General features: G+C 72.2%; 210 protein-coding genes, 1 tRNA gene, 1 pseudogene and 1 riboswitch (1 of these 213 cut by a window edge). Of the genes and pseudogenes, 84 read left to right on the plus strand and 128 right to left on the minus strand.

The window, feature by feature from the left end; genetic code table 11:
- Window positions 1-23: 23 nt before the first annotated feature.
- From KBX00_RS07835 to KBX00_RS07850, 4 genes are all read right to left on the minus strand, one after another.
- On the minus strand, window positions 24-983 hold the full coding sequence (locus tag KBX00_RS07835) for an asparaginase (RefSeq protein ID WP_210824801.1): 960 nt from the start codon (window positions 981-983) through the stop codon (window positions 24-26).
- 93 nt (window positions 984-1,076) lie between these two features.
- A complete protein-coding gene (locus tag KBX00_RS07840; RefSeq protein ID WP_210824803.1) occupies window positions 1,077-1,904 on the minus strand; it encodes a 3-keto-5-aminohexanoate cleavage protein in 828 nt (275 codons plus the stop codon).
- 44 nt (window positions 1,905-1,948) lie between these two features.
- Complete coding sequence (locus KBX00_RS07845) at window positions 1,949-3,061, minus strand: folate-binding protein YgfZ (RefSeq protein ID WP_210824805.1); 1,113 nt, start codon at window positions 3,059-3,061, stop codon at window positions 1,949-1,951.
- Entirely contained in the window at window positions 3,058-3,486 is a 429-nt protein-coding gene (locus tag KBX00_RS07850; RefSeq protein ID WP_164448517.1) for a Fur family transcriptional regulator, read from the minus strand. Before KBX00_RS07850 ends, KBX00_RS07845 begins: the two co-directional genes overlap by 4 nt.
- Before the next feature lie 68 nt (window positions 3,487-3,554).
- Between KBX00_RS07850 and KBX00_RS07855 the strand changes: the two genes are divergently transcribed.
- Window positions 3,555-4,403 (plus strand): aminotransferase class IV, encoded by an 849-nt coding sequence (locus KBX00_RS07855; RefSeq protein ID WP_210824807.1) that lies wholly within the window; start codon window positions 3,555-3,557, stop codon window positions 4,401-4,403.
- Between the two features lie 62 nt (window positions 4,404-4,465).
- On the opposite strand, the gene KBX00_RS07860 is transcribed toward KBX00_RS07855, so the two are convergent.
- Both KBX00_RS07860 and mtfM read right to left on the minus strand, forming a co-directional pair.
- Window positions 4,466-5,059 carry an FABP family protein gene (locus tag KBX00_RS07860; RefSeq protein WP_210824809.1) on the minus strand — a complete coding sequence of 198 codons (594 nt, stop codon included), beginning with the start codon at window positions 5,057-5,059 and terminating at the stop codon, window positions 4,466-4,468.
- A 122-nt stretch (window positions 5,060-5,181) separates the two neighbouring features.
- Window positions 5,182-5,286: a small membrane protein MtfM gene (gene mtfM, locus KBX00_RS29160; protein ID WP_046570768.1), complete on the minus strand. Its 105-nt coding sequence runs from the start codon at window positions 5,284-5,286 to the stop codon at window positions 5,182-5,184.
- Window positions 5,287-5,298: 12 nt separating this feature from the next.
- Here mtfM and KBX00_RS07865 point away from each other — a divergent pair, with 12 nt between their 5' ends.
- The 3 genes from KBX00_RS07865 to KBX00_RS07875 all read left to right on the plus strand — a co-directional run bounded on the left by KBX00_RS07865 (window position 5,299) and on the right by KBX00_RS07875 (window position 8,196).
- Entirely contained in the window at window positions 5,299-5,673 is a 375-nt protein-coding gene (locus KBX00_RS07865; RefSeq protein WP_210824810.1) for a DsrE family protein, read from the plus strand.
- 94 nt (window positions 5,674-5,767) lie between these two features.
- On the plus strand, window positions 5,768-6,148 hold the full coding sequence (locus KBX00_RS07870) for an SCP2 sterol-binding domain-containing protein (RefSeq protein WP_210824812.1): 381 nt from the start codon (window positions 5,768-5,770) through the stop codon (window positions 6,146-6,148).
- Entirely contained in the window at window positions 6,145-8,196 is a 2,052-nt protein-coding gene (locus KBX00_RS07875) for an amylo-alpha-1,6-glucosidase (RefSeq protein ID WP_210824814.1), read from the plus strand. Before KBX00_RS07870 ends, KBX00_RS07875 begins: the two co-directional genes overlap by 4 nt.
- 21 nt (window positions 8,197-8,217) lie before the next feature.
- Here KBX00_RS07875 and KBX00_RS07880 read toward each other — a convergent pair whose 3' ends face one another.
- Both KBX00_RS07880 and KBX00_RS07885 read right to left on the minus strand, forming a co-directional pair.
- A complete protein-coding gene (locus KBX00_RS07880) occupies window positions 8,218-9,078 on the minus strand; it encodes a hypothetical protein (protein ID WP_307868255.1) in 861 nt (286 codons plus the stop codon).
- 12 nt (window positions 9,079-9,090) lie between these two features.
- Window positions 9,091-9,630 (minus strand): winged helix-turn-helix domain-containing protein, encoded by a 540-nt coding sequence (locus KBX00_RS07885; RefSeq protein WP_210824816.1) that lies wholly within the window; start codon window positions 9,628-9,630, stop codon window positions 9,091-9,093.
- A 288-nt stretch (window positions 9,631-9,918) separates the two neighbouring features.
- On the opposite strand from KBX00_RS07885, the gene KBX00_RS07890 reads away from it, so the two are divergent.
- Window positions 9,919-14,295, plus strand: a complete 4,377-nt coding sequence (locus KBX00_RS07890) for a S8 family serine peptidase (RefSeq protein ID WP_210824818.1) — start codon at window positions 9,919-9,921, stop codon at window positions 14,293-14,295.
- Window positions 14,296-14,550: 255 nt separating this feature from the next.
- Here KBX00_RS07890 and KBX00_RS07895 read toward each other — a convergent pair whose 3' ends face one another.
- From KBX00_RS07895 to KBX00_RS07910, 5 genes are all read right to left on the minus strand, one after another.
- The gene (locus KBX00_RS07895) at window positions 14,551-14,886 is read right to left on the minus strand and encodes a DUF1416 domain-containing protein (RefSeq protein WP_210824820.1); all 336 of its coding nucleotides are present in this window, start codon (window positions 14,884-14,886) and stop codon (window positions 14,551-14,553) included.
- A 1-nt stretch (window position 14,887) separates the two neighbouring features.
- A complete protein-coding gene (locus tag KBX00_RS07900; protein WP_210824822.1) occupies window positions 14,888-15,736 on the minus strand; it encodes a sulfurtransferase in 849 nt (282 codons plus the stop codon).
- A 210-nt stretch (window positions 15,737-15,946) separates the two neighbouring features.
- On the minus strand, window positions 15,947-16,024 hold the full coding sequence (locus KBX00_RS29800; protein WP_311202345.1) for an Ms5788A family Cys-rich leader peptide: 78 nt from the start codon (window positions 16,022-16,024) through the stop codon (window positions 15,947-15,949).
- 72 nt (window positions 16,025-16,096) lie between these two features.
- On the minus strand, window positions 16,097-16,831 hold the full coding sequence (locus tag KBX00_RS07905) for a DUF2993 domain-containing protein (protein ID WP_210825251.1): 735 nt from the start codon (window positions 16,829-16,831) through the stop codon (window positions 16,097-16,099).
- A 162-nt stretch (window positions 16,832-16,993) separates the two neighbouring features.
- A complete protein-coding gene (locus tag KBX00_RS07910; protein WP_210824824.1) occupies window positions 16,994-18,022 on the minus strand; it encodes a hypothetical protein in 1,029 nt (342 codons plus the stop codon).
- A 247-nt stretch (window positions 18,023-18,269) separates the two neighbouring features.
- Between KBX00_RS07910 and KBX00_RS07915 the strand changes: the two genes are divergently transcribed.
- The 3 genes from KBX00_RS07915 (at window position 18,270) to mshD (ending at window position 20,939) form a co-directional block, all read left to right on the plus strand.
- Window positions 18,270-19,013, plus strand: coding sequence for a response regulator transcription factor (locus tag KBX00_RS07915; protein WP_210824827.1), 744 nt, complete (start codon window positions 18,270-18,272; stop codon window positions 19,011-19,013).
- 72 nt (window positions 19,014-19,085) lie between these two features.
- Complete coding sequence (locus tag KBX00_RS07920) at window positions 19,086-19,955, plus strand: polysaccharide deacetylase family protein (RefSeq protein ID WP_210824829.1); 870 nt, start codon at window positions 19,086-19,088, stop codon at window positions 19,953-19,955.
- A 57-nt stretch (window positions 19,956-20,012) separates the two neighbouring features.
- Window positions 20,013-20,939: a mycothiol synthase gene (gene mshD / locus KBX00_RS07925; protein ID WP_210824831.1), complete on the plus strand. Its 927-nt coding sequence runs from the start codon at window positions 20,013-20,015 to the stop codon at window positions 20,937-20,939.
- A 10-nt stretch (window positions 20,940-20,949) separates the two neighbouring features.
- Here mshD and KBX00_RS07930 read toward each other — a convergent pair whose 3' ends face one another.
- A complete protein-coding gene (locus tag KBX00_RS07930) occupies window positions 20,950-21,780 on the minus strand; it encodes an NUDIX domain-containing protein (protein ID WP_210824833.1) in 831 nt (276 codons plus the stop codon).
- A 69-nt stretch (window positions 21,781-21,849) separates the two neighbouring features.
- Between KBX00_RS07930 and KBX00_RS07935 the strand changes: the two genes are divergently transcribed.
- Window positions 21,850-22,818 carry a Gfo/Idh/MocA family protein gene (locus KBX00_RS07935; protein ID WP_210824835.1) on the plus strand — a complete coding sequence of 323 codons (969 nt, stop codon included), beginning with the start codon at window positions 21,850-21,852 and terminating at the stop codon, window positions 22,816-22,818.
- 49 nt (window positions 22,819-22,867) lie between these two features.
- Here KBX00_RS07935 and KBX00_RS07940 read toward each other — a convergent pair whose 3' ends face one another.
- The 4 genes from KBX00_RS07940 to KBX00_RS07955 all read right to left on the minus strand — a co-directional run bounded on the left by KBX00_RS07940 (window position 22,868) and on the right by KBX00_RS07955 (window position 26,130).
- Window positions 22,868-23,872: an inorganic phosphate transporter gene (locus tag KBX00_RS07940; protein ID WP_210824837.1), complete on the minus strand. Its 1,005-nt coding sequence runs from the start codon at window positions 23,870-23,872 to the stop codon at window positions 22,868-22,870.
- A 4-nt stretch (window positions 23,873-23,876) separates the two neighbouring features.
- On the minus strand, window positions 23,877-24,503 hold the full coding sequence (locus KBX00_RS07945; RefSeq protein ID WP_099849257.1) for a DUF47 domain-containing protein: 627 nt from the start codon (window positions 24,501-24,503) through the stop codon (window positions 23,877-23,879).
- A 132-nt stretch (window positions 24,504-24,635) separates the two neighbouring features.
- Window positions 24,636-25,568: a PPK2 family polyphosphate kinase gene (locus KBX00_RS07950; protein ID WP_210824839.1), complete on the minus strand. Its 933-nt coding sequence runs from the start codon at window positions 25,566-25,568 to the stop codon at window positions 24,636-24,638.
- A 55-nt stretch (window positions 25,569-25,623) separates the two neighbouring features.
- On the minus strand, window positions 25,624-26,130 hold the full coding sequence (locus tag KBX00_RS07955) for a DUF402 domain-containing protein (protein ID WP_210824841.1): 507 nt from the start codon (window positions 26,128-26,130) through the stop codon (window positions 25,624-25,626).
- Between the two features lie 140 nt (window positions 26,131-26,270).
- Here KBX00_RS07955 and KBX00_RS07960 point away from each other — a divergent pair, with 140 nt between their 5' ends.
- Complete coding sequence (locus KBX00_RS07960; RefSeq protein ID WP_210824843.1) at window positions 26,271-28,415, plus strand: ATP-dependent DNA helicase; 2,145 nt, start codon at window positions 26,271-26,273, stop codon at window positions 28,413-28,415.
- A 55-nt stretch (window positions 28,416-28,470) separates the two neighbouring features.
- Here the strand turns inward: KBX00_RS07960 and KBX00_RS07965 are convergent, their stop codons facing one another.
- Window positions 28,471-29,769 (minus strand): AI-2E family transporter, encoded by a 1,299-nt coding sequence (locus KBX00_RS07965; protein WP_301547556.1) that lies wholly within the window; start codon window positions 29,767-29,769, stop codon window positions 28,471-28,473.
- Window positions 29,770-29,938: 169 nt separating this feature from the next.
- On the opposite strand from KBX00_RS07965, the gene KBX00_RS07970 reads away from it, so the two are divergent.
- On the plus strand, window positions 29,939-30,274 hold the full coding sequence (locus KBX00_RS07970; protein ID WP_210824845.1) for a co-chaperone GroES: 336 nt from the start codon (window positions 29,939-29,941) through the stop codon (window positions 30,272-30,274).
- Window positions 30,275-30,361: 87 nt separating this feature from the next.
- On the plus strand, window positions 30,362-30,529 hold the full coding sequence (locus KBX00_RS07975) for a hypothetical protein (protein WP_166458800.1): 168 nt from the start codon (window positions 30,362-30,364) through the stop codon (window positions 30,527-30,529).
- 42 nt (window positions 30,530-30,571) lie between these two features.
- On the opposite strand, the gene KBX00_RS07980 is transcribed toward KBX00_RS07975, so the two are convergent.
- Both KBX00_RS07980 and KBX00_RS07985 read right to left on the minus strand, forming a co-directional pair.
- Window positions 30,572-32,068 (minus strand): PrsW family intramembrane metalloprotease, encoded by a 1,497-nt coding sequence (locus KBX00_RS07980; RefSeq protein ID WP_210825253.1) that lies wholly within the window; start codon window positions 32,066-32,068, stop codon window positions 30,572-30,574.
- Window positions 32,069-32,084: 16 nt separating this feature from the next.
- Window positions 32,085-33,341 carry an FUSC family protein gene (locus tag KBX00_RS07985; RefSeq protein ID WP_307868326.1) on the minus strand — a complete coding sequence of 419 codons (1,257 nt, stop codon included), beginning with the start codon at window positions 33,339-33,341 and terminating at the stop codon, window positions 32,085-32,087.
- Window positions 33,342-33,443: 102 nt separating this feature from the next.
- Between KBX00_RS07985 and KBX00_RS07990 the strand changes: the two genes are divergently transcribed.
- Window positions 33,444-34,082, plus strand: a complete 639-nt coding sequence (locus KBX00_RS07990; protein ID WP_210824847.1) for a metal-dependent phosphohydrolase — start codon at window positions 33,444-33,446, stop codon at window positions 34,080-34,082.
- 41 nt (window positions 34,083-34,123) lie between these two features.
- On the opposite strand, the gene KBX00_RS07995 is transcribed toward KBX00_RS07990, so the two are convergent.
- Complete coding sequence (locus tag KBX00_RS07995; protein WP_210824848.1) at window positions 34,124-34,438, minus strand: DUF4031 domain-containing protein; 315 nt, start codon at window positions 34,436-34,438, stop codon at window positions 34,124-34,126.
- 66 nt (window positions 34,439-34,504) lie between these two features.
- Here KBX00_RS07995 and KBX00_RS08000 point away from each other — a divergent pair, with 66 nt between their 5' ends.
- Window positions 34,505-35,905, plus strand: coding sequence for an FAD-binding oxidoreductase (locus KBX00_RS08000; RefSeq protein WP_210824850.1), 1,401 nt, complete (start codon window positions 34,505-34,507; stop codon window positions 35,903-35,905).
- 19 nt (window positions 35,906-35,924) lie between these two features.
- Here the strand turns inward: KBX00_RS08000 and KBX00_RS08005 are convergent, their stop codons facing one another.
- Both KBX00_RS08005 and KBX00_RS08010 read right to left on the minus strand, forming a co-directional pair.
- Window positions 35,925-36,449, minus strand: coding sequence for a hypothetical protein (locus KBX00_RS08005; protein WP_210824851.1), 525 nt, complete (start codon window positions 36,447-36,449; stop codon window positions 35,925-35,927).
- Window positions 36,450-36,534: 85 nt separating this feature from the next.
- Window positions 36,535-38,358, minus strand: a complete 1,824-nt coding sequence (locus KBX00_RS08010) for a glycerol-3-phosphate dehydrogenase/oxidase (protein WP_210824853.1) — start codon at window positions 38,356-38,358, stop codon at window positions 36,535-36,537.
- A 114-nt stretch (window positions 38,359-38,472) separates the two neighbouring features.
- Between KBX00_RS08010 and KBX00_RS08015 the strand changes: the two genes are divergently transcribed.
- The 3 genes from KBX00_RS08015 (at window position 38,473) to KBX00_RS08020 (ending at window position 41,656) form a co-directional block, all read left to right on the plus strand.
- Window positions 38,473-40,983, plus strand: a complete 2,511-nt coding sequence (locus KBX00_RS08015) for a S8 family serine peptidase (RefSeq protein ID WP_210824855.1) — start codon at window positions 38,473-38,475, stop codon at window positions 40,981-40,983.
- A gap of 151 nt (window positions 40,984-41,134) precedes the next feature.
- Entirely contained in the window at window positions 41,135-41,266 is a 132-nt protein-coding gene (locus tag KBX00_RS29165) for a hypothetical protein (RefSeq protein ID WP_268968058.1), read from the plus strand.
- A gap of 153 nt (window positions 41,267-41,419) precedes the next feature.
- Entirely contained in the window at window positions 41,420-41,656 is a 237-nt protein-coding gene (locus KBX00_RS08020) for a hypothetical protein (RefSeq protein WP_210825255.1), read from the plus strand.
- Window positions 41,657-41,754: 98 nt separating this feature from the next.
- Here KBX00_RS08020 and groL read toward each other — a convergent pair whose 3' ends face one another.
- From groL to KBX00_RS08035, 3 genes are all read right to left on the minus strand, one after another.
- Window positions 41,755-43,377, minus strand: a complete 1,623-nt coding sequence (gene groL, locus KBX00_RS08025) for a chaperonin GroEL (RefSeq protein WP_164448544.1) — start codon at window positions 43,375-43,377, stop codon at window positions 41,755-41,757.
- Between the two features lie 275 nt (window positions 43,378-43,652).
- Complete coding sequence (locus tag KBX00_RS08030) at window positions 43,653-44,573, minus strand: hypothetical protein (RefSeq protein ID WP_210824857.1); 921 nt, start codon at window positions 44,571-44,573, stop codon at window positions 43,653-43,655.
- Window positions 44,574-44,866: 293 nt separating this feature from the next.
- Entirely contained in the window at window positions 44,867-45,070 is a 204-nt protein-coding gene (locus KBX00_RS08035) for a cold-shock protein (protein WP_013288855.1), read from the minus strand.
- Between the two features lie 211 nt (window positions 45,071-45,281).
- Between KBX00_RS08035 and KBX00_RS08040 the strand changes: the two genes are divergently transcribed.
- Entirely contained in the window at window positions 45,282-45,812 is a 531-nt protein-coding gene (locus KBX00_RS08040) for a GNAT family N-acetyltransferase (protein WP_210824859.1), read from the plus strand.
- 62 nt (window positions 45,813-45,874) lie between these two features.
- Here KBX00_RS08040 and paaN read toward each other — a convergent pair whose 3' ends face one another.
- The 5 genes from paaN to KBX00_RS08065 all read right to left on the minus strand — a co-directional run bounded on the left by paaN (window position 45,875) and on the right by KBX00_RS08065 (window position 51,931).
- Window positions 45,875-47,548, minus strand: coding sequence for a phenylacetic acid degradation protein PaaN (paaN, locus tag KBX00_RS08045; protein ID WP_210824860.1), 1,674 nt, complete (start codon window positions 47,546-47,548; stop codon window positions 45,875-45,877).
- A 53-nt stretch (window positions 47,549-47,601) separates the two neighbouring features.
- Window positions 47,602-48,621: a GNAT family N-acetyltransferase gene (locus KBX00_RS08050; RefSeq protein ID WP_210824862.1), complete on the minus strand. Its 1,020-nt coding sequence runs from the start codon at window positions 48,619-48,621 to the stop codon at window positions 47,602-47,604.
- A gap of 50 nt (window positions 48,622-48,671) precedes the next feature.
- The gene (locus KBX00_RS08055) at window positions 48,672-49,691 is read right to left on the minus strand and encodes a GNAT family N-acetyltransferase (protein ID WP_210824864.1); all 1,020 of its coding nucleotides are present in this window, start codon (window positions 49,689-49,691) and stop codon (window positions 48,672-48,674) included.
- A 241-nt stretch (window positions 49,692-49,932) separates the two neighbouring features.
- Window positions 49,933-51,219, minus strand: a complete 1,287-nt coding sequence (gene thrC / locus KBX00_RS08060) for a threonine synthase (protein ID WP_210824866.1) — start codon at window positions 51,217-51,219, stop codon at window positions 49,933-49,935.
- Between the two features lie 9 nt (window positions 51,220-51,228).
- Window positions 51,229-51,364: riboswitch (SAM riboswitch) on the minus strand.
- Window positions 51,365-51,484: 120 nt separating this feature from the next.
- Window positions 51,485-51,931, minus strand: a complete 447-nt coding sequence (locus tag KBX00_RS08065) for a DoxX family protein (protein ID WP_210824868.1) — start codon at window positions 51,929-51,931, stop codon at window positions 51,485-51,487.
- 204 nt (window positions 51,932-52,135) lie between these two features.
- On the opposite strand from KBX00_RS08065, the gene KBX00_RS08070 reads away from it, so the two are divergent.
- Window positions 52,136-52,888 carry a DUF4232 domain-containing protein gene (locus KBX00_RS08070; RefSeq protein WP_210824870.1) on the plus strand — a complete coding sequence of 251 codons (753 nt, stop codon included), beginning with the start codon at window positions 52,136-52,138 and terminating at the stop codon, window positions 52,886-52,888.
- Window positions 52,889-52,903: 15 nt separating this feature from the next.
- Here KBX00_RS08070 and KBX00_RS08075 read toward each other — a convergent pair whose 3' ends face one another.
- Both KBX00_RS08075 and KBX00_RS08080 read right to left on the minus strand, forming a co-directional pair.
- On the minus strand, window positions 52,904-53,803 hold the full coding sequence (locus KBX00_RS08075) for an ABC transporter permease (RefSeq protein ID WP_210824872.1): 900 nt from the start codon (window positions 53,801-53,803) through the stop codon (window positions 52,904-52,906).
- Window positions 53,803-56,670, minus strand: a complete 2,868-nt coding sequence (locus KBX00_RS08080; RefSeq protein ID WP_210824874.1) for an alpha/beta fold hydrolase — start codon at window positions 56,668-56,670, stop codon at window positions 53,803-53,805. The genes KBX00_RS08075 and KBX00_RS08080 overlap by 1 nt, the downstream gene beginning before the upstream one ends.
- A gap of 369 nt (window positions 56,671-57,039) precedes the next feature.
- On the opposite strand from KBX00_RS08080, the gene KBX00_RS08085 reads away from it, so the two are divergent.
- From KBX00_RS08085 to KBX00_RS08115, 7 genes are read left to right on the plus strand one after another with little or no spacing between them, the layout of a single operon-like run.
- Window positions 57,040-58,212 carry a hypothetical protein gene (locus KBX00_RS08085; RefSeq protein WP_210824876.1) on the plus strand — a complete coding sequence of 391 codons (1,173 nt, stop codon included), beginning with the start codon at window positions 57,040-57,042 and terminating at the stop codon, window positions 58,210-58,212.
- Window positions 58,199-60,757 carry a nitrate- and nitrite sensing domain-containing protein gene (locus KBX00_RS08090; protein WP_210824878.1) on the plus strand — a complete coding sequence of 853 codons (2,559 nt, stop codon included), beginning with the start codon at window positions 58,199-58,201 and terminating at the stop codon, window positions 60,755-60,757. Before KBX00_RS08085 ends, KBX00_RS08090 begins: the two co-directional genes overlap by 14 nt.
- Window positions 60,754-61,218, plus strand: a complete 465-nt coding sequence (locus KBX00_RS08095) for a roadblock/LC7 domain-containing protein (protein WP_164448556.1) — start codon at window positions 60,754-60,756, stop codon at window positions 61,216-61,218. Before KBX00_RS08090 ends, KBX00_RS08095 begins: the two co-directional genes overlap by 4 nt.
- Window positions 61,215-61,697, plus strand: coding sequence for a DUF742 domain-containing protein (locus tag KBX00_RS08100; RefSeq protein WP_210824880.1), 483 nt, complete (start codon window positions 61,215-61,217; stop codon window positions 61,695-61,697). Before KBX00_RS08095 ends, KBX00_RS08100 begins: the two co-directional genes overlap by 4 nt.
- Window positions 61,675-62,445: an ATP/GTP-binding protein gene (locus KBX00_RS08105; RefSeq protein WP_210824883.1), complete on the plus strand. Its 771-nt coding sequence runs from the start codon at window positions 61,675-61,677 to the stop codon at window positions 62,443-62,445. The genes KBX00_RS08100 and KBX00_RS08105 overlap by 23 nt, the downstream gene beginning before the upstream one ends.
- Window positions 62,446-62,487: 42 nt before the next feature.
- Complete coding sequence (locus KBX00_RS08110) at window positions 62,488-63,003, plus strand: hypothetical protein (RefSeq protein ID WP_210824885.1); 516 nt, start codon at window positions 62,488-62,490, stop codon at window positions 63,001-63,003.
- 35 nt (window positions 63,004-63,038) lie between these two features.
- Window positions 63,039-65,333 (plus strand): AAA family ATPase, encoded by a 2,295-nt coding sequence (locus KBX00_RS08115; RefSeq protein ID WP_210824887.1) that lies wholly within the window; start codon window positions 63,039-63,041, stop codon window positions 65,331-65,333.
- A gap of 10 nt (window positions 65,334-65,343) precedes the next feature.
- Here KBX00_RS08115 and KBX00_RS08120 read toward each other — a convergent pair whose 3' ends face one another.
- The 6 genes from KBX00_RS08120 to KBX00_RS08145 form a co-directional block, all read right to left on the minus strand.
- The gene (locus KBX00_RS08120) at window positions 65,344-65,850 is read right to left on the minus strand and encodes a GNAT family N-acetyltransferase (protein ID WP_210824889.1); all 507 of its coding nucleotides are present in this window, start codon (window positions 65,848-65,850) and stop codon (window positions 65,344-65,346) included.
- A 103-nt stretch (window positions 65,851-65,953) separates the two neighbouring features.
- Window positions 65,954-66,856: a hypothetical protein gene (locus tag KBX00_RS08125; RefSeq protein WP_210824891.1), complete on the minus strand. Its 903-nt coding sequence runs from the start codon at window positions 66,854-66,856 to the stop codon at window positions 65,954-65,956.
- A gap of 171 nt (window positions 66,857-67,027) precedes the next feature.
- Complete coding sequence (locus KBX00_RS08130) at window positions 67,028-67,411, minus strand: DUF3263 domain-containing protein (protein WP_210824893.1); 384 nt, start codon at window positions 67,409-67,411, stop codon at window positions 67,028-67,030.
- Between the two features lie 134 nt (window positions 67,412-67,545).
- Window positions 67,546-68,553: an ABC transporter permease subunit gene (locus KBX00_RS08135; protein ID WP_210824895.1), complete on the minus strand. Its 1,008-nt coding sequence runs from the start codon at window positions 68,551-68,553 to the stop codon at window positions 67,546-67,548.
- Window positions 68,550-69,560 (minus strand): ATP-binding cassette domain-containing protein, encoded by a 1,011-nt coding sequence (locus KBX00_RS08140; protein WP_301547559.1) that lies wholly within the window; start codon window positions 69,558-69,560, stop codon window positions 68,550-68,552. The genes KBX00_RS08135 and KBX00_RS08140 overlap by 4 nt, the downstream gene beginning before the upstream one ends.
- 98 nt (window positions 69,561-69,658) lie before the next feature.
- On the minus strand, window positions 69,659-70,444 hold the full coding sequence (locus tag KBX00_RS08145) for a DeoR/GlpR family DNA-binding transcription regulator (protein WP_210824897.1): 786 nt from the start codon (window positions 70,442-70,444) through the stop codon (window positions 69,659-69,661).
- Between the two features lie 195 nt (window positions 70,445-70,639).
- Here KBX00_RS08145 and KBX00_RS08150 point away from each other — a divergent pair, with 195 nt between their 5' ends.
- Genes KBX00_RS08150 through nagA form a run of 3 tightly spaced genes read left to right on the plus strand, consistent with a single transcriptional unit; the run spans window position 70,640 to window position 73,691 of the window.
- A complete protein-coding gene (locus KBX00_RS08150) occupies window positions 70,640-71,569 on the plus strand; it encodes an SIS domain-containing protein (protein ID WP_210824899.1) in 930 nt (309 codons plus the stop codon).
- The gene (locus KBX00_RS08155; protein ID WP_210824901.1) at window positions 71,566-72,585 is read left to right on the plus strand and encodes an ROK family protein; all 1,020 of its coding nucleotides are present in this window, start codon (window positions 71,566-71,568) and stop codon (window positions 72,583-72,585) included. Before KBX00_RS08150 ends, KBX00_RS08155 begins: the two co-directional genes overlap by 4 nt.
- A complete protein-coding gene (gene nagA / locus KBX00_RS08160; RefSeq protein WP_210824903.1) occupies window positions 72,582-73,691 on the plus strand; it encodes an N-acetylglucosamine-6-phosphate deacetylase in 1,110 nt (369 codons plus the stop codon). The genes KBX00_RS08155 and nagA overlap by 4 nt, the downstream gene beginning before the upstream one ends.
- Window positions 73,692-73,707: 16 nt before the next feature.
- Here nagA and KBX00_RS08165 read toward each other — a convergent pair whose 3' ends face one another.
- Window positions 73,708-74,916: a DUF4032 domain-containing protein gene (locus KBX00_RS08165; protein WP_210824905.1), complete on the minus strand. Its 1,209-nt coding sequence runs from the start codon at window positions 74,914-74,916 to the stop codon at window positions 73,708-73,710.
- A gap of 103 nt (window positions 74,917-75,019) precedes the next feature.
- On the opposite strand from KBX00_RS08165, the gene KBX00_RS08170 reads away from it, so the two are divergent.
- Window positions 75,020-75,781 (plus strand): phosphatase PAP2 family protein, encoded by a 762-nt coding sequence (locus KBX00_RS08170; RefSeq protein WP_307868264.1) that lies wholly within the window; start codon window positions 75,020-75,022, stop codon window positions 75,779-75,781.
- A gap of 9 nt (window positions 75,782-75,790) precedes the next feature.
- Window positions 75,791-77,023: an APC family permease gene (locus KBX00_RS08175; protein WP_210824909.1), complete on the plus strand. Its 1,233-nt coding sequence runs from the start codon at window positions 75,791-75,793 to the stop codon at window positions 77,021-77,023.
- Window positions 77,024-77,028: 5 nt separating this feature from the next.
- On the opposite strand, the gene KBX00_RS08180 is transcribed toward KBX00_RS08175, so the two are convergent.
- A complete protein-coding gene (locus KBX00_RS08180) occupies window positions 77,029-78,819 on the minus strand; it encodes an NAD-binding protein (RefSeq protein ID WP_210824911.1) in 1,791 nt (596 codons plus the stop codon).
- A gap of 91 nt (window positions 78,820-78,910) precedes the next feature.
- Between KBX00_RS08180 and KBX00_RS08185 the strand changes: the two genes are divergently transcribed.
- Window positions 78,911-79,393, plus strand: a complete 483-nt coding sequence (locus KBX00_RS08185; RefSeq protein WP_210824913.1) for an MSMEG_6728 family protein — start codon at window positions 78,911-78,913, stop codon at window positions 79,391-79,393.
- Window positions 79,394-79,423: 30 nt separating this feature from the next.
- Complete coding sequence (locus KBX00_RS08190; protein ID WP_210824915.1) at window positions 79,424-80,950, plus strand: FAD-dependent oxidoreductase; 1,527 nt, start codon at window positions 79,424-79,426, stop codon at window positions 80,948-80,950.
- A gap of 233 nt (window positions 80,951-81,183) precedes the next feature.
- On the opposite strand, the gene KBX00_RS08195 is transcribed toward KBX00_RS08190, so the two are convergent.
- Complete coding sequence (locus KBX00_RS08195; protein WP_210824917.1) at window positions 81,184-81,951, minus strand: enoyl-CoA hydratase/isomerase family protein; 768 nt, start codon at window positions 81,949-81,951, stop codon at window positions 81,184-81,186.
- A 206-nt stretch (window positions 81,952-82,157) separates the two neighbouring features.
- Here KBX00_RS08195 and KBX00_RS08200 point away from each other — a divergent pair, with 206 nt between their 5' ends.
- Both KBX00_RS08200 and KBX00_RS08205 read left to right on the plus strand, forming a co-directional pair.
- Entirely contained in the window at window positions 82,158-83,261 is a 1,104-nt protein-coding gene (locus KBX00_RS08200; RefSeq protein WP_210824919.1) for a glycosyltransferase family 2 protein, read from the plus strand.
- Complete coding sequence (locus KBX00_RS08205; RefSeq protein WP_210824921.1) at window positions 83,248-84,363, plus strand: glycosyltransferase; 1,116 nt, start codon at window positions 83,248-83,250, stop codon at window positions 84,361-84,363. Before KBX00_RS08200 ends, KBX00_RS08205 begins: the two co-directional genes overlap by 14 nt.
- A 24-nt stretch (window positions 84,364-84,387) precedes the next feature.
- On the opposite strand, the gene KBX00_RS08210 is transcribed toward KBX00_RS08205, so the two are convergent.
- From KBX00_RS08210 to KBX00_RS08220, 3 genes are all read right to left on the minus strand, one after another.
- Entirely contained in the window at window positions 84,388-86,040 is a 1,653-nt protein-coding gene (locus tag KBX00_RS08210; protein WP_210824923.1) for a hypothetical protein, read from the minus strand.
- A complete protein-coding gene (locus KBX00_RS08215; RefSeq protein ID WP_210825258.1) occupies window positions 86,037-86,909 on the minus strand; it encodes a hypothetical protein in 873 nt (290 codons plus the stop codon). The genes KBX00_RS08210 and KBX00_RS08215 overlap by 4 nt, the downstream gene beginning before the upstream one ends.
- A 118-nt stretch (window positions 86,910-87,027) precedes the next feature.
- A tRNA-Thr gene (locus tag KBX00_RS08220) sits at window positions 87,028-87,104 on the minus strand.
- 319 nt (window positions 87,105-87,423) lie between these two features.
- Between KBX00_RS08220 and KBX00_RS08225 the strand changes: the two genes are divergently transcribed.
- Window positions 87,424-88,515: an ABC transporter ATP-binding protein gene (locus KBX00_RS08225; RefSeq protein WP_210824924.1), complete on the plus strand. Its 1,092-nt coding sequence runs from the start codon at window positions 87,424-87,426 to the stop codon at window positions 88,513-88,515.
- Window positions 88,516-88,581: 66 nt separating this feature from the next.
- Here the strand turns inward: KBX00_RS08225 and rlmB are convergent, their stop codons facing one another.
- Both rlmB and cysS read right to left on the minus strand, forming a co-directional pair.
- Complete coding sequence (gene rlmB / locus KBX00_RS08230; RefSeq protein WP_210824926.1) at window positions 88,582-89,703, minus strand: 23S rRNA (guanosine(2251)-2'-O)-methyltransferase RlmB; 1,122 nt, start codon at window positions 89,701-89,703, stop codon at window positions 88,582-88,584.
- Window positions 89,703-91,118: a cysteine--tRNA ligase gene (gene cysS / locus KBX00_RS08235; protein WP_210824928.1), complete on the minus strand. Its 1,416-nt coding sequence runs from the start codon at window positions 91,116-91,118 to the stop codon at window positions 89,703-89,705. Before cysS ends, rlmB begins: the two co-directional genes overlap by 1 nt.
- A gap of 192 nt (window positions 91,119-91,310) precedes the next feature.
- Between cysS and KBX00_RS08240 the strand changes: the two genes are divergently transcribed.
- Window positions 91,311-91,961, plus strand: coding sequence for an IclR family transcriptional regulator (locus KBX00_RS08240; protein WP_210824930.1), 651 nt, complete (start codon window positions 91,311-91,313; stop codon window positions 91,959-91,961).
- Window positions 91,962-92,286: 325 nt separating this feature from the next.
- A complete protein-coding gene (locus KBX00_RS08245) occupies window positions 92,287-93,189 on the plus strand; it encodes a hypothetical protein (protein WP_210824932.1) in 903 nt (300 codons plus the stop codon).
- 59 nt (window positions 93,190-93,248) lie between these two features.
- Here KBX00_RS08245 and KBX00_RS08250 read toward each other — a convergent pair whose 3' ends face one another.
- From KBX00_RS08250 to KBX00_RS08260, 3 genes are read right to left on the minus strand one after another with little or no spacing between them, the layout of a single operon-like run.
- The gene (locus KBX00_RS08250; protein ID WP_210824934.1) at window positions 93,249-94,928 is read right to left on the minus strand and encodes a S8 family serine peptidase; all 1,680 of its coding nucleotides are present in this window, start codon (window positions 94,926-94,928) and stop codon (window positions 93,249-93,251) included.
- Window positions 94,929-94,963: 35 nt separating this feature from the next.
- Window positions 94,964-95,704 carry an HAD family hydrolase gene (locus tag KBX00_RS08255; RefSeq protein ID WP_210824936.1) on the minus strand — a complete coding sequence of 247 codons (741 nt, stop codon included), beginning with the start codon at window positions 95,702-95,704 and terminating at the stop codon, window positions 94,964-94,966.
- 13 nt (window positions 95,705-95,717) lie between these two features.
- Entirely contained in the window at window positions 95,718-96,677 is a 960-nt protein-coding gene (locus KBX00_RS08260) for a DMT family transporter (RefSeq protein WP_210824938.1), read from the minus strand.
- A gap of 82 nt (window positions 96,678-96,759) precedes the next feature.
- Here KBX00_RS08260 and KBX00_RS08265 point away from each other — a divergent pair, with 82 nt between their 5' ends.
- Window positions 96,760-97,305 carry a CGNR zinc finger domain-containing protein gene (locus tag KBX00_RS08265; RefSeq protein ID WP_210824940.1) on the plus strand — a complete coding sequence of 182 codons (546 nt, stop codon included), beginning with the start codon at window positions 96,760-96,762 and terminating at the stop codon, window positions 97,303-97,305.
- Window positions 97,306-97,333: 28 nt separating this feature from the next.
- On the opposite strand, the gene KBX00_RS08270 is transcribed toward KBX00_RS08265, so the two are convergent.
- From KBX00_RS08270 to KBX00_RS08280, 3 genes are read right to left on the minus strand one after another with little or no spacing between them, the layout of a single operon-like run.
- Window positions 97,334-97,729 (minus strand): pyridoxamine 5'-phosphate oxidase family protein, encoded by a 396-nt coding sequence (locus tag KBX00_RS08270; protein WP_210824942.1) that lies wholly within the window; start codon window positions 97,727-97,729, stop codon window positions 97,334-97,336.
- Window positions 97,726-97,911 (minus strand): DUF397 domain-containing protein, encoded by a 186-nt coding sequence (locus KBX00_RS08275; protein WP_210824944.1) that lies wholly within the window; start codon window positions 97,909-97,911, stop codon window positions 97,726-97,728. Before KBX00_RS08275 ends, KBX00_RS08270 begins: the two co-directional genes overlap by 4 nt.
- Window positions 97,902-98,714, minus strand: coding sequence for a helix-turn-helix transcriptional regulator (locus KBX00_RS08280; protein ID WP_210824946.1), 813 nt, complete (start codon window positions 98,712-98,714; stop codon window positions 97,902-97,904). The genes KBX00_RS08275 and KBX00_RS08280 overlap by 10 nt, the downstream gene beginning before the upstream one ends.
- A gap of 388 nt (window positions 98,715-99,102) precedes the next feature.
- Between KBX00_RS08280 and KBX00_RS08285 the strand changes: the two genes are divergently transcribed.
- Window positions 99,103-99,381, plus strand: coding sequence for a hypothetical protein (locus KBX00_RS08285; RefSeq protein WP_210824948.1), 279 nt, complete (start codon window positions 99,103-99,105; stop codon window positions 99,379-99,381).
- A 190-nt stretch (window positions 99,382-99,571) separates the two neighbouring features.
- On the opposite strand, the gene KBX00_RS08290 is transcribed toward KBX00_RS08285, so the two are convergent.
- From KBX00_RS08290 to KBX00_RS08310, 5 genes are all read right to left on the minus strand, one after another.
- Window positions 99,572-100,981: a class II fumarate hydratase gene (locus KBX00_RS08290; RefSeq protein ID WP_210824949.1), complete on the minus strand. Its 1,410-nt coding sequence runs from the start codon at window positions 100,979-100,981 to the stop codon at window positions 99,572-99,574.
- Window positions 100,982-101,026: 45 nt separating this feature from the next.
- Window positions 101,027-104,005, minus strand: a complete 2,979-nt coding sequence (locus KBX00_RS08295) for a BTAD domain-containing putative transcriptional regulator (protein ID WP_210824951.1) — start codon at window positions 104,003-104,005, stop codon at window positions 101,027-101,029.
- A 203-nt stretch (window positions 104,006-104,208) separates the two neighbouring features.
- Complete coding sequence (locus KBX00_RS08300) at window positions 104,209-105,873, minus strand: fumarate hydratase (RefSeq protein ID WP_210824953.1); 1,665 nt, start codon at window positions 105,871-105,873, stop codon at window positions 104,209-104,211.
- Window positions 105,874-106,008: 135 nt separating this feature from the next.
- Window positions 106,009-107,445, minus strand: a complete 1,437-nt coding sequence (locus KBX00_RS08305) for a PQQ-binding-like beta-propeller repeat protein (protein WP_210824956.1) — start codon at window positions 107,443-107,445, stop codon at window positions 106,009-106,011.
- 110 nt (window positions 107,446-107,555) lie between these two features.
- A complete protein-coding gene (locus KBX00_RS08310; RefSeq protein ID WP_210825259.1) occupies window positions 107,556-108,845 on the minus strand; it encodes an MFS transporter in 1,290 nt (429 codons plus the stop codon).
- 82 nt (window positions 108,846-108,927) lie between these two features.
- Between KBX00_RS08310 and KBX00_RS08315 the strand changes: the two genes are divergently transcribed.
- Window positions 108,928-109,914 carry a helix-turn-helix domain-containing protein gene (locus KBX00_RS08315; RefSeq protein ID WP_210824958.1) on the plus strand — a complete coding sequence of 329 codons (987 nt, stop codon included), beginning with the start codon at window positions 108,928-108,930 and terminating at the stop codon, window positions 109,912-109,914.
- Between the two features lie 6 nt (window positions 109,915-109,920).
- Here KBX00_RS08315 and KBX00_RS08320 read toward each other — a convergent pair whose 3' ends face one another.
- A complete protein-coding gene (locus KBX00_RS08320) occupies window positions 109,921-110,406 on the minus strand; it encodes an Lrp/AsnC family transcriptional regulator (RefSeq protein WP_210824960.1) in 486 nt (161 codons plus the stop codon).
- A 141-nt stretch (window positions 110,407-110,547) separates the two neighbouring features.
- On the opposite strand from KBX00_RS08320, the gene hppD reads away from it, so the two are divergent.
- From hppD to hisC, 4 genes are read left to right on the plus strand one after another with little or no spacing between them, the layout of a single operon-like run.
- The gene (gene hppD, locus KBX00_RS08325; RefSeq protein ID WP_210824962.1) at window positions 110,548-111,753 is read left to right on the plus strand and encodes a 4-hydroxyphenylpyruvate dioxygenase; all 1,206 of its coding nucleotides are present in this window, start codon (window positions 110,548-110,550) and stop codon (window positions 111,751-111,753) included.
- Window positions 111,754-111,764: 11 nt separating this feature from the next.
- Window positions 111,765-112,523, plus strand: coding sequence for an RDD family protein (locus tag KBX00_RS08330; RefSeq protein ID WP_210824964.1), 759 nt, complete (start codon window positions 111,765-111,767; stop codon window positions 112,521-112,523).
- Window positions 112,524-112,545: 22 nt separating this feature from the next.
- On the plus strand, window positions 112,546-113,514 hold the full coding sequence (locus KBX00_RS08335; protein ID WP_210824966.1) for an RDD family protein: 969 nt from the start codon (window positions 112,546-112,548) through the stop codon (window positions 113,512-113,514).
- A complete protein-coding gene (gene hisC, locus KBX00_RS08340; RefSeq protein ID WP_210824968.1) occupies window positions 113,511-114,611 on the plus strand; it encodes a histidinol-phosphate transaminase in 1,101 nt (366 codons plus the stop codon). The genes KBX00_RS08335 and hisC overlap by 4 nt, the downstream gene beginning before the upstream one ends.
- Window positions 114,612-114,677: 66 nt before the next feature.
- Here the strand turns inward: hisC and KBX00_RS08345 are convergent, their stop codons facing one another.
- The 8 genes from KBX00_RS08345 to KBX00_RS08380 all read right to left on the minus strand — a co-directional run bounded on the left by KBX00_RS08345 (window position 114,678) and on the right by KBX00_RS08380 (window position 121,562).
- Complete coding sequence (locus tag KBX00_RS08345; protein ID WP_210824970.1) at window positions 114,678-115,769, minus strand: hypothetical protein; 1,092 nt, start codon at window positions 115,767-115,769, stop codon at window positions 114,678-114,680.
- 25 nt (window positions 115,770-115,794) lie between these two features.
- On the minus strand, window positions 115,795-116,337 hold the full coding sequence (locus KBX00_RS08350) for a hypothetical protein (RefSeq protein ID WP_210824972.1): 543 nt from the start codon (window positions 116,335-116,337) through the stop codon (window positions 115,795-115,797).
- Between the two features lie 59 nt (window positions 116,338-116,396).
- Window positions 116,397-116,933 (minus strand): hypothetical protein, encoded by a 537-nt coding sequence (locus tag KBX00_RS08355; protein ID WP_210824974.1) that lies wholly within the window; start codon window positions 116,931-116,933, stop codon window positions 116,397-116,399.
- Window positions 116,934-116,989: 56 nt separating this feature from the next.
- Window positions 116,990-118,240, minus strand: coding sequence for a PQQ-binding-like beta-propeller repeat protein (locus KBX00_RS08360; RefSeq protein ID WP_210824976.1), 1,251 nt, complete (start codon window positions 118,238-118,240; stop codon window positions 116,990-116,992).
- A 296-nt stretch (window positions 118,241-118,536) separates the two neighbouring features.
- Window positions 118,537-119,007 (minus strand): SRPBCC family protein, encoded by a 471-nt coding sequence (locus KBX00_RS08365; RefSeq protein WP_210824978.1) that lies wholly within the window; start codon window positions 119,005-119,007, stop codon window positions 118,537-118,539.
- A 92-nt stretch (window positions 119,008-119,099) separates the two neighbouring features.
- Window positions 119,100-119,309, minus strand: coding sequence for a DUF397 domain-containing protein (locus KBX00_RS08370; protein WP_210824980.1), 210 nt, complete (start codon window positions 119,307-119,309; stop codon window positions 119,100-119,102).
- A gap of 175 nt (window positions 119,310-119,484) precedes the next feature.
- On the minus strand, window positions 119,485-120,699 hold the full coding sequence (fahA, locus tag KBX00_RS08375; protein WP_210824982.1) for a fumarylacetoacetase: 1,215 nt from the start codon (window positions 120,697-120,699) through the stop codon (window positions 119,485-119,487).
- The gene (locus KBX00_RS08380) at window positions 120,696-121,562 is read right to left on the minus strand and encodes a hypothetical protein (protein ID WP_210824984.1); all 867 of its coding nucleotides are present in this window, start codon (window positions 121,560-121,562) and stop codon (window positions 120,696-120,698) included. The genes fahA and KBX00_RS08380 overlap by 4 nt, the downstream gene beginning before the upstream one ends.
- Before the next feature lie 80 nt (window positions 121,563-121,642).
- On the opposite strand from KBX00_RS08380, the gene KBX00_RS08385 reads away from it, so the two are divergent.
- Window positions 121,643-122,809 (plus strand): homogentisate 1,2-dioxygenase, encoded by a 1,167-nt coding sequence (locus KBX00_RS08385; protein ID WP_210824986.1) that lies wholly within the window; start codon window positions 121,643-121,645, stop codon window positions 122,807-122,809.
- A gap of 5 nt (window positions 122,810-122,814) precedes the next feature.
- Here KBX00_RS08385 and KBX00_RS29805 read toward each other — a convergent pair whose 3' ends face one another.
- Genes KBX00_RS29805 through KBX00_RS08405 form a run of 4 tightly spaced genes read right to left on the minus strand, consistent with a single transcriptional unit; the run spans window position 122,815 to window position 125,869 of the window.
- Complete coding sequence (locus tag KBX00_RS29805; protein ID WP_210824988.1) at window positions 122,815-124,122, minus strand: tetratricopeptide repeat protein; 1,308 nt, start codon at window positions 124,120-124,122, stop codon at window positions 122,815-122,817.
- A 10-nt stretch (window positions 124,123-124,132) separates the two neighbouring features.
- Window positions 124,133-124,615: a 2-C-methyl-D-erythritol 2,4-cyclodiphosphate synthase gene (ispF, locus tag KBX00_RS08395; RefSeq protein ID WP_210824990.1), complete on the minus strand. Its 483-nt coding sequence runs from the start codon at window positions 124,613-124,615 to the stop codon at window positions 124,133-124,135.
- A 16-nt stretch (window positions 124,616-124,631) separates the two neighbouring features.
- Window positions 124,632-125,327 (minus strand): 2-C-methyl-D-erythritol 4-phosphate cytidylyltransferase, encoded by a 696-nt coding sequence (gene ispD, locus KBX00_RS08400; protein WP_210824992.1) that lies wholly within the window; start codon window positions 125,325-125,327, stop codon window positions 124,632-124,634.
- 56 nt (window positions 125,328-125,383) lie between these two features.
- Window positions 125,384-125,869, minus strand: a complete 486-nt coding sequence (locus KBX00_RS08405; protein WP_007073334.1) for a CarD family transcriptional regulator — start codon at window positions 125,867-125,869, stop codon at window positions 125,384-125,386.
- A gap of 363 nt (window positions 125,870-126,232) precedes the next feature.
- On the opposite strand from KBX00_RS08405, the gene KBX00_RS08410 reads away from it, so the two are divergent.
- A complete protein-coding gene (locus tag KBX00_RS08410; protein WP_210824994.1) occupies window positions 126,233-126,904 on the plus strand; it encodes a hypothetical protein in 672 nt (223 codons plus the stop codon).
- Window positions 126,905-126,939: 35 nt separating this feature from the next.
- On the opposite strand, the gene KBX00_RS08415 is transcribed toward KBX00_RS08410, so the two are convergent.
- The 4 genes from KBX00_RS08415 to KBX00_RS08430 form a co-directional block, all read right to left on the minus strand.
- Entirely contained in the window at window positions 126,940-127,539 is a 600-nt protein-coding gene (locus KBX00_RS08415) for a hypothetical protein (protein ID WP_210824996.1), read from the minus strand.
- 27 nt (window positions 127,540-127,566) lie between these two features.
- Entirely contained in the window at window positions 127,567-128,616 is a 1,050-nt protein-coding gene (locus tag KBX00_RS08420; RefSeq protein ID WP_210824998.1) for a type III polyketide synthase, read from the minus strand.
- Between the two features lie 91 nt (window positions 128,617-128,707).
- Entirely contained in the window at window positions 128,708-129,880 is a 1,173-nt protein-coding gene (locus KBX00_RS08425; protein ID WP_210824999.1) for an acyl-CoA dehydrogenase family protein, read from the minus strand.
- A gap of 47 nt (window positions 129,881-129,927) precedes the next feature.
- The gene (locus tag KBX00_RS08430; RefSeq protein WP_210825001.1) at window positions 129,928-130,665 is read right to left on the minus strand and encodes a methyltransferase domain-containing protein; all 738 of its coding nucleotides are present in this window, start codon (window positions 130,663-130,665) and stop codon (window positions 129,928-129,930) included.
- Window positions 130,666-130,711: 46 nt separating this feature from the next.
- On the opposite strand from KBX00_RS08430, the gene KBX00_RS08435 reads away from it, so the two are divergent.
- The 4 genes from KBX00_RS08435 to disA all read left to right on the plus strand — a co-directional run bounded on the left by KBX00_RS08435 (window position 130,712) and on the right by disA (window position 135,245).
- The gene (locus KBX00_RS08435) at window positions 130,712-131,551 is read left to right on the plus strand and encodes a UbiA family prenyltransferase (RefSeq protein WP_210825003.1); all 840 of its coding nucleotides are present in this window, start codon (window positions 130,712-130,714) and stop codon (window positions 131,549-131,551) included.
- A gap of 138 nt (window positions 131,552-131,689) precedes the next feature.
- Window positions 131,690-132,409, plus strand: a complete 720-nt coding sequence (locus KBX00_RS08440; RefSeq protein WP_210825006.1) for a hypothetical protein — start codon at window positions 131,690-131,692, stop codon at window positions 132,407-132,409.
- Window positions 132,410-132,472: 63 nt separating this feature from the next.
- Window positions 132,473-133,969, plus strand: a complete 1,497-nt coding sequence (radA, locus tag KBX00_RS08445; RefSeq protein WP_301547565.1) for a DNA repair protein RadA — start codon at window positions 132,473-132,475, stop codon at window positions 133,967-133,969.
- 97 nt (window positions 133,970-134,066) lie between these two features.
- Window positions 134,067-135,245, plus strand: a complete 1,179-nt coding sequence (gene disA / locus KBX00_RS08450) for a DNA integrity scanning diadenylate cyclase DisA (RefSeq protein WP_210825008.1) — start codon at window positions 134,067-134,069, stop codon at window positions 135,243-135,245.
- Window positions 135,246-135,309: 64 nt separating this feature from the next.
- Here the strand turns inward: disA and KBX00_RS08455 are convergent, their stop codons facing one another.
- The 3 genes from KBX00_RS08455 to KBX00_RS08465 form a co-directional block, all read right to left on the minus strand.
- Window positions 135,310-136,053, minus strand: coding sequence for a hypothetical protein (locus tag KBX00_RS08455; protein ID WP_210825010.1), 744 nt, complete (start codon window positions 136,051-136,053; stop codon window positions 135,310-135,312).
- 136 nt (window positions 136,054-136,189) lie between these two features.
- Window positions 136,190-136,756 (minus strand): peptide deformylase, encoded by a 567-nt coding sequence (locus KBX00_RS08460; protein WP_210825261.1) that lies wholly within the window; start codon window positions 136,754-136,756, stop codon window positions 136,190-136,192.
- A gap of 23 nt (window positions 136,757-136,779) precedes the next feature.
- The gene (locus tag KBX00_RS08465; RefSeq protein WP_210825012.1) at window positions 136,780-137,292 is read right to left on the minus strand and encodes a glycine cleavage system protein R; all 513 of its coding nucleotides are present in this window, start codon (window positions 137,290-137,292) and stop codon (window positions 136,780-136,782) included.
- A 95-nt stretch (window positions 137,293-137,387) separates the two neighbouring features.
- Here KBX00_RS08465 and KBX00_RS08470 point away from each other — a divergent pair, with 95 nt between their 5' ends.
- Window positions 137,388-138,290 (plus strand): A/G-specific adenine glycosylase, encoded by a 903-nt coding sequence (locus KBX00_RS08470; protein ID WP_210825014.1) that lies wholly within the window; start codon window positions 137,388-137,390, stop codon window positions 138,288-138,290.
- Between the two features lie 57 nt (window positions 138,291-138,347).
- Here the strand turns inward: KBX00_RS08470 and KBX00_RS08475 are convergent, their stop codons facing one another.
- The 4 genes from KBX00_RS08475 to lysS form a co-directional block, all read right to left on the minus strand.
- Window positions 138,348-139,001: a C39 family peptidase gene (locus KBX00_RS08475; protein ID WP_210825262.1), complete on the minus strand. Its 654-nt coding sequence runs from the start codon at window positions 138,999-139,001 to the stop codon at window positions 138,348-138,350.
- Between the two features lie 340 nt (window positions 139,002-139,341).
- Window positions 139,342-141,876, minus strand: coding sequence for an ATP-dependent Clp protease ATP-binding subunit (locus KBX00_RS08480; RefSeq protein WP_210825264.1), 2,535 nt, complete (start codon window positions 141,874-141,876; stop codon window positions 139,342-139,344).
- 426 nt (window positions 141,877-142,302) lie between these two features.
- Entirely contained in the window at window positions 142,303-142,653 is a 351-nt protein-coding gene (locus KBX00_RS08485; protein WP_093409819.1) for an Lsr2 family protein, read from the minus strand.
- 112 nt (window positions 142,654-142,765) lie between these two features.
- A complete protein-coding gene (gene lysS / locus KBX00_RS08490; RefSeq protein ID WP_210825016.1) occupies window positions 142,766-144,274 on the minus strand; it encodes a lysine--tRNA ligase in 1,509 nt (502 codons plus the stop codon).
- A gap of 91 nt (window positions 144,275-144,365) precedes the next feature.
- Between lysS and KBX00_RS08495 the strand changes: the two genes are divergently transcribed.
- Complete coding sequence (locus KBX00_RS08495; RefSeq protein WP_210825018.1) at window positions 144,366-145,106, plus strand: class I SAM-dependent methyltransferase; 741 nt, start codon at window positions 144,366-144,368, stop codon at window positions 145,104-145,106.
- A 147-nt stretch (window positions 145,107-145,253) separates the two neighbouring features.
- On the opposite strand, the gene KBX00_RS08500 is transcribed toward KBX00_RS08495, so the two are convergent.
- From KBX00_RS08500 to KBX00_RS08530, 7 genes are all read right to left on the minus strand, one after another.
- Window positions 145,254-146,012, minus strand: a complete 759-nt coding sequence (locus KBX00_RS08500; protein WP_210825020.1) for a type III pantothenate kinase — start codon at window positions 146,010-146,012, stop codon at window positions 145,254-145,256.
- 19 nt (window positions 146,013-146,031) lie between these two features.
- Window positions 146,032-146,928: a carboxylating nicotinate-nucleotide diphosphorylase gene (nadC, locus tag KBX00_RS08505; protein WP_210825022.1), complete on the minus strand. Its 897-nt coding sequence runs from the start codon at window positions 146,926-146,928 to the stop codon at window positions 146,032-146,034.
- Window positions 146,925-148,619, minus strand: a complete 1,695-nt coding sequence (locus tag KBX00_RS08510; RefSeq protein WP_210825024.1) for an L-aspartate oxidase — start codon at window positions 148,617-148,619, stop codon at window positions 146,925-146,927. The genes nadC and KBX00_RS08510 overlap by 4 nt, the downstream gene beginning before the upstream one ends.
- A gap of 61 nt (window positions 148,620-148,680) precedes the next feature.
- On the minus strand, window positions 148,681-149,577 hold the full coding sequence (locus KBX00_RS08515) for a septum formation family protein (RefSeq protein ID WP_210825026.1): 897 nt from the start codon (window positions 149,575-149,577) through the stop codon (window positions 148,681-148,683).
- Between the two features lie 152 nt (window positions 149,578-149,729).
- Window positions 149,730-150,149 (minus strand): aspartate 1-decarboxylase, encoded by a 420-nt coding sequence (gene panD / locus KBX00_RS08520; protein WP_210825028.1) that lies wholly within the window; start codon window positions 150,147-150,149, stop codon window positions 149,730-149,732.
- Between the two features lie 27 nt (window positions 150,150-150,176).
- The gene (panC, locus tag KBX00_RS08525) at window positions 150,177-151,025 is read right to left on the minus strand and encodes a pantoate--beta-alanine ligase (protein ID WP_210825267.1); all 849 of its coding nucleotides are present in this window, start codon (window positions 151,023-151,025) and stop codon (window positions 150,177-150,179) included.
- Between the two features lie 38 nt (window positions 151,026-151,063).
- Window positions 151,064-152,026, minus strand: a complete 963-nt coding sequence (locus KBX00_RS08530) for a Rossmann-like and DUF2520 domain-containing protein (protein WP_210825030.1) — start codon at window positions 152,024-152,026, stop codon at window positions 151,064-151,066.
- Between the two features lie 115 nt (window positions 152,027-152,141).
- Here KBX00_RS08530 and KBX00_RS08540 point away from each other — a divergent pair, with 115 nt between their 5' ends.
- Entirely contained in the window at window positions 152,142-153,554 is a 1,413-nt protein-coding gene (locus KBX00_RS08540; RefSeq protein WP_374225270.1) for an SAM-dependent methyltransferase, read from the plus strand.
- Window positions 153,555-153,591: 37 nt separating this feature from the next.
- Window positions 153,592-154,773, plus strand: coding sequence for an NADH-quinone oxidoreductase subunit D (locus KBX00_RS08545; RefSeq protein ID WP_210825032.1), 1,182 nt, complete (start codon window positions 153,592-153,594; stop codon window positions 154,771-154,773).
- 43 nt (window positions 154,774-154,816) lie between these two features.
- On the opposite strand, the gene KBX00_RS08550 is transcribed toward KBX00_RS08545, so the two are convergent.
- The 4 genes from KBX00_RS08550 to KBX00_RS08565 form a co-directional block, all read right to left on the minus strand.
- The gene (locus KBX00_RS08550; RefSeq protein WP_210825034.1) at window positions 154,817-156,514 is read right to left on the minus strand and encodes a hypothetical protein; all 1,698 of its coding nucleotides are present in this window, start codon (window positions 156,512-156,514) and stop codon (window positions 154,817-154,819) included.
- 160 nt (window positions 156,515-156,674) lie between these two features.
- A complete protein-coding gene (locus KBX00_RS08555; protein ID WP_301547568.1) occupies window positions 156,675-157,676 on the minus strand; it encodes a glycine betaine ABC transporter substrate-binding protein in 1,002 nt (333 codons plus the stop codon).
- A gap of 258 nt (window positions 157,677-157,934) precedes the next feature.
- Window positions 157,935-158,669, minus strand: coding sequence for an ABC transporter permease (locus tag KBX00_RS08560; protein WP_374225266.1), 735 nt, complete (start codon window positions 158,667-158,669; stop codon window positions 157,935-157,937).
- Complete coding sequence (locus KBX00_RS08565; RefSeq protein ID WP_210825040.1) at window positions 158,666-159,352, minus strand: ABC transporter permease; 687 nt, start codon at window positions 159,350-159,352, stop codon at window positions 158,666-158,668. Before KBX00_RS08565 ends, KBX00_RS08560 begins: the two co-directional genes overlap by 4 nt.
- A 2-nt stretch (window positions 159,353-159,354) precedes the next feature.
- On the opposite strand from KBX00_RS08565, the gene KBX00_RS08570 reads away from it, so the two are divergent.
- A complete protein-coding gene (locus KBX00_RS08570; protein ID WP_210825042.1) occupies window positions 159,355-160,350 on the plus strand; it encodes an ABC transporter ATP-binding protein in 996 nt (331 codons plus the stop codon).
- 75 nt (window positions 160,351-160,425) lie between these two features.
- On the opposite strand, the gene KBX00_RS08575 is transcribed toward KBX00_RS08570, so the two are convergent.
- The 7 genes from KBX00_RS08575 to folP form a co-directional block, all read right to left on the minus strand.
- The gene (locus KBX00_RS08575) at window positions 160,426-160,917 is read right to left on the minus strand and encodes a hypothetical protein (protein ID WP_210825044.1); all 492 of its coding nucleotides are present in this window, start codon (window positions 160,915-160,917) and stop codon (window positions 160,426-160,428) included.
- Window positions 160,918-160,992: 75 nt separating this feature from the next.
- Window positions 160,993-161,298: a hypothetical protein gene (locus KBX00_RS08580; protein WP_210825046.1), complete on the minus strand. Its 306-nt coding sequence runs from the start codon at window positions 161,296-161,298 to the stop codon at window positions 160,993-160,995.
- 55 nt (window positions 161,299-161,353) lie between these two features.
- On the minus strand, window positions 161,354-162,559 hold the full coding sequence (locus tag KBX00_RS08585; RefSeq protein WP_210825048.1) for an ABC transporter permease: 1,206 nt from the start codon (window positions 162,557-162,559) through the stop codon (window positions 161,354-161,356).
- 256 nt (window positions 162,560-162,815) lie between these two features.
- Window positions 162,816-163,301 (minus strand): DUF3180 domain-containing protein, encoded by a 486-nt coding sequence (locus tag KBX00_RS08590; RefSeq protein WP_301547609.1) that lies wholly within the window; start codon window positions 163,299-163,301, stop codon window positions 162,816-162,818.
- Between the two features lie 109 nt (window positions 163,302-163,410).
- Window positions 163,411-163,938: a 2-amino-4-hydroxy-6-hydroxymethyldihydropteridine diphosphokinase gene (folK, locus tag KBX00_RS08595; protein ID WP_210825052.1), complete on the minus strand. Its 528-nt coding sequence runs from the start codon at window positions 163,936-163,938 to the stop codon at window positions 163,411-163,413.
- The gene (folB, locus tag KBX00_RS08600) at window positions 163,935-164,300 is read right to left on the minus strand and encodes a dihydroneopterin aldolase (RefSeq protein WP_210825053.1); all 366 of its coding nucleotides are present in this window, start codon (window positions 164,298-164,300) and stop codon (window positions 163,935-163,937) included. The genes folK and folB overlap by 4 nt, the downstream gene beginning before the upstream one ends.
- 2 nt (window positions 164,301-164,302) lie before the next feature.
- The gene (gene folP / locus KBX00_RS08605) at window positions 164,303-165,247 is read right to left on the minus strand and encodes a dihydropteroate synthase (RefSeq protein ID WP_210825055.1); all 945 of its coding nucleotides are present in this window, start codon (window positions 165,245-165,247) and stop codon (window positions 164,303-164,305) included.
- Between the two features lie 344 nt (window positions 165,248-165,591).
- Between folP and KBX00_RS08610 the strand changes: the two genes are divergently transcribed.
- The 7 genes from KBX00_RS08610 to KBX00_RS08640 are packed head-to-tail and all read left to right on the plus strand — an operon-like array spanning window position 165,592 to window position 173,896.
- Complete coding sequence (locus KBX00_RS08610; protein WP_210825057.1) at window positions 165,592-165,909, plus strand: hypothetical protein; 318 nt, start codon at window positions 165,592-165,594, stop codon at window positions 165,907-165,909.
- Between the two features lie 13 nt (window positions 165,910-165,922).
- On the plus strand, window positions 165,923-166,285 hold the full coding sequence (locus tag KBX00_RS08615) for a hypothetical protein (protein WP_164448629.1): 363 nt from the start codon (window positions 165,923-165,925) through the stop codon (window positions 166,283-166,285).
- A 49-nt stretch (window positions 166,286-166,334) separates the two neighbouring features.
- Window positions 166,335-169,634, plus strand: coding sequence for an ATP-binding protein (locus KBX00_RS08620; RefSeq protein WP_210825059.1), 3,300 nt, complete (start codon window positions 166,335-166,337; stop codon window positions 169,632-169,634).
- Window position 169,635: 1 nt separating this feature from the next.
- Window positions 169,636-171,576, plus strand: a complete 1,941-nt coding sequence (locus KBX00_RS08625; protein WP_210825061.1) for an MFS transporter — start codon at window positions 169,636-169,638, stop codon at window positions 171,574-171,576.
- Entirely contained in the window at window positions 171,573-172,133 is a 561-nt protein-coding gene (locus KBX00_RS08630; RefSeq protein WP_210825063.1) for a hypothetical protein, read from the plus strand. The genes KBX00_RS08625 and KBX00_RS08630 overlap by 4 nt, the downstream gene beginning before the upstream one ends.
- Window positions 172,126-173,289, plus strand: coding sequence for a M23 family metallopeptidase (locus tag KBX00_RS08635; protein ID WP_210825065.1), 1,164 nt, complete (start codon window positions 172,126-172,128; stop codon window positions 173,287-173,289). The genes KBX00_RS08630 and KBX00_RS08635 overlap by 8 nt, the downstream gene beginning before the upstream one ends.
- Before the next feature lie 13 nt (window positions 173,290-173,302).
- The gene (locus KBX00_RS08640; RefSeq protein ID WP_210825067.1) at window positions 173,303-173,896 is read left to right on the plus strand and encodes a hypothetical protein; all 594 of its coding nucleotides are present in this window, start codon (window positions 173,303-173,305) and stop codon (window positions 173,894-173,896) included.
- A 3-nt stretch (window positions 173,897-173,899) separates the two neighbouring features.
- Here the strand turns inward: KBX00_RS08640 and KBX00_RS08645 are convergent, their stop codons facing one another.
- A complete protein-coding gene (locus KBX00_RS08645; protein ID WP_374225267.1) occupies window positions 173,900-174,463 on the minus strand; it encodes a hypothetical protein in 564 nt (187 codons plus the stop codon).
- Window positions 174,464-174,652: 189 nt separating this feature from the next.
- On the opposite strand from KBX00_RS08645, the gene KBX00_RS08650 reads away from it, so the two are divergent.
- A complete protein-coding gene (locus KBX00_RS08650; RefSeq protein WP_210825273.1) occupies window positions 174,653-177,205 on the plus strand; it encodes an FtsK/SpoIIIE domain-containing protein in 2,553 nt (850 codons plus the stop codon).
- On the plus strand, window positions 177,202-177,912 hold the full coding sequence (locus tag KBX00_RS08655) for a hypothetical protein (protein WP_210825068.1): 711 nt from the start codon (window positions 177,202-177,204) through the stop codon (window positions 177,910-177,912). Before KBX00_RS08650 ends, KBX00_RS08655 begins: the two co-directional genes overlap by 4 nt.
- 11 nt (window positions 177,913-177,923) lie before the next feature.
- Here the strand turns inward: KBX00_RS08655 and folE are convergent, their stop codons facing one another.
- From folE to KBX00_RS08675, 4 genes are all read right to left on the minus strand, one after another.
- Window positions 177,924-178,586 carry a GTP cyclohydrolase I FolE gene (gene folE, locus KBX00_RS08660; RefSeq protein ID WP_210825275.1) on the minus strand — a complete coding sequence of 221 codons (663 nt, stop codon included), beginning with the start codon at window positions 178,584-178,586 and terminating at the stop codon, window positions 177,924-177,926.
- 38 nt (window positions 178,587-178,624) lie between these two features.
- On the minus strand, window positions 178,625-180,643 hold the full coding sequence (ftsH, locus tag KBX00_RS08665) for an ATP-dependent zinc metalloprotease FtsH (RefSeq protein WP_210825070.1): 2,019 nt from the start codon (window positions 180,641-180,643) through the stop codon (window positions 178,625-178,627).
- 325 nt (window positions 180,644-180,968) lie between these two features.
- Window positions 180,969-181,544 (minus strand): hypoxanthine phosphoribosyltransferase, encoded by a 576-nt coding sequence (gene hpt, locus KBX00_RS08670; RefSeq protein WP_099849003.1) that lies wholly within the window; start codon window positions 181,542-181,544, stop codon window positions 180,969-180,971.
- Window positions 181,545-181,643: 99 nt separating this feature from the next.
- Entirely contained in the window at window positions 181,644-181,781 is a 138-nt protein-coding gene (locus KBX00_RS08675; RefSeq protein WP_210825072.1) for a hypothetical protein, read from the minus strand.
- Between the two features lie 152 nt (window positions 181,782-181,933).
- Between KBX00_RS08675 and KBX00_RS08680 the strand changes: the two genes are divergently transcribed.
- Window positions 181,934-182,896 (plus strand): GlxA family transcriptional regulator, encoded by a 963-nt coding sequence (locus KBX00_RS08680; RefSeq protein ID WP_210825074.1) that lies wholly within the window; start codon window positions 181,934-181,936, stop codon window positions 182,894-182,896.
- 24 nt (window positions 182,897-182,920) lie between these two features.
- Here the strand turns inward: KBX00_RS08680 and KBX00_RS08685 are convergent, their stop codons facing one another.
- The 4 genes and pseudogenes from KBX00_RS08685 to dacB all read right to left on the minus strand — a co-directional run bounded on the left by KBX00_RS08685 (window position 182,921) and on the right by dacB (window position 188,335).
- Window positions 182,921-184,555 carry a gamma-glutamyltransferase family protein gene (locus KBX00_RS08685; RefSeq protein WP_210825076.1) on the minus strand — a complete coding sequence of 545 codons (1,635 nt, stop codon included), beginning with the start codon at window positions 184,553-184,555 and terminating at the stop codon, window positions 182,921-182,923.
- Between the two features lie 68 nt (window positions 184,556-184,623).
- Window positions 184,624-185,616, minus strand: a pseudogene (gene tilS, locus KBX00_RS08690) (tRNA lysidine(34) synthetase TilS); the annotation flags it as partial.
- Window positions 185,617-185,630: 14 nt separating this feature from the next.
- Window positions 185,631-186,698, minus strand: a complete 1,068-nt coding sequence (locus KBX00_RS08695; protein ID WP_210825080.1) for a zinc-dependent metalloprotease — start codon at window positions 186,696-186,698, stop codon at window positions 185,631-185,633.
- Window positions 186,699-186,838: 140 nt separating this feature from the next.
- Window positions 186,839-188,335, minus strand: coding sequence for a D-alanyl-D-alanine carboxypeptidase/D-alanyl-D-alanine-endopeptidase (gene dacB / locus KBX00_RS08700; protein WP_374225271.1), 1,497 nt, complete (start codon window positions 188,333-188,335; stop codon window positions 186,839-186,841).
- A 570-nt stretch (window positions 188,336-188,905) separates the two neighbouring features.
- On the opposite strand from dacB, the gene KBX00_RS08705 reads away from it, so the two are divergent.
- Window positions 188,906-189,412, plus strand: a complete 507-nt coding sequence (locus tag KBX00_RS08705) for an inorganic diphosphatase (protein WP_093409905.1) — start codon at window positions 188,906-188,908, stop codon at window positions 189,410-189,412.
- Window positions 189,413-189,438: 26 nt separating this feature from the next.
- Here the strand turns inward: KBX00_RS08705 and eccD are convergent, their stop codons facing one another.
- Window positions 189,439-190,839 carry a type VII secretion integral membrane protein EccD gene (gene eccD, locus KBX00_RS08710; protein ID WP_210825084.1) on the minus strand — a complete coding sequence of 467 codons (1,401 nt, stop codon included), beginning with the start codon at window positions 190,837-190,839 and terminating at the stop codon, window positions 189,439-189,441.
- Window positions 190,840-190,939: 100 nt separating this feature from the next.
- On the opposite strand from eccD, the gene eccCa reads away from it, so the two are divergent.
- The 3 genes from eccCa (at window position 190,940) to KBX00_RS08725 (ending at window position 197,086) form a co-directional block, all read left to right on the plus strand.
- A complete protein-coding gene (gene eccCa, locus KBX00_RS08715; protein WP_210825087.1) occupies window positions 190,940-194,890 on the plus strand; it encodes a type VII secretion protein EccCa in 3,951 nt (1,316 codons plus the stop codon).
- A gap of 73 nt (window positions 194,891-194,963) precedes the next feature.
- On the plus strand, window positions 194,964-196,286 hold the full coding sequence (mycP, locus tag KBX00_RS08720) for a type VII secretion-associated serine protease mycosin (protein WP_210825089.1): 1,323 nt from the start codon (window positions 194,964-194,966) through the stop codon (window positions 196,284-196,286).
- Between the two features lie 80 nt (window positions 196,287-196,366).
- Complete coding sequence (locus KBX00_RS08725; protein WP_210825091.1) at window positions 196,367-197,086, plus strand: phosphatase PAP2 family protein; 720 nt, start codon at window positions 196,367-196,369, stop codon at window positions 197,084-197,086.
- Window positions 197,087-197,093: 7 nt separating this feature from the next.
- Here KBX00_RS08725 and KBX00_RS08730 read toward each other — a convergent pair whose 3' ends face one another.
- The 6 genes from KBX00_RS08730 to KBX00_RS08755 all read right to left on the minus strand — a co-directional run bounded on the left by KBX00_RS08730 (window position 197,094) and on the right by KBX00_RS08755 (window position 202,352).
- Entirely contained in the window at window positions 197,094-198,272 is a 1,179-nt protein-coding gene (locus tag KBX00_RS08730) for a MarP family serine protease (RefSeq protein WP_210825093.1), read from the minus strand.
- Window positions 198,273-198,335: 63 nt separating this feature from the next.
- Window positions 198,336-199,040, minus strand: coding sequence for a CoA pyrophosphatase (locus KBX00_RS08735; protein ID WP_210825277.1), 705 nt, complete (start codon window positions 199,038-199,040; stop codon window positions 198,336-198,338).
- Window positions 199,041-199,042: 2 nt separating this feature from the next.
- Entirely contained in the window at window positions 199,043-199,651 is a 609-nt protein-coding gene (locus tag KBX00_RS08740) for a TlpA disulfide reductase family protein (RefSeq protein WP_210825095.1), read from the minus strand.
- A complete protein-coding gene (nth, locus tag KBX00_RS08745; RefSeq protein WP_210825098.1) occupies window positions 199,648-200,427 on the minus strand; it encodes an endonuclease III in 780 nt (259 codons plus the stop codon). Before nth ends, KBX00_RS08740 begins: the two co-directional genes overlap by 4 nt.
- 55 nt (window positions 200,428-200,482) lie before the next feature.
- Window positions 200,483-201,631: a CapA family protein gene (locus KBX00_RS08750; RefSeq protein ID WP_210825100.1), complete on the minus strand. Its 1,149-nt coding sequence runs from the start codon at window positions 201,629-201,631 to the stop codon at window positions 200,483-200,485.
- Between the two features lie 58 nt (window positions 201,632-201,689).
- Window positions 201,690-202,352: an adenosylcobinamide amidohydrolase gene (locus KBX00_RS08755; RefSeq protein WP_210825101.1), complete on the minus strand. Its 663-nt coding sequence runs from the start codon at window positions 202,350-202,352 to the stop codon at window positions 201,690-201,692.
- A 220-nt stretch (window positions 202,353-202,572) separates the two neighbouring features.
- Between KBX00_RS08755 and KBX00_RS08760 the strand changes: the two genes are divergently transcribed.
- The 8 genes from KBX00_RS08760 to KBX00_RS08795 all read left to right on the plus strand — a co-directional run bounded on the left by KBX00_RS08760 (window position 202,573) and on the right by KBX00_RS08795 (window position 212,652).
- On the plus strand, window positions 202,573-203,250 hold the full coding sequence (locus KBX00_RS08760; protein ID WP_013736306.1) for a Crp/Fnr family transcriptional regulator: 678 nt from the start codon (window positions 202,573-202,575) through the stop codon (window positions 203,248-203,250).
- Between the two features lie 160 nt (window positions 203,251-203,410).
- On the plus strand, window positions 203,411-204,031 hold the full coding sequence (locus KBX00_RS08765) for a TetR/AcrR family transcriptional regulator (protein ID WP_210825104.1): 621 nt from the start codon (window positions 203,411-203,413) through the stop codon (window positions 204,029-204,031).
- An 11-nt stretch (window positions 204,032-204,042) separates the two neighbouring features.
- Complete coding sequence (locus KBX00_RS08770; RefSeq protein ID WP_210825106.1) at window positions 204,043-204,843, plus strand: TIGR03084 family metal-binding protein; 801 nt, start codon at window positions 204,043-204,045, stop codon at window positions 204,841-204,843.
- Window positions 204,844-204,875: 32 nt separating this feature from the next.
- Window positions 204,876-206,588, plus strand: a complete 1,713-nt coding sequence (locus tag KBX00_RS08775; protein ID WP_210825279.1) for an acyclic terpene utilization AtuA family protein — start codon at window positions 204,876-204,878, stop codon at window positions 206,586-206,588.
- Window positions 206,585-207,793 (plus strand): acyl-CoA dehydrogenase family protein, encoded by a 1,209-nt coding sequence (locus KBX00_RS08780; protein ID WP_210825108.1) that lies wholly within the window; start codon window positions 206,585-206,587, stop codon window positions 207,791-207,793. The genes KBX00_RS08775 and KBX00_RS08780 overlap by 4 nt, the downstream gene beginning before the upstream one ends.
- Window positions 207,790-209,391: an acyl-CoA carboxylase subunit beta gene (locus tag KBX00_RS08785; RefSeq protein ID WP_210825110.1), complete on the plus strand. Its 1,602-nt coding sequence runs from the start codon at window positions 207,790-207,792 to the stop codon at window positions 209,389-209,391. Before KBX00_RS08780 ends, KBX00_RS08785 begins: the two co-directional genes overlap by 4 nt.
- 58 nt (window positions 209,392-209,449) lie before the next feature.
- On the plus strand, window positions 209,450-211,465 hold the full coding sequence (locus KBX00_RS08790) for a biotin carboxylase N-terminal domain-containing protein (protein WP_210825112.1): 2,016 nt from the start codon (window positions 209,450-209,452) through the stop codon (window positions 211,463-211,465).
- On the plus strand, window positions 211,462-212,652 hold the full coding sequence (locus tag KBX00_RS08795; protein ID WP_210825114.1) for an acyl-CoA dehydrogenase family protein: 1,191 nt from the start codon (window positions 211,462-211,464) through the stop codon (window positions 212,650-212,652). Before KBX00_RS08790 ends, KBX00_RS08795 begins: the two co-directional genes overlap by 4 nt.
- Window positions 212,653-212,749: 97 nt before the next feature.
- On the opposite strand, the gene KBX00_RS08800 is transcribed toward KBX00_RS08795, so the two are convergent.
- The 3 genes from KBX00_RS08800 to KBX00_RS08810 all read right to left on the minus strand — a co-directional run bounded on the left by KBX00_RS08800 (window position 212,750) and on the right by KBX00_RS08810 (window position 215,524).
- A complete protein-coding gene (locus KBX00_RS08800) occupies window positions 212,750-213,877 on the minus strand; it encodes a hypothetical protein (RefSeq protein ID WP_210825116.1) in 1,128 nt (375 codons plus the stop codon).
- Window positions 213,874-214,815, minus strand: coding sequence for a transporter substrate-binding domain-containing protein (locus KBX00_RS08805; protein ID WP_210825118.1), 942 nt, complete (start codon window positions 214,813-214,815; stop codon window positions 213,874-213,876). Before KBX00_RS08805 ends, KBX00_RS08800 begins: the two co-directional genes overlap by 4 nt.
- A gap of 94 nt (window positions 214,816-214,909) precedes the next feature.
- Complete coding sequence (locus tag KBX00_RS08810) at window positions 214,910-215,524, minus strand: hypothetical protein (protein WP_210825121.1); 615 nt, start codon at window positions 215,522-215,524, stop codon at window positions 214,910-214,912.
- A gap of 79 nt (window positions 215,525-215,603) precedes the next feature.
- Here KBX00_RS08810 and KBX00_RS08815 point away from each other — a divergent pair, with 79 nt between their 5' ends.
- Complete coding sequence (locus KBX00_RS08815; protein ID WP_210825123.1) at window positions 215,604-215,957, plus strand: helix-turn-helix domain-containing protein; 354 nt, start codon at window positions 215,604-215,606, stop codon at window positions 215,955-215,957.
- Window positions 215,958-216,120: 163 nt separating this feature from the next.
- A complete protein-coding gene (locus KBX00_RS08820; protein WP_210825125.1) occupies window positions 216,121-216,456 on the plus strand; it encodes a hypothetical protein in 336 nt (111 codons plus the stop codon).
- Between the two features lie 24 nt (window positions 216,457-216,480).
- Here KBX00_RS08820 and KBX00_RS08825 read toward each other — a convergent pair whose 3' ends face one another.
- The 7 genes from KBX00_RS08825 to KBX00_RS08855 all read right to left on the minus strand — a co-directional run bounded on the left by KBX00_RS08825 (window position 216,481) and on the right by KBX00_RS08855 (window position 224,437).
- Complete coding sequence (locus tag KBX00_RS08825; protein ID WP_210825127.1) at window positions 216,481-217,956, minus strand: serine/threonine-protein kinase; 1,476 nt, start codon at window positions 217,954-217,956, stop codon at window positions 216,481-216,483.
- 31 nt (window positions 217,957-217,987) lie between these two features.
- Complete coding sequence (locus KBX00_RS08830) at window positions 217,988-218,530, minus strand: hypothetical protein (RefSeq protein ID WP_374225268.1); 543 nt, start codon at window positions 218,528-218,530, stop codon at window positions 217,988-217,990.
- A 227-nt stretch (window positions 218,531-218,757) separates the two neighbouring features.
- The gene (locus KBX00_RS08835) at window positions 218,758-222,339 is read right to left on the minus strand and encodes an adenylate/guanylate cyclase domain-containing protein (protein WP_210825129.1); all 3,582 of its coding nucleotides are present in this window, start codon (window positions 222,337-222,339) and stop codon (window positions 218,758-218,760) included.
- The gene (locus tag KBX00_RS08840; protein ID WP_210825131.1) at window positions 222,336-223,163 is read right to left on the minus strand and encodes an MBL fold metallo-hydrolase; all 828 of its coding nucleotides are present in this window, start codon (window positions 223,161-223,163) and stop codon (window positions 222,336-222,338) included. Before KBX00_RS08840 ends, KBX00_RS08835 begins: the two co-directional genes overlap by 4 nt.
- A gap of 112 nt (window positions 223,164-223,275) precedes the next feature.
- Window positions 223,276-223,746, minus strand: a complete 471-nt coding sequence (locus tag KBX00_RS08845; RefSeq protein WP_210825133.1) for a RidA family protein — start codon at window positions 223,744-223,746, stop codon at window positions 223,276-223,278.
- Window positions 223,743-223,898 (minus strand): DUF4177 domain-containing protein, encoded by a 156-nt coding sequence (locus KBX00_RS08850; protein WP_013736319.1) that lies wholly within the window; start codon window positions 223,896-223,898, stop codon window positions 223,743-223,745. Before KBX00_RS08850 ends, KBX00_RS08845 begins: the two co-directional genes overlap by 4 nt.
- A 44-nt stretch (window positions 223,899-223,942) precedes the next feature.
- Window positions 223,943-224,437, minus strand: a complete 495-nt coding sequence (locus tag KBX00_RS08855) for a hypothetical protein (protein ID WP_210825135.1) — start codon at window positions 224,435-224,437, stop codon at window positions 223,943-223,945.
- A gap of 327 nt (window positions 224,438-224,764) precedes the next feature.
- Here KBX00_RS08855 and KBX00_RS08860 point away from each other — a divergent pair, with 327 nt between their 5' ends.
- The 3 genes from KBX00_RS08860 to KBX00_RS08870 are packed head-to-tail and all read left to right on the plus strand — an operon-like array spanning window position 224,765 to window position 227,570.
- Complete coding sequence (locus KBX00_RS08860) at window positions 224,765-225,361, plus strand: hypothetical protein (RefSeq protein ID WP_210825137.1); 597 nt, start codon at window positions 224,765-224,767, stop codon at window positions 225,359-225,361.
- Window positions 225,362-225,387: 26 nt separating this feature from the next.
- A complete protein-coding gene (locus tag KBX00_RS08865) occupies window positions 225,388-226,365 on the plus strand; it encodes an ArsA family ATPase (RefSeq protein WP_210825139.1) in 978 nt (325 codons plus the stop codon).
- A gap of 53 nt (window positions 226,366-226,418) precedes the next feature.
- Entirely contained in the window at window positions 226,419-227,570 is a 1,152-nt protein-coding gene (locus KBX00_RS08870; RefSeq protein WP_210825141.1) for an ArsA-related P-loop ATPase, read from the plus strand.
- 47 nt (window positions 227,571-227,617) lie between these two features.
- Here KBX00_RS08870 and KBX00_RS08875 read toward each other — a convergent pair whose 3' ends face one another.
- A complete protein-coding gene (locus KBX00_RS08875) occupies window positions 227,618-227,938 on the minus strand; it encodes a WhiB family transcriptional regulator (RefSeq protein WP_210825143.1) in 321 nt (106 codons plus the stop codon).
- Window positions 227,939-228,340: 402 nt separating this feature from the next.
- Between KBX00_RS08875 and KBX00_RS08880 the strand changes: the two genes are divergently transcribed.
- A protein-coding gene (locus KBX00_RS08880; protein ID WP_210825145.1) for a transglycosylase domain-containing protein crosses the window boundary here: on the plus strand, window positions 228,341-230,686 show its 5' portion. 114 nt of this gene lie beyond the right edge of the window; the window shows 2,346 of its 2,460 coding nt (coding positions 1-2,346); the start codon lies at window positions 228,341-228,343; the stop codon falls past the right edge of the window.

Raw genomic sequence — 230,686 nt, forward strand, 5'->3', positions numbered from 1 at the left:
GGGGTGGGGTGGGGTGGGGTGGGTTACCAGAGGGGGCGGGTGGCGCCTACGGGGAGGGTGGCGCCGAAGATCGGGAGCTCGGCGTACTCGGTCAGCACCGGCGCGTCGACGGCGAGTCGGCGCAGGGCCGAGACCAGGACCGGCATCCGGGCCCGGCCGGCGCCGTCGTCGATCTTCAGCGCCACGGCGCCGACGCCGGGCAGCGCCGTGGCGATGACACCCTCCGCGCCGATCTTCGCCAGCAGCCCGGGTACGCCGCGCATCAGTCGGGTGTCGTCCGCCTGGGTACCGCCCACCACCTCGGGGTGGGCCCGCATCGCGCCGGCCACCTGCCCCGCTCCGCTGTCGCCGTCGGCGGCGACCATCCGCAGGTACGCCGTGGCCAGTCCGGTCAGCGACGCGGACAGCACCGGGGCACCGCAGCCGTCCACCCCGACGGCCACCGCCTCCTCGCCGGTGAACTCCTCCACCGTGTCGCGCAGCGACCGCTGGAGCGGGTGCTCGGGACGCCAGTAGCCCTCCATCGGCCACCCGGCGGCCCGGCAGGTCAACAGCATCCCGGCGTGCTTGCCGGAGCAGTTCATCTGGAGCCGGGTCGGACCGCCGCCGGCCCGCAGCACGGTCGTTCGCGCGAGATCACCCACCGGCAACTCCGGCGGGCAGTGCAGGGCTTCCTCGTCGAGCCGGGCACCGGCGAGCAGCCCGGCGACCCGGGCCAGGTGGAACTCCTCCCCCGCGTGGCTGGCCGCGACGATGGCCAGGTCGGCCGGTTCGGCAAGCGACAGCCCGGCGCGGAGCATCCCGACCGCCTGCATCGGCTTGTTCGACGAGCGCGGAAAGATCGGCGAGGTGACGTCACCCGCGGCGGCCAGCGGCGCGCCGGTGCTGTCGAGCACCACCACCGAGCCACGGTGCACGCCCTCCACGAAACCGGACCGGACCACCTCGGCGAGCGGCACACCGCCCTCGTACGTCTTTCCCACGACGTGGACGGTACCGAGGTGTCCGGCCGCGTTCACCCCGGGGTGAGCTGGTACTCCACCTCCGGGGGTAAAGAACGCCGGGCGACCCGTGCCTTACAAACCGAGCAGCTCCCGAGCCTCGGCGGTGTTCAGCGGTGGGCGCTGCGCGAGCTGGGCGAAGCCGACCGCCCGCGCGACCAGCTGCATGTTCGACTCCACCGGACGGCCCTTCGCGTACGTGACCGTGTCCTCCATCCCGACCCGTAGGTGACCACCGGTCGAGAGCGCAGCGAGCAACACCGGAAGGCTGGTCCGGCCGATGCCGGTCGCCGAGAAGGTGGTGCCCTCCGGCAGGTCCCGGAGCATCTGCTGAGCCGCGACGAGCGTCGCGGTGGTGCCCGGCATGCCGCCCGGCACTCCCATCACGAAGTCGACGTGGACGTGACCGCCATGCGGCAGGCCGTACTTGCCCAACAGGCGTTGCAGGGCGCTGAGGTGACCGAGATCGAAGATCTCGTACTCCGGCACGATGCCCCGCTCCTGCATCCGGGTGTGCAGCTCGACGACGAACTCCCACCGGTTGAGGAAGACGTCGTCGCCGAAGTTGACCGTACCCATGGTGCAGGAGGCCATGTCCGGTGCGGCGTCCAACACCGCGAGCCGGTCGGCCTCGGGGTCGGTGACCGCGCCTCCGGTGGACAGCTGCACGATGAGATCCGTGCTCTCCCGCAGCGCCGCCACGGTCGCGCGGAGCCGGCCCGCATCCAGGGTCGGTCGTGCCTCGTCGTCGCGGATGTGCACGTGGATCACGGAGGCACCGAGCGCCGCACACTCCTTGGCGGTGAGCAGCAGCTCGTCGAGGGTCACCGGCAGCGCCGGCACCTCGGTCTTCGCCGACTCCGCGCCGGTGGGGGCAACCGTGATCAACGTCCCTGTCGTCATGCCGGCGATCCTAGAGCGCCCCCGACCACCAGTGGCGTCGGCGTCTACGAGGCGTCGATGGCGGCGGCGCTGTCGCCGACCCGGAGCGCGGCGTCGTCGGGCACCGAGCGTTTGACCACCGCGAGCGCCACCTGGCCCAGCTCGTGATGAAGCACCGCGGTGCCGACGAAGCCGACCGTACGGCCGTCCATGGTCACCGGGCTGCCGGCGACCGGCAGCTGGTCGGAGGCCACCCCGTCGAGGTGCAGCAGCACCAGTCGGCGCGGCGGTCGGCCCATGTTGTGCACCCGGGCGACCGTCTCCTGTCCCCGGTAGCAGCCCTTGTCCAGGTGCACGGCCGGGGCGATCAGGTTCACCTCGGCGGGGATCGTCCGGTGGTCGGTGTCGACGCCGACCCGGGCCCGCCGGGCAGCCACCCGCACCGCCTCGTACGCCCACAGCCCGGCCGGGGGCACCCCATTGTCCCGCAGCCGCTCGACCACCAGGTCCATCGCGGGCCGGGGCACCAGCAGGTCCACGCCGAGCGGACCGCGCCGGGCCCAGCCGCCCTGCGGCAGCGGCTGCACGTGGTAGCGGGCGGTCGGGCGGAGCGGCAGCTCACCCGACCGGAACTTCGGGCCGGGCAGCCCGACCACGTCCGGCTCGGCGAGCGGCGGCACGTCGAGCAGGGCCACCGCCTCGGCGGCCTTCGGCCCGACCAGCGACAGCAGTGCGTGCTCGGGAGTGCTGTCCCGGGGATCGACCTGGCTGAAGAACCGCATCTTCTCCAGGTACGTCAGCAGCCCCGTGGTCGCCCCCGGCTCGGTGTCGAGCCAGGTGGTGTCGCCGTCCTCGGCCACCATGGCGTGCTGCTCGACATGGCCGTGCGGCGAGAGTACGAGAAGTTCGGTGCCCTGCCCCGGGCCCAACTCGGCGAGGTGCTGGGTGGTGAGGGTGTGCAGCCAGGAGATGCGCTCCGCGCCCGGCACCGCGACGACTCCCCGGTGCGATCGGTCCACCAGACCGACCTCGGTGTCCAGTTGGCGCTGCTCGCGCATCGGGTCGCCGTAGTGCGCCGCCACGCCCCGCACCCCGGCGGCGGCGTGCGCCGGCTCCGGCTGGTCGCGGCTGGCCTCGTCGATGCTCTCCACCGCCACCGCGCCCGCGATGTCGATCATGTCTGCTCCCCGTTTCCGCACCGCGCGCAGAGGCCGAAGAAGGAGACGTGCCCGATGTCCACCCGGAAACCCCGCTCCCCGGCCAGTTGGTCGGAGAGCGGGCGCATCAGTTCCGGATCCATCTCGTCGATCGCGCCGCACTCGCGGCAGACCAGGTGCACGTGCTGGTCCTCACCGGCGGCGTGGTAGGTCGGCGAACCGTGCGAGAGGTGGGTGTGGGTGACCAGGCCGAGCCGCTCCAGCAGCTCCAGCGTGCGGTAGATAGTGGTGATGTTGACCCCGGCGGCGACCTCGCGTACGGCGGTGTGCACCTGCTCGGGGGTGGCGTGCCCCAGGTCCAGCACCGCCTGGAGGATCAGCTGTCGCTGCGCCGTCAGCCGCAGCCCACGGGCGCGGAGCAGTTCCGCGAGGGAGGATTCGGACACCCCCCGATCATAGTTCGGGCCGGCGCGTACCTCCCGGCGCGATCGGCACCGCATTATGCTCGGCCTCCGTGGTGACCTCGCGGATCGGCGTGCTGGGTCGCGGGCGGCTGCCGACAGGTGAGCCGGTGCTGCGCGGCGACGATCTCGGCGTGCTGCGCGGCGACGGACTCTTCGAGACCATGCACCTACGCGACGGGCGGCCCTGGCTGCGCCAGGAGCACCTGACCCGGCTGCGGGCCGGCGCGGCGGCCGTGGAGCTGACCCTGCCGGCGGATGACGCCCTGGTCGAGCTGCTGGACGAGGTGGCCGCCGGTTGGCCCGCAGAGGTGGAGGGCGCGCTGCGGCTGATCTGCACCCGGGGGCCGGAGAGCGGCGGCCCACCCACCGTGTACGCCACCCTCTCGGAGGTGCCCGCCACGGCCCGGCAGGCCCGGCGCGACGGCGTGCGGGTGGCCACCCTTTCCCTGGGGGTGCCCGCCGAGGCCCGTCCGGACCTGGACTGGCTGCCGGCGGGCATCAAGTCCACGTCGTACGGGGCGAGCAGCGCCGCCCGGCGCTGGGCCGCCCGGGCCGGCGTGGACGACGTGCTCTGGATCTCCTCCGACGGGTACGCCCTGGAAGGCCCGACCGCCAACCTCGTCTGGCTGGCCGGGGAGACGCTGTGCACGGTCCCCGCCCGACGCACCGGCATCCTGCCCGGCACCACCGTCGCCTGGCTGCTCGCCCACAGCGCCGACGTCGGCTGCGGGGCCGCCGAACGCATGGTCACCCCCACCGACCTCCGCGAGGCCGACGGGGTCTGGCTCACCTCGTCGGTACGCGGTCTGGTCGCGGTGCACACCCTCGACGCCGAGCCGCTGCCGCCCAGCCCGCTGACCCGCCCGTTGCAGGAACTGCTCGGCTTTCCGCTGCCCTGAGGCCGCGTTCTCGCCGCGCGCCCGAGCCGAGGCCCCGGCAGACCCGTTTCGGAGCGGGCGGCTCAGCCGGCGACCCGGACGAGGCGGGCGGACAGATGCGGGGACAGCGGGTGGCCGACGGCGGCCATGTCCTGCGCGTAGAGCAGGGCACCCTCGACAATGCCGAAGAGACGGTGCCCGGCGGTGACCTCCTTGGCCGTGGAGGTACGCACCACCGCGTCGGTGACGAACTCCACCTGGGTGCCCTTGCGCCGGCCGACGTGCAGTTCCATCACGCCGGTCGGGGTGGTCAACAGGGCCTCCAACTCGTCGGTCGCCCGGTCACCGTCCAGCACCGGACGCCACCAGCCGACCTCCCGGCCGGCCGGCCGCACCGGCCGGCTCTGCTCGTCGAGGATCCACGCCCGAGACTCGTAGTGCAGGAACGGCCGCCCGTCGTGGCTGATCCGGATCTCCTGGGCGAAGTCGAAGTCCTCGATGGTGGGGAAGCCGCCCCGTCCCCGGCCCCGCCACACCCCGACGTACGGCAGCAGGCCGTCGAGCGTGGGGTGCAGTTTCGGGCCGACCCGCAGGTCGTGACTCTCCTCGAACGGGTACGCCTCCACCGGCGGTGCGTTCAGCCAGGGCGGCGGCGCCAACGGATTGTCGTCACTCACCGGACCACCTTCGTTCGCGACTGCGGGGCTCGCAAAACCGGCTCACTCCTCGCACTCACCGGACCACCTTCGTTCGCGACTGCGGGGCTCGCAAAACCGGCTCACTCCTCGCACTCACCGGATCACCACTTGCCTCTCGATATCCGTACCGCCAGGTAGACCAGGCCACCGGCGAGCGCGCCCAGGCCGGCGACCAGCAGGCTGACGAACCCGATCTCGGTGACCATCCGGGTCATCCTATGCTGGCGGGCATGGCCCGCACTCTCGTCGTCAAGGCCACCGCCGGTGCCGACGCACCGGAACGGTGCGCCCAGGCGTTCACCGTGGCGGCCACCGCGGCTGCCGCCGGGGTGCCCGTCTCACTCTGGTTGACCGGGGAGTCGACCTGGTTCGCGCTGCCCGGCCGGGCGCAGAACTTCGAACTACCGCACTCGGCTCCGCTGGCCGAACTGCTGCACGTGATCCTCGCCACCGGCACGGTGACGGCCTGTACCCAGTGCGCCGCTCGCCGGGACATCGACTCCGGCGACGTCATCCCCGGCGTACGGATCGCCGGGGCGGCGGTCTTCGTCGAGGAGACGATGGCCGAGGGCGCGCAGGCGCTCGTTTACTGACTCGCCGAACAGTGTCGGGGAGGGCCCCCCGCGTCCTGGCTGGGAAGGCGTCGGAACCCGCCCGACAAGTCGGGTGAATGCCTACGATTCGGGTGTGACCGAGGCGACCCAGCAGTTCTTCGCGACCCTGCCGGCCCGTGCCCCGGAAGTCCTCCGCGCTCCGGTCGCGGGCACCCTGCGGATCGACCTGTCCGAGGGGCACCGCACCGAGCACTGGCTGGTCCGGATGCGGCCGGGTGCCGCCGAGGTCGATCAGGGCGCGGACCCGGGCGACGCGACCTGGTACTGCGGCGTGGGTCTGTTCGACCAGCTGGTCACCGGCCGTGCACAGGCCATCTCCGCGGTGTTCCGCAACGAGAGCACCTTCCGCGGCGACGTGGTGCTTTTCCTCGCCTTCCGCCTGTTCTTCCCGTCCCCGCCCGGCACCCGGGATCCGCGCGAGGTCGCCCGCGAGCACGCCAGGTGGACTCGGTGAAGGAACTGGTCAGCATCCTTGACGGCAACACCTTCCTGGTCAGCGACCGTCGTGGCGATGTCGAGCCGTCGCTGGACTTTCCCACCGGGCTGTTCGCCTTCGACACCCGGTTCCTGTCCACCTGGCTGCTGTTGATCAATGGAGAGCGGCTGCACGCCCTCTCCATCGACGACGCCGAGTCCCACCGGACCCGCTACTTCCTGGTACCCGGCGAACCGACCCACTTCCTGGACGCGAAGGTCTCGGTGATCAGGAGTCGGGCGATCAGCGGCGACCTGTCCGAGGAACTTACCGTGCTCAACCACTCCGGGCAGGAGATGAGCTTCACCGTCCGGATGGAGATGGCCTCCGACTTCGCGGACATCTTCGAGATCAAGGACACCAAGAGCAAGAAGGGGCACAACACCGCCGCGCCCGGCGAGAACTCGCTCCGGCTGACCTACCGGCGGGACGCGTTCCACCGCGAGACGACGATTCGGAGCAGTGCCGCCGCCCAGGTCGACCGCCGCGGGATGACCTTTCCGATCCGGATCGGGCCGCACGGCGAGTGGACCACCCGGTTGACGGTCACCAGCGTCATCTACGGCGCCCGCGGTCAGGACGTCCGCGCGCTGCTGCCCTTCGCGGGCAGCCGCACGACGCCGGCGATCGAGGCGGAACACGCCGAGTTCGTCGCCCAGGCACCCAAGCTGGGTTGCGACCGCGAACCGATGGCCAGTGCGTACCGGCGCAGCCTGAACGACCTGGCCGCGCTGCGGTACGAGTCGATCGCGCTCGGCGTCCGGCTGATGGCCGCCGGCCTGCCGTGGTTCATGACACTGTTCGGCCGGGACAGCATCTTCACCTCGCTTCAGGTGCTGCCGTTCGTGCCGGATCTGATCCCGCCGACGTTGACCATGCTGGCCGGGCTGCAGGGCCACCGGGTGGACGACTTCCGCGACGAGGAGCCGGGCAAGATCCTGCACGAGTTGCGCTACGGCGAGTCCGCCGGTTTCGAGGAACAACCCCACTCGCCCTACTACGGCTCGGCCGACTCGACCGCCCTGTTCGTGATCCTGCTCGACGAGTACGAGCGGTGGACCGGTGACGTCGAGTTGGTCAAACGGTTGGAGTCTTCGGTACGGGCCGCCCTGACCTGGATCGACACGTACGGCGACCTGCTCGGCACGGGGTACGTCTGGTACCAGACCCGCAGCCCCCAGGTCGGCCTGGAGAATCAGTGCTGGAAGGACTCCTGGGACGCGATCTGCTACTCCGACGGTCGGCTGCCGAGCTTCCCCCGGGCGACCTGCGAGTTGCAGGGCTACGCCTACGACGCCAAGCTGCGTGGCGCCCGACTGGCCCGACTGTGCTGGAACGACCCGGTGTACGCCGACCGGCTGGAACGGGAGGCCGCCGAGTTGAAGGAACGCTTCAACCGGGACTTCTGGCTGCCGGACAAGGAGTACTACGCGCTGGCCCTGGACTCCGACGGCAGCCCGGTAGACGCGCTCAGTTCCAACATCGGGCACCTGCTCTGGAGCGGCATCGTCGACGAGTCCCGGGCCCGACGGGTCGCCGAACACCTGCTCGGTCCCCGACTCTTCTCCGGCTGGGGCGTCCGCACCCTCGCCGACGACCAGGGGCGATACAACCCGATCGGCTACCACGTCGGCACCGTCTGGCCGTTCGACAACTCGATCATCGCGTGGGGACTGTGGAAGTACGGTCTCCGGGAGGAGGCGGGACGGATCTGCGAGTCGATGTTCGCGGCGTCCCGCTACTTCTTCGGCCGGCTGCCGGAGGCCTTCGCCGGCTACGAACGTGACCTGACCGACTACCCGGTGGAGTACCCGACCGCGTGCAGCCCGCAGGCGTGGTCGGCGGGCACCCCGCTGCTGCTGCTGCGGGTGATGCTCGGACTCGAACCGCAGGGCGAACACCTGATCATCGACCCGTACGTGCCGGCCGGGATGGGCCGGGTGGAACTGCTGGACATCCCCGGCCGGTGGGGCCGGGTCGACGCGCTGGGTCGCAGTCGCGACCAGGGGCCGGCCCGACCTGACTGAGCGGCCGCGACGGGGTGCGGCTCAGCCGGCACAACCCGTCGTCGCGGAGACCACGACCCGGTCCGGCTGGAAATCGGCAAGCACCGCGACGCCGTCGCGCCGGTAGGCGTACACCTCGGGGGTTTCCACCACCGGTGTGCCGCTGGCCAGCGGCGCGAGCGTGGCCTGCGGCGCCGTGGCCACCGGCTCGACGACGGACCGGACGGTACGGGCCGTCGCACCACCGGGACAGGGGGCGCTGGTCACCGACTCGGGAGCGCCGTCGCGGCCGTTCAGCACCCGCACCGCCTCGGCCAGCACGTCGACCTCCGGGCCGGCCGGGGCGGACCCGGCGCCGTCGTAGCCGTCACCCACCGGCCGGCACCCGGTGTCGACAGTGAACCGGATCCGGCCGTCGGTCGCCGGCCGCCCGGTCACGGTGACGAACTCGCCCGCGTCGCCGCGCAGACGGGGGCCGTCCGGGGTGAGCCGGACACCGGCCCGCCACCGCGCGGGCAGCCGCTCGGCGATCTGCTCCAGCAGGGCCCGCTCCTCACCCACCGGCGCGGCCAGATCGACCGCGCGGGTAAGCGTCGCGCCGTCCGCGAACGGGCTGATCCGGCAGCCCCGGTCGACCTCGGGTGGGCTCAGTGCCGGCACACCGCCGCCGGCCGCCGCGACGAGTTCACCGATCGCGCCGTCGACCACCGGCCCGGCCTGCGTGAGGGTGCGCTGCTCACGGACGGTCGGCGGATCCTCGGCCGAGGAGATCCAGGTGAGACCGGCCAGCAGCACCGCCCAGGCCGCCGTCGCCGCGATCAACCAACGCGGCAGCCGGGAGCCGGTGGTCGGTGGTCGGGGACCGGTCGACGGAGGGTGCTCGGTGTGGACGGCATTGCTCACCCGGCCATCGTGTCACGCCTGGTGCGACCGTCCGTCGAGACGCCCGTCTCCGGCCTCCGGCGGCCCGCTCAACCGGTAGCCGACACCGCGTACGGTCTGCACCTGCGGCCCGTTGGACAGCGTCCGCAGCTTGCGGCGCAGCCGCTTCACCGCTGAGTGCAGGATCGCGGTGTCACCGAGGTAGGCACCGCCCCAGACGGAGGCGAACAGCCGTTCGTAGCTCCACAACGTGAGCGGCGGGCTCACCAGCCGGGCCAACAGTTCCCGCTCGGTGCGGGTCAGCCCCAGCGGCGCGCCGCGCCAGGTGACCAGGTGCCCGGCCCGGTCGACCACCAGGTCCCCCCAGGTCGCCGACCGTTCCGGGGGACGCTCGGCCGGCTCGTCGCCGGACCCGCCCGACTCCGTCGGTGGGGTGGGAAACACCGCCCGCAGTTGGGCCAGGTCTGCGCAGATCACCACCGGCCCGACCCCCTCCAGCCGTTGCACCACCCGCTGCCGGACGGTGGCGTCGGAGCTGACGCAGACCAGGATCGGAAACTCTGTACCGGACACGACGCCTCCCCCAGGGCACCCCGGACCTGCGACTCCCACCGATCGCCAGTGACGGTCACCGATGGCACCCGGTTTCAGCCTAACGGTCAGGATCGCGCCTCGTCACTGACCGAGTACTGACCGACGGCTTCCATTGATCACCGACGGTCGGGGCAAGAGCATGACTTTCAGCGGGCGGAGGCACCACCACCGGCCACCCACATCGCCCCGGCCGCTGCGCGCCGCCGCGTCGCGGCGCGCGGGTGTGCGGGCCCGAACGGATCGGGACCGACGACGTGGGGAGGAACATTGTTCACACGACCATCCACCCGGTCGCCACGATGGCGGGCGGTGGCGGTGCTGACCACCGCCGTGCTGGCCGTCACCGGCCAGCCCGCGCTCGCCGCGCCGGCCCAACCGACGGCACCGCACCGGGCCGCCGTCGACCCGGCGCTGCTCGACCAGCTCGGCACCACGTCGACCGCACCGTTCCTGGTCTATCTGGCCGACACCGCGCCGTTGGCGCAGGCCGCCCGGTTGCCCGACCCCGACGCCCGGGCGGGCGAGGTGCACCGGTTGCTCACCACCACGGCCAGCCGTACCCAACGCGACCTGCGGACGCTGCTCGACGAGCGCAAGGTGCCGCACACCGCGTACTGGATCGCCAACGCGGTGCGGGTCGAGGGCGACAAGGCGCTGCTCGACGAGATCGCCCGCCGACCCGAGGTGGCCCGGATCGAGCCGAGCCGCAGCTACCCCCTGATCCGGCCGACCGAAACCGAAACCGCCCGGGCGCGCACCGCCGCGGTCGAGTGGGGCCTGACCAACATCGGCGCGCCTCGGGTGTGGGACGAGTTCGGTACCCGTGGCGAGGGCGTCGTGGTGGCGAACATCGACAGTGGCGTGCGCTACGACCACGCCGCCCTCGTCGCCTCCTACCGGGGCAACCTCGGCGGCGGCAGCTTCGAGCACGCGTACAACTGGTTCGACCCGGCCGGCGTGTGCACCGGCACCGCGCCCTGCGACAACAACGACCACGGCACGCACACCATGGGCACCATGGTCGGTGACGACGGTGCGGGCAACCAGATCGGCGTCGCCCCCGGTGCGAAGTGGATCGCCGCCAAGGGCTGCGAGTCGAACAACTGCTCCGACGCCTCGCTGCTGGCCGCCGGTCAGTGGGTGCTCGCCCCCACCGACGCCAACGGCCAGAACCCCCGGCCGGACCTGCGGCCCGACATCGTCAACAACTCCTGGGGCGGCGACGGTGGTGACCCCTGGTACCAGCAGACCGTGGCCGCCTGGCGGGCCGCCGGCATGTTCCCCGTCTTCTCCTCCGGCAACGACGGACCGGCCTGTGGCAGCGCCGGCTCACCGGGCGACTACACCAACGCGTACGCCGTCGGCGCGTACGACGTGAACAACGTGATCGCCGGGTTCTCCGGACGCGGCTCCGGCACCGACCCGCTGAAGCCGAACATCGCCGCGCCCGGCAGCAACGTCCGGTCCAGCGTCCGCAACGGCGGATACGCCTCCTTCAACGGCACGTCGATGGCCGCGCCACACGTCTCCGGCACGGTGGCACTGCTCTGGGCGGCGGCACCGGGCCTGCGCGGGGACCTCGCCGCGACCGAGGAGTTGCTCGACCGTACGGCCCGCGACGTCGATGCCACCACCTGCGGCGGCACCCCGGCGGACAACAACGTCTTCGGTGAGGGGCGGCTCGACGCGTACGCGGCGGTGCGGGACGCACCCCGGGGAGCGGTCGGCCGGGTCACCGGGGTGGTCACCGACTCCGGCGACGACGACCCGCTCTCCGGCGCGACGGTGACCGACGGCACCCGCAGCACCACCACCGACGCCGACGGGCGCTACACGCTCACCCTGCCGGCCGGCGAGACCACGCTCACGGCCAGCGCCTACGGCTACGCCGACGAGTCGGCGACCGTGACGGTGCCCGACGGCGGCACCGTCGACCAGGACTTCGCCCTGCTGGCCACCCCGGCGGTCACGGTGAGCGGAAAGGTCACCGACGGTTCCGGGCACGGCTGGCCGCTGTACGCCAAGATCGAGGTGGCGGGACGGCCCGGCGATCCGATCTTCACCGACCCGGTCACCGGCCGCTACTCCGTCACCCTGCCCGGCAACACCGGGTACCGGCTGACCGTGACCGCCCAGTACCCGGGCTACCGCGTCGTCACCCGCGAGGTGGCCGTGGGCGGCGACGCCACCAAGGTCAACGTGGCGGTACCCGTGGACGCCGCCTGCACCGCCGCCGGCTACACGGCACAGTTCGGCACGCCGCTGCTCACCGAGAGCTTCGACACGACGAGCGCACCACCCGGCTGGCGGGTGGAGAACCGCACCGCCTCCGGCGGCTGGGTCTTCGACGATCCCCGCTCCCGGGGCAACCTCACCGGCGGAACCGGCGGCTTCGCGATCATCGACAGCGACGCCCTCGGCTCCGGCAACACGCAGGACACCGACCTGATCGCCCCGCCGATCGACCTGTCCACGACCGCCGCACCGGTACTGCGGTTCCGCAGCGACTGGCGCGCCGTCGGCATCAGTGACACCGCCGACATCGACGTCTCCACCGACGGCGGGGCGACCTGGACAAACGTCTGGCACCAGACCGCCAGCCGCCGTGGTCCCCGGGTCGAGGAGGTACCGCTCGACCCGGCCGCGAACGCCGCGTCCGCACTTGTCCGCTTCCGCTTCAAGGGCACCTTCGCCTGGTGGTGGCAGGTGGACGACGTGGCGGTGGTCAACCGCGAGTGCTCGCCCGTGCCCGGTGGGCTGGTGGTCGGCACCACCACCGACCGCAACACCGGCGACCCGCTCAACGGCGTGACGGTGGCCAGTGACCACCGTCCCGAGGACCGGGCGGTCTCGGCGGCCACGCCCCAGGATCCGGCCGAGCCGGACGGCTTCTACTGGCTCTTCTCCGGGCTCACCGGCACCCATCCGTTCACCGCCGAGCGCACCCCGTACGCGCCGCTCACCAAGGAGGTGACGGTCACCGCCGACCGGGTCAAGCGGGCCAACTTCGCCCTCGCCGCCGGTCGGCTGACGGTCAGCCCGACGTCGATCGAGTCACATCAGCCGTACGGCAGCACCCGCACCACCCGGGTGACGGTCAGCAACACCGGTACCGCGCCGGCCAGCGTTGACCTGCTGGAACGCGCCGGCCAGTTCGACCTGCTCAGGCGCGCCGGCGCGCCGCTGCGGGAGCAGAAGGTGAAGGGGATCAGCAAGGCCCGCACCGGCACCGCGTACGGCGGGGTGACACCGCAGGCGATCGTCGCCGAGGACGAGGCGTGGAGCGAGATCGCCAAGCTGCCGGCGGCGATCTTCGACAACGCCGCTGCCTGGCTGGACGGGAAGATCTACTCGGTCGGTGGTGGCGGTGGCACCGGCACCGAGCGCAAGGCCTGGGTGTACGACCCGGGGCCCGGCGCCTGGACCGCCCTGCCCGACCTGCCGACGGTGCGTTCCAAGCCCGCCGCGGCGGCGGTCGGCGGCAAGCTCTATGTGATCGGCGGTTGGGGCGCGGACGACGCCACCGTGGCCACGGTCGACGTCTTCGACCCGGCCGCCGGAACGTGGAGCACCCTGCCGGGAGCGACCAACCCGGCTCCGGTCGCGGCGGCCGGTTCGGCCGTGGTCGGCGGAAAGGTGTACCTGGTGGGTGGCTGCGCCGACGCCACCTGTACCGACAGCGACGGACTCGTGGTGTTCGACCCGGCGGCTGGCTCGTTCAGCACCGGTGCCGCCTACCCGCACCCGGTGTCGTGGCTGGCCTGCGGCGGCATCGGTGCCTCGGTCTACTGCGCCGGTGGCACGGGCAGCACCGAGTACACCGACGCCTACCGGTACGACCCCGCTGCCGACAGTTGGAGCCCGCTGCCGGAACTCCCGCTGGAGCTGTGGGGTTCGCAGTACGCGGCCGCCGGCGGGCTGCTGGTGCTGGCCGGCGGGGTGACCGACGGCTCGACGGCGGTCACCAACCGTACCGTCGGCTTCGACCCGGTCACCGGTGCCTGGCGGGACCTGCCCAACGTCCGGTTCAGCCGGTACCGAGGGGCCGCAACCTGCGGCGCTTACAAGATCGGCGGTTCGCCCACCTCCTTCGTGGGCAGCGCGGACAGTGAGCGGCTCGGTGGTCTGGAACTCTGCGCAGCCGAGGCGGACCTGCCCTGGTTGGACACGTCCCCGGCCACGTTCACCCTCGCGCCGGGCGAGTCGAGGACGGTGACGGTCACCCTGACCGCGACCGAGGCGGCGGGCGTCGCCCAACCCGGCCGGTACGCGGGCGAACTCGCCATCGCCTCGGACAGCCCCTACCCGGTGACCCCGGTCGCGGTGGAGATGAACGTGTCGCCGCCGGCCAGTTGGGGCAAGATCCGGGGCACCGTCACCGGCACCACCTGCGGCGGGGTCACGGTCGGCATCCCGGCGACGGTACGGGTGAACCTGATCTCGGCCGGTACCGGAACGACCCTCACGGCCGACGCCAGCGGCCGCTACGCCTGGTGGCTGCCGAAGGGCCGCTACGAGGTGATCGTGGCCAAGGACGGCTGGGTGCCGCAGGTGCAGCGCCACCGCATCGAGGCGGGCATCGTCGGCACGCTCGACTTCGCCCTGGAACCCGCCTCCACCTGCACCAGAGCCACCGGCATCTGACCCGACCCGACCCACACGGCGGGGCGCCGGTCCTCACGGGCCAGCGCCCCGCCCACAACTCCCGCCAACACCGCCCCTCGCCCGGTACTCGCCGCAGTTTCGGGGATAGTGCCGCATCCGGCGGCGCCGAGGCAGCAACATCAGCGAAGTTGCTCGTCGGGGCAGCACGGCGCGGTGCGCGGGGCGGGGTGCAGACGGCGGGTGGCCCGCATTCCTCCTGGGAGGGATGCGGGCCACCCGCCGTTCGACGTGGGGTCAGTCGGTGACGGTTACCGTCACCTCGTTGATGCCGCGGCCGGCGGTCACGGTGGTGTCTCCGTTGCCCTGGCGGGACAGCGCGCGCAACGTCCAGGCACCCGGCGCGGCGAAGAACCGGAACTGGCCGGCCGGTGAGGTCACCACCTCGGCGGTGAACTCACCGGTCGAGTCGAGCAGCCGGACGTACGCGCCGGCCACCGCCTCGCCCTGCACCGAGCGGACGACACCGGTGATGACGGTCTCCCGCTCCAGGTCGAGGCCGGCGGGCAGCGGGGCCGCCTGGTCGGGGGCCGCGCAACCGGCGGCGGTGCTTGCTGCGGTGGGTGCGGTCATCTCAGGCCTCCCCCGGCTCGTCGCCGAGCGCCACCGGCACCCCGACCAGCGAGCCGTACTCGGTCCACGATCCGTCGTAGTTCTTCACGTTGTCGTGGCCGAGCAGCTCCTGGAGCACGAACCAGGTGTGCGAGGAGCGCTCGCCGATACGGCAGTAGGCGATGGTCTCCCTGCTGTCGTCCAGCCCGGCCTCACCGTAGATCTTGCGCAGCTCGTCGTCGGACTTGAAGGTGCCGTCCTCGTTGGCTGCCTTCGACCACGGCACGCTGATCGCAGTCGGAATGTGGCCGCCCCGCTGCGCCTGCTCCTGCGGCAGGTGGGCGGGGGCGAGCAGGCGACCGGCGTACTCGTCGGGGCTGCGTACGTCGACCAGGTTCTTGGTGCCGATCGCGGCGACGACCTCGTCCCGGAAAGCCCGGATGCTGGTGTCCGGCTCGCCCGCGACGTACTGCGTCGCCGGGCGGGTCACGGTGTCGGTGACCAGCGGACGGGCGTCCAGCTCCCACTTCTTGCGACCACCGTCGAGCAGCTTGACGTCGCGGTGGCCGTAGAGCTTGAAGTACCAGTACGCGTACGCGGCGAACCAGTTGTTGTTACCGCCGTAGAGGATGACGGTGTCGTCGTTGCTGATGCCCCGCTCGGACAGCAGCGCCTCGAACTGGGTCTTGTTGACGAAGTCCCGGCGGACCGGGTCCTGGAGGTCGGTCTTCCAGTCCAGCTTGATGGCACCGGCGATGTGGCCGGAGTCGTAGGCCGAGGTGTCCTCGTCGACCTCGACGAAGACGACGCCCGGGGCGTCGAGGTTCTTCTCGGCCCACTCGGCCGAGACGAGTGCGGTGTCGCGACTCATCAGATCACTCCCTGTTGAGGATGGATGGTGAGCCAGCGCGCGGAGGTCGTGAAATGTGAAGGTGTCGCACCACGCGCGGGACCCATAGCTCGGAACGGATCACGGGTTCGTGCGACGGCGCCGCTGCCGGGCGTCCGGTGGGGTGCACCGGGAACAGGTACGCGTGCCCCGAGTGCCTTGGCCGCTAGGCGGCCCGAGACAGCCCCGCCGTCAGATGACGGGGCGACACAGGCAGGTGGCCACGCGGCACAGGTCGACCGCGCGCCGTTTGGTGAGGAGCGTCCCCATGAGCAGGGAGCCTACCAGCGATCCCAGAACTCTCTATCGGACCGACCAGCATCCGGGACGCCGGGCCGCTGGTCAGCCGGCCGAGTTGATCGGCACGTCCCGTGCGTCGGCGGTCACCGTCAGCCCCTGCGGCTGCGGTCGGACCTCGCGAACGGTGAGCTGGAACGGCAACTCCGGCAGGGGTACGTCGACCGAGATGCTGCGGGCGAAGTTGCTCACCAGGGCGCGGGCCAACGGCACGTCCGGCAACCCTTCGGCGTCCAGGTCGTCGAACTTCAGCGCCACCTGCCCCTGCTCACCGACGACGATGTCGGCGGTGCCGGTGACGGTCAGCCGCTGGCCGAGGATGTCCACCGGGGCGGTGACGGCGAGCTGCCCGTCCCGCTCGCCGAGGGTCAGCCCCTCCCGGTCGAGCAGGGCCGACAGGCTCTGGTAGCTGACGGTGCCGGTGCCGTTGACCGTCTCGGCCACCACCTCACCCTGGCCGGTGCGCAGGGTGTCCAGCGAGGCACGCACGTTCCGGGCGTCGACATCCAGGCTGGGCAGCGCGACCGCGTCGCCCTGTACCGAGGCCTGCACGTCCCGCAGCTTGATCGAGATGCGTTCGTACCGGCCGTCGAGCACCTGGGTGAGGAACGGGAAACCACCCACCTCGACCTCGGGTGGCGAGGACTGGGCGTTCTGTTGGGCGACTTGCTGGCGCACCTCGTCGGCGATGGTGCGCTCGGCCACGGACGCCGCCACCCGGTCGGCGATGGCGATGAGTCCGGCGAGCACGAGCAGCAGGACGACGAACCCGATCAACATCTTGCGCCCGCGTCGCCGCGGTCGCCGTTCGTACACCTGCGTCTGCTCCACGCCGCCTCCTGTCTCGTCGTACCTCGATGCCGCCAGCGGTGGACCGGTGGTACCCGTGGTCCGGATTTCTCAATCGCGCACGACCGGATCGCGCCGCCGCGCACCGGGCTGTCAGAGCAGCAACCGGCACATCAGGTACGCGGCGGGTGCCGCCATCGCGAAGCCGCCCAGCGGGCCCTGCACGTGCCGTGCGGCCCAGGCCGACGGCACCTCGCCGGCCATCAGCCGGCCCGCCTCCGCGTAGCTGACGGCGAGATCGGCCAGCACGGCGACAACGGCCGCCGCCAGGCCGATGATCGCGGCCCGGGTAGGCGTGAACGGGGTGACCAGGTAGCCACCGAGCAGCGCGCTGATCAGCGTGCCGACCATCGCGCCGCCGACCACTCCCGCCGCGCCCCTGGGCACCTGGGGCGCCAGTCGCGGCCAGGCCGCGACCGCGTCGGTCACCCGGGCGACGACGAGCGCCACCCCGGCCGCGGTCAGACAGACGGCGATCGCCTGGGTGCCGGCGGGGATCCGGGTGAGCACGATGAGCGTGGCGAAGGCGACGACTCCGAACACGGTGGTGGCGGTGGTCCGCAGCGAGTCGGTCACCCGGACCCGGTCCACCCGTCGGACCAGTTGCCCGAGCACTGCCGCGAGCACCCCGCCGACCGCTATGTAGAGCAGCGGCGCCAACCGGGCCTCGGCCGTCCGTACGGCCACCACGTCGGCCGCCAACGCGGTGACCGTGCCCACCCCGAGGACGACCGCCAGCGCCGGTGGCCGAGTGACCATGGTCCAGGCGAGCAGGAAGAACACCTGCACGGCGAACACCACGAGGGCGAACGGCAGGCGGTGCCCGGGGCTGGAGGTCTGCGCCGCGACCACCAGGCCGAGGCCGAGCAGCGCGGCGAAACCGCCGATGGCGAGCGAGATCTGCCGGCGTACCTCGACCGGCGGTTCCGCCTCCTCGTCGTCGGCGTCCGTCTCGTCGTCAGGGCGGCGAGCCGAACCGCCGCGGCGCAGCCGGCGCGGGCCGCGCGAGCGCCGCTCGTCGACCTCCACCGCCGGACCGGTACGCGGCGCCGGGCCGCCCGGGGCGGACGGGTCCTCGGTCCACGGGTCACGGCCGGGCTCGGGCGAGTTGGCGGGAAACACCCACCGATCGTGCCAGACCAACCTCACATCGCGGGTGCCAGCGTTTCCACGACGTTAAAACCTGAGCCGCGATCAGGGGCAGATGGGGCAAAAGAGGAAACCGCGCCAAGGTCGTAGGCGAGGAATCGGTTACGCTCAACGGCGAAACCCGCCCGTCAGCGACGCCGGGACCCACGGAAGTTCCCAGCGCCACACCCCGCAGGAGTGCCGCTGGTCGCGCGCGGCCGCAACGGCCGCCGGGACGGAGGTGATCGTGGAGATCCTGCTGTTGGTGACCGCACGGGCAGGCGAACCATCCGCAGTGCTACCAGCACTGGACCTGCTGCCGCACTCGGTGCGCACCGCACCCCGCGATGTCCGCACCCTGGTCGCCGGCCCGAGCCCGGACGCCGTGCTTGTCGATGCCCGCTCCGAGCTGAGCGAGGCCCGGGCCACCTGCCGGATGCTGCACGCCACCGGGCTCGGCGTACCGCTGGTCGCGGTGGTCACCGAAGCCGGCCTGATCGCGCTGAACGCCGACTGGGGTGTCGACGACGTGATCCTCGCCTCGGCCGGCCCCGCCGAGGTGGAGGCCCGGCTGCGGTTGGCGGTCGGCAGGCTGAGCAACGCGACCGCCGGTGCGGGTGGCTCCATCCGGGCCGGCGAGCTGATGATCGATCCGGACACCTACGCGGCGAAGCTCAAGGGCCGCCCGCTCGACCTCACCTACAAGGAGTTCGAGCTGCTGAAGTTCCTCGCCCAGCACCCGGGTCGGGTGTTCACCCGCGACCAACTGCTGCGCGAGGTGTGGGGTTACGACTACTTCGGTGGCACCCGGACGGTCGACGTGCACGTGCGTCGCCTGCGCGCCAAGCTCGGCTCCGAGTACGAGTCGATGATCGGCACCGTTCGGCAGGTGGGGTACAAGTTCGTGGTGCCGTCCTCGCGCACCCTACCGGAGACCACCGAGCACACGCCGCTGCCGATGCGAGCCCTCACCGTCGAAGGCTGAAATTCCTATATGCCCCTTTTGGTCGACTCGCGAGTCTTATGGTGACTGCCAGTTGACCAGCGGGGGGCATTGGTGGGCGGTAACCAGGTGGGGACGGCACGGGCCGTCGGCATCATCACGCTCGTGGTGACAGCGGTGCTCGGCTCGGCGTACCTGCTCGGACGGGGCCTGGTGCCCGACGCGTCGCGGACCGACACCGCCGTCACCGCGACCGGCGCCGACCACCCCGAGTACGCGGACCAGTCCGCCATCGAGGCCGAACCCGAGAGCACCCCTGCGCCGGACGCCGAGCCGGACGGGTCGCAGCGCGCCGACCCGCAGGAGCAGGACCCGAACATCGGCCCGATGGGTACCCGGGTGAGCACCGGCACCGCCGGTGTCGCGCTCACCTTCGACGACGGGCCGCATCCCGACTACACCCCTCAGGTTCTCGCGATCCTGCGGGACTACCACGTCACGGCCACCTTCTGCGTGGTCGGCAAGAACGCCCAGGCGTACCCGTGGCTCGTCGAGCAGATCGTCGCCGAGGGGCACACGCTCTGCAACCACAGCTGGGACCACGACGTCGCCCTGGGCGCCCGGTCCGCCGACTGGATCCGTGCCGACCTGATGCGGACCAGCCAGGCGATCCGCGCCGCGGTGCCTGACGCGCCGATCGCCTGGTACCGACAGCCCGGCGGGGCCTGGACCTACTCGGTCATCTCCGTCTCCCGGGACCTCGGGATGGCGCCACTGCACTGGACGCTGGACCCGTCCGACTGGCGGGCGCCGGGCGCGAGCCGGATCGCCACCTCCGTGATCAACGAGGCACGACCCGGCTCGATCGTCCTGCTGCACGACGCGGGTGGCGACCGTCAGGGCACCGTGAACGCGTTGTACCGGATCCTGCCCGAACTGGCCGGCAGGTTCGAGGTTCAGGCGTTGCCACCGCGCGGACTGTGACGCAGGCACCCACCGTCCCTCCGGGCGACCTGTCCACCATGCGGCTACGGTGATGCGATGAGCAGCACCCAGTCGGACGTCGACCAGGTCAGCCGACTCGACCGGCTCGGCCCGGCGGAGGTCACCGACGTGCTGGCGCTGGCCGGTGCGGCCAGCGCCGCCGACGGCGCGGACCCGATGGACGAACACGTGCTGCTCCGCCTGCGCGACGAGCACGCTGCGGCCACCCACCTGGTTGCCCGCTCCACCGACGGCACGCTGACCGGGTACGCACACCTCGACACGACCGACCCGGACCACGGCGTCGGCGTGGAGCTGGTGGTGCACCCGGCGTACCGACGGCGGGGCACCGGACGGGCGCTGGCCCGGGGGGTCTTGGCCGCCGCCACCGGGCCACTACGGGCGTGGTCGCACGGCGACCACCCCTCGGCCGCCGCCCTCGCGGTCGACCTCGGCTTCCACCGCGCCCGGATCCTCTGGCAGCTGCGCCGACCGCTCGCCGCCCCGCTGTCCGAACCACACCTGCCCGACGGGGTGACGCTGCGCGCGTTCCGCCCCGGCAGCGACGACGAGGCCTGGCTGACGCTCAACGCGCGAGCCTTCGCCGACCATCCGGAGCAGGGTCGCTGGACCGCGCAGGATCTACGGGTACGCCTCGCCGAGCCGTGGTTCGACCCGGCCGGCTTCCTGCTCGCCGTCGATGCGGCGACCGGCCGGCTGCTCGGCTTCCACTGGACCAAGGTGCACGAGCGAACCGGCTCAGCCCGCATCGGTGAGGTGTACGTGCTCGGGGTGGAGCCCTCCGCGCACGGTGGCGGGCTGGGCCGGGCCCTGACCACGGCCGGGCTGGCGTACCTGCGCGACCGACGCGGGCTGGACCGGGTGATGCTCTACGTCGACGAGTCGAACACCGGCGCGGTGGCGCTCTACGAGCGGCTCGGCTTCGCCCGCTGGTCGGCCCACGTCAACTACCAGCTCGGCTGACCCGTCCGGGTCACGGCAGGTAGAACCGGGGCCGCTCGGGGTCGGACAGGTCCAGCCGGGGCGTGATCGGGGTGACCGCGTCGCGGCCCGCCGCCGCCGCTGCCACCGCCGCAAGGTCCGTGCAGGCGGCCATCTCGCGGAGGGTGACCAGGGTCGGCGGGAGCATGGTCAGCTCACCGGCGGCGACCTGCCGCCCCGCTTCCTCAGGCCCGATCCACAGCGTGTGGTCGGCCTCACCGGAGACGTCGCGGGTGCGCTGCCCCTCGGGCAGCAGCGCCACGAAGAAGTACGTGTCGAAGCGACGCGGCTCGAATTCCGGGGTCACCCACCGGCTCCACGGCAGCAGCAGGTCCGACCGGAGGGTGAGCCCGCGCCCGGCGAGCAGGTCGGCGAAGCCGGTCCGCCGCTGCTCCAGGTCGGCCCGGACGGCCTCCCAGCCATCGTCGCTGACATCGCCGACGACCCGCGTCGCGTCCGGCCCGGCGAGCAGCACCCCCGCCTCCTCGAAGACCTCACGGGCCGCCGCGCAGACCACCGCCTGGGCCGCGGTCGGGGTCAGCCCGAGGCAGCTGCCCCAGTCCGTCGGGGTCGGGCCGGCCCAGTCCAGGTGGGTCGTGGAGTCCGAGGGGTCCACCCCACCGCCCGGGAAGGCGTACATGCCACCGAACGCCATCGCCGCGACCCGACGGATCAGGTAGACCTCGAAGCCGGCGTCGGCCGGACGGAGCAACAGCACGGTGGCGGCCACCCTGGGCACCGCCGGCACCGCGCCGGAGGCCCGGAACCGGCGGGCGTGCTCCACGAGCGCGGGCGGCGCCGGGAAGCCACGGTCCATCGTCATGCGCCGAGACTAGTCCCGACCCGTGGATGCCCAGTACAGCGCTCTGCTGATCTTCGGTAGCGTCGCGCCATGACTCGTTGGGGCATCCTGGCCACCGGCCACATCGCCGCCCGCTTCGCCGAGGATCTCCGGCTGGTGCCGGGGGCCGAACTCGTCGCGGTCGGCTCACGCACCGCCGAGACCGCGGAACGCTTCGCGGAACGGCACGGCGCACCACGGGCGTACGCCTCCTGGGCGGAACTGGCCGCGGACGCCGACGTCGAGGTGATCTACGTTGCCACCCCGCACGCCGCGCATCACGAGGCGGCCCTGACCTGCCTCAGCGCCGGCAAGCCGGTGCTTGTGGAGAAGCCGTTCACGCTCGACCTGGCCACCAGCACCGAACTCGTCGACACCGCCCGCGCCGCCGGGGTCTTCCTCATGGAGGCGATGTGGATGCGGTGCAACCCGCTGATCCGGCGGGTCTGCCAGCTGATCGCCGACGGCGCGATCGGCACTTTGACCGGGCTCCGGGCCGACTTCGGCATCGCCGGCCCGTTCCCGCCCGAGCACCGGATGCGCGCCCGGGCACTGGGCGGCGGCGCGCTGCTGGATCTCGGCGTCTACCCGATCAGCCTGGCCCACCTGCTGCTGGGCACGCCGCAGCACGTACGGTCCTGGGCGAAGCTGGGTCCGGAGGGCACGGACGAGAACACCGGCCTGGTCTTCGGGTACGACTCCGGTGCCGTGGCCACGTTGAGCTGCGGCATGGTGGGCGCCACCGGGCTCACCGCCTCGATCACCGGCAGCGCCGGGCGGATCGACCTTCCCGAGCCGTTCTTCCGGCCCGGCGGGTTCACGCTGCACCGCGCCGACGCGGCACCGGAGACGATCACCGATGAGCTGGTCGGCTCGGGCTATCAGCACGAGGCCATCGAGGTGCAGCGGTGCCTGGCCGAAGGACTGATCGAGAGCCCGTTGGTACCGCACTCGGCCACCCTGGAGATCATGGGCCTGCTGGACGACATCCGCGCCCAGATCGGCGTCTCCTACATCTGACGGCCGGTCGAAGGGCCCCTGGGCCGTCCCAGGGGCCCTTCGACACAGCTCAGCTGAAGATGGGACGGACCAGGAAGTACATCAGGGCACCGATCGAGCCGGCCGCCGGGAAGGTGAGGATCCAGGCGCCGATGATGTTGCCGGCCACGCCCCAGCGCACCGCGGAGAGCCGCTTGGTGGCGCCGACACCCATGATCGCCGAGGTGATCGTGTGCGTGGTCGAGATCGGGGCACCGAGCACCAGGGCGTTGAAGTAGAGCACGCCGCTGGCCACCGTCTCGGCCGCGAAACCCTCCGGCGGGCGCAGGTCGATGATCTTCCGCCCCAGGGTCCGGATGATCCGCCAGCCACCGGCGTAGGTACCTGCCGCCAGCACGGCCGCCGAGGTCCAGAACGCCCACTCCGGAATGTAGGTGGCGTCCTCCTGGTAGCCGCCGACGAAGAGGGCGAGCACCACGATGCCGATGGTCTTGGCGGCGTCCTGCATGCCGTGACCGACCGACATGGCTGCCGCCGAGGCGGTCTGGGCCCAGCGGAAGCCCCGGTTGAGCTTGCCCGGATGTCCGTTCCGGAAGATCCACTGCACCGCGATCATCACGATGTAGCCGAGGATGAAGCCGACCATCGGCGACAGGATCATCGGAATGATCACGCTTTCGCCGATACCGGTCCAGAGCACGGTGCCGGAGGCGGCGACGGTCGAGCCGACCAGCCCACCGATCAGGGCGTGCGAGGACGACGAGGGCAGGCCGAAGTACCAGGTGATGAGGTTCCAGGTGATCGCGCCGATCACCCCGGCGAAGACGATGCCGAGGCTGGAGACACCGGTGGGCAGCTCGACCAGGCCGCTGCCGACGGTCTTGGCGACCTCGGCGCCGAAGTGGGCACCGATGAAGTTGCCGACCGCGGCCATGGCCAGGGCGACCCGGGGTGTCAGCGCCCGGGTGGAGATGCTTGTCGCGATCGCGTTGGCGGCATCGTGGAAGCCGTTGGTGTAGTCGAACACCAGGGCCACCCCGATCACCGCCAGTACGGCGATGAGCTCGGGACTCACAGGATCAGGACTCCTTGACCGCGATGGTCTCGACCGTGTTGGCGACGTGCTCGAAGGCGTCGCAGGCGGCCTCCAGCTCGTCGGCGACCTCCTTCATCTTCAGCACGGTCAACGCGTCGTACTCACCGGAGAACAGACGCACCAGGAGCATCCGGTAGGCCTGGTCACCGTCGTTCTCCAGCCGGTTGATCTCGATCCAGTAGTCCTCGAGATCCTTCATCGACTTCAGTCGGGGCATCGCGTCGGCGGTCAGCTTGGCCTGCTGGTCGAGCACGTGCACCAGCTCGTGCATCTCCCGCGGCAACGACGGCAGCTTGGTCAGCCCGTAGAGGTAGAGCAGGTTGCCCACCGCCTCCAGGTGGTCCATCACGTCGTCCAGCAGCGAGCCGAGCCGGTAGATGTCCTCCCGGTCGAAGGGGGTGACGAAGGTGGAGTTGATCTTCTTGTACAGCTCGTGCGTGATCTGGTCGCTGTCGTGCTCCACCTCGGTGAGCCGCTCGCTCACCGACTGCACCTCGACATCGGGCAAGGCCAGCTCGTTGAGCAGCTCGGTACCCCGGACCAGATTCTGCGCGGCCCTGGTGAAGAGCTCGTAGAAAGCGCCCTCGTTGGGGCGGAAGGAAAACCTCACAGCACGGACCTCGTCGTGTCGGGTGGAAGGGGTGGCGGCCGTCGCTCCGGCGCCCTGCTGAGGGAATGCTAGGGAACCGTCAGACCGGCGATTTTTCGGCCCACCCCTGGCCAGATCGCATTCACCGCTCGTTCAACTTCCGTTCACCTTCACCGGCCCCGTGGTTCCCAGCAGCCGCTCCCGTTCCCGCACGATGTCGAAGTCGGCTGGCGGATACCCCAGATCAAGAGTGTCGAACGTCTCACGCAGCAGGTGCGCCACCGCCCAGTCCCGGTACCACTTGCGGTCCGCCGGCACCACGTGCCACGGCGCCAGGTCCGTGCTGCACCGGGCGAGCACCTCGGCGTACGCGGCCTGGTAGTCGTCCCACCGGGCCCGGGCGTCGACGTCGGACGGATGGTACTTCCAGTGCTTCGTCGGATCGTCGAGCCGGGCCAGCAGCCGCTTAGCCTGTTCGGCGTTGGAGATGTGCAGGAAGACCTTGACCACCGCCACCCCGGCGTCGGTCAGCTCCCGCTCGAACTCGTCGATCTCCGCGTACCGGGGCCGCCAGACGTCTTCGGGAGCCCGCTGCTGGACCCGGGGCACCAGCACGTCCTCGTAGTGCGACCGGTTGAAGACCCCCAGGCTCCCCGGTGGCGGCAGCGCCCGACGGATCCGCCACAGGAAGTGGTGCCGCAGCTCCTCGGCCGTCGGCGGGCCGAACGCCCGGATGTGCACGCCGAGCGGGTTCATCGCCCCGACCACCCGCTTGACCGTGCCGTCCTTGCCACCGCAGTCCATCGCCTGGAGCACCAGCAGCACCCGCCGTCCGGCGCCCGGGTCGGCCTTCGCACCGGCGAACAGCATCTCCTGTTGCCCGGCCAGCCCGGCACCCAACCGCCCGAGCTGCCGGCGGGCCCAGCCCTTGCGGTCCGGCCCGGTCACCTCGGGGCCGGGCAGCCCCGGGGTCGAGCGGGGATCGATCTCCGCGAGGTCCACCGGGCCACCGGGCCGCACCCGGAGCCGGTCGCGTACCGCGCCGCCGGTCGGCGCCACCACATCAAAGTCACCGTCGTCCACCATCGGAGCATCATCACCCGCCCGCCGTCGGTCCGCGCGACGGAGGTGGCCGCGGCGGTCAGACCACCAGGGCCAGCCACTTGCGGTACGAGGTGGCGAAGGGCTCAGTGCCGTCGCCGAGCGCGCCGAACAGCCAGCGCGCCGCCGCCTCGGCCGCCACCACCAGGTCGTCGGGGTACCCGAAGCGGACCCGGTGCTCGGCGAACTCGTCCTCGTCGCGCAACTCGACCAGACCGGTCTCCCGGCGCCGGACCACGTCCAGGTCGAGGTCGATCAGATGGACGGTGTCCTCGCCCTCCCAGCGGGCCGGACTGGCGATGTCGCAGTAGACCTCGCTGGTCCGGGGCGGCGGGTTGAACATGCCGGTCCACCAGGCGTGGTGGGGCACCAGCAGCACGAAGGGAATCTGCTCGACCGACGGCCGGCCGTGGTAGACCGAGCTGGTGCCGGCCGACACGCCGAGCCAGATGCCGAGGTCGTCCTCGGCCAATCGACGGGCCGGGTAGTCGCGGTGGGCGCTGCCGTCGAACTTGCGGTAGATCACCCGGATCACGTCGCTCGGCATGAGTCGCACCCTAGCCGATTCCGCCCACGCCTCGCCGTCGGGAAGTTACCGGACGACACGGCGACATTTCGTGCTCCCGACGACCGCGACACGGCCCGCTCGGTACCGACCGCGTCCGCCCCGGCGGGTACCGTGCCACGGTGACTCCGCCCCGCACCGCCACCGGCCCCACCCGCGACAAGGCCCGCCGCCGGGGCGACCGGCCGGGCGGGGCCGAGCTGTTGTCCGCCGCGGTCGGGGCGGTGCCCGGCGGTACGGCCCGTCCGGGGCAGCAGCGGATGGCCGCGGAGATCGAGGAGTGCGTCGCCAGCGGTGACCACCTGCTGGTGCAGGCCGGCACGGGCACCGGCAAGTCCCTGGCGTACCTCGCTCCGGCCTTGACGGTGGACGGACCCGTGGTGGTCTCCACCGCCACCCTGGCGTTGCAGTCCCAGCTGGTGGAGCACGACCTGCCCCGGTTGGCCGACGCCGTCGAGCCGTTGCTCCGGCGCCGCCCCACGTTCGCCGTGCTGAAGGGCCGCCACCACTACCTCTGCCTGGCCCGGCTGGAGAACTCCACGGCGGACGAACCGGAGGACACCCTCTTCGACGCCCCGGCCGAGCGTCCCGGCGGCACGCGCTGGCTCGGTGAGGCAGGCCGGCTGGGCAAGCAGATCCAGCGCCTGCGGGACTGGGCCCTGGAGACCGACACCGGTGACCGCGACGAGTTGGATCCGGGCGTCGACGACCAGACGTGGCGGCTGGTCTCGATGCCCGCCCGCGAGTGCGTGGGCGCCTCCCGCTGCCCGTACGGTGCGGAGTGCTTCGCCGAGGCCTCCCGGGCCCGGGCCCGGGAGGCGGACATCGTGGTGACCAACCACAGCCTGCTGGCGGTCGACATGCTCGCCGGTCGGCACATCGTCCCGCCGCACCGGCTGTTGGTCGTCGACGAGGCCCACGAGCTGGCCGACCGGGTCTCCTCGGCGGCCCAGGCGGAGCTGACCCCGGAGCTGATCGACCGGTCCGCCCGGCGGGCCCGTCCGCTGCTGCGCCCGGAGACGGCCGAGGCGTTGACCGCGGCGGGTGACGCCCTCGCGGTCGGGCTGGCCGAGGCACCGGTCGGACGCATCACCAGCGGGCTGCCCGGCCCGCTGCGGGAGGCCTGCACGCTGCTGGACGCCGCCACCCGGACCGCACTGGACAGCATCGGCGACGTCAAGGCCGACGACCCCGACCCGGTACGCAAGCAACAGGTCAAGGCCGTCCTCGACGAGTTGTCCACCACGGCCCAGCGGTTGCTGGAGGAGGCCGAGCACGACGTGGCCTGGGTGGAGCGCAACGACGTGACCGGACGCCGGGCACTCGTGGTGGCGCCGCTCTCGGTCGCCGGCACCCTGGCCACCCACCTCTACGACGAGCGGACCGTGGTGGCCACCTCGGCCACGCTCGCGCTGGGCGGCCGGTTCGACACGGTCGCCCGGGCCCTGGGCCTCGACTCGCCCCCGCCCGGCCCACCGTCACCGGCCGCCGCCGCCCTGGCCGGGGCCGTCCGGCCGCCGGCCGGGCCGGGCGACGCGGCGGGCGGTACCGCACCGACCGGGGCTCAGGACGCGGGCGCGGCGACCGACTCCGGGCTCGGGTGGCGTTCGCTGGACGTCGGCTCGCCGTTCGACTATCCCCGGCAGGGCATCCTCTACGTGGCCGCCCACCTGCCCCGCCCGGGGGCGTCCGGGCTGCCCGAGGCCGCCGGGGAGGAACTGCTCGCGCTGGTCACCGCGCTCGGCGGGCGTACGCTCGGGCTCTTCTCCTCGCGGCGGGCCGCGCAGCAGGCGGCGGAGCTGCTGCGCGACCGGACCGACCTGCCGGTGCTGCTCCAGGGCGAGGAGGCGTTGCCGCTGCTGGTCCGGCGCTTCCGCGAGGAGCGGGCGAGCTGCCTGTTCGGGGTGATGTCGCTGTGGCAGGGCGTCGACGTTCCGGGCGATTCTTGCCAACTTGTAGTGATCGACCGGCTTCCCTTCCCGCGCCCCGACGAACCGCTCGCCGCGGCCCGGGCGGCAGCGGTCGACGCCCAGGGCGGCTCCGGTTTCGCCGCGGTCAGCGTCCCGATCGCGGCGGTTCGGCTCGCTCAGGGCGTGGGCCGGCTGATCCGGGCCAACGGTGACCGGGGCGTGGTGGCGGTACTGGACTCCCGACTGGAGACAGCCCGCAGCTACGGCTCGTTCCTGCGCCGCTCGCTGCCCCCGTTCTGGTACACGACCCGCCCGGAGGTGGCCCGGGGCGCCCTGGCCCGCCTCGCCGCGAGCTGAGCCGGGCGGCGAGGGCACACCGGCGTCACGGACCGCGCCTGGCGCGCGGCTGGAGTCAGGGTGCCCGGGAGGCGACGACGACCGCGTCGGGTGGGGTGTCGGGGACGCGCCGGGCGGCGAGGCGGCGGACCGCCGTGTTGAGCACGGCGATGATGGGCACCGCGACCAGCGCGCCGGTGATCCCGGCGAGCACCACGCCGGCCGCCAGACCGATGATCACTGCGAGCGGATGGATGGCGACCGCCCTCCCCATGATCAACGGCTGGAGGACGTGCCCTTCCATCTGCTGCACACCGATCACCACGCTCAGGATGATCAACGCGGTCACCGGGCCGCTGTCCACCAGCGCCACGAGCACCGCGACACCTCCGGAGAGCGTCGCACCGACGATCGGGATGAACGCGCCGAGGAAGACCAGGGCGGCCAGCGGAAAGGCGAACGGGATGTCGAAGATGACCAGGAAGACGCCGATGCCGACGGCGTCGATGAAGGCGACAAGCACCGTCGCCCGCACGTAGGCGACGAGCGTCGCCCAGGCGGCCCGACCGGCGTCGTCGACCTTCCAGCGCGCGGCGACGGGCAGCAGCCGGACCAGGAACCGCCAGATGATGTTGCCGTCGCGCAGGAAGAAGAAGGTGGCGAAGAGGACAAGCACCGTGCCGGTCAACACCTCGGCCAGGGTGGCCGCGGTGGAGAGGGCACCGCTGGTGAACCGCTCGGTGTTGTTGTCGACCCACCGCTGGGTCTCCTCGAGGTACCGGTCGAGGTCGTTGTCCGACAGGTGCAGGGGCCCGGTCTTGAGCCAGTCCTGGATCTGTTGCAGACCCTGGGTCGACTTCGCGGTCAGTTCCGGAACGCCCTTGATGAACTCGTTGACCACCAGGGTGAGCGTGCCGATCACCGCGGCCAGCCCGGTGACGAGGACCACCGCCGTCGCCAGTGATCGTGGCAGGCGGGCCCGCAGCAGCCAGCCGACCGCGGGTGCCAGCAGCGCCGACAGCAACAGCGCCACCGCCAGGGGAATGATCACGATGCTGATCGTGCCGACGAGCTTCAGCAGCGCCCAGAAGACGATGCCGATGACGATCAGCCGCCAGCACCAGGCGGCGGCGATCCGCAGCGCGTGCGGCACGTCGGCGTCGTCGCGGCTGGAGGTGGAGTTGTGCACCGGCGCGGTCGGTTCGGCACCGACCACGGTCGCCCCGGCCGGTGCCGCCGGCCCGGGACTCGACGGCGAGGCCACGGCGGCCGGCTCCGGGACGTCCGACGGCGCCTGGCGACCCGCGCGAACCGATTCCCGGCCCGACTCGTACGCGCGACGCAGCCGTCCGCGTATCCGCTCGAAGCGGCTCAAGCACACCTCCTGGCAGATCTTCGCCTGCGCACTGCGTCAGGTCGGACAGGATACGCCCGACCAGGCAACGGTAGGACGAATTCGCCACCCACAGTGCCCCGCCCGTCCGGTCCGCTAACCCGGTGACCACCGGCCGGCCGGCGCGGGACGACACGGTAGCGTCTGCGGCGTGACCGCCGACAACCTCGACTCCGGCCTGCCCATCCGGCTGCTGCACGACCGCGTGCTGGTGCGGATGGAGGGCAGCGAAGGTGAGCGGCGTTCCAGCGCCGGCATCGTGATCCCCGCCACCGCTGCGGTCGGCAAACGCCTGGCGTGGGCGACCGCGGTCGGGGTCGGCCCCAACGTGCGCTCGATCGTCTCCGGCGACCGGGTGCTCTTCGACCCCGACGACCGCTCCGAGGTCGAGTTGCACGGCCGCGGCTACGTGCTGCTGCGGGAACGCGACGTGCACGCGGTGGCCGCCGAACGGGTCGAGGAGAACGCGACCGGCCTGTATCTCTGACCGGCCTCGAGTCCCTCGACCGGCCTCGCGTCGTTTGCCGCGCTCCCCGGCGGGAAGCCAGCCGCACCACCGGCCTGGGGAGGGACGATGCCGGTATTCGTGAAGAAGGTGCTGGCCTGGGGAAGCCTCGCGTTTCTGATCTACTTCATGGCGTTCCGGCCGGAGGGCGCCGCACAGATGTTCAAGGCCATCGGTGCGGCCCTGATGATGATGGCCCAGGGGCTCGGGGACTTCCTCACCAGCCTGATGACCTGAGCACCGCCGGCCGGGCGGCCCGCCGCCGGCCGGCATCGACGGTCAGCGGTGACCCGGTGGCCAGGGGGCGGCCGGACGTGGGCCGTACCAGCCGGGCCCGCCGTAGCCGGCGGGGAACGGCGGTGGCGGGGGCGGTGGGGTGAGCACCACCGGGATCGGCACCACCGGCTCCTCGGGGGCCTCCACCGCCCGCTGCGACCCGTCCGGGAAACGCAGGTGGTAGCGGTGTCCGTCCCAGACACCGACCGGCGACTGCGGATCCCGGCCGACGAAGTACGACCGGTACGCGGCGATGGAGTGCAACAGCTCCTGTTCCTCCCGGGCCGTCCGGTCCCGGTCGACGGGCCGGCGGTCCAGCCCTCGGGTGGCACCGTCCCGCAGCAGCGCCAGCCGGGTCGCCGCGAACTGGTAGCCGCGCATCGCCCGTAGGCCGGCGTCACCGGCCACCCGCCGGGCCCACACCCGGGCCGCGTGTCGTCGGCCGAGGCTGCTCAACGCGGCCACCTCCGGTGGCGTGAGCCAACCGGCCCGGACATAGTCCGGCAGCACCCGCTCGGTCAGCCGCCCCTCCCAGGCCCGCAGCCACACGGCCAGGCCGACCATGCCGAAGAAGATCGGCACCATCACGCCGACGAAACCGAAGAGCGAGATCAGCACCTGCCCGGTGGCCTGGGTCAGCGTGGGCAGCAGGTTCCACGTCCCGTGCAGCATCATCGCCAGCAGCAGCCCGGCGACCGGGGCGAAGAACCGCACCCGACGGTCCGCCGACCGCGCGGCGATACCGAGCCCGATACCGGCCATCGAGGTGAACAACGGATGGGCGAACCCGAAAAGCAGGATCCGCACGATGAAGATGGCGATGACCTGCTGCGCCCCGGTCGCCGGCCCGTACTGCTCGACCCCCGAGGCGTACCCGTACCCACCCAGGTAGAGGATGTTCTCCACCATGGCGAAGCCGATCGCGGACAGCCCGCAGTAGACGAGGCCGTCGGTGATGCCCGACCACTCGCGCCGACGGAAGATCAGCAGCAGGATCGGCCCGAGAGTCTTGGTCAGTTCCTCGATGAAGGGCGCGACCAGGACGGCGGTCAGGGCGACGGGCAGGTTCTGGTCCTCGAACCAGCCGGCCGCCGTTTCGTTCACCGTCAGTGACGCCGCGGTGGCGACGAACGCACCCCAGGCGAAGCAGAAGATCAGATACTTCAGCGGCTCGGGTTCGTAGCGGTCGAGCCAGAGGAAGCAGGCCACCAGTACCGGAACCGGCAGTACCGCCGCGGCGGTACCGACCAGCAGCGCCTCCGGGCCGAGGCTGGTGCCGAGCGTGAAGAGCATGAAGATCGCGCAGGCCGCGATCAGGATGATCACCCCGATCAGTACCAGCGCCCGCCGCCAGTTGAGGCGACGGCGTGGCATTCCGGGTGCGCCATCACCCGCGCCTGGCGCGACGGGCACGGACGGCGACGGCGGCAGCGATCCGCCGGACGGGGTGACGGCCATGCGGTCAGCGTAGTCATGCACGACCCGTCCGGCCGGGCGCATGGCCACCCCGGCGGACTCAGCCGACCGGGGGCGCGGCGGGCCGCCGCACAGTCGGCTCCGGCCCGGCCGGTGCCGCCGGTCGGTCCAGCTCACCGAAGGAGCGGCGCACCAGCCGGTTCGCCTCCTCCTGGCTGATCCCGGAGGCCACCAGCAGGTCACTAGCGGTGGTACGCACCTGCGCCACCACCACGCTGCCGGAGAACCCGACCCCCTCGCCGTACGCCCGACCGGCCTCGCTCACGGCGCGCAGCGCCCGCTCCCGGGCCTGTTCGGGCTCCTCGCCCTGAGCGAACTCCTTCTGCAGCACGCGCACCGCCTCGGCCAGGTGACCTACCGCGTCCGGCATCGGCTCCGGGACCGGCTCCTCGTCCTCCACCAGGGTCACCGCGCGTCGGATCAGGGTGCCGCTGTTGCGCATCGCCCGGTCGATCGGGTCGGCGGCCTCCGCGTAGTGGGTGAGTTCACTGCGCCGGTGCCACCGCGCCGGGGAGAGCAGCGCCGTCTCCTTGGCACCCTCGATCGCCTCGGAGAAGGTGGCCAGTTCCTCCTTGTTGTTGCGCAGCCGGTCCAGGGCGCTCTGGATCTTGCTCTGATCGCGCTCCCGCAACCCGTCGGCGGCGGTGTCGAGCTGGGCGGCGAGCAGATCCAGCGCCGGCCGGGCCGCCCGGTTGAGCACCCGCAGCGGGTTGAGCGGCAGCAGGATCGCGGTGACCAGCAGCGCGATGCTGCCACCGACGATCGCGTCGATGAACCGGGGTATCTCCAGGTCCTCCACCGACGGGCTGAGCGTCACGATCAGCACCGCGGTCGCCGCGGCCTGGATGACGATGGCGACGCTCCCCCCGGCGAAGACGGTGAGCACGATGGCGGAGGTCACCACCAGCCCGAGTTGCCACGGCCCGGTGCCGAGGAAGTAGACCAGCAGGTCGCCGACGAACACCCCGACGCCCACCCCGAGAATCAGCTCGATGGTCCGGCGGAACCGCTGACCCACCGAGACGGCCAGGGTGCCGACGGCGGAGATCGGGGCGAAGACCGGTTGCGGGTTGCCCAGCAGCTCGTGCGCGGCCACCCAGGACAGCCCGGCCGCCAGACCGGCCTGGGCGGCCAGGCCGAGCGACAGACGCACCCGGTGCAGCCGGTCCCGCAGGGTCGCCTTGCTCCGCTGGTGCAGCTGCGCCATGGTCCCGGCGATCCGGGCCGTGTCCACGTCGGACCGGCCGTCGCGCGCGCCGTTACGGCGCAGCAGCCGGGAAAGTCCGCGCCGGGCCACCGCCATGGCCGGGACTACCCGTCTGACGCCCGGACATTCCCGCCGAAGCGGCAGATGGTCGCGGACCGGCGCCACGTCGCCGAATCGGGCAGACTCGGGCCGGTGACGGGATTGATCGCACGATGGCGGACCGCCGCCCGGGCGGCCGGGGCCGGTGACCCGGCGTCGGTCGACGCGGCCGGGGCGGAACTGCTCGAACGGTGGCAGGAGCCGCACCGGCGCTACCACACGGTCGCGCACCTGACCGCCGTGCTCGACGTGATCGACCGGTACGCCTCGACCGCACCGCGACCCGAGTTGGTGCGACTCGCCGCGTGGTGCCACGACGCGGTGTACGACCCCCGCGCGTTGGGCGACCGCAACGAGCGTGACAGCGCGGCGCTCGCCGACGCCCTGCTCACCCGGTTGGGGCTGCCCGCCGACGAGGTGGCCGAGGTGAACCGGCTGGTCCTGCTCACCGCCGGTCATGTGGTGGCACCGACAGACGCCGACGGCGCGCTGCTCTGCGACGCCGACCTGGCCGTGCTGGCCGCCCCTGCACCGGAGTACGACCGCTACGCCACCGCGATCCGCCAGGAGTACGCCCACGTTCCCGAGCCGGACTACCGCACCGCCCGCACCCGCGTGCTCTCCGGCCTATTAGCCCTGCCCACCCTCTACCGCATCCCCGAGCTGGCCGCCCACTGGACCCGCCCCGCCCACACCAACCTCACCCGCGAACTGACCCGACTGTCCCCATAACTCCACGTCGATCTTGCACTTTTCGTCGGGACATAACGGTGTCAAAGCCGCGTATGAGGGACCGAAAGTGCAAGATCGCGGAAGTCTGGGCGAGGGTGGGAGAGGTGTTTGGGGCGGCGGAGGTTGGCGGCGCGCAGGAGGCGGACGATGTCGCGGCTGGGCACGATCTGGGCGCCGAGCCAAACGGCCATCGGGAAGCGCTCGGCGGGAATGTCGTAGTGGTCCCGGTCGAAGCCCCGGCGGGGGGCACCCAGCATCTCGGCGAAGGCGTGCAGTTCGGCGAGGGCGACGTCGCTGATCAGGTGCGACCAGAGCCGGCCGCGCCCCGGCCAGGACGGCCGGTCCACGTAGATCACGCAAGCCACCGTACCGGGCGTCGACCCAGGTTGATGATCACCAGTCGCGGTCGTAGCCTCGGCCGCATGGCCACCTCCCCACTCCTCGACGACCTGCGTGCCGCGCTCGGGCCGGACGCGGTGCTCACCGATCCTGACCTGCTGCGTGGGCACGAGCGGGACGAGGCCGACCTGTGTGCGTCGGCGACACCGCTGGTGGTGACCCGGCCGCGCGGCACCGAGGAGGTCGTCGCGGTGGTCCGGGCGGCCGGGCGGCACGGCGTACCGGTGGTGCCGCAGGGTGCGCGTACCGGGTTGGCGGGCGGGGCGAACGCGGTCGACGGCGCGGTGGTGATCAGCACCACCGCGATGACCGCGATCCTGGAGATCGACCCGGTGAGCCGGATCGCGGTCGTCCAGCCGGGAGTGGTGAACGCCGCGCTCACCGCGGCGGTGGGTGAGCACGGCCTGTGGTACCCGCCCGACCCGGGCTCCTGGGAGTCGTCCACCATCGGCGGCAACGTCGCCACCAACGCGGGCGGGATGTGCTGCGTCAAGTACGGCGTGACCACCGAGTACGTGCTCGGCCTGGAGGTGGTGCTCGCCTCCGGCGAGGTGCTGCGCACCGGACGGCGGACCGCCAAGGGGGTGGCCGGTTACGACCTGACCCGGCTCTTCGTCGGCTCGGAGGGCACCCTCGGAGTGATCACCGAGGTGACCGTGGCGCTGCGGCCCGCGCCCGCGGAGTCACTGACCCTGGTGGCCGTGTTCGGCTCGACCGCGAACGCCGGCGAGGCGGTGGCCCGGATCGCCGCCCAGGGTCTCTCCCCCAGCCTGCTGGAACTGCTCGACCGCACGCACCTGGCGGCGATCGAGGCGTACCGGCCGATGGGGTTGCGCACCGACGCCGAGGCGCTGCTGCTGGCCTCGGCCGACACCGGCTCCCGGGCGGCGGCGGACCTGGCCGAGTTGGCTGCGGTCTGCGAGGCGGCCGGTGCCGAGGAGGTGTACGCGGCAAGCGACGCGGTGGAGGCCGCCGCGCTGTTGCAGGCCCGCCGGTCGGCGCACCCGGCGATGGAGAAGTACGCCGCGGACGTGTACCCCGGCGGCAGGGGTGGTCTGATCATCGACGACCTGGCGGTGCCCCGGGGAGCCCTCGCCGCGCTGCTCGACGGGGTGGCCCGGATCGCGGCGGAGTGTCGGGTGCCGATCGGCGTGGTCGGTCATGCCGGCGACGGCAACATGCACCCGAACATCGTGGTCGACCGGGCCGATCCGGCGAGCCTGGAGCGCGGCCGGCGGGCCTTCGACGAGATCATGCGGTTGGGGCTGGACCTGGGTGGCACGTGCACCGGTGAGCACGGCGTCGGCCTGCTCAAGCGGGACTGGCTGGCCCGGGAGATCGGTCCGGTGGGCGTACGGGTGCACCAGGCGATCAAGGCGGCGCTCGACCCGACCGGCCTGCTCAACCCCGGAAAGGTGCTCTGACCACGCCGCACCGGCGCCGCTAGCTGACCATCTCGGCCGGCGTGTTCTGGGTGAGCAGCAGCAGGATCTCCTCGGCCACCGGCGGCCGTTCCTCCCCCGGGCAGTCCTGCGAGGTGATCAGACCGGCCGCGGTCAGCAGGGTGGAGGTGAGAGCGCCGACGCAGCTGACTCGATAGCCCCGCGCCTCGTCGGTCTCCCGGGCCAGGTCCGGCTCGGCCAGCAGTTGCTGGAGACGCTCCCGATGCTCCGCAGTCAGCTCGCCGGTCGAGGTGACCCCGTCGCCGGCACAGTCGATGCACTCCCAGCGCCCGTCCGGCTCCACATTGAGGGTACGCAGCGGACCGTCGGGCCCGTCGTTCTGCAGCAGGCTGACCCGTCCCTTGCCGGTGGTGGCGGCCCCCGCGCCACCGGGTTGCTCGGCGGCCGGCGCACTCGCCTCCGCGGACGGTTCGGAGTTGTCGCCGAAGGGTGCACAGCCACTCGCAACGATCGCCAGCAGAGCGATGCCGGGCAGGAAGGCCAGTCGTGATCGGGAAAGCGCCATCACTCGCGGAACTTACCCCACCGTAGGTAGGCAGCGTAACCCGTTGGATGGACATCCATGCCCGACGATCTCCAGAGTGGAGCGGTCAGCGGGTCAGATCCGCCGCGCCGTCGTCGGCCCCCCGATCCGCAGGGTAACCGCGCACGTCCGGAGCGCCGAGCCGGGCGGCATCCGCGGTGGCGTCGTCCGGCATCAGCTGGGACTGTCGCTCGGCCTCCACCCGGGCCCGGTAGTGGGTCACCTCCCGCGCCCGGCGGGCCGCGTCCCAGCCCAGCACCGCACCCATCAGCTCGGCCGCGTGCTCGGCCGACTCCAGGCCCCGGTGTGCGGTCTCGATCGAGATCCGGGTACGCCTGGTCAGCACGTCCTCCAGGTGCAACGCCCCCTCGGCGCGCGCCGCGTACGTCACCTCGGCGGCGAGGTACTCCGGCGCACCGGCCAGCGGGGAGGCCAGCAACGGATCGGCGTCGACCAGGGCGAGCAGGTCGAGGGTGAGGCTGCCGTAGCGTTCCAGCAGGTGCTCCACCACACCCACCGGCAACCCGTGGCGGCGGGCCAGATCCGCCCGGTCCCGCCACATGGCCGCATACCCGTCCGCGCCGAGCAGCGGCAGGTCGGCGGTACGCGAGACCCGGGTACCGCCGAGTCGACGCACCGCCCGGTCGACCACGTCGGCGGCCATCACCCGGTACGTCGTGTACTTGCCGCCGGCCACCAGCAGCAGCCCGAGCATCGGCTCGATGACGGCGTGCTCGCGGGAGAGCTTCGAGGTGGAGTCCGCCTCGCCGGCCAGCAGCGGACGCAGCCCGGCGTAGACACCTTCGATGTCGGCGGTGGTCAACGGGCGGTCCAGCACCGTGTTGACCTGCCGGAGCAGGTAGTCGATGTCGCTGGCTGAGGCCGCCGGGTGAGAGCGGTCCAGCCGCCAGTCGGTGTCCGTGGTGCCGATGATCCAGTGCCCACCCCACGGGATGACGAACAGGACACTTGTGGCCGTACGCAGGATCAGCCCGGTCTCGCCGGTGATCGCCGAGCGGGGCACCACCAGGTGTACGCCCTTGGACGCCCGTACCCGGACACCCGGCCGTAGCCCGACGTCGTTGAGCATCCGGGACATGTCGTCGGTCCAGACACCGGTGGCGGCGATGACCGTGCGGGCGCGTACCTCGAACTCGGCCTCGGGTGCGCCCGGGGGTGCCTCCAGGTCGCGAACCCGGACCCCGGTGACCTCCCGGGCCTGTCGGATCAGGCCGACCGCCCGGGCGCTGCTGACCACGGTCACGCCCAGGCTGGCGGCGGTGCGGGCCAGGGTGATCACCAGGCGGGCGTCGTCGACCTGCCCGTCGTGGTAGCGGATCGCGCCGGCCAGTCCGTCGGAGCGCAGGCTCGGGAAGACGCGGCGGGCACCCTCCCGGCTCAGGTGCCGGTGCAGCGGCATGCCCCGGCCGCCGCCGAAAAGGCCGGCGAAGGCGTCGTACGCGGCCACCCCGGCACCGTAGTAGGCCCGCCGCAGCAGTCGGGCGGGCAGGTCGCGGGCGCCCTGACCGGCGGGCAGCGGAACCAGGAACGGCACCGGCCGCACCAGGTGCGGTGCCAGCCGGGTGGCGAGCAACCCGCGCTCGGTCAGCGCCTCGTGCACCAGGCCGAACTCCAACTGCTCCAGGTAGCGCAGGCCGCCGTGGATCAGTTTGCTGGACCGACTGGAGGTGCCGGCGGCGAAGTCGCGGGCCTCGATCAGGGCCACCTTGAGGCCCCGGGAAGCGGCGTCGACAGCCGCGCCGGCACCGGTCACCCCGCCCCCGATCACCAGCACGTCGAACCGCTCGGCGCGCAACCGACGCAGGTCGGCGGCGCGGCGAGCGGGCGAGAGCTGCCCGGCAACGGACCGCTGAACGTTCGGATCACGCACCCGTCCACGTTAACCGTCCCGGTCCGCCACCGACACGTGCCGGCCCGGGCACCCCGATCAGTCGCCCGACAGATCCGTCCCGACGGCTGGCTGGCTGCGTCGTACTGTGTGCGGATGCGGGCGGAACCCACCACACCCGGCTCGACCGGTAGCCCCTGGGCGATCGTCGCGGCGGTCTTCGCCGGCTGCTGGACGGTCATGGTCACGGTCCTGGCGCAGACCGGCGGCTGGACCGTCGACCAGGTGGTGCTGATCGGCGGCCTGGACCGGCTGGTGCCGCTCTGGCCGGTGGTCTGCCTGCTCACCGTGCTGCTGATCGCCACTGCGACGCTGCCGTTGGCCCTCGTTCCCCGCTCGGCGGTGGTCCGCGTCACCGGCCGGGTCTGGGTTGCCGGCGCGCTCGTGCTCGGCCTGCTCGGGCTGCTGCGGACGATCCCCCCGGTGCACCACGAGGCGTACCTCGCCGCGCTGGCTCTCGTGGCCATGCTGCTGGCGGTGGTGACGACCCGGCTGCCGTTCGGCGGTCCGGGGAACGGGACCGGGCCGGACCCGACGGCGGTCGGACGACCGGCCCGACTCGCCGCGCGCCCGTCGGTGGCGGCCCTGCTCGCGGTGACCGCCGGGCTCGCCCTGCTGCTGCCCTGGGTCTGGTGGGGCGCGCTCGGCGGGCTGTTGGAGACCATCCTCGCCGGGCTGGCCGCAGCGGCCGTCGGCGTGCTGGCCGCGACGCTGCTCGACGCTCGGTTCTGGGGCCGTTTCGAGGCCGGCGAAACACCTCGGCCGGCCCGGCTGGTGCTGCTGGGTGGGCTCGTGGCCGGGGTGGTGCTGCTGCTGGTGGGTGCCGGCACCGGCCACTCCGGCGCGCAGCTGCCGCTGCTGGTGACGCTGCCGCCGGCCGGCTTCGCGCTGGCCGCGCTGCGGGCCATGAGCTGCCGGCCGGTCGCCGGACGCGGCGTCGCCCACCCCGGTACCGGGCACGACGTGCCGGATCAGCTGGCAACCGCCGTCGTGGCCCGCCGTCCGGCCGGGGTGACCGGCCGGGCACCGGCTGCCTGGCTGGTCGGGCTCGGCGTGTTCGGCCCGCTGGCGTTCACCGATCCGGAGGAGGTCAGCCTGCTGCTGGTCGGCACCCGCGACGTACCCTTCTGGGTCGCCGTCGCGGCCGGGGCCGGACTCGCCGTCGCACTGGTGCTGGCGGCGGGATACGGCCTGCTGCTGGCGCGATGCGCGGCCAAACCGCCGAGCCGGGCGCTGGCCGGGGCCAGCGTGCTCACGCTGCTGGTCACGGTCGGTTTGGTCGGCGCGACCGCTGGCCAGCCGGGACTGCACGGGGAGCGGCTGTTCGTACTGCTGCGGGAACAGGCGGACCTGAGCGGTGTGAGCGGCGGGCCAGGTCGGGCCGGCCGGGACGCGCGCGCCGGGGAGGTCTACCGGCGGCTTGTCGACACCGCCGACCGAACCCAGGCCGACCTGCGCCGGGACCTGCGCCGGGCCCACTTGCCGCACACCCCCTACTACCTGGTCAACGCGATCGAGGTAGCTGGCGGCCCAGCGGTACGGGCCTGGCTGTCCCGCCGGCCCGAGGTGGCCCGGGTACTGGTCAGCCAACGCCTTCGTCCGTTGCCGGCGCCCGCCGACACCGCCACCGGCAGCGCCCCGGCCCCGTCCGGCCCGCCGTGGCACATCACCATGATCGGCGCGGATCGGGTCTGGTCCGAACTCGGCGTCACCGGCGCGGGGGTGACCGTGGGCAGCTCCGACTCGGGGGTGGACGGACGGCACCCGGCCCTGGCCCCGGGCTTCCGAGGCGGCGACGACTCGTGGTTCGACCCGTGGAACGACACCGGGCCACCGACCGACCGCAACGGACACGGCACCCACACGATGGGCAGCGCCGTCGGGCGGGACGGCATCGGCGTGGCCCCCGGCGCCCAGTGGGTCGGCTGCGTCAACCTCGACCGCAATCTGGGGAATCCCGCCGGCTACCTCGACTGCCTCCAGTTCATGTTGGCGCCGTTCCCGCCGGGCGGTGACCCGTTCCGGCAGGGGCGGCCCGCCCGGGCACCGGAGATCCTGACCAACTCGTGGGGCTGCCCACCGATCGAGGGCTGCGATCCTCGGGCGCTACAGCCGGCCACAGCAGCGCTGGAGGCGGCCGGGATTCTCGTCGTCGCGGCGGCCGGCAACACCGGCCCGTTCTGCCGCTCGGTGCAGGATCCTCCCGCACCGTACGCGGACGTGCTCACCGTCGGCGCGGTGGACGACCGGCGGCGGGTCACCGCCTTCTCCTCCCGTGGCCCGACGGTCACCGGGACGACGAAACCGGATCTGATGGCGCCAGGGGCGGAGGTCATCTCCGCGATGCCCGGCGGCGGGTACGCCGTGCTCGACGGCACCTCGATGGCCACCCCGCAGGTGGCGGGGGTGGTCGCGTTGATGTGGTCGGTCAACCCGGAACTCGTCGGCGATCTGGATCGGACGCGGCGGATCCTGCGCGAGACGGCCGAACCGATCGGGACCAGCGACTCGGCCGGGGGCCAGACCGACGAGTGCGGCGGTCCGGCGAATCTCGTCGGCGCCGGCCTGGTCGATGCGTACGCGGCCGTCTCGGCGGCTCGTGGTTGATCGGCCACGACCGATCGCACCCAACGCGAGCAGTACTCGCCCAAGGGTTATCCGACCCGCTCCGGACCTGCTATCTTGCGGCTTCATGCACGGTCATTCGTCCGGGTCGGCGGCTCCCCTCCCGCCGTCGTCGGCAGCCCGCTGGCGGGGCATGGCCCTGCTGATCCTGCTGGGGGTACCGGCTCTCGTCGTGGCGCTGTGCTGCGGGGTGGTCCACGTGGTGACCAGGTCCGCCACCGACGACCCGTTCGGCCAGCGCGGTGGCGTCACCGGCCCACCCTGACCCGGGGTCGCCTGCGCGGCGCGACGGCCATTCATGTTTGATGGGCCGAACCGGCCAAAAAGGGCAGAAGGTAAGATAGATCCCGATAACGCCATTCGCCCGTCGCGGCGCCCGACGCGCCCTACCGTTTCGGTAGAGGAGGCAGCGATGAGCATGGACGACGACGAGGCCCGGGAAGCCCCACCGGCCACCTGGGCCACGGTCCACGGACTCCCCGGCCAACTGCCGATCGACCGGCTCGACTACGGCGACGCCGAGCAACTGGCCGAGATGACCGGGGTGGACGAGCCACCCGAGGAGCCCCTCATCCTGGTGGACGAGCCGGTTCAGCACCGCCCGCCGTACGACCGGGCGCGGAAGCGACGAAACCAGCGGCCGCTGCCGACGTAGCGCCCGGGCGACCGCGCCGACCAGGGCCAGTGGCCATCGACACAGCGGAAGGGGCGGACCGCTGACGCGGCCCGCCCCTTCCGGCGTTGGAGCTGGACTCAGAAGTCCATGTCCCCGCCGCCCGGGCCAGCCGGGGCGGCCGGGGTCTTCTCCGGCTTGTCCGCCACGACGGCCTCGGTGGTGAGGAACAGCGCGGCGATCGACGAGGCGTTCTGCAGTGCGGAACGGGTCACCTTGGCCGGGTCGATGATGCCCGCGGCCAGCAGGTCGACGTACTCGCCGGTCGCGGCGTTGAGACCGTGACCCGAGTCGAGGTTGCGGACCCGCTCCACCACGACGCCGCCCTCAAGGCCGGCGTTCACGGCGATCTGCCGCAGCGGGGCGTCCAGCGCGATCTTGACGATCTGCGCGCCGGTCGCCTCGTCGCCGGCCAGGTCGAGCTTGTCGAAGGCGGTCTTGCCGGCCTGCACCAGCGCGACACCACCACCCGGGACGATGCCCTCCTCGACGGCGGCCTTGGCGTTGCGGACCGCGTCCTCGATGCGGTGCTTGCGCTCCTTGAGCTCGACCTCGGTGGCCGCGCCGACCTTGATCACCGCAACGCCACCGGCCAGCTTGGCCAGCCGCTCCTGCAGCTTCTCCCGGTCGTAGTCGGAGTCGCTCTTGTCGATCTCGGCCCGGATCTGGTTGACCCGGCCCTGGATCTGCTCGGCGTCGCCGGCACCGTCGACGATCGTGGTCTCGTCCTTGGTCACCACGACCTTGCGGGCCCGGCCCAGCATGTCGAGGCTGACGGCGTCCAGCTTGAGGCCGACCTCCTCGCTGATGACCTGGCCACCGGTGAGGATGGCGATGTCGGTGAGCATGGCCTTGCGGCGGTCACCGAAGCCCGGCGCCTTGACGGCGACCGACTTGAAGGTGCCCCGGACCTTGTTGACCACCAGCGTGGCCAGGGCCTCGCCCTCCAGGTCCTCGGCGATGATCAGCAGCGGCTTGCCGCCCTGCATGACCTTCTCCAGGATCGGGAGCAGATCCTTGACCGACGAGATCTTGCTGTTCGCGATCAGGATGTACGGGTCGTCGAAGACGGCCTCCATACGCTCCGGGTCGGTCATGAAGTAGGCCGAGATGTAGCCCTTGTCGAAGCGCATGCCCTCGGTGAGCTCAAGCTCCAGCCCGAAGGTGTTGCTCTCCTCGACGGTGATGACGCCTTCCTTGCCGACCTTGTCCATCGCCTCGGCGATGATCTCGCCGACGCTGGTGTCACCGGCGGAGATGGAGGCGGTGGAGGCGATCTGCTCCTTGGTCTCGACGTCCTTGGCGAGCTTCAGCAGCTCCTCCGAGACGTTTGCGACCGCAGCCTCGATGCCCCGCTTCAGGGCCATCGGGTTGGCACCGGCGGCCACGTTGCGCAGGCCCTCGCGAACGAGTGCCTGAGCCAGGACGGTCGCCGTCGTCGTGCCGTCACCGGCGACGTCGTCGGTCTTCTTGGCGACCTCCTTGACCAGCTCGGCGCCGATCTTCTCGTACGGGTCCTCGAGCTCGATCTCCTTGGCGATGCTCACACCATCGTTGGTGATGGTGGGGGCACCCCACTTCTTCTCGAGCACGACGTTGCGGCCCTTGGGGCCGAGGGTCACCTTCACGGCGTCGGCGAGCTGGTTCATGCCCCGCTCGAGGCCGCGGCGCGCCTCTTCGTCGAACGCGATCATCTTGGCCATACGGCGTTGTCCTCCTGGACACTCACGGGCCACCCGAGTGTGTGCCCCGGATGGGCCGTCTGGTGTACGCACCTTGGGACGTCGCCACCTGGCGACGGCGACGTCTCCTCGGCCGGGCCGGATAGCCCGCGACGACCGGCCACGTGCCTCACCCGCGGTTATGTCACGGGTGCGACCGCAGCCCCACCGTCCCGACCAGCTGGCACTCACGCCATGCGAGTGCCAATGACTTGTTTAGCACTCTGCCCTGCCGAGTGCAAGCACGACGGCCCGGGTCAGCCGAGTTCGGCCGCCAGTTGGCTGGCGTTCACCGGGCCCTCGTGCGCCCGCTGCTCGGCGTAGGTGACCACGAGCCCGACCAGCTGCGCGAGGTACGCCGGCAGCGCCACCACCGCGACCACCGCGATGGTCAGCACCACACCCACCGTCGTACCCGGCGAGTCCAGCGGAGTGGCACCGAACGGCAGGATCGCCAGCGACTCGATCAGGCTGGCGATCACCGAGACACCGATCACGGCGGCGCCAACCAGTGCCACCCGACCGAGCAGCAGCCCCAGCCGGTCACGCAGCATCCGATGCGACCGGCTGAGCGGATCGTGCCGCTCGAACAGGTAGACCGGGCCGGCCATGGCCAGCGCGAACGCCGCGTACACGCCGGGCAGGAAGCACAGGCAGAACCCGAAGGTGACGATCAGGGTGATGAGCAGTGTCCAGCCCCACAGGCCGAGCGCCCGACGCATCCCGTAACGCAGGGCGGCGCCGACGCCGACCGGCTCGCCGGCCGCCTGTCGGGCGATCACCCAGGTGCCGGCGGCCCAGCCGACCGACTGCACCAGGCCGAGCAGCAGGCTGCCGCCGACCAGCACGAACAGGAGTGTCGCGAGATCCGTCCAGAAGTTGGCCGGCAGCGCGGTGGAGTCGCCGGCGAGTTGGGCGTCCCAGCGGGCCGAGGGGTCCACGGCCAGCGCGAGCACCGACAGCACCGTGGCCGGCAGCACCTGGGTGAGCACGAGAATCGGCAGCAGTGGTCGCCAGCCCCGACGGGCGGCGCCCACACAGCGCGCGAACCAGCCACCCAGCCCGACCCCGGGCGGGGTGACCAGGGCGTCAGCGGGGTCGAGACCGTAGCCTGCGGGGTGGTACCAGCCGTAGTTCGGCTGCCCTGGATATGGCGGCTGGCCGGGATACGGCGTCATGCCGACGTGAGGCGGCGGCGCGGGATGGCCCGGCTGCCCGCCGTACGGCGGCGGACCGTAACCGGGCGGCGGACCGTAACCGGGCGGCGGACCGGGCGGCCCGGGCGGTTGCGGTTGGTCCCCAGGCGAGGAGGACGGACCGGTCGGGGGCGGCTGGTCGGACATGGGATCTCCTCAGCAACGGCTGGTTCGGCCCATGATCTTCCCTTGTGGGGCACCGGCACCGCAGCCCCCTCCGGCGATGGTCACGCCACCCCGACGACGATCGGTCGCCTGGGGTGGGTCGTCCGCGCTCAGGCGATGACGCGTACCCGCTCGGCCTGCGGGCCCTTCTGGCCCTGGGCGATCTCGAACTCCACTCGCTGACCGTCGTCCAGCGCCTTGTAGCCGTCCATCTCGATCGCGGAGAAGTGGACGAAGACGTCCTGCCCGCCGTCGACGGCGATGAAGCCGTAGCCCTTTTCGGCGTTGAACCACTTCACGGTGCCTTGTGCCACGGTGTTTTCCTCACTCTGCACGGCGTTCCACTACCTCGGGCGCCGGCGCACCGGCACCCGGAAACCACCGGTTTCGGCAAATCCGCGACGACCGCTGAAACGGGTGACCGAAATCGCACGCTACACGAAGAGTGACGACGGCGCACGACCACAAATCGGGCGTATTGCGATCACCCGTATCGTCGTACGTCATTGTGATAAGCATGCCGGCATGACGAACCTCGCCGACGGAACCGGGCTGCGCCGGGCCGTCATCCGCCGGGTCGAGCCAGCCGACGCAGCTCGGATGCGCGCGCTGCGCCTGGAGATGCTCGCGGACGCGCCGCTGGCGTTCCTGGAGACGATCGCCGAGGCCGCGGCCCGACCCCACGCCGAGTACGCCGCCCGGGTCGCCCGGGTCTCCGCCGGCCCGGACACGGCGCAGTTCGTGGCGGATCCGGGCGGCCGGCTGGTCGGGCACGCCGGTGGGATGGCGCACCCGACCGAGCCGGGGGTGACCGTGCTCTACGCCGTCTACATCACCCCGGAGTGGCGGCGCACCGGCCTGCTCGCGGACCTGGTGAGCGGGGTGGCGGGCTGGTCCCGGGCCTGCGGACGCCCCGAGCTGATGCTTGAGGTGGTGGTCGGCAACGACCGCGCCTGTCGGGCCTACCAGCGGCTGGGATTCGTCGACACCGGCGTCCGCGTACCGCACCCGAACATCCCCGCCCTGCGCGAACTCCAGATGCGCCGGGCGGCGTAGGTCCGACGGCCGATCCCGGCCTGGTGGTTCCGAGGCGGGCCCGGAGCCACCACCGCAACCCCTCAGACGTGCCGGCGGCTCTGCACGATCCGGAACCGGTTCGCCACGTACGCCCCGTCGGTCAACGCCGAGTTCGCCGCCGCGTTCGCGCCGCTGCCGTGGAAATCGGAGAACGCCGCCGACTGGTTCACGAAGACGCCGCCGGTGAGGTTGGCCGACAGGTGCACCCCGACCTCGATCGCCGCCGCCTCGGTGGCGTCCAGCACCGCGTCGTCGGTGGCGTAGACCGCCGCGGTGAGCGCACCCTGCTCACCCACGGTCGAGCGGAGGATCTCCAGGCTGTGCGCGGTGGAGTCGGTGGCGATGGCGAAGGAGATCGGCCCGAACCACTCCCGGGAGTAGGTCGCGGTGTCGCCGGCGTCCAGCTTGACGATCGTCGGCGTACGCACCACGGCGTCCGGGAACGACGGGTGCTCGACGGTACGCGACTCCAGCACCGGCGAACCGACCTTGGCGACCTCGTCCAGCCGCTCCAGCACCCCGTCGTTGACGATCGCCCCGGTCAACTCCACTCCCCGGGCCGGATCGCCGGTGAGCTTGCCGACCGCCGCGGCGATGCCCCCGGCCACCTCGTCGAAGCTCTTGTGTCCCTGGTCGGTGTCGATGCCGTCCCGGGGGATGAGGATGTTCTGCGAGGTGGTGCACATCTGCCCGCTGTAGAGCGTCAGCGTGAAGCCAAGGTTGCGACACATCCCGGCGAAGTCGTCGGTGGAGTCGATCACCACCGTGTTGAGCCCCGCCTTCTCGGTGTACACCGCCGCCTGGCGGGCGTTGGCCTCCAGCCAGTCGCCGTACTCGGTGGAGCCCGTGAAGTCGACGATCCGGACCGCCGGGTGCAGGGCGAGGGTCGACGCGAGCTGCTCGCCCGGCGCCTCGGGCGCCAGCAGCACCAGGTTCGGGTCGAAGCCGGCCTCGGCGAGCACCTCGCGGGCGTACCGCACGGTGACCGCCAGCGGCAGCACGGCGCGCGGGTGCGGCTTGACCACGACGGGGTTGCCGGTGACAAGCGAGGCGAACAGGCCCGGGTACGAGTTCCAGGTGGGGAAGGTGTTGCAGCCGATGACCAGGGCCACACCCCGGGGCACCACGTGGAAGGTCTTGGACATCCGCAGCGGGTCGCCCTTGCCGGCGGCCTTCTCCCAGCCGGCGGTGCCCGGGTGCCGGGTCATCTCCGCGTACGCATAGGCGAGCGCCTCCAGCGCCCGGTCCAGCGCGTGCGCGCCGCCGGCCTGGAAGGCCATCACGAACGCCTGGCCGCTGGTGAACTGGACCGCGTTGGCCAGCTCGAAGATGTTCTTGTGCAGCCGATCGAGGATCTCCAGGCAGACACCCACCCGGGCCTGCGGGCCGGCGTCCCGCCAGGCCGGCAGCGCGGCGGACGCGGCGGCGACCAGCTGGTCGGCCCCGGCGTGTGGGTACCGCACGTTCAGCGCGACGCCGAACGGGCTGTGCTCGGTGGCGACCCGGTCGGCACCGCCCGGCTGGTCGAGCGGAAAGTCGGCGCCGAGGTACGCCTCGAAGGCGGCCTTGCCGTCGGCGGCGGCGGTCTCGCCGTACACCCGTGGGCTCGGTGATTCCGGGTAGGCGGACCAGTATCCCCGCTCCGTGATCGCGGTCAGCGCGCGGTTGAGGGTCTCGGCGTGCCTGGCGTAGCAGGGGTGCGGGGTCTCCGTCATGCCCGCCATCATGCAACACGAAGCCCTCAGATCAGTAGGGGCGTGTCACAACTTCAGATGGTCAGCTGCCAATCGGTCCAGGCGTCGACCGGACGGAACCCGAGCTGCTCGTTGATGCTGATCATGTGATCGTTGACCGCCGCGTTCCAGGTGTCGATCGCGGCCAGGGCCGGCTCGTGGGCAAGTGCGTGCCGAAGGTTCTCGACCTTGACGAGCAGGCCGAGGCGGTGCCCCCGGTGTGCGGGGTCGACGATGGTGATCTCCTGCCAGGCGTGCCACGGCGTCGAGGGGCCCCTGTCGATCATCGTCCAGGCGACCATCCGGCCGGTCGCCTGGTGCACCGCGCCGACGTGGTAACGCCGTCGGCCCCGCAATCGCTGGATCCGCTCGATCTCCCGCAGCCGCGCGGCATCCACCTGCTCCGCCTCGATCGCGAGATCTCCCATCGGCGCGTCTACGAGCAGCCGGCTCTCCAGCCGGGCGATGTCGACCACGTATTCCTCGGCCACCGGCCCCCGCCAGGCCACCGTCCGGTAGCCGGCGGCCCGGGCGCGGGCGGCGTCGTGCAGGGCGGTCAGGGCCGCCGGGTCGAGTCGCGTGGTGTCCAGTCGACGCCGCACCTCGGCCAGCGCGGCCTGCGCTCCGGCCGCCGCCGCGAAGGCCGCCCCGGGCGCCTCGCGCGCCGGTCCGCCGGGTAGCGACCCGGAGGTCTCACCGATCAACCGCTCCCGGCCGTGCTCGGCGGCCACCTTCCGGGCGTACGCCAGCAGTGCTCGGCCCACTCCCCGCCGCCGCTGCGCCGGATCGACGGTCAGCTCGACGGTGGCGATGCCGGTGTTCTCCAGTTGCGGCAGCCGCATCCGCAGGTGGCCGGCCACCTCGCCGGCCCGCCGGGCCAACGCCTGATGGATCACGTTGCCGTGCGGCGGATGGGCGACCAGGAGCCCGAACTCGGTCCGGTCTCCCACCGGCAGATCGGGCAGGTCGACCGCCTGCGCCGCCGCGACAACGCGGTACGCCTCGTCGAGCGCCGCCTCGTCGGTGGACTCGTACGGCATGACGGCGATGTCCATGGCCGTGAGCGTGCCGGCACCGCCCCGGCGCCGCCACCAAATTTCGCCGGTCAGAGGTTGAGCTGCCAGTTGCTCCACCGGTCCCGCACCCGGAACCCGAGCTGCTCGTTGATGGCGATCATGTGGTCGTTGCTGGCCGCGTTGAAGGTGTCGATCACCCGGACGCCCGGCTCGTGGGCGAGCAGGTGTCGCAGGTTTTCGATCTTGGAAAGCAGGCCCAGACGGTGACCCCGGTGCTCCGGGTCGACGATGGTGATCTGCTGGAACGAGTGCCAGTCCGCGGCGGCACCGACGTCCAGCAGCGTCCACGCGACCAGCCGACCGGACGCCGCGTGACGGACTCCCACGTGGTAGCGCCGCCGCCCGCGCGCTTCCAGCGCCAGCTCGGTGCCGCGTAGCCGTTCGGCGTCGACCCGCTCCGGCTCCCACGCCAGGTCGCCCATTGGCGCGTCGGCCAGCAGCCGCCCGTCGAGGTACGCCACGTCGGCCGCCAGGTCGTCGGGAGTACGCCCGCGCCAGCGCAGCACCTCGTAGCCGACCGCCCGGCCCCGGGCCTCGGCCAGCAGCGCGTCCAGCGCCACCTGGTCAAGATCAGCGATGTCGAGACGCCGCCGCACGTCGGAGAGGGCATCGACCGCGCCGATGGCTGCAGCGAACGCGTTACCCGGCGATCGACGGCCGGGCTCGTCGGCAAGCTCCGCCCGGCTCATCGCGCTCACCCGTTTGCGCCCACGCTCGCGCAGCAGGCCGAGCCCGTGTTCGGCCAACGCTCGACCCACGCCTCGGCGGCGTTGCGCCGGATCCACGATCAGCTCAGCGGAGGCGTTCTCGGTGTTGTCCAGCTGCGGCAGGTCCAGCCGGAGGAAACCGGCCGGCTCACCATCGATCCGCGCCAGCAGCATGATGGTTTCGTAGCCCGGCATCGGATGGCGCAGCAGGGCGGTGAATCGTTGCCGGCAGAGGGGTGGAAAGTCCGGCTCATCGGCGGCCACCTGCGCGGCACCGACCTGATACGCCTGCTCGATGGCCGCCTCGTCGGCGGCCCCGACCAGGGTGATGGTGATGGTCATGCCGGCAGCCTGCGCCAGTGACAGACGAACGGGCCAGCGAATTTCGCTGGCCCGTTCGGAACGTTGGTCGGGAGGGACGATCGCACAACGCCTCCGGCGCTGGGTCGTAAAGACTGAAAGTCTACGGCGAAGCGCCCTCCCGCACGGAGCATTTTGCGCCGTCCGTTTGCGGCCGTCAAGTCCCTGGCGGCGTGTTTCGCTCACTCCCTGCGAATTCCCGCTTACTCAGCCGCCATCACGGTCAGCTCAGCAGGCCCGCATCCCGAGCTGCCCGCAACGACGGCTTGATCCGGTGGGTGGGGCCCACCTCACCGGCGACCGCGTCGAGCGTCTTCAGCCCTTCGCCGGTGTTGAACACCACTGTTTCGGCGGTCGGGTCGAGCCGCCCCGACTCGACCAGCTTGCGCAGCACCGCCACGGTCACCCCGCCGGCCGTCTCCGCGAAGACCCCGGTGGTACGCGCCAACAGGCGCACACCTGCGCGAATCTCGTCGTCGTCGGCGTAGTCCATCCAGCCGCCGGTGCGACGCACCGCCTCCAGGGCGTACAGCCCAGCCGCCGGATCGCCGATGTTCAGCGACTTGGCGATGCCGGTGGGCTTGACCGGGGTGATGGTGTCGGTCTCGGCGTGCAGCGCGGTGGCGATCGGGTTGCAACCGGCCGACTGCGCGCCGAACACCTTCCAGCCGCCGGCCGGGGCCTCGACCAGGCCGATCTCGACCAGCTCACTGAACGCCTTGTCGATCTTCGTGAGCAGTTCGCCCGAGGCCATCGGGATGACCACCTGGGCGGGGATCCGCCAACCGAGTTGCTCGGCCACCTCGTAGCCGAGCGTCTTGGATCCTTCCGCGTAGTACGGCCGCACGTTGACGTTGACGAACGCGGTGTCCTCGAACTCGTCGGTCTCGACCAGCTCGCCGCAGAGCCGGTTCACGTCGTCGTACGAGCCGTCGATGGCGACCAGGTCGCCGCCGTAGACGGCGGTGGTGACCACCTTGCCCTGCTCCAGGTCACCGGGAATGAAGACCACGGACGGCGTACCCACCCGGGCGGCGTGCGCGGCGACGGAGTTGGCCAGGTTGCCGGTGGAGGCGCAGGCGAACCGGGAGAAGCCGAGCGCGCGGGCGGCGGTGAGCGCCACCGACACGACCCGGTCCTTGAACGAGTGGGTGGGATTGGCGCTGTCGTCCTTGACCCACAACGGGGCGGTGATGCCCAACTCGGCGGCGAGCCGGTCGGCGGCCACCAGCGGGGTGAACCCGGGATCCAGGGTGACCCTGGTGGCCGGATCCTGGCCGACGGGCAGCAGGGCGGCGTACCGCCAGAGGTTGCGCGGGCCAGCCTCGATCTGCTCGCGGGTGACGGTGGCGAGCGCGGCCGGATCGTAGTCGACCTCCAGCGGGCCGAAACACTCGTAACACGCGTGCTGGGCGGCGAGCGGGTAGCGGGCCGAACAGGCCCGACAGACCAGGGCGCGAGCGGGGCTGGCGGCGGTGTCGATGCCGGACGGGGCGAGCGTCGACGTCATGTCGAAGTCCTCTCATCTTTCCCCGCATCGCACCCTGCGGCGGGGACGGAATTGGCACCTGCCCCGCCGGACGCTCATCGATGAGCGCGCGGGGTGGTTGCCGGGGCGTCGTCGGGCCGTATCCCTCAGCCCCTCTGGATGAGGTATGCAGTTGTGTCGCCGAGTCTAGGCAATCCGGACGCGGCCGTCGCCTGACAATCCCAGCCTGTGAGCGAAACCTCAGCGGCGCCGTTGCCGTACCCCCCGGCGCCGCTGAGCATCGCCGTCAGGCCGGCACGGACCGCGGTTCAGCCTGATCCAGGGTGACCGTCGCCGCCCCTCGGCGCCACAGGTTGTCCACCGCCCAGGTGCCCGGACCGAGCACCGCCACCAGGAAGAACGCCCAGCAGAAGAGGACGGACAGTTCGCCGTTGTTCCGCAGCGGCAGCAACGCCTCGGGCTGATGGACCACGAAGTACGCGTAGGCCATCGAGCCCGATGCCAGCAGGGCCGCCGGCCGGGTGAACAGCCCCAGGAGCACGAGGACGCCGCAGACCAACTGGATCATCGCGGCGTACCAGCCCGGCCACTGGCCGAGCGGCACCGCCTCGCCGCTACCACGGTTGCCGCCAAAGACGCCGAAGACGGACGACATGCCATGAATGAGGAACAACAGCCCGATGACAATACGGAACAGGGACAGAGCCGGCCCGCCGAACCGGTCAGTGCGCATTGGTACCTCCTACGAGTGGGTGGTGGTACCAGAATGCGGACTTCATATATAGTTGTCGATGCAATCTCTCTTGTTGGGAACGCTCCCATATTCAGTCTAGCGGCCGAAACTTCCGGGAGCACCACCACGGCCGGCGCCTTGCCGCCCGCTACCCGTTCAAGCGGCGGGCGACAGAGTCGGCGCCGCCAATGCGACGATGCTCCGATGCCACGCACAACGGTCCGCAGCTCGGCTCCCGGTGGTTGTCGGCTCCGCTCGGTGCCGATCTCGATCGCGGCAGCGTTCGGCCTGCTCTCCGGGTGCGCACCAGCCGGCGACATCGTGGCGGTGCCGCCCGGCCCGGTCCCGGGCTCCAGCGGACCGGGCGCCGCAACCTCCGGCGCCACGCCGCCCAGCGACGGCGGTCTCGGCGGCACGCCTGCCCGCGACGGCCATCCCGGCGGGAGCAACGGTCCGACGTCCGGCTGCCCGGACTCCGGCGTGAGGATCACCTATCGGGGCGTCAGCGCCGCGATGGGGCTGCGGGCGATGGGCCTGGAACTGGTCAACTGCGGCGACCGCCCCTACCGGCTGCGTGGATATCCGGAGCCGAGCCTGCGGGACGCGGACGGCAAGGCCATCCCGGTCCGGGTGATCCGGGGCGCGAAAGGGATCACCTCCGGCTTCGACGATCCACCGCGGTCGCTGGTGCTGGCCCCCGGTGAGGCCGCCGGCGCCGCACTGCTCTGGCGCAACCTGGTCGACAACCCGACCGTGGTAGCGACGAACGCCGAGCACCTCGACATCGCCCCGTTGCCCGGCCGGCCCGCGCAACGGGTCGTCATGGAGGGGCGGATCGACCTGGGCAACACCGACCGGCTCGGGGTGAGCGCCTGGCGGAAGCAGACGCCGAGCACGCCGGAGCCGACGCGCGCCATACCGGTCCCGCCGCCCACCACACCGGTCCCGCTGCTCTGACCACGTACGGTGCGCTCAGCTGGTGATGTCCTTGCGGGTGAAGCGCCAGAAGGCCAGGCCCCAGAACACGGTCGCATAGCAGATCGCCGAAACCGTGCCCCGGACGATGTCGTCGGTCTGCACGGGGGTGGAGAGCAGTCCCAACCACGCGGTGCTGTAGTGGGTCGGCAGGAACGACCGGATCGCGCCGAGCGCGGTGATCTGATCCAGGATGCTGGAGAGAATCCACAGCAGCACCGCGCCACCCACCGCGCCGAGCGCCGCGTCGGTGGTCACCGAGAGCAGGAACGCCAGGCCCGCGACCACCAGCAGGACGATCGCCAGGTACCCGAGCACCGCGAGCAGCCGCAGCAGTCCCTCGCCCGGCTCCAACTGCGCGGCGACCGTGCTGCGCAGCGGTGACCAGCCGTAGCGCAGGGTGCCGATGGCCAGTGCCGTGCCGGCGAGCAGTACCAGCGCCAGCGCCGAGTACGCGAGCGCGACCAGCAGCTTCACCGTGAGCAGTCGGGCGCGGGGCACCGGAACCGCCAACAGATAGCGCAGACTTCCCCAGCTCGCCTCGCTCGCCACCGTGTCGCCGCAGAACAGCGCGACCACCACGACCAACAGGAACGAGGCCGACACGAAAATCGTGAAGAGGGTGAAGTTCAGCCCGCCGGAGGTGGCGAGATCGATCAGGCTGCCGAACTCTCCGCCACCGTTGTCGTCGTCGTTGGGGTCGAACTGGAACGCGATCAGGATGATCAGCGGCAACAGCACCATGAAGCCGAGCGCCAGCTGGGTACGCCGACGCGACGCCTGCCGGCGGAACTCCGCGCCGAACGGCAGCGTCCGGGCGGGCCGGTAACCGGCCGCCGCCCCCGAGGCGGCAACGGTTGTCGTGTCCCGCGTCGGCTCGACAGTCGATCCCGCCATCACCGGTCCCCGCTTCCCCGAGAGTTCTCGCCCACCAGGGCGAGGAAGGCATCCTCCAGGCGACGCCGGGGCACCACCCGGTCCACCGCGATCCCGGCCCGGACCAGTTCGGCGACCACCTCGCTGCGGGCGGTGCCGTTGGTGTCGACCACCAACTGCCCGTCGGCGTCGTCCAGGACCCGTACCCCACCGAGGCCGTCGAGCACGGTCCGGGCCGCGCCCGGGTCACTCACCTCGAACAGCACGCTTGGCGAGTCACCGACGATTTCCCCGACCGGCCCGGAGGCCACGATCCGGCCCTTGTTCACCACCACGGCGTGGGTGCAGGTCTGCTCCACCTCGGCGAGCAGGTGGCTGCTGACCAACACCGCCCGGCCGTCGGTGGCGTAGCGCTGGAGCACCCGGCGCATCTCGGCGATCTGCGGTGGGTCCAGCCCGTCGGTCGGTTCGTCGAGCACCAGCAGTTCCGGCAGCCCGAGCATGGCCTGGGCGATGGCCAGGCGCTGTCGCATGCCGTGGCTGTACTTGCGCACCCGTCGGTGCACCGAGGAACCCAGCCCGGCGATCTCCAGGGCCTGCTCGAAGTGGGCGTCGGCCTCCGGCCGGCCGGTCGCCCGCCAGTACGCCCGCAAGTTCTCCAGGCCGGACAGGTGCGGCAGGAATCCCGGCCCCTCCACCAGGGCGCCGATCCGCGACAGCACGGGCGAGCCGGGCACCAGTCGATGCCCGAAGACGTAGATCTCCCCCGCGGTCGGCTGGGTCAGTCCCATCAGCACCCGCAGGGTGGTGGTCTTGCCGGCGCCGTTGGGCCCGAGCAGGCCGACCACCTGACCGGGGTGCACCTCGAAGTCCACCTCGGAGACGGCCACGAAGCCGTCGGCGTACTCCTTGCGCAGTCGGCGCACGGCCAGCGGGGTGTCCGCGTACTCCGGATGCACGGAGGTGTCCTGGCGACGGTGCCGGCGGCGCAGCACGGCCACGAGCACGACGACCCCGAGCACGATCGCGGCGAGCAGCCCGACCAGGATCCAGCGCCAGAGCGCCGCCTCGGTGGGGATCGGGTCGGCGTCGACCGTCGGCAGGCTGACCGGGGTGTCGCCCACCGCGACCGCGTAGACAGTCGGCTCGATCGGGGTCGTGTAGGCCTGGTCCGAGGTGGCCACCACCAGCCGGAGCCGGTGACCGGCCGCCACCCGGTGCACGATCGCCGGCAGGGTCACGGTGACCGGCGCGGCGGCGTCGACGCTCGCCGGCAGGCCGCTGAGCCGGATCGGCGCGATCAGCCCGCTGGGCAGGGTGGCCGCCCCCTCCGGGTCGACCACGTAGAGCTTGGCGAAGAGGACGGCCTCGCCGCTGCTCGACGCGGCGCGCAGCGACACGGTCGGCGCACCGACGATGTCGACCGCCTCGGTCAGCGGCTCGGACTCGAACCGGGCGTGCTGCCCGGGTATGTCGGCGGCCACCCCGCTGAGCAGTGAACTCAACGAGCCGGCGAACGGCACCGAGGAGATCGCGGCGGGGTTGCCGCGGGGCGGGTTGGCCACCGGCTGGGCCGGGCCGGCCACGGCCACCTCGACGCGGGACTCGCCGCCGAGACCGGGGTATTCGTCGATGCGGTAGCCGGTGGCGACCAGCCCACGGTCCATGGCGTCGAAGCCGGCGATCCGGGAGAACGTGAAGGTGTCGCCCGGTGAGTCACCGTCACCCGCGACGTAGTGGTCGAGCCACTGCGCGGTGAGGAACTTGACCCGGTCGGAGTCCGTTTGTGGTCCGGAGCCGCCGTCGTGGCCGCCGGTGAACCAGGCCACCCGGACCGGGGTGCCGTTCGCGGCGATCCCCCGGGCGTTGGCATCGGCCTCGGCCAGCGGGAAGAGGGTGTCCGCCGCGCCCTGCACCAGCAGGGTGGGCGCGGTGATGCGGTCCAGCGCCCCGGCCGGACTGGACCGCCGCAGCAGGTCGACGGCGGCCTGGTCGGCCCGGCCGCTGGCGGCGATGCGCAGGTACGCGGCGCAGACGTCGGCAGCGAACCGCCCGCAGGACGGATCGGGCAGACCGCCGACGGCCGGTGCACCGGGGGCGGTGCCAGGCCCCTGGCCCGGGGCGGGGCTGGGCGGCCCGGCGCCCGGCGCGCCCTCCGGCGTCTCGGCGCCGGTGCCGGAGATCCCGGCCGGGCCGGAGCCGACGTTTCCGCCGCCGCCGAAGAAGATGCCGGCCCAGCCGGACTTGAACACGCCCTCGGTCGGCTCGCCGCCGGTGCTCTCCGGCAGGAAGGCGCGGGACAGGTCATTCCAGGTGATCATGGGAACGATCGCGTCGACCCGCTGGTCCTGGGCGGCGAGCAGCAGTGCCAGCGCCCCGCCGTAGGAGCCGCCGACGACGCCCACCCGGGGGTCACCGGCGGCGTCGGTACGAATCTCGGGGCGTGCGGCGAGCCAGTCCAGCAACCGCTGGGCGTCGCGTACCTCGTGGTCGGGACTGTCCAGGTGGATCTGCCCGCCGCTGCGGCCGAAGCCGCGCGCGGTCCAGGTCAGTACGGCGTAGCCCCGGTCGGCCAGGTCCTCGGCGTCGGTGCGGACCGACTCCTTGGTGCCGCCGAAGCCGTGCGCGAGCAGCACCGCCGGCACCTCACGGCCAGCGCCGGCAGCACGCGGAAGATACAGAGTGGTGTCCAGGTCGACCGGCTCGTCGCCGTCCGGTCCGGACCGGACGGTGAGCATCGCGGACTCGGTACGGAAGCCCGGCCGGTCCGGCCAGACCGCCCACACCACGGCCGCCGCCAGCAGGACGACAGCCGCCGTGGCGGCGAGGGCCCGGCGACCGGTGGGCAGGGCACGTCGCAGCCGCGCGGCCGAGAACGGCGATCTCATTGGGCAAACGGTACGGCCCGCAACCTGAGTATTAGCTGAGATCCGCCGTACGTCCGTTCTGATAGCCCGATCGTCATCCGGCGAAGGTCGTCTGCACAGCATGCAGTCGGCGAACCTTTGGGATGACTTCGCATCGCGGGAATTCCTGCCTTTCATCTTAATCTATACTCAAGTACGCCTATCTCCCGGGTCAGCGGTACTTACCGTGAGCGAATTGATCGCCGTTAGTCACATCGCTCGAAGTGACGCAAACCTGACCGTCGCCGACCGAGCCCAGACCAGCAGGCTTCGATTAGTTTTCCGGTCCGGCGCACGGGACCGGCTCGTCGACGCCGTCGGACAACCTGCGCCACGCCGGAGGAGACAACCATGACCGTTCCCGCTCCGCGGGTCCGTCGCCGGCCCCGGACACCGGGCCGGCTGTTGCCGCTGCTACTCGCCACCGCGCTGCTGGCGCCGGTGGCGTTCCTCGTCGGACAGGCACACGAACTCGTCGACACCGACCGTGACGTCGTCGCACGGGAGCGTCTCGGTGTCGAGTACCTGCGCGCCCTCGGCCCGGTGACCGACGCGCTTGTCGACGCGCAGAGCGCCGCCGTCACCGGCCGGCCACTGCGGCGGGACACCCTCGACCAGGCGGTCGAGCGGGCCGCCACGGTCGACGCGCGCATCGGTGGCGAGTTGAGCACCAGCGAGCGGTGGGCCGGACTCCGCGCGAAGTTGGAGGCGCTGCCCGAACGCGCGCTCACCGACCGGGAGGCCGCCTTCACCGTGTACGGCGAGGTGACCGATCTGCTGCTGGCCCTGCACGGAAAGGTCCGGGAGACCTCCGGCCTGATCCGGGACACCGGTGTCGACGCGTACTTCCTTCAGGACGGCGTCGCGGAGGAGATGCCGGAGGCCATGGTGGCCGCCGGTCGCCTCACCGACCTGGCCGTACTGATGAACCGCCGGTCCGACGCCGAACGGATCCAGTCGCTCAGCCAACTGGCCACCCTCCGGGCCGCCGCCCTGCAACCCGCGAACGACCTGGCCAACAACCTGCGCGCGGTGGTGGAGAACACGGAGAGCGCCGACCTCGGCGCGAACGTGCTCACCCCCTTCGACGCGTACCAGCGGGCCGTCGAGACGATGGCGCTGCACTCCCAGCCGATCGACCGGGCCGGCACGGTCGACACGACCCGACTCCTCGCGGCCCGCAACGAGGCCCAACAGGCCGCGAAGCAACTCCAGCCGGTCCTTCTCGACGAGATCGACCGGCTGCTGGTGGAGCGCCTCGACGGATTGGACCGGGATCGTCTGCTGATTCTCGGCGCGGGCGGTCTTGCCGCACTGCTGCTGGTCGGGCTCGCGGTGAGCGGCTGGATGTCCCGTCCGCGAGACACTTCAGCCACACCCACGGCCGGCGGCGCACCGGCACCGCCGGCCGGTGGCCGGTGGGACGCCGCCGGGGCACGCACCGTCGAACCGCCACCGGCGCTACAGCCGGTGGGACAGGTCCATGATCCGGATCGGTGGAGGCCCTTCGATGCTGCTCGATAGGCTCCGGATCCGGGGCAAGCTCACCCTGCTGGTGACCATTCCCCTGCTCTGCATGCTGGGGCTGACCCTGCCGGTGGTCCTGGAACGAGCCGGAGTGGCCCAGCGGGCCGGCGAGATCGACCAGACCGTCCAGCTCGCCAGCCGGGTCGGCACCCTGCTCCAGCACCTGCAGCGGGAACGCATGCTCGCCATCGGCCTCCTGCTCGGGCAGGTCGAACGCAGCGCGCTGGTGCAGGAGATCGCGGAGGTGGACGACCGGATCGTCGACCTGCGGGTCGACTTCGACGACGAGCTGCCGGCCGAGGTGGACAGGGCACTCGACGGCGTGGCGCAACTGGCCGAGGTACGCACGGCCGTACTGGCCGGCGAGGCGACGCCGCCACAGGTGATCGGGGCGTACGGGCCGATTCACCTTGCCTTGATCGACTCGTTGCGGCTGCCCTTCGACGTGGACACCCGGACCCCGGCCGGACGGCAGACGCTGGCCCTGGACAGCATCCTGCGCAAGAGCGAGGGACTCAGCGGCGGTGGTGCCCTGATCGTGCTGGTCGCCGCCGCACCGAACCCGCAGCTCGCCACCGCATTCGTGGCCAACATGGCGACCCTGCAGTCGGAGAGCAACAAGATGCTCGGCCTGCTCACTCCGGAGCAGCAGGCGCTCGTCAACATCGAGCAGACCGCGGTGGACGCCCGGACCAACCCGGAGTTCCTGCAACAGAGCGCGCTCGACCCGGCGGCGGCGGTGGCGGACATCCCTGTCCAGGCGCTCTTCCCGACCGTCTCCTCGCTGATCACGCTGGGTCAGTTCGTCGAGAAGAAGCTGGTCGCCGACGTGACCGCCGAGGTACGCGCCCAACGGCAGGCGGCGCTGGCCGGGGCGTACTGGGTGACCGGCCTGGTCGCGATGATCCTGGTCGGCGTGGTGCTGCTCGCCCTGGCCATCGGCCGCACGGTGACCGGGCCGCTGACCCGGCTGACCCGTTCCGCGGACCGGGTCGCCCGGGTCGCCGAGTCCGAACTGGTCCGGGTGGCCGACGACGAGACCGACAACGCCCAACCCGTCCGACTCGATCCGGTCGACGTCCGCGCCCGGGACGAGGTCGGCGACCTGGCCCGGGCCTTCGAACGGGTGCAGAACACCGCCGCCAGGCTGGTGGAACGGCAGGCGGCGAGCCGACGCAACGTCGCCCAGATGTTCGGTCACGTGGGCCGGCGTACCCAGAACCTGGTCGGTCGGCAGATCGCCCTGATCGACCGGTTGGAGCAGCAGGAGACCGATCCGGGACGGCTGGAGAACCTCTACCGGCTCGACCACATCTCCAGCCGGCTGCGGCGCAACGCGGGCAACCTGGTGGTGCTCTCCGGAGCGGTGGGCGACGTCGCGCACGTCGCGCCGGTTCCACTGGCCAACGTGGCCCGCCTCGCCCTCGGTGAGATCGAGGACTACACCCGGGTGGACGTCCAGGTGCCGAGCGAGGCCGCGGCGGCACCGGCGATCGTCGGCGACCTGGTGCTGGCGCTGGCCGAACTGATGGAGAACGCCACCGTCTTCTCGCCGCCGCACACCAGGGTGCTGGTCAGCGGCGAACTCACCGAGAGCGGCGTACAGCTCACCGTGGTGGACCACGGCATCGGCATGACCGAGGCGCGGCTGACCGACGAGAACGCCCGACTCACCCGCCGGGAGCGGCTGGACCTCGCCCCCACCGAGGTGCTGGGGCTGTTCGTGGTGGGGCGGTTGGCCCGCCGGCACCACTGGGCGGTCGGTCTGGCCGCCACCCCGGGCGGCGGTGTCACCGCCACCCTCCAGATTCCCCGTACGTCACTTGTCCTCGGGACGCCCGAGCCGGCCGGCCTACCGGTCCCGCCGGTCGGCCGGGCCGCGCCGGTGGCCGCCCTGCCGGCCCGACACCAGCTTGAACCGGTGCCACCGGCCCGGGACGCCCCGACGGCGGTGAACCTGTCCGTCCCTCCGACGGAACCGGCGGTGGCTTCGTCCGGGTTCAACCCCACGCTGCTGACCCGGGCGTCCGAGAGCATGGAGGTGTCCGAGTCCTGGGATGCGTTCGCCACCGGCCCGGAGCCCGCCGGGAACACCGACCTGGAAACCGTGACGGTGCCCCAGGCCGCACCGGTGTCGGCGGCTCCGCCGGCCCCGATGCCCGGCATCCGGCAGCGGGTCCCCGGTGCCAGCCTGCCGAGGACGGCACCGAAGGTGGGCCCGGTCGACGCCGGTGGCGTCGATCCGAGCGCCGCCCGCGCCGCTGTCGAGGCGTTCGAGTCGGGGGTACGCCGGGCCGAGCAGAGTCAGGCCGACGCCCTGCCACAGCCGGTCGCACCGCCGGCTCCCCCGGGGCTGTCCCAGCTGTCCCGCAGAGTGCCCGGCGCCAACCTGATCGAGCAGCTGCCGCAACAACCGCTCACTGAGGACCCGGGTGATCCGGCCGAGGTCCGCGATCGCATGACCGCGTTCGAGACGGGCGTGGCCCGGGCTCTGCGCGACGTCCGTAACCACCGCAGCGACGACGAAGGAACGCCACGTTGACCAGCCCGCACGTGCACGAGAACCTCGACCACCAGAGCCACGGAGACCTCAGCCCCGAGGCCCGCACCTTCAACTGGCTGCTGGACTCCTTCACCTCCGGAACCGCGGGGGTGCTGGAGGCGATCGCCGTGTCGTCGGACGGCCTGCTGATGGCCATGTCCGCGATCAAGGACCGGTCCAACGCGGAACGTCTCGCCGCGGTCGTCTCCGGCATGACCAGCCTCGCCGGCGGTGCCGCCAGCTGGTACGCGTTGGGCGGCCTGAACCGGGTGGTGGTGGACATGGCCGAGGGCTATCTCCTGATCAGCGCGATCAGCAGTGGTTCGGTGCTCGGCGTGGTCGCCGACCGGTCGGCGAACCTGGGCACCGTCGCCTACGAGATGACCCTCTTCGCCGGCCGGGCCGGTGGGGCGCTCACCCCGCGGCTGATCGCCGAGCTCAAGAACTCCGTACAGCAATGAATCCCGACGCCGCCGGTGCCGAACAGGAGCCGGTGATACGCATCCGGCCCTACCTGCGCGAGTCCTCCCCGGCCGGCTCCGCCGGCCCGGCAGGCGCACCGGCGGCGATCGGACCGGAGACGGAGGAGGTCGGGCCGAGCGGACCTCGCCCCTTCGTGCTGACCGCCGGCCGGGTGGCCGGTGCCGATCCGACGATCGGCCTGGAAACCCAGGTGACCGCCCGACCGACAACCGAATCCTGGAGCGTCACGGCCGCCCGGCTGGCCCCGGAACTCCAGGCGATCGTGGCGCTCTGCGGTGAGCCGATCTCGGTGGCCGAGATCTCCGCCAAGACCCGGTTGCACTTCGGCGTGACCCGGGTGCTGGTGGGCGATCTGCGCGCCGCCGGCCACCTGGACGTACACGTGACCGACGCCGACGACGCCCTCGACCCCGACGTCATCCTGCGAGTGATTGATGGACTCCGTGCAATCTCCTGACTGGCCCGCCGCGCCACCGGGCGCGCTCGCCGCCAACAGCGCCGCGGCCCGCTACAGCGGCCCCGCACCGACCCCGCCGTCGATCGGCCGGGCCACCGCGCCACCGCCACCGCCCCACGCCGCCACGGCACCGCCACCGTACCGGCCGCCCGCCGCGACGCCCGCCGCGCCGGGTACCCACCGGGCGACACCGCCGATCCCGGTGAAGATCCTGGTGGCCGGTGGCTTCGGTGTCGGCAAGACCACCACCGTGGGATCGATCTCGGAGATCGCCCCGCTGACCACCGAGGCGGAGATGACCACCGCCGGGATCGGGGTCGACGACCCTGGTCAGCGCTCCGGGAAGACCACCACCACGGTGGCGATGGACTTCGGTTGTGTCACCATCGATCGAAGCCTGAAGCTCTACCTGTTCGGCACACCGGGCCAGACCCGTTTCGGGTTCATGTGGGACGACCTGGCCCGGGGAGCACTCGGCGCACTGGTGGTGGTCGACAGCGCCCGGCTCGACGACTGCTACCCGGCGGTCGACTTCTTCGAACGGGCGGGACTGCCGTTCGTGGTCGGGGTGAACGCCTTCGACGGGCGGTTGGCGCACGACCTCGGCGCGATCCGGTGGGCTCTGGCGATCGGCGAACATGTACCGATGGTGCAGTTCGACGCGCGGGACCGGCTCTCGGTCCGGGACGCCCTGCTGGTCGTCCTGGATCGTGCGCTGGACCGGGCCACCCGGGAGAAACGGGCCTGAGCCGACCGGCTCGCGGGCCCCTCGTGGGAAGGGGTGAGGCGGATGAGAGGCGGACTGGACGAGACTCTGGCCCGGATGCGTCGGCGTGAGGAGGCGCTGCGCCGACGGGCTGCGGACCCGACCGTGCCGGCCGACGAACAGCCCGGTCCGGAGCCGGGCCACGGGTCCGGTTCCGGTTGGGGCCGGACCGACAGCCGCAACGCGGGACCCGGCTGGGCCGGTATCCACGAACCGGCCCACGAGGCACCGCCCCGGCACCCGGTGGAGGACGTGGCCGAGGCGCTGCGCGCGGCCGTCGCCGCGCATCCGGGGGCATCCGTCGCCGCTCGGGTCGAGCACGACGGGCAGGCGTACGACCTCCGGGTGGCCTGGGTCGACCAGAAGGTCACGGTGAGCGGACAGCCCGCCGCACCGCCACCTTCCTGGCCGCTGTCGGTGAAGACCGTCCCCGGTTGGTCCACCGCTCAGGAGGGGCTGAGCGACGACCCGGCGGCCCGGCTGGCCGAGCTGATCCGCCGGGATCCGTCCCTGCTCACCGGGGAGGAGCCGGCGGGCTGACCGGACGACGGGTGACCAGGCGCTAGGGTCGGGCGGTGGGCGAACCCGAGCTGACCCTGATCGCGAGCCTGCGGCCGGCCGCACTGGACGCCCGGCGGGGCATCGTCCGGCTGCACCCGGAGGCGCTCACCGCCCTCGCGCTGCGCCCCGGTGACCCGGTCCGGCTGGCCGGGCGACGGGTGACCGCCGGCCTGGTCGCGGCGGCCGACGGCACGGCCAGCGCGGGACTGCTGCACGCCGACGACCTGATGCTGGGCAACCTCGGCGTCCGCGACGGCGGGCAGGTGCGGCTGAGCCCGAGTCCGGTGACTCCGGCCCGCCGGGTGCTGCTCGCCGGGCCGGCCGAGATCGTCGCGGTGGTCTCCCCGGAGATGCTGCGGCTGGCCCTGCTCGGCAAGGTGGTGACCACCGGCGACGACGTCTCCCTGCTGCCTCAGGACGTGCTGCCGGACGCCTCGACCCGCACCCTGGTCGAGGTGGCCCGGCGTAGCCTCGCCACCCGGGTCGGCTACGCGTGGACCAGCACCCTGCTGCGGGTACTGGCCGCCGAACCGGATCCGGGCGCGCTGGTCACCATGGACACCCTCGTCGGCTGGGAGCACGGCCCGACGACCCACGGTGGCGCCGGGGCCGGCTCGGTTGCTCCCAGTCCGACCGGAGCAGACGGGCCGGGCGACGGCGGCACAGGGGGCGCCGGGACGAACGGCGGCCGACCGACGGGCACCGGGACGGTGGCCGACGGCCGGGACGGGAGCACGACCGGTCTTGACGTGCCGTCGGTGGACGAGTTGCCCGGCCTGCGCGCCCAGGCCGAGGAACTGACCGAGCTGCTCGACCTCGGTTTCCACCATCGGGAGGTGCTCAGCCGGCTGGGCACCACCGTGGCGCTGGGGGTGCTGGTGAGCGGTCCGGCCGGCTCCGGCAAGGCGGCCCTGGTCCGGGCGGTGGCCGCCCAGGTCGGTGCCCGGATGCATCCGCTCTGGGCGCCGGAGGTCGCGGCGTTGACCAACGACTCGGCAGCGGCCCGGCTGCGGGCGCTGACGGCGCAGGCGCTGGCCGGCGGGCCGGCCGTGCTGCTGGTGACCGACGTGGAGGCGCTGGCCCCGGCGGAGGCTGCCGGACCGGTGGCGACGGTGTTCCGGCAGTGCGTGGCACGGCTCGTCCAGGCCGGCGCGGCAGTGGTCGGCACGACCAGCCGGCCGGAGGCGGTCGACCCGGCCCTCCGCTCACCCGACCTGCTCTCGATGCGGATCGACGTACCGCTGCCCGACGCCACTCTGCGCCGGGAGCAGCTGACCGTGCTGACCCGCCCGGTGCCGCTCGCCGACGACGTACGGCTGGACGAGGTCGCCACACGTACCCCCGGTTTCGTCGCCGCCGACCTGGCCGCGCTGGTCCGTGAGGCCGGGGTGCGCGCGGCGCTGCGGCAGAAGTCGGCGCAGACTCCCACGGTGCTGATGGCGGACTTCACCGCCGCCCTGGAGGTGATACGGCCGACCACCATGGCCGCCGCCACCCTCGAACTGGCCCGGGTCACCCTGGACGATGTCGGTGACCTGGTGGAGGTCAAGCAGACGCTTACCGAGTCGGTGCTGTGGCCGTTGACCTACCCGGACACCTTCGCCCGGCTCGGCGTGCAACCACCACGCGGGGTGCTGCTCTACGGCCCGCCGGGCTGCGGCAAGACCTACCTGGTGACCGCGTTGGCCGGGACCGGCCGGGCGAACGTGCTGTCGGTCAAGGGCGCGGAACTGCTCTCCAAGTGGGTCGGCGAGAGCGAACGCGCGGTACGGGAGCTGTTCCGTCGGGCCCGGGAGGCCGCCCCGACGCTCGTCTTCCTCGACGAGGTGGACGCCCTCGCCCCGATACGCGGCCAGGCCACCGACGGTGGGACCGCCGACCGGGTGGTGGCCGCGCTGCTCACCGAACTCGACGGGGTGGAGGCGCTGCGCAACGTCGTGGTGGTCGGCGCGACGAACCGTCCCGACCTGGTCGACCCGGCGCTGCTGCGCCCGGGTCGGCTGGAACGGCTGGTGTACGTGCCGCCACCGGACGCCGAGGCCCGGACGGAGATCCTGCGCGCCGCCGCACGCAACGTGCCCCTCGCCGAGGGCGTCGACCTGCCCGCCGTCGGTACTGAGTTGGACGGGTTCTCGGCCGCCGACTGTGCGGCGCTGGTCCGGGAGGCCGCGCTGGCCGCGATGCGCGAGTCGCTGACCGCCTCCACGGTCACCGCGGAGCACGTCGCGGCGGCCCGGTCGCGGGTCCGTCCGTCCCTGGACCCGGCTCAGGTCGCCTGGCTCGCCGCGTACGCCGAACAGCGCGGCTGAGCGCACCCGGTCAGCAGGCGGTCGCGTCGTCCAGCGAGATCTCGGCGTACACCCGGTCGTCGGCCTCGCGGAGCTTCGCGCCGCACTTCTCCAGCACGGACAGCGCGCCGCGGTTCTCCGGCGCGGTGTCCGCGACCACGGTCCGCATGCCGGCCGCCGCCGCCAGGTGCAACAGTTCCCGCAACGCTGCCGCGCCGATCCCCTGACCACGGGCCGACCGGCCGAGCCACATGCCGACCTCGGCGACACCGGGCTCGTCCCGTCGGCTCATCCGGATCATGCCGACCACCTCGCCGCCCGCCACGATCGCGTACATCGCGCGACGGGTGGACGCACCCAGCCCACCGAAGCTGGCCCGGTGGAACTCCCGGAACGCCTCCCGCCGCGCGTTCGACCAGCCGGCCGGCGCCTCCACCGGCGGCATGACGTCGGCCGGCTCCGCCTCGGCCACCGCCACCGAGAGCAACGGTTCGAGGTTCCGCTCGTTTACCGGCTCCAACCGGACCGCACCAGTCACGTGCCGCAGTCTTCCGCGCCCGGCGCCGCACGTCCACCCGGTTGGCGACGACCGGCCCCTCCGGTGAAGCGGACCGACCGGTCGGGTCGAATCAGCTCCCGGGTCACGCTCCGCGATCGTCCGGCCGGGCGAACTCGCAGTACACGGCGGAGGCGTCGTCGGCCGCCTTGTGCCGACGCCGTCGGTCGGGATGGTCCCGTTCGGCGGCGCGGACCCGGTCGATGAGCGCGTCCGGGCCCTGCGTAGCCACCACGTCCAGCAGGCCGGACCAGTCGAGCAACCCGAATTCCTCGACGACGGCGGAGGCGCCGTCGGTGAGCAGCACGGCGCGACGCAACGCCGCAGGTCCGTGCCGGGGCACCGTGCCGACCACCGCGTGGTAGGCGGCGTCCGGATCGGCGGCGGCGACCCAGTAACCGTGGGTACGGTTCATCCGCTCCCGCTGCGCGGTGACGGCACGCCGGAACCGGGTGGCCCGGTCGGCCGAATCGGGCAGCAGGTCGGCGGTATCCCGCAGGTCGGCCGCCGAGGTGGCCAATCGGTCGTCGACCACCACGTCGACGCGACCACCGGTGTCGAGCACCAGCGGGCTGTCACAGAGCACCAGGTAGTCGACCTGGTCGCCGCCGTCGCGGAGCAGGCACACCGTGCTCGACGGGGTGCCGGGGTGATCGAGGTCGCACTGCTCGCCGTGGTCGGAGCGGACCGCGAGGATAGCCGCGGCCAGGTTGCTCACCAGCGTCGCGGCCGGGCGGGCGGCCTCCGCCAGGCCGAGCCGGGCGGCCAGGTGCCGGACATACCACTGCGGGCCGTGCACGCAGCCGGTGTCGAAGCCCTCCGGTACGGTGGCGCCGTCGAGCACTCCGACCAGCGGCCCGAACCGGAACACCAGGTCCTCGTTGACCGTCCGACCGGGTGGCGGGGCGGACGCGGACCGTACCCGCAGGTCGGGTGCGGTCCCGATCACCGCACCCCGGCGGCGCTCGTTCGAAGCCGCCTCGGGCACACCGGTCTCCGGGTGCGCCGTTCGTGCCGGTTGTCTGGGCCCCCCGCCGGTCATCGCCACCTCCCCCCGCCCCGGCTACCCACCTGGCGCCGGAAGACACTCCTTGACGTTGCGGGCACGACACGCGGGCTCGTCGCCGATCCACGGCTGAGGGTGTGGTCGGCCCGCCCGTCAGCGACGGCGGGTGCGGGCCCGGGAGGCGCGCAGCCGCACCAGGCGACCCACCAGCACCGGGTCGGCAGCGAGGGCCGCCGGCTTGTCGAGCAGTGCGTTCAGCAGATGGTAGTAGCGGGTGGCCGAGAGCCCGAACCGGTCGCGGATGGCCTGCTCCTTGGCACCGGCGTGCCGCCACCACTGCCGCTCGAAGGCGAGCATCTCCCGCTCCCGCTCGTCGAGCGCCTCGGCCGGCCGAGCGGCAGTTTCCTCGGCCTCGACCCCGGCCTGCGGTTCATCCTGGGTCGGGGCCGTCTCGACCTCGGGGGCGGACCTCGGCGGCGGCACTGTGACGGCGTCCGGACCGGTCTGCGCTGCCGGGGTGGCGTCGGCGGGCTGCATGTGGCTCCTCAACGCGGGGGCGGCCGGCTCGGGCGACGCCAACCGGGCCCACCAGCGTAACCAGGGCCACCACCCGGCGCATCCGACCACGCAGCCGGTGGGCGCGACCGACGGCGGTCGCGCCCACCGCCGGCTCAGGTGATGTCGCGTCGGCGCATCGTCCACAGCGCCGCGCCGAGGAAGAGCACGACCCCGACGGTGAACAGCACCGACGAGTGCTGCCAGGTGATGTCCAGGGTGGCCGGCTCGCACTGACCGGTGTACGTCGCGTTGCACGACCGCCAGTCCTGGAGCGTGATCGTCTTGGTCATCCAGGCCAACGCGTAGGTGGGCAGCAGCCACGCCTCGGCGAAGCGGACCCCGGCGACATCCAGCAGGATCCCGAGCCCGACCTGACCGACCACCATCACCGCGATGGCACCGCCGAGCGCCATCGCGGTGTGCCGGCCGAGCGATGCCAGAGCGAAGCCCACCGTCGCCGCCACCAGCGCCAGCACGATGCCGCGCAAGCCGGTGAGCAGGAACGACTGCCAGGTCCCGGAGGTCATCCCCGCGGTGGTGCCACGCAGATTGGCGATCAGCCACATGCTGCCGAACCAGGCCGCCGTGGCGGGCAACGCCAGCGCGAGCAGTCCGGTGAGCAGGGCACCCAGCTTGGTCAGCAGGACGGTCAGCCGCTTGGGCCGCCAGAGCAGCAGGTTCATCATCCCGCCGGTGTTCCACTCGGCGCCGACGAAGGAGGCACCGACCACGAAGCCGACCATGCCCAGGATCGCGGCGAGCGGGATCAGCATCTCCCCGAAGGTCTCCCGGAAGTCGAAGGTCGAGGGCAGGTACCACCTCGCCTCGAACGCCTCGCGCGGCGGCGGGTTGATGCTCGCGCAGTCGGTGGTCCAGAACTCGGTGCCCTCCGCCTTGGCCCGCTCACAGGCGACGCGATCCTGCTCGCTGGCCCGGACCGCCTCCTGGTGGTCCGCCGCGGCGGCCCGTTCAGCCGCCGCCCGCTGCTCCGGGCCGATCTTCTCGTTGCTCAGGAACATGCCGGCCGCCACCAGGACCAGCACCAGCAGGCCACCGGCGGTCATCCAGCGGGCGAAGCGCCGCTTGGCCAGCCGGCGCAGTTCGGTACGGAAGAGACTCACGCGCCCCAACCTCCTCCGGCGGGCGCGGACGGCGCCGTCCCGTCGACTCGTACGGACTGGTCGACCTGCCGGTGCTGACCGGGTACCGGCGCGGTGGCGGTCAGTTCGAGGAAGACGCTCTCCAGATCGACCGCGATCGGCGCGAGTTCGCTGACGTAGAGGCCCTGCTCGGCCAGGAGTCGGGTGACCGTGGCGGGCTTGTCCACCCCGGCGAGCATCAGGTGGTCTTCGTTCGTGGTGACGCGTACGCCCGCCCGGGTCAGCGCGGTGGCGGCGGCCGGCAGGTCGGTGACCGCCTCCAGCCGCACCCGGACCGCGCCGGACGAGTGCTGGGCCAGCACCTCGTCGACCGGGCCGAACGCGACCCGCCGGCCCAGCGAGATGATGGTGACCGAGTCGCAGATCAGCTGGATCTCGCCGAGGATGTGGCTGGACAGCACCACCGTCATCCCGGAAGCGGCGAGATTGCGCATGAGCGTGCGCATCTCCCGGATGCCGCCCGGGTCGAGGCCGTTGGCCGGCTCGTCCAGAATCAGCAGTCGCGGGTTCTTGAGCAGTGCCGAGGCGACCGCCAGCCGCTGCTTCATGCCGAGCGAGTACGTCTTGACCCGCTCACCGGACCGGTCGCGCAGGCCGACCAGTTCGAGCACCTCGTCGACCCGCTGCTGGGGCAGGTCTCCGGCGCCGGCCAGCAGCGACAGCGTGTCCCGCGCGGTGAAGTGCGGGAAGAACTGCGGGCTCTCCACGATCGCGCCGACCTGCGGTGCGACCTGGTCCAGCGTCCCGGGCACCTCGTGCCCGAGGATCGCCATCCGGCCGCCGTCCGGCCGGATCAGGCCGAGCAGCGTACGCAGCGTGGTGGTCTTACCCGACCCGTTGGGCCCGAGGAAGCCGTGTACCTGGCCCGCCTCGACCCGCATGTCGAAGCCGTCCAGGGCGTTGCGGGTGCCACGGCGTCGACTTCGATACGTCTTTCGGAGACCTTCGATTTCCAGGACAGCTGGCAAGCTGCACCTCCCCCGTTGGTGTGTGGGCGACCACGACACCATACGCGGTATGCAAGCGTAGGCAATACCCGGTATGCAGCGCCACGCCGCAACAAACCTCAGGCGCAGATGACGTGCACCCCGGCCGCGCGGAAGGCGTCGACCACCTCGGGCGCGGCTCCGGAGTCGGTGACCAGCGTCTCGACCCGGTCGACCGGGCAGATCCGGGCGAAGGCGTGACCGCCGAGCTTGGACGAGTCCGCGATGATGACCACCCGCTTGGCCCGCGCCACCATGAGGTTGTTCATCGCCGCCTCACCCTCGTGATGGGCGGCGGCACCGAGGAGCGGATCGATGGCGTCCACCCCGAGCAGCGCCACGTCCAACGTGACCTCGCGCAGCAGCGCCCCGCCGAGCGGGCCGACCAGCTCGAAGGACTTCGGCCGCACCACGCCGCCGGCCACCACGACCTTCATCCGGGACCGGACGAGCAACTCGTTGGCGATGTTCAGCGCGTTGGTGACCACGGTCAGCTGGGCACCGTCGGCGTTCGTGTTGAGATCCGGACGTACCGCAAGCGCCCGGGCCACCTCGGTACTCGTGGTGCCGCCGTTGAGGCCGACCACCGTGCCCGGGGAGACCAGCGCCGCGGCCGCCGCGCCGATGCGCTGCTTCTCCGCCGAGTGCTTGGCCGTCTTGTAGCGCAGCGGCAGGTCGTACGAGACGCCGTTGGCGACCGCCCCGCCCCGGGTGCGCGTGATCATCTGCTGTTGCGCGAGTTGGTCGAAGTCCCGGCGGATGGTCGCCTGGGAGACGTCCAGCCGCTCGGCGGCCTCCTCCACGGTGACCCGGCCCGAGTCGGTGAGCATTTCGAGCAGGGCGTTCCATCTCGCGTAGCGGTCCACCCCGGGCCTCCCGTGTCTGCACGATCGGTGCTTGGTTGCGTGCACACTAGTGCTCGAAACTACGAAGACGCAAAAACCAGCTCTGCGCGATCGCGTCTCCGGTTGCCATTTCCGATGGGTTTCACGCAGAATGACGCGCGAAAGACGGGATTAGCGAGCCGTAATGCGCAAGGCTCCGGCCTGCGAGGAGTTCTGATGGCGTACGTCCACGCGGAGATCGCGAGCCAGCCGGACTGCTGGCGCCAGGCGAGCGAACTGGCCCCGGCGATGCTCGACCGCCTCCCGCGCCCCGGTGAGCGGGTCGCCGTCGTCGGCTGCGGCACGTCCTGGTTCATGGCCATGGCGTACGCGGCCCGCCGGGAGGCCGCCGGCCAGGGCGAGACCGATGCCTTCCAGGCCAGCGAGTTCCCCGCCGGCCGCCACTACGACCGGCTGTTGGCGATCACCCGCTCCGGCACCACCACCGAGGTGCTGGAGCTGATCGCCGCGCTGCGCGGCCGGATCCCGACCACGGTGCTGGTCGGCGACCCCGGCTCACCGGTGGTGGAGACCGCCGACGCCGCCGTCACCATGCCGTTCGCCGACGAGCGCTCCGTGGTGCAGACCCGCTTCGCCACCACCGCGCTGGCGCTGCTGCGCGCCCACCTCGGCGACAACATGACGGCCCTCGCCGCCGACGCGGAGGTCGCCATCCGGGCCCCGCTGCCGATCGATCCGAGCCTGATCGAACAGGTCACCTTCCTCGGTCGCGGTTGGACCATCGGACTGGCCCAGGAGGCCGCGCTGAAATGCCGCGAGGCGGCCACCTTCTGGGCCGAGGCGTACCCCGCGATGGACTACCGGCACGGTCACATCTCGGTGGCCGCCCCCGGTCGGCTGGTCTGGGCCTTCGGCGAGTTGCCCGACGGGCTGCCGGAGGACGTCGCCGCCACCGGTGCCTCGTTCGCAGACAGCCGCACCCACGGTTACCGAACGGTCCTCGGCAGGTGGGCCGCCGGGCGTACTCCGGTCGATCCGATGGCCGACCTGATCCTGGCCCAGCGCTTCGCCGTCGCGCTGGCCACCAGCCGCGGCCTCGACCCCGACGCGCCCCGGCACCTGAGCCGTTCCGTGGTACTCACGTGATCGAAGAGGTTGCCGTCGCGCTCGACGTGGGTGGCACCGGGATGAAGTGCGCGCTGGTCGGCGCGGACGGTGTCGTGCGGCACGCCGAACGGCACCCCACCGACGCCGGCCGCGGTCCCGACGCCGTGGTCGAGACGATCCTGACGGTGGCCGAGGGACTCGTCGGCAAGGCGCAGGCGGACGGGCTCACGCCGACCGCACTCGGCATCGTGGTGCCGGGCGTCGTCGACGAGGCGCGCGGCGTCGCGGTCTGGTCGGCGAACGTCGGTTTCCGGGAGGTGCCCCTGCGCGACCTGGCGTCCGCGCGGCTCCGCCTACCCACGGCGCTCGGCCACGACGTGCGCGCCGGCGGTCTCGCCGAGGCGCGGTTGGGGGCCGGCCGGGACGCCGGACACGTGCTCTTCGTCGCGATCGGTACCGGCATCGCCGCCGCGCACGTGGTGGCCGGCTCCGCCGCCACCGGTGCACACGGCGCAGCCGGGGAACTCGGCCACATTCTGGTTCGTCCTGTCGGGCCGATCTGCGGCTGCGGACGCTCGGGCTGCCTGGAGGCCGTCGCCTCCGCCTCGGCCGTCGCCCGCCGTTACGCCGAGCTCACCGCGACCGGCACGGTTGCCGACACCAGCACCAGCACGGCCACGACCCGAAGCACCGCTGGCGCGTCGGACGACGGGTCCGCCGCCGGACCGGGCCGGGAACAGACCATGGTGACCACCGCCGAGGTGGCCGCCCGGGCGGCGGCCGGTGAGGAAGTGGCCACCCGCGTCTGGCGGGAGGCGGTCGAGGCACTGGCCGACGGCCTCGCCACCGCCCAGGCCCTGTTCGACGTGGCGACCATCGTCCTGGGCGGCGGCCTCGCCCAGGCCGGCGCCGGGCTGTTCGACCCGCTGCGCGCCGCACTGCGGAACCGGCTGACCTTTCACCGGGAGCCGCGCCTGGTCCCGGCCGTCCTCGGCGACGAGGCGGGCTGCCTCGGTGCCGCCCTGCTCGCCCTCGACCAGTTGGAGACGCCATGACCACACGGGTGAACGGCAAGGTGGTGACCCCCGGCGGGGTCATCTCGCAGGGTTGTGTCGAGGTCAGGGGCGACCGGATCAGCGCGGTCGCGGAGTACCCGTCGGTGCGCGACGGGCACTGGATCGTCCCCGGCTTCGTGGACATCCACAGCCATGGCGGTGGCGGGCACACCTTCACCACCGGCGACGCCGATCAGGCCCGGGCCGCAGCCGCGTTCCACCTGGGACACGGCACCACCAGTCTGGTGGCCAGCCTCGTCAGCTCCCCGTTCGAGCTGATGCGCTCGGCCACCGCCGCCTTCGCGCCGCTGGTCCGCGAGGGCGTGCTGGCCGGCATCCACTTCGAGGGGCCGTACCTCTCCGCCGCCCGGTGCGGCGCGCAGAACCCGGAATTCCTGCGGGATCCCGCCACCGACGAGCTGACCGAGCTCATCAAGATCGGTGACGGCGCGGTCCGGATGGTCACCCTCGCCCCCGAGCGGGCGGGCGCGCTGGAGGCCGTGGAACTGCTCACCCGGCATGGGGTGGTCGCCGCCGTCGGGCACACCGACGGCACGTACGAGCAGACCCGCGCTGCCGTGGCGGCGGGCGCGACCGTCGGCACCCACCTGTTCAACGGGATGCGCCCGGTGCACCACCGCGAGCCCGGCCCCGTGGTGGCGCTGCTGACCGCGCCGAACGTGATCTGCGAGCTGATCGCCGACGGGGTGCACCTGCACGAGGGCACGCTCACCTTCGCCACCTCGAATGCCGGACCGGAGCGGTGCGCGCTGGTCACCGACGCGATGGCCGCCGCCGGAATGCCGGACGGCGAGTACGAGCTGGGCGGCCAGGCGGTGACCGTGAGCGACGGGGTGGCCCGGCTCGCCCGCGACGGGGCGATCGCCGGAAGCACGCTGACCATGGACACGGCGCTGCGCCGCGCGGTCGCCGCCGGGGCCCCGGTTCCCGACGCGGTACGCATGGCGTCCACCACGCCGGCCCTCGCCCTCGGCCTCGGCGACCAGGTGGGCACCCTCCAGGCCGGGCTCCGCGCCGACCTGGTGGTGCTCGACGACGACCTGCAGATCGTCCGGGTGATGCGGGCCGGCGCCTGGGTGGAATGACCCGGCAGCCGCCGGGTCATTCCGCGGAGATCTCCACGCCGAGAACGGCCTGTTCGTCGGGGCGGTGCACCAGCACGTCCGACAGGAACGAGTGCACCGCGTGACGCATCCCCACGTCCCGGCCGGCCTGCTCGGAGAGCAGCCACTTGTGCTCGATGATCTGGGCGAACAGCTCCTGCGGCTCCAGCTTGCGCCGCAGGTGTGCCGGCACCGCCCGGACCACCGGCTCGAACACCTCGGTCAGCCAGCGGTGCGCGGCCTGCTGCTCGTCGGTCAGGTCGCTCTCCGCCCGGTACGCGTCGAGGTCGTTGAGCAGCTTGCGCGCCTGGTTCTCCTCGGCGTCCAGCCCGGTGAGGCGGAGCAGCCGACGGTGGTGGTACCCGGCGTCGACGACCTTCGGCCGGATCAAGTACCGGCCGTTGTCGATGCTCGACATGGCCACCTCCGCCACGTCGAAACCCAGCTCGTTGAGCCGGCGGATGCGCCCCTCGATGTCGTGCCGGGCCGCGCGCTCGACCTGCTGCTCGTAGGTGATCTCGTGCCAGAGCCGCTCGTAGCGCTGCACCACCTCCTCGCAGACCACCTCCGGGTCGATCGAGTCGTGCAGCAGGCCGGCCGCCTGAAGGTCGAGCGCCTCGCCGAAGATGTTGACCCGGGCGATCTCCAGGTCCTCGCCACGCTGACCGTTGGAGAGCACGCTGCGCAGCGCACCGGTCTCGGCGTCGACCAGGTACGCGGCGAAGGCACCCGCGTCCCGCCGGAACAGCGTGTTCGACAGCGAGCAGTCGCCCCAGAAGAAGCCGGTCAGATGCATCCGGACCAGCAGCGCGGCGAGCGCGTCGAGCAGCCGCCCCATCGTCGGTGGCCGCAGCGTGTGGGAGAACAGCGCCCGGTACGGCAGGGAGAACTGGAGATGACGGGTGATCAGTACCGGGTCCAGCGGCTCGCCCGCGTCGGACTCCCGGTCGGCGACGATCGCCACCGCCTTCACCGACGGAAAGTCGATCCGTTCCAGGGCACGCAGCAGGTCGTACTCCCGCTCGGCCACCCGCTCGCCGGTCTCCTTGACCGCGTAGACGTGCCCACCCAACTGCACGAACCGCACCACGTGCCGGGAAATGCCCTGCGGCAGCGCGACCAGGTGCTCGGCCGGCCACTGCTCCAGCGGGGTCGACCAGGGAAGGTCGAGCAACGCCGGGTCGACGAGAGCCGAGGTGATCCGCACGGCGTCAAGTTTGACGTTTCCGCCGCCGGAACGCCTCCCTACGTGGCTCGGCCCACAGTCGCCGGCCACCGAACGCCACCCGCCGGCCGGTAGCGTGATCGGGGTGCGGGAGACGACATCGGTACGGCGGAGCATCCGCCCGGCACCGGTACGCCCGGCCGGCTGGTGGTTCGACGCGCTGCTGCTGGCCGGGTTCGTGGCGCTGACCGCCACGCTCGCCGCCGGTCACCTGCTCGATCTCGACCTCGCCGTCAGCGAGTGGGCCTTCACCCACGACCCGGCCCCGCTGTACTGGACCGCCCGGGCGTTCAACCTGCTCGGTCAGGGCGGCGGTCTGCTGCTGCCGCTCTCCGGGGCGCTGGCGGTCGCGGTGGCCTGGCGTCGCCGGACGATCCGGCCGTTCCTGCTGGTCGCGGGTGCCCTCCTGGTCACCATGGTGACCATCGGTCCGCTCAAGCTCTGGACCGACCGGGCGGCACCCACCGCCTCGGTCAAGGAACCGTTCCTGGCTCCCGAGGAGGCCGTACAGGTCTTCAACCACCTGCCGGTCGGCGCCTACTCGATGTCGTACCCGTCGGGGCACGTGGCCAACGCGATCGTCTGGTACGGCGTGATCGCCCTGCTGCTGATGTCGCTGACCGTCGGTCGGCTGCCGGCCGGCCCGTACCGGCTGGTGCGGTACGCGCCGCCGGGGATCCTGCTGATCACCACCACCTACCTCAACTTCCACTGGCTCACCGACGGGCTGGCCGCCCTGCTGCTGGGGTTGCTGCTGGATCGGCTGCTGCACCGGGTGCCCTGGGACGACCTGCCGCTACCAGGTCGCCTTCGGCAGTGGGACCGGCCGTTCATCCGGCGCCACTAGGCTGCCGCCGTGGACCGACTCGCACGCCGGCTGGGCGTACCGGACGCCGTCGTCATCGGGCTCGGGTCGATGCTCGGCGCGGGCATCTTCGTGGTCTTCGCACCCGCCGCCGCGGCGGCCGGCGGCACCGGCCTGCTCGTCGCCCTTGCCCTGGCCGGGTTCATCGCGTTCTGCAACGCGACAAGTTCCGCCCGGCTGGCCGCTCGTTACCCCGAGTCCGGCGGCACCTACGTCTACGGTCGGGAGCGGCTGAACCCGTTCGCCGGGTTCCTCGCGGGCTGGGGTTTCGTGATCGGCAAGACGGCCAGTTGTGCGGCGATGGCGCTGACCATCGGCGCGTACCTCTGGCCGGGGCAGGCCCGGCTCGTCGCGGTGCTGGCGGTGGTCGCGGTCACGGCGGTGAACCTGCGCGGCATCGGCAAGACCGCCACCGCCACCCGGATCCTGGTGCTCCTGGTGCTCGCCGTGCTCGCGCTCGTCGCGGCGGCCGGCGCGACGAGCGTCTCGTTCGACCGGATCGACCAGCCCGGCGGCACCGCCCGGGGCGTGCTCACCGCCGCCGGGCTGCTCTTCTTCGCCTTCGCCGGATACGCCCGGATCGCCACTCTTGGTGAGGAGGTACGCGATCCGCAGCGCACCATTCCCCGAGCGGTGCCGCTGGCGCTCGGCCTGGTGCTGGTGATCTACCTGGTCCTGGGGGTGGTCGCCGTCGGCGTGCTCGGCGCGGACCGGCTGGCCGCCTCCGCCGCGCCCCTGGCCGACGTGGTGGGCGCGGCCGGGCTGCCCGGCCTGGAGTGGGTGGTCCGGGCCGGCGCGACGATCGCGGTGACCGGGGTGCTGCTCTCCCTGCTGGCCGGGGTGGGCCGCACCACGCTGGCGATGGCCCGCCACCGGGACCTGCCCGCCGGGCTGGCCGCGGTGCACCCCCGACACCGGGTGCCGCACCGGGCCGAGCTGGCGGTGGCCGCCGTGGTGATCCTGGTCGTGGTGCTCGGCGACGTGCGCGGGGCGATCGGCTTCTCCGCCTGCACCGTGCTGGTCTACTACGCCATCACCAACGCTGCCGCCTTGACCCTGGGCCGGGAACCGGAGCGGAAGCTGCCGGTGCAGACACTCGCCGTGGCGGGGCTGGTCGGCTGCGTGCTGCTCGCGGTCAACCTGCCGCTGGCCAGCGTGCTCGCCGGCTTCGGCGTGCTCGCCCTCGGCGCCGCCTGGTACGCCCTCCGGTCAGCCCGCCGCTGACCGGGTCACTCCGTCGCTTCGCGTGGCACCGGCGCGCCGGAGGGCGGTGTCGGCTCCGGTGGTGCGACCTCGCGCAGCAGGGCGTTCAGGCCGGCCCGGCGGGCCACCACGGTCAGCCGGTCGCCCGCCACGATCACCATTCGTGGGTCCGGCGACCAGTCGAGGCGCTGCCCGGCCCGGGCGTGGGCGAGCAGGCGGACGCTGCCGGCCCGGCCGACGGTGGCGAGCGGACGACCGTCGAGGTCCGAGCCGGCCGCCACCGGAACCTCCGTGACCAGCAGCGCGTGCCGGCCCACCGGGATGGTGGCGATCACCGCCCGGTCCAGCAGGGCGGCGGCGAACGACGGCGCCGCCAGGTAGGAGACGCTGCGCGAGGTGCCGATGCCGAACGCCCGCTGCACCCGCTCGGCGAAGTCGCCGTCGAAGAGCCGCAGCACCACCCGGAGCTGGTCGTCGAGGGCGCGCGCGTTGAGCGCGGCGCGGAGGTTGGCCCCGTCGTCGGTGGAGACCACCACCAACGCCTGGCAGGTCGCCACCGAGGCGGCCCGCAGCGTCTCCTCCTGCGCCGCGTCGCCCACCACGAGCGGTACGCCGAGCCGTCGGGCCAGCCCGGCACCGCGCGCGTCCGCGCTCTTGTCGATCGCCACCACCTCGACGCCGAAGTCGTTGAGCTGGGCCATCACCCGGGTGCCGATGTTGCCGAGCCCGACCACCACGACGTGCCCGGAGCGCTCGGGCAGGATCCGCCCGGTGTGCAGGGCCAGCCGGGCGTTTACCACCCCGTCGACCACCACCGCCGTGATCAGCGGGATCAGCGCCAGCCCGGCGAGGTTGAGCACCACCTGCATGACCTGCTCGGCGGCCGACTTGGCGGTGTCCGGATCCTGCCCGGTGAGGGTGGTGACGAGCGTCAGGTAGAGCGCGTCGCCCCAGCCGACGTGCGCCGCGTTCGCGTACAGCCCGCCGAGCGCGGCCACCATCGCGAGCAGCAGGAGCACCGCGATCCCGATCTTCCGGGTGGCGAAGCTGCGGACCGCGCGGAGCAGCACCGCCACCGGCCGACGCCGCCGCCGCGCCCGGACCAGCCGCCGCGCGGCCAGCTCGGTGCCGGCCGGCCGGCCTACCGCCTCGGCGAGCACCACGTCGGCGTCCCGGTCGTCGGCCGGCAGCACCAGATCCTGCTGGGCGTCGCCGGTGTCGGCCACCCCGCAGACGATCTCGCTGGGGCGTACGTCGTCGCGGCGGGCCACGTAGAGGGTGCGTCCGCCGTGCCGGAAGTGCGTCGGCGCGACCTCGCCGAGCGCGGCGGCCACGAAGGCCGGCGCGGCCATCGAGGCGTCCGAGAGCACCGCCGAGTCGGGGAAGATCTGCCGGACACCGTTGGCCAGGCCGGTGTTGAACATCCGCACCACCAGGCGCAGCCGGGGCTCCACCTCCTGTGCGCAGAGCGCGGCGTGCATGTTGCCCACGTCGTCCTGGTGCAGCAGGGCCAGGCCCGCGGCGTCGACCAGCCCCGCCCGGCGGAAGGTGGCCTCGTCCAGCCGGTCCGCCCGGATCACCTCGATGCCCGGCAGGTCCCGGCCGTCCGGCCCGGGTGAACGCCGTCGCTCCGGCACGATCAGGGTGATCCGTACCCGGCCGGCCTGTGTCTCGCCGGCCAGCATCGTCCGCACCACCCAGTAGGCCAGCGGATCCTGCCCGCAGATCACGTAGTGCGCCCGGGACTCCCCGTTGACCCGCAACCGGCGGCTGGCCCGCAGGGCCCGATCGAGCAGCGGCTCCGCCATGACCCGCATGGTAGTCAGCCGGTCGCAGCCCGCGCAGCCCGTCATGATCGTGGCAGCCGCGACACGGCATGTCCGGCCCGGCGACGGGTAGGGCAGCGGCATGCAGACCTTCCTGCCGTACCCGGACTTTCTGGCCAGCGCCCGGGCGCTGGACCAACGACGGCTCGGCAAGCAGCGGGTGGAGGCGATCCAGGTGCTACGCGGGCTGACCTGGCCGACGTACGGCTGGCGCAACCACCCGGCGGTGAAGATGTGGGCCGGGTACGAGGAGGCGCTGACCCGGTACGGGCTGGACATCTGCGCGGTCTGGTGCGCGGCGGGCCGGGCCGACACCTGCGCCACCACGTTGACCGTCGACCTGGCCGCGGCCTGCGGCGTCGATCAGGTCCGCACCCAGCAGGAACTCGCCGTCGCCGGCGAACTGCCGCCGTGGCTCGGCCGGACCGAGGTGCACCTGAGCCACCGATCGTCGCTGCTGCGCAAGGATCCGGCGCACTACCGTCCCCTCTTCGGCGACGACGTTCCCGACGACCTGGACTACGTCTGGCCGGCCTCCGACCGCCCCCGCCGCTGCCTGCCCTGACCGGCGGAGCACACTGGCCGGGGAGGTCCCATGGCACTGTCGCAGCTGATCGGGCGGTTCATCGGGGTACGCCGGCACCGGGTCGACCCCGGCGGAGGTGGCGTCCCCCGGGTGCCGCATCCGGTCACCGCGGTGGTCGTCGGCGGCGGCATCGCCGGGATGTCCGCGGCGGTGGTGCTCGCCGAACGCGGCATCGAGGTGACCGTGCTGGAGGCCGCACCCACCCTGGGCGGCCGGCTCGGTGCCTGGCCGGAAACCCTCGCCGACGGGACCGGCCAGGTCAACGAACACGGCTTCCACGCCTTCTTCCGGCAGTACTACAACTGGCGCAACATCCTGCGCCGCATCGACCCGAGCCTGCGTTTCCTGCGGGCCGTCCCCGGCTATCCGGTGCTCAGCGCCGAGTGGCCGACCGAGGAGTTCGGGCGGCTGCCACCCGCGCCACCGGCGAACCTGCTCACGCTGCTCGCCCGCAGCCCCAGCCTGCGCCTGCGGGACCTGCGCGGGATGGATCGGGACGCGGCCCTGCCCCTGCTGACGTACGACCCGGCACGGACCTACGCCGGGTTCGACCACACCACGGCCGACGAGCTGCTCGACTCGTTGCGGCTGCCCGACCGGGCCCGGGCGATGCTGTTCGAGGTCTTCTCCCACTCGTTCTTCAATCACGAGGCGGAGATGTCGGCCGCCGAGATGATCGCGCAGTTCCACTTCTACCTGCTCGGCAACCCGGAAGGGCTGGCCTTCGACTGCCCCGACGAGGACTACGCCACGTCGATCTGGAAGCCGTTGACCCGGCACGTCGAACGACACGGCGGCCGGATCCACACCGGTGAGCCGGTCACCGGTCTGCACCGCGAGCCCGACGGCTGGCGGGTGGACAGCACGCACGGCACGTACCGGGTCGGACACGTGGTGCTCGCCGTCGACCCGCCCGCACTCGCCGCCCTGGTCACGGGCTCACCGTCGCTTGTCGAGCAGGCCCCGGCACTCGTGGCGGCGATGCCCGCGTACGGTCGGCCCGGCCCACCGTACGCGGTCGCCCGGTACTGGTGCGACGGGGACGTCGACCCCGGACGGGCGATCTTCAGCGGGGTGTCCCGACAGGCCACGCTGGACTCGGTGACGCTCTACCACCGGCTGGAGCGCGAGTCCCGCGACTGGGCCGAGCGGACCGGGGGCTCGGTGATCGAGTTGCACGCGTACGCCTGCGAACCGGACGTGCCCGCCACCGAGCTGGCCGAACGGATGCGTGCCGAACTGGCCGTGCTCTGGCCGGAGACGGCACGGCTGCGGGTACGGGAACTACGGGCCCGGGTCGAGGCCAAGGCACCCGCCTTCACGCCGGGTAGCCACGCCTGGCGTCCGGGTGTCCGCACCGACGCCGCCGGTCTCTATCTGGCCGGCGACGGCATCAGCACCGACTTTCCCAGCGCCCTGATGGAACGGGCGGCGGCCACCGGCATCCTCGCGGCGAACCACATCCTGCGCGCCGAGGGCGGCGCCGCCGAGCCGATCCACTCGATCCGGCCGCGTGGTCTGCTCGCCCGACGCTGACCTCCCGGGACGGCGCTCACCGCCGCCCCGGTCATCGAAATGCGTTGCCGCCTCACCTCGGCCGCACCTACCGTGATCGCGCTAGGTCAACCGCCGTTGCGGGGGGATACCGCCAGTTCCAGGCCGGCCGGCGGGCACAGGGGGCGGCGTTGCACATTGCCGCCGCGCCCGCCGGTCTCTCCCCGCTGGCCCGAGTGTCGCTGGCCGATCCGGGGCTGACTCCGGTCGACGGCTCAGGGTGCGACGGGCGGTGTCCAACCGAATTGCGGTGCACGGCGCTCGCGGAAGGCCGCCACGCCCTCCCGGGCCTCGCCACTGGTCCGCACCTGCCCGTGCCACCAGGTCATCCGGTCCTCGTCCGCCCGTCCGTCGACGATCTCCTTGGCGGCGGCGACGCTGAGTTGCGAACGCTCGGCGATGACGGCGGTGAGGCTGTCGACCCGGGCGGCCAGGTCGGCACCGGGCAGCACCTCGTCGACCAGCCCGATCCGCAGCGCCCGGTCGGCCGCCACCAACTCGCCGGTGAACAGCAGGTACTTCGCCGCCGCCGGGCCGACCAGCCGGGTCAGCCGGTTGGTGGTGGGCGCCGGGTAGACCAGCCCCAGCCGGGCCGGCGGTACGCCGAAACGTGCATCGGCCGCGGCTATCCGCAGGTCACAGGCGACCGCCAACTGGCAGCCGCCACCGACGCAGGCCCCCTGGACGGCGGCCACCGTCGGCTTGGCGAAGGTGGCCAGCCGTTCCTCGGCCGCGACCGCGATGCTGCCGTCACCGGCGGACAGCAGCTCGTCCAGGTCGCCCAGATCGGCACCGGCGCAGAAGGTGCCGTCGGCGCCGGTGAGCACCACGACGCGTACCGCCGGGTCGGTCTCCAGTCCGTCGAGCAGCAGCGGCAACCGCCGCCACATGGCCGGGGTCATCGCGTTACGCCGGCCCGGATTGCGGATCACCACCGTGGCCACCGCACCCGCGACCTCGACCTCCAGGTCCGCGTCCGCCACCACCCACCGTCCCCTCGCCGCACCACGCCGTACGTCACCTGCGGCGACCTTAGCGACGTCCGACCCGCGCCGGGCCGGGTGGGCCGGTCCGGTCGACGACCACCGCTGTACGTCTGAGCGCAGCCCGGCATTCACCTCGGGGCCGCCCACGCCCCCTAACGTCACCGTGCGCGCACGTCGTATCCAGCACGAGTGAGCAGGTGGTCATGCCATCCACACCCGAGGTCAGCGTGGTCGTCCCCACCTTCGCCCGCCCGGCGTTGGTGAGCCGCGCGGTGCGCAGCGCGCTCGCGCAGACCGTCACCGACATCGAGGTGATCGTCGTGGTCGACGGTCCGGACGAGGACACCGGCAAGGCCCTCGCCGAGATCGGCGACCCCCGGCTGCGGGTGGTCGAGCTGCCCGGCAAGGGCGGCGCACCCAACGCCCGCAACACCGGCGTACGCGAGGCGCGTGCCCCCTGGACCGCCCTGCTCGACGACGACGACGAGTGGCTGCCCACCAAGCTCGCCGCGCAGCTGGAGCTGGCCCGCGCCGCCACGGTCGGCAGCCCGATCATCGCCAGCCGGCTGATCAACAAAACGCCCCGGGCCCAGTTCGTGATGCCTCGACGGCTGCCGGAGCCGGGCGAGCCGATCTGCGAGTACCTGACCCTGCGACGCGGACTGTTCCACGGCGACGGGTTCATCCAGACGTCGACCATCATGGCGCCGACCGAGCTGCTGCGCCGGGTGCCGTTCACCGTCGGTCTGCGCCGGCAGCAGGAACTGGACTGGACCGTACGCGCGATCAGCCACCCGGACGTCGACCTGCTCATCGCCGCCGAGCCGCTGGTGCTCTGGCACCAGGATGAGGACCGGCCACGGATCAGCCTCAGCTCGCCGTGGGAGGCCCAGCTGGAGTGGCTGCGCGGGATCCGGCCACTTATCACTCCACGGGCGTACGCTGCGATCACGATGAGCATCATCAGCTCGATGGCCGCACCCACCCGCAGCTTCAAGGTCTTCCGGCTGCTGCTCGCCGAGGCGCGCCGGCACGGGCGGCCGAGTCTGGTCGACTACCTGACGTTCCTGCAGATCTGGCTGCTTCCGCCGCAGCTGCGGCACCGGGTACGCGACCGGATCCTCGGCCGGCGCGGTGGTCCGGCCTCGCCTGAGCAGCCCGCGAGCCCGGAGCCCGGTGCCGAGACCGGCCGTCGAGCGCCAGGTGACACGGCGACCGACGCGGCGGGGATCGCCGGCTCGGCGACGTCGACCGGGACGACCGGCACCGCCGGGACGGCGGGGATCGAGGCCGATGTCCGGCGATAGGGTCGCCGTGATCTGGCGCAGCTGCCTGCTACCCGGCTCGGAGACGTTCGTCCGCAACCAGGCCGACGCGCTGCCCACCTGGCGTCCGGTCTACCTGGGTGCCGTCCGGGTGGACTCACCGCTGTCCCGGAACGACGACGTGGTGCTGTGCCCGGACACGCCGCGTGGCCGCCGCGAGTGGCTGCGGTTACGGCTGACCGGCGGCTCACCCCGGCTGCGTCGGCTGCTGGCCCGGCTACGCCCCGGGGTGGTGCACGCGCACTTCGGCGGCGACGGCTGGTTGGTCAGCCGTACCGCCGAACAGCTGGGCATCCCGCTTGTCGTCACCCTGCACGGTCTCGACGTCACCCGGCAGGCGGCGGCACCCGGCCCGCGTGGCGCCCGGCACCGGCGGAACCTGCGGACCGTGTTCGGTCGGGCCGCGCTGGTCCTGGCCGTCTCCGGTGCGATCCGGGACCGGGCGGTGGCCCTGGGCGCGGACCCGGAGAAGATCCGCGTCCACCACACCGGAGTGCCGGTGCCGCCGGAGCCGGCGGCCGGGCCGAAGCGGTGGGACGTCGTGTTCGTCGGCCGGTTCGTCGAGAAGAAGGGGGTCGAGGATCTCGTCGAGGCGCTGGGCATGCTCTCCGAACTGCGCCCCCGCGCGCTGCTGGTCGGCGCCGGGCCGCTGCACGAGCGGGTACGCGTGCGCGCCGCACAGTTGGGCGTGGACGCCACGTTTCCCGGCGCGCTGCCGCCACCCGAGGTGATGCGGCACATCGCCGACTCCCGGCTGCTCGCGGCGCCGTCGCGCACCGCGTCGGACGGCGACACCGAGGGGCTGCCCACCACCATCCTGGAGGCGTTCAGCCTCGGCGTGCCGGTCGTCGCGACCTACCACAGTGGTATCCCGGAGGCGGTCACCCACGAGTCCAACGGCCTGCTCTGCGCGGAAGGCGACCGGCCGGCCCTTGCCACCAACCTCCGCCGCCTGCTCACCGACGCTCCGCTGCGCGACCAGCTCGGCAAGGCCGCCCGCCAACGCGCCGAAACCGACTTCGACCTGCACCAGCAGACCCGCCGCCTCGAATCCCTCTACGACTCTCTCCTCCCCCCGCCCTGACCCCGCACGCAACGGTCAGGACCGTCAGTCGGTGGGGCGGATGCGGCGGACGGCGGAACGGGCGGTGCGGCGGGCGGTGCGGGCGCCGGCCAGCAGGAGACGACCGGCTCGTGCGGTGGGGGTGCCGTGCAGCAGCGAGACGATCCGGCGCAGCCGTTTCACCTCGTCCTCCCGCTCGGTCAACGTCCGTTCGTACCAGTCCTGGAGCGCGCGCGCCTCGGACAGCTCGCGGGCCAGCCGGTCCCGGTCCGTCAACAGTTCCCGCCAGCCGCCGGCAGCCGCACCCACCACCTGGTCGACCGACGCCCCTGGCTCCCGACCGGACATCGTGGTCAGCACGGCGGTCAGCTCACCGGCCGGCCAGAGGTCGGCGAGCCCGGCGTCGACCAGCCGGGACGCCAGCCGCCGCAGCACCGACATCGGCCCGGTGGCTTCGGCCGGCCCGTGCCAGGTGCCGGCCGGGGTGACGACCACGGCGTCCGCCGGGATCCCCGCCGCCGCACCGGACTGCCAGGCGGTGAGCAGCGCCCGCACCGCCGGCAGATCCCGCCGCAGCGTCGCGGCCACCATCAGATCCTCGACGGTACGCCCCGACGGGACGGTCTCGCCGTCGGCGAACCGCCACCCGCCGGCCGGATCCCGGCGCACCTGCCGGAGCCGACCGTCCTGCACCAGCAGCGCCGCAGGCGGAGACGTCTCGGCCCGCTCAGCCTCAGGGTGGGCACGCGCCGCGGGCTGATCCGCCGAGGTCGGCGGATCCGGCAGGCGTTCGCCGAGCAGCACCCAGGCCGGCGCGAGTTCGACGGCGATCCCGTTCCGGACGGCGGATCCGGCCAGCCGAGCGGGATCGGCCAGCGGTGGTGCGGCCGGCACCGTGCCGGCACGTCCGGTGGCCGGGTCACGCGTCCTTCCGCCGCCGTCACCGAGGACGGCCTGGCCGCTGGACACGGCCTCGTGGCTGGACACGGCCTCGTGGCTGGACACGGCCTGGTCGCTGAGGACGGCCTGGAGGAATCCGGTCAGGTCCGGGTCGGCCAGCAGTTCCGTGCCGATCAGAGCGGCCGGCGCGACGGGGGACGGAAAGACCGCCCAGGTGTCCGCGATCCGCAGCCCCGACGCCGTCAACCGGGCCCGCAGCCGGGCGGGGCCGGCCGGACGGGTGTCGTCGTACTCGGCGAGTGCGGCCCAGTCGGAGTCGGTGCTCGGTGACGGCGACGCCAGCAACCGGTGCAGTCCGAGCGGGTTCTCGGCCCCGAGCAGCAGCCGGCCACCGGGCCGCAGCACCGACACCAACAGGTCGAACACCGCACCCCAGGACAGCTGTGTCCCCTCGACCGAGTCGAGGCGGTCCAGCCCGTCCAGGGCGACCACGCTGTCGTACGGGGTGGTGCCGGCGAGCTTCTCCGGGCTACCGCAGCACACCCGCACCCCGGTCGATCCGGCATAGCGGGCCGCCAGCGCCTCGGCGTCGGGCAGTCCGCGTACCAGCACGGTCAGGTCGGCCGAGGGCAGCGCGTCGAGCAGTTGGGGATCGTGTGGCCCCACCACAAGCGTGCGGCCGGACGCGACGGACAACAGGGCCGCCAGCCCCGGACCGCGTACCGGGCCGGGACCGTGCGTGCCGTCGAGATCCGACCAGCCGAGCATCTCGCCGCCGAGCAGGTGCACCTCGCTCATCGCGCCACCTCGCTGCGCTCGGCGTCACGGACCATGGGGACCTGGTGCCGATCGGCGGGCTCGGGCCAGCGGAACAGCCGGCGCAGCTCGGCCGGGGGCAGCAGCCGGTCGGCACCCAACTCGGCGACGGCCAGGACACGGGCGCTGTCCGGGTCGACCTGCGGGCCGTGCAGGTCCGCCCACTGGCGGCGGATCCGTGGCTGACCGCCCCAGATCGGCGCCTCACCGGCCAGCTGCATCGGATCGCCGTAGACGGCCGGTTCGCAACCGGCCAGGATGCCGTAGAAGACCGCGCTGCACAGCCGGTTCGAGGCGACCCGGCGATGCCGGCGCAGCTCGGCCAGCTGCCGGTGCAGGAAGCCCGGGTCGAGGTCACGCCACCGGCCGCCCCGGTAGCCGTGGCAGATCACCCGGAAGCCGGCCCGCTCGTAGTGCTGGCGTACCCGGGTGGACCGGTACTCCTGCCAGTAGAGGCAGACCGTCACCGGCCCCGGTTCGACGGCCCGGATCTCGTCGATCAGCCGGTCGTGGTCACCGACGATCCGCTGCCCCTCCCAGCCGTGGAAGGGATACCAGATGGTGCCCTCCCGCCGTTGCGGGCCGTCCGGTTCCATCGCCAGCAGGTACGCCCACGGGGAACCGACCACGTACGTCTGTCGGCGGCCGAGGGACCAGGCCCGCCGCCGGGTCCGCTCCGACCACAGGAACAGAGGTACGCCCGGCACGAACTCGTGGTCGTACGCCATGCCGTCGCCGATGTTCCAGCCGTGCTGGAGGTAGCCGTGGATGCGGGGCGGGTCCCGGTCGTCGAGCCCGCAGTAGCGGGCCAGCACGTGGGAGTGCCCGTAGTAGTGGTTGGCATGGTGCACGGTGGCGGGCGCCCCTGGTCGTGGTGACGGCATGACGGGTGGAGGCGGAGCCTAACGGGCCCGTCTGAACACCCGGCCACGCCGAGGTGTCCGCTCGGTGCGCCATGCGTGATACGGATGGAGCCCCCGGCCGGGATCGAACCGGCGACATCCCGCTTACAAGGCGGGTGCTCTGGCCAGCTGAGCTACAGGGGCGTTGTGTCGTGGCCAGCATAGCGACCGACGTCCGGTTTTCCTGCTCGGCAGGGGTCCCGAGCATGGGAAACGTCAACATCCCGACCCGTGGACGTCGATTCGTGTCCGACCGTGCCCGAGTGACCGGAATGCGAATGCTTCGGAAGTACCGCTCGACCGTGGACCTTGGCATTGCGGCGAAAGCCGTTTACCGTGCAGTGACACGGCCGACATGGGTTCGCCCCGCGCAGGTCGTGGCGCCGGTACGGGCACCCGTGCCGGTCGCTCCTTCACTCGGATCGTCCGGCACGTTCCTGCCGGTGAAAGGAAGCGTCCCCTCATGGCTACGGTCACCTACGCGAAGGCGTCCCGGATCTACCCGGGCACCGAACGCCCCGCGGTCAACCAGCTCGACCTTCAGATCGGCGACGGCGAGTTCCTCGTCCTGGTCGGCCCCTCCGGTTGTGGTAAGTCCACCAGCCTGCGCATGCTCGCCGGCCTGGAGGACGTGGACGACGGCGCGATCTACATCGACGACCGGGACGTCACCCACCTGCCGCCGAAGGCCCGCGACATCGCGATGGTCTTCCAGAACTACGCCCTCTACCCGCACATGACGGTGTACGAGAACATGGCGTTCGCGCTCAAGCTGCGCAAGACCTCCAAGTCCGAGATCGACCGGCGGGTCAAGGAGGCGGCGGCGCTGCTCCAGCTGGAGGAGTACCTCAGCCGCAAGCCCAAGGCGCTCTCCGGCGGTCAGCGCCAGCGGGTCGCGATGGGCCGGGCCATCGTCCGGGAACCGCAGGTCTTCCTGATGGACGAGCCGCTGTCGAACCTCGACGCCAAGCTGCGGGTGCAGACCCGTACGCAGATCGCGTCGCTGCAGGCCAATCTCGGCATCACCACCGTCTACGTCACCCACGACCAGGTCGAGGCCATGACCATGGGTCACCGGGTCGCGGTCATGCTCGACGGCGTGCTCCAGCAGGTCGACACCCCGCGGACGCTCTACGACACCCCGGCCAACGTCTTCGTCGCCGGCTTCATCGGCTCGCCCGCCATGAACATCAAGACCGTGCCGTTCAGCGAGCAGGGTGCGTCGTTCGCCGAGATGTCCGTGCCGCTGACCCGCGAGCAGGTCGAGGCGGCAAGCGCCGAGGGTGGCAACGGCAAGGTCACCGTGGGCTTCCGCCCGGAGGACTGCGACATCGTCAGCCCGACCGAGGGTGGCATGCCGGTCGTGGTCGAGCTGGTCGAGGACCTGGGCTCCGACGCCAACGTCTACGGCCACGCCGCGCTCGACGGTGCCTCCGAGCGGTTCGTGGTCCGCACCGACCGCCGGACCATGCCGAGGCTCGGCGACACGATCTTCGTGAAGCCGCGTACCGGCCAGAGCCACGTCTTCCACTCCGCCACCGGGCAGCGCATCTGAGGTAGCACCGAAAAGGGGCGGTCCGCCGATGGCGGGCCGCCCCTTTCGCGTACGCTCGGCGGTTTCTCAGCCCCCGACGGCCCGGCGGCGTGCCACCTCGGCCAGCGTGACCGCGGCGGCGACGCTGGCGTTCAGTGACTCCACCTCGGAGATCATTGGGATGCTGACGGTGAGGTCGCAGGTCTGCCCGACCAGGCGGGACAGCCCCCGCCCCTCCGAGCCGACCACCACGACCAGCGGGCCGACGGCGGCCTCCAGGTCGTACAGGTCCGTCTCCCCGTCGGCGTCCAGGCCGACCACCATGAACCCGGCGTCCTGGCAGGCCTTCAGCGACCGGGTGAGGTTCGTCACCTGGGCCACCGGCACCCGGGCCGCCGCGCCCGCGCTGGTCCGCCAGGCGGTCGCGGTGATCCCGGCAGCCCGCCGCTCCGGTACGAAGACACCCTGCGCGCCGAACGCGGCGGCGGAGCGAATGACCGCGCCGAGGTTACGCGGATCGGTGACCCCGTCCAGCGCCACCAGCAGCGGTGCCGGCTGTTCCAGTGCGGCGGCGACCAGATCCTCGAACGGCTCGTACGCGAACGGCGGCACCTGGAGACCGACGCCCTGGTGCAGCACGCCCCCGGTCATCCGGTCCAGCTCGGCGCGGCTCACGTCAAGGATCGCGATGCCCCGGTCGGCGGCGGTACGGATGATCTCCTTGACCCGGTCGTCGACGTCGATGCCCTGCGCCGTGTAGAGCGCGGTCGCCGGCACCTGGGTACGCAGCGCCTCCAGCACCGGGTTGCGACCGACAAGCAGTTCCGGGGTGTCCTTCGCCGGGTTGGACTTGCGACCCGGCGCCACCCGGGGTCCGCTGCGCCCGGCGGGCTGCTTGCCCCGGGCCGGCTTGGCGGTGGCCGCGCCCCGGCCGCCGCCCCGGCCCCAGGTGGTGTCCTTGCTGCCGGGTTGGCCGATCTTCGGGGCCCGCCCCTCCTCGGCCGCCGCCCGGCGTTCCTTCTCCTGCTTCCAGGCGGTGCGCTGCGGCAGCTTCTCGGTGCCCGAGTACGCCTTGTGCCAGGGCCGCTCGTCGGCCGGCAACGTCCGGCCACGCCCGGCGAGGGAGTCCCGGTTCTTTCCGCCAGACCCCTTCGGGGCACTGGCCTTGGACGCCACCCGTCGACCACGGCGCTGCGAATTGCCGGCCATCAGTCCTGCTCTCCAATAGTCCAACGCGGCCCCTGTGGGGTGTCCTCGACCACCACTCCGGCCCGCTTGAGTTGATCCCGCAGCGCGTCGGCGGCGGCCCAGTCCTTGCGGACCCGGGCCTGCGCGCGCTGTTCCAGTGCCAGGGCGATCAGGGAGTCCACCACACCACGGAGGTCGCCAGCCCGGGCTCCGCCGGTCCAGGCCGGGTCGAGAGGGTCGACCCCGAGGATATCCAGCATCGCGCGGACGCTGGCGAGCGTGGTGCGGACCGTCACATCCTCCCCGCCGGCCAGCGCGTTGTTGCCGTCCCGCAGCACCTCGTGCAGCGCCGCCAGTGCGGCCGAGGTGTTCAGGTCGTCATCCATCGCGGCGACGAACGCGGCCGGCAGCTCGCCGAGCCCACCCGCGCCGACCCGTTCCACGGCCCGCGTCACGAAGCCCTCGATCCGCCGGTACGCGACGGCCGCCTCGCGCAACGCCTCCTCGGAGTAGTCGATCCGCGAACGGTAGTGGGCGGCCACGTAGTAGTAGCGCAGCTCGACCGGCCGCACCCCGAGGGACGCGACGTAGTCCAGATCGAGGGCGTTGCCCAGTGACTTGCCCATCTTCGTCCCACCGATGCCGAGCAGGCCGTGATGCACCCAGTACCGGGCGAAGGGCAGGCCGGCGGCCTGGGACTGGGCCAGCTCGTTCTCGTGGTGCGGAAAGGTCAGGTCGAGCCCGCCGCCGTGGATGTCGAACTCCGCGCCCAGGTAGCGCCAGCACATCGCCGAGCACTCGATATGCCAGCCGGGTCGGCCCCGCCCCCACGGCGACGGCCAGTAGGCGTCCGCCGGCTCGTCCGGCTTGGCACCCTTCCAGAGCGCGAAGTCGCGCGGGTCGCGCTTGCCCCGGTCCGGTGCGTCACCGGCGGACTGCATGTCGTCGGGCTGCTGGTTGGACAACGCCCCGTACGGCGGCCACGAGCACACGTCGAAGTACACGTCGCCGGAGCCGTCGGTGGCCGGGTAGGCGTGCCCACGCTCGATCAACCGCGCGATCAGCTCGTGCATCTCCGGGACGTGACCGGTGGCGCGCGGTTCGTAGGTGGGTGGCAGCACGTTCAACGCCCGGTACGCCTCGGCGAGCTTCAACTCGTTGGCGTACGCGATCGACCAGAAGGGGCGTTGCTGCTCCTGCGCCTTGACCAGAATCTTGTCGTCGATGTCGGTCACGTTGCGGATGAAAGTGACCTGGAAACCGGCCGCCGACAGCCAGCGACGCAACACGTCGTAGTTGACACCGGAGCGAAGGTGGCCGATGTGCGGCGGTGCCTGGAGCGTGAGACCACACAGGTAGACCCCCACCTTGCCGGCTTCCCGCGGGACGAAGTCCCGCACCGATCGGGCGGCGGTGTCATACAGGCGTAGCGTCACCGTACAAGGGTAGCCGTCCGCTGTTGCCCGCTCGGCCGGAGCCTGGTGGCGCCCGGCCGCTCGGCGCCTGCCGATGACCGACCCGCTGGCCGTACGCTGCTGGTCGTGAGCACTTCCGCGACACCCGGTCCGGCCCCACGGCCGACAGTGCCGGACGGCCCGGCGCCAGCCGGATCGGTCCCCGGAGGATCGATGCCGGCCGGTTCAGCGGTGGGCGGCGCGGCGTCCCAGACCCTGGACCGGGGGCTGCGGCTGCTGCACCTGGTGGCGGAGGTTCCCGGCGGGTTGACCGTCACCGAGGCCGCGAGCCGGTTGGGCATCGGTCGGGCCGCCGTCTACCGGCTGGTCGGGCCGCTCGCCGGGCACGGCATGCTGCGCCGCGACGCCGACGGCCGGCTGCGCCTCGGTGCCGGGGTGCTGCACCTGGCCCGGCGGGCCCAGCCGCTGCTCGCCGAGGGTGCGTTGCCCGCGCTGCGGCGGCTGGCCGAACAGGCCGGAGCCACCGCTCACCTCACCGTGGTGGAGGGTGGTGAGGGGGTCGCCCTGGCGGTGGTCGAGCCGAGTTGGACCTCGTTCCACGTCGCATACCGGACCGGGGCCCGGCACCCGTTGGAGCGCGGTGCCGCCGGGCGGGCCATCCTGGCCGGCCGGTCAGGCCACGTCGGCCCGGTGAGCACCGCCGGCGAGCTGCAACCCGGCGCGTACGGGGTGGCCGCCCCGGTGCTCGGGGTGCCCGGCCTGGAGGCGAGCGTCGGGGTGGTGGCCCTGGCCCCACTGGACGCCGAGGCGGTCGGCGCACAGGTGCTGGCCGCCGCCACCGCCATCGCCACCGCCCTGACCTGACCCACTGCCTTCGCCCACCCGGCACGCCCCCACCGTCCGCCGCGACCCGCACCGCCCGCCGCGACCCCCACCGGCCCGGCACGACCCCCACCGCCCGGCGCGACTTGCCGCAAGTCGCGGCCAAACTCCGGCTTGAGACCCCGACTTGCCGCAAGTCGAGAGGGAGCCACCCCGCCACACAGCCGGCTCCGGGTGTGTTCAAACGTGGCCTCATAGCACACTCGGCGACGATCGGGGCAGTTATCCACAGGGGACGGGCGGCGCGCCGTCCTTGGTTGTCCACAGGGGCTGCCGTGGCGGCACCAGGGCCCGCAGGCTCTTCTGCATGCCAGTTCGAGTACACCGACCCGGAGCCCTGGCGTGGCAGGTGTTCCGCGGCTCGGACGCCGTCGACCAGGGCCTGCTCACCGCGCACCAGCTACGCAGTTCCGTCTGGGTGCGACTGCGGCGGGACATCTACGCCGATGCTCGGCTTGAACGCGATCACGAGCTGGCCTGCCGCGCCGTGGCGTGGCAACTGCCGGTCACGGCAGCGTTCGCCGGCCCGTCGGCGGCGTACCTGCACGGCGTCGAGCACGCCGCGAGCTTCACCGACAACGTTCACGTGCTCGTGCCGGCCCCAGCCGGGCTGCGCAGCCAACCCGGCCTGCAAGTCCACACGATGTCTGAGGAACCCTGGCTCCAGGGCCTCGGCACGGGCACGCTCCGCCGCACCGACCCGACCCGGGCAGCCTGGGAGAGCGCCGTCTGGCTCCAGCCGACCCGCGCGATCGCCATCATCGACACCCTGCTCGGCCGGGGACTCACCACACGGGCAGCTCTCACCAGGTTCGCGGCCCTGCACGACGGCCGTCCCGGGATACGCCGGGCACGCTGGTTGTTCGATCTGGCTGAGCCGGCGGCCCAGTCGCCGGCCGAGTCACAGCTGCGCATCCGCCTGGTGCTGGCCGGTCTGCCTCGACCGGTGGTTCAGCATCCGGTGCAGGTGTCCGGCGGCCGGGTACTGCATCCCGACCTCGCCTGGCCCGCTTTCCGGGTGGCGGCCGAGTACGACGGCCACTGGCATTCGGACCGCGAGCAGTTGCATCGGGACCGACAACGCCTGAACCGTCTCGTCGGTGCCGGCTGGCTGGTCCTGCACGTCACCAGTCGCCGTCTCCACCAGGACTTCCCGGGGATCGTCCGGGAGGTCAGCTCCGCGCTGCGCGACCGGGGATGGCGCCGATGACAGCAGGTGGCCGGGCTGAGATCTCCAGCCCGGCCACCGTGCCCCTGATCAGAGGCGTGCTATCGGCGCGGCTTGACCGTCACCGCCGCGTACGCGTCGACGATGCCGTGCCCGTAGAACCCGTTGAAGTTGCGCGAGCCGGCGCAATAGGCGTCGAACTCGGCCGGACGCTCCTCATTGGCATAGCTGAACAGCCGCGGCTCCGGGCAGGCCCGCTCGGCGGCCGTCCGAAGGAGCTGCTGCTCGACCAGGTCCGGCGCCATGCCGTAGCCGTCACGGCCCTGCTTCTTGCCGTAGCGGCTCACGATCAGCGCGACGACCCCGGAGGCGTGCGGTGCCGCCATCGAGGTGCCCTGGAGGTAGGTGTAGTACCCGCACTCACCGTTGCGCTTGCAGTCCTTGAACACGAAGGTCTCGGCGCCGGGCACGATGTTGCCGTCCTCGTCGACCGCGCCCTCCTCCTGGAGGACATGCTTCGGGTAGGTGGAGAGGATCATGTTGGCGTCGGTACGGAACGTGTCCGTGCCGAAGCCGTCCCGGTACCAGCCACCCGGCGCGGCCACCGCGGTCTGCTCCGTCCCGTAATTGGAGAAGTCGGACTTCTTGCCCGACGGGCCGACCGAGGAGACGCTGATGACGTGCGGCCCTTCGGTGGGCAGATCCCAGCAGCTGTCGTTGTCGATCTCGCGCGGGTACGGCGCGACGTCACCGTAGTTGGGGCTGGAGACGTCGGTACGCGGGTCGCCCAGGTCCTCGTGGTTGTTGCCGAGTGCGCCGACGAGCGTCACGCCCCGGTTGTGGGCGAAGGTCAGCGCCCGCCCCATGGCCCGGATGGTGGCCCGCTGCGCCGCCTGCGCCTCCGGCGAGTCAGCCGGGTTGGCCGTGCAGTTGTAGAGCCACGGGTCGACGTAGAAGGACATGTTGACCACGTCCAGACCGGACTTGCCCGCGTGCAGCAGGGCGTTCACCACCGGGTTCAGGAAGAAGTAGCCGGAGTCCTGGCCACCCTTCAGCTCGACGAGCGACACCTTCGGTGCGACACCGGAGAGGCCGAACCCGTTGGCGGCGGCACCGATGGTGCCGGCGACGTGGGTGCCGTGGCCGCCGTCGTCGGTGCCGACCGGGTCGAGGCAGCTCGCCACCTCGCACTCCCCGTCGATCTCGGGGATGTCGGGGGCGAAGTTGCGCGACAGCGCCCAGTCGAAGTTGGGGGCGATGTCGGGGTGGCCGGCGTCGACGCCGGTGTCGAGGACGCCTACGGTCACCCGGCGGTCACCGGGCTCGACCTCGCGCGCCTTGTCGGCCCGGATCATCTCCAGACCCCAGAGCTTGTCGTCCAGCGGGTCCATCTTCTTGCCCCGCTGCTGCTTACCGGCGCCCTTGGCGGCCGCGGCGGCCAGCAGGTGTTCCTGCTCGACCCGGTCGAGGCGCGGCTTGCGCCCGATCGCCTTCTCCTCAGCCGCACCGATCAGGGCAGCGGCGGAGGTAGCCTTCGTCGCGAAGTCGGCCCGGTCGGTCGTCACCTGGTAGACACCGACCTCGTCGCTGCGGGACACCACGGTCCCGCCCGCCGACCGGATCGCGGCCAGCGCCGCGTCGGTGGAGACGCCGTCCTCGGCGACCACGGTAAAGGTCCGCAGGTCCGCCGGCTCGGCGCTGGCGGGCACTCCCAGACCTGTGACCGTGAGTGTCAGCGCCGTCGCGGTCGCGACGGCACCGACGGTGAAGCGCTTGCTCACCACATCGGATCCTCTCGTTGAGGGACGTGGCGTCATCAGACATCAATGCGTGAGGTTTCGCCAGAGCCGCGCCGGATAAGCGGTGGAAGATCCGCTTCGCCGGGAAGATCGGCGAGCACGCCGGGCAGCTCGGCCAGCGTCGTGACCACGGCGTCCGGCGCCACCCCCGCCGGCAACCGCTCGCCTCGGCGATTGAGCCACACGGCCCGCAGGCCGGCTCGCTGTGCGCCGACCACGTCATGACCTGGGTTGTCGCCGACGTGTACCACCTGCGCCGGGTCCGCCCCGGCGGCCGCGCACACCGCCGCGTAGAAATCCGGGGCGGGCTTCTTCGGCACGCCGTCGCAGTGCGCGTACACCTCGAAGGCGAACTCGCCGGCGAGGCCGCAGCGTTCGGCGCGGCTGTTGCCGTTGGTGGCGAAGCCCAGCGTCCATCGTTGCCGCAGGGCGGCCAGCGCCGGCAGCGTGTCGGCGAACGGCCGGGTCAGCGCGAAGCGGCGGGCGAAGAACATCGCGCTGATCTCGTCCAGGTGGGCACCGAGCCCCGCCCGCTCCAGCGACCGGGCCAGCGCGGCCCGCCGGATCTCGGCCACCGGCGCGGCGGCCAGGTCACCGAAGACCGCGCCCCAGTCCGATTCCAGGTCCGCGAGAGTGACCCCGGCCGCCGCCGGGGTGAGCCGCCGCATCTGCGCCAGTACGACCTCCAGCCCGGCGGTGACGGCCGGCCGCAGATCGACAAGGGTCTCGTCGGCATCGAACACCACTGTGGTCAGCATGCCGGACAGCCTGTCACCGCAGGGCTGGCTCGGTAACCTCCACCCGCGCCGGCTGGACGGGCTTGCGCAGCTCGTCGAGGCGGACCAGCGCCACACCCGCGACGATCAACAGTCCGCCGAGCAGTTGCACAATCGTCGGCAGCTCACCCAGGACCAGCCAGGCGATCAGGACCGCGAACATCACCTCGGTCAGCCCGACGAACGAGGCAAGCCGGGAACCGAGCACCCGCACCGCGGCGATCCCGGCCAGGTAGGCGATCACCGCGGCCACCAGCGTCAGACCGGCGATCGGCACCAGCCAACTGGTCCGCGTGCCGGCGAACTGCACGGTGTCGAAGGTGGCCCGCAACGGCAGCACGCCGGTCAGGCCGAGCAGCAGCAGCACGCCGGCGCCGGCAGCCATCCCGCCGCTGGCCATCACCATCGAGGGCAGGGCGGGGTCGACCCGGCCGGCGAGCACGAAGTACCCGGCCAACCCCACCGCCGCGCCGAGGCCCCAGAGGACGCCGACCACGTCGAGTCGTCCGGCCCCGGTCAGGTCGAGCACGAAGACCAGCCCGGCCACGGCTGCCACCGAACCGGCGACGGTCAGCCGCCGGGGGCGCTGGCCCTGCACCAGCCAGGTCCAGCCGACGACGAGGACGATGCCGAGGTATTCCAGTAGCAGCGCGACACCGACCGGCAGGTACCGCACGGCGTTGAAGAAGCACGCCTGGGCGACCGCGACCCCGAACAGCCCGAACACGCCGATCGAGGCGAGATTACGGCGCAGCACCTGCCATCGCCCCCGCAGCACGAGAATGGCCGGCGCCATCAGGATCAGGGCGGCGATGCCGACCCGGGCGATGACGACCGCTTCGGCCGACCAACCATCGTCGATCAGGGACCGGGCGAAGGTGCCCGAGGTCGCGAAGGTGATCGCGGAGAGCAGCGCGAGTGCGAGGCCGGCACCTGCGGCGGGCGGTTGACGCATGGGCTCTCCTTGGCACGACCGCCCGCCATGGGCAAAATAGATTATGCCGATGACGCTAGGCGGAGCTACGACAGGAGTCAAGTTGCTTTTCGCTCATGACACCGAGTGTTCGCTGATCGCCGCCGCGGCGCTGGTGAACACCGCCGGCTCCGACGGCGAAGGGCTACCGGACGTCGCCGCCCTGGACGCCTTCTACACCAGCCACTCCTACAGCGGGCGGCACGAGCACACCGAGGCCGAGCTACGGGCGGTACGCGCGCTGCGCCCCCGCCTCCGCCGGATCTGGTACGCCGAGGTCGACGAGATCGTGTCGATCGTCAACGCCCTGCTCCGCGAGCACCGGGCGCTGCCCCAGCTCATCACGCACGACGCCGAGCCGTACCATCTGCACGCCGTACCCCGGGACGCCCCGCTGGCCACCCGGATCGCGGTCGAGGCGGCGATGGCGATCGCGGACGTGGTACGCGGTGGCGAGCTGCGCCGGCTGCGCACCTGCGAGCACCCCGACTGCGACAACGTGCTCGTCGACCTGTCCAAGAACCGCTCCCGCCGGTTCTGCGAGGCCGGCTGCGGCAACCGGGCTGCCGTCAGCGCCTACCGCGCCCGCCGGGCCGCCGCCCGCTCCTGACCTCCGACACGTCGGCGCGTGACGCAGGTCAGCGGGCGCGACCGGCCATCAGCCAGCGGGTCACCACGACCCGGAGCAGCACGTAGCGGCCGTCCGGGCCGTCCACCGTGACATCCCAGCCGCCGTACCGGCGCCGAAGCGCCTCCACCACCTCCGGTGGGAACGGCTGGCGGACGATGCTCGCCTCGCCCTCCGCGACGACCGGCGCATCTCCGTCGGGCAGCGCCAGCGACACCCGGGGGTCGGCGGCGACGTTGCGTACCTTCCGGTTACGCTCGCCGGTGCCGATCCACCACTCACCCTCGACAAAGTGGAACCAGACCGGCGTCAGATGCGGCGAGCCGTCCGGCCGCAGCGTGCAGAGCCAGACCACCCGCTCCCGCGCCAGCCGCTCCAGCACCTCCGCGCCGGGCAGGGCGGTCACGTCCGGCGCGGAGGTGCCGCGACAAAGGCCCGCCAGGCGTACGCGCCAAAGCTCAGCACCGGCCCAGCCGGGTCCTTACTGTCCCGCACCCCCACCACCCGAAGACTGGTCGCCACCTCAACACATTGGTCACTGGAACCGCTGCGGCTGCTCTTACGCCACTGCGCACCGATCAGTTCCACGACTCCGCGATCTCCTTCAGCAGTTCCGTCGACTCCTGCTGCGGCAACGCCGCGCCGAGAGTAGCCTCCCAGACCCGCTGGAGCATCGACAGATCCGACGCCTGATCCAGTTCTCGGCCACCGATTTGACCACCGAGATACGCGACATCGGTCCCGTCACCGAACCTGGCGAGGATGAACGGACCGTTGAGGCCCGGGTACTCATCGGCCGACAGTGGTACAACGTGCAGTCGAACCGAGGGGTGGTCGGTGCCGATGGTGATCAGATGTTTCGCCTGGTCGAGCATCACTTTCCGACCACCGACCCGCCGCCGCAGCGCAGACTCGTCGAGCACGAACACCGCTCGCGGCGGATGCTCCTGGCATAGGACAGCCTGGCTGGCCATGCGGTCGGCCAGGCGCTCCTCGCGCTCGACACGGCTCAGCGAGTCATCAGCCTCGAAAATCGCACGGGCATAGGGCTCGGTCTGGAGCAGACCCGGCACCCGCACCGGTTCGAACCATCGCAACGCCTGTGCCTCTTCGAGGATGGCGCGCCAGCCGCGTAGCCAGATCTGGGCTTTGTCGAGGGCTACCAGGTGGGTGAGCATTCGAGCGAAGATGCCGCCGGTGTCGAGGGCCTTGTCGACCAGGTCCAGGTACTTCGGGGTGGGCGGCTGCTGGCCCAGCTCCACCGCGCTGACCATCGACGGCGAGTAGTTGACCGCCTTGGCCAACTCTTCCTGACTCCAGCCCTGCCGGACCCGTGCCCGGCGCAGCTCCGCCACCAGGAACGCCGCCGCCGTCGTCTGCCCACCCGCCATGTCCAGCCGCCCTCCAGGAACCGGTCGATCGACTCCAGCGCCACGCCACCGGTAACCCGGCCCTTCCGCAGTGGGCCTCGGGCAGCAGGCACAAACACTTCCGACCGTAGTGGTGTGGTCAGCAGACTGTGAAGCGCGACGCTCGCCGCTCATCCCCCGAGCCGCGGCGTCGAGGTGGGACCGCCCGCTCCCCCGGCCGGGCGGTCCCACCGCCGGGGCGATGACGCGAACGACTCAGCTCGACAGGAAGGCTGCGCCAATGTCCCGAGCCACGCCCCGTACCGCGCCCCGGACCGGACCACGCACCGCACCCCGGACCTCTCGGACCGCGCCGGACCGGACCATGCACTGCGTCCCGGGCGGCTCGTTCGGGCGCCGGTGGCCGAGGATGACGGCCCCGGCCGCGTCGCGCCGGGCACACCTGCCGTTGCGGCCACTCTGGCTCTGCCGGGTCTGCGCGGCGCCCTGGCCGTGCGCCGCCGCGCGGCTCGATCTCGTCGCCGAGTACGCCGACGACCGGATCTCGCTCAGCGTCTACCTCTGCGCGGTGCTGCACGAGGCCGCCGCCGACCTCTACCGCCTGAACCCGCAGGACGGTCCGGATCCGGCGGCGCTCTTCGCCCGCTTCCTCGCCTGGGCACCCCGGCGTCGGCCGGCCGACGACTGATCGACTCGTGTTGCGGCATCCTGGCCCCATCCGGGCTGCTGATGGCCGCAGGATGCCGCAACTGGAGTCGATCAAGCCAGGCCTCATCGGGCGAGAGGGTCAGGCCGGGCAGCTCGGATGGGGGGACGGGCCGGGCCAGCGGACGGGCCGGCGGGTCCGGCGGAGGGACCAGCGGGCCGGCGCGGCGGGGTCAGGGGTGGGTCATGCGGAGCAGGTCGAGCGCCTCTTCCAACTGGGTCTCGGAGAGTTTGCCGGAGTCGAGGTGGCCCCGCGAGATCACCACCTCCTTGATGGAGATCTGTTTCGCCAACGCCTCCTTGGCGATGGAGGCGGCCTCGTCGTAGCCGAGGTGCCGGTTGAGCGGGGTGACGATCGACGGCGAGCCCTCGGCGTACGACAGGCAGACCTCGGCGTCCGCGACCAGGCCGACCACGCACCGGTCGGCGAGCAGGCGGCTCGACGCGGCGATCAACCGGATCGATTCCAGGATGTTGCGACCCATCACCGGCAGCATGACGTTCAGCTCGAAATCGCCCTGCGAACCGGCGAAGGCCACGGTCGCGTCGTTGCCGACCACCTGCGCGCAGACCTGCCGGACCGCCTCGCAGACCACCGGGTTGACCTTGCCGGGCATGATCGACGAACCCGGCTGGAGGTCCGGGATGCGCAGTTCACGCAGACCGGCGCGCGGGCCGGAACCCATCCAACGGATGTCGTTGGCGATCTTGTAAAGCCCCACCGCGACGGTACGGAGCTGCCCCGACGTCTCGACCAGGGCGTCCCGGGCGCCCTGCGCCTCGAAATGGTTGCGCGCCTCGGTCAACGGCAGCCCGGTCGAGGCCCGCAGCTTCTCGATCACCCGGGCGGCGAAGCCGAGCGGAGTGTTGATGCCGGTGCCGACCGCCGTGCCGCCCAGCGGCAGCTCCGCCAGCCGGGGCAGGGCCGCCTCCAGCCGCTCGATGCCGTAGCGGATCTGGGCGGCGTAGCCGCCGAACTCCTGCCCGAGAGTAACCGGGGTGGCGTCCATCAGGTGGGTGCGTCCGGCCTTGACCACAGTCTCGAACTCCGACGCCTTCGCCTCCAGCGCACCGGCCAGGTGATCAAGCGCCGGGAGCAGATCCCGTACGACGGCCTCGGTAGCGGCCAGGTGGATCGAGGACGGGAACACGTCGTTGCTGGACTGCGACGCGTTCACGTCGTCGTTGGGATGAACGCTGCTGCCCAACTCCCGCCCGGCCAGAGTGGCGATCACCTCGTTGGTGTTCATGTTGGACGAGGTGCCGGAGCCTGTCTGGAACACGTCCACCGGGAACTGGTCGTCGTAACCGCCGTCGGCCACGTGCGCGGCGGCGGCGGCGATCGCCGCGGCAACGTTCGCGTCGATCACGCCCAGGTCGCCGTTGACCTCGGCCGCCGCGCCCTTGATCTGGGCCAGGGCGCGGATCTGGGCTGGCTCGATGCCCCGGCCGGAGATCGGGAAATTCTGCACCGCCCGCTGGGTCTGTGCCCGCCACAGCGCCTCGGCGGGCACCTCCACCTCGCCCATCGAGTCGCGTTCGATCCGGTAGCCCGTCGCCTCTGGAGTCGTCACGCGTACCATCCTGCCGCGCACCGCGACGACGTGCAGATGTTCGCGGTAGCCAGCTCACTCCAGCTCGGCGAGCAGCCGCTGCACCTCGTGCTGTTCCGGAACGTCGAGCTGCCGGAACAGAGCCAGCGCCCGGGTCCAGTGCGAGCGGGCCTGGTTCGGGTCCGTCGCGCGCAGGCAGCGGGCGATACCGTCCAGGGCCTCGGCCTGCTGATGCCGGAAGTCGGCTTTGGTGGCGTCCTCCAACACCCGGTCAAACAGGTTCCGGGCGCTGCGCACGTCGCCCTGTTCCAACAGCGCCCGAGCCAGCAGAGTCTGCGACGTGAACTGGCCCATCCGGTCGCCGGCCTGAGTGACCAGGGTCAACGCCTCCCGGTGGAACCTGGCCGCCAAATCCGGGTGCCCGGCCTCCCGCTCGATCCTGCCCAGATCGTTGAACACCTCGCCCTCGTTCGACCAATTGCCCGTCTGTCGATGCAGTCGCATCGCCGTTCGCAGCAGTCGGCGGGCAGGCTCGACGTCGCCCATCCGGTGGCGAACCGCGCCGATGTGACCCAATGCGTTTGCCAGCTGCCAGCGATCGCCCAGTATCCGGCTGAGCATGAGATGGTTGCGACTGCCCCGCAGCGCCTCCTCGTATCGTCCCCAGTGCAGGAGTAGATAGCTGACGTTGTTGAGCAGGATCGCCAGTTCGGCGGGCCGGTCGGCGGGCCGCAGCAGTCGCCCGGCCTCGTCGTAGGACTCCAGGCTGCGTTGTTTCTCCCCGGCGCCGAGATAGGCGCTACCGAGATTCCACACAATGCTCGCCAGCTGTTCCCCGGGCCGCTGCCGGCGACCCAACTCGACCGCCTGCCGAAGGAGCCGGATCGCGTGCGGAAACTGGGCTCTGCGGAACGAGACCGAGGCGAGATAGTTGAGCATCAGGGCCATCGCCCACTCGTCGCCCAGCACCTCGGCGGCCCGCAGCCCGGCATCGTGCATCTCGGTCAGCTCATCGAGGTACCCGCCGGTGAAGAAGGGCCACCAGCAGGCGCGCGCCAGCTGCCAACAATGCCGGGGAAAGGATCTTTCGGCCGCCCGGCACAACACGACCAAGGTGCCACGGTTCTCCTCGAACCAGGCCCGCCCCGGCTCGGCGGCCACCGACAGGAGGTCGGGGCGCAGCGGATCTGGCGGAGTGAAGTTTCGTAGGCTGCCGTACGACTCGAACTTCCGCGCGATCTGTACGGCCACGTCAAGGTGGTGGTGCAGCAACCGGCCCAGGCCATCGTCACGCTCGGCGCGGTTGCTCGGCTCGTCGAGCAGCCTACGGGCGTACTCACGGACCAGGTCGTGCAGCCGGTACCGGCCGGGCTCCGGCTCCTCGATCAAGTGCGCGTCGACAAGTTCGTCGAGTACGTCCTGCGCCTCACTCAGCGGCAGTTCGGTAAGCGCGGCGGCGACGGTCCTGTCGTAGCGTCCGCCCGGATGCAGGCCGAGCAGCCGGAACATCCGCTGCGCCAGCGGTGGCATCTGGGCGTACGACAGGGCGAAGGCCTCACCGACGGAGCGCTGCCCAGCCGCCAACTCGGCCAGCGGGTCACCGGCGTCGCGTAGCCGCTCGATCAGATCGCTGAGTTGCCAGCGGGGGCGATGGGCCAGGCGGGCACCGGCCAGCCGGATCGCCAGGGGAAGGTAGCCGCAGCGGCGCACCACCTCGGCAGCCGCCGACGGCTCCGCCGCGACGCGCGCCGCGCCCGCCACCTTGCCGAGCAGCTCGACCGCTTCCGCCGGATCGAGCAGCGTCAGCGAGTGGGGACGCCCCTCGTCGAGCCCGACCAGGCGCCGGCGACTGGTGATCAAGGTCAGGCTGTCCGCCCCGGTGGGCAGGAGCGGGGTCACCTGCTCGGCGTCGGCCGCGTTGTCGAGCAGCAGCAGGACCCGTCGTTCGGTCAGCTCGGAACGCCACATCGCGAGCCGGTCGTCCGGGTCCAGCGGTACCCGTTCGGGTGTGACGCCGAGTTGCCGCAGCAGGGACGCCACGGCGGCGGTGACGGCCAGCGGGGTTCGGGTGCTGTGGCCATGCAGATCGAGGAAGAGCTGTGCGTCGGGGTACCGATCTGCCAGCCCGGCCGCGAGGTGCACCGCGAGGGTGGTCTTGCCGCTGCCCGGCATCCCGTCGAGCAGCAGGACCCGGGCCTGCTCACCCTCGATCTCCTTGATCAGCCGCGAGATCACCTCCTGGCGTCCGGTGAAGTCGCTGATCCCTCGGGGCAGCGTCCGCACGGGTGGGCTCGGCAGTTGCCTGGGCCGGGCGAGGAGCAGGTCGCCCGCAAGCATCCGCTGGTGCAGGTCCTGTAACTCGGTGCCGGGATCGAGGCCCAGCTCCTCCGCGTACAGCCGGCGGCCGTCCTGGTAGACGGCGAGGGCCTGGGCCTGCCGGCCGGCGCCCCCCAGGGCCAGCATGAGCTGCCCCCGCAGCCGCTCCCGCAGGGGTTGCCGCTGCACCGCCTCGGTAAGCTCCTCGATCAGCTCGGCAGCCATCCCAAGCTGCAACTCGATGTCCACACAGTCTTCGAGGGTGTCGATGCGCCGTTCGTCCAGGGTCTGGGCCCGCATCTGCACGACGCGGCTGGGGACGCCGTCGAGGGCCGGCCCCCGCCAGAGCGCCAGCCCGGCCCGGTAGTGACGGGAGGCGTCGACGAGCCGGCCGGCGGCGAGGGCGTCCCGTGCCAGCCGCACCTCGTGCGCGAACACCTCGGCGTCGAGTTCGCCGGTGTCGGTACGGACCACGTAGCCGGCCGGGTCGGTGACAATCGTCTCCGCCGGGATACCCAGGCTCACGAGACGCTGTCGCAGGCGGGAGACGCAGGTCTGCAGCTGGGCGCGGGCGGTGACCGGCGGATCTTCCTCCCAGACCGCGTCGACCAGTTCCTCGACCGGCACGACGCGGTTCGCCCGCAGCAGCAGGACCGCGAGGACGACCCGGTCCCGACCTGCGGTGACGGTGGCCGCTCCCCCGCCCACCCGCAGGGGACCCAGGATCTGGAACCGCATCCGTACTCCCGCCCCGCACTCGTGGCAACCACAGCAGGGTAGCGGCCGAGTCACCCGCCGTCCCATCGACGTGAGAGCGACATGAGAGTGGATCGACAGCGGCATGTCGCACACTTCGTTCGGTTGCCGCTCCGGCGGCAATCAACGGGGGCGGTGCGCCCGCTCTGCTGAGCGGGCGCACCGATAGCGTGACTCGTCCGCCGTCAGCTACGGCCGATGGTGAGGACCGGCTTGGTGACCTCGGCGAAGAAGTCGTTGCCCTTGTCGTCGACGACGATGAAGGCGGGGAAGTCCGCCACCTCGATCTTCCAGACCGCCTCCATGCCGAGTTCCGCGTACTCCAGGACCTCGACGTGCTTGATGCAGTCCTGGGCGAGCCGGGCCGCCGGGCCGCCGATCGAGCCGAGGTAGAACCCGCCGTGTTGCTCGCAGGAGCGGGTCACCTGCGCCGACCGGTTGCCCTTGGCCAGCATCACCATCGAGCCACCGGCGGCCTGGAACTTCGCCACGTACGCGTCCATCCGGCCGGCCGTGGTCGGGCCGAACGAGCCGGAGGCGTAGCCCTCCGGGGTCTTCGCCGGGCCGGCGTAGTAGACGGCGTGGTCACGCAGGTACTGCGGCATCGGCTCGCCCGCGTCCAGCCGCTCGGCGATCTTCGCGTGCGCGATGTCCCGGGCCACCACCAGCGGGCCGCTCAACGACAGCCGGGTCTTCACCGGGTACTTGGACAGCTCCGCGCGGATCTCGTCCATCGGCCGGTTGAGATCGACGCGGACCACCTCGGTGGTGTCGAGCTGCGCTTCGGTGACGTCCGGCAGGTAGCGGGCCGGGTCGGTTTCGAGTCGCTCCAGCCACACGCCCGACGGGGTGATCTTGGCGACTGCCTGCCGGTCGGCCGAGCAGGACACGGCGATCGCCACCGGGCAGGACGCGCCGTGCCGGGGCAGCCGTACCACCCGCACGTCGTGGCAGAAGTAGCGGCCGCCGAACTGCGCGCCGATACCGAAGTTGCGGGTCAACTCCAGCACCTCGGCCTCCAACTCCAGGTCCCGGAAGCCGTGCGCGGTCATCGAGCCGGCGGTGGGCAGGGCGTCGAGGTACTTCGCGGAGGCGTACTTGGCGGTCTTGAGGGCGTACTCGGCGCTGGTGCCGCCGATCACCACCGCCAGGTGGTACGGCGGGCAGGCGGAGGTGCCGATCAGCCGCAGCTTCTCCTCCAGGAACTGCATCATCCGCGTCGGGTTCAGCAGCGCCTTCGTCTCCTGGTAGAGGTACGACTTGTTGGCCGAGCCGCCGCCCTTGGCCATGAAGAGGAACTTGTACGCGTCCGGGTGGCCGTCCGGGTCCTCGGCGTACAGCTCGACCTGCGCGGGCAGGTTGCTGCCGGTGTTGCGCTCCGCCCACATGGTCAGCGGGGCGAGTTGCGAGTAGCGCAGGTTCAACCGGGTGTACGCCTGCCACACGCCCCGCGAGATCGCTTCCGCGTCGGTCCCGTCGGTGAGCACGTGCCGGCCCCGCTTGCCCATCACGATCGCGGTGCCGGTGTCCTGGCACATCGGCAGCACCCCACCGGCGGCGATGTTGGCGTTGCGCAGCAGGTCCAGCGCGACGAACCGGTCGTTCGGGGAGGCCGCCGGGTCATCGATGATCGACCGCAACTGGGCGAGGTGAGCGGGGCGCAGGAAGTGCGCGATGTCGTGCATCGCCTCGGCGGTGAGCGCGGTCAGGGCGGCCGGTTCGACGGTCAGGAACCGGCGACCACCCGGGCCGTTGACCACATCGACGCCCTCGTCGGTGACCAGGCGGTAGTCCGTCTGGTCCGGCCCGGTCGGCAGCAGCGGAGCGTACGCGAAATCGGCGCCACTCACGACGGCACTCCGCTTCGCTCCGTGCCGCCGTGAGGCACCACCGCACTGCACCGATGATTCGCTCGCTGCCGCTCGCTCATGACGGCAAAGCCTAGGGCAGAGAGTCTGGTCCGTCCCACCCGCCGGGGGGCGCGCTCATTTACGGGGGTCAGGTGCGGCGCACAGCTCGTTCTTGGGACCGCAACTGTCCTGCGGCTGCGGCGCCGCGCCGCTGCCGGCGGGCCCGGGGTTCGCCCCGTCGGCCGCACCCGGCGTGCCGCCGGCGGTCGCACCGAAGCGGACGTACCCGATCTCCCGGCCCTCCCCGATCACCATGCCGGCGGGCCCCACCGCCAGGGCGTTCGCCGAGGTGCGCAGCACGGCCAGTTCCCGCCCGGTACGCGGATCGAGCGCGACCAGCCGGTTGGGCTTCTCGTCGGCGACGATCGCCGCGTACGGGGTGAGGGCGGCACCCGCCTTGTTTCCCGCCGGCCGCTTCCACCGGGTGCGCTCGGCGCCGAGTTCTCGGGCGGAGACGGCAGCACCGTCGGCGGTGCGGACCAGCGCGTACCGGTCGTCGACGGCGAGCACCCGTTCGCCGTTCGCGGTGACCAGCAACAGTCGCCCGTCGTACCCGTCGAGGACCGCCTCCCGGCCGTCCGGCGATACGCCGAGCAGCACGTTGCGGGCACCGTACGGGTCCTCCCGCTGCACGCAGCCGGCGCTGTCTGCGGTGCGGAGGTTGAGCCCGGACTGCTGCCACGCCTCCTGGCCGGTGGCCGAGTCCCGACCGGAGACGGCGTAGTAGCAACTGCCGTCCTGCGACCGGGCGGTGATCCGCAACAGGCGCCCACCGATCACGGCGAGCCGCTCCTCCCGGCCGGGTTCGACGTTCTGGAGCACCCGGCCGGTGGCGGTGTCCACCACGTGCACTCGGCCGTCGACCGGGAAGCCGAGCAGCGGCGGTACCGCCTCCGGGCCGGCCACCTCGCCGTCGATCCGGTGGCTGGTGAGTCGCCGGGTGTCGAGCAGGTTCGGGTTGTCGGCGAGCAGGCCGGTGCTCACCCCGGGCAGGAAGGCGGTCCACAGCGGCGCGGTCCCGCGCGGGTCCCAGGCGCTCAACGTGCAGTCGGTGGCCTCCACGCAGCGGGCGTCCAGCAGCAGGTTGCGGTAGGTCCAGACGGCCACCGCGTCGTCGTCGCGGCGACGGGTCACCCCGGTGGTCGGGTCGAGCACCTCGTACCCCTTGACCAGCAGCTTGCCCACGACGACGACGGCTTCCTGCCCGGCGCCGGTGACCGCGCTCCAGTCGGCCTTGCGCTCCCAGAGCTGGGTGCCGGTGGCCAGGCTGCGGGCCTCCACCCGGGTGCGCTGCTCGATCACCACGGTCTCCCCGGCGATGGTGACGCTGCGCGGGGTGCCACCGATCCGCTGCTGCCAGACCACGTCCGGCTGGGAGATCGGTTGGGGCCGGTTGACCCAGTCCCACATGGTGGGGAACGGGTTCCAGACTCCGGTAGCGGCGAGCACCACCACCGTGATCAGGCCGAGCAGGAGCCAGCTTCGTACGCCGAGGCCGCTCCCCTTCGCCACCGGAACACGGTAGCCATCCGCGCCGAGCACCGCCCGCACCGCCCCGCGTGTCGCGCCGGGAAGATCGCGTGGGCGACCCCACCGGCCGTCGCGCGGACCGTGGGGTCGACTCAGCGGTCAGCGGGCACCGTCGCAGCGGGCTCGGTCGGCGGGGGTTCCGCCGGGAGGGCCGGAGAGCGCCGGCCGTCGGGAGCGAGGACCGGCCACAGGGTCAGCGTCGCGACGAGCGAGGCAGCCCCGGCGCCCGCCATCACCACACCCGGGGCGAGCACCTCGCTCAGCGCGCCGGCCCCGGCGGCGGCCAGCCCCTGCGCCGCCATCATGCCGGTGTTGACCAGGCCGAACGCCTGCCCCCGGCGCGCCTCGGGTACCGCGTCGAGGAACCGCCGGGCCAGTCCGAGCTGGTAGGCGAAGCCGGCGGTCGCCACTGCGAACAGGGCCGCCGCGGGCAGCAGCGCCGGCCGGGCCAGGAAGGCCAGCATCGGTACGCCCAACAGCAGCGCGAGCCACGGCGTCAGGCGTTCCCGCCGGGCCGGTGCCACGAACCGCCCGACCAGCAGGTCACCGACGAGCATGCCGCCCGCACCCGCCATCAGCAGGACGCCGGCGCTGGCACCCGGCCCGAGGTCGGCCGCGTACGGCACCGCCACCCCCTCGGCGCCGACCAGCAGCGATCCGGGCAGCCACTGAGCGAGCAGCAGGCCACGGATCCGGCGATCGGCCAGCAACCGCCGGTTCACCCGCAGGGTCTCCCGGAACGCGCCCGGTTGCCGGCCGGCAACCGGGCGGCGGGCGCGGGCGGGACGAGGAGTCAGCCCGAACCGCACCAGCAACGCGGAGAGGCCACAGGTCACCGCGGTCAGCCAGAGCGCGCCGTACGGGCCGACCAGCCCGAGCAGCAGACCACCGACGGCGAAACCGGCCACCTGCGTGCCGCCGGAGGCCACGGTGAGCAGCGAACGACCCAGCACGTACGCGTCGCCGTGCAGCACCTCGGGCAGCAGCGCGGTGCGGGAGGCGCTGCTCACCGGCCCGAACAGGGCCACCACGGCGACCAGGCCGAGCATGGCCGGCGGGGAGAGCGCACCGGTGGCGAGTACCACCACCACGGCGAGCCGCACCAGGTCGTAGCCGACGATCAGGGTGCGGGCCGGCCACCGGTCGGCCAGGGCCAGCAGGAACAGCCCACCCAGCGCGTGCGGCAGGAACCCGGTGACGTACGCGAGCGCGGCCAGCAGGCCGGAGCCGGTGCGCTCGTAGACGAGGACGGAGAGGGCGAGCATCTTCACCGTCTCGCCGATGATGAAGATCCCGTAGCTCGCGAAGATCGCCCGGAACTCGGCGACGGCGAACACGTCCCGGAAGGTGGCTGGCCGGTCGGCCAGGGCCGGACCGCCCATGCTGGTGTCGTTCACGCCAGTCAGCCTGGTGGGCCCGTACCGGAGCGCTCTATCCTTTCGCTGGAGAACGAAAGGTCGGACGATGCGGATCGAGGTCACCCCGGCGGACGTGGCGGCCAGCCGGTACGCCATCTCGCCACTGGGCGAGGCGGTCTGGGCGCTGCGGGTGCACGCCGGCCAGCACGCCGTACCGGGGCTGGCCCCCTGGGTGGCCCGTACCCGGCCGGTCTTCGAGCAGCTGCGCCGGGACTGCCCGGCGGTGGGCGCGCTGATGGCGCTGCTGCGCCGGGGTGGCTACAACGCCGACTTCATCCAGCCGCCCCCCGGCGGCATCGGCCGCACCTTCGCCGACGAGCTGGCCGTGGTCCGGGCCACGCCGCTCGGGCAGGCCCGCGACGAGCTGTCCCGCAACCTCGCCGGACTGCCCACCCCACCGGCGTACGCCCGCCGCATCTACGACGCGCCGGATGTCGTGGACCGGCTGGCCGACGCGATCGAGGCGTCCTGGACGGCCCTGGTCCAGCCGGACTGGCCGCGACTGCGGGCCGTGCTGGAGCGGGATCTGGTACATCGCGCGGGCCGCCTGCTCGCGTACGGCTGGGGGGCCGCCGTGGCGGACCTGGACCCGAGGCTGCGCTGGGTCTCCGGCGGCGGCCTCGGCGCGATCGAGGTGGCCGACCGTGACTCCCGCAGCTACTCGCTCGGCGGTCAGGGGCTGCTCTTCATCCCCACGGTCTTCGGGATGATGATCAATTACGTCGAGCCGCCGTGGCCGTTCGCGATCGTCTACCGGGCCTCCGGGGTGGCCGAACTGCTCGGGCCGCCCGACCCGGGCCGCCCCGAGGATGCGCTGGACCGGCTGGTCGGGCGGTCCCGGGCGGCGGTGCTGCGGGCGCTCGCCCTGCCCGCCACGACCAGCCAGCTCGTCGTGCAACTCGGGATGAGCCTGGGCGGCGTCGGCGACCACCTGTCGGTGCTGCGCGACACGGGCCTGATCACCCGGGTCCGCTCCGGCCGGTCGGTCCGCTACCGCCGTACCCCGCTGGGCGACACGCTTGCGGAGAACTGACCGGACTCACCGCACCGCCGAGCGCAGCAGTGGCAGGACCCGGTAGGGGATCTGCTCGGCGAGCGCGATGATGGTGGAGGCGCGGGTGATCCCCTCGTACGCCACGATCTGGTCGATCACCCGTTGGAGGTCGGTGTTCGAGCGGGCCACGATCCGGCAGAGCAGGTCGCCCGAGCCGGTGATGGTGTGCGCCTCCAGCACCTCGGGGATCGCCGCCAAATGCCGGGTGACCGGGTCGTGCCCGTGCCGCTGGCTGATCTCCAGGGTGACGAAGCTGGTCACCGTGAAGCCCAGCGCGGCCGGGCCGAGATCCGGCCCGAACCCGGCGATGACCCCCCGCCCGACCAGCTTGTCGAGCCGCGCCTGGACGGTCCCCCGGGCGACCCGAAGCCGGCGCGAGCACTCCAGCACGCCGATCCGGGGTTCCTCGGCGAGCAGTTCGATGAGTCGCACGTCCAGCTCATCGAGCTGAGCAATCTGACCAGTGTTCATGCGTGAACACCATACCGTTTGCGCAACCTGACCAGCGTTCGCCGCGAGGGTTGCCCAGTGCGGCCGGTCCCCGCGATGCTCGGCACACAGCACACGATCCCGTCGGCCCACCAGGCCGGCCGGTACGCGAGGGAGGCCACCATGACCCAGGCGATCGACCGACCCCAGCCGACCGAGGAGGTGGACGTCGACGCCCTCGTCGGCGCCGTCGACCACGACACCAGCAAGGACCCGTTCCCGGTCAAGGGCCTCGACCACGTGCGCTTCCTGGTGGGCAACGCCAAGCAGGCCGCGCACTACTACTCCACCGCGTTCGGCATGACCTGCGTCGCGTACCGGGGGCCCGAGCAGGGCTACCGCGACCACGCCGAGTACGTGCTGACCAGCGGGTCGGCGCGGTTCGTGCTCACCGGCGCGGTACGCCCGGACGCCGAGGGTGCCGATCACGTCTCCCGGCACAGCGACGGCGTCAGCGACATCGCGCTTGAGGTGCCCCACGTCGACGCCGCGTACGCGCACGCCACCGCGCAGGGCGCGACCGGCCTGGTGGAGCCGCACGACGTGACCGACGAGCACGGCACCGTACGACTGGCCGCCATCGCCACCTACGGCGACACCCGGCACACGCTCATCGACCGGTCCCGCTACCAGGGCCCGTTCCTGCCCGGCTTCGCCAGCCGGGGCCCGATCGTGGACCGGCAGCCGATGATCGACGCCGGGGTCCAGCCGAAGCGCTTCTTCCAGGCCGTCGACCACGTGGTCGGCAACGTGGAGCTGGGCCGGATGGACGAGTGGGTCGACTTCTACCGCCGGGTCATGGGCTTCACGAACATGGCCGAGTTCATCGGCGACGACATCGCCACCGACTACTCGGCGCTGATGAGCAAGGTCGTCGCGAACGGCACCCGCAAGGTGAAGTTCCCGCTCAACGAGCCGGCCATCGCCAAGAAGAAGTCCCAGATCGACGAGTACCTGGAGTTCTACCGGGGCCCCGGTGCCCAGCACATCGCCGTGGCCACGAACGACATCCTGGCCAGCGTGGACGCGATGCGGGCGGCCGGCGTCGACTTCCTGGAAACCCCTGACTCGTACTACGACGACCCGGAGCTGCGGGCCCGCATCGGTGAGGTACGCGTACCGATCGAGGAACTCAAGTCCCGCAAGATCCTGGTCGACCGGGACGAGGACGGCTACCTGCTGCAGATCTTCACCAAGCCGGTGCAGGACCGGCCGACGGTCTTCTTCGAGCTGATCGAGCGGCACGGCTCGCTCGGCTTCGGCAAGGGCAACTTCAAGGCGCTCTTCGAGGCCATCGAGCGGGAGCAGGAGAAGCGCGGCAACCTGTAACACTGTCGAGCGTGACCCAGCCCCCACCCCACCCCACGTCGCCGGCGGGCGGCGGCGCACCGATCGGTGGGCCGCCGCCCGCCGCCGGTGACGCCCCGCCGCCCACCGGCCTCCCGCCGCAGTACGCCCCACCCCCCGCGGGTTGGGCCGGCAGACCACCCCCACCGGGCGTCCCCGGTGGCCCGCCGCCGGGCTGGCCTCCGGGTCAGCCGCCCCCGCAGTGGGCTGCCGGACCGCCACCGCCGGTCCTGGGGCCGGGTGGGCAGCCGCTGGCCAGCTTCGGTGACCGGCTGCTGGCGTACCTGATCGACACGGCCATCGCCGGCGCTGCCCTGTTGGTGGTGTTCGTGCCGCTTCTCGTGATCTTCATGGCCCGGGTCCTGGCCATGGATCCGGAGACCGACCCGGACGGCACCGTGACGGAGCCCGGGTTGTTCGTCGTGGAGATCCTGTTGCCGATGCTGCTGCTCCAGGCCGCGTCCATCGTGATCATGTTCGGGATCTACTGGCTCTACCACGTGGAGTACCTCAAGCGAACCGGGCAGACCTTGGGTAAGAAGGTGCTGAAGCTGCGGGTGGTCCCCCTCGACCCGACCCGCACCCTCGACCGTCGGACGGCCGGGAAGCGGTACCTCGTACAGTTCGTCGGCGGCTCCCTGGTGCCCGGTGGCAGTTACGTCGACGGCCTCTGGCAGTTGTGGGACAAGCCCTGGCAGCAGTGCCTCCACGACAAGTTCGCCGGCACCGTCGTCGTTAAGGTGTCGAGGTGACTGAGCGCAGCGAGGCCGCGCCGTGAGCGTGGCACCCGGTTGGTACGTCGACCCCGCCGACCCGGAAACCCGCAGATACTGGGACGGTGAGGGGTGGATCGGTGCGCCCATCCCGGTGGACGCCACGCCGCCCGACGGCCCACCCCCGCCCGAGCCGGAGCCGGCACCGGAGCCCACCTCGCCGGTGTCCACCTCGGCACCACCCGCAGCCGACCTGCCCTCCGGCGGCACCCCGTCGGCCACCTGGCCGCAGGGCCCGCCGACCGGGCAGCTGGGCGGCGGGGCGCCACCGGGTTGGCCCGGCGGTCAGGGATCTACGGGCGCGCCGCCGGCCTGGCCGACAGGTGACACGCCGCAGGGGCCGCCGCCCGGCTGGCCGTACCCGACCTGGCCTGGACGTCCGCCGGCCCCTCGCCCACACGGGATGCCGCTGGCCTCGTTCGGTGCCCGGCTGGCGGCCCGGCTGATCGACTTCGGCGTCGTCTTCCTGCTCAACGCCCTGGTCAACGGCTGGTTCGTCTGGCGCTATCTTCAGGAACTCTCGGCACCACTCGACGAGTTCTGGCGCCGGGTGCAGGACCAGGACCGCACCACCGAGCCGCTGCCCGCCGCCGGCGACCAGGCCGGCGCGCTGGTGGTGACGATCCTGCTCATCGCCACCTCGCTCTGGCTGGCGTACGAGGTGCCGTCGATGGCCGCCCGCGGGCAGACCTTCGGCAAGCGGCTGCTGCGGGTCCGGGCGGTGCCGATCGAGGCGGACCGGCCGCTGGGCTTCGGCCGGGCGCTGCGCCGCTGGAACACCCTCGGCCTGCCCACGCTGCTCTGGTACTGCTGCGGCCTCGGCCTGCTGCTCCAGTTGATCGACGCGCTCTCACCGCTGTTCGACCATCCGCTACGGCAGGCACTGCACGACAAGCGGGCGCAGACCGTCGTGGTTCAGCTTCCGCGTACCCCCGACGACCGCGCCAACCCCCCGGGAGAGATCTCATGACCGACCGAACACACCAGGCCGGGGTGCGGCTGACCCGCGCCGACCTGGACGCGCTGCCCAACTACGTGCCCGGCCGCAGCCCGGCCGACCTGGCCCGTGAGCTGGGTCTGCCCGAGGCGATCAAGCTGGCCAGCAACGAGGTGCCGTACGGCCCGCTGCCCGGTGTGGTGGAGGCGGTCGCCGAGGCGGTCGCCGGAGTGCACCGCTACCCGGACATGGGCGTGGTCGCGCTCCGCCAGGCGCTCGCCGAGCGGTACGGGGTGGACGTCGACCGGGTGGCGACCGGCTGCGGCTCGGTGGCGCTGGCCGAGCACCTGGTCCGCGCCACCTGCCTGCCCGGCGACGAACTCGTCTACTCGTGGCGCTCCTTCGAGGCGTACCCGATCATCGCGGCGACCAGCGGCGCGACGAGTGTGCAGGTGGCCAACGACGCCGGGCACGGGCACGACCTGGCGGCGATGGCCGCGTCGGTGACCGACCGCACCCGGATGATCCTGGTCTGCAACCCCAACAACCCGACCGGCACGGCGGTACGCCGGGCCGAATTGGACCGCTTCCTCGACGCCGTACCGGACGACGTGCTTGTGGTGATCGACGAGGCGTACCGGGAGTTCGTCACCGACCCGGAGGTGCCGGACGGGCTGGACTACGCCGACCGGCCGAACGTGGCGGTGCTGCGTACGCTGTCCAAGGCGTGGGGGCTGGCCGGCCTGCGGATCGGCTTCCTGGTCGCGCAGCCGCAGGTGGCGGCGGCGGTCCGCAAGGTCGTCACGCCGTTCTCCACGAGCATGGCGGCACAGGCGGGCGCGTTGGCCGCGCTGGCCCAGGCCGACGAGGTGCGTCGGCGGTGCGCGCTTGTGGTGGCCGAACGCGAGCGCGTCGGCGAGGCGTTGAGCAAGCTCGTTCCCGGCGTGCCGGCCAGCCAGGCCAACTTCGTCTGGCTGCCGCTTGGTGACCGGTCCGTGGAGTTCGGCAAGGCGTGCGAGTCGCGGGGCGTGATCGTTCGTCCGTTCCCCGGCAACGGGGTGCGGGTCACCATCGGCACCCCGACCGAGAACGACGCCTTCCTGGCGGCAGCCGAGGCCGCCCTGGGCTGACGCCCGGACGCACCGAGGAGCTACCGGGCCGGTCCGCCATCCCCCAGCGGACCGGCCCGGAGTCTCCTACCCCTGCGGCACCGGCTCCCGCTGTTGCGACCGCCGCCGGTACGCGAGGCCGAACAGCAGCGCCAGCACCAGCCCGGAGGCGACAAGTCCGCCGGCCAGCACCGTGCTCGACCGGTCGGCGCTGGCCGCCGCCGGGATGGTCGTGCCGCCGAAGCTGACCGTGCCGCTGGCGCTGCGCTTCGTCCAGCCGCTGGCCAGGTCGAGCTTTGCCGACCAGGGCCCGTCGGGCAGGCGAGGGTCGAGCGCGATACGGACGGTGGTGCTGCCGTTCAGCGGCAGCGTCGCGGCCTCGACCCGGACCGGATCGGCGGACAGACCACCCGGTCCGTCGGTGAGCCGGAGTTCGCCGGCCAGGTCGAGCGCCCGCTTGCCGGTGTTGCGCACGTCGGCGGTGACGACCGGCGTGCCGTCGGGCTCCCGCAGGCCGGTCAGCGGCCCGATCTCGAAGCCGGACGGCGGCTCGCCGCCGGGACCCACCGAGAGGTAGACCCGGATGCCGGCGCGACCCACGTTGCGGATCTGCTGGCCGTCCGTGCCCGAGATCTCGGCCCAGACCACCGCGTACCGCTCGCCGGCTTCGGCGGCGCGCGGCACCCGGATGGTGACAAGCGCCTCCGCCTCCTCACCGGCGGCCAGCGCCTCCTCGCCGGGCTCCACCCTGATCCAGCTGCTCAGCTCGTTCTCGGTCCGGTCCGGCGCGATGACGAAGCCCTTCTTCGTCACCGCCGCCGCGGCGGCGTAGAGCGCGACCTTGCGCTGGACCTCAGAGGAGTTCTTGACCACGATGCGTCGCTTGATCGTGGTGCCGGGCTTGACGTGGTCGACGATGTACTTGTGCGCCCGGGAGTCGTCGCGGCGGTTCAGCGGCGCGTCGAGCAGGCGCACTCCGACCGAGACGGCGGGGCCGCTGGGGCTCGGCGAGGCGCTGCCGCTCGGCTGTGGCGATTTGGATCGGCCGTCCCGTCGGTCGGCCGCCGGCACGTCGACGACGTCGGGCGGAGCCGGTTCGGCGCGGGCCACCGCCCGGGGCACCGGCACCGCCCCGGCTGCGGTCGACGCCGGCGCCCCGGCCGCGACCAGGACGGTCACGGCCAGGGCGAGGGCGCTGACCCGGTCATGCCACCGAATGGGTGATCACCCCCGAGTACGAGCCACCGACCGCTCCCCCCGGGATGGTGATCCGGATGTCCGGTGCCCAGGTCGCGGAGTTGTTGCCGGAGCCGGAGGTCTTGGAGAAGGCGACCCGCGACACGTTCAGCGTGACCGCGTCGGCCTGGGTCGGCTGTCCGGGCACGAAGGTTCCGGTACCGGTCGTCTCGATGGCGCCGCCGGACCAGTACTCGACCAGGTTCGGCAGGATCGTCTCCTCCGGCGTGCCAGTGCCGGTGGTGAACGAGCTGCTGGTCACCGTGGCCGTCCAGATGGCGTTCAGGGCGGCACGGCTGTCCGTGACGGTGACATTGCCCAGTTCGCCAGTGATGGAGTTGCCGGCGAACGCGGCGCCGAGGTTCACCGACGCCGGGACGGAGATGTCCAGGTTCGCGGTGGCGACCGTGAAGGTCACGATGGTGTCGCCGGACGGGGCGGCGGCGGCGGGTGCCGCCAGGGCCACCACAGCCGCCGCGGCGGCGGTCAGGGTAAGAAGTGGCTTCCTCATGCCGGTCACGCTAGAACCCCGAAACCGGCTATATACGTCATTAATAGGCAAATCACTCATCAGGTGACAGAGTGGGTGATGGTGCCCCGATAGGTTCCGGCCACGATCCCGGTCGGCACGACGATCCGGAGGCTCGGGTTCCAGGCGACCCGGTTGTTCCCGTTGCCGGAGGTCTTCCGGAACGCCTGACGGGTCACGTTCAGCGCCACCGCCTGCGCCTGGGTGGGCTGACCAGGCACCAGCGTGCCGCCACCGGTACTCTGCACCGCCGGCCCCGACCAGTAGAAGACCGAGGCGTTGGAGATGGTCCGCTGCGCCCCACCCCCGCCGGTGGTGAAGACGGTGGCGGAGACGGTGGCCACCCAGGTGTTCGGGTTGACCGGGCCACGGAAGTCCGTCACCTCGACCCGTCCCAGCGACCCGGTCAGCACCCCGCCGACGAAGGCGGTGCCGAGGTTGACCGTCGCCGGCACGGTGATGTCCACCCCCGGCGTCGCGGCCAACTGGACGGTCCGCCCGACCGGAGCAGCGGCCTCCGCCGGAGCGGCACCGACGAGAATAATGATCACGCCCAGCAGGGCTGCCAAGAGACGCACAGTGGGACTATAAGTAACTTATGTCCGTTTTGTCGATCTGACCGCACCGCTGATCGTCACGTCGCGGCGACGATCAACGATTCGGCGGTCAGGTAGTACCGCTGGTCGTCAGCGTCAGGATCGACCGGCCGGCGCAGCCGCTCCACCACCACGAACCCGTCGGCCGCGTACGCATCGCCCGGTGCCCAGCCGGTACCGTCGGAGCCGATGTCGAGAACGAAGCCGGACAGTCGCGTGCCGGTGACCGGGTCCAGCGTGACGAGTTCGTTCGCCTCGGTGAGCAGGTGCACCCGACCGGGCTGCACCGCGATCACCCGACCCGGGCCCATCTCGACCCGCCAGCGTTCCGCACCACCGGGAACGGTCTCGCCGATGACCACCCCGTCGACCAGGCGCACCGCCGTCCCGTCCACCAGTTCGGTGCCCGCACCGTCGAGCGCCGGCACCTGGACCGGATGCTCCGGGCCGAGCAGCCAACCCTGCGCGGGGCCGTCGCCGGGGCGGGCGGTGCGCAGCCCGGCACAGCCGTCACCGTCCGGCCGGCAGCCGAGCAACGTGGTGGTCAGCTCGTCACCGGCGTCCGGCGGTCGCCACCTGGCCGTCACCACGCCGGTCGCGGTGTCCCGAAACTCCACCACCGCCGGCCCGTCGCAGTCGTCCACGGTCAGCAGCCGACCACCGGAGCCGACCCCGACCGGCTCACGGCAGCCGGCGCGCACCGCCGCCCGCCACAGCGGCCCACCGTCGGCCAGGTCGACCGCCTGGACCGCACCGTCGCCGGAGCTGACGACCACGTGGCGGCCGTCGGTGGTCCGGCTCACCGCGAGGCCGCTCGGCTGCCAGACGACGGCCGTGCCGGTGCGTCGCGCCACCCGCTCCGCCGCCGGCTCCGGCCCCTCCGCCCGCCAGGCCACCCGACCGGTACGCGCGTCGATCGCCACGAGCTGCCCGTCCGACCACCGGCTCACCACCGTCGTTCCGCTCGCCACCACCGCGTCCAGGCTCGCCGGCCAGCGCCGGAAGGACCAGTACGGGGTACGTCGGCTGCGGCTGTCGACCGGTTGGTCGGCGTACACCTGCCGAGGGGCGGCATACACCCGTAGCCGGCCGTCGACGATCAGCGGAGCAACCGGCAGGCGACCGGTCACCCCCGGGTCAGGCAAGCTCCGCGCCGGGTAGTCGTCCCGGGCAGGGGTGCTCACCTCCGCCGGCGCCAGGACCCGGTACGCGATGACCCCGGCCGCCGCGGCGACACCCACCGCCGCCACCGCCGCCACGACCCGCCGACGACCCGCCGCCCACCCCATGCCGCACCTCCGCACGGCACCCTACCCAGGGCAGCGCCATGGCCAGCGGCGCGGGAGTGGGTCTGCTGCCGCCTCCGGGCCCACCCCTGGCCCCGAGGCCCTGCCAGGCCCACCGCCCACCGCCCACCGCCCGCCGAGCCGAGGAGCCGCCGAGCCTGCCGAGCCGAATTCGCCGCTGGCTCGTCGCGACATGCGGCATCCCGCGGCCTCTCGATGGGCTGAGGCCACTGCTTGCCGCAACTCGCGAGAACAACACCCGCCCGGTTCCGAGCCGGAGCGGGCGTGGGCGGCGGCGGTCAGGCGGCGTCGGCGTGGTGGGCACTGGCCGCGGCGGCCAGGGCGGCTATGTCCTGCCGCAGCACCCGCTCTGCCGCTCGCACCGCCAGCCCGCCGAGCAACAGTGCCAGCGCCCGGGTGGTGGCCGCGGCCGGCTGAACCCGCACCGTCACCGTCACGGAGGCGTAGCGGCGTCCACGACGATGGAAGTCTCGTAGCGCCCAGGTGATCCGGTAGTCGACTCCCGCACCGGGCGAACCGAGGACCAGCCGCCGGGGCGGCTCGGCGGCCAACACGACGAACTCCTCGGCCATCACGCCGCCGCCCGGTCTGGTCCGGAGCTCCCGCCAGGACGTACCCGGGCCGAGCGGACCCGGCGTCAGCAGTTGCACGGGTCGATCACCGCACCTGGACCGGGACAGGTCGGTGAGCACCCGCCACAGCTCGGCTGCGGATGCCGCGACCACCCCGTTGACCGCAACGGTCGACATGCCACCTCCCGTGGCACCGACGGTACGCGGCGTGAGCATGGCTCGGGGTCCCCGTACGGAGAATCCTCCGCCGGAGACCCCTGCTACGGGCATCAGCCGACGAACCGACCATCCCGGATCGCGTCGACGAATGCGGTCCAGCCCGGTGGACTCACCACGAGCACCGGTCCGGTCTGGTCCTTCGAGTCGCGGATACCCACCACACCGTGCACGGCGGCCAGGTTGTCGGCCACCTCCACGCAGAGACCCTGGTCGTTGGAGCGGCTGCTGGTCCGCCAGACCGCGTCCACGAGATCGTGCATCGTCGTCATCTCCCTCAGTTCTCGACGTTGCGCCAGCCGGAACCGGGCCGACCGGAAAGGGGGGCACCGGTCGGCCCGGCGCGGCATGGCGACGGAATTCCGAGGCGATCAACGAAGACGGTGACGGTCCTTGATCGCACCCGCTGTGCGATCAAGGACAGCTGTCGGGTTCAGGTCAGTTCGACGGCAGGACGGTGCCCGTGACCTCGCCCAACGTGAGGGTGGTGCCGTCCGGGCCGGGTGCGGTGGCGGTGATCGTCACCGTGTCACCATCGGCCAGGAAGGTGCGTTCCGTCCCGCCCACGGTGACCGGCTCGGTGCCGCCCCAGCTGAGTTCCAGGAACGAGCCCACCTGGTCGCGTCGAGCGCCGGAGACGGTGCCAGAGGCGTAGAGGTCGCCGGTGCGCAGCGAGGCACCGTTGACGGTCAGGTGCGCCAACTGCTGGGCGGGGGTCCAGTACATGCCGGCGAAGGGCGGCTCGCTCACCGCCTGCCCGTTCCAGATCACCTTCAGCCGCAGGTCCAGCCCCCGGTGCGGCTCGTCGCGCAGGTAGTCGGCCACCGGCGGATCCTGCGTCGGGCCGGCGACGAACGCCTCCCGCAGCGCGTCCAGCGGGGTGACCCAGGCGGCGACCGAGGTGGCGAACGACTTGCCGAGGAACGGCCCGAGCGGCTGGTACTCCCACGCCTGGATGTCCCGCGCCGACCAGTCGTTGACGAGCACCACACCGAAGACGTGATCGGCGAAGTCCTCGGCGGCCACCCGGCGGCCGAGCGGGCTCGGCACGCCGACCACGAACCCGACCTCGGCCTCGATGTCCAGCCGCGCGGACGGGCCGAACGTCGGCCCGTCCGGGCTGGGTCGCTGCCCCTGTGGGCGCACCACCGGGGTGCCGGAGACCACCACCGTGCCGGCCCGGCCGTGGTAGCCGATCGGCAGATGCTTCCAGTTCGGCAGCAGCGGCGGCTGGCCGGGACGGAAGATCAGGCCGACGTTCGACGCATGGTGTTCCGAGGAGTAGAAGTCGACGTAGTCGGCCACCTCGAAGGGCAACTCCATCCGCACCTCGCCCACCGGCACCAGCAGCGGCTCCACCGCCGCCCGGTGCGCCGGGTCGGTGAGCAGCTCGGTGATCCGATCCCGCACCGCGGTCCACTGCGGGCGCCCGAGTGCCAGGAACGCGTTGAGCGTCGGCCGGCGCAGCGCCCCACCGGCCAGCACCAGCTCCGCGGCCTCCGCGCCGGCCAGGTCCAGCACCAGATCGCCGACACGTACGCCGATTCGCGGTTCGTCGTCGCCCACCCGGAACACCCCGTACGGCAGGTGGTGCACGTCGTAACCGGAATCCGCCACACCCGGCACCCAGCTCGCCAGCCGATGCTCGCTCATGCCTCGAAGCCTCCGTTCACCAGCCCGAGCCGGACCAGATCGGTAAGTGGTTCCACGATGCTGCACGACCCGAACCCCACCCACAGCGGACGCGCCGCGTCGTACCGGCCCTCGACCGCCTGCACCAGCGGGCGCTCGTCGCGCACGGTGAGCAGTTCGGCGACGGCACCGACGGTCGCGCCGTCGGCGGCGGCCAGGGCCGCGGCGAGCACGTTGCCGAACCCGTGGTGGGTGAAGCCGGTCTCCGGGTCCACGTGCCGCACCGCGTGGTGCAGCCCGGCGGTCAGCTTGAACGGCAGCCTCCGGTCCCGGCAGGCACAGATCACCGCGGCCAGTTCGGCGGGCGTCGGGAACAGCTCGGCAGCCAGCCCACCGGTGCGGAACTTGGCGGCGACCGACACCCCTCGGGCCCGCGCATCGGCGATCACGTCCAGCGCGCCCATCAGACCGAAGGTGAGCGGGATCTCCGCGTAGACAGCAACGCCGTCCAGCCGCTCGGCCAGCTTCACCAGCTCGGTAAGGCCAGGTTGCGGGTCCTCGCCCCGGCGGGCGACCGGCGCCTCGACCTGCCGAGTGGTCACCCCGAGCGCGGGCAGCAACGACAACGCGACGGGCAGCCGGTCGAGACCGGTGTCACCGATCAGCCCGATGGCGAAGCCCTCCTCGGGGTCGACCAGACCGCTCAGCGCGCCCGCCGTGATCGCCGAGGCGGGCAGCAGCAGCGGGCCGACCAGGTCGGCGTACCACGCGGCGCGGTGCCGCCGGTGGGCCGTGACGGCCTCGGACAGCGGCGCGTTGCCCGGCGGGAAGACTGCGGCGTCGTCGACCAGGCCGGCGACAAGAGTGGGCGGCTGCGTTGACACGAGACAAGAATCTACGGGACGCTTCAAGAAGCGGACAACAGCGTCCGATTATCGGACGCGCAGCGGACCGGGAGGGCGAGATGCCGTACTACCGCAGCGTCGGCGAGCTGCCACGCAAGCGCCACACCCAGTTCCGGCAGCCGGACGGCAGCCTCTACACCGAGGAGCTGATGGGGCAGGAGGGCTTCTCCTCCGACTCGTCCCTGCTCTACCACCGGTACGCCCCGACCGCGATCGTCGCCGCCGAGGAGTTCACCCCGCCGGCCGTCGCCCGGATGCCGAACCTGCCGCTCAAGCCCCGGCACCTGCGTACCCACAAGCTCGACGGAACCGGCGCCGACCCGGTCCTCGGCCGGCGGTACCTGCTCGCCAACGACGACGTGCGGATCGGCTACGTCGTGGCCGACCGACCGTCCCCGCTGTTCCGGGACGCCACCGGCGACCACTGCCTCTACGTCGAGGCGGGCACCCTGCGGGTCGAGTCGACGTTCGGGGTACTCGACGCGGTGGCCGGCGACTACGTGATCATCCCGACCTCGACGGTGCACCGCCTGGTGCCCACCGGCGACGCACCGGCCCGGGTGCTCGCGGTGGAAGCCTCCGGGCACATCGGCCCGCCCAAGCGCTACCTCTCCGTACGCGGCCAGTTCCTGGAACACTCGCCGTACTGCGAGCGCGACGTCCGGGGACCGGACGCCCCGCTGCTTGTCGACGGCACTGACGTCGAGGTATTGGTCCGTCATCGGCGCGGTTGGACGCGACATGTTTTCGCCAACCACCCGTTCGACGTGGTCGGGTGGGACGGGCACCTCTACCCGTGGGCGTTCTCCATCCACGACTTCGAGCCGATCACCGGCCGGATCCATCAGCCGCCACCGGTGCACCAGACCTTCGCCGGCCCGAACTTCGTGATCTGCTCGTTCGTGCCCCGCAAGGTCGACTACCACCCGGACGCCATCCCGGTGCCGTACCACCACCACAACGTCGACTCCGACGAGATGCTCTTCTACACCGGAGGCAACTACGAGGCGAGGCGTGGCTCCGGAATCGAGCAGGGCTCCATCTCGCTGCACCCGTCCGGCTTCACCCACGGACCGCAGCCAGGCGCGGCGGAACGCGCCATCGGCGTGGACTTCTTCGACGAACTGGCGGTCATGGTCGACACCTTCCGCCCGCTCGACCTCTGCGACGCCGCGACGGAGTGCGAGGACGACGGATACGCCTGGACCTGGGCCCGCCGCCCCTGAGGTGGTCAGGCGACCGGTCGGCCGACGATCGCCAGCCGGGCGGCGGTGGCGATGGCGATGGCCAGGACCAGCGGCCACGGGGTGCCGAGCAGGGCGTAGAGCAGAATCAGCGCCGGCGCCGCTGCGGCGGCGTACACGGCCAGGGCCAGCGGGCGATCGGTACGCCGAAGGACAGGCAGGACGGTACGGGTCAGTCCGGGCAGCCGGGACGCCTGCTGCCGGAGCACGATGCCACCGCCAGCAGCCGCCACCACCGCCAACAGCCGGGAGAAGCCGGAGCCGGTCGCGGTCGAACAGGCGACCACGAGGGCGGCCACCGCCGACCAGCCGGCTCCCCAGAGCACGAACTGCCGCAGTGCCGCCGGCACCGGCTGGCGTGCCACGACCGGCCCGGTGCCGAGGTGGTCCGGCCCGGTCGGCCAGGCTTCGCCCCGCCCCCGCTCCGGGTCTGCGGCGCGGCCGGTCACCGGCCCGCCGGTGGGTACGTCTCCGCCCTGCACCGGCCAGCTCGGGCGGTCCTCCGGTCCGCCGGGACGGCTGGCGTCGACGTCGCCGGTAGCCGAACGCCCCGACTCGTCCTGGTCACGTCCGGGCCGCTCCGGACCGTCGCCGACCTCGTCCGGCCGGGCCGATTCGTCCGGTACCTCGTCGGCGCGGCGCGGGTCGGTCGGCGGCAGGTTCGCCACCGCCGCTTCGGCCAGTCGTTCCAGCGCGGAACTCCAGCGGCGCTGTTCCAGCCGCAGTACCCCGACGTCGTCGCCCACCTCCGCGAGCCGAGGGTCCAGCCGCAGCGCCTCCCGGTAGGCCCGCTCAGCCAGGTCGTACATGCGCATGTTGGCCGCGACCAGGCCCAGCACCAGGTGCCCCTGCGGCTCCTCGGGGGCCAGCTCCACGGCGCGCCAGGCCGCGTTCAACGCCGGCTGGCCGTTGCGGGAGCCGGCCAGGATCGCCGCCGCACTACGTTGGGCGTGCGCGTCCTCCGGCCCCAGGGCCAGGATCTCGTCGGCGGTACGGGCGGCCTCGGCATACCTTTCCAGGTCGCCCAGGGCCAGCCCGCGAGCGACCAGTGGGCCTACCTGCCCCGGCGCGGCGGCCACTGCGGTTTCGGCAGCAGCGAGCGCCTCGGCCGGCCGGCCGGCGGCCAGCTGCACCCGGGCCAGCATCGTCGAGATCGTGGCGTCGGCCGGATCGAGGGCCAACGCGAAGCCCAGCTCGGCCACGGCCTCGTCGTAGCGGCCCAACTCGGCGAGGAGCGTGGCGCGTTCGAGATAGCCGTCGGCAGCGGGCGGGTCGGCGGGGACGTCGGCGGACATCGCGGCGAGCCTAGGCGCTCGGCTGCTCGTACACCAGCGCTACCGCGATCCCGGCGAGCCCCTCGCCGCGCCCGGTGAAGCCCAGGCCGTCGGTGGTGGCGGCGGAGACGGTGACCGGTGCACCGACCGCCTCCGACAGCACCCGCTGGGCCTCGTCCCGACGCGGGCCGATCTTCGGACGGACCCCCACCACCTGCACGGACACGTTGCCGATGGCGAATCCGGCGGCGCGCACCCGGCGGGCCGTCTCGGTGAGCAGGGCCACCCCGCTGGCCCCGGCCCACTCGGGCTGCCCGACGCCGAAGTTGGCGCCGAGATCGCCCAGGCCGGCGGCGGAGAGCAGCGCGTTGCAGGTGGCGTGGGCGGCCACGTCCGCGTCCGAGTGCCCGGCCAGGCCGTCCTGTTCCGGCCAGTGCAGCCCGGCGACCCAGCAGGGCCGACCGGCCTCGAAGGCGTGTACGTCGGTCCCGATGGCCACCCGAGGAACGATCATGAGCCGAGGGTACGCGCTACCGCCCGGTCGCCAGCAGGTGCTCGGCCAACGCCAGGTCGAACGGTCGGGTGACCTTCAAAGCCTGCTCCGAACCCGGTACGCAGTGCACCGGTACGCCCTGTTTCTCCACCAACCCGGCGTCGTCGGTGAGGGCGTCTGCGGCAGCGGCGTGGGCGGCGGTCAGCACCTCCCGGCGGAACCCCTGCGGGGTCTGCACGACGCGCAACGCGGCCCGGTCGACGGTGCCGAGCACCATCTCGTCCCCGTCGACTTCCTTGATCGTGTCGACGACCGGCAGGACCGGGATCACCGCGTCGTGGCCGGCCCGCACCGCAGCGGCCACTGACTCCACCAGCGCGGGCGGGGCCAGCGCGCGGGCCGCGTCGTGCACCAGGACGATCGCGGGACCGGCGGGTACCGCAGCGAGCGCGGCGGCCACCGAGGACTGCCGTTCCGCGCCACCGGGCACCACCGTCACCGGGGCGACCGGTGCGAGCAGCTCACCCACGGCGGTGACCTCCGCGACCGGGGCGGCCACCACGATGCTGTGTACCGAGGGGGCTTCGGCCAGCCGACGGACCGCGTGCACCAGCAGTGGCTCACCGGCCAGCAGCCGAAGTGCCTTCGGTCGACCGGGGCCGAGGCGTACGCCGGAACCGGCCGCAGGCACGAGGACCGCGACGTCACCGCGCGGATTGAGCTGCGCGGTCACGTCGCGGTCCTCGACGGTTTGTTCACTACGAATCGGGTACGACGATGCGGTGCGGACTAGGCCTCCGTCAGCACCTTGTCGAGCAACGTCTCCGCCTCGTCCTTGGTGCTCTTCTCGGCCAGCGCGACCTCGCCGACCAGAATGTCGCGGGCCTTGGCGAGCATGCGCTTCTCACCCGCGGACAGTCCCCGCTCCCGTTCGCGACGCCACAGGTCACGGACGACCTCGGCCACCTTCAGCGGATTGCCGGAGGCCAGCTTCTCCAGATTCGCCTTGTAACGCCGCGACCAGTTGGTCGGCTCCTCGGTGTGCGGAGCCCGGAGAACGTCGAAGACCTTGCCGAGGCCCTCTTCGCCAACCACCTCGCGCACACCCACGATCTCGGCGTTCTCGGCCGGTACCCGGACCGTCAGGTCACCCTGCGCGACCCTCAGGACGAGGTACTGCTTGGGCTCGCCCTTAATGACCCGAGTCTCGATTGCCTCGATGAGTGCGGCCCCGTGGTGGGGGTAAACAACGGTCTCGCCGACACTGAAAACCATAGGTTCGAAACCCCTTTCGCTGTGTCTAGGGTAACACGCTCAGGCACCGATGTCTCACCACTGTCCTGACCGTTGGCGCAGCTCAGGGGCCCTGTGAGAGGTATTTCTTCGGCTTGACAGACCATCCAGACGATGATTCGGACACGTTGCGTAACCTTGGGATGACCCCTGGACACCACCGTGGAGATCCGGGAGAACAAGCGCCGAGGCCGTGCAACACACCCACTGAAGGTCAAGGGCTACGCACCCATTCCATGGTATCCCGCCGCAACCGGGCGCGGGCAGCGGTAGCGGTACCCGGCCCGGTGCGGGACGCTTGAGGAGTGCCGCGTCCGCGCACCCATGAGGTTCCAGGGGGTCGTAATGGGCAAGGCTGACGCCGATGGTCCGGGGCTGCCCGACCTGCCGCCGGAGTGGGGCCGGGTGGTCATCCCGGACGACCTGTCCGCCCTGGCCGACGAGGCTGAACAGGTCCGTCGCGAGCTGCGGCGGGCGGCTGCGGACCGGCGCCGTCGACGTCCGCCCGCCGGGCCGGTGCTCGTACTGATCGTCGCCGTCGTGACCACCATCGCCGGCCTGGCCGCCGTCACCTGGCCCCGGGCCGGCCGGACCGGACCGGCCACCGGCACCCCCGACCCGGCACCGGCGCAGCTGACCGGACGCCAACTACCCGCGCTCGACCTGGTCGACGGCGGACAGTCACCGGTGCCGCTACGCGGGCTGCTGCCGGTCGTGGTGCTGCTGGTGGACGGTTGTGCCTGCCCGGAGCAGGTGGCCGCAGCGGCTACCGCGGTGCCGCCGGGGGTGAGCGTGGTCACCGTGGCGGGCGCCCGGCCACGGGCAGCACCGCCGGGGACATCGGTGCGGTCACTCGCCGATCCGGCCGGCGGCCTACGCGCCTTCCTGCACCTGCCGGCCGGTCAGCTCGGCGTGACGGCCGTGCTCGCCGACCGTTCCGGCCGGATCACTCTGGTGGTGCCCGAGGTCACCTCGGTCGCCGACCATTCCGCCGAACTGTCCCGACTGGCCGATTGATCCCCGTGCCGTGGGCAGACCCGTGGGGGAACCATTCAGGTCAGGGCGACCAGCCGGGCCTCGATCTGGACCGGCTGCGACCCGGCCGGCGAGAACGACAACCGGGCCGCTGCGCCGGTGCCGGTGAGTTCCATCAGGACCTGCCCACCGTCGCAGCCCACCGTCATCGGGGCTGCTGACCGGGCTCCGCTGACGGCCACCAGCAGCTCACCCGGGCCGGTGCAGCGCAGCCACAACAGGTGCCGCTCATCGCGCTCCAACCGGGTCTGCCGAACCACCGCGCCGCCGGAACTGAGCCGCGCCGACTCGGCCCAGACCAGGTCGTTCGCACCCCGCCAGCCGTCCGCGACGGCGGAACTCGGGACGGTGCCGTCCACCGGGCCGCCGTCCGCCCCGACCACCGTTCCGGTACGTGGGTCGATCACGATGGTGGAGGCCGGCTCGGGCACCACGGCGACGGTGGCCGGGTTCTCCCGCCAGTAGGTGGCGGACGATGACCCGCCCGGCGCGACACCCAGGCCGGTCTGCGCCTGCGGCGCCTGCACCTGCCACCACCAGCCGCCGAGAGTCAGCACCGCCACCCCGACGGCGGCCAGCAGTGCCCCGCGCAGCCGATGGATGGCATCGACGTCCATACCTTGAAGAGTAACTCTGGGGACCGGTCAGGCGTGGCGTTCCAGCAGGGCGGCGTAGAGGGTCAGGCCAGGCCCGAAGGCCAGCATCACCACCTTGCGCGGTGCCGGTGCCGACCGGAACAGACGGTCGAGGATCAACAGCACCGTCGGCGAGGAACAGTTGCCGTGCTCGTCGAGCGTCTCCCGGGAAGCCGCCAACGCCGCCGGTGTCAGCCCCAGCTCACGCTCCACCACGTTGAGGATGCGCGGGCCGCCCGGGTGCACGGCCCAACCGTCCACGTCCGACCGGTGGGTGCCGTGCCGGGCCAGCACCTCGTCGACCAGCCCCCGGACGTGCGCCGACAGCACTTGCGGCACCTTCGGCGACAACCCCATCCGGAAACCGGTGTCGGTCACGTCCCAGGTCATGTGGTCGGCGGTGGAGGTGTCGGTCACCGAGGCGACCTCGCGTACCGCGTACCCCCGCCCGCCGGGCACGACCACCGCGGCGACCGCGGCGTCGGAGAAGAGCGCGTGGGAGACGATCTGCTGGGTGTCCATCCGGGCCGAGGAGGGCTGCAGGTGCAGGCTGGTCAACTCGGCGCAGAGCAGCAGCGCCGGACGGCCCCGGGCGGTGACGAAGTCGCCCACCGCGCCCAGTCCCGGCAGCGCCGCGTAGCAGCCCATGTGACCGACGAACATCCGCTGGGTCGTCGCGGCCATGCCCAGATCCCGGGCGAGCAGGATGTCCAGACCGGGAGTGGCGTACCCGGTGCACGAGCACACGACGAAGAGGCCGACGTCACGGGCGTCCAGCCCGGCGACGGTAAGCGCCCGGCCGACCGCCTCCTTGCCCAGCGGCAACGCCTCGACCTGGTAACGGCGCATCCGTCGCTCGGTCGGCCAGTCGGAGACGTCCTCGAGCAACGGATTGACCGCCGCCTGCCGCCGGGTCACCCCGGAATGCGCGAAGATCCGCTCGGCCAGGGCCCGGGTCGAGCCGGAAAAGTGCTGGGAGAAGAACTTCTCCCACAACTCCTGCTGGTCGGCCGAGGGCGGGTGGGCCGTGCCCAGGCCCGCGATAACCGGTACGGACACGGTCCCACCTTCCTCTCGCAAGCTGACTTCTCACCCTCACCGGTCCCGCCCTCGTTCGCGACGACGGGGCCCGCGAGTTCACTCCTCACGCTCACCAACGAGGACTCGATCCGTCCCGGTCCGGGTCACCGCCGAGCACGGCGATGCCGAGCCAGTCGGCACAGACGTCCGAGGTCGCCGGATGCAGCGACCCGCAGCGGGCATCGCGGTACAGGCGTTCCAGCGGGTGGCCCCGTCGGGTGGCGGAGGTGCCGGCCGCCTCCAGCATGGACGCGGCCACCTCCGCCGCGGTGGTGCCGGCCAGCAGCTTGGCCCGCCACACCCACCGGTTGGTCTCCTCGTCACCCGGTGCCTCGTCCACCCGCCGGGCCGCCTCGGCGACCACCAGCTCCGCCGCAGCCACAGCGGCGTCGGCACGACCGAGTCGGGCGCGTACCGCCGGCAGCCCGGCGAGGTTGCGGCTGTTGAGGTGTTCCGCCGCCGCGTCGATCGCCGCCCGGGCCACTCCCACGTACACGGCCGCATAGCTGGCCACCAGCCAGTGCGGCATGAGCTGGGCCACCACCAGGGCCAGCCCCTCCACCCCGCCGAGCAGCCGGTCGGCCCCGACGGTCACGTCGAGGTGCAGGTCGTGCGAGGCGGTGGCGCGCATGCCGAGGGCGTCCCAGGTCGGCTCGACGGTGAGCCCTTCCCCGGCCGGGACCAGGAACTGCGAGACCACCGACGGGTCGGCGGCACTACGGGCCGCCACCAGGTAGCCGTCGGCGTGGCCGGCACCGGAGCAGAAGGTCTTGCTGCCCTTGATCCGCCAGCCACCGTCGACCGGCTCGTAGACCGTGGCCAGCTGGGACAGCCGGGCGCCCGCGCCCCGTTCGCTCATCGCGACCGCGTACCACGCCCCGTCGGCCGCCGCGCGCAACAGCCGGTCGCGGGCGGCCAGCGCCTCCGCCGGTACGCCGAGCGCCTCGGCCAGTTCCTCGGTTACCGCCCCGAGCGCGCCGGTCACCGAGGCGTGCATGTTGAACACCAGAGCGGTGGCACCGTTGCCGCGGGCCAGCTCGGTGGCGACCGCCGCGTACCCCGCGAAGGTGGCACCGGAGCCCCCCAGTTCGGCCGGGACCATCAGCCCGAACAGCCCCGCCTCGCGCAGGTCGGCGAAGTCGTCCACCGGAAACGAGCCGTCCCGGTCATGCGTGGCGGCCCGCGCCGCCAGCCGGGGCGCCAGCCGCCGGGCCGTCGCCGGCGCTCCACTGCGCTCGGTCATGGATGGAACCCCCTCTTCGGACATTGCCATACCCTCACCTGGATCAGCTATCCGTCGCGCACCCCGTGACCCTGGTAGAGCACCGCCCTCGACCCGGTCGGCACGATGCGCGGTGCCTGACTGGTCGGCGTCGCCGCGCCCGTCACCTGCCGCAGTATCCACCGCAGCAGCCCCGGCACCCCGGGCCGGACACCACGGACCCGCAGGTCGACGCCGTGCCGGGCGCACTCGGCGACCAACTCGCGATCGTCGACGAACAACCGAGGGTCGTGGATGCCGCGCGGCACGGTGGGCAGGCGCTCGGCGACGCGAACGGCGACCAGCCGAGCCAGCGCGGTGTCGTTGAGGGTGTCCAGCACCAGCAGGCCACCGGGGCGGAGCAGGCGACATGCCTCGGCCACCGCCGCACGCCAGTCCGGAACGTGCTCCAGCAGCTCCCCGGCGGCGACCACGTCGGCGCAGCCGGTCACGAGCGGTATCGCCGTGGCGTCGCCGTTGACCACCGTGACGCCGTGTGCCGCCGCCTGGGTGAGCGCCGACCGGGTCAGGTCCACCCCCACGTGTCGGTAACCCTTGCCAGCCAGGTGTGGGGCGAGCAGCCCGGCTCCGCAGCCGAGGTCGACCAGGAGCGCGCCGGGACGCGCCGCCGGAGGCACCAGCGCGGCCCGTGCCCGGGCCAGCCAGTGCAGCATGGCGAACACGCCGTCCGGCCGCCACCATTCGTCCGCCAGGTCGTCGTACTGGCGCGGATCGTTGCGGGGCAGCACGAGGCCGGCGTCACGCATGGCAACGAGCGTGGCACGACTCCCCGGTAACGACCAGACTTCCGTTATGTCGTCGACGGTGTTAGGGCTGGTCAGAGCGAGCCATCCGGAGCCAACCGCGGCGGTCACCACAGTGGCCGGTCTGCTCGCCGTCGGTGTCGGGCATCCACCCACCGGCGTCGTCGCGGTGGTGCTCACCGTGGCGGCCAGCCAGTTCGCCGTCGGATGGACCAACGACCTGCTCGACGCGGACCGCGACACCACGGTCGGGCGTACCGACAAGCCGGTGGCCTCCGGCGCGCTCGGCCGGCGTACCGTCGCGGTCGCCGCCGCCGTGGCGGCCACCACGACCGTGGCGGTGGCCCTGACCACGAACCCGACGGCGGCGCTGTGCGCCACCGTCGCCCTGGTCTCGGCGCTGCTCTACGACTGGCCGCTGAAGTCCACCCCGATCTCGGTGCTGCCGTACGCGATCTCCTTCGGCGCGCTGCCCGCCTTCGTGGTGCTGGCACTGCCCGGCGCTCCACCGCCCCCGGCCTGGTTGGTCGTTGCGGCGGCCCTGCTCGGCGCGGGTGCCCACTTCGCGAACGTGCTGCCCGATCTCGCCGACGACGCCCGGACCGGGGTGCGTGGGCTGCCGCACCGGCTCGGCCCGACGCACAGCCGCGCGGCCGCCGTCGGGCTGCTGATCGCGGCGACCGTCACGCTTGTGCTCGGGCCGCCCGGACCGCCCACCGCCGTGGGTCTCGCGGCGGTGGTCGCCGCCGTCGTGATCTTCGTCGTGGCCTGGTACGCGGGCCGGGTCGGGCCGGGCACCGGAGCCCGACCGGTGGCCGCCTTCCGGGCGGTACTGCTGGTCGCCCTCATCGACGTCGTCCTGCTGGTCATGAACGGTCGGCTGGTCTGAGTCGCCGCCCGGCCGGTTGACCGCACCGGGTCGGCGTGCGGGCCACGATCAGCTCCAACTACCCTGGAGCCGGTCTGCGCGGGCATGGCCAGCGGTTCCGGCAGGCAAGCCGGTGTGATCGTGACGAGGAGGACCGACGTGAGGCGCTCGATCAGGGGTTCCCGGCGGGCTGCCGTGCTGCTGCCCGGGATCGCGGCGGCAGCCGGGCTGCTGCTGTCCGGATGCGGCGCCGGCCAGATCTCCGAGACGGCCAACAAGGTGCCCTCGATCCAGGGCGTCAATCTCCAGGCAGGTGACGGGCGGTACGCCGTACGCGCGGCCGCGTTGGCCTACCCCGGTGTCGAAGGCTATCAGGCCGGCGACAACGCCCTGCTCAACGTCGTCCTCTACAACGACTCGCCGGATCCGGTCACGGTGACGGTCAGCTCGCCGGACGCCCGAGAGGTGGTGCTCAGCACGGTCGCCGCCGCGACCAGCCCGTCGCCCACCGGCTCGCCGTCGCCGACCACCTCCCCCGCACCGGAGCAGTCTCCCGAGGGATCCCCCGCGCCGGACGACTCCGCCTCGCCGGGCAACTCCCCCTCGCCGAGCCCGACCGGGTCACCCACGTCCGGTCCGGCCCGGATCGAGATCCCTCCGCTGAGCTACGTGCAGCTGAACACCGAGGGTGAGCAGGTGCTTCAGCTGCTCGGGCTGAACGAGAACCTGCTCGCCGGCCAGAGCGTCACGCTGACCTTCGACTTCGGCGGGGAGACGGTCACCAGCCCCGCGCCGATCGCCGTGCCGCTCACGCCGCTGCCGCAGCCGTCGCCGGTAATCGAGCGGCACACCGAATACGAGGGCGAAGGCGGCCACTGAGCGACGCGGGCCGGCCGCGCCGGTCCAGGTACGTCCCGACGGCATCGTCGGCGTGGTGCGGCCATGCCGGGGGTGCCGTCGTCGTACCCGGGGGTTAGCGTCGCTCGGGTGAGCATCTCCCGATCGACCCCGTCCCGGGCGGGCACCGGCTCGCGAAGCCGGGCCGCCGCTCGCGAGCCCCGGCCCGCGTACGAGTGCGACGCCTGCGGGCATCAGCCGCCGAAATGGGTGGGCCGCTGTCCCGAGTGCGGCGAGTGGGGCTCCGTGGTCGAGTGCACGGTCACCGGTCCGACCGTCTCGGGCCGCGTGGTCAGTTCCCGGATGCCCGCCGAGCCGGCCCGGCCCATCGCCACCATCAGCGCGGCACCTGCCCGGGCCCGACCGACCGGGGTCGGCGAGTTGGACCGGGTCCTCGGTGGCGGCCTGGTGCCCGGTGCCGTGGTGCTGCTCGCCGGGGAACCGGGGGTGGGCAAGTCCACCCTGCTGCTCGACGTCGCCCAGCAGTGGGCGGCCGGAGCCGGCAGCCCGTCACTGGTGGTCAGCGGTGAGGAGTCGGTCAGCCAGGTGCGGCTGAGGGCGGAGCGGATGGGCACGCTGCACGATCAGCTCTTCCTCGCCGCCGAGAGTGACCTCGCGGCGGTGCTCGGTCACCTCGACGCGGTCAAGCCCGGCCTGCTCGTCCTCGACTCGGTGCAGACCATCTCCACCACCGGCACCGAGGGCGTACCGGGCGGGGTGACCCAGGTCCGGGCGGTCACCGCCGCCCTGGTCGCGGTCGCCAAGGAACGCGGCGTCGCCACCGTGCTCGTCGGCCACGTCACCAAGGATGGCCAGGTCGCCGGTCCTCGGGTGCTCGAGCATCTGGTCGACGTGGTGCTGCACTTCGAGGGCGACAAGCACTCGTCGCTGCGGATGGTGCGTGGGGTCAAGAACCGGTTCGGCGCCGCCGACGAGGTCGGCTGCTTCGAGATGCACGAGGGCGGCATCAGCAGCCTCGCCGACCCCTCCGGGCTGTTCCTGACCCGATACTCCGAGCCGGTCCCGGGCACCTGCGTGACGGTGGCGATGGAGGGGCGTCGGGCACTGCTCACCGAGGTGCAGGCGCTGATCGGGGCCACCGTGGCCGGCTCGCCCCGGCGTACCGTCTCCGGGCTGGACTCCGCCCGGCTGGCGATGGTGCTGGCGGTGCTCCAGCGCCGTACCGAACGGCTCACCCTGCACGACCGGGAGGTCTTCGCGGCCACTGTGGGTGGCATCCGGGTGGTGGAACCCGCCGCCGACCTCGCGGTCGCCCTCGCCGTCGCCTCCGGCGGGCTCAACCTGGCGATCGCACCGCACCTGGTGGCGATCGGTGAGGTCGGCCTCACCGGCGAGGTGCGGCGGGTGGGCGCGGTACCGCGCCGACTGGCTGAGGCGGCCCGGCTCGGTTTCCGGCTGGCCCTCGTGCCGCCCGGCTGCGGGCCCACCAGCACCGGTGCCGGGCCGGAGCAGATGCGCGTGATCGAGGTCACCGACGTCCGTTCGGCGTTGCAGGCCGCGGCGCGGGCGTCGGCGGAGTGAGCCGTCCAACGGGCGGGTCGGGCAGGGTGGGCGGAATCGTGACACATCACAGTAACCACAAGAGCACCCACCGCAGGGCAGTCCGTAGACTGTGCCAGTGCCGATCGACCGCGATACCACCAAGCCAGCCGGCGCGACGCCCCACGCCCGCACCGCTGGCGTGGGCTCGCCCGCCCGACCCATCAGCGTGAGCGTGACCGGGGGCGGCGTCGCCGGTGACCCGCTGCGCGCGAACCTGGCCCTGATGGCACCCGGCACCGCGCTGCGCGACGGGTTGGAGCGGATCCTGCGGGGTCGGACGGGTGCGCTTATCGTCCTCGGCTACGACAAGGTGGTCGAGGGGCTCTGCACGGGCGGCTTTCCGCTTGACGTCGAGTTCTCCGCGACCCGGGTCCGGGAGCTCTGCAAGATGGACGGCGCGGTCGTGCTCTCCAGCGACGGCACCCGGATCGTGCGGGCGGCCGTGCACCTGATGCCCGATCCCACCATCCCGACCGAGGAGTCCGGCACCCGGCACCGCACCGCGGAGCGGGTCGCCCGGCAGACCGGCTACCCGGTCATCTCGGTCAGCCAGTCGATGCGCATCATCAGCCTCTACGTCAACGGTCAGCGGCACGTGCTCGACGACTCGGCGGCGATCCTGTCCCGGGCGAATCAGGCGCTCGCCACGCTGGAGCGGTACAAGCTCCGCCTCGACGAGGTGTCCGGCACGCTCTCCGCCCTGGAGATCGAGGACCTGGTCACCGTGCGGGACGCGGTGGCCGTGGTGCAGCGGCTGGAGATGGTCCGCCGGATCGCCGACGAGATCGCCGGTTACGTGGTCGAGCTGGGCACCGACGGGCGGTTGCTGGCCCTTCAGCTTGACGAGTTGATGGCCGGCGTGGACGCCGATCGCACCCTCGTCATCCGGGACTATCTGCCCACCGGTCGCAAGCCCCGGACCCTCGACGAGGCGCTCGTCGAGCTGGATCTGCTGAGCGCCACCGAGCTGATCGACCTGGTCTCGGTCGCCAAGGCGATCGGCTATCCGGCCGCCTCGGACGCGCTGGACGCGGCGGTCAGCCCGCGCGGCTTCCGGCTGCTGGCCAAGGTGCCCCGCCTTCCGGTGGCCGTGGTCGACCGGCTGGTGGTGCACTTCGGCAGTCTGCAACGGCTGCTGGGTGCCACAGTGGAGGACCTGCAGGCGGTCGACGGCGTCGGTGACGCGCGGGCCCGCGGCGTACGCGAGGGGCTGTCGCGGCTGGCCGAGGCGTCCATCCTGGAACGCTACGTCTAGGCTGCGCCGCACCCGAGCGAGCCGGCGTCCCGTCGAGCGTCCGCCAGGGCGGGCTCAACGCCGCCTAGTTGAGGACGAGCTTCGCGGGTTGGCTCAGCTTGGTGCCCACCCGGGCGAAGACCTCGTATCTTCCGGCCGGCACGACTGGCCCGTTCGCCACCCCGTTGGCGCACCGGCTGCTGTCCCTGCCGTTCCAGTTGACCTGGTAGGAGCGTTCGAAGCCCGGGGTGAAGGACTGCACGTCCGACCCGGCGGCCGTGCCGCAGGTGTCCGAGGACCAGACCACCTCGGCACCGGCCTTGATGTACAACTCCTGGGCGGTCGCGCCGACGTCTCGGCTGCACGTCCGGTCGGACCTGTTACGGATCTTCAAGCTCAGGTCGACGGACGCCCCCGAGGCGGCCTGTGCCGGCAGCGCCACGGCGGTCACCGAGAGTTCGGTGTCCGCACAGTTGCCCTCGTCCGCGATCGGATTGGCCGCCGGTGGGTCGTTGCTGAGGCTCGGTTCGTTCTCCGGCTCGTCCTCCGCGTCTGCGGTCTCGCCCTCGCCGTCTGGATTGGCCGGGTCGGCCCCGGCGTCACCGGACGGGGGCGAACCGGTCTGCGGGGTCAGCACCGAGCCGGTCGGATCCGGCGTGCCGGTCGCCACGCCCGGCTCGGGCTTGCCGTCGCCGGTCGCATCGTTGCCCCCGGTGGGCCCGTTGCACGAGTAGAACAGGACAATCAGGAAAAGCAGCACCGCACCGAGCACGACGGCGCGACGCCGCCAGTACACGGTGGGAGGCAGGGGGCCGACCGTCAGACGCATGATGACCCCACCGTAGCGGCGGCGGGTGTGGCGCACAGCAGCGACGCGCCGGGGCTGCCCGGTCCCATCGGATCCGACCCTCCATTCACGACGGTTCGCCCGGCGACGGTCACTCAGGGCGACCGTCCGGCCCGGCTCAGAGGTATACCTTGCGCTGGTAGATCGCGTGTGCACCGGCCACCCGATCCAGAAACAGCAGGCCGGCGCAGTGGTCGATCTCGTGTTGCAGTGCGCGGGCCTCGAAACCGTCCGTCACCAGGCGTACGCTCTCACCACTACCGGGCAGCGCACCCTCCACCACCAGCCGGGTCGCACGCTTCACGTCACCGGTCAGGTCCGGCACCGACATGCACCCTTCCCGACCTGCCTTCCACCGGGTGGCCTCGACCACCCTGGCGTTGCAGAGCACGAAGACGCCGTGCCCGGTAACCGTCTTGGGATGCCCGGTGACGTCCACCGCGAAGATCTGCGCGCTCACCCCGACCTGTGGTGCGGCCAGGCCCACACAGCCCGGCGACACCCGCATGGTCGCGATCAGGTCGGCGGCCAGTTGCACCGTCTCACCGGCGGTCGGGTCGACCTCGCCTCCCGGCCGGCTGAGCACCGGAGCCGGGGCGGAGACCACCGGAATGACGCGGCCGGTGCCGACTGTCTCGGGAACCCAGTCACCAAGGCCCACGTATGCGTCGGCCTGCGCGTCCAGGTTGCCCGCGTCCGATGCGCCGCTCACAGCACGTCCGGTTCGGCGGGTCGGAGAGTCACCTCGACACCGAGACCGGCGGCCGCCTCCGCCAGTCGGCCGGTGAGCGCGTCGGCCGTACCCGGGGGCAGTTCCACCTCGGCCACCACCACGTACAGCGTCCCCGCCAGGCGGGTGCTCAGATCGGTGACATTGCCGCCGGCCTCGGCCAGCGCCCGGGTCATCGCGGCCACGATGCCCATCCGGTCGGCGCCGTGCACCGCCATCACGTACGGTTCGCCGGCGGGCGCCGTCTCACCGTCCGGCGTCACGGCGCGTACCGTCGCCAGCAGTTGGCCGTCGGCGGCCAGCGCCGCCAGCGCGGTCTCGACCTCGGCGGCGGCCGGGCCGACGCAGATCAGGGTCATCGCGAAATGTCCCCGCAGACGGGTCATGGTGCTGTCGGTGAGGTTGGCTCCGAGCCGGGCGAGCACCTCGGCGACGTCAGCCACGATGCCGGGCCGGTCCCGGCCGATGACGGTGATCGCAAGCTCGTTCATCCGGGCATTCTGCCCGATCGGCCGGCGTCGTCGGTGTCGGCCCGCCCGACCGCCCGAACGGCGGGACCGGGGCGCGTGACATCATCGGCGACGCGATGACAGAACCCACCTTCGCCGGCCGGGTGAGCCGGTGGTACGAACAGCACGCGCGGGACCTGCCCTGGCGCAGGCCCGAGGCGGGGCCCTGGGCGATCCTGGTCAGCGAGGTCATGCTTCAGCAGACCCCGGTCGCGCGGGTGCTGCCCGCCTGGCAGGCGTGGCTGGAGCGCTGGCCGACGCCCGCCGCGCTGGCCGGGTCGAGCCCGGCCGAGGCGATCCGCATGTGGGGACGGCTCGGCTATCCCCGCCGCGCGGTCCGGCTGCACGAGTGCTCGGTGGCCATCGTGGAGCGACACGGCGGTGCGGTGCCGGACCGGCTGGAACAGTTGCTCGCTCTGCCCGGCGTCGGCACCTACACCGCCCGGGCGGTCGCCGCCTTCGCGTACGGCCAGCGTCACCCGGTGGTCGACACGAACGTGCGCCGGGTGGTCTGTCGGGCGGTGGCCGGAGAACCGGATGCCGGCCCGACCACCCGCCCCGCCGATCTGGTCGCCACCGAGGAACTGCTGCCCGCCGAACCGGCCGCGGCCGCCCTGGCCAGCGCCGCCTTCATGGAGTTGGGCGCGGTCGTGTGCACCGCCCGGTCGCCTCGCTGCGGGGTGTGCCCAGTCGAGTCGACCTGCGCCTGGCGGGCCTCGGGCCGCCCGGCTCCAGCCGGTCCGACCCGCCGCCCGCAACGGTACGCGGGCACCGACCGCCAGGTACGCGGGCTGCTGCTCGGCGTGCTCCGGGAGGCCAGCGGGCCGGTGCCACACCAACGCCTGGACCAGGTGTGGGCCGACGACGTACAGCGGGCGCGGGCACTCGCCGGGCTGGTCGGCGACGGTCTGGTCGAGCCGATCGGTGCGACGTCGTTCCGGTTGGTCGGAGACGGCCCGCCCGCACCGGTGGCCAGCTGAGAACACGTTCGAGGGCCGGCCCCGATCGGGGCCGGCCCTCAGTGTCGGGCAGGTGGATCAGGCGGAATAGCCTCGGCTGGCGATCCAGTCGGCCAGCGCGTCGGTGCTGATCCAGTACTCGGCCCGGGCGGCGTCGGCCGAGTCGGCGATCTTCATCTGGTCGCCGCCGTCGCGGTAGCCGGTCACCGCGATGTAGTGGCCGCCGTCGAAGGTGTGGCTGCCCCCGTCGAGGTCGGTGGCGGTGCCCACCACGTTCGCCACGACGCCCCGCCCGCTGTCGACGGCGCGGACGACGTCTTCCCGCAGCCGGTCGGTCTCGGCCCGGTCGGCGGCCTGACCGGGAATCTCCACCGTGCGGTAGACGTCCTCGCCGGCCTTCCGGTTGAGGGCGTCGGTGATCAGAAAGGCCGAGTCGGTGCCCCGCTCGGTGGTGCCCATCTCGCGGGCCAGGTCATCCTGGGAAACGTCCTTGTTCAGGATGCTCAGGGTGTTACGCACCGCGGCCGGACCGCAGTAGTAGAAGTTGGGCTGGGCCTCGTAACGAAGCGTCAGCTGCCGCTCGCCCTTGCCGTGGCCTCGCGAGGTCACGGCGGCCAGCGGGTCGGCATTCGCCGGGGCAGCGGCGGCGCCCACCGGACCGGCGATCATCCCGCCGGCGCAGACGGCACCGGCGGCGGTCAGGGCTGCCTTACGGATCGGACCAGTCATGATCGTTGCCTTCCGTCTCGGGGATCGACACGACACCAGGAGATGGGAGGGTGCGGATACCGCGTCGGATGGAGGCGGGCACGGGTGCGCCTGCTCCGGGTCTGCAACGACCTCGGTGGGCCCGGCATTTCCGGAGCAGGCCCACTGGGGCGGCCGTCGCGGTTACTCCCCGTTACAACGACCCCCAGGAGCGGTCCATGCCCAGGCAAACCGTGACCGTCGTCACGACAATTACCCATAAAACGGACACTCGTTCATGACACGCGGATATCGCCCTCTACCCCAAAGACGGCGGCGGCCCGGTGGCATTCGCCACCGGGCCGCCGTTGCTTCGGCTGACGACCTACTCGTCCGCGCCCGCAGGAGCCGTCCTGCCGCCGAGATCGGCCGGTACGGCGTCCGGCACCTCCACCGGACGGTCGGACCCCTGGAAGACGAGCTTGGACTTGTCGATGTCGTTCGGGTCGCCCTCGCAGTCCACCAACACGATCTGACCCGGGGTCAGCTCGTTGAACAGGATCCGCTCGGACAGGTTGTCCTCGATGTCGCGCTGGATGGTGCGACGCAGCGGACGCGCCCCCAGCACCGGGTCGAAGCCCTTCGCCGCCAGGTACTTCTTGGCGTTGTCGGTCAGCTCCAGGCCCATGTCCTTGTTCCGCAGCTGGGTCTCGATGCGGGAGATCATGATGTCGACGATCGACAGGATCTCGGTCTGACGCAGCTGGTGGAAGACGATGGTGTCGTCGATCCGGTTCAGGAACTCGGGCCGGAAGTGCTGCTTGAGCTCGTCGTTGACCTTCTGCTTCATCCGGTCGTAGTTGGACTCCGAGTCCTCCGACGCCTGGAAGCCCAGGGAGACCGCCTTGGCGACGTCCCGGGTGCCGAGGTTGGTGGTCAGGATGATGACCGTGTTCTTGAAGTCCACGATCCGGCCCTGACCATCGGTGAGCCGCCCGTCCTCCAGGATCTGAAGGAGCGTGTTGAACACGTCCGGGTGAGCCTTCTCGATCTCGTCGAAGAGGACCACGCTGAACGGCCGACGCCGCACCTTCTCGGTCAGCTGCCCGCCCTCGTCGTAGCCGACGTAGCCGGGCGGGGCACCCACCAGCCGGGAGACGGTGTACCGGTCGTGGAACTCGGACATGTCCAGCTGGATCAGGGCGTCCTCGCTGCCGAACAGGAACTCCGCGAGTGCCTTCGACAGCTCGGTCTTACCCACGCCGGACGGGCCGGCGAAGATGAACGAGCCCGACGGGCGCTTGGGGTCCTTCAGGCCGGCCCGGGTACGCCGGATCGCCTTCGAGACGGCCTTGACCGCGTCCTCCTGGCCGATGACGCGCTTGTGCAGCTCGTCCTCCATACGCAGCAGGCGCGAGGTCTCCTCCTCGGTCAGCTTGTAGACCGGGATGCCCGTCCAGTTGCCCAGCACCTCGGCGATCTGCTCGTCGTCGACCTCGCTGACGACGTCCAGGTCACCGGCCTTCCACTCCTTCTCCCGCTGCGCCTTCTGGCCCAGCAGCTGCTTCTCCTTGTCCCGCAGCTGCGCGGCGCGCTCGAAGTCCTGCGCGTCGATCGCGGACTCCTTGTCACGGCGCACCTGGGCGATGCGCTCGTCGAAGTCGCGCAGGTCTGGCGGCGCGGTCATCCGGCGGATCCGCATCCGGGCGCCGGCCTCGTCGATGAGGTCGATCGCCTTGTCCGGCAGGAACCGGTCGGAGATGTATCGATCGGCCAGCGTCGCGGCAGCCACGAGCGCCGCGTCGGTGATGCTCACCCGGTGGTGCGCCTCGTACCGGTCTCGCAGACCCTTGAGGATCTCGATGGTGTGCGCCAGCGACGGCTCACCGACCTGGATGGGCTGGAAGCGCCGCTCCAGCGCGGCGTCCTTCTCCAGGTGCTTGCGATACTCGTCGAGCGTGGTCGCGCCGATGGTCTGCAACTCGCCACGGGCCAGCATCGGCTTGAGGATGCTCGCCGCGTCTATCGCGCCCTCGGCGGCACCCGCGCCGACGAGGGTGTGGATCTCGTCGATGAACAGGATGATGTCGCCCCGGGTGCGGATCTCCTTGAGCACCTTCTTCAGGCGCTCCTCGAAGTCACCGCGGTACCGGGAACCGGCCACCAGCGCGCCCAGGTCGAGCGTGTAGAGCTGCTTGTCCTTCAGCGTCTCGGGCACCTCGCCCTTGATGATCTTCTGAGACAGCCCCTCGACCACGGCGGTCTTGCCGACACCGGGCTCGCCGATCAGGACCGGGTTGTTCTTCGTCCGGCGGGAGAGCACCTGCATCACCCGCTCGATCTCCTTCTCGCGCCCGATGACCGGGTCGAGCTTGCCCTCCCGGGCCGCCTGGGTCAGGTTCCGGCCGAACTGGTCCAGCACCAGGCTGGTCGACGGCGCGGCCTCACCCGGCGCGGTACCCGCCGCGGCCGGCTCCTTGCCCTGGTAGCCGGAGAGCAGCTGGATCACCTGCTGGCGGACCCGGTTCAGGTCGGCACCGAGCTTGACCAGCACCTGGGCGGCGACGCCCTCGCCCTCACGGATCAGCCCGAGCAGGATGTGCTCCGTGCCGATGTAGTTGTGGCCGAGCTGCAGCGCCTCGCGCAGCGACAGCTCCAGCACCTTCTTGGCCCGCGGCGTGAACGGGATGTGCCCGCTCGGCGCCTGCTGACCCTGGCCGATGATCTCCTCCACCTGCTGGCGGACGCCCTCCAGGGAGATCCCGAGGCTCTCCAGGGCCTTGGCCGCGACGCCCTCACCCTCGTGGATCAGGCCCAGCAGGATGTGTTCCGTACCGATGTAGTTGTGGTTGAGCATCCGGGCCTCTTCCTGGGCCAGGACGACAACCCGTCGCGCTCGGTCGGTGAACCGCTCGAACATGCCCTCGTGCTCCTCACGTGCCGTGCGCACTCGATCTTGGTGGTCAAGACTCTCGGCGGGGCCGGATACACGGGCGCCCGGGACGGACGTCCGTGCCTCATTACTCTATCGCCGCGAGCCGACTCGGCTGACCTCGTGTGTCTGCGTCGTGGGCCCGGTACGCGTCGTTTTGCACAACCATCCACGCTCAACGGGTGTTCCGGGCATGGTCTGTGTACGCGCAGAGCGAAATTCGGCCCGGTCGCCGGGACCGCCGGGAACGCCGCACGGGGGCGCCCCGACCGGGGACGGCACCATCCACAGGTTGTGGACAAGACATCCACCGGCTGTGGACAACGCGCGGTACGCCCCGAAAAGTCCCGCCGACGCCGACGCCGGCCCGGAGAGCTCTCCGGGCCGGCGTCGTGGCCGCTCTGGTGCCTGGTCTCAGTGACCGGCCTTCGAGTGGTACTCGTCGACGATCTCCTGGGGGATCCGACCCCGGTCCGAGATGTCCTTGCCCGCCTTGCGCGCCCAGGCCCGAATGGCCTTGTTCTGCTCGCGATCGGCGGTGGCACCACCGCGACCACGGGCAGCCCGGCCACCGACGACCACACCGCCGCGACCGACCTTCGTGCCGTGGGCGATGTACGGGGCGAATACCTCACGCAATTTCTCTGCGTTCGAACCTGACAGGTCGATCTCGTACTGAACACCGTCGAGCGCGAACTTGACGGTCTCGTCCGCGTCCCCGCCGTCCAGGTCATCGACCAGCTTGTGAATGATCTGCTTGGCCACGCCACATTCCTTTCGAGCAGGGTCACTCCTGCCAACTGCACAAGCACAATAACCCGTCAGATGCTTGTCGCGTCAATAGGATGCGGTAACGAGGCGGTAAGTTTTCGTTCGACTACTCAGGGCGGACCAACGGGAAGAGGATGGTTTCCCGAATTCCCAGGCCGGTCAGCGCCATCAGGAGCCGGTCGATTCCCATTCCCATGCCACCAGCCGGCGGCATTCCGTACTCCATCGCCCGGAGAAAGTCCTCGTCCAGTCGCATCGCCTCGTCGTCACCCCGGGCGGCCAGTTGCGCCTGGGCCACCAGCCGTTCCCGCTGCACCACCGGGTCGACCAGCTCGGAGTACGCGGTCCCCAGCTCGAATCCGAGCACGTACAGGTCCCACTTCTCGGCCAGGCCCGGCTCGCTGCGATGCGCCCGGGTCAGCGGACTGGTCTCCTCCGGGTAGTCCCGCACGAAGGTGGGTGCCTCGAGACCGGGTACGACAAGTTCCTCGAACAGCTCCTCGGCCAGTTTGCCCGGCCCCCACTTCGGGTCGACGGCCAAGCCCACCTTGTCGGCGTACTCGACCAGGCGCGGCTGCTCGGTGTGGACCGTGACCTCCTCACCCAGCGCCTCGGAAAGCACGCCGAAGAGGGTGACCGTACGCCACTCGCCGCCGAGGTCGAACTCCCGACCGTCAGCGTGGGTGACCACCGTCGATCCGGAGACCGCGATCGCCGCCTGCTGGACGAGATTACGGGTCAACTCGGCCATCGTGTTGTAGTCGCCGTACGCCTCGTACGCCTCCAGCATGGCGAACTCGGGCGAGTGCGAAGAGTCGATGCCCTCATTACGGAAGTTGCGGTTGATCTCGAAGACCCGCTCGACGCCACCGACGACGGCGCGCTTCAAAAACAGTTCCGGCGCGATTCGGAGATACAGATCGGTGTTGAGTGCATTGCTGTGGGTCACGAAAGGACGGGCTGCGGCACCCCCGTGCAGCAACTGCAACATCGGAGTCTCCACCTCGAGGTAACCCTCGCCGTGCAACGAATCGCGCAGACTGCGCAACGCCGTCGCCCGGGTACGCACCATCTGCCGCGCCTGCGGACGGACGACCAGGTCGACGTAACGCTGCCGGACCCGGGCCTCCTCGCTGAGCGGCTTGTGCGCCACCGGCAGCGGGCGCAACGCCTTGGCGGTGACCGCCCACTGCTCAGCCAGCACGGACAGCTCACCCCGGCGGCTGGTGATCACCTCCCCGGTGATCCCGACGTGGTCGCCGAGATCCACCAGGCGCTTCCAGGCTTCCAGCCGATCCGCGCCGACCCGGTCCAGTGACAGCATCGCCTGCAGCTCGGTGCCGTCGCCGTCGCGCAGGGTGGCGAAGCAGAGCTTGCCGGTGTTCCGTACGAAGATCACCCGACCGGTGACCGAGACCCGGTCGCCGGTGGCGGTGTCCGTGGGCAGTTCCGCGTAACGCTCGCGCAGCCAACTCAGCGTGCTGGTACGCGGGTAGCCGACCGGGTAGGGCTGCACACCGTCGGCGAGCATCCGGTCCCGCTTCTCCCGGCGGACCTTCATCTGCTCGGGAAGGTCGTCGGCGGGGTCGACTGGCACGGGGCTCTGTTGGGTCACGGCACGCTTCCTCAGCGGGAGAATTCGGGCGGGGTCAGGCCCCGAGCGTACTCAAACGCCTCGCGGACCGTTACTGGATAGCCTGCCGGTCATGACCGAGCCCACCCAGGCCCTCTCCTTCGGCACCGCCGCCGCCGACTACGACCGCTACCGTCCCCGCTACCCCCAGGCGGCGCTGCGTTGGGCGCTCGACGGCATCGACGCGCCCGGGCAGCTTGTCGATCTGGCGGCCGGTACCGGCATCGTGGCGCGCGGACTGCTCGCCCTGGGGCACCGGGTGACCGCCGTCGAGCCCGACCCTGGCATGCGGGCCCAGTCGACGTCGGTCGGCACCGACGTGCGCGCGGTGGCCGGTAGCGCGGAGGCGATGCCGCTGCCCGACGGGTACGCCGACGCCGTCCTCACCGGCCAGGCGTACCACTGGTTCGACCGGCCACGGGCACACGCGGAGATCGCCCGGGTGCTGCGGCCCGGCGGGGTCTTCGCGCCGCTGTGGAACCTGCGGGACGATGCGTGCGGCTGGGTGGCCGAGCTGAGCCGGATCGCCGAGATCGGCGACACCGTCGAGCACCTACGGCAGAGCGTGACCGACTTCGGCGACTCCTTCACCGCCCCCGAGTGGGCCGAGTTCACCCACACCACCACGCTGACCCCCGACGAACTGCTCGGCCTGGTCCGCACCCGCTCCCACTACCTCACCGCCACCCCCGCCCGCCGCGCCGAGGTCGACCACCAGGTCCGCACCCTTCTACACACCCACACCGACCTGGCCACCCAGGAAACCATCACCCTCCCCTACACCACCCTGGTAGCCCGCGCCCAGAGAACCTGAACCACTCACGCACAAGACCGCAACAGACGGACGAACCCACCCCACCCCACAGACCCCTCCCTCAACGGACGGATGACGCTGCCCGGAAACCCCACCGCAAGAAGGAGCCGGTCGGGCTGCCCGGAAACCCACCGCAACCACAAAGCGTCAGACGTTCCGCTCGTACACCATGCGCAACCCGATCAGCGTGATCATCGGTTCGTGATGCGTGATCGTCCGGCACTCGGTGAGCACCAGTGAGGCCAGCCCACCAGTCGCGATCACCGCCTTCAACTCGCCCATCTCGGCAGCCATCCGCTCGACGATCCGATCCACCTGACCGGCGAACCCGAAGTAGAGGCCGGCCTGGAGGCACTCGACGGTGTTCTTGCCGATCACCGAGCGGGGCCGGGTCGCCTCGACCTTGCGCAGCTGGGCGGCGCGGGCGGCGAGTGCGTCGAAGGAGATCTCGATGCCCGGGGCGAACGCACCACCGAGGAACTCGCCCCGACCACTGATCACGTCGAAGTTGGTGGTGGTGCCGAAGTCGACGACGATCGACGGTCCGCCGTAGAGGGTGTACGCGGCCAGCGTGTTGACCACCCGGTCCGCGCCGACCTCCTTCGGGTTGTCGATGGCCAGCTGCACCCCGGTACGCACGCCGGGCTCGACGATGACGCTCGGCAGTTCCCCGTAGTAGCGGCTGAGCATGGTCCGCAGCGAGCGCAGGGCCGCCGGGACAGTCGAGCAGGCGGCCACGCCGGTGATCTCCACTGCGTCGCCGGCGAGCAGCCCCCGGAACATCAGGCCCAGCTCGTCGGCGGTCGAGCGGGCGTCGGTCTTGATCCGCCACGAGTGCACCAGCTTGTCGCCGTCGAAGGTCGCCAGCACGGTGTTCGTGTTCCCGATGTCGATGCAGAGCAGCACGCACGCAGCCTAGACGGGTTCACTCCGTACGCAGGTCCAGGGCGATGTCCAGGATCGGTGATGAGTGGGTGAGCGCGCCGACGGAGAGGTAGTCGACGCCGGTGGCACCCACCGCCGCGGCGTCGGAGAGGGTCAGCCCGCCGGTCGCCTCCAGCTCCGCCCGGTCTCCCACGGCGGCCACCACGTCGGCGAGTACCGCCGGGGGCATGTTGTCCAGCAGCAGGAAGTCGGCTCCGGCCTCGACCGCCTCCACCGCCTCGGCGAGGGTGTCCACCTCCACCTGCACCGCCACGTCCGGGAACGCCTCCCGGACCCGCCGGTACGCGGCGGTGACGCCACCCGCCGCGAACTTGTGGTTGTCCTTGACCATGGCGACGTCGTGCAGGCCCATCCGCTTGTTCGTGCCTCCGCCGGCCCGGACCGCGTACTTCTCCAGGGCACGCAGCCCCGGGGTGGTCTTACGGGTGTCCAGCACCATCGCCTTGCTGCCGGCCAGCGCGTCCGCCCAGGCCCGGGTGTGGGTGGCCACCCCGGACATTCGGCAGAGCAGGTTGAGAGCGGTCCGCTCGGCGGTGAGCAGCACCCGGGTCGGGCCAGTCACCGTGGCCAGCACGTCGCCCCGCGCCACCCGCTCGCCGTCGTGGACCACCATCGAAACCTCGACGGTACGCCCCATGCCGGTCGCCTCGGCGGCCAGCTCGAACACGGCGGCGGCGACGGCCAGCCCGGCCACCACGCCGTCGGCGCGGGCGACCACGTCGGCGGTGTCCGTCTGGGCAGCCGGGATGGTCGCGGTGCTTGTCACGTCGAGCCCGCCCGGGCCGAGATCCTCTACCAGCGCGTTCTCGATGATCCGGCGTACCTGGTCCGGGTCCAGCCCGGCCTCGCGCAGCATCCGCTCCGTCTCGCCGGTCATCGCGTCTCCTCCCACCGGGTGGTCAACCGTCCCGCTCCGCCGACGGCACCGACCAGGTGGCCGTGCCACCGCTCGTCGGCCACCGGGAAGTCCTCCCGCCAGTGGCAACCCCGCGTCTCCTGGCGGGCGTACGCCACGGCGACAAGGGTGGCGGCCACCGTGAGCAGGTTCGTCGCCTCCCAGTCGGCGGTACGCGGGGTACCGCGAGCGGCGCCCAGCTCGACCAGCTCGGCGGCGGTCGCGGTGAGCGTGGCGGCCGAGCGGAGCACACCGGCGCCCCGGGTCATCGCCCGCTGCAACACCGGCGTCGTGGCGGCCGGCAGCACCCAGCCGCCCGCACCGCGCCACGCTCCGGTGTCCGCCGGGCGGGCCTGCTCCGGCAGGCCGGACGCGATGTCGTCGGCGATCCGCCGGGAGAAGACCAGCCCCTCCAGCAGCGAGTTGCTGGCCAGCCGGTTCGCGCCGTGCACACCGGTGCAGGCGACCTCGCCGCAGGCGTACAGGCCGGGGATCGAGGTCCGGCCGTGCAGGTCGGTGCGGACCCCGCCGGAGGCGTAGTGGGCGGCCGGTGCCACCGGGATCAGGTCGGTTCCCGGGTCGACCCCGATGGCCAGGCACGACGCGACGATCGTGGGAAACCGGCGGGCCAGGAAGTCGCCGCCGAGATGCCGGGCGTCGAGGTGGACGTGGTCGGCGCCGGTGGCCAGCAGCACCCGGTGGATACCCTTGGCGACCACGTCCCGGGGTGCCAGTTCGGCCAGTTCGTGCTGGCCGAGCATGAAGCGCTTGCCGTCGGCGTCCACCAGGTACGCGCCCTCGCCCCGCAACGCCTCGGAGACCAGCGGCTGCTGGGCACGGCCGGCGCCGGGCACCCGGGAGTGCTCCGGCACGATCAGCGCGGTCGGGTGGAACTGCACGAACTCGATGTCGGTGACCGCCGCACCGGCCCGCATGGCCAGGGCGACTCCGTCGCCGGTGGAGACCGCCGGGTTCGTGGTGGCCGCGAAGATCTGCCCCATCCCGCCGGTGGCCAGCACGACCGCGCGGGCCAGCAGGGCACCGACGCCGTCCTCGCTGCCCTCGCCGAGCACGTGCAGCGTGATCCCGCACGCCGCACCGAGCCCGCCCGGGCCGTCCCCGGGCGCCCGGAGCAGATCCAGCACCAGCGCGTGCTCGACGAGCCTGATCCACGGGTCGCGGCGTACCGCCTCGTGCAGCGCCCGCTGCACCTCGGCACCCGTCGCGTCGCCGCCCGCGTGCACGATGCGGTCGGCCCGGTGCCCGCCCTCGCGGGTGAGCATCAACGAGCCGTCGGCGTGGCGGTCGAACTCGGCACCGAGACGCATCAGTTCCCGTAGCCGGGTCGGCCCTTCCTCCACCAGCACGCGGACCGCCGCCGGGTCGCACAGTCCGACACCGGCGATCTCGGTGTCGGAGGCGTGCATGGCCGGGGTGTCGGCCGGGTCGAGCACCGCGGCGATGCCGCCCTGCGCCCACCTGGTCGATCCCTCGTCGATGTCGACCTTGGTGACCACTGTGACGTGCAGCCCCGCCTCACGCAGATGCAACGCGGCGGTCAGCCCGGCCACCCCGGAGCCGACCACGATCACGTCGGTGGTCTCCACCCAGCCGGGCGCCGGGGCGGCCAGCCGGCTCGGCAGCGCCGGCAGGCCGACGGTCGGTAGCTCCATGCCTCCAGTCAACCCGAATGCCTTTCGCCTCGGGCGGCGGGGGCGGGACGAGTGGTTCCGGCTACTTCGTCCGGACCGGCAGTGCCGCCGGACCGGCGTCCTTGAGCGTTCCGGTCACCCGACGGTCGCTGAGCCACAGATAGCAGCGGATCCCCCGGTCACCGACCCGCCACCTACCGGCGCTGGGCGGTCGCACCACCAGGTCGGTACGGAAGATCAGATCGTCGTTGTCCGGCAGACCGGCGAAGCGGGCGAGGACCGAGCGGCACCCGGCGTAGAAGGGTGCCCACTGCGCACTGAGGGTCGGGTACGGGCGGTCCGGGGCCGACCAGACCCCGGCGAACTCGGCGTCGTGGCGGTCGGTGCACGCCACCGGCACCAGGGTCTGCACCACACCGTTCCCGCCGGTACGGGTCTGCTGGCAGCTCAGTCGCAGCGCCGACGCCGTCCGGAGCGCGTCGCGCAGCGAGCCGCTACGCAGCACGACCTCGGCACCGGCCTCCACCGTGCTGACCTCCATGAGGTCACAGCGGTACCAGCGCGACCCGGCGGCCCAGCCCGGCCCGGACGGCACCGCGACCGCCAACCGGAGCCGCCCGGCCCGCCAGTTGTCACCGACGTGGCCGTTGGCCCGGTTGTCACACTCGGCGAAGGCGGTCCGCAGTTCCGCGGAGCCGGTGGGCGGCGGCTCCTTCCGGGTGGCGGGGAAGGCGCCGACGTGCACCGTCTCCACCCGGTGCGGTGCGGCACAGTCCACCGGCGCGTACGCCCCGAGCGGCACCACCTCGGCGAAGTCGGCCTCGTGACAGACTCCGGCGGCAGGAGTGAAGAGCCCGGGTGGCGGCAGCGCGGCCCAGTCGTCCACCAGATCGCCGTCCAGCCCGCCGGTCGCCCCACAGCCGGCCAGCAGCGCCGCCACGATGAAGGCCGTGACCAGGCTCCTCGTCGCACGCTGCATGGCGCCGCCTCCCCCACTCAGCGGCCGTCCCCCGACGGCGCCTCCAGGGTAACCAGAAATGACCTTCCGGTGACAGACCGGAATCGCGGCGCGATGGTCGCGGCCGGTCGGCCCGAGCACCAAAGGGACGGCAAGGGTGCCGAGAGCCTCCGTTACACCGACAGCGGGTTCGGCACCGGAGCACCGGCAGTGCCGGGCGCGGCGGTCGACGGGTCGCCACCGAGGTCGACGACCTTGTTGTCCGCGTCCACGTGCACCACCCGAGGGCGGTACGCGCGGGCCTCGGCATCGTCCATCTGCCCGTACGAGATCAGGATGACCAGGTCGCCCGGCTGGACCAGGCGGGCGGCGGCACCGTTGATGCCGATCACGCCGCTGCCCCGGCGGCCCGGGATGACGTACGTCTCCAGGCGTGCTCCGTTCGTGATGTCGACGATCGCCACCTGCTCGCCGGGGAGCAGGTCCGCGGCGTCGAGCAGATCCTCGTCGACGGTCACCGAGCCGACGTAGTGCAGGTCCGCCTGGGTCACGGTGGCCCGGTGGATCTTGGACTTGAGCATCGTGCGGAACATCGGGACGCCTTTCGCGGGGACGGGTAATCAGGAAGCCGGGTCGAGCCGGAGCGGCGCGTTGTCGATCAGCCGGGTGTTGCCCACCCAGGCCGCCACGAGCAGCCGGGCCGGGCCCCGGACCGGACCGGGCTCCAGATCCGGATCGGTGAGCACCAGATAGTCGAGCCGCGCCCCGGACTCGCCGGCCCCGAAGGCGACGTGTGCCGCCGTCAGGACCGCTGCGGCGTCTCCACCGGCCGAGGCGGCCTCGACACCGGCCCGCAACGCCCGGGACAGGCTCAACGCCACCGACCGCTCGGCCGGCGACAGGTAGCGGTTGCGGCTGGACAGGGCCAGACCGTCCGGTTCCCGGACCGTGGGCACTCCGATCACCTCGACCGCAACGTCCAGGTCCCGGCACATCCGCCGGACCAGGGTCAGCTGCTGGTAGTCCTTCTCGCCGAAGAAGGTCCGGTCCGCGCGGGTGAGCTGAAGCAGCTTCAGCACCACGGTGAGCACGCCGTGGAAGAACCCCGGCCGGCTCAGCCCCTCAAGATCCTCGCCCAGCGGCCCCGGGTTGACCCGGACCGCCGGCTCGCCGCCGGGGTACATCTCGCCCACCGAGGGAGCGAAGACCAGGTCCGCACCGGCTCGCCGGCACACGTCAAGATCAGTTTCGAGGGTACGCGGGTAGCGGTCGAAGTCCTCGGTCGGCCCGAACTGCAGCGGGTTCACGAAGATCGTCACGATCACGTGGTCGGCGCGCGTCCGGGCCTCACGCAGGAGCGTCTCGTGCCCCTCGTGCAGCGCGCCCATGGTCATCACCACCCCCACCGTTCCGGTCAGGGCGGCCCGCGCTCTGGCCAGGTCGGCACGGGTGTGCACCAACTCCGTCACGTGCTCCACCTCGCTCGGCACCTGAGCTCCGCCGACCGTCACGCCGCCACCCCGCTCCGGTAGTCGTCCAGCACGCCCAACAGTGCCGCCGCGTCGACCGGACGCAGCCGGCCGGCCGCGACGGCCCGATCGGCGGTACGCCGCGCCAGCACGAGATAGGACTCGACCGACTCGGGTGCGGTGGCGGCGAGCCGCGCCAGGTGCCGCCGCACGGTACCGGCGTCGCCCCGGGAGACCGGGCCGGTCAATGCGTCGTCGCCCAGGCGCAGCGCGTTCTCCAGCGCGGCACGCAGCAACGGGGCGAGCACCTTCTCGGGCTGGCCCACCCCGGCGTCGCGCAGCCGGTCGGCGGCCTCGTTGACCAGGGTCACCAGGTGGTTGGCGCCGTGCGCCAACGCCGCGTGGTACAGCGGCCGGTCGGCCTCGGCGATCCACTCCGGCACCCCACCGAGGTCGGCCACCAGCCGGGCGGCCAGCGGGCGCAGGTCGGCCGGCGCGGTCACGCCGTAGGAGATACCGGGCAGCCGGCCGAGGTCGTCGGGCGTGCCGGCGAAGGTCATCGCGGGATGCAACGCCAGTGGACGGGCACCGGCCGCGCTGGCCGGCTCCAGCACCGCCAGGCCGTGTGCCCCCGACGTGTGCGCGACCACCTGGCCGGGACGCAACGCACCGTCGGCAGCCAGACCGGCCACCACCCCGGCCAGCGAGTCGTCCGGTACGGCGATCAGCAGCAGGTCGGTGGCGGCCCGCGCGACCTCGGCGGCCGGGCGGCGGGGAACCGTCGGCAGCAGCAGCGCCAGTCGGGCCCGGGAAGCACCGGACGACCCGCTAGCGGCGACCACCCGATGACCCGCGGCGACCAACGCGGCGCCCAGGGTGGCGCCCACCCGCCCGGCGCCGATGACGCCGACCGTGCGCAGGACAGGTGTGGCGACCTTGGCCGATGCCAAGGTCGCGGGCCGCCGGGAGGCGGCCGAGTGGGTGCGCAGCCGTGCGCTCATGTCACGATCCAGTCCTCGAGACGGGGTACCGGTCGGGGCAAGTATGCGTCGCTGACGCGGATCTGAAACAAGGTTGTGTGAAATCGTTCACCAGTGTGAGGAGGGCCCCATGTCGATGCGCTGGCGGGAGGCGATGCGGCGGGCCCTCTACGGGCCCGAGGGCTTCTTCGTCTCCGGCGCCGGACCCGCAGCCCACTTCCGGACCAGCGTGCACGCCTCCCCGATCTTCACCTCGGTGCTGCTCCGCCTGATCCACCACCTCGACGCCGCCCTGGGCTTCCCCGACCCGTTCGACGTGGTGGATGTGGGGGCTGGGCGGGGCGAACTCCTCTTCGCTCTCGCCGTGGGGGTTTCCGGGGAGCCCGCCCGCTCCGGGCTCGTCCCGGGGGTTTCCGGGGAGCCCGCCCGCTCCGGGCGGTCAGGCTTGATCCCTGCGCGGGCGGGCTCCCCGGAAACCCTGACCACCACGGCCGCCGTCCGTCCCGGCCCGGGTGGTGCCTCGTCCGGGTCCGTCGATTCGTCGCCGTCGGCGCCGGTTCCGCTGGCTCGGCGGGTACGGTTCACCGCCGTCGAACTCGCCCCACGCCCCGAGAACCTTCCCGACCAGATCGTCTGGACGAACGAGATCCCCACCAGCATCACCGGCCTGCTGCTGGCCACCGAGTGGCTCGACAACGTCCCCCTCGACCTGGCCACCCACACCGACCACGACTGGCACTACCTCCTCGTCGACCCCACCACCGGCGTCGAAACGACAGGCGAACCAGTAAGTCGAGACGACACAACCTGGCTGACAACCTGGTGGCCCTCCCCGACCCACCAGCCTCCCGGGACGCGGACCCGCACGGACGACCCGAACCTCCCCCCGCACACCCCAACGGACGGGTCGGGCCCGACCACGTCGGGTTTCCGGGCAGCCCGGCCGGCGCAGGGATCAAGCCTGACCGCCCGGCGCCGGCCGGGCTGCCCGGAAACCCCCACGGACCGCACCCCCACGGACCGCACCCCCACGGACCGCATACCGCCGATGGGGCGGGCGGAGATCGGGCGGACCAGGGACGAGGCGTGGTCGCACGCCGTGGGGCGCGTCGAGCGGGGGCTGGCGTTGGCGGTGGACTACGGCCACCTGCGGGCGGAGCGGCCGACCGACGGAACCCTCACCGGGTACCGGGCTGGGCGGCAGGTGCCGCCGGTGCCGGACGGCTCCTGCGACGTCACCGCACACGTCGCCATCGACTCGGTCGCCTCCGCCGGTGAGCGGGTCGCCCGGTGTGCGTACGTCCTGACCTCTCAGCGGGAGGCGTTGCGAGCGCTCGGGGTCGACGGTGGGCGACCGCCGCTGAGCCTGGCCGCCAGTGACCCGGCGGGCTACCTGCGGGCGCTGGCCACCGCGTCGGCGGCGGCCGAGTTGACCGACCCGGCCGGCCTCGGCGGCCACTGGTGGCTGTGGCAGCCGGTGGGACTGCCCGCCGACCAGCTGCCGTCTCTCGCGGCCCTGTCCGACGGTGCCGACGGGCGGCGCGGCTGACGGGCGACCACCGCCAGTCCCGGCGGTTCATGGCACGATGGCGGGCATGACCACGGGCGAGCTGCGCGAGCTGACCGTCGGCACCGGCGCCGGGCTGGTGGCGGGCACCGGCGGGGAGCAGCTCGGCGCGGACATGGTGCTGAACATCGGGCCGCAGCACCCCTCCACGCACGGCGTGCTGCGACTCAAGCTGGTGCTCGACGGCGAGCGGGTGCTCGCCGCGGAGCCGATCGTGGGCTACATGCACCGGGGCGCGGAGAAGCTGTTCGAGGTACGCGACTACCGGCAGATCATCGTGCTGGCCAACCGACACGACTGGCTCTCCGCCTTCGCCAACGAGCTGGGCGTCGTGCTCGCCGTGGAACGGCTGATGGGCATGGAGGTGCCGGAGCGGGCCACCTGGCTGCGGATGGCCCTGGCCGAGCTGAACCGGGTGCTCAACCACCTGATGTTCCTCGGCTCGTATCCGCTGGAGATCGGCGCGATCACCCCGATGTTCTACGCCTTCCGGGAACGGGAGACGCTCCAGGCGGTGCTGGAGGAGGTCTCCGGCGGGCGGATCCACTACATGTTCAACCGGGTCGGCGGGCTGAAGGAGGAGGTGCCGGCCGGCTGGACCGGGCGGGCCCGGGCGGCCATCGGCGAGGTACGCCGCCGGATGCCGGACCTGGACAACCTGATCCGCCGGAACGAGATCTTCCTGGCCCGTACCGTCGGCGTGGGGGTGCTGTCGGCGGCCGAGGCGGCCGCGTTCGGCGCGTCCGGGCCGGTCGCCCGGGCCTCCGGGCTCGACCACGACCTGCGCCGGGACGAGCCGTACCTGGCCTACGACCAGCTCGACGTGCCGGTGGTCACGAAGACGGCCGGCGACTGCCACGCCCGTTTCGAGGTGCTGCTCGACCAGGTGTACGCCTCACTCGACCTGGCGGAGCAGTGCCTGGACCGGGTCGACCGGCTCACCGGACCGATCAACACCAGGTTGCCGAAGGTGCTCAAGGCACCCGAGGGACACACGTACGCCTGGACGGAGAACCCGCTCGGCATCAACGGGTACTACCTGGTCTCCCGGGGCGAGAAGACGCCGTGGCGGCTCAAGTTGCGCACCGCGTCGTACGCGAACGTGCAGGCCCTGGCCACCCTGCTGCCCGGCTGCCTGGTGCCGGACCTGATCGCCATTCTCGGCTCGATGTTCTTCGTGGTCGGCGACATCGACAAGTGACGGCGCGTTCCGGGGTGGCTTCCGGATGGCGCACGCCGCCGGATCAGCGCCAGCGGCCAGCGCCGGCGTCGTACCCCGCCGGGCCGTAGTCGGGCTCCTCCACGCGGTGCCGGCGGCCGTACGGCTCCCCGCTCGGACGTTCTCCTTGCGAGTACTCGGACTGATACCCGTACGCCGGCTCCGACGCATAGCCGCGCGCCGGCTCAGGCTGGTGACCCCGCGCTGGTTCGGGCTGGTAGCCGCGCTCTCGGGGCGGGCGCCACTCGTGCGGCACCGGCACCCCACCCGCGGGTAGCGCCGGACGACTGCCCGGCTCGCCCCAGCCGTCGCGCCACCCGTCGTCGCCCGCCGCACGGCGTGGTTCGTCGCGACGTACGCTCGCCCACCGGTCCTCCACCCGGTACTCGGTGCCGACCGGATCGGCGTGCAGTTCGGCCCGGCGTTCGCCGACGCGCAACTCGCGGCCCCGCTCGTCGTCACGTACCGCCGCCCACCGGTCTCCGGCCCGCAGCTGCGCCCAGTACGCCCCGGTGTCGTCCGCCCGTAGTCCCTGAGCCGCCGGTGCCGGGTCCGCAGGCGTCTCCCACTGCTGGCCACCCGCGTCCCAACCCCGGTCGTCCCGCGAGCCCCAGTCGTGCCGCGAGCCCCAGTCGTCCCGCGAGCCCCAGTCGCGACCGTCGCGGTCGCCGGACGGCGCGTCCGGATGGCCCGAGCCGCCGCGGCTGGCGGACCAGTCGTCGTGCCCGGCGGACCAGCGGCTCTCCTCCCGCGCGGGCGACCACGCGCGGTCCTCCTCACGGGCGGGTCCGGACCAGGAAGGTTCCTCGTCACGGGAGGAGCCGGCCCAGTCGCGCGCCTCCTCCTGGGCCGTCCCGGACCAGGAACGTTCGTCGGAGCGCTCCGCACCGGACCAGCGACGACCCTCGTCCCGGGGGGAATGGTCATCGCCGTCGGACCACGGGCGGTCGTCCCCGTCGACGCCGTGTGCTCGCCCGCGCTCCCCAGGCTGCGATCCCGACCACGCCGCCGGGTAACCGCCGTACCGGCCGCCGGACTCGCCCACGATCGTGTGCCGGGTGGTCACATGCACCGTCTCGGTGTGCCGCACCACCCCGAGTGGCCTCGGCCCCGACTCACCCGGGCGATTGCCCTGCTCCGGGCGGACCGGCGAACCGTAGACCCCGGCTGAGCCGCTGGCCGGACGATCGTTGCCAGGCCCGGAACGCTCTCCGCCGTACCCGCCGGGTCGGCCGTGGGCGGGCTGCGCCGTGCCGTAGACCCCGGCCGGCGTGGCGGGGCGTTCGGTCTGCCGCGGCGGTGCCTCCGGTGCCGGCACCCGGGCTCGACCCGGGCCGGACGGCTCGTCGTTCCCGGCCGCACCTACACCGCCCGAGTCGACCCGTTGACGCAGTCCGGCCAGCGACTGCTGGACCCGTTGGATCTCGTCGAGCGCCTGGTTACCACGCTGGGCGGCAGCCACGATCTCACCGCGCAGCTCCCGCCGCAGCTCGTCGACCTCCGCACGGAGTTCCTCGGCATGCTGCCCACCGCCGTCGGTACGCAGTGCGATGGAAAGGCCGATCAGCACCACGGCCAGGATGGCCAGCACGGCGGCAAACCGCAGCGGCCCGTTGCCGTCAGCCACCAGGAGTATCAGCGCCGCGACCGGAGCGAGGGCCACACCGCCCCAGAAGAGCACGGTGAGCAGCTTGCGCGGGTCGGCGGGCACCGGGGCGGGCATGGGTCCGCAGCCTACCGAGAGTTGCGTCACGTGGGAACGGCTCGACGGCAGGTGTCCGTCGCGAGTGTCGAAGGGGTGCGCCGTGACGCTTTCGCGGCTGGGAAACGCGATGGCGCCCCGGCCGACTCGGCCGGGGCGCCATGGTGGCTGGCGCGGTTGCTCAGTTCTGCGCGTACGCCGCGTCGGTCGAGAAGATCAGGCCGACGCTTATCGTGCCGTTGCGCAACGCGGTCTTGGTCAACGGGCCACCGCCGTCGAGCGAGGAGAACGAGCCGACCGACAGCCCGTAGGTCTGCTCCAGACCGGGCTTGCAGAACGGGCGCTCCTGGCACTCCGGCGGACCACCCAGCACCGTCGCCGTACCCGAGCACTTCTCGGCGAGTTCGGAGAGGGTCCGCACGCTGTACTTGTCGGCGAACTCCTGGGTCACGGCGAAGGCGTTCTGGGTCTGTGCGGCCGCCGGCGCGCCGAAGGTCAGACCCACCTGCTCACCGAGGCCACGCAGCGCGGTGACGGTCTTGTCGACGTCCGGCGAGGAGACCGGCTGGCCGCCGCTGTTCACCTTCCCGTTGAGGAACTCGGCGAGGGTGGCGGCGTACTCCGGGACGACCTGGATCTCGCCCTTCTCCAACGCCGGCTCGTACAACTCCCGGTTGCCGATCTGCTGCACGGTGACCTGGTAGCCCGCGGCGGTCAGCTGGATCTTGTAGAGCTCGGCGATGATCTCGCTCTCGGTGAAGTTGCCCGCCCCCACCGTGATCCGCCCGCCCGGTCCCTGCTCCACGCCGTCGGTGAGCGAGTTGGCGTCGGCGAACTCCTGCGCCGCCGCCCGGGCGCTCTTGCGGTCCACGTCGACCGCCTTGTTGAGCTGCACCAGCTTCGGCGTGTCGAGCACCGCGGAGACCTTGTCGAGCGCGGCGATCAACTGCGGATTCGCCACCTCGCTGTTGACCGCCGGGATGATGTTGTCCGCGTTCTGCAGCGACTTGTCGTCCTCAAGTGCGATCAACTGCTCACCGGCCACCGGCGCACAACCCTCGCCCGAGGCACCCTGCTGGGGTGCCTCGGTGCCGGAGGAACCGGCGTCGCCGCATCCCGCCAGGACCGTCGCCGCCGCGACAGCCCCCGCGACCGCGATGGACAGTCTTCTACCTGCGCGCATGAGCCCGCCTTCCGTGTCCCGGCGCGGCCCGGGTGGGCCGGCCGCGTGTCCGACGGGCGATCTCGCCTGCCGCCCGCGATATCCACCCAACATCCTGCCGTGCCCCACCGACAAGCCGGGGAGGCATTCGTCACCGGAACGTCACCCATCGGGGTCGTCGCGCCCGCCGGACACCCTGCCGGTGGCGTGGCTCACCCGATCGTGGCGGCGGGCCGGAGTTGCTCGATGCCGTGGCCCCGGTCGCGAGTCGTCGCCTGGTCAGGTGCCGGCGACGGCATCCGCGGCGCGTCGCCCGGCACCACGCCGGGCGCGGCGCAGCGCGCGCGGGGTGACCAGCCGTTCGACGAGCGCGAAGAGCAGCTCGACGCTTACCGCGAGCCCGGCCACCAGCAGCCCGCCGGCCAGGATCTGGCCGCCACCGACCGCGATGCTCAGGCCGAACCCGAACCGGATGATCTCACCCAGGCCACCACCGTTGACGAAGGTCGCCAGCGCCGCCGTGGCGACCACCTGGACGGCGGCGGTCCGGAAACCGGCCGCGAGATAGGGCACCGCGAGCGGCAGTTCCACCCGGCGCAGCACCTGCACCCCGGTCATGCCCATGCCACGAGCCGCCTCCCGGGTCTGCGGATCGACCTGCCGAACCCCCGTGTACGCGTTCGCCAACAGCGGCGGCACGGCGAAGACCGCCAGCGCGACCACCACCGCCGGACGGCCGAAGCCGAGGAAGGTCAACGGAAGGATGGTCAGCAGGGCGAGCGTGGGCACCGCCAACGTGAGGTTCGAGACCAGCACCACCAGCCCGCCGCCCCGGCCGGTGTGGCCCAGCCAGAGGCCCAGCGGCCAGGCCACCAGGCAGCCGACCAGCACCGCGGCGGCCGACATGCCGACATGCTCGCCGAGCCGGTCCAGGATGCCCCCCGGGTTCGTCCAGTTCAGCGGGTCATTGAGCCAGACCACCGCCTGGGACACCGGGTTCGTCGCGGCGCTCATCCGGTCCTGCCACGCAGCCATGGGGTGAGCAGCCGACCGGCGCCCACCAGAAGCAGGTCGAGCACCAGCGCCAGCAGGACACAGAGCAACGTCCCGGTCATGATCTGCGCCTTGTAGAGGTTGTTCTGGAAGCCGGCGAAGATGATCTGCCCCAACCCACCCCGCCCGATCACCACACCGACGGTGACCAGGGCAACCGTGGACACCGTGGCCAACCGCAGGCCGGTCAGGATGCCGGGCACGGCCAGCGGCAACTCGATCCGCAACAGTCGCCCCCAGCGGCCGTACCCCATACCCTCGGCCGCCTCCCGGACCTCCGCCGGCACCTGGTTGAGCCCGGCGACGGTGTTACGGACTATCACCAGCAGCGCGTACAGCACCACCACGCTCAGCACGGTCGCGACACCGATGCCCAGATAGGGTGCGACGAATGCGAACAGGGCCAGGGAGGGGACCGTGTAGAGCACCCCGGTCAGTGCGAGAATCGGCCCGGTGAGCGGCCGGAACCAGTAGGCCAGCACGGCCAGCGGGACGGCGATCAACGCGGCGATGAGCACCGCCCGGAGGGTCAGCGTGGTGTGCTCACGCAGGGCGTTGAGCACCGTGTCAGAGTTGTCCCGCACGTACTGCCAGGAGAACCACGGGTTACCCGGATCAGCCCGGTAGCTCAGGCGGAAGGACATACGTGGACGTTACCCCGGGCGCCGACGATGATCGACGCGCGGCGTCGATCACCCTCGACGGCATCGGCAAGCGCTACCCGGACGGCACCGAGGCGGTCCGCGAGCTGAGCCTGCACGTCGACGAGGGCGAACTGGTCGTGCTGATCGGCCCGTCCGGCTGCGGCAAGTCGACCGTACTGCGGATGATCAATCGGCTGATCGAGCCGACCGCCGGCCGGATCCTGCTCAACGACTCCGACGTGACCCGGGTCGACCCGGTCAAACTGCGCCGCCAGATCGGCTACGTCATCCAGAACGTCGGGCTCTTCCCGCATCAGACGGTGGCCGCCAACGTCGCCACCGTGCCTCGGCTGCTCGGCTGGTCCACCGGGCCCGTCAAGCGTCGGGTCGAGGAACTGCTGGAACTTGTCGGTCTGAATCCGGGTCAGTTCGGCCGGCGCTACCCGCACGAACTCTCCGGCGGTCAGCGGCAGCGGGTCGGGGTGGCCCGGGCGCTCGCCGCCGATCCGGTGGTGCTGCTGATGGACGAACCCTTCTCCGCCGTCGACCCGATCGTGCGTACCCGGCTGCAGGAGGAGTTCCTGCGATTGCAGGCGGAGGTACGCAAGACCATCGTCCTGGTCACCCACGACCTGGACGAGGCCGTCCGGCTCGGCGACCGGATCGCGGTGCTCTCCGAGGGCGGCCGGTTGGAGCAGTACGACACTCCGGCGGCGCTGCTCGGCTCCCCCGCCACCGGGTTCGTCCGCGAGTTCGTCGGAGCCGATCGGGGCATCCGCCGGCTGGCCGTCACCCCGGTGACCCGGGAGGTGCTCGATCCGCTGCCGGTCGACGGCGGAGCGGATCTGCCGGCGGTGCCGCTGGGCGGGTCGGCGTACGACGCGCTGGCCGTGCTGCTCACCTCCGCCGGTGGTCGGGCCGTGGTCACCGAGGACGGACGGCCGGTCGGGACGCTCAGCCGGGAGCGCCTCCTGACGCTCCCGGAGTCGGCCGGCTGAGTGTCATGTCGACGTTGCCCGGCTGAGCCAGCTGGGCGGAGAGCCGCAGGTGCCGTCGCACGAGTGGCCGGCCGGTCAGCGCCGACCCCGGTAGCCGCCGAGGGTGGCGATGCCGATGATCCAGCCGACGAAGAGGCCGTACTCCGCGCCGTCCCCGGCGGCCTGGAAGGCGCCCAGCAGTGACGGGTTGGTCCGGATCAGCGTGGTGAACAGGGCCGCGAAGGCCCCGGCGAAGACGAACGCCGCCCAGCCGGCGAAGAACTGACTGATGGTGCCGCGGGCACGGGCGAGCTGGGAGCCCGGCAGCAGGTAGAGGAAGAGTGCGGTGAGGACGACCACGAGGATCGCCCTCAGGTCGTCGGCGAAGATCTCCTGGATGGAGTCGGAGGAGTCGAATCGCCAGGCCGGCCAGGCGAGCAGTCTCAGGAACCACCCGCCGGCGCTGTCCGGATCGGTGTTGTCCCTGGCCCAGTCGACGTACCAGGGGCTGCCGAAGACCAGGACCAGGATGAGCGCGGCGAGCGTGCCAGCGCCCGGTGCGGACTTGTATCGATTGGTGAGAGCCATGGCCCCGCTAATTCCCAGCGACTCGACGCAGGCAAACGCGAGGCGTCATTTATGGTGGTACGCGCGTTTGACGCCCTAGTGCTTCATCAGGTAGTCGATGAACGCGGCACGCAGCAGCGGCGCGGACTCCTCGTAACCGTGCCCGGTCATCTCGCGCCAGAGGGCCACCGCCTCGTCGACCGTCGGCCCCACCGAATTCGGCGCGCCGTCCAGCGCGGCGGCCTCGTCCGCGTTCGGCAGGTGCCGCAGCACCGACCAGAAGAACCGTACGTCCCGGCGCTCCCGAGCGAGGGTGAACGCCCGTTCACGCAGCTCCTCGGTGGAGAGGACGTCCAATTCCTCGAACGACCGGCCGCCGGGGATCGATGATGTGTCGGTCATGTGCCGAGCCTAGCCGTCGAGATCACTCCCGGCGCGCCGACGAACCGCCGATCGGTCAACGGTCGTCGGCCTCCCAGGTTCGGGAGCCGGTCTCCCAGCGCCGGGCCCCCCACGGATCCGTGCCGCCGACGGCGGGTTGGGCCGGCAGCACCGGCGGCCAGTCACCGACCGGCTGCGGCTGCGTCACACTCCACCCGCCCTCGACGGCCGGCTCCGGGGGCGGCGGGGGCAGTGCACCGAGCACCGGCGCCGGACGCCCGTACGTCTCGACCAGGCGGGTGACGACGAGCCCACCGGCCAGCGCTGCGCCGCCGACCGCCCAGTGGCTGACCGCCCAGCCGCGGGCCTGGGCGTAGGCCAGGAACAGCCCGATCGCACCGGCCGTCAGCAGCGTGCCGAAGACGCCGCCACGCAGCCCGAACGCACTGGTGCCGGCGAGCAGCGTGGCGCCCACCGCCAGCACCGTCCAGTCCAACCCGGCCGCCGGTGCCACCGTCCCCTCCGTCGAGGCGATCAGCACGCCGGCGAGAGTCGCGAGCACGGTGGAGCAGACGTACCCGGCGGTGACCACCACGGCGGCCGCCGCGCCCCGCCGGCGGGCCGGGTCGACGATCGGACGGAACCGACCGAGCAGCCGACGGATCGGGCTCACCGCTCCGAGGAGCCCACCGAACACCGCGATCGCGGCGAAGCCGACGAAGAGTTGTCCGGCGGTGCCCCGCGGGTCGTAATCGCCCTGCACCAGCACGGGCGCGGAGCGCTGCTCGATGTAGACGATGACACCGGCCGCACCACCGAGGCTCGCCGCCCAACCCGGCACGTGCAGCAGCACGACCACCAGCCCGAGCAGCAGTCCACCGACCGCGGCCACCACGGTGGCCGTGCCGACGGTGTCGAGCACCCCGCGGTCGCTCTGCTCGGCGAAGTGCAGCCCGGCCGCGACCGCCACCGGCCCGACAGCGAGGTTGACCGCAGCCGTACGCAGGGTCAGCCCGACGGCCAGGGCCAGCGCCCCCAGACCGACCACGTCGACGATGAGGTCCCGCAACCCGCTGCCGCGCAGCACGGCCGAATCCTCCCGCCACACCAGGTAGACAAGTGCGCTGAAGCCGAGCAGCAGGAACGTCTCCCAGACGATGTAGACGCCGAAACGGTCCCGGCCCGACTCGGCGTCGGGTTCGAGGACGGCCTCCGTGCCGGTCGCGGGACCGGCCGAGGCGGGCGCCGGCGGTCCGTCACGGTCCGGTTCGTCGTACCCCATGATTCCTGCCTCCCAGCGGCCGCCCGGACTCCACCGACGCACGGGCGGACCGGCGGCGGGCGTTGCCCTTCGGTCGGAGGCACCGTACCCGCGCCTCCGAGCCGGACGGAACCCCCTGCTGGGGCGGGTGCCGACGGCCCAGGCCGCGTCCGCCCCGCGCCCGTGCCCGGGTGAAACCTCGGGCGACACCGCACTGGGCCTTGCGTCGAAGTCCTCGGTCGAGCCGAGGCGGAGTCCAGGGACTTCGACACAAGGCCTAGCGATGGCCCGGGTGGCTCTCCCAGTCGTCCGGCTCATGTTCGTCGTCGGGCTGCTCCGGAACCCGGCACGCCCGCTCCAGCCAGAGCGCGGCGGCCACCAGGGCGGTCGAGGCCAGCACGCCGGCGATGGCCGCCGGGCGGTCATCGGCGGCCGCCCGCGTCGGCTGCACGAACAACCAACCCGTCAGCCCCGCGTACCCGCCGGCGAAGATGGCGCCGACCAGCGCGGACGCCTTGGCCAGCACGACGAACCGAGCCACCATCAACGGATTGACCGGATCACGGCCCGGTCGGCGGTCGATCCGACCCCGGGTGTTGATCGCGGCGTACGCCTCCAGCACGGCCAGCCCGGCCAGCGTCACCACCGGCAACCAGGGCAACGGCGGCAGCCGGTCGTAGTAGATGCCGCTGATCAACAGCCAGGCCGCCGCGGCGGCGGCGAGGGCGGTCACCACCAGGGTCGAGATGCGGGTGGGGCCCATCCGCGACCCGTCGGGCGGCGGGGAAACGCTCATGCCGGCACCCCACTGCACGCCGCACCGCCACGAGACCCGCTCGCGCTGAGCCTGATGGTCCGCTCGCTGCGCTCGCTCATGCCGTCGACTCTAACGTCAGATCGGGTCGGGGGCTCAGTTCCGGCACCTCGGCGGCGACCGGCCCGGTGGTGAGCAGGTCGGTCAGCCAACCGTGCCCCGGCAGTTGCCCGTAGGGCTGGATGTCGATCCACGGCCGCAGCACGAAGGCCCGCAGGTGTGCCCGGGGATGCGGCAGGGTCAGCTCGGGATCGGCGCTGAACACCGGACGGTCGTCGTCGGTCCACACCGCGACGACGTCGACGTCGAGCGTGCGGGGACCAAAGCGCCGCCCCGGGTCCCGGGCGCGGTCGGCGGCAACCTCCGCCGCCCGCGCCCGCGCCAACCAGTCGTGGGCGTCAGCGCTCGGGTCCGCCGCCAGCAGCACGGCGTTCAGGTACGGCGGCTGCTCGGTGTCGCCCCACGGCGGCGTCTCGTACACCCCGGAGACCACCAGAACACTGTCACCGAGAACAGCCAGGGCGGTGCGCAGGTGAGCGAGTCGGTCACCGAGGTTGCTGCCGAGGGAGAGCACGGCACGGGTCATCGGGTACGCCTCCGGCACATGGTCACGGCCACGTCGGTGAAGGCGTGCGGGACCGGAGCCTCGGGCTTGTGCACGGTGATCGTCACGCCTGTCACCCGCGGATCCGTAAGGCAGACCTCGATCAGCCGGTCGGCGAGGGTCTCGATCAGGTTCACCGGCTCGCCGGTGATCACCTCGACCAGCCGTTCGGCCAGCTCGCCGTAGTGCACGGTGTCCCGTACGTCGTCGGACCGGGCGGCCGGGCGCAGGTCGAGTTCGAGCATCGCGTCGACGACGAACTCCTGACCGTTGGCGCGTTCGAAGTCGTACACCCCGTGCCGGCCGTGCGCCCGTAGACCGGTCAGCTCGATCCGGTCGGTCATCGTCAGGCCCTCCCCTCGACGGCGGCCTCTCCGGTGGCGCCCGGCGGCACGGCGTCCCGTACGCCCGACCCGGTGTCGGCGACAGGGATGGTGTCGGCTGCCGGCGGGGCCGCCAGCCGGGGACGGCCGCTGGCCCGCCAGACGGCGAGGGCGTCGACGGTGGCGCGCACGTCGTGCACGCGTACCCCCCAGGCGCCGGCAGCGACCGCGAGCAGGCTGGTGGCGACGGTCGCTGCCGCCCGGCCGTCCGTCGGCCGGGGCACGCCGTCGGGCCCGGCCAGCAGTTGGCCCAGGTACGACTTGCGGCTCGCGCCGAACAGCAGCGGGTAGCCGAGGGCGATCAGTTCGGGCAGCCGGGCGCTGAGCTGCCAGTTGTGGGCGGCGTTCTTGGCGAAGCCGAGGCCCGGATCGATGATGATCCGACCCGGGTCGATTCCGGCGGCGAGCGCCGCGTCCACCCGCTGGCCCAGCTCGGCACGGACGTCGGCGACCACGTCACGGTAGCTGGCCAACTCGCTCATCCGGCGGGAGTGGCCGCGCCAGTGCATCAGCACCCAGGGACATCCGGCGTCGCTGACCACCCGGGCCATGTCGGCGTCCGCGAGCCCTCCCGAGACGTCGTTGACCACGACCGCGCCGGCCTGCAGCGCCGCGACGGCGACCCCGGCGCGGGTGGTGTCGATGCTGACCGGGACACCCGCCGAGGCCAGTTCACGGATGACCGGCACCACCCGGGCGGCCTCGGTCGCCGCGTCCACCCGGTCGGCACCCGGCCGGGTCGACTCCCCACCGACATCCACCAACTCCGCTCCGTCGGCACGTAGCCGGACGCCGTGTGCGACGGCGGCATCGACGTCGGCGTAGCGTCCGCCGTCGGAGAACGAGTCGGGCGTGACGTTCAGGACGCCCATCACCACCGGGGCCGGAGCCCGTACCAGATCGGTCACGAGTAGGACGGTACCGGCCCGGCCGTCCCTCGCGGACCGCCCCGGTCGTCGGTCCTGACATGGCAATTGAAACAGGTGTACGATCGGTCGTCCGGGTCGGTTCGGGCAGCATCTTCGCGGCTTGTCGCAAAGGGGGGCGGCCCGTACGCTGTGGAATTGTCCAGCATCGAGATGGCGACGGTTGGAGGGAGGGCCGAAGCGGGACAACCCGCCCAAAAATCGCCACCCTTCGTGGCGGTTCTCGTACGCAGGGTCTCGAACGCTGCGAACAGTGAGCACCGATCCCGCACGGCTTGCCTACTGCACCACCGCGGCGCCGCCGGCCGCGACTTGGGGAGGTTTCAGTGATCGCCATCGAGCTGATGGAAACGGCGTCCACCGGCGCCCTCCACCTGCTCTCCACCCTGGCGTCGTCGATTCCGTTCGCCGCGGAGGAACCGAAGGGGATCGACACCGAGGGCGTCGTCACCTTCTTCGCCAGCAAGATCGCGCCGATCCTGCTCGCCGTGCTTGGCGTCATCTTCATCGGCCGGGCCAGCCGGGGTGAGATCTCAAAGGTGCTGACCAGCTCGGCCATCGCGATCGTCGGGTTGGCCTTCATCGCCGGAGCCGCCACCCTCTTCTTCATCGGCGACTTCCTGATCAACCTGATCTTCGAATAGACGCGGGCACGAGATGCGGCTGCGCACCGACGACGACATCTACCGGGCTCGCCTGGTCTATCTCGGGCCGCCCGGCTACACCCTTCCGGTCCACCTGCCGTACGCCCAGTACGGGCTGTTCATGCTGCTCGTCCCCCTCTACATGTTCATCCACTGGTTGTTCACGCTGCGGGTCGAACTCTTCCCCGCCTGGGAGATCGCCCTCGCGATCGTGACCACCTCGTTCGTCTTCCGGTACGTCGACCCGGACCGTCCGGCGCGCATGGTGATCCGTACCGCGCTGACCGACTGGCGACGAACCCGGGAGCCGGCCGCCGAGCAGCGCGATCCGCGCCTGGTCGGCAGCAGGATCAGGATCCGGGAGGAACTGGCATGACCGGCTGCACGCCGTACGGGACGAACGAGGAAACGGGTAGGGCGATCGCATGAGCCGCTCCGCCACGCCGGGATCCCCGGCCGGACGTCCGGCCGCACCACACGGTAACCGTGCGCGTTCATTCGACTACCCAGAATCCGACGAGCTGGACGAGACCACGCTGGATCCAGCGCTCGCCACCACCCCGGGTCACGGCAGCGTCGGTGTGTTCCAGGCACCCCGCCCACCGCAGCGCCGGGCGGTGCCGGCCGACCCGGCCCCGGCCAGCCGGGACGGCGCGGACATCGACTCTCCGTTCCTCGATCTGTTCGGTGGCGCGTACCCCCGGCCTGGTTCCGCCCAGCGGGGCAACGGGCTTCCCGCACGAGCCCTGCCACAGCAGCCCCACCCCGCGCCGCCGCCCGCCGTCGCGCCCACACCGGCAGCCCGTCGGCCAGCTCCGCCACCCGTGCCACCGCGACCGCCCGACCCGACTCCGGCCGCGCCGCCCCGCCACCCGGTCGAGGGCGCGATGGCGGCCACGAGCACACCGCCGGCTCCGCCCCGGGTGGTGCCCACCCCGGCGGACCGGTTGCCGACCGCCCGGCCGCCCGCCGACGATCGGCCCGCCGGGAACGACCGCCCGCTCCGGGAGGACCGCCGCGTTCCTGACGACGACGCGGCACCCGCCGACGAGCCCCGGACGCCACGTCGGGTAGCGCCGTCGACCAACCGCCCAGCCCCCCGGCAGCGGTCCGTCGACCACCGCGACCGGCCGATCAAGCCGGCCCGTGTTCGACCACCGAAGATCAAGTTCGGCGATCGTGATCCGGCGGTCGAGCTGGCCATCACCGAGATCGCCGGGCACCTGACCTTCACCCCCAACACCGTTACCGCCTGGTACTGGCTGCCCGAGGTGCGCTGGGCCTTCCGCCCGGACGCGGAACGCGAAGCGTTGCTGTCGGCCATCTCCGAGCAGTACGCCGGCCTGGCCGGCTTCCGGCTGCACCTGCGTCGCACCACCCGGCCCTTCCCGGCCGACGAGTGGGCCCGCACCATCGACGCCAACACCGCCGCGCCACTGCCCGACGTTCCCGGCACACCCGGCTGGGCCGAGCACCTGGTCTCCGCGCAGCGACACCTGCTCTCGGTGAATCACGCCGAGGGCCAGACCTACCTCGGCGTCACCTTCGCCCGCCGTTCCCTCGGTGACTCACTCACCGAGCGGCTGCTGCGCACCTTCGGCCGCGGCGTCGCCGACGGTGAGCGGCGCAAGCTCGGCCGCACCGTCGAGCAGTTCGACGAGGTGCTCGGCGCCTTCGGCATGCGGGGACGGCGGGTCACCGCGCACGAGCTGGAATGGCTGCTCTACCGGTCGGTGGCACTCTGCATGGCGCCCCCCGGCACGCTCTCACCCATCACCGACGGTCGTTGGGAACGCGGCGACCTGCTCGCCCTGACCGAACAGGTCGAGCGCTACCGCACGCCGTACGGTTCCACGGTCAAGCTGGTCCACCGGATGACCGGCGAGGAACGACACGTGGCGGTGCTCGCGGTGGGGCGGATGGAGCCGCTGGAGATCCCCGAGCGACACGAACCCTGGCTGCACTTCCACGAGCGGCTGCCCTGGCCGATGGAACTCTCCACCCGGGTCGACATCCTCGGTTCCGGCGACTCCTTCCGCAACCTGGAACACCGGCTCCGGATGATCCGGTCACAGCAGTTGGACTACGCCGAACACGGCATCGACGCGCCGCCCGAACTGGAGCGACTCGCCAAGCGAGCCCTGGTCATCGGCGACGAGATGACCACCGGGCTGCCGGTCGACTCGGCCCGCGCCCACGGCTGGCACCGGATCGCGGTCGGCGGTCGTACCCGGGAGGAGTGCCTGGAACGGGCCCGCCGGCTCATCCAGCTCTACTCGCGCGAGCTGCGTATCTCCCTGCAACACCCGAAGAACCAGGACTGGCTGGCCCGCGAGTTCATTCCCGGTGAGCCGATCGCCAACACCGGTTACGTACGCAGGATGCCCGTCAATCTGCTCGCGGCGGCGCTGCCGCAGGCCGCCTCCACAGTGGGTGACCGACGTGGCGACCTGATCGGCCGTACCGCCGGCACCTGCCGCCGGCCGGTCTTCCTCGACCTGCACTTCCCGATGGAGGTGCGGGAGCGCTCCGGCCTGGCGGTCTTCGTGGCCGAGCCGGGCGGCGGCAAGTCCACGCTGCTCGGCGCGTTGGGCTACCTGGCCGCTCGCCGCGGCGTTCAGGTGACCCTGCTCGACCCCTCGGGCCCGCTGGCCCGGCTCTGCGCGATGCCGGAGCTTCGTCCCTACTCGCGGGTGCTGAACCTGACCGGCTCCGAACACGGCACGCTGGCACCGTACTCGCTGATTCCGACCCCGCTGCGCAGCGAGTTCGCCACCGGAGCCGCCGGCGACCGGGAGTTCGAGATCGCGGTCTCCAACGCGCGGGCCGAGCGGCGGATGCTGGTACAGGACATCTGCATGATGCTGGTGCCACCGCAGGTGGCCCGGGAGGCCTCCACCGCCACCCTGTTCCGGCACGCCGTACGCCAGGTGCCCGCCGAGGAGACCTCCACCCTGGACGACGTGGTCACCTGCCTCGGCCGGCTCAACGACGACGCCGGCCGGGAACTGGCCAACCTGCTGCTGGACACCGCCGAGATGCCGCTGGCGATGCTCTTCTTCGGTCGCCCACCGGAGGGCCTGCTCGGCCCGGACGCCGCGCTCACCGTCATCACCATGGCCGGCCTCCGGCTGCCCGACCTCAAGATCGAACGCGAGTACTGGTCGGCCGAGGAGGCGCTCGCCCTGCCGATGCTGCACACCGCGCACCGGCTGGCGGTCCGCCGCTGCTACGGCGGATCGATGGCCTCCCGGAAGCTGGTCGGGCTGGACGAGGCGCACTTCATGGAGGGGTGGCGCTCGGGCCGGTCGTTCCTCGTCCGACTCGCCCGAGACTCCCGCAAGTGGAACCTCGCCGCGCTGGTCGCCTCGCAGAACCCGCGGGACATCCTCGGTCTCGACGTGCAGAACCTCGTCTCCACCGTGTTCGTCGGCCGGATCGCCGAAGACGCCGAGATCGCCTCCGAGGCGCTGCGGCTGCTGCGCGTACCGGTGGACGACGGCTACGAGGCCACCCTCGCCTCCCTCTCCACCGCCGACGCGACCTCCGCCAACCGGCTCGGCTTCCGAGAGTTCGTGATGCGCGACGTCGACGGCCGGGTCCAGAAGGTCCGAGTCGACGTCTCCTACGTGGATGGACTGCTGGACCACCTCGACACCACCCCCGCCGCCATCGCCGCCGCCGCAGGGGTGCTGCCGACCGTGCTGCCTGACATGGAGGCGTGACATGGCGAGGGCCCGGGCACGGATCACGGCGCTCCTCCTGACACTCGGCATCCTCGCCGCAGCCACGATCAGCTGGCCCGGGCTCACGGCCACACCGGCGTACGCGGCTCCGGCCGGGTACCAGGCCGCGGCGGCCGAACTCTGCACGACCGAGGAGTGGCAGGTCGACTTCCGTGCCTGCGTCACCAAACTGCAGCAGGTGGCGGAGTCGGAGGCGACCTGCCGTAATCCCCCGACGCCGACTGCGCCGGATTCTGGCATCGCCGGGTGGTTCGCTTCCCGTCCTGAGGCCTCCAAGCTTCCCGGCCCGAAGGGCTACTACAGCGACTACGGCTACGCCGGTTACAGCTACAGCACCTACGACATCGATTCCGGCTGCGCGACCACGCTGCTGCACCCGGACTACAAGTTCACAAACACCATCGCCAACGGCGAGTTCATGATGGCGACGGCGATCATCGGCGCCTCGAACGCCCTGCGTGAACGCGCCTGGGATCCGGGCACCATGTGGGGCTGGGCGGATCCCCTGGTGGACCAGGCCACCAAGGCGATCTACCAGAAGGTGTTCAGCGTCTTCGGCATCGTCACGCTCTGCGTGGTCGGGCTCTACCTGCTCTGGCGCTCACGCCAGTCCGACATGAGCAGCGCGATGACCACGGCGGGCTGGGCGTTGGTGGTCATGATGGCGGTCACCGCGCTGGCCGCGTGGCCGGTCAAGTCCGCGAACCTCGCCGACGGTGCCCTCGTCTCCACGCTCGGTGTCGTGCACGACGCGGTGGGCCCGGCCGCCAAGGACGTGCCGCCGGACCGGTGTGCGATGCCAAATCCGGATGCCTGCACCGACAAACGTCCACCGGCGGTCCGAGCCAGCGACACGGCCACGGAGGCGATGCTCTACCGGAACTGGCTGCGCGGTGTGCTCGGCTCCGCCGACAGCGAGACCGCCAAGAAGTACGGTGCGGCGCTCTACGACGCCAAGTCGCTGTCCTGGGGGGAGGCCGAGAAGATCCGGACCAGTCCAGAACTTCGCGAGGCCACCATCAGCGCGAAGAAGCAGCAGTGGATGACGGTGGCCGCGCAGATCGAGCGGGAAGATCCGGAGGCCTACGAGTACCTGAAGGGTGTCCGGGACATGGACCGGGTGGGCGCCGGGTTCATCGCGGTGCTCGCCGCCCTGCTCTTCGCGATGTTCGACCTGACCGCGTCACTGCTGGTGCTGCTCGGCTTTCTGATCTTCCGATGGGCGGTGATCGCGGCGCCGATCCTGGGCACCATCGGTCTGCTCCGACCGGCCAGCGCCGGTCTGCGACGGCTGGGCAACGCAGTGGTGGCGGCGCTGTTCAACATCGCGATCTTCGGCACCGGTGCCGCCATCTACCTCTTCGCGGTCGACCTCATCATGAGCACGGCCACCCTTCCCGGCTGGCTTCAGGTGGTGCTGGTCTGGCTCTGCGGGGTGGTCGGCTGGCTGCTGCTGCGCCCCTACCGCCGGATCACCCAGCTCGGCGGCAAGGACAACAGCGAGGCGGTCAGTTCGGCGGGCTCCTGGCACCGCCGGTTCTTTCGGGACATGCGCACCGCGGCCCGCCTCGACGTCGCCGAGCCGGGCGGCACCGCCGAGCCGAGCGTGGGACGGCGTCGGGCAGTGGCGCCGGAGCAGCCGAGGGTGCGTCCGGAGGCTCGGCCGGATCCGGTGCCGGCGGGGACGCCGGCCGCCGCGAAACGACCGGACGATCCGAGGACGGATGGCACCGACGGCCCCACCCGGGAGCAGCGCTCCAAGGCCGCCCCGGTGGCTCCCAGGCCGCGTCGGCGGCAGCCGGCTTCCTGGACCGAGCCGGACGTGCCGGACGAGAACCCCGCCTACGTCATCTACCGTCCCGGCTCGGCCGAACGGGCTCCGGAGAAGCCGGCACCACGGGTCCGCTCCGAGGCCCGGTGACAACCATGCGTCGGGCGATCGAGTTCCTGTTCCGGCGGTTGCTGCGGTCCCGGCTGGGTGTCGCACTCGGCATGGCCGTACTGGTACTCGGGGTGGTAGGGGCAGCCAGGTTGGTGGCGGGCCCGAGCGACCCGGCGGCCGGGCTCAGTAATCGCCCGGCCGACCCGATCACCACGGTGCACCCGACCACCGGGGACGACGGCGCGATCTCCACGACCACGACTCCGTCCCCGATCACCCGGCCGGGCCAGCCGACACCGGACCTGGTCGCCGAACGCTTCACCGCCGCCTGGCTAGGCCGCCCGGGCCAGGCCGCCGAGGACTGGCACGACGCGCTACGTCCGCTCTCGACCACCGGCCTGACCGAGAAGCTCTCCGGCGCCGACCCGGCCGAAGTGCCCGCCAGCGCGGTCACCGGCGACGTGACACTCCGCCCACGCGGCGAGACCTTCGTAGAGGCGACGATCCCGCTCGACGGCGGGCAACTCCGGCTCGAACTGCTGGCACCCGACGGGCGATGGTTGGTGGACGCGGTGGACTGGAGCCGGGATGAGTGAGTACCGTCCCCGGCCGCCGGTCCGGACCGGCGCTCTCGCCGCCGCGCTGACCGCGACGTTGGTGCTGCTCTGCTGCACCGGTGGCGCGGGCGCCTTCTTCCTCACCGAACTGGGTGGCGACGCTGCCGAGCAGCTGGCCCCGGCCAGCATGGAGTGCACCGGCGACTTCGAGGTCGACGCCACCGGCAAGATGCCGCGCTTTGCCGAGTACGGGGAACGCCAGCTGCGGAACGCCGCCAAGATCATCAACGTCGGCCAGGAGATGAAGGTGCCGCCGCGGGGCTGGGTGATCGCGGTGGCGACCGCGATGCAGGAGTCACGGCTGCTCAACCTGGCGAACAGCACGGTCGGCGAGTCGCGGGACATCCCGAACGAGGGGATCGGGGCCGACCACGACTCCGTCGGTCTCTTCCAGCAACGGGCCTCGTGGGGCACGGTCGCCCAACGGATGGATCCCGAGTACGCGTCCCGCAAGTTCTACGAGAAGCTGGTCGACGTGACCGACTGGGAGAAACTGCCGCTGACCGTGGCCGCCCAGCGGGTCCAGATCAGCGCCTTCCCGGACGCGTACGCCAAGCACGAGGAGCTCGCCGCCCGCATCGTGGATGCGCTGGCCGGCGGCGCGGCCCGCACCGCGCTGATCGCCGGAGAGGAGGTGTGCGACGCCGCAGCGGGCGGCGAGATCGCCGCCTCCGGCTGGACCGCACCGATTCCGGGCGGGGTCGGCTCCGGATTCCGGACCGCCAGTCGGCCCGGGCACAACGGTGTGGACATCTCCGCACCAAAGGGCACCGACATCAGGGTCGCGGCGACCGGCCGGGTGCTGGTCGCCCGCTGCGACCCCGACCGGAGAGGGCGACTCAGCTGTGACGTGGACGGCTGGCCCGGCAAGGGGGGCTGCGGTTGGTTCGTCGACGTGCTGCACGCCCAGGGCATCATCACCCGCTACTGCCATCTGGCGGACCCGCCCCGGGTCGCCGTGGGCGACACGGTGCAGGCCGGTGACGTGATCGGCGATGTGGGCAGCAGCGGCAACTCCTCCGGACCACACCTGCACTTCGAGGTGCATGTCGACGGCGATCGCAGCAGCCGGGGCGCCATCGACCCGGTCCCGTTCATGCGGTCGAAGGGCGCGCCGTTGAAGGGCGCCGGGTGAAGCACGGGCCGTCATGACCGAACCGCTTCCGGACCCGTTCGCCGACCAGCCCGACTGGGCTCCCCAGCCGCCCCGTCCGATCGAGATCGTCCCCGCTGCGGGAAGCGTCGAACTGCGCGGACGGCGGGTAATTGTCGGACTGCCCGGCCTGGGTTGGCGTGCCGACCTGCGGGCCGACGAACGGGTCGTGCAGAACAGCCGCACCTACGTCCCGGTCATCCCGGAACACGAGTGGTACCGCGCCGAGTCCGACCAGGTCGAGGTCTTCGCCCCGCTGGTGCCGGTCGAACGGGTCTGGGTCGAGACGGTCGGCCCAGCGACCGGACCGACGACGGACGGACGCCTGCGGCTCGTCTCGTTGGACGCACCGGCCCACCCAGCCCCGACGCCGGTCTTCGAGGCGGACTCGGTCACCGGGCGACGGGTCGTGCACATGGTCGGCGCCGTCGAGCACCGTGATCTTCGTGCCGTCACCGAGACCTACTCGGGTGCCGAGGGCGACATCTGCGTGCGGGTGACCCCCGAGATGGAGTGGTACCGCTGGGCCTGGCGCGGCCAGTCACCGACCACCCTGGAGGTACCGGTCCACGTGCTGTGGGTGGAGTGAGGTTTAGTTGGCGGTCGCTGAGCAGACCCGCCAGTCCTCGTTGAACCGGGTGGTGAACGTCCATGCCTGCCGGTCACTCTGTCGGATACCGTCCACCTCTGCCGTGAAGGTCAGGTCGACGCGCACCTCAGCGCTGTCGTCGACCCTAATCACCTGGAACCTTTCCCAACTAACCCACATTGTCGTGGCAAACCGCTGCTCGCGGGCCGCTAGGTCGTCCCTGAGCCGTCGAAGCGCATCAAACTCGGTCACACCATCGCAGCTGAACAGGCGTGACCGCACGTCGTTCTGATCGACCAGATACGAGCGAAGGTAGCTATCCACTACTACGGCGGGGGTGCTGCGGTCGGGGGTGACGGCTCGGTCGTAGACGAGATAGCCGACCACCCCGCCAGCCAGGCAGAGCGCCGCGACCACCCCCGCCACCACGGTCAGCACCGTACGCAGGCGTCTCCGGGGCTGGCGCGGCGCCGGCGCGACCGCAGGCGGTGCCAACTCCTCCGGCGGGGTCCGCTGCGCCGGTACGCGGGAGACCTGGGAACCGGCGGAGGGCGGCACTGATTCCACCCCCTGAGGCTATCCGCTGGCGGCCCAGGACCCAATGCCCCAGATTTGGCAGATCGTGACCGAACGCTGCCGATGGGTGAGATCCCTGACAACAACGGCGCAGCGCCGCCCCGCATCCCGGAGGTGGAGCCCTCGCTGGGATACCGTCACTTCTGCCCGGCGAGTGGGTGCCGACCTCGGGCGGAGGGGGTGGACACGGTGGGCGGTCCGAAGGCACGGACGCTCCGCGCCGCCGCGCTGCACCGCCGGGCCGCCGCGACGGTCGCGGCGGCGGCGACGGTCCTCGACGAGACCCGTCCCGTTCCAGCTGACCAGCGCCGCCAGTACGCGCTTGCCGAGCGGCTGCGCGACGCGGCCACCGTGCTCGCCCCGGGTTGGGCCGGTGCCACGCTGGACGCGGTCGCCTCGGCGCACCCCGCCGGGGAGGGGCCGCCGCCGTTCGTCCGGGTGGGCACGGCTGCTCCGCTGGACGACGCACGTTTCCCGGCGCTGGTGCCGATGTTCGGCAGCGGACACCTCGCGATTGACACCGACGCGCAGGACCCACGGGCTGCCGGGCTGCTGCGGGCGGTACTGCTGCGCGTGCTGGCGGCGACACCGGCGGGGGCACTGCTGGTACGGGCGGTGGACGCGACGGGCGTCGCGCTGGCACCGTTCGCGGCGCTCGGCGACGCCGGGGTGCTGGCCCCGCCGGCCACCGACGCCGACGGTCTGCGGGCCGTGCTGACGGAGGCGGAGCGGTGGGTGGCGCCGGACGCCTCCGGCTCTCGCCAGCACGAGCGTTCGCTGCTGTTGGTGCTCGCCGCGCTGCCCGAAGCGCACCGGCCGGGCGATCTGGCGCGGATCGAGGCACTCGCCGAGCAGGGACCCGCAGCCGGATTGCACCTGGTGGTGGCGGGGTGGCCGGCAGCTGACCGGTCCGCGCTGCCCAGGGCCACGCCGCTGGCGATGCGAACGGCCTACGCCCTGCTCGGTGATCCGCCGGGTGCGGCGTTCGCCGGCACCGGCGGAGGTTTGAACTCCCCGGTCTTCGTCGACCCGGATCCGCCGGCCGAGTTGGTGGACACCGTGTGCCGCCGGATCGCCGCCCAGGTCGAGGCCGGCACCCGACTCGCCCTGTCGCACCTGCTGCCGCCGACGGACGAACTGCGGCCGGCTGCCGGGACGGACGGGCTGACCAGCACCGTCGGCGACGCCGGCGGACGGCCGGTCTCGCTCGGCTTCACCGAACTGACTCCACACTGGTTGGTCAGCGGCCGGTCGCGGGACTGCCGGTCCACCTTCCTGACCACGGCCCTGCTCGGCCTCGTCGCGCGGTACGGCCCGGACGAGCTGTCGCTGTATCTGGTGGACCTCGGTGCCGGTGAGTCTTTCGCGGAATTCCTGCAGACCGAACGGGACAGGTCCTGGATCCCGCAGGTCCGGGCGGCCGCGATGGCCGCCGACCGGGAGTACGTCCTGGATCTGCTGGACCAGTTGACGGCGGAGGTGCAGCGGCGGGCGGCGGCGTCCGCCCGCGCAGGCGGGCAGCACTTCGCCGAGTTGCGGAAACATCGCCCGCTCCCCCGGGTCGTCTGTGTGCTGGAGAACCTGCAGGTGCTCCTCAGCGAACGGGACCGGCTCTCCGCCGAGGTGGCCGCCCGGCTGGACGCACTTGCCAGGACCGGACGGGCGTACGGTGTTCATCTGGTGCTGGCCGGCGAGGGTGACCTGGGCCTGGGCACCCGTTCCGACGGAGGGCAGCGGGACTCCCTGCCGGGCCAGTTCCCGGTGCGGGTGGCGCTGCCTGGCGGCGGGGCGGTGCTGGCACCCACGAACGACGCCGCGGCCGGTCTGCCGGTGGGCAGCGCGGTGGTCAATACCGCGGGCGGGCTCGGCGGCCCACGCGGAGCGATCCGGGGTCATGAGCGGATGGTCCGGTTCCCCGACCCGGCGGACGAGCCGGAGGCGGTTGCCGGGCTGCGCCATCGCCTCTGGACGGCCCGCCCGCCGAACGCGACGCCACCCGTGGTCTTCGCCGGGTACGCGCGTCCGCTGCTGAACAACGATCCCCGCTATCGGGCAGCCGTCGCGGGGCAGTCGACGGCACCGGCCGCCTTGCTGGGGCGGGTGGTGGATGTGGCGCGCAGCACGGCGGCGGTACCGTTCGGACCGTCGGCGGGCCGCAACCTCGCGGTTCTCGGTCCGCGACCTGCCGGCTGTCGCCTGCTGGCGACGGCCGCCCACAGCACCGCAGCCCATCATCGGGCCGGTACGGCGCGGTTCGTGGTGGCCGTGGCGGACGCCGAGGCAGCGCAGCTGGCGGACACTCTGGTAGCGGAGTTGGCCGAGCGTCACCAGGTCGACCGGGTGGACCTCGCCGGGCTGGTCGCCGTGGCGGACGCCGGCGAGCCGGCGTACCTGGTCGTCTTCGGGCTGGACGTGGCGCCGGCCGAGCAGTTGCCCCCGGCCCGGCTGCGGGCTCTGCTGCGCGACGGGCCGCCGGCCGGGCAGCACCTGCTCGGTTGGTGGCGTACCGTGCCGTCGTTCGCGACGCTCGTGGAGCCGGACGAGACGGTGGACAAGCTGACGGCCGTGGCGGTGGCGGGTGTGCCGGGGGCCCAGCTCACTCCGGTCTTCGGCCGTCCGGTGGAGTGGCGGCCCCGGCCCGACCGGGTGGTGCTCTGGGACGGGCCGGCGGAACGCGGTGTGGTGCTGGTTCCGTACGAGGTGCCCGGCAGCGTGCAGGGGGAACCCGGATGACTCTCGATCACTCGCCGGTCAGCACCGCCGGGCCGGTTCGGCAGCGGGTTGCCGGCACGCCGGGGGACCCGGTGCGCGCCGCGTGGGCCGACTACCTGGCCGCGGCCCGGCAGCTCGACGGGGTACGCCGGGGCGCGGCGACCGCCGCGGGCGAGCAGGCCCGCGCGGTCCAGGCCGCCCGGGAGGAACTGGCCGGGGTACGCACCCGGCTGGTGGCCCAGGAGAGCCGGCTACGTGAGCTTGGGGTACCACCGATCTCGCTGGCGCCGACCCCGCCGGAACTGGCCGAGGCGACCCGGTCGATGAGCGGTGGCCCGGCGGCGGTGTTGACGGCGCTGCGCGACGCCCGACGATGGGCTGTCGGCGCGGACGACACGCTCTGCGCCCGTGGTCTGTCCCGGGTGGCGCACTGGCCGGCCCGGGCTCGCAACCTGCTGGTGTACGGGCCGCTGGGGCTGTTCGTTCCGGTGCTGCTGGCAGTGCTGTACCTGCTGGCCGGTACCGGTGCGGTGACCGCCTTGGCGGTACTGGTGGGGTTGCCGGCACCTGCGGTCGCGTTCGGCCTGGGATGGCTCGCGGTGGGCCGCTGCTTTCCGCCCGGCCCGGGAGAGCGGGTGGACCGTACGCCACGGTTCGGCGCGCTGGCCTGCCTGGTCCCGGCCGTGGTGGTCAACGCGGGGATCGTGCTTGCGATGCTGTCGTCCTGAGCGACCGCCGGTCAGCGCGGGATGATCAGGGCCATCGCCTCGGCCCGGGACTTGGCGTCCCGCTGCAGCACGCCACGCACCGCAGACGTGATCGTCTTGGCACCGGATTTCTGAATGCCTCGCATCGCCATGCACATGTGCTCGCACTCGAGCACGACGACCACGCCCCGCGGTTCCAGCCGCGTCATCAGCAGGTCCGCGATCTGCGAGGTGAGCCGCTCCTGCACCTGGGGGCGCCGGGCGAAGACCTCGACCAGCCGGGCCAGCTTGGACAGCCCGGTGATCCGACCGTCGGGACCGGGGATGTAGCCGATGTGGGCGCTACCTCGGAAGGGCAGCAGGTGGTGCTCGCAGAGGCTCATCACGTCGATGTCCCGGACCAGCACCAGTTCCTCGTGGTTGGCCTCGAAGGTGGTGGTGAGCACCGTGGCCGGGTCGACGCGCAGGCCGGCGAAGAGTTCCGCGTACGCCCGGGCGACCCGGGCCGGGGTCTGCTGGAGGCCGTCGCGGTCCGGATCCTCCCCGACCGCGATGAGGATCTCGCGGACCGCCTTCTCGATCCGGCCGAGGTCCATGGTGTCCTCGACCGGACGTCCGGTCAGGCGACCGTTGATCAGTCGAGCGGCGATGTAGTCGAGGCCGTCGGTGTCGGGTTCGGTGGCAGAGGCGGCCAGTCCCCCCTGCGGGGAACCGGCCGCCGGGTCATCGGTGCTCAGTGCGAACCCTCCGAGGAGTTGTTCGAGCTGACGCCACCGACCGTCGCCTCCGCACCGTCGGCCTCCGCCTGCACCTTCAGCGCGTCCTTCTCCGCCGGGGTGAGTACGGGCGGCTCGGTGGAGGGCTGCCGCTTACCGAAGCCGTTGTACGGCGCCATCGGCGGGCGCTTGACCACGCGGGCGCAGATCCTGGCCATGTCGGCGGTGGAGAGGGTCTCCTTCTCCATCAGCTCGAGCACGATGTTGTCCAGCACGTCGCGGTACTCGACCAGGATCTCCCAGGCCTCGTCGTGAGCGAGTTCGATGATCGCCCGCATCTCGCCGTCGATCTCGGCGGCGACGGCGTCGGAGTAGTCCCGCTCGTGGCCCATGTTGCGACCGAGGAACGGCTCGTCGCCGCTGGTGCCGTACTTGATCGCGCCGAGCTTGGAACTCATGCCGTACTGGGTGATCATCGCGCGGGCCAGTTGGGTGGCCTTTTCGATGTCGTTGCCGGCACCGGTGGTGGGCTCGTGGAAGACGAGTTCCTCGGCGGCCCGGCCGCCCAGCGCGTACGCCAGGGTGTCGACCATCTCGGCGCGGGTCTGGGTGTACTTGTCCTCCGTGGGCAGCACCAGGGTGTGGCCCAGGGAACGGCCCCGGGACAGGATCGTCACCTTGTGCACCGGTGCGGCGTGCGGCAGCGCCCAGGCGACAAGTGCGTGCCCGCCCTCGTGGTACGCGGTGATCTTCTTCTCCTGGTCGCTCATCACCCGGGTACGGCGCTGCGGACCGGCGATCACCCGGTCGATCGACTCCTCGAGCGAGTCGTTGGAGATGGCCCGCTGGTCCTTGCGGGCGGTCAGCAGGGCCGCCTCGTTGATCACGTTGGCGAGGTCGGCGCCGCTGAAGCCCGGCGTCCGCTTGGCCACCGAGTCGAGGTCGACGTCGGGCGTGAACGGCTTGCCCTTGGCGTGCACCCGCAGGATGGCCTTGCGGCCCTCCATGTCGGGCGCGTCGACCGGGATCTGCCGGTCGAACCGGCCCGGCCGCAGCAGCGCCGGGTCGAGGATGTCGGGCCGGTTGGTGGCGGCGATCAGGATCACGCCGCCCTTGACGTCGAAGCCGTCCATCTCGACCAGGAGTTGGTTCAGCGTCTGCTCGCGCTCGTCGTGACCGCCGCCCATGCCGGCGCCACGGTGCCGGCCGACCGCGTCGATCTCGTCGACGAAGACGATCGCGGGCGCGTTGGTCTTGGCCTGCTCGAACAGGTCACGGACCCGGCTGGCGCCGACACCGACGAACATCTCCACGAAATCCGAGCCGGAGATCGAGTAGAACGGCACCCCGGCCTCGCCGGCCACCGCGCGGGCGAGCAGCGTCTTACCGGTGCCGGGCGGGCCGAAGAGCAGCACACCCTTCGGGATCTTCGCACCGAGTGCCTGGTACTTCGCCGGATTCTGCAGGAAGTCCTTGATCTCGTGCAGCTCCTCGACGGCCTCCTCGGAGCCCGCCACGTCGGCGAACGTCGTCTTCGGCGTGTCCTTGGTGATCATCTTCGCCTTGGACTTGCCGAAGTTGAGCACCCGGGAGCCGCCGCCCTGCATCTGCGACATGAAGAACAGCAGCAGCAGTACGAGCAGCACGATGGGGAGCAGGTTGACCAGCAGGCTGACCCAGATGCTGTCGGACGACACCTCGGTGTCGGCCGGCCCGGTGACCCGATTGTTGGCCTTGGCCTCAAGAACCTCGTTCCAGACCTCGTTGCCGACCTCGTAGGGGAACTGGGCCTCGATCAGCTTCGTGGTGGTCTCGCCGAACTCGGTCTCCTCGGCCAGCTCGAGCTGGATCGTCTGTTCCTTGTCCTGGAAGACGACCTTCTCGATGCCACCCTTGTTGAGCTGGTCGAGCGCGACGGACGTGTCCACTCGGTGGTAGCTGGGTCCACCGGTGAACAACTGACTGAGCACGACGGCGCCGAGGATGACCAGGATGACCCAGAACACCGGTCGGCGGAAGAAACGCGTACGTTCCATGCTGTTGTCGAGCGCCGAGACGCCCGCATCCTCCTGATCGACGTCCTGACCGACTGTGGGTGTCGCCGCCTGGGCGGCTGCCGGAGCCGCCGTGCGGGCCAGCCTCGACCCCGGGACGCGATTACCGCGCCACGGTCATTCGACGGTACACCGTGCGAGACCGATATGAGCTGGCGAGCCCAGCACTTACGCGCACGGCGAACCGGATGTCAGCCGGCATGGCCCGAAGTCGGATCTCCCGGCCACCGTGCTGAACGGTAGTCCGATCAGCTGAAAGGCGGCTGAATGCCGGGTGGGAGGTTGCGGCACGCCGGGTACCACCCGCTCAGGAGCGGGCGTAGACCTCCGGCTTGAGCACCCCCACGTACGGCAGCTCCCGGTAGCGCTCACCGAAGTCGAGGCCGTACCCGACGACGAACTCCGTCGGGATGTCGAAGCCCACGTACCTGACCGGCACCGTCACCTTCACCGCGTCCGGCTTACGGAACAGCGCGACCACCTCGACGCTCGCGGCCGACCGCGACTCCAGGTAGCGCAGCAGCCAGGACAGGGTCAGCCCGGAGTCGACGATGTCCTCCACCACGACGACGTGCCGACCGGCGATGTCCCGGTCGAGGTCCTTGAGGATCCGGACCACTCCGGAGGAGGTGGTGCCCTGCCCGTACGAGGAGATGGCCATGAAGTCCAACTCGGCCGGGGGGCCGTGCCGGCCCAGCGCGCGGGCGAAGTCGGCCATGAACATGACCGCACCCTTGAGCACGCAGACGAGCAACAGCCCGTCGGTGACGTGTGCGTAGTCCGCGGAGACCTGCTTGGCCAGCTCTGCGGTCTTCTCGCGGATCTGCGCCTCGGAGATGATCACGTGGTCGATGTCGGCGTCGTACCAGGAGCCGTCAGCCATGACCATAGCCTGCCGTACGCCCCGGGTTCGCCGTCGGCGGGGCCGCCCGTTTCGAGGCAACCCCGCCGAGGGATTTTCCGGCTGAAAGGGACATTAGGCTCAGCAGTGCCGCGACTGCCATCTGCGACCCCCGTCGGAGGGCTTCCAGTCCGCCGAGTCACGACTGTCGGCGGTCAGCCCGAGGGCGGACAGCAGGGCGAGGAAGAGGAAGAACAGCAGGAAGAACAGAAAACCCATGGCGGCGCTCGCTTTCTGACGTCTGTGGTTGTCGTGTCGCCGCCGGTGCGCACCGGACATCTGCCAGTCTGGGCACCCCGCCCCTCCTCCGACAGTGGCAGAGATGCCACACCTGCTCGATTTTCTGCCACCCGTGCGGTTACCCTCGTCACATGCTTCGTTCAGTGGCCGTACTCGTCCTGGACGGCGTCGCCCCGTTCGAACTCGGCGTACTCGCTGAGGTGTTCGGCACCGACCGCACCGCCGACGGGCTGCCGGGTTACCGGTTCGACGTGTGCGGTCCCCGGCAGGCCCCGGTACGCACCTCCGCCGGCTTCCAGCTGGTGCCGAACGCCGACCTGGCTCCGCTGGAACAGGCGGACCTGGTCGCCGTTCCCGCCCACGACCCGACCACCACCGCACCCGCCGAGGTCCACGAGGCGCTGCGGAGGGCCGCCGAACGGGGTGCGTACCTGTTCAGCGTGTGTGCCGGCGCGTACCTGCTGGGCGAGGCGGGGCTGCTCGACGGCCGGGAGTGCACCACCCACTGGCGGCACGTCGACGAGTTGCAGCGCCGCCACCCGAGCGCCCGGGTGCGCTGCAACTCGCTCTACGTGCAGGACGGTCGGCTACTCACCAGCGCGGGCACCGCCGCCGGCATCGACGCCTGCCTGCACCTGGTACGCCAGGCGCACGGCTCGGCCACCGCCACCCGACTCGCCCGACGGATGGTGGTGCCTCCGCACCGCGACGGCGGGCAGGCCCAGTACATCGAGGCACCGATCCCCAAGGCACCGGAGGCCCCCACCCTGGAACCGGTGCTGGAATGGCTGATGGGCCATCTCGACCGGCAGACCACCGTCGACGAGCTGGCCGCCCGAGCCGGGATGGCCCCACGGACGTTCGCCCGCCGCTTCCGCGCGGAGACCGGCACCACCCCGCACGACTGGCTGACAAACCAACGCGTCCTGCTGGCCCGCCGGCTGTTGGAGGACACCGCACTCACGGTGGAGGGGGTCGCCGAACGGGCCGGCTTCGGCGACGCCGCCGTCCTGCGGCACCACTTCACCCGCCGGGTCGGCGCCACGCCGCAGGCGTACCGCGCCACGTTCCGGGATCGTGCGCCCATCGGTTGACCGCCGGCCTGACGGTCGTGCGGGTCAGAATCCTGCGGCCGCGCCGTCCACCCGGGGCTCGGAGCCGACGACATACCCGCCGTCGGCGTGTCGCCAGATCGCCTGCCCGTGGCCGAAGACGGTGGCATCGGGTGCGACGGTCACCTGGTGGCCCCGATCCCGCAGGTCAGCCACGAGTGCGGCGCCGCCAGGCCCGGCGATCAGGTGCTGCTCGACCAGCAGCGAGCGACCCGCGTGCCAGTACCAGCGCGGGGCGTCCAGCGCCGCCTGCGGGTCGAGGCCCGCGTCCACGGTCGCCGAGACCAGTTGGACGTGACCCTGGGGCTGCATGTGCCCGCCCATCACCCCGAACGGCCCCACCGGCGCACCCTGGCAGGTCAGGAAACCGGGAATGATCGTGTGATAGGGCCGCTTCGCCGGGCCGACCACGTTGGGATGGCCCACGTCCAGCCGGAAGCCGAGACCACGATTCTGCAGCGCGAAGCCGTATCCGGGCAGCACCACGTGCGAGCCGAAGGCGAGGTAGGTGGACTGGATCAGGCTGACCATCATGCCGCTCTCGTCGGCCGTGCAGAGATAGACCGTCCCACCACGCTCCGGTGCCCCGGTCACCTCCTCGGCCGCCGCCCCGGTGATCGCCGCGCGGCGTCGGGCCAGGTGTTCCGGGCTGAGCAGCCCGGGCGGGGCCGGGGCAAGGTCGGGGTCGGCGACGTGGGCGTGCGCGTCGGCGAAGCCCAACTTGACCGCCTCGATCTGCCGGTGCAGCCATTGCGACCCGTCGGCCGGGTCCAGTCCGTCCAGGATGCCCAGGGCGAGCAGGGCGGCCAATCCCTGCCCGTTCGGTGGCAGTTCCCAGACCTCGTGGTCCCGGTAGCGCACCGACACCGGATCGACCCAGACGCTGGCGTGCTTCGCCAGGTCCGTCGTGGTGAGCAGCCCGCCGGTACGGGCGGCGTAGTCGCTGAGTGCCGTCGCGATCCGCCCTCGGTAGAACTCCTCCGCCCGGCTGTCGGCGATCAGTCGAAGCGTCCGGGCCGCGTCCGGGTTGCGCCACCGCTCACCCGCGCGGGGGGCCCGCCCGCCCGGCGCGAAGACCCGCCCGAACTCCGCGTACTCGGGACCGCTCAGTCCGGCGTGCCCGGCGACCCCGCGGGACCAGGCCGCCGCTGTCGCGGTGGAGACGGGGTGCCCCTGCTCGGCGTAGCCGATGGCGTCGGCGAACAGCCCCGCGAACGGCAGCGAACCGAATCGCTCGTGCAGGTCACGCCAGCCCGCCGGCACGCCCGGTACGGTCACCGGCAACCAGCCCCGGGCCGGCATCGCCGGGCCGACCGCCTGCGCCCCACCCAACGCCTCGGCGGGCTCGGTGCCTCGACCGCTGGTTGCCGCGAGCACCAGATCCCGGGTCAGCGCGGCGGGTGAGTGGCCGGAGGCGTTCAGGCCGTGCAGCCGCCCGCCGTCCCAGACGATGGCGAAGAGGTCACCGCCGATGTCGTTGGCGGGTGGTTGCACCACGGTGAGGGTGCTGGCGGTGGCCAGCGCCGCGTCCACGGCGTTACCGCCACGCCGCAGCACGGCCAGGCCGGCCGCCACGGCCAGCGGGTGGCTGGTGGCCACGGCACCGCGCGGCGCGTACAGCGGTAGCCGGGGATGGATCATCCTTCGACGACCGCCTCGCCGGGCGCTGTCCCGACCGGCTGCGGCACCGGGGCTCGATCGGTCGGTGCAGCCGGCGGTGTCTCCGACACCAGTCGACCGTCGCGGCGGAGCACCCGTAGCCCGCCCGGCAGGTAGCTGGCTCGCTGGCCGCGCCAGGCCGTGACCAGGGCGTCGAGTGCGGCGACGTGGCGGTGCGACAGCGCCGCCGGCGGCGCGCCCAACTCGTGGGCCCAGGCCCGCAGCACCCGCCCACGCACCGCGGGCGCCAGGGCCGCCAAGGCCCGGGTGGCCAAGCCACCGTCAGGGTGCCGGGCCTGGCTCAGCGCCGTGTCGGCGAGTTCGTCCAGGACCGCGTTGTCCGCCGCCACCAGGGCGGCGGTACGGGCGAGGTTGTCCAGCACACCCGGGCCGAGCGCCCGGATCAACGTGGGCAGCACGTCGGCCCGGACCCGGGAGCGGGCGTACGCCGGGTCCCTGTTGTGCGGGTCGTCCCACGGCACCAGCCCAAGGGCCGCGCAGGCGGCGCGGGTCTCCGCCCGCCCGATCTCCAACAGCGGGCGTACGAGTGGAGTGCCGGCCAGATCCCGGCGGGCCGGCATGCCGGCGAGTCCGCGCGGGCCGGCGCCCCGGGCCAGTGCGAGCAGCACCGTCTCCGCCTGGTCGTCCCGGGTGTGGCCGGTGAACAGTGCCGAGGCACCAAGGCCACCGGCCAGCTCGGCCAACGCCTGGTAGCGGGCTTCACGGGCCGCCGCCTCCGGGCCACCGGGTCGACCGGCGACCTCGACCCGGACCACCTCCACCGGTGCCAGACCGGCACCTTCCGCCCAGCGCGCCACCGCCTCGGCCCGGTGCCGCGACCCGGCCTGCAGGCCGTGATCGACGGTGACCAGCCCGGCGGTGCGGCCGGCCCGGGGCGCCACGAACGCGGTGGCCGCGGCCAGGGCCAGCGAGTCGGCTCCGCCCGAGCAGGCGACCAGCACCGGGCCGGCCGTCGGCAGGTCGGCAATTGCACGACGGACCGCGATCCGGATCGCGGCCACCGGCGGGGCGAGCTGGGCCATCGGCGCGGAAACGCTCAGCCGGCCGTCGGCACCGGACCGACCGGCCCGTGCACCCGCGCCACCCAGGCGTCCGGTTCGCTCAGCTCGGACAGTCGGGGCAGAGTCAGCGGCGACTCGAAGACCCGGTTGAAGCCGGCCATGCCGACCCGGTCAACCACGGCGTGCACGAACTTGCGGCCCTCGGCGTACTGCCGCATCTTGACGTCGATGCCGATCAGCCGCCGGATCGCCTTCTCCACCGGGTTGCCGGCCTCGCGCCGCCGGTTGAAGCCGGCCCGGATGCGCTCCACGCTCGGGATCACCTGCGGCCCGACGCCGTCCATCACGAACTCGGCGTGCCCCTCGAGCAGGGTCATCAGGGCGGTCAGCCGGTCCAGCACGGCACGCTGCGCCGGCGTCTGCACGATGTCCAGCACGCTGGACCGGCTCTGCGGGTCGCGGACCGCGTCCGCGAGGGTGCTCACCCCCCGACGCAGCCGCTCCAGCAGGTGCTCGCCACCCTGGGCGGCGTCGACGAACGCCTGCACCTCACCGAGGAAGTAGGCCCGCATCCAGGGGACGGCGGTGAACTGCGTGCGGTGGGTCACCTCGTGCAGGCAGACCCAGAGCCGGAAGTCGCGCGGATCCGCACCCAGCCTGCGCTCGACCTCGACGATGTTCGGCGCGACAAGCAGCAGTTGCCCCGGGTCGGCGGAGAAGACCTCGTACTGCCCGAGGACCCGGCCGGAGAGGTAGGCCAGCACGGTGCCGGCCTGCACCCCGGTCACCCGGGAACCGATCGCCTCGGTGAGCACGCCGGGTTGCTTGTCCTGCGCAAGCCGGCCGACCAGTGGGGTGATCACCTCGCGGAGGCCGGCGATGTTCGTCGCCGCCCAGTCACGGCGATCGACCACCCGTACCGGCGGATGGGCGACCTGCGAGGTCAGCCCGGTGTAGTCGGCGACGTGCCCGGCCGCCTCGTCGGTCAGCCGGCGCAGCTCGGAAACCACCTCGGTGGCCTCGGCGTACGTCACCCGGGGGCCCGATTTGCCCAGAGCCCCCGCGGTCGCGGTAGCCAGATCCCAGTCCACGAACTGCGCCATGCAACCCACCGTACCCGCGCCGCGACACCCCACCCGGCCGGCCGGCGCAGTGCCGGTCCGCCGGCAGAGTCGCGCCGGTCCCGTCGCGGCCGTGACCCGCTCCACCGGAGCGCGACGCCGACCAGCGGCCGTCGAGCCGCTCAGCGGCAGCCGCAGCCGGCCAGGGCGGCGGCGATCCGGTCCAGCGCGGCCCGGGCCGGCTCCATGCCGTCCGGCGGCACGTCGTCGGTGAGCACCGCGAAGGTGAGCAGACGGCCATCGGCGGTGGTCACCACCCCCGCGATGGCGTGCACCCGGGTCAACGTGCCGGTCTTGGCGCGGACCACACCGGCACCGGCGGCCGTGCCGGGCGCCGCGCCGTACCGGTCGCGCAGGGTGCCGGACCAGCCCGCGACCGGCAGCCCGCCGAAGATGCCGGCAAGCTCGGGCCGCTCCGGGCTCGCCGCGAGCGCCAGCAGTTCGGTCAGCAGGACCGGGCTGATCAGGTTCTGCCGGGACAGTCCGCTACCGTCCGCCAGCTCGAGCTCGCCTACCGGCAGACCCAGCTCGGACACCACCTCGGCCATCGCCGTCGCGGCACCGGCGAAGGAGGCGGGCTGGTCGCGAGCCAGGGCGACCTGGCGGGCCAGCGCCTCGGCGACGATGTTGTCACTCGCGCTGATCATGATGTCGACAAGTCGGATCAACGGCGGTGAGTACACCACGCCGAGCTCGGCACCGGGTCCGGCGCTGCCGACCGGCGCCGTCGCTCCGGTCGTCGCGGTCGACGCCGGGGCGGTGCCCTTGCGTACGGTGTCGACCGGCACTCCGAGCAGTTTGGCGAAGGCACGGCCGGCGACCAGGTCCGGTTCGGCCACCCGTTCGGCCCAGCCCGCGCCGGCCTTCGGACTCTTGCGGGCCCCGTCGAGCATCAGCGGGGTGATCGCCCCGCCGTAGCCGCCGGTGGGGATGTCGTCGTCCCAGCCGGGTCCGTAAACCGGACCGGGGTAGCGCGAGGAGTCGACGACGATCCTGGTGGGCGCGACTCCGCCCAGCGCTTCACGGACCTGCTCGGCGAGATCGGTGAGGCTGGCCGCCCCCGGGTAGAAGCCCTTCGCGTCGGCTGCCAACGTCGGATCCCCGCCGCCGACCAGAACCACCTCGCCGGGCTGCGTACCGGCCACCGCCCGGGTCGGGATCCGATGGCCAGGACCTCGGGCGGTCAGCACCGTCACGGCGGTCAACAGTTTGGTCACCGAGGCCGGCACGGTGCCCTCCCGGCCACCACGGTCGAAGAGCATCTCCCCGGTGAGGGCGTCGGCCACCGCCACGTTGACCCGGCCGCCCAGCGCGGTGTCGTCGATCAGCGGTGCCAGCGCGGTTCGCAGCCCCTCCGTGCTGGGTGGCGGGGCACCGACGTCGGCGGCGGCCAGCACCGGGACCGGCGCCGGCTCCACCGCCCTGGTGGCCGCCGGGGTCGCGGGAGCATCGCCCAACCAGCGCCCCACCGGCCCGGGGCGGACCACGACCAGGCCCACCGCGACCAGCACGAGCACCAGCACGGCCGCGAGCACCAGCGGCAGCCGCCGGCGCGATGCCGACCCGGCCGGTGGCGGGACGCTGGCCGACGGATGACTCGGAGGGCCCGTCGCCGGCACACCCGACGCTGGGCTCACCGGCACGGATGCCGATCCGGTCGGTGGTCCGGCCGGGCTGGTGGGGGCGGCGGCGACCGGGGCGGCGACCGGGCTCGTCGGGGTGACGCCGCCGGGCGCGACCGGGCTCGTCGGGGTGACGCCGCCGGGCGCGGCCGGGCTCGTCGGGGTGACCGCGCCGGGCGCGGCGGCCCGTCCGGAGGCGGTACCCCGAGGCGGTGCCGTCGGCGAGGAGGTGTTCAGGGGCGGGTTCGCCTCGGGCCGGTTCACGGGTGTCGGTGTGCCGGTCGGCGTCGGAGGTTGTGGTCGGAGGATCTGCGCGTCCGGCACCGGCACCCGTCCGGCGACCGGCTTGGCCGGCGGTCGGTTCGCACCGCCCTCGGCGGCACCGCCTGGACGGTAGTGTGAATCTTCCCTCCCCACGACCCCCTCCTCCCCACCGGGAACCGGCCTGGGTGACACTACTTCGGTCCGAAGACTATGCGGCGGCCGGAGTCGGCGGGTTGGCAATCGCCTTCCTGGCTCTGCCGCCGGTTCCGTCAAGCCAGCGTGGGCCAACGAGGGAGCGTGCAGATGGATTTCGACGTGACGGTTGAGATCCCCAAGGGTCACCGCAACAAGTACGAGGTGGACCACGTGACCGGGCGGATCCGGCTGGACCGCACCCTCTTCACCTCCACGCAGTACCCGGCCGACTACGGCTTCATCGAGGGCACCCTGGGCGAGGACGGCGACCCGCTGGACGCCTTGGTGCTGGTGCCCGAGCCGACCTTCCCCGGCTGCCTGATCCGGTGCCGCACGATCGGCATGTTCCGGATGACGGACGAGAAGGGCGGCGACGACAAGGTTCTCTGCGTTCCCTACGAGGACCCGCGGCAGGAGCATCTGCGCGACATCCACCACCTCGGCGAGTTCGACCGGCTGGAGATCCAGCACTTCTTCGAGGTGTACAAGGATCTTGAGCCGGGCAAGTCCGTGGAGGGCGCGACCTGGGTGGGTCGGACCGAGGCCGAGGCCGAGATTCAGGCTTCGTACCGGCGCGCCAGGGAGGCCGAGGAACGCGGCGAGTCCACCCACTGACGTCTCCGACGAATCCCGGGGAACGCTCAGTTGAGCAGCCCCCGGGCCCGTCCGTAGAGACCGAGCACCGCGCAGGCGACCGGCACCACCGAGACCACCAGCAGGGTGTCGGCCAGGTCGGTGACCCGTCCGACGTACGGGGAGACCGGCCGACGGGCGTACGTCGTGCCGCCCGCCACCACCAGCAACGCGACCAGCAGCCCGCCGGTGACCAGGATCAGCCGGACCGCCGCGTCGGCCGTTCCGGCCAGCACCCCGCCGAGGACCGCGTACCCGGCCAGGCCGGCGAGCACCGGCGCGATCCGGTGCTGGACCGTCGTGAAGAGCCGGGCACGTAACAGCAGCACCGTCGAGGTCACCCCGACCAGCAGCCGACCGGCGACGCCACCGGTGCTGACGAGGACCACGACCGCGCCGACGGTCAACACGGCCTGGCCGATCAGCATGCCGGTGAGCATCTCCTCGGTGCGGGCCACCGCAGCGTGCACCCGACCGCGATCCGGCAGCTCACGGGCCCGGTCCGAGTCGTCCGGCGGATCGGTGGGCAGGGTCATCGGCGGCAACGGCACCCTGCCCAGCCGGATGGCCACCAGCGGAGCGGCCCCGACGGCGAAGGTCAACGCGCAGAGCAGGACCGCGGCCGCGCCGGCCGGCTCGATCAGAAGGCCACCGAGAGCGGCTGATCCGGCCCCCACGCCCACCACCGCGCCGGCCACGAAGACCCGTTGTCGGGTGGCCACCCCGACCAGCCCCAGCATCGAGACCAGCAGCAGCCCCGTCGACCCGGCGAGCAACTCCGGCGCGCCCACCCAGCGCAGCGCGCCGACCGGTCCGACCGGATCGCCCGAGCTGACGGCGAGGGCACCGGCAAGCGCCGCGTAGGGCAACGCGTGACCGCCGACGGTGGCCCCGGCCAGCCCGTCGCCCTGCGCGCGGGACAGCACGGTGCCGACGATCACCAGCAGGCCCGCCGCCACGGTCGCGGCCGGCCAGCCGGCAGGGTCGCCGGGTCCACCGGCGGCCAGGGCGAGCACGCCGATGGCGAGCGGAACACCGGCACCGGCAAGTGCCACCGCCCGGGTGGCAGCGGATGACCAGCCCCCGCCCCGCCGGCGGGCGGCGTCCGCGAGGGCCTCCACCACGTCGTCGTACTCGAACTCCGGCCACTGCGTGCTGGCCGGCACCAGGTGCAGCACCGCACCGTCGCGGACGCCCTGGGCGGCCAGCGCCTGCCCGCCGGTCAGCACGGTGCCGTCGGCTCGCCGGAGCAACCAGCCGCCATGCTGTTCCCCGTCGTCGGCGAGCCCCTCCCCGGCGTGACGCAGCACCTCGGGCAGCAGCTCGGCGAGGGGCACCTGCTCGGGCAGCGCCACGTCGACCCGCCGTCGGGGCGTGCTGACGGTGACCCGGGCGAGCCCGATTGCCATCGACTCATCTCCATCCCGAGCGGGTCTGCTGCTGCGCGGACGACAGGACTTTACCTACCATGAGCCAGGCTCGGGTCACCGTGCGCAGTCGGGAGGTCGAGTGTCCACTGTCGTCGTCCGGCGGCCGGCACGACGGCCGGCACCCGAGATACCCGTGGGTGACCTGCCGGTGCAGGCTCCCCCGGAGATTCCGGCCGGCACCGGCGCCCGCTGGCACCAACTGCTGATGGTGCTGCCGATGCTCGGCGGCACGGTTGCGATGGCGATGATGTTCGGCCGAGGTGGCGGGGCGTACGCCTACGTGGTCGGCGCCATGTTCGGCCTCTCCTCCCTGGCGATGCTGGCGACCTCTTGGGGCAGCACCTCCGGCAGCCCGAAGAAGTCCGAGACGATGGCCGCCCGCCGGGAGTACCTGCGGCATCTGGCCACCCTGCGTCGGCAGGTACGGCAGACCGCGGAGCGGCAGCGCGCCGGCCTCTGCTACCGGCACCCGGATCCGTCGCTGCTCTGGTCGACGGCGCACAGCCACCGGCTCTGGGAGCGACGGCCCACGGACCCGGACTTCGCGGTGGTTCGGGTCGCCGTCGGGCCACAGACCCTGGCCACGCCGTTGGTACCGCCGGTCACCCGCCCACCTGAGGAACTGGAGCCGATGACGGCGGGCGCGCTGCGCCGCTTCCTGGACGCGTACTCCGTGGTGCCCGACCTGCCGGTGGCTCTCTCGCTGCGCAGCTTCGCCCGGGTCTTCGTCCGGGCCGCACCGGTCGGCCCCACCGGCTCACCGGCCGCGCAGGCGCTGGCCCGGGCCCTGCTCACCCAGCTCGCCGTCTTTCATGCCCCGGACGAGTTGCTGGTCGCCGTCTGTGCCGGGCCGGAACGACGCGGCCACTGGGAGTGGGTCAAGTGGTTGCCCCATGCCCGGCATCCCACCCGCACCGACGCCCTGGGCCCGGTACGGCTGGTGGCCAGTGCCGCGGCGGAGCTGGAAGGGCTGCTCGACCAGGTGCTGGCCAGCCGGTCGAGGTTCAGCCCGGCCGGACCGGCCACGGACGGACCTCATCTGGTTGTCGTGTTCGACGGTGGCGACCGCGCCGGCGCCACCGAACTGGTCGGGGACGGCGGCATCGACGCGGTGACCCTGATCGACCTGGACACCCCGCCGCCGCGCCTGCTCGACCGGTTCTCGCTGCTGCTGGAGCTGCGCAACGGTCGACTGCACTCCCATTCCTCGGACGGGTCGGCCGAGGTGGGCACGGCCGACACCTTGGCGGTCGCCGAGGCCGAGGCGGTGGCCCGCCGGTTGGCACCGCTGCGGCTGGCCGTCACCCGGGGCGCCGACGCCGCGCCCGGCGTCGAGCCGGGTCTGTCGGAGCTGCTCGGCATCGGCGAACCGGAGGGCTTCACCGCCGAGCAGGGGTGGGTGCCGAGGTCGCCGCGGGACCGGCTGCGGGTACCGATCGGCATCGGCCTGGACGGCGGCGCGGTCGAGCTGGACCTGAAGGAGTCGGCGCAGGGCGGCATGGGTCCGCACGGGCTGCTGATCGGCGCCACCGGCTCCGGCAAGTCCGAGCTGCTTCGTACGCTGGTGCTCGGGCTGGCCGCCACCCATTCCGCCGAGCAGCTCAACTTCGTACTCGTCGACTTCAAGGGTGGGGCCACCTTCGCGCCCTTCGACCGGCTGCCGCACACCGCCGCCGTGATCACCAACCTGGCCGACGCGTTGCCGCTTGTCGACCGGATGGTCGACGCGATCAACGGCGAGCTGGTCCGCCGGCAGGAGCTGCTGCGCCGCGCCGGCAACTTCGCCAGCCTGCGCGACTACGAGCGGGCCCGGGCGACCGGCAACCCGCTGCCCCCGCTGCCGTCGCTGCTGTTGATCTGCGACGAGTTCTCCGAGCTGCTGTCGGCCAAGCCCGACTTCATCGACCTGTTCCTCCAGATCGGCCGGCTGGGCCGGTCTCTCGGGGTGCATCTGCTGCTGGCGAGCCAGCGGCTGGAGGAGGGACGACTGCGCGGGCTGGACACTCACCTGTCCTACCGGATCGGTCTGCGGACCTTCTCCTCGCTTGAGTCCCGCACGGTGCTCGGGGTGCCGGACGCGCATGAACTGCCGCCATCGCCAGGGCACGGTTTCTTGCGCTTCGGCACCGAGCCGCTGCTGCGTTTCAAGACCGCGTACGTCTCCGGGCCGGTGCGTCGGCGTGCCCTGGCGACCGACCCGGCCGGACCCGAACGTCCCCGGCTGCTCGCGTTCTCCACCCACGTCACACCGCTGCCACAGCCACCGGCCCCGCCGGTGGTCGAAGACGAGGCGGACAATCCTCGGACGCTGCTGCGTCTGATTGTCGACCGGCTGGCCGGGCAGGGCGCGCCGGCGCACCAGGTGTGGCTGCCGCCGTTGGATGCCGCCCCGGCTCTGGACGAGTTGGTCGGTCCGCTCACGGTCGACCCGGTTCGCGGGCTGACCATCGACAATCCCGAACTGCACGGTGCCCGTCAGGTGCCGGTGGCGGTTGTCGACCGGCCCTTCGAGCAGCGCCGCGACCTGCTGTGGTTGGCGCTGGACGGCGCCGCCGGCCACGTCGCGGTGGTCGGTGGCACGCAGAGCGGCAAGTCCACCGCGCTGCGTACGCTGGTCTGCGCGTTGGCACTCACGCACACGCCGACCGAGGCGCAGGTCTACTGTCTCGACTTCGGTGGCGGTGGGCTGGCCTCGGTGCGTGGCCTGCCGCACGTCGGTGGGGTCACCGGTCGGGCCGACCCCACCGGGGTACGCCGTACCGTCGGCGAGATGTCCACCCTGCTCGCCGATCGGGAGCGCCGCTTCGCCGAGCTGGGCGTGGAGTCGATGGCCACCTGGCGACAGCGACACGCCACTGGCACCGGCACCGGCACGGACGCCGGCGATACCGACGTGTTCGGCGACGTGTTCCTCGTCGTCGACGGGTGGACGACCCTGCGAGCCGAATATGAGGATCTGGAGCCGCTGATCACCGATCTGGCGACCCGGGGGCTCTCCTACGGTGTGCACGTGGTGGCCAGCGCGGTGCGTTGGCTGGACTTCCGACCGGCCATCCGAGATCTCTTCGGCTCTCGGCTGGAGCTGCGCCTCGGTGATCCGTCCGACTCGGTGGTGGCCCGGCGGGCGGCGGCGCATGTGCCGGAGCAGGCCCCCGGGCGGGGCATCACCGCGGAAAGCCTGCACTTCCTCACCGCGCTGCCGTGGACCACCGGCACGGACACCGCCGGGCTGGTGAAACAGGTAAGTGACGCGTGGCCCGGTCCGGTCGCGCCCCCGGTCAGGCTGCTTCCGTCCGTGCTGCCCTACGCCGACCTCGATCTCGACGCCACCACGGGGCTGCGGATCCCGGTCGGTGTCGCCGAGGCGGACCTACGTCCGGTGGTTCTCGACTTCGCCACCGAGTCGCACCTCGTGGTCTACGGCGACGCCGAGAGTGGCAAGTCGTCCTTCCTGCGCGCCCTGGCAACCTCGATCGTCGCCCGATTCACGCCGGAGCAGGCGCGGGTGATCCTGGTGGACTACCGACGCAGTCTGCTCGGTGTCATCTCCACCGAACACCTGATCGGCTACGGCACCGCCGGGGCACACAGCGCCGACCTGGTCGAGTCGGCCGCCGGTTACCTGGCGGACCGCGCGCCGGGCCCGCAGGTCAGTCCGGCGCAGTTGCGGGAGCGGTCGTGGTGGTCCGGCCCGGAGCTGTTCGTGTTGGTCGACGACTACGACCTGGTGGCGAGTGGGCCGGCGAACCCGCTACGGGCGCTGGAGGAACACCTGCCGCACGCCCGCGACGTCGGACTGCACCTGGTGCTGGCCCGCCGCACCGGTGGTGCCGCCCGCGCCCAGTACGAGCCGCTGGTGCAGCGGCTACGGGAACTGTCCACCTCGGGCCTGGTGCTGTCGGGCAGCCCGGAGGAGGGGGCGCTCGTCGGTCCGGTCCGCCCGGGTCCGCTGCCACCCGGGCGCGGTCGGCTGTTCACCCGACGTGAGGGCGTACGCCTGGTCCAACTGGCTCACCTGCCGCCACCGTGACGCCGACTCCACGGAACGTCCCTGTAGGCGGGTCGGAACCGGTAATCTCCGAACGTCATGTATCCCGCAACGAATGGCTGAGGAAGTGACCAGGCTGCGGCATCGCGGCCCGGCGAGGGCCGGGCGGTTCGCCAACCGCGCGCTGCTCGCGGGGGCCGCCACCGCGCTGTCGGCCGCCGTCGCGATCGTGCCCGCGGCGGCCGTACCGGTCCACGCGCCCCCGGTAGGCACGCCGGTGGCACACAACCCCGACTCGGCGCGGCGTGCCGACCAGGTCCGTGACGAGCAGTGGCAGCTCGACAAGCTGGGCGCGCGGACGGCCTGGCGTAGCTCGACCGGGCGCGGTGTGATCGTGGCCGTGATCGACTCCGGGGTGGACGGTTCCCATCCGGACCTGACCGGTCAGGTGCTACCCGGGCTCGATCTGGTCGCGCCGAGCGGGGCGGCCGAGGCCGACCCGGTCGGGCACGGCACGACGGTGGCCGGCCTGATCGCGGGGCGCAACGACGACCGCCGCGGCGTGGTGGGGCTCGCACCGGACGCCCGGATCCTGCCGGTGCGGGTGCTGGACGCGGAGAACCGCTACGACGACGCGCTGATCGTCGCCAAGGGTGTGCGGTGGGCGGTCGACAACGGCGCGAAGGTGATCAACCTGTCGCTCGGCGGCAACGGTGACAGCGCGGCGCTGGCCGCGGCGATCGACTACGCCTTCGCCCGGGACGTCGTGGTGGTCGCCTGCACGGGCAACCTCGCCACGTCGCCGGAGTCGAAGGTGTGGTATCCGGCCCGCGAGCCCGGCGTCATCGCGGTCTCCGGCCTGGAGCGCAACAGCGACAACCTGTGGAGCGGCGCGATCACCGGTCGGGCCACGGTCCTCACCGCCCCCGCGAGCGGGCTGGTGGGGGCACGTCCTCCCGGCGGCTACTGGCGGGTGCAGGGGACCAGCTTCGCGGCACCGCTGGTCGCCGCGACCGCCGCCCTGGTGCGCTCCCGCTATCCGCAGCTGTCCGCCGGAGACGTGGTGAACCGACTGCTGGTCACCGCCAGGGACATCGGGCCCACCGGTCGGGACGAGCGGTTCGGGTACGGCCTGGTCGACCCGGTCGCGGCGTTGACCGCCGAGGTGCCGCCGACGTACGCGAACCCGCTGGACGACAACGACCCGCCCGGGGTGACCGGCTTCGGTCCCGCGCCCGGCGCCGCGACGACCGGCGATCCGGACGCCGAGCAACTCGGTCTGACCGGGTCCGGACAGGAGACCCGGTGGCGGGCCCGGGCCGCCGGTTCGCCGGACGACGCCGGCTCGGAGCGGCTCTGGATCGGCTCGGCCGTCTTCGTCGCGCTGCTCACCGGTGCGGTGCTGATGCTGCGCCGGTTCCGGCGGTCGTGCCGCTGACCGACCGTCGCGAGGTTCGGCGCGGCACATTTCGCGCATCCTCCCGGGATAGGCCCGGCCAGCGGGGTACCACCATCGCCGTGGACACCTCCGAGCGAGTCGGTCCGGCACCACCGGCCGACTCGGACGAGTCCGGACGGCGGGACGACCCGCCGGCCGCACGGACGGCGCACGCCGTCTCCGGCGTGCTGCTGGTCGTGCCGTTCGCGCTGCTCGCCACGCTGGTGCTGAGTGACTGGCCGCCGCTGCGCCGGCTCGACCTGGCGATCACCACTCAGCTGCACGGGTACGCCCTGGAGCACCCGATCTGGGTCCGGACGATGAGCTTCTGGACAGACGTCTTCGCACCGATGCCCCTGCGAGCCGCGGCACTGGTCCTGGTGGTCTGGCTGGCCCGCGACGGCGCCCGGCGGCTCGCGGTCTGGGCCGCCACCACCATGGTGCTCGGTGGTCTGCTCGGCCCCCTGCTGAAACTGCTCGTCGGCAGAGCGCGACCGGATCTGCCCGACCCGGTGGCCCAGGCACCCGGTCTGGCCTTCCCGTCGGGTCACGCCCTGAACGCGGCGCTCGCCGCCGGGATGCTGCTCGTGGTGTTCCTGCCGCGGACCGGGCCCCGCTCCCCGGCCCGCGTGGCGGTCTGGCTCGGTGCGCTGACGATCGCCCTGGTGACCGGGTTCAGCCGGGTCGCGCTCGGCGTCCACTGGAGCAGCGACGTGCTGGCCGGGTGGCTGCTCGGTGCGGCGGTGGTCGTCGGCACCGCCACCGGGTTCGCCGTGTGGTCGCGACGCCGGTCGGGCTGACCCCGCGTCAGGTGCAGTCGCCGGTGTCGGTGCCCCGGGTGCGTTCGGCACCGGCCAGCGCCACCGGTCGGGCCTCGGCGGCGGTGACCGCGAACCCGGTGTTCGGGTCGTCGGCCGCCGCCGCGAAGATCACCCCGAGCACCAGGCCGTTCGAGGAGACCAGTGGACCGCCCGAGTTGCCGCTGCGGACCAGGGCCCGGATCGTGTAGATCTCCCGGTTCACGTTCCCCGACGAGTAGATGTCCGGCCCGGTGATCCGGTCGACGTCGCGGATCCGCGCCGACTGGGCGTTGTACGGCCCGTCCAGCGGGAATCCGAGCACGATCGCGTCCGCGCCGGTGGAGGCGTTGCCGGCGGCGAACCGCATCGACGGGCCGGGTAGCCCGGGCACGTAGAGCACGGCCAGGTCCCGGTCCGGGTCGTAGACGACCACCTCGCCCTCGTACCGGTCTCCGTCCAGTTCCACCGCGACCGAGCGGGTGCCGGCGACCACGTGCGCGTTTGTCATCACCCGGTCGTCGGCGTACACGAAGCCGGACCCTTCGATCCGGCGCGAGCAGCTCGGTGCCGACCCGAGCACCTTCACCACCGAGCGCTGACCGCTGCTCACCACCTCGGAGCCGGCCAGTGCCGGGTCGGGCGGCTCTACCTGCCGGGCCTGGGTACGCCGCAGCCCGTCGAAGACGTCCGGGAAGCCGTTGGTGTCGACGGTGTCGCGCAACGCGGTGGAGAGCTGCTGAGCCTGGTCGGGCAGCACCCGGTCCACCACGTTGAGCAGTGCGCTGCTCTTCACCGAGGCGGCGAGCCAGGGCAGCGAGGAGGAGCCGAGCGGCACGGCGACCAGCCAGGCGACCAGCAGCACCGCGAAGAGCGAGACGAATGCGCCACCGATGTCGTCGGCCCGTCGTCCCACATCACTGGCGATGGTGCGGCGCAGGTGCGATCCGAGCCAGCCGGCCAGTGCCTGACCCACTACGGCGAGACCGAAGATCGCGACAAGTGAGATCAGCACCCGGGTGCCGCTGTCCACGAACTGCTGGGCGAACATCGGGCCGACCTGAAGGCCGATCAGGGCACCCAGGAAGAACCCGGAGAACGAGAGCACGCCGATGACGAACCCCTGTCGGTATCCGCTGATCGCGAACACGAGCATGAGCAACAGCAGGACGAGATCCACGGCCGACACGGCTCAAGCGTACGGGGCCAGGGCTCATGGGACGTCGATCGCTTGCGGAAGGTGACGGTCGGGTCAGCGCAGGGCGCTCTCGTCGACCTCGTCGGTGCCGGCCGACGGGGCGGGTGCGGCACCGACCGGCGGAAGATCGATCACCCGGCCGCGCGGCCACGGGCGGCTCCAGCCGCCCATGTCCAGCAGCGCGGCCAGCACCCCGGCCGTGAACCCCCAGACCAGCATCCCGCGTACGGAGAAGGCGGGGCCGACCCAGCCGCTCGAATGGCGTACCCGGACCCGGTTGTCCGGGTCGACCAGTTCGGCGATCGGCAGGCGGGCCACGTGCGCCACCTCGGCCGGCTCCCGGGAGTCCACCGGGTGCGGTGCGTGCCACCAGGCGAGCACCGGGGTCACCACGAAGTCGCTCACCGGTATCCACAGTCTCGGCAGTTGGGCCAGCACGGTGACGCTTGTCGGGTCGAGCCCGACCTCCTCGTTCGCCTCGCGCAGCGCGGTGGCGGCGGCGTCGGCGTCCTCTGGGTCGGCCGCGCCGCCGGGGAAGGCCGGCTGACCGGCATGGTTGCGCAGGGTCGCGGCCCGCTGGAGGACCAGCACGTCCGGGCCGGTGGCGGCGTCCTCGCCGAGCAGCACCAGCACGGCGCTCTCCCGGCCACCCTGGTCCGGGGTACGCAACTGGGTGAAGTCCTCCGTACGCGCGCTGCCGAGCCGACCCAGCAGCGGCCCCAACCAACCCGGCGGCTGACGATCCGCCGGATCGGGCACGTTCACGCCGGCACCGTCAGGCCGAGGTGCCGTTCGACGAGTTCGGCGAGGCGCGCGTCATCCAGCGCGCCGGAACTGTCGATGTGCCGGATGCGACCCTGCGCGTCCACGAAGACGGTGAGCGGGACGGCGTTGCGACGCAGTGCCCGCTGCATCGCCTCGCCCTGGTCGACGAGCATCGGGAACCGTACGCCGAAGTCTTCGCCGATCGACTGTGCGCCCTCGCGGCTGTCCCGGCTGTTCACCCCGATGACCCGCAGTTGCCCGTCGGTGCGTTCGTGCAGCCGCTGGAAGGCGGGGAGTTCCTTGCGGCAGGGCGGACACCAGGAGGCCCAGACGTTGACCACGGCAGGTCCGCGGACGTCTCGCAGGGCGACCGGCGTACCACCGGTGAAGCAGGTGAGGGTCAGCTCGGGCAGCGGGTCGCCGCTCGCCTCGTCGTCGCCGGGGCCGGCCGGGCCGTCGGTGAGGCCGGCACAGCCCTCGAACGGGGACGGACGGGCGGCCACCGTTCCCTGCCCGACCGGCGCGGGGGTTTCGGGGCCGGCGGTGCACGCGGTGGCGAGTACCAACAGCAGCGGCAGGGTCAGCAGGGCGAGCCGCCGGTTCACGGTGCCTCCGCCCGCACCGCCTGCGCCGGAACCAACTCGGGGTCGACTCCGGCGGCGGCCGCGAGGTCACGGGCGCGGGGGCCCTTGAGCAGCTTCGCGGCGGCGGCTGGTTCGGTCGGTCCGATGCCGTACGAGGGGCAGAGCTTCGCCAGCGTGCACGCGCCGCAGGCGGGCTTGCGGGCGTGGCAGACCCGGCGGCCGTGGAAGATGATCCGGTGCGACAGCATCGTCCAGTCGCGCTTCGGGAACATCGCCCCGACCTCGTGCTCGACCTTGACCGGGTCGGTCTCGGTGGTCAGCCCCCAGCGCCGCACCAGCCGCTGGAAGTGGGTGTCGACGGTGATGCCGGGCACGTCGAAGGCGTTGCCGAGGATGACGTTCGCGGTCTTACGGCCGATGCCGGGCAGGGTGACCAGGTCCGCCAGCCGGTCGGGCACTCGGCCGTCGTAGCGCTCGACCAGGGCCTGGCCCAGCTGGATCAGCGAGGTGGTCTTGTTGCGGTAGAAGCCGGTCGGCTTGATCATCTCCTCCACCTCGCCGCGATCCGCCCCGGCGTAGTCGGCGGCGCTCGGAAAGCGGGCGAAGAGCTTCGGAGTGACCTCGTTGACCTTCTTGTCCGTGCACTGGGCCGACAGGATGGTGGCGACGGCCAGTTCCAGCGGGCTGCCGTGGTCGAGCTCGCAGTGCGCGTCGGGGTGTGTCTCGGTCAGCACGCGGCCGATCCGCCGCGCACGACGGGTGCGTCCCAGGTCGGTCTCGGTAGCGCTTCTGGTCACGACGGCCAGCCTACGTCGCCGGTCCGACCGGCTCGGACGTCCGTGCCGCTGGAGATCAGTCCGCGTCGGGCGGACTGATCTTTCCGGAGTCGCTGAGCTGGGCGCCGGTCTTCGCGAAGTCCAGCTCGGTGAGGTCCCGGAGCAGCCCCAGACCACGGTCGTCGGGGTCGATGGTGGGCTTGCGGGCCCCGTCCATGTAGGTGGAGGTGAAGGAACCGCCGGCCCAGGTGCCGTCCGCTTCGAGTGACACCTTGAGCACGCCACCCCAACCGAGTCGGCCGTTGTTGCTCAGCGAGTTGCCGCCGCCGGCGAAGTTGCCCAGGCTGTACGCGATCAGCCTGCCCTTGTAGAACTCCATGCCACGCAGCACGTGCGGACCGTGCCCGACGATCAGGTCGGCGCCGGCGTCGATCATGGCGCGGGAGAACTTGATCGGATCGCCCCGGTTCTCGCCGAGGAACATCTCGGTGCCGGGCCGCACCCGCGTCATCTCCGACCCCTCGGCCCCCATGTGCACCTGCACCACGACGATGTCGGCCTGGTCGGCGGCCTTCTTGATCACCTTTTTCGCGGCCGGGATGTCGGTGAGGCTGTTCGACCACTGGTACGACGAGAAGCCGGCGACGGCGACCTTGACGCCCTTCACCTCGACGACGGTGATCTGGTCGGGTGCGCCGGTGTGCTCCAGCCCGTGCTCCTCAAGGGCCTGCTGGGTGTTCTCGTAGCCCTTCGGCCCGAAGTCGTACCCGTGGTTGTTGGCCTGGTTCAGCAGGTCGAAACCGGCATCGGCGAGATGGGCGGCGTACTCCGGCGGAGCCCGGAACTGGAAGCAGCGGGTGGAGTTGGCACCGCACTTGCCGGTCCCGGTGTCCACCGTCAACGGCTCTTCCAGGTTGCCCATCACCAGGTCGGCGGCGAGCGCCTTCTTCACCGAGTTGAAGAAGCCCTTGCCGTTGTTCGGGGGCAGCCGATCGGGTGCCATGGCCATCACGATGTCGCCGGTGGCCGAGAGCGAGATCTTCTTGACCTCGGGGGCCACGGATTCGACAGGCGCGCCCTCGCCGCCGCCGCCCGTGCCGGGCTGCCAGAGCGGCCCCTCGTCGGTGCCGGCACAGCCGGCGAGGAGAAGGGCGGCGAGCAGCGCCCCCAGCACGGCCAGGGTGCGGCGGCGGGACGGGGGCATGGAGGGGACGGCAGCGTACATCGTGCGCGACCCTACCGGGCCGGTATCGCAGAATCGACCGCCGATCGGGTGAGGAGCTTCAGCCTCGGAGCCGATCCGACCATGGGACGACGGTGTCGCGACCCACCGCCAGCACGGCGGCGTGCACCGCCCGGGCCAGCGGCGCCCCCCAGGTGGAGCGGGGGCCACCATAGGCGTTGATCGGCCCGTCCGGTGGGCAGAGCACGGCGACGGCGTCCGTCGGCGTACCGGTGCCGGGCAGCCCGAGTTCCGCGATCGCCTGCGCCTTGGCCTCGGTGACCGTGGCGACCGCGTTGACGAGCGCCGCGTCGCCGAGCCGCGCCGGAACGTACGCCACGATGTTCACCGTGCCGACCGGCTGCGCCGGTGCCGCCACGGCGGGTGCCGCCGCCGGCACCGGAGTGCCCAGACCGACGGTGGCCCAGACCTGCACACCGGTGTCGGTCCGCCGGGTCACCTCGGTCACGTCGACCCCGGTCATCAGGCCCACCCCGGGCCCGTCCAGGCGGAACCCCCGGGCCAACTCGGCTAGGTGGTCGGCGGGGTCGTCCCGGTCGTACGACATGGGCACCGTCGCGTTCAGCACCCACCGACGTACGCCGATGCCACCGCCCAGCGGCGCGGAGCTGACCGCCCGCAGCGGTCGCCCGGCCCGCCAGACGAGCACCGGAATGTCACGTTCGTCCTCACACCGGGTGGTCAGCAGGGGCTCGGGCAGCACGGGGTGACCCTACGTCCGGGTCTCCGCACCGCCGACCCCGGCCTGACCAGGCGCGGGATTCTAAAGGGTGATCACGACGGGCACGTTACGCCCAACGATCAAGATTCCAGGGGTGCACCTCTGATTACTGCTCACGTGCGCCTAGACTGGTCGGCGCGCGAGGGATCAGCGAACGGCGGACCCAGGCCGAGCAGACGGCACGCGCAACCGGAGGTGCGCGATGGACGAGGTACTGGCCCGCAGCGGGATCTTCCAGGGTGTCGACCCGGAGGCGGCCGAGGCGCTCGCCAAGGAGATGGAGACGATCGAGGTCCGCAAGGGCGAGGTCGTCTTCAACGAGGGCGAGCCCGGCGACAGTCTCTACATCCTGCTGTCCGGCAAGATCAAGGTTGGCCGCCGGGCAGCGGACGGACGGCAGAACCTGATCGCCGTGATGGGTCCGTCGGACATGGTCGGCGAGCTGTCGCTGTTCGACCCGGGTCCGCGTACGGCGACCGCGACCGCGGTCACCGACAGTCGGCTGGCCCGACTGCGCAAGCAGGCGCTGCGGCCCTGGCTGAACAACCGCCCAGAGATCGCCGAGCAGTTGCTGCGGGTGCTGGCCCGCCGGCTGCGCCGGACCAACGACGCCCTCGCGGATCTGATCTTCACCGACGTGCCCGGCCGGGTGGCCAAGAACCTGCTCCAGATGGCCGGGCGCTTCGGCACCCGCGACGGCGGCGTGCTGCGGGTCACCCACGACCTGACCCAAGAGGAGATTGCGCAGCTCGTCGGCGCCTCCCGAGAGACGGTGAACAAGGCCCTCGCGGACTTCGCCTCGCGCGGCTGGCTCCGGCTGGACGGCAAGAGCATCATCATCCTCGACCCGGAGCGCCTGGCCCGCCGCGCCCGCGTCTGACCTCCCCAAGCCCACCTAACTGGGCGTACAACTTCAGGGTTGTTGTTGCTTGCCGCGCGCAGCGCGCCGGATGCAGCAACAACCCTGAAGTTGCGCCGTCGACGGCGCAGAAGAAAAAGTCAGTATTGACTGTTTGTTTTTTGGGCGGCAGGCTGGTCGCGTGCCTGCCGCATCGACTCGCGTCCCTCAGCAGGAGCGCAGTCGCGCTACTCGGGCCCGGTTGCTGGAGGCGACCGTCGACTGCCTGGTGGAGCACGGCTGGTCCGGCACCACCACCACCGTGGTGGCCGCCCGGGCCGGCGTCTCCCGAGGTGCCCAGCTGCACCACTACCCGACCCGGACCGCCCTGGTGACCGCCGCCGTCGGGCACCTCACCGAACGGCGGGCGATCGAGCTGAGGGCCGAGGCTGACGCCCTGCCGGCCGGCGCCGACCGGCTGGACCGGGTGGTGGACCTGCTGGCCGCCGCCTTCACCGGACCGCTCTTCGTCGCCGCCCTCGAACTCTGGGTGGCCGCCCGCACCGACGCCGAGCTGCGGGCCGCCCTGCTGCCGCTGGAAGCCCGGATCGGTCGGGAGATGCACCGACTGACCGTCGAGCTGCTCGGGGTGGACGAGCGGCGCCCCGGCGTACGCGAGGCGGTGCAGGCCACCCTGGACCTGCTGCGCGGGCTCGGTGTGGCCAACCTGCTCAGCGACGACTCGACCCGCCGCGCCGCGCTGCTGCACGGCTGGAAGGCCCAGCTGGCGGCGCTGCTCGCCGGCCCGGAAACCGCACCCTGACCGGAGGCACCATGGTCGACCTGACCGCCCTGCTCAGCGATCTGGCCACCGAGTCCGAGCAGTTGGACGCGCTCGTCGCGGCGCTGCCGCCGCAGGAATGGGAGCGGCCCACCCCGGCCGAAGGCTGGACGATCGCCCACCAGATCGCCCACCTGGCCTGGACGGATCACGTGGCCCGGCTCGCCGCGACCGACGCCGACGCCTTCTACGCCTCGGTGACCGCCGCACCGGACCCCGGCCGGCTAGTCGACGACGGCGCGGTGGCCTTCCTCGCCCCGCCCGCCGTCCTGCTCACTCGCTGGCGGGAGGGCCGCTCGGCACTCGCGACAGCCCTCGCCGCCGCCCCCGCCGGAGAGAAGCTGCCCTGGTACGGCACCCGCATGTCACCGGCCTCGATGGCGACGGCCCGGATCATGGAGACCTGGGCGCACGGCGAGGACGTGGCCGGGGCGCTCGGCGTCACCCGGCCCGTCACCGACCGGCTGCGGCACATCGCGTACCTCGGCTTCCGTACCGTCGGGCACAGCTTCGCCGCCCACGGCCGGGCGGTGCCCACGGCGCCGGTCCGGGTCGAGCTGACGGCACCCGGCGGACAGACCTGGGCCTTCGGCCCGGCGGACGCGACCGACCGGGTGACCGGTCCGGCATTGGACTTCTGCCTGCTGGTTACCCGGCGCCGGCACCGCGCCGACACCGCCCTGATCGCCACCGGACCGGTCGCCGACGGGTGGTTGGACGTCGCCCAGGCCTTCGCCGGCCCGCCCGGCACCGGCCGCGCTCCCCGAACGACAGCGTCGGGAGCGCAGCCGTGAACGCGCGCGGCGGCGGCCCGGAGGTGCCGCCGGTGAGCGACGTGCTGCGGGTCGGCAATGCCTCCGGTTTCTACGGGGACCGCTTCTCCGCGTGGCGGGAGATGCTCGACGGCGGCCACCTGGACGTGTTGACCGGGGACTACCTGGCCGAGTTGACCATGCTCATCCTGGGCCGGGACCGGATGCGCGACCCCGATCTGGGCTACGCGAAGACGTTCCTCCGGCAACTGGAGGGCTGCCTCGGCACCGCGCTCGACCAACGGGTCACGATTGTCACGAACGCCGGTGGGCTCAATCCGGCCGGGCTGGCCGCCGCGATCCGCGCCCTCGCCGACCGGCTCGGGCTGCCGGTCCGGATCGGGTACGTCGAGGGCGACGCCCTGACCCGGCCGGACGCGCTGACCGCGAACGCGTACCTCGGTGCGTTCGGCATCGCCGCCTGCCTCGACGCCGGGGCGGACGTGGTGGTGACCGGCCGGGTCACCGACGCCTCGCTGGTCGTCGGCCCGGCCATCGCCCGGTTCGGCTGGCGGCGCGGCGACCTCGACGCGCTGGCCGGAGCCACCGTCGCCGGGCACCTGATCGAATGCGGGGCGCAGGTCACCGGCGGCAACTTCAGCTTCTTCACCGAGTTGCCCGACGGCGGACGCCGCCCGGGTTTTCCGGTCGCCGAGCTGCGCGCGAACGGCTCGGCGGTGATCACGAAGCAGCCCGGCACCGGCGGCGCGGTCACCGTCGAGACGGTCACCGCGCAGTTGTTGTACGAGGTGGGCGGGCCGGCCTACCTGGGCCCGGACGTGGTGACCCGACTCGACTCGGTCCGGCTGAGCCAGGACGGTCCGGACCGGGTGCTGGTCAGCGGCACCCGGGGCACCCCGCCACCGGACACCCTCAAGGTTGGCGTCAACAACCTCGGCGGCTTCCGCAACTCGATGACGTTCGTGCTCTGCGGGCTGGACATTCCGGCCAAGGCGGCCCTGGTCCGGGAGCAGTTGACAAACACGGTCGGCCCGGACGGGTTGGAGTTCACCCTGGCCCGCACCGACCACCCGGACGCCGCCGACACCGAAACGGCCAGCGCACTGCTGCACGTACACCTGCGCGACGGTGACCGGACGCGAGCCGGGCGGGCGTTCTCGGCGGCGGCGGTCGAGTTGGCCCTGGCCTCCTACCCGGGCTGCACCCTGACCACCCTGCCCGGCGACGCCACCCCGTACGGCGTGTTCACCGCCGACGCCGTGCCGCAGGAGGCGGTCGACCACGTCGCCGTGCTCCCCGACGGCACCCGGTTGCCGATCGACCCACCGCCGGTGAGCGGGTCGGTCGCCGCCGAACCGCCGACCGAGGTCGCCGGCCCGGCGGCGACAGGTCCGACCCGGCGGGGCCTGCTTGGTGAGCTGGTGGGTGCCCGATCCGGTGACAAGGGCGGCGACGCGAACCTGGGGGTCTGGGCGCGTACCGACGCGACCTGGCCGTGGCTGCGTGGCTGGCTCACGGTGGCCCGGCTGGCGGAGCTGCTGCCGGAGACCGCTCCGTTGACCGTCGAGCGGTACGAACTGCCGAACCTGCGCGCCGTCAACTTCGTGATCCGGGGACTGCTCGGTGCCGGGGTGGCCGCCTCCACCCGGTTCGACCCACAGGCCAAGGCTCTCGGTGAGCTGCTCCGCTCCCGGATCGTCGAGCTGCCGGTCGAGCCGGCGGCCAGCGACGGAGCGGCACCGGTCGACCGGGAGGTGCGGCCGTGACGATCGTGGACACTCCCGAGCGGCGGCAGTTGCGGGAGCTGACCCGCGCCTTCGTCACCCGGGAGGTGCTGCCGCACCTGGACGACTGGGAGCGGGCCGGCGAAGTGCCTCGCGAGCTGCACGCGACCGCCGCGAAGATCGGTCTGCTCGGCATCGGCTTTCCGGAGTCGGTCGGCGGCAGCGGCGGCGATCTGCTCGACTCGATCATCGTCACCGAGGAGATCATCCGTTCCGGTGGCTCGTCGGGGCTGGTGGCCGCCCTCTTCACGCACGGCATCGCGCTGCCGCACATGGTCGCCGCAGCCGGCGCCGGGTCGGGCGGCAGGCTCCCCAGGCGATCCGACGCCCCCGGAAGCGTCGACCCGACCGGCCGGGAGCACGACCTGATCGACCGGTACGTCCGGCCGACGCTCGCCGGTTCGATGATCGGCGCGCTGGCCATCACCGAGCCCGACGGCGGCTCGGACGTCGCGGGCATCCGCACCCACGCCCGCCTCGACGGCGAGCACTACGTGGTCAACGGCGCGAAGACCTACATCACCAGCGGAGTCCGGGCGGACTTCGTGACCACCGCGGTCCGCACCGGCGTGCCGGGCAGCGGGACGCTGAGCCTGCTGGTAATCGACAAGGGAACGCCCGGCTTCACCGTCGGCCGACGGCTGGACAAGCTCGGCTGGCACTGCTCGGACACCGCCGAACTCTCCTTCGTCGACGTACGGGTGCCGGTGGCGAACCGGATCGGCGAGGAGGACACCGGCTTCCTCGCGATCATGCAGCAGTTCGCGGCCGAGCGCCTCTCCCTGGCCACCCAGGCGTACGCCATCGCGCAGCGCTGCGTCGAGCTGGCCGTCACCTGGTGCCGCGACCGGTCCACCTTCGGCCGGCCGTTGGCGAGCCGGCAGTTGGTCCGGCACCGGCTGGCCGAGATGCACACCCGGGCCGAGGCCGCCCGGGCGTACGTGCACCAGGTGGCCGCCCGGGTGGCTGCGGGTGAGCCGGTGGTGACCGAGGTGGCGATGGCGAAGAACGTGGCGGTCTCGGCCGCCGACCGGGTCGTCGACCAGGCCCTGCAACTGCACGGCGGCTTCGGCTACCTGCGCGACGCCGAGGTGGAGCGGCACTACCGCGACGCCCGGATCCTCGGCATCGGCGGCGGCACCACCGAGATCATGAACGAGATCATCGCGAAGGGAATGGGCCTTTGAGCACGCTCGACACCGCGATCGACAGATCCTCGCCGACCTTCCACGCGAACCGCGGCGCGCTGCTGGACAGCCTCGCCGAGCTGGACGCCGCGCTCGACACCGCCCGGGCCGGCGGCGGCGAGAAGTACGTGACCCGGCACCACAAGCGCGGCAAGCTGCTCCCCCGCGAGCGCATCGAGTTGCTGGTGGACCAGGACAGCCCGTTCCTCGAACTGTCGCCGGTCGCCGCGTACGGCACCGATTTTCCGGTCGGGGCCAGCGTGGTGACCGGGATCGGCGTGGTCGAGGGCGTGGAGTGCCTGGTCGTCGCGAACGATCCGACGGTACGCGGTGGCGCGGTGAACCCGTGGTCGCTGGCGAAGACCCGGCGGGCCGGCGAGATCGCCCTGGCCAACCGGTTGCCGATGGTGAACCTGGTCGAGTCGGCCGGCGCGGACCTGCCCAGCCAGGCGGAGATCTTCATTCCGGGTGGCCGGGTGTTCCGCGACCTGACCCGGCTCTCGGCCGAGAAGATCCCCACGGTCAGCGTCGTCTTCGGCAACGCCACCGCCGGTGGCGCGTACGTGCCCGGGATGTCCGACTACACGATCATGATCCGGGACCGCTCGCAGGTCTACCTGGCCGGGCCGCCGCTGGTGAAGATGGCCACCGGTGAGGACGCCGACGACGAGTCGTTGGGCGGCGCGGCCATGCACGCCACCAGGTCCGGCCTGGCCGACTTCCTCGCCACCGACGAGCGCGACGGCATCCGGCTGGCCCGACAGTGCGTACGCCGGCTCAACTGGCGCAAGCGGGGTCCGGCACCGCGCAACCCGATGCCGCGACCGCCGAAGTACGACCCGGAGGAACTGCTCGGCATCGCCAGCGCCGACCTCAGGGTGCCGTTCGATCCGCGCGAGGTGCTCGCCCGGGTGCTCGACGGCAGCGAGTTCGACGAGTTCAAGCCGGCCTACGGCACCGCGCTGGTCACCGGCTGGGGTGAGCTGCACGGTTATCCGGTCGGTGTGCTGGCCAACGCCCGGGGCGTGCTGTTCAGCGAGGAGGCGCAGAAGGCGACGCAGTTCATCCAGCTCGCCAACGCCACCGACACCCCGCTGATCTTCCTGCAGAACACCACCGGCTACATGGTCGGCACCTCCTACGAGCAGCGCGGCATCATCAAGCACGGCGCGTTGATGATCAATGCGGTGTCGAACTCGACGGTGCCGCATCTGACGGTGAACCTGGGCGCCTCGTACGGCGCGGGCAACTACGGCATGTGTGGCCGGGCGTACGAGCCGAGGTTCCTGTTCACCTGGCCCAACGCCAGGTCGGCGGTGATGGGACCGGCGCAGTTGGCCGGGGTGCTGTCCATCGTGGCCCGACAGGCCGCCGCCGCCCGGGGCCGCGAGTTCGACGAGGACTCCGACGCGGCCATGCGGATGATGGTCGAGCAGCAGATCGAGTCCCAGTCCGGCGCGCTGTTCCTCTCCGGTCGGCTCTACGACGACGGGGTGATCGACCCCCGGGACACCCGTACCGTCCTCGGCCTCTGCCTGTCGGCCATCCACAGCGGACCGGTGCAGGGCGCCGACGGCTTCGGCATCTTCCGATTGTGAGCGCGAGGAACGCAGCGAAGCGGAGTCCCGCAGTCGCGAACGAAGGGAGACACAGCAGGTGATTCGCAAGCTGCTGGTCGCGAACCGGGGGGAGATCGCCCGCCGGGTCTTCGCCACCTGCCGGGCACTCGGGATCGAGACGGTCGCCGTGCACTCCGACGCGGACGCCGACGCGCCCTTCGTCGCCGAGGCCGACCAGGCCGTCCGGCTGCCCGGAAACACCCCTGCGGAGACGTATCTGCGGATCGACCTGATCCTGGATGCGGCCCGCCGCTGTGGCGCGGACGCCGTCCATCCCGGCTACGGATTCCTCGCCGAGAACGCCGAGTTCGCCACGGCGGTCGTCGACGCGGGCCTGACCTGGGTCGGCCCACCCGCGAAGGCGATCGCCGCGATGGGTGACAAGCTGGCCGCCAAGGCGCTGCTCGCCGAGGCCGGCGTACCGATGCTGCCCACCTGGACCGACCCGGGGCAGGTGGGCCGCTTCCCGGTGCTGGTGAAGGCGTCCGCCGGGGGCGGCGGGCGTGGCATGCGGGTGGTCCGCGACGCCGCCGGACTCGCCGAGGCCGTCGCGGGCGCGCGCCGCGAGGCGGCGTCGGCGTTCGGCGACGACACGGTCTTCATCGAGCGGTACGTCGAACGGGGCCGGCACGTCGAGGTGCAGATCTTCGGCGACAGCTTCGGGACGGTGGTGGCACTCGGCGCGCGGGACTGCTCGATCCAGCGCCGGCACCAGAAGATCGTCGAGGAGGCACCCGGCGCGCTGGCCGACGAGGCGCGGGAGCGGCTGCACGAGGCGGCGGTGGCCGCCGGACGAGCCGTCGACTACGTCGGGGCCGGTACGGTCGAGTTCCTGCTCGCACCCGACGGGGAGATCCACTTTCTGGAGATGAACACCCGCCTCCAGGTGGAGCATCCGGTCACCGAATTGACCACCGGGCTGGACCTGGTACGGCTGCAACTGCTTGTCGCCGAGGGCCTGCCGCTGCCACTGGCCGCGACGCCACCGGCCACCGGACACGCGATCGAGGTACGCCTCTGCGCCGAGGAGCCCGCGCACGGGTACCGACCGGCGACCGGCACCCTGCACCGATTCGCCCTGCCCGGCGTGGCGGTCGAGTTCGGGCCGCTTGCCGCGCCCGGCCTGCGGCTGGACTCCGGCGTGGTCGACGGGTCGGCGGTGAGCGTCCACTACGACTCGATGCTCGCCAAGGTGATCGCCTGGGCGCCCACCCGCACGGAGGCGGCCCGCGCCCTGGCCGGTGCGCTGGCCCGCGCCGAACTGCACGGCGTGGCCACCAACCGGGATCTGCTGGTCCGCGTCCTGCGCAGCCCGGAGTTCGCCGCCGTCGACGTCGACACCGGCTTCCTGGACCGGCACCCTGGGGTGTTCGAGCCGATCCTGCCCGCCGCCGAGGTGCCCCTGGTCGCACTGGCCGCCGCGCTGGCGTCGGCCGCCGCTCGCCGGACGACCGCCCCGGTGCTGGCCGGCCTGCCCTCGGGCTGGCGCAATGTGCCCGCCTTGCCGCAGGTCATCCGATTCGCCGGCCCGGACGGCGACGCAATCGAGATCCGCTACCGGCTCGACCGCTCGGGCAGCCTCGCCGAATGGTCGGTCTCCCCCGCCGCCTCCGCGAGCCCGGAGGGCGACACCGGCCCGGCGACGCCGGCCGTCGCGTTGGTCGAGGCGTACCCGGAGCGCGTCGTGCTCGATGTCGACGGGGTGCGGCGGGCCTACCGCGTACACCGGGTGGGGTCGCAGTTCTTCGTGGACGGCCCGAAGGGGGCGGCGGACCTGACCGAGTTACCGCGTTTCCCGCTGCCCACCGCGGAGCTGGCCGCCGGATCGCTGCTCGCGCCGCTGCCCGGCACGGTGGCCCGGGTGCACGTCGAGGTCGGTCAGCGGGTGGCCGCCGGTGACCTGCTGCTGACCCTGGAAGCGATGAAGCTGGAACATCCCGTGCTCGCCCCCACCGACGGTCTGGTCACCGAGCTTCCGGTGCCGACCGGCGGTCAGGTCGACACGGCCGCCGTGCTGGCCGTGGTCACCCCCGACGAGGAGTCGCCGTCATGAACTTCGACCTCACCCCCGAGCAGGACCAGCTCCGTGACGCCGTGCGGGCGTTGGGCCGGCGGTACGGCCACCGGTACTTCGTGGACAAGGCGAAGGCCGGCGAGCACACCACCGAGCTTTGGCAGGAGGCCGGCCAGCTCGGCTACCTGGGCGTCAACATCCCCACCGAGTACGGCGGCGGCGGAGGCGGCATCACCGAGCTGGCCATCGTCTGCGAGGAGCTGGCGGCGGCCGGCTGCCCGCTGCTGCTGCTCGTCGTCTCGCCCGCCATCGCGGCCACCGTCATCAATCGGCACGGCACCGAGGAGCAGCGCAAACGCCACCTGCCGGGCCTCGCCGACGGCTCCCAGAAGATCGTCTTCGCGATCACCGAGCCGGAGGCCGGCTCGAACTTCCACCGCCTGGGCACGGTGGCCCGCCGCGACGGCGACGACTGGGTGCTCTCCGGCCGCAAGTGCTACATCTCCGGCGTCGACGAGGCCGGGCACGTCCTGGTGGTGGCCCGCGTCGCAGTCGGTGACGGCGGTACCGGCCCGGGGGAGGCGGCGCCGCAGAAGCTGAAGCCCGCACTGTTCATCGTGCCGACCGATGCGGCGGGGCTGACCCGATCCATGCTGGACATGGAGATCGTCTCCCCGGAGAACCAGTTCCTGCTCTACCTGGACGACGTCCGGCTGCCCGCAGACGCGCTTGTCGGTGAGTCGCTGGACGCCGGCCTACCCGCCCTGTTCGCCGGGCTCAACCCGGAACGCATCACGGTCGCCGCCATGGGCGCCGGCACCGGCCGGTACGCCATCGAACGCGCCTCCGGGTACACCGCCACCCGTTCGGTGTGGGGCGGCCGGACGATCGGCTCCCACCAGGGCGTCGCACATCCCCTCGCCCACGCGGCCGTCCAGGTCGAGCTGGCCCGGCTGATGATTCAGAAGGCGGCGGCGCTCTACGACGCCGGACGCGACCTGGAGGCTGGTGTCTCCGGGAACATGGCCAAGTACGCGGCCGGCGAGGCCGCCGCCCTCGCCGTGGACACCGCCGTGCAGGCGCTCGGCGGCGCCGGCATGACCACCGAGTACGGCGTGGCCACCCTGCTCGGTGCGGTACGGGCCGGCCGGATCGCCCCGGTCAGCCGGGAGATGATCCTCAACTTCGTCGCCCAACACGTCCTCGGCCAGGACAAGTCCTACTGACGCGATCATCACGAGATGCGGCATGTCGCGCGATCACTTCCGGTGGAAGGCGCAACATGCCGCAACCCGCGACGACGGACGCGCCGTCGCGCGAGGCTCAGCGGCAGGCGGCGTCGACCCGGTGGACGGGGCGTACCCGCCGGCCCAGCCCTTCCAGCAGCGAGTCCTCGACGTGGAAGTCGTGGATGCGCAGCCGGTACCGGGGCAGTTCCTCCTCCGAGGGGCAGAGCACCTGTCCGCGTACCTGGTCGACCGGCACGTAGCGCACCCCGCCACGCTGCTCAAGGATCACCATGTTGACGTCGTCGGTGGTCACCACGTGCCCACGGATCTCCTCGGCCGCACCGGCAGAGGTCGCACCCGGCTCGCCCACCGTGGTCACGGTCAACGGCAGCACCGGCGTGCTGATCACCGGCAGCGCCGCCCAGACCAGCACCACCAGCACGGCGAGTTGGGTCACCGGGGCGAGTGGCTGGATGACCATCCGGGGCAGCGGCCCGGCGACGAAGAGAGCCAGCAGCGGTGGCACGACAAGGAGCACGATCGGTAGCGGCTCACCCTGCCGCCAGGCGTCGCGCAGCGTTGGCACGAGCAGCCAGAGGTAGCCGGCGTACCCCCCGACGATGATCAGAGCACGGACGGCGGCACGTTCGTGCAGGCGTTCCGGCCGCAGTTGGAAGGCCGCCGCGAAGGCGGGCAGCAACAGCGGAAGGTACAGCAGCGGCCAGGTCACCAGCGCCATCAGGAAGCTCGCCACGACGAACCAGCCCGGCGTGATCTCCGTCCACCGGGCGAAGAGCGGCCGGCGGGCCAGTCGGTGCCCGCTGGCGGCGAGCACCCCGCCGAGCGCGAACACCGCGACCAGCACGGTGGAGAGCAGGCGGGCCGCCGTGGTGAGGAAGCCGGCGAGCAGGTTTACCGGCCCCACATTGGCCACCAGCAGCAAGGTGGTCTGCAACTCGCCGCCGGCCTCGATACCGAGCCGCAACACCGAGAAGATCGCCGGTACGCCGACCACCGCCGTCCAGAACGACTGGCTGGCGCGGGCCCGCCGCTCCACCTGATCCCAGCTGCCGGCGGCCTCCGTCGGTAGCGCTACGGGGGTCGGTTCGACCCGCCCCGCCGGGATCGGCAACGCCGGTGGCGGCGCGGCTGCCCGCAGTACGGGCGGGGGTGGACCGTCGGCGCCCGGATCGTCGGAGGCGGTGGCGGGTGCCGCACTCATCGTTGCGGTGCCTTGTCGTCGAAGTCCACAAGTCTCGGTACGTCGAGCGGTTGCGGTTGCCGCTTCTCGCCCCGCAGCCACGGCCCCAACGTGCGGTTGTACGCGGTCAGCCACGGGCTGGCCTCTCCGCTGCGTCCCTGCTGGTAGCTCTTGTCGAGAAAGTAGGCGACCAGGTCGCGCAGCGCCGGGTCACCGATCGGCACCCCGACGCCGAGCAGTTCGCTGGTGCCGAACGGCATGTCGACGATCTCGAACTCGGTCGGGTACCGGGCCAGGAAGCCCGCGAGGATCGTCTCGTCGGAGCTGACCGCGTCGTAGTTGCCGGCCCGGATGCCCTTGACGCAGTCCCAGACGTCCTTCACCACAAGCGTCCGGACCTGGTTCTTCTCCAACTCCGCCTCGGTGGTGGAGCCGCCGCTGGTGCAGATCCGGTACTTCGGGTTCCGCAGGTCCTCGATGGTGCGGATGGTGTCCTTGTGCCGGGTCGGAACCAGCACCTCCTGTGTGGTCACGAAGTACGGCCCGGCGAAGCTGACGAGCTTCTTGCGTTCTTCGGTGATCGAGAAACTGGAGACCACCAGGTCCACCACCCCGCCCTGGAGGGCCGGGATCCGGTCCTCCGTGGACACCGCCACGAACTCCAGCCGGTGCTCTCCCTCGTAGCCGAGGGAGGCGGCGATGTACCGGGCGATCTCGACGTCGAACCCGACGTGGTCCCCGTCGCGGATCTCGCCCATCAGCGGTTCGTCGTCGGCCACCCCGATCCGTAGGACCGGCTGGCCCCAGATGTGCGACTCGCGGAGCTTCTCCTGCACGGATGGCAGGTCCGGCTCCTGCTGACTGTCGCAGCCGGCCGCCGCACCGAGCAGCAGGGTCAGCGCGACCGCCGCCGTGGTGGCCACCGAGCGCCACCGGGAGCTGGAGAGGCTTACACCCATTGGCAACCTCGCTACGGTTCGGTGTCTCGTGTGGCACTGAAAGTAGCCGTCCGTGTCGAGGCAGCACCATCCGGCTGTCGGTCTCGGCGTGCGTTCAACGCCCGGAGAGCCGGATCAGCGACAGCAGGTGGGCGACCAGGGTGATGGGGACGCCGAAGGCGGGGACGAGACTCATCGGCAGGGTGGACATGAGTCCGGTGTCGAGATCGGCGCGCAGCAGACCGGCCGGACTGGCCGAGTAGAGGACGCCGAGAGTGACGGCGAGAATCAGGTCGGCGATGCCCAGGGCCGTCCAGACGACGAAGGTCCGGTTGGCGCGGTCGACCACGAAGGCCGCCACCAGTGGCGCGGTCAGCCCGATGGCCACGTCGCCGAGACCGGCCGGCAGGGCGAAGCCGGCCGGCAGCGCGTCGACGGCGGCGAGCGCCAGGAACGCCAGTCCCGCGACCCGCCAGGTCTGCAACAGGGTGAGGAACCGTAGATCGAGGCTGCGGGCCCAGGCACGGAACCGTGACGAGCGCACGGCGAGGACGAGCACCGTCAGCGGCGGGACACCGGCGGCGAGCGCGAGAGCCACCGGCGGGTCGCCCGGTGGGGTACGGAAGGCACCCAGGGCGCTCGCCGCGAGCGCGGCGCAGAACCAGCCGACCGCGACCATCGCGGGTGGGCTCGACAACCAGGAAGACCGGGTACGCGCGGGCTCGGTCACGGACCCCTCCAAGTGACTTGTGTTTTGCAAGTGACTCTAGGGAGGTAGCTTGTAATTCGCAAGCGACTCGGAGGTGCGAATGTCATCGACCCGGAACCCGGCGCCCCGCTCGGACTGCGCGATCGCCGTCACGCTGGACCTCATCGGCGACAGATGGTCCCTGCTCATCGTGCGTGACCTGCTGTTCCGCGGCGAGCTCAGATTCGCCGACCTGGCGTCCTCGGCCGAGGCGATGCCGACCAACACGCTCACGGACCGGCTACGTCGGCTGGAGGAGTGCGGAATCGTCGGACGTCGCCCCTACAGCGAACGTCCCCGGCGGTACGCGTACCAGCTGACCGAACGCGGCCGAGACCTCGCGCCGGTGCTGGACAGCATCGCCACCTGGGGCACCACCCACCTGCCCGGCACCCGACGGCTCGGTGCCGGCTGACCCGGACCGGTGGCGCGCGTCACCCGCGCGAAAGGGCGCATTTCCGACTCGCCCGGCGCTGTCGCAACACGCTGTTCATCCGGCAAGCTGTTGTTTGTCAGCTGTTCCGCGTGGTGAAGCTGGCTGCTGTTGACAGATCGGCAATCTCCGACATTCTGGACGGGTGAGACGGTTCCCGGGATCCGACGCACGGACCGTGGCGGTGGTCGCGGCCCTGGCGGCGTTCTGGCTGCTCGCGGTGCTGGTGGTGGGGCGTCGGCAGGATCTGCTCGGGGTGGCGGGCGCGCTGCTCTGTGTCCTGCTCGCCACCGTCGCGGGGGTGGCCGTCACCGCTGCCCGCCAGCGCGACGCGGACGCGCGACCCGATCGCGGGCAGGCGTCCGTGGGGCCAGGGATCCAGCCGTCCGGGATCGATGCCGACACGCTGGAGATCCTGGGCGACCGGGAGGCGGTCCGCGCGATGCGGGACCGGCATCGACGCGATCGGCAGGGACGCTGACCCGCCGCTCGCGGCAGGGACGGGTCAGCCGCTGGTGAGCGTGGGTGAAGCCAACCCGTTCAGACCCCGCCCGGCCAGGCACCGGTAGGTGGGATCGGTGTCCGCGTCCGCCGGCGGTAGCACCTCAAGATTCCAACCAGCCGCCTGGCGCAGCCCGCTGACCAGGCGGAACGTCTCCTCGTTGCAGACCTGACGCACCCGGGGATCCGCGACGATCTCGTCGTGGCCGGCATTGGCCAGCGCGGCCGGCAGTTGCCCCTGTACGTAGCTCTCCCAGGTGTGCCGGGCGTCGCAGGGCATTCGGCTGGCCTCGGCCCGCTGGGCTCGCACCTGCACCGGCCCGAAGCACTCCAGTTCCGTCGCGCACTGGGCGCCGGCGGGCAGCGCCTCCGGGTGGGTGGCACACCCCGGGCGGAGCATCCCGGTTGCCGCCGGACGGGCCGGGACGCTGGGCTGCGGTGCCGGCCCGCCACCGGCCGCCCAGGCGCCGACGCCCGCCGAGGCGGCGAGAGCAACCACCCCCGCCGCGCCGAGGAACCAGCGTCGGCGCCGGCTGCGCTCGGTGGATCCGCCGCTGGCCGGCGGTGCGGGACGGCCGGCGTCGTGGCCGCCGGTGGCAGCGCCGCCGATCGGTGCCACCCCGGGACTCACTCCGCCGCCGGCTGGGGCCGACCCGTCCAGCGTGAGGTTGGTGAGCATGTCCCGCAGTTCAGCGGCGGACGGCCGGTCTCCGGGATCGTTGGCCATGCCGGCCCGCAGCACGTCGATCAGATCGTTGGGGACGCCGGGCAGGCCGGGGATCGGCTGGTGGAACATCTCCAGCACGGTGACCAGGCTCGGGTTCCGCTCGCTCTGCCAGCGTGGCGGCCGGCCGTGCATGACCGCGTAGAGGGTGGCGCAGAGCGCGTACACGTCGACGGCCGGCGACGGTGGACTGTGGCTGAACATCTCCGGCGGCGCGTACGCCGGGGTGAGCACCTCCAGCGCCACGGAGGCGTCCCGCATCTCGGCGACCACGGCGAGCCCGAAGTCGGCTAGTACCGCCGGGTTGAAGTGCGAGTGGAGGATGTTTGCCGGCTTGACGTCGCGGTGCAGCACACCGGCGGCGTGCGAGTGGGCGATGGCATCTGCGATCTTGATGCCGAGATCGCGGGCCTCGACGGCGCCCAGCGGCGAGTTGCGCATCCGCTCGGCGTACGACCCGTCACAGAGTTCCATGATCAGGTATGGGTGCTGGTCGATGGTGACCCCGACGTCGAACAGGTCGACCACGTGCGGGTGGGACGACATCCGACCGGCCGCGCGCGCCTCGCGCAGAAAGCGGGCCTGGTCCCGGTCGCTGACCAGCGTCCGGTTCTCCACCTTCACGGCGACCTCGCGACCCACCGAGATCTGCGTCGCCCGGTAGACGGTGGCGTAGCCACCTCGGGCAAACACCTGCAAATCGGTCAGACCAGGCACGATGGGCTTCGGCAGGGCGCCGGGCGGGGTGTCGGTCACAACTTCGAAAATACCGAACTCTGCCGGCCGTTCACCGAACCGCATCGGTGGCCGGCCCCACAGCCGATGTTCCGGCACGGCGCCGGTCGCCGTCCTGTTCCGGTTCGTCAGGAATCGATCCGCTTCCGCCCTCCGTGTCGATGGCGCCCGGGCCACCGGTGGCATCCGTGTCCGTGGACCGGCGCGCGTCCCACCAGAGGCCGCCGGCGGTCGCCAACGCACCCAGGCCCTCCCAGGCCGCCACCCCGAAGAACCGCCCCGGCGCGATGTCGGCCAGCACCGCGAGGGTGAAGACCGTGAACGTGACCAGCCGGAACACCACCGTGAAGCGGTAGAAGACGCGCCACTCGGTGGCCGTGGCGAGCAGGTAGTAGACCCCCATGTTGAACGAGGCCATCGACGAGGCCGTCACGAAGACACCCGTGTAGTCGCCCGGTGCGCGGCTCGGTGGAATCTCGAAACCGAGCATCCGCAGCAGCGCCTCCGGCCAGAGCAGGCCGACCGCTCCCATCACCAGCGCCAGCACGCCGAACACCGCGATCGTCCACCCGGCGACCGAACGCGGCAGCCTCATCTTCGCCCCCCTCGACGGCACGACCGACGACATCGACGGTTGCGTGCACCCGCCACGCTAGCCGCCCGTCTCGACCGGCCACATCCCCGAAACCGGCAGATCCGCGCCGGCTACCGATCGACCGGACGAGTCCGGCCGAGGACCCCGACCCGGTTCCTCGACACCGCCCCCGCGCCGGCACACCGGCGGCGCCCGCCGAACGAGGCACGTCGACGTCGGCGGTGCGGTCAGCCGGGGGTACGCAGCCGGTTCAGCAACGCCTCCGCGGCGGCCCGCTCGCTGCGCTGCTCGGTGGCGTACGCCAGCCGGACCGCGTCCTCGGCGCTTGCCTTCGCCTCCGCCGGCCGCCCGCACGCGGCCAGCGCCTCAGCCAGTACGCTCGCCGCGACCACCTGGCTGCGGACGTCCTCGGCCTGCACCCGCACCGCCCGACTGGCCCAGTCCAACGCCTGTTCGCGCTGACCGTGGGCGAGCAGGGCCGAGGCGTAACGCGCCATCGACTGCCGGCGGGAGAAGAGCAGGGACGGGGTGGTGGCCGCCATCGTCGCGACCGGGGCGAGCAGGCCGACCGCGGTACCGGAGTCGCCGGCCGCCAACCGGGCGGTGGCCAGCAGCACCCGGGGGGCGACCTGTGCCGGCGCCTGCGGATTGTGCGGTTCCACCGTGGTGAGCACTGCGCGGGCGTCCCGCTCGGCGGCGGCCACGTCACCCATTTCCAGCGAGACGAAGCCACGCAGCGTGCCGGCCATCCCGGTGAGCAGCGGGTGAGCCGTCCGGTGACCGTACGCGAGCGCGTCGGTGAGCAGGTCTGCGGCGTGCTCCGGTTCGCCCAGCCCCCGGGCGACCACCCCCCGGACGACAAGCGCGAAGCCCTGCCCCCAGTCGTCCGACGCGGCGGCGAAGTCGCGGTACGCCCGCCGCGCCTCCCGGTCGGCGTCGACCAGCTCACCCAGCTCGGCGTTGGCGTACGCGTCGACCGCCCGGAGGGTGCCCACCGCCCACGCCTCACCGACCCGTTCACCGAACGGCAGGAAGACCCGGGCCAACCGGCGCGCCTCCCGCAGCCGACCGGCGAGCAGCCGGGCGAAGGCGGTGGTGCCACGCAGCCACGCCCGTCCGTACGGGTCCTTCAGCTCGGCGAAGAGCCGGGCGGCCCGGCCGAGCACCGCATCCGTGCCGGCGAAGTCGCCCCGGGTGGTGGTCACCCAGGCCAGGTTCTGCAACGACCACGCCTGTCCCCGACGGTCGCCTACCGCCAGGCTTACCTGGTAGGCCGCCGCGAGTCGGCTGCTGGCCTGGCCCAGCCGGCCGACCAGGAAATCGGTCATGCCCAGCCGGCGCATCGCCGAGGCGCGCAGGGTGGGCAGGTCGGCGTCGCCGGCCACCTGAAGCGCCTCCCGCCAACAGGACTCGGCCCGCCGTAGGTCGCCCATCACCTGCTGGGCCTGCCCGGCCAGCAGCAGGGCGCTGGCCCGGGTCGCCGGATCTCCCGCGTTCGCGGCGATCTTCTCGGCCGAGGCCAGGGCGTCGGCCGCCCGACCGACCTGGAGCAGGGCCCGGGCGTGCGCCACCCGGTCGACCGCGGGTATTCCGTCGCGGGCCAGCTCGGCGGCGCGTTCGGCGTACTCGACGGCCAGTGCCGGCTCCCCTGCGTGCAGCGCCCGGCGGGTGGCCCGGCCCAGCGCCGCCACGCCCAGCGGTGCGACCGCCCGGGCCGGTGCGTCCGGACGTAGCGTGACCGCGTCGGCAAGCGCGCTGGCCCGCTCGACGTGCTCGGCCACGAAGTCGTCCCGAGCGCCCTCCGGGAAGCCGCCCGGCCCGGTGCCGCTCGGGCCGGCGGTCTCGGTCATCGGAGCCGCCCAACGCGCCAGCGCGGCGTGCCGTTCCGCCAGTTCCGCCTTGCTGATCCCGGAGTACGCGGCCTCCCGCATCAGCGGGGTGGCGAAGGCGTAGCCACTGCGGGTGCGGTGCAGCATCCGGCGTTGCAGCAGCTCCTCGACGGCTCGTTCAAGCTCGACGGCGGCGACGGCGGCGGGGCGGCCGTCCCGACCGGTGCGCTGCTCCCGCAGCGCCTCCAGCGCACCGTCCGGCACGGTGTCGCCGACCACGGCCGCGTCCCGTAGCACCGAGCGGGCCTCGGCGGGCAGGGCGTCGATCCGGGCGGCGAGCACCGCCGCGAGGTCCCGGGAGAGCAGCCGGCTGCTCAGGGAGCCGGGCGCCAGCCGCCAGCTGTTGCGTGCCCCGGCGGTGAGCGCGCCGCGCTCCATCAGCAGGGTGACCAGTTCCGCCAGGTAGAAGGGATTTCCCTGGGCGGTGGCGAGCAGCCGGTCGGCGTCGGCCTGGGGTAACCGTCCACCGCCGAGGTAACTGGTCAGCAGCCGGGCCGCATCGGCACCACGCAGCGGCGGCAGCGGCTGCACCTCGGCATCGGAGACCCGGGCCAGTGTGCCGGCGGCACGGACCAGCTCGGGCCGGCCGAGCAGCAGCACCAGCACCGGTCCGGTGAGCCGGGACAGGGTGATCTCCAACGCGTCGATGGTCTCCGCGGTGGCGTCGTGCAGATCGTCCACGATCACCACCAGCGGCGCCTCCTCGGCGAGCGCGCTGAGCAGGTCGGCCACCGCGTTGGGCACCGCGTCGGCGTCGGCCGGCGGCTGGGCGCTGCTCCACTCACCCTGGTCGGTGGGGCCGCCGACGGGCAGTTCCGCGTACCCGAGCAGAGCCAGGAGTTGGTCGGTGGCGACCGGGGCCGGCTCGGTCCGGGTACGGCTGAGTCGTTGGCCGAGCCGGCGCAGCCGTTCCTCCACGGCGGCCCGGGTGACCGCGGTCGCGGCGTCGTTGGGCAACCCCGTGGCGGCGCGTACCAGGTCGGCGAGGGGTGCCAGCCGGCGACGCTCGCCGAACGCCGCACAGCGCACCGACAGGACCCGGGCGCCGGTGTGCGCGGCGTACCGGCCGGCGCCGACGTCGTAGCCGGCGGCGAGGCGCTCCACCTCGGCGGCGAACCGGGACTTGCCGATGCCCGCCTCGGCCGTCATCAGCAACACCCGGGGCTCGGTACGGTCGATCACCTCGGCGAGTCGGCCGGCCACCCGACCGATCTCGGTCTCCCGGCCCACGAACGGCGCCTCGTCGCCCAGACCGGAGCGGGTACCCGGCGCGTCCAGCAGACCGAGCAGCTCGTACGCCTCGACCGGCTCGCGCTTGCCCTTGAGCCGCAGCGGCCGCAGCGCCCGCCAACTCGCCACGTGCCGGGTCGCCGCCGCGGTACGGCCACCGGCGTAGACCGCGCCGACGGCGGCGGCGTCGGCCAGCCGGGCGGCGGTGTTCACCGTGTCGCCGATGACGGTGTACTCGATGGCGGCCTGAATACCGGCGATCACGTCGCCCGTGTTGAGGCCGACCCGCAGTCCCAGCGGCGCGCCGCCGCCCCGCTCGTCGTCGAGCACCCGGCGCACCGCCCGCTGCATGGACAACGCGGCGCGTACCGCCCGCTCGGCGTCGTCCTCGTGCGCCACGGGGGCACCGAAGACCGCCATGATCCCGTCACCGGTCAGCTTGTCGACGTGCCCGCCGAAGGTCTTGACCGCACCGGCCAGCGCGGCCAGCACCCGGTCGGTGACCGCGCCGACGCGTTCCGGGTCGAGATCCTCCGACCAGGAGGTGAAGTCGGACAGGTCGCCGAAGAGCACGGTCACCACCCGGCGCTCGGCTGCCGGCAGGGTGGCGGCGGCCGGCAGCGCGGCGCCGCAGTTGTGGCAGAACCGGGCGCCGGGCACCGCGACGGTTCCGCACACCGGGCAGGTCACGCTGGATCCAACCTCGCGTCGCCGCCGTCGGATTCCCGGCCGAGGTATTCGAGCTGGGCGCGTACCGACCATTCCGCCGCCCACCACAGCGACCGGTCCACGTCGGCGTAGACCGCGGCGACCACCTCGGCCGCGCTTCTCGCGCCGGCGTCCAGCGCCGTGCGGACCTGGTCGAGGCGGGCGCGGCGGTGGGCGAGGTAGAAGTCGGCGGCGGCACCGCAGTCGGCCAGCGCCGGACCGTGCCCGGGCAACGCCGGGATTCCCCGGTACGTGGACAGCAGTTCCAGGCTGGCCAGATAGTCGCCGAGGTGCCCGTCCGGATGGGCGACGACAGTGGTACCTCGACCGAGGATCGTGTCACCGGTGAGGACCACCCGCTGCCCGTCGCGCTCGGCGAGGAAGCACACCGAGTCGGCGGTGTGCCCGGGGGTGGTGACCAGGCGGACCGCCAGGCCGAAGCCGCCGAGGTCCTCGCCCGGCTCGGTGAGTGGCGTGCCGCCGATGGTGTGCGCCGGGTCGGCGGCGCGGACGTGCGCCCCGCCGAGCAGGTCGTGCAGACGCGCGGAGCCCTCAGTGTGGTCCGGGTGCCCGTGCGTGATCAGTACCAGCCCGACCGGCCCCTGCGCGACGATCGCCGCGAGGTGCGCCTCGTCCGCCGGCCCCGGATCGACCACCAGAGCCGGCTCGCCGGGCGCGGCCCGCAGCACCCAGGTGTTTGTGCCGTCGAGCGTCATCGCCCCCGGGTTGGGTGCCCGCAACAACGTCACCCAGTCCGGCAGTTCGCTGGCGAGGGCGGTCACCGCCCCCGTCACATGCCCTCCCATGGCTGCGATCGTACGACTCCGCGAGCGTACCCCCGCGATCTTGCAGTTCCGGTCGCCGATTCGTCCTCGTTAGGGGTCTTCGTCCGGACGGGAACTGCAAGATCGCGGAGGGTCAGGAGACCTCGACGATGACCTCGACCTCGACCGGGGCGTCCAGGGGGAGTTCCGCTACGCCGACGGCTGAGCGGGCGTGGCGGCCGGCCTCGCCGAAGACGGTGCCGAACAGGTCCGAGGCGCCGTTGATGACGCCGGGCTGACCGGTGAAGCCGGAGGCACTGGCGACGAAGCCGGTCAGCTTCACGACCTTGACCACGTTCTCCAGACCGACGAGCGAATCGATCGCGGCAAGGGCGTTGAGGGCGCAGCGCTGGGCCAACTGCTTGGCCTGTTCGGTGGAGACACCGGCACCCACCTTGCCGGTGGCCAGGAGCTTGCCCTCGGCCATCGGCAGTTGCCCGGAGACGTACACGTGCTGCCCGGACTGCACCGCCGGCAGGTAGCTCGCCACCGGCGGCACCACCTCCGGCAGTTCCAGTCCGAGTTCCGCCAGCCTGGCATGGGGTCCGTTGGCCACGACACTCATGCCTTCGGGCGCTTCAGGTAGGCGACCAGTTGCTCCGGGTTCGGCCCGGGGACGACGGAGACGAGTTCCCAGCCGTCCTCACCCCAGTTGTCGAGGATCTGCTTGGTCGCGTGGACCAGCAGCGGGACGGTGGCGTATTCCCACTTCTGCATCGGTGGAGGGCTCCCTCGGTGGCATGGACACTTCGGGACACAGCCTACGGTCCACCGGCCGGCCGGGGCGCGGGACGCTGCTCAGGGTCGGGCCACTGCTCGGGTGCGGTCCGTTGCTCGGGCGCTGTCGGCAGTTCACCACAGGGCCCGGCGTGGTCGTAAGGCTGGGGACAGCGGCTGCGATCCGGCAACAGCAGGTCGCAGAAGACCCGGTGCCGGTTGTTCTGGTCGTCGGCGGTCGACACCTCGGTCTCGCCGGCGTCCAGTTCGAGCAGGAAATTCAGCGACGTGGCCAGCCGACCGGCCAACGCGGTGGCGGCGGCCAGGTCGGTCACCCGGATGGGCAGATGGATGACGTACCCGGGGCCGTCCTCCTCCCGCCCACCGGCCGGCTCGGCATTCGTGACCGGATCGGCGGGACGCCGGTACGACCGCTCGTTGACCGGTAGCCGGCCGGCGGAGTCTCCGCCAGCGGTCCGGCTGCCCCGCCGCGGCCCGGCGGGGAACTGGGCTCGGGGGGTGTTGTCCGTGTCGCGCATGCACTGCCTCCGGGCGTCGTACCTGGTCACGGCGCCGCTCACCGGTCCGGAGCCCATTCGCCCGGCCCGGACCGGAGCGTGCCGGAGCGACCGTAGGGCCGCCAACCCGGTCCCATCAACAGGACGCGCGCGCCTGGTCGCCTTCGGTCACATTTGCGACACCGGACCAGCGGAAAGTTGATCGCGATCCGCGTACCGGACACACCGGGCTCCCCGCGGCGGCACCGCGGACCGCTACCCTTCCCGTCTGGACGGGCGCCCGGCCCGGCCACCCGATCCCACGCACACCGCCGGTACGCGGTGCTGCGCCGCACCCGGGGGGGACCGATGACCCAGCCACCCGCCGGCGGCCCGACCGGCCCCACCGATCTCCCGCCGACCGGTTCACCGACCGAGTCCTCGCCGCCGGCCACCGGCCACGGTGCGCCGCCCGCTCCGCCGGAGGGCGGGTACCGGCCGCAGCACTCGCCGGCCGGTCCGCCACGCAAGCGGGGGCCACTGCTGGCCTCGCTCACACTGGTCGTGGTGCTGCTGCTCTGCGCGAGCGGCGGAGTGGCCGCCTTCCTCACCCTGCGCAACACCGAATCGGGCGAGGGGGCGCCGGATCCGTCGGTGGCCGTCGACGACTTCCTGACCGCTGTCTATCAGGACCGGGACGCCGCCAAGGCGGCAGGGATGGTCTGCACCGCCGCGCGCGACCAGGACAAGATCCGGGCCAAGGTGGCCGAGGTCGAGGAGTACGTCTCGACCTACCAGAACCCCCGGTTCCGCTGGGACACCCCGACGGTGGACAACGAGACCGGCGACCGGGCGACCGTCACCACCACGGTGACCGTGACCACCGCTGACGAGAAGATCGCCGACCAGGATCTGCGCTTCACGGTGATCCGCAAGACCGGCTGGTGGGTCTGCGAGGTCTCCTGAGCACGCCGGATGGATAGGCTCGACGGGTGGGAGCAGCGCAGCGACCTATCGACCGAGCCGGCATCGACTGGCCCGCCCGCCTGCACGTGGTGACCGGTAAGGGCGGCACGGGAAAGACCAGCGTGGCCGCCGCGCTCGCCCTGGGCTTGGCCGCCGGTGGCCGGCGCACCCTGCTGGTGGAGGTGGAGGGGCGGCAGGGCATCGCCCAGCTCTTCGGCACCGAACCGCTGCCGTACGCCGAACGACACCTGGCCGACGCCCCCGGCGGCGGCGAGGTGTCGGCGCTCGCGGTCGACGCCGAGGAGGCGCTGCTCGAATACCTCGACATGTTCTACAAGCTCGGCGCGGCCGGCCGAGCGCTGCGCAAGTTCGGTGCGATCGACTTCGCCACCACCATCGCTCCCGGTCTGCGCGACGTGCTGCTCACCGGCAAGGTCAAGGAGGCCACCACCCGCACCGCCGACAAGCGGCGGGTGTACGACGCGGTGGTGCTGGACGCGCCACCCACCGGTCGGATCGGGCGTTTTCTGAACGTCACCGCCGAAACCGCCCGGCTGGCCAAGGTGGGACCGATCAAGACGCAGAGCGAGGGAGTGTCCGCGCTGCTGCGCTCACCGATGACCGCCGTGCACGTGGTGACTCTCCTGGAAGAGATGCCGGTACAGGAGACCGTCGACGCGATCGCCGAGCTGACCTCGCTCGGCTTCCCCGTCGGGCGGGTGATCGTCAACGGGACCCGGGCGCCGCTGCCCACCGGACGGTTGGTCACCGAGGCGGAGTTGGCGCGGGGTCTGCGCGCGGCGGGCCTGCCGGCCGGCGAACGCATCGTCACCGGTCTGCACGACGAGGCGCGGGACCTCATGATTCGCCGGGAACTGGAGGATTCGCTGCGTACGGACCTGGTGGAGTTGGGCGTGCCCCTGGTCGAACTGCCGCTGCTGCCCGACGGGGTGGACCGGGCCGGCCTGGAGGTGCTCGCCGCCGCTCTGGTTCACGGTGATTGACTCACACCTCGCCTCGGCCTGGCGCGCGGAGCCGGTCAGCCCGATACGCTCGATTGGTGCCTTCCGACAACGCCGCCCCGCCGCTGGACGTCGACCGGATCCTGGCTGATCCGGGAGTCCGGATCGTGGTCTGCTGCGGCGCCGGCGGGGTGGGCAAGACGACCACGGCCGCCGCGCTCGCGCTGCGCGCCGCCGAACTGCACGGCCGCCGCACGGTGGTGCTCACCATCGACCCGGCGCGGCGCCTGGCCCAGTCCCTCGGCCTGACCGAGCTGGACAACACGCCGCGGCAGGTCAAGGGGATCGACGTCGAGGACAGCGGCGGCGAGCTGCACGCCATGATGCTCGACATGAAGCGCACCTTCGACGACGTGGTGCTGGCCCACACCGACCCGGCGAAGGCGGCGGAGATCTTCGCCAACCCCTTCTACCAGGCCATGAGCTCCACCTTCGCCGGTACTCAGGAATACATGGCGATGGAGAAGCTCGGCCAGTTGCATGCCCGCGGCGAGTGGGACCTGATCGTGGTGGACACTCCCCCGTCGCGCTCGGCGCTGGACTTCCTCGACGCACCGGCCCGGCTGTCGCGGTTCCTCGACGGGCGGATGCTACGGCTGCTGCTCGCGCCGGCACGAACCGGCGGTCGCAGCATGTTCAGCCTGGTCACCGCCTCCTTCGGGATGTTCTCGCGGGTGGTGCAGAAGGTGATCGGCACCCAGTTGCTGACGGATCTGTCCGGCTTCGTCGCCGCGCTCGATTCGATGTTCGGCGGGTTTCGGCAGCGTGCCGAGCAGACGTACCGCATCCTGCAGGCGCGGGAGACGGCCTTCCTGCTGGTCGCGGCGCCGGAGCCGGACGCGGTCCGGGAGGCCGCCTACTTCGCCGGTCGGTTGCGCGCGGAGCAGATGCCGCTCGCCGGCCTGGTACTCAACCGGGTGCACCAGCCGACGGTGGCCGAGTTGGGCGCGGCGGAGAGTCGCGCCGCCGCCGACCGGCTGGCCACGGCCGGTGGCCACGAGAGCGCCGTCGAGGTGTTGCGGGCCCACGCCGCCCTGGTCGAGCAGGCGGTACGTGAGCAGCAGGTGGCGGCGCGGTTCATCGACGCGTTCCCGCAGGTGCCGACCGTGTCGGTGACGGCGCAGCCCGCCGACGTGCATGACGTCGACGGGCTACGGACGATCGCGGCGGCGATCGGCCGCCCCTGACCGGCTGTCGGTCCGGCGGGAAGCCGCAGGCCGACGGTGCCGGTTGTTCAGTTGCCGGCCGCGGCCAGGATCTTGTCCTTGCCGGTCTTGTCCTTGGCGTTCTTCTTCATCGCCGCCTCGAACATCTTGCGCCAGCTGGTGACCTGGGGATGGCGACGCAGCAGCGCGCGGCGTTCCCGTTCGGTCATGCCACCCCACACGCCGAACTCGATCCGGTTGTCCAGCGCGTCGGCCAGGCACTCGTACCGGACTGGGCAGCTCCGGCAGATCCGCTTGGCCACGTTCTGTTCGGCGCCCTGTACGAACAACGCGTCCGGGTCCCCGTTCTGACACGCCGCCATCGACGGCCAGTCAGTGATCATGCCCATCTGTACACGTCCCCCCTTGCTGTACTACCGACGCCGTCGCGGGCCAGCCGGCAATCCCCCCGGGTCGTCCGGCACGCCTTACCCCAAGGCGGCACAGACGACATGTGGCGCTGTCGCCGCCTACATCATGCTCTGTAGTCGCACGATTACGCAACGTTGTCGGCAAAATCCATCATTCCGGACACTCCCGGCCTCTCGGGCCAGGAACCGCCGCTTACCCCACCGAGGTCGGCGAAAACGCTGCGAGTCGCCCCCGTGCGGAGGAAACTCGGCTCGAATCCACGCAACCGGACACCCGGTGCCACGCGTCTAGCACAACGAGGACGGCGCGCGCAGGAAATGGGGAAAAGACGCCCCGGCGCCCCTCGTTACCTGTTCGCGTACCCTGTCGAGGTGACCTGGATGCGGAAACGTGACCACAACGTCCTGACCAACGCCGCATCGCTGCTCATCTGTGGGCTGTTGGCCGGCGTGGTGGTCGCCGCTGCGGCATTCCCCGCGGTGGCGATGTCGGGCCTGGCCGCGAAGGCCGGCGCGGAAACCTTCGGCGCGCTGCCGAAGGAACTCACCGTGGCCCGCGCACCACAGATCAGCTACCTGCTCGCCTCCGACGGCAAGACACCGCTGGCCACCATGTACGACGAGAACCGGCGGGACGTGAAGTTCGCCGACATCTCGGAGAACATGCGCAACGCCATCATTGCCGCCGAGGACCACGACTTCTACAACCACAACGGGGTCGACCTCAACGGTGTGGCCCGGGCCTTCGTCAACAACAGCCAGACCGGTGCCGACCGGCAGGGCGCATCGACGCTGACCATGCAGTACGTCCGGATGGGCATCGCGTACTCGGCCACGCATCCGGCCGACGTGATCGCCGCGACCGAGGACACCAGCGCCCGCAAGCTTCGCGAGATGCGGTACGCGCTCCAGCTCGACAAGGAGATGTCGAAGGACGAGATCCTGGAGCGCTACCTCAACCTCGCCGCCTTCGGCAACGGCGCGTACGGCGTCTACGCCGCCAGCCAGGTCTACTTCAACAAGCCGCCGAAGGACCTGAAGATCGAAGAGGCGGCCATGCTGGCCGGCCTGGTGAAGGCCCCGACCTCGTTCGACCCGACCACCAAGGACGGCTACCCGCACGCGGTCGACCGGCGCAACTACGTCATCGACAACATGGTCAAGACCGGCGCGATCACCCAGCAGCAGGCCGACGAGGCGAAGGCCGTCAAGCTGGTGGTCAAGGGCAAGCGGGCGCCGAACGGCTGCGTCGCCACCAACAAGAACGCCTGGGGCTTCTTCTGCGACTACTTCTACCGCTGGTGGATGTCGCAGGAGACGTTCGGGTCGACCTCGTACGACCGGGAGCGGCGGCTCAAGAGCGGCGGCTACACCATCATCACGACCCTGGACAAGCAGGCCCAGACCGGTGCGGACAAGGCGGTGCGCCGGGCGAAGCCGGTGACCGCCAAGGAGGCCGCCATGGTCGCGGTGGTCGAGCCCGGCACCGGTCGGGTCCGAGCGCTGTCGGTCAACCGGAACTTCAAGCTCGACAACCCCGACAAGCCCAAGAACAAGCCGCACAGCGACCCCAAGCAGCGGGAGAAGGGCAAGCGGGGCAACTACCCGAACACGGTGAACCCGCTGCTCACCGGTGGCGACGGCATCACCGGTTACCAGGGCGGCTCGACCTTCAAGATCTTCACCATCGTGGCCGCACTGGAGAAGGGCATTCCGCTCAGCTACACCTTCAACGCGCCGCAGCAGTTCAGGTCCGAATACATCATCGACAGCAGCAGTCCCGCCGCCTGTAAGGGCACGAACCTCTACTGCCCGACAAACTCCGGCAAGAAGGCCGGCGGTGTGCAGAACATGTGGAGCGCCTTCTCCGCCTCGATCAACACGTACTTCGTCCCGTTGCAGCAGCAGGTCGGCGCGGAGAACGTGGTGGACGCGGCCAAGCGCCTCGGCATCCAGTTCCGGCAGAGCAAGGACGCGGAGTTCGCCAACACCAAGGAGGCCGCGCACCAGTGGGGCGCGTTCACCCTGGGTGTATCGCAGGTCACCCCGCTGGATCTGGCCAACGCGTACGCCACCCTGGCTGCCGACGGCAAGTACTGCGAACCGATCCCGGTGCAGGAGATTCGCGACCTGGACGGCAACAAGCTGGACGTGGCCAACCCGCGCTGTGAGAAGCGGGTCAGCACCGAGGTGGCCCGCGCGGCCGTGGACGCGGCCCGTTGCCCGGTCGGCGACAACTCCTCCACCAGCAAGTGTGGCGGCAGCCGGACGGCAGCCCAGACCAAGGGCATCGTCGACGCCCCGGTGGCCGGCAAGTCCGGCACCACCGACTCCGAGAAGAGCGCCGCCCTGGTCGCGATGACCAAGCAGTACGCGGTGGCCGGCATCATGGCCGACCCGGACTGGCCGCAGACAAACGCCAAGATGAAGCACAACCAGGCGGACGGCATCAACCCGCCGGTGTGGCAGACGCTGCGCGACGCCATGAAGGGGAAGAAGCGGATCAACTTCGAGCCGCCCGGTAAGAAGATCTCCCTGGGCGACCAGCGCACCATCCCCGGCGTCAGCTGCCTGAACCTCGACCGGGCCAAGTCCCGCATCTCCGGTGCCGGCTTCGAGCCGATCGTCTCCAGCAGCCGGATCACCTCCGACTGCCCCGCCGGCACCGCCGCCGGCACCAGCCCCAGCGGCCGCACCATCAAGGGCGGCATCGTGACCATCATGGTC

This window comes from Micromonospora sp. C95 (assembly GCF_018070465.1).
Lineage (GTDB): Bacteria > Actinomycetota > Actinomycetes > Mycobacteriales > Micromonosporaceae > Micromonospora.

Coding starts and splice junctions, on each gene's coding strand:
- KBX00_RS07840 (WP_210824803.1), bottom strand. CDS start 1,904: ATGACGACAGGGACGTTGATCACGGTTGCCCCCACCGGCGCGGAGTCG.
- KBX00_RS07845 (WP_210824805.1), bottom strand. CDS start 3,061: ATGATCGACATCGCGGGCGCGGTGGCGGTGGAGAGCATCGACGAGGCC.
- mtfM (WP_046570768.1), bottom strand. CDS start 5,286: ATGGTCACCGAGATCGGGTTCGTCAGCCTGCTGGTCGCCGGCCTGGGC.
- KBX00_RS07865 (WP_210824810.1), top strand. CDS start 5,299: ATGCTGGCGGGCATGGCCCGCACTCTCGTCGTCAAGGCCACCGCCGGT.
- KBX00_RS07895 (WP_210824820.1), bottom strand. CDS start 14,886: ATGACCGCACCCACCGCAGCAAGCACCGCCGCCGGTTGCGCGGCCCCC.
- KBX00_RS07900 (WP_210824822.1), bottom strand. CDS start 15,736: ATGAGTCGCGACACCGCACTCGTCTCGGCCGAGTGGGCCGAGAAGAAC.
- KBX00_RS29800 (WP_311202345.1), bottom strand. CDS start 16,024: ATGGGGACGCTCCTCACCAAACGGCGCGCGGTCGACCTGTGCCGCGTG.
- KBX00_RS07905 (WP_210825251.1), bottom strand. CDS start 16,831: ATGTTGATCGGGTTCGTCGTCCTGCTGCTCGTGCTCGCCGGACTCATC.
- mshD (WP_210824831.1), top strand. CDS start 20,013: ATGAGCAGCACCCAGTCGGACGTCGACCAGGTCAGCCGACTCGACCGG.
- KBX00_RS07930 (WP_210824833.1), bottom strand. CDS start 21,780: ATGACGATGGACCGTGGCTTCCCGGCGCCGCCCGCGCTCGTGGAGCAC.
- KBX00_RS07935 (WP_210824835.1), top strand. CDS start 21,850: ATGACTCGTTGGGGCATCCTGGCCACCGGCCACATCGCCGCCCGCTTC.
- KBX00_RS07950 (WP_210824839.1), bottom strand. CDS start 25,568: ATGGTGGACGACGGTGACTTTGATGTGGTGGCGCCGACCGGCGGCGCG.
- KBX00_RS07955 (WP_210824841.1), bottom strand. CDS start 26,130: ATGCCGAGCGACGTGATCCGGGTGATCTACCGCAAGTTCGACGGCAGC.
- KBX00_RS07975 (WP_166458800.1), top strand. CDS start 30,362: ATGCCGGTATTCGTGAAGAAGGTGCTGGCCTGGGGAAGCCTCGCGTTT.
- KBX00_RS07980 (WP_210825253.1), bottom strand. CDS start 32,068: ATGCGCCCGGCCGGACGGGTCGTGCATGACTACGCTGACCGCATGGCC.
- KBX00_RS08000 (WP_210824850.1), top strand. CDS start 34,505: ATGGCCACCTCCCCACTCCTCGACGACCTGCGTGCCGCGCTCGGGCCG.
- KBX00_RS08005 (WP_210824851.1), bottom strand. CDS start 36,449: ATGGCGCTTTCCCGATCACGACTGGCCTTCCTGCCCGGCATCGCTCTG.
- KBX00_RS08015 (WP_210824855.1), top strand. CDS start 38,473: ATGCGGGCGGAACCCACCACACCCGGCTCGACCGGTAGCCCCTGGGCG.
- KBX00_RS29165 (WP_268968058.1), top strand. CDS start 41,135: ATGGCCCTGCTGATCCTGCTGGGGGTACCGGCTCTCGTCGTGGCGCTG.
- KBX00_RS08020 (WP_210825255.1), top strand. CDS start 41,420: ATGGACGACGACGAGGCCCGGGAAGCCCCACCGGCCACCTGGGCCACG.
- groL (WP_164448544.1), bottom strand. CDS start 43,377: ATGGCCAAGATGATCGCGTTCGACGAAGAGGCGCGCCGCGGCCTCGAG.
- KBX00_RS08030 (WP_210824857.1), bottom strand. CDS start 44,573: ATGACGCCGTATCCCGGCCAGCCGCCATATCCAGGGCAGCCGAACTAC.
- KBX00_RS08040 (WP_210824859.1), top strand. CDS start 45,282: ATGACGAACCTCGCCGACGGAACCGGGCTGCGCCGGGCCGTCATCCGC.
- paaN (WP_210824860.1), bottom strand. CDS start 47,548: ATGACGGAGACCCCGCACCCCTGCTACGCCAGGCACGCCGAGACCCTC.
- KBX00_RS08050 (WP_210824862.1), bottom strand. CDS start 48,621: ATGGACATCGCCGTCATGCCGTACGAGTCCACCGACGAGGCGGCGCTC.
- KBX00_RS08055 (WP_210824864.1), bottom strand. CDS start 49,691: ATGACCATCACCATCACCCTGGTCGGGGCCGCCGACGAGGCGGCCATC.
- thrC (WP_210824866.1), bottom strand. CDS start 51,219: ATGACGTCGACGCTCGCCCCGTCCGGCATCGACACCGCCGCCAGCCCC.
- KBX00_RS08065 (WP_210824868.1), bottom strand. CDS start 51,931: ATGCGCACTGACCGGTTCGGCGGGCCGGCTCTGTCCCTGTTCCGTATT.
- KBX00_RS08070 (WP_210824870.1), top strand. CDS start 52,136: ATGCCACGCACAACGGTCCGCAGCTCGGCTCCCGGTGGTTGTCGGCTC.
- KBX00_RS08075 (WP_210824872.1), bottom strand. CDS start 53,803: ATGGCGGGATCGACTGTCGAGCCGACGCGGGACACGACAACCGTTGCC.
- KBX00_RS08080 (WP_210824874.1), bottom strand. CDS start 56,670: ATGAGATCGCCGTTCTCGGCCGCGCGGCTGCGACGTGCCCTGCCCACC.
- KBX00_RS08085 (WP_210824876.1), top strand. CDS start 57,040: ATGACCGTTCCCGCTCCGCGGGTCCGTCGCCGGCCCCGGACACCGGGC.
- KBX00_RS08090 (WP_210824878.1), top strand. CDS start 58,199: ATGCTGCTCGATAGGCTCCGGATCCGGGGCAAGCTCACCCTGCTGGTG.
- KBX00_RS08100 (WP_210824880.1), top strand. CDS start 61,215: ATGAATCCCGACGCCGCCGGTGCCGAACAGGAGCCGGTGATACGCATC.
- KBX00_RS08105 (WP_210824883.1), top strand. CDS start 61,675: ATGGACTCCGTGCAATCTCCTGACTGGCCCGCCGCGCCACCGGGCGCG.
- KBX00_RS08110 (WP_210824885.1), top strand. CDS start 62,488: ATGAGAGGCGGACTGGACGAGACTCTGGCCCGGATGCGTCGGCGTGAG.
- KBX00_RS08130 (WP_210824893.1), bottom strand. CDS start 67,411: ATGCAGCCCGCCGACGCCACCCCGGCAGCGCAGACCGGTCCGGACGCC.
- KBX00_RS08150 (WP_210824899.1), top strand. CDS start 70,640: ATGGCGTACGTCCACGCGGAGATCGCGAGCCAGCCGGACTGCTGGCGC.
- nagA (WP_210824903.1), top strand. CDS start 72,582: ATGACCACACGGGTGAACGGCAAGGTGGTGACCCCCGGCGGGGTCATC.
- KBX00_RS08180 (WP_210824911.1), bottom strand. CDS start 78,819: ATGCGGGTCATGGCGGAGCCGCTGCTCGATCGGGCCCTGCGGGCCAGC.
- KBX00_RS08185 (WP_210824913.1), top strand. CDS start 78,911: ATGCAGACCTTCCTGCCGTACCCGGACTTTCTGGCCAGCGCCCGGGCG.
- KBX00_RS08190 (WP_210824915.1), top strand. CDS start 79,424: ATGGCACTGTCGCAGCTGATCGGGCGGTTCATCGGGGTACGCCGGCAC.
- KBX00_RS08200 (WP_210824919.1), top strand. CDS start 82,158: ATGCCATCCACACCCGAGGTCAGCGTGGTCGTCCCCACCTTCGCCCGC.
- KBX00_RS08205 (WP_210824921.1), top strand. CDS start 83,248: ATGTCCGGCGATAGGGTCGCCGTGATCTGGCGCAGCTGCCTGCTACCC.
- KBX00_RS08210 (WP_210824923.1), bottom strand. CDS start 86,040: ATGAGCGAGGTGCACCTGCTCGGCGGCGAGATGCTCGGCTGGTCGGAT.
- KBX00_RS08225 (WP_210824924.1), top strand. CDS start 87,424: ATGGCTACGGTCACCTACGCGAAGGCGTCCCGGATCTACCCGGGCACC.
- rlmB (WP_210824926.1), bottom strand. CDS start 89,703: ATGGCCGGCAATTCGCAGCGCCGTGGTCGACGGGTGGCGTCCAAGGCC.
- KBX00_RS08240 (WP_210824930.1), top strand. CDS start 91,311: ATGCCGGCCGGTTCAGCGGTGGGCGGCGCGGCGTCCCAGACCCTGGAC.
- KBX00_RS08245 (WP_210824932.1), top strand. CDS start 92,287: ATGCCAGTTCGAGTACACCGACCCGGAGCCCTGGCGTGGCAGGTGTTC.
- KBX00_RS08255 (WP_210824936.1), bottom strand. CDS start 95,704: ATGCTGACCACAGTGGTGTTCGATGCCGACGAGACCCTTGTCGATCTG.
- KBX00_RS08260 (WP_210824938.1), bottom strand. CDS start 96,677: ATGCGTCAACCGCCCGCCGCAGGTGCCGGCCTCGCACTCGCGCTGCTC.
- KBX00_RS08280 (WP_210824946.1), bottom strand. CDS start 98,714: ATGGCGGGTGGGCAGACGACGGCGGCGGCGTTCCTGGTGGCGGAGCTG.
- KBX00_RS08285 (WP_210824948.1), top strand. CDS start 99,103: ATGACGGCCCCGGCCGCGTCGCGCCGGGCACACCTGCCGTTGCGGCCA.
- KBX00_RS08290 (WP_210824949.1), bottom strand. CDS start 100,981: ATGGTACGCGTGACGACTCCAGAGGCGACGGGCTACCGGATCGAACGC.
- KBX00_RS08295 (WP_210824951.1), bottom strand. CDS start 104,005: ATGCGGTTCCAGATCCTGGGTCCCCTGCGGGTGGGCGGGGGAGCGGCC.
- KBX00_RS08310 (WP_210825259.1), bottom strand. CDS start 108,845: ATGGGCGGTCCGGCCCTGGCCGACCGGCCAGCCACCTTCCGGGACGTG.
- KBX00_RS08315 (WP_210824958.1), top strand. CDS start 108,928: ATGCGGATCGAGGTCACCCCGGCGGACGTGGCGGCCAGCCGGTACGCC.
- KBX00_RS08320 (WP_210824960.1), bottom strand. CDS start 110,406: ATGAACACTGGTCAGATTGCTCAGCTCGATGAGCTGGACGTGCGACTC.
- hppD (WP_210824962.1), top strand. CDS start 110,548: ATGACCCAGGCGATCGACCGACCCCAGCCGACCGAGGAGGTGGACGTC.
- hisC (WP_210824968.1), top strand. CDS start 113,511: ATGACCGACCGAACACACCAGGCCGGGGTGCGGCTGACCCGCGCCGAC.
- KBX00_RS08350 (WP_210824972.1), bottom strand. CDS start 116,337: ATGAGGAAGCCACTTCTTACCCTGACCGCCGCCGCGGCGGCTGTGGTG.
- KBX00_RS08360 (WP_210824976.1), bottom strand. CDS start 118,240: ATGGGGTGGGCGGCGGGTCGTCGGCGGGTCGTGGCGGCGGTGGCGGCG.
- KBX00_RS08365 (WP_210824978.1), bottom strand. CDS start 119,007: ATGTCGACCGTTGCGGTCAACGGGGTGGTCGCGGCATCCGCAGCCGAG.
- KBX00_RS08370 (WP_210824980.1), bottom strand. CDS start 119,309: ATGCACGATCTCGTGGACGCGGTCTGGCGGACCAGCAGCCGCTCCAAC.
- fahA (WP_210824982.1), bottom strand. CDS start 120,699: ATGAGCGAGCATCGGCTGGCGAGCTGGGTGCCGGGTGTGGCGGATTCC.
- KBX00_RS08385 (WP_210824986.1), top strand. CDS start 121,643: ATGCCGTACTACCGCAGCGTCGGCGAGCTGCCACGCAAGCGCCACACC.
- KBX00_RS29805 (WP_210824988.1), bottom strand. CDS start 124,122: ATGTCCGCCGACGTCCCCGCCGACCCGCCCGCTGCCGACGGCTATCTC.
- ispF (WP_210824990.1), bottom strand. CDS start 124,615: ATGATCGTTCCTCGGGTGGCCATCGGGACCGACGTACACGCCTTCGAG.
- KBX00_RS08405 (WP_007073334.1), bottom strand. CDS start 125,869: ATGGTTTTCAGTGTCGGCGAGACCGTTGTTTACCCCCACCACGGGGCC.
- KBX00_RS08410 (WP_210824994.1), top strand. CDS start 126,233: ATGGGCAAGGCTGACGCCGATGGTCCGGGGCTGCCCGACCTGCCGCCG.
- KBX00_RS08415 (WP_210824996.1), bottom strand. CDS start 127,539: ATGGACGTCGATGCCATCCATCGGCTGCGCGGGGCACTGCTGGCCGCC.
- KBX00_RS08425 (WP_210824999.1), bottom strand. CDS start 129,880: ATGACCGAGCGCAGTGGAGCGCCGGCGACGGCCCGGCGGCTGGCGCCC.
- KBX00_RS08430 (WP_210825001.1), bottom strand. CDS start 130,665: ATGCGTGACGCCGGCCTCGTGCTGCCCCGCAACGATCCGCGCCAGTAC.
- KBX00_RS08435 (WP_210825003.1), top strand. CDS start 130,712: ATGTCGTCGACGGTGTTAGGGCTGGTCAGAGCGAGCCATCCGGAGCCA.
- radA (WP_301547565.1), top strand. CDS start 132,473: ATGCCGGGGGTGCCGTCGTCGTACCCGGGGGTTAGCGTCGCTCGGGTG.
- KBX00_RS08455 (WP_210825010.1), bottom strand. CDS start 136,053: ATGCGTCTGACGGTCGGCCCCCTGCCTCCCACCGTGTACTGGCGGCGT.
- KBX00_RS08465 (WP_210825012.1), bottom strand. CDS start 137,292: ATGAACGAGCTTGCGATCACCGTCATCGGCCGGGACCGGCCCGGCATC.
- KBX00_RS08470 (WP_210825014.1), top strand. CDS start 137,388: ATGACAGAACCCACCTTCGCCGGCCGGGTGAGCCGGTGGTACGAACAG.
- KBX00_RS08480 (WP_210825264.1), bottom strand. CDS start 141,876: ATGTTCGAGCGGTTCACCGACCGAGCGCGACGGGTTGTCGTCCTGGCC.
- KBX00_RS08495 (WP_210825018.1), top strand. CDS start 144,366: ATGACCGAGCCCACCCAGGCCCTCTCCTTCGGCACCGCCGCCGCCGAC.
- nadC (WP_210825022.1), bottom strand. CDS start 146,928: ATGACCGGCGAGACGGAGCGGATGCTGCGCGAGGCCGGGCTGGACCCG.
- KBX00_RS08510 (WP_210825024.1), bottom strand. CDS start 148,619: ATGGAGCTACCGACCGTCGGCCTGCCGGCGCTGCCGAGCCGGCTGGCC.
- KBX00_RS08515 (WP_210825026.1), bottom strand. CDS start 149,577: ATGCAGCGTGCGACGAGGAGCCTGGTCACGGCCTTCATCGTGGCGGCG.
- panD (WP_210825028.1), bottom strand. CDS start 150,149: ATGTTCCGCACGATGCTCAAGTCCAAGATCCACCGGGCCACCGTGACC.
- KBX00_RS08530 (WP_210825030.1), bottom strand. CDS start 152,026: ATGAGCGCACGGCTGCGCACCCACTCGGCCGCCTCCCGGCGGCCCGCG.
- KBX00_RS08540 (WP_374225270.1), top strand. CDS start 152,142: ATGCGCTGGCGGGAGGCGATGCGGCGGGCCCTCTACGGGCCCGAGGGC.
- KBX00_RS08545 (WP_210825032.1), top strand. CDS start 153,592: ATGGCGGGCATGACCACGGGCGAGCTGCGCGAGCTGACCGTCGGCACC.
- KBX00_RS08550 (WP_210825034.1), bottom strand. CDS start 156,514: ATGCCCGCCCCGGTGCCCGCCGACCCGCGCAAGCTGCTCACCGTGCTC.
- KBX00_RS08555 (WP_301547568.1), bottom strand. CDS start 157,676: ATGCGCGCAGGTAGAAGACTGTCCATCGCGGTCGCGGGGGCTGTCGCG.
- KBX00_RS08560 (WP_374225266.1), bottom strand. CDS start 158,669: ATGAGCGCCGCGACGAACCCGGTGTCCCAGGCGGTGGTCTGGCTCAAT.
- KBX00_RS08565 (WP_210825040.1), bottom strand. CDS start 159,352: ATGTCCTTCCGCCTGAGCTACCGGGCTGATCCGGGTAACCCGTGGTTC.
- KBX00_RS08575 (WP_210825044.1), bottom strand. CDS start 160,917: ATGGCTCTCACCAATCGATACAAGTCCGCACCGGGCGCTGGCACGCTC.
- KBX00_RS08580 (WP_210825046.1), bottom strand. CDS start 161,298: ATGACCGACACATCATCGATCCCCGGCGGCCGGTCGTTCGAGGAATTG.
- KBX00_RS08585 (WP_210825048.1), bottom strand. CDS start 162,559: ATGGGGTACGACGAACCGGACCGTGACGGACCGCCGGCGCCCGCCTCG.
- KBX00_RS08590 (WP_301547609.1), bottom strand. CDS start 163,301: ATGGGCCCCACCCGCATCTCGACCCTGGTGGTGACCGCCCTCGCCGCC.
- folK (WP_210825052.1), bottom strand. CDS start 163,938: ATGACCCGTGCCGTGCTCTCCCTCGGCAGCAACCTCGGTGACCGACTC.
- folB (WP_210825053.1), bottom strand. CDS start 164,300: ATGACCGACCGGATCGAGCTGACCGGTCTACGGGCGCACGGCCGGCAC.
- KBX00_RS08615 (WP_164448629.1), top strand. CDS start 165,923: ATGCGGCTGCGCACCGACGACGACATCTACCGGGCTCGCCTGGTCTAT.
- KBX00_RS08620 (WP_210825059.1), top strand. CDS start 166,335: ATGAGCCGCTCCGCCACGCCGGGATCCCCGGCCGGACGTCCGGCCGCA.
- KBX00_RS08625 (WP_210825061.1), top strand. CDS start 169,636: ATGGCGAGGGCCCGGGCACGGATCACGGCGCTCCTCCTGACACTCGGC.
- KBX00_RS08635 (WP_210825065.1), top strand. CDS start 172,126: ATGAGTGAGTACCGTCCCCGGCCGCCGGTCCGGACCGGCGCTCTCGCC.
- KBX00_RS08640 (WP_210825067.1), top strand. CDS start 173,303: ATGACCGAACCGCTTCCGGACCCGTTCGCCGACCAGCCCGACTGGGCT.
- KBX00_RS08655 (WP_210825068.1), top strand. CDS start 177,202: ATGACTCTCGATCACTCGCCGGTCAGCACCGCCGGGCCGGTTCGGCAG.
- ftsH (WP_210825070.1), bottom strand. CDS start 180,643: ATGGAACGTACGCGTTTCTTCCGCCGACCGGTGTTCTGGGTCATCCTG.
- hpt (WP_099849003.1), bottom strand. CDS start 181,544: ATGGCTGACGGCTCCTGGTACGACGCCGACATCGACCACGTGATCATC.
- KBX00_RS08675 (WP_210825072.1), bottom strand. CDS start 181,781: ATGGGTTTTCTGTTCTTCCTGCTGTTCTTCCTCTTCCTCGCCCTGCTG.
- KBX00_RS08680 (WP_210825074.1), top strand. CDS start 181,934: ATGCTTCGTTCAGTGGCCGTACTCGTCCTGGACGGCGTCGCCCCGTTC.
- KBX00_RS08685 (WP_210825076.1), bottom strand. CDS start 184,555: ATGATCCATCCCCGGCTACCGCTGTACGCGCCGCGCGGTGCCGTGGCC.
- KBX00_RS08695 (WP_210825080.1), bottom strand. CDS start 186,698: ATGGCGCAGTTCGTGGACTGGGATCTGGCTACCGCGACCGCGGGGGCT.
- KBX00_RS08705 (WP_093409905.1), top strand. CDS start 188,906: ATGGATTTCGACGTGACGGTTGAGATCCCCAAGGGTCACCGCAACAAG.
- eccD (WP_210825084.1), bottom strand. CDS start 190,839: ATGGCAATCGGGCTCGCCCGGGTCACCGTCAGCACGCCCCGACGGCGG.
- mycP (WP_210825089.1), top strand. CDS start 194,964: ATGGCTGAGGAAGTGACCAGGCTGCGGCATCGCGGCCCGGCGAGGGCC.
- KBX00_RS08750 (WP_210825100.1), bottom strand. CDS start 201,631: ATGTACGCTGCCGTCCCCTCCATGCCCCCGTCCCGCCGCCGCACCCTG.
- KBX00_RS08760 (WP_013736306.1), top strand. CDS start 202,573: ATGGACGAGGTACTGGCCCGCAGCGGGATCTTCCAGGGTGTCGACCCG.
- KBX00_RS08770 (WP_210825106.1), top strand. CDS start 204,043: ATGGTCGACCTGACCGCCCTGCTCAGCGATCTGGCCACCGAGTCCGAG.
- KBX00_RS08795 (WP_210825114.1), top strand. CDS start 211,462: ATGAACTTCGACCTCACCCCCGAGCAGGACCAGCTCCGTGACGCCGTG.
- KBX00_RS08800 (WP_210825116.1), bottom strand. CDS start 213,877: ATGAGTGCGGCACCCGCCACCGCCTCCGACGATCCGGGCGCCGACGGT.
- KBX00_RS08805 (WP_210825118.1), bottom strand. CDS start 214,815: ATGGGTGTAAGCCTCTCCAGCTCCCGGTGGCGCTCGGTGGCCACCACG.
- KBX00_RS08815 (WP_210825123.1), top strand. CDS start 215,604: ATGTCATCGACCCGGAACCCGGCGCCCCGCTCGGACTGCGCGATCGCC.
- KBX00_RS08830 (WP_374225268.1), bottom strand. CDS start 218,530: ATGAGGCTGCCGCGTTCGGTCGCCGGGTGGACGATCGCGGTGTTCGGC.
- KBX00_RS08840 (WP_210825131.1), bottom strand. CDS start 223,163: ATGGGAGGGCATGTGACGGGGGCGGTGACCGCCCTCGCCAGCGAACTG.
- KBX00_RS08845 (WP_210825133.1), bottom strand. CDS start 223,746: ATGAGTGTCGTGGCCAACGGACCCCATGCCAGGCTGGCGGAACTCGGA.
- KBX00_RS08850 (WP_013736319.1), bottom strand. CDS start 223,898: ATGCAGAAGTGGGAATACGCCACCGTCCCGCTGCTGGTCCACGCGACC.
- KBX00_RS08855 (WP_210825135.1), bottom strand. CDS start 224,437: ATGCGCGACACGGACAACACCCCCCGAGCCCAGTTCCCCGCCGGGCCG.
- KBX00_RS08860 (WP_210825137.1), top strand. CDS start 224,765: ATGACCCAGCCACCCGCCGGCGGCCCGACCGGCCCCACCGATCTCCCG.
- KBX00_RS08875 (WP_210825143.1), bottom strand. CDS start 227,938: ATGGGCATGATCACTGACTGGCCGTCGATGGCGGCGTGTCAGAACGGG.